This window comes from Microbacterium croceum, from assembly GCF_023091245.1.
Taxonomy (GTDB): domain Bacteria; phylum Actinomycetota; class Actinomycetes; order Actinomycetales; family Microbacteriaceae; genus Microbacterium; species Microbacterium croceum.
The window spans coordinates 676,925-899,503 of the sequence record NZ_JAHWXN010000001.1; the positions used below are offsets into that span (position 1 = coordinate 676,925).

Here is a 222,579-nt window from a genome sequence, read left to right on the forward strand (position 1 = left end):
CGTGGGAACCCCGCTCATGATCGTGCTGATCGTCGGTGGCATCGTGACCTCGCTGCTCACGCTGTACGCGCTGATGCGCGCCTGGAACCTCGCCTTCTGGCGCGAAGAGGAGGACTCCAGCGAGACCGAGGGGCGCATCTCCTACCTGGGCAACGCCCCGGCCGCCGACGAGCAGCAGGAGCGTCGCCGCATTCCGAAGATCATGACGTATGCCACGGCGGGCATGGTCGCTGTCACCGTCGCGCTGACGATTTTCGCCGGCCCGCTCTACGCCCTGTGCGACCGCATCGGAGCCACGCTGCTCGATCCGGTCAGCCTCGTGCAGATCCAGGATGAGGTGGGCGGATGATGGAACGCACCCGTCGCCACCTCTGGCGCGACATCGGCTCTCAGCTGCCTTTCCTCGCCTGGCTCGTCGTGCTCTGGATGCTGCTGTGGGCGCAGTTCACGGTGCTCTCGTTCCTCACCGGCCTCGTGGTGGCGATCTTCGTGACCCGCGTGTTCCGTCTGCCGACGGTCGCGCTGTCCGGGCGCATCAACGTCTGGTACGCGGCGCTCTTCGTCGTGCAGTTCCTGTTCGCGGTGCTGAAGGGCGCGCTGTACGTGACGGTGCAGGTGTTCGACTTCCGGCGGCAACCCGGAGCCGCGATCATCGCCGTGCCCCTGCGCTACGCGGATGACCTCGTGATGACGCACGTGGCCGTCACCTCGTCGCTGGTTCCCGGTTCGCTCGTCGTCGAGGCGGATCGCGACCGCCGCATCCTGTACCTGCACGTGATCGGCGTGCGCACTGCCGCCGACGTCGAGAAGCAGCGCGAGGGCGTGCTGGTCTGGGAGCGCCGTATCGTGCGTGCGCTCGGCAGCCCTGCGCAGTACCGTGCTCTCAGGGCCGACGAGCGTGCCGCGTCGAAGAAGGGCGGTATCCGATGAACGTGCTGCTGCTCCTGATCATGATCGTGTTCGGTGTCGCCGCGATCCTCACCCTCATCCGCATCGTGCGGGGTCCATCGATCCTGGACCGCGCCGTGGCCTCTGATGTGCTGCTGACCGAGGTCATGTGCGTGATCGGCGCGGAGATGGCCATCAACGGGCACACCCGGAGCATCCCGGTGCTGCTGATCATCGCCGCGGTCGGTGTGTTCGGGTCGATCGCCGTCGCGCGCTTCGTCGCGAGAAGGGACAACACGACGCCATGAACGTGTTCGGTCTGTTGATCCCCGACGCCGTGATCGACGTCGCGGTGCTCGTGCTCATCCTGCTCGGAGCGGTGCTGTGCCTGTCGGCAGCGGTCGGACTGCTCCACTTCCGCGATGTGCCCTCGCGACTGCACGCGGCCACCAAGCCCCAGGTGCTCGGCCTGGTGCTCATCTGCCTCGCGGTGGCGCTGTCGCAGCGCAGCGTCGGCGGTATCCTGCTCGGCGTCGTGCTGGTCGCGCCGATCGTGCTGATGCAGTTCGCGACCGCTCCGCTCTCGGCACACATGGTCGGACGTCAGGCCTACCGCAACGGCACCATGGAGCAGCGGACCCTCGTCGTGGACGAGCTCGCAGACTCGAAGCAGACTCCTCCCGGCGCCGGTTAGTCCGGTCGGTCTGGCGGGTGGGGCGGGCGCTCTTCGCGTTCGCAACTCCTCAAAACCTGGCGGGCGGACGCCGATCTGCCCCCGACGGACCTGCCCAGGGCAACATCTTGAGGAGTTGTGAACGGCAGTTCAGCCGCCACGGCCTCTCGCGCAGTGCTCCTGCACAGACGCCGCGCGGAGGTCTGTTCGTCCGGATCGGCGTCGATCGTCGTCGGGGGCACTGCATTGTGCTGAGACTGTTGGGATGCTTCCGCAGCACATCGTCGCCGCACGCGCCACAGACGTGGGTAGGCGCACGGTCTACACCAGGGCAGATCTGATCACGGCGGGGATGCGCGGGAGAGACATCACCACGAGCGTCCGCGCCGGGCATCTGCTGCGGGTGCGGCGGGATCGGTATGTCCTGGCCGACACGGATCGCGACATCATCGAAGCTGTTCGGATCGGGGGTCGTCTCTCGTGCCTCTCCCTCCTCAGGAGTCTGGGCGCCTTCGTGCATCGGTGCGAGAGGGTTCATGTGGCCGTCGAGCAGGGAACCTCCCGTCTTCGCCCCGTCGACCAGGAGCGTGCGATCGTGCACTGGGTCGCTCCTTCGGGACGGGGGTCTCCGCTTCACGCCGCTCCGCTGCTCGATGCCGTAGGCCAGTCCGTGCGGTGCCAGCGGCCGCGTGCCGCAGTCGCGACTCTGGACAGTCTGCTTCACCATGGCCTCGTCACGAGCGCGCAGCTCGAGGAGCTCTTCGCGGCAGGCGCGGAACTCTGCCGAGCGCGGAAGCGGAGCCTGGCGGAAATGAGGAGTTGTGAACGCCCATCGCGTCAGAGGGCGTCGGTGAAGCGCTGGATCAGGCGCGCGGCGGGCTCGGAATCGCTGATCAGCGTGCCGTGACCATGGTCGGGGATGACCTGGAGGTCGGCGCCCGGGATCTTGTCGATGATCTCCCGGCACCAGCTCATGGGAGCGAGCGGGTCGCTCTCGCCGCGCAGCACGAGTACCGGCACATCGATGCGCGCGAACGCCTTCTCCGGCTGGTGCACGATGGTCGCCTTCATCTTGCGGATCAGATGCGGACCGCCGCGCAGATACTCCCGCGCTCCCCGCCACAGCACCTCCGGTCTCTCGCCCACCAGGTCGCGCAGCAGGTAGGTCGCCTGCGCGCGGATGTTGCGGGCCGCCTTGTTCACGGTGGGGCCGGCGAGGATGACGCCTTCCACGAGCGAGGGATGACGCGCCGCCAGCTCCGCCGCGATCTGACTGCCCATGGAGTGACCGATCACCACGACCTTGCCCGCGTCGAACTCACGCAGGTAAGAGGCGACGAGGTCGGCGTGCCGCTCCATCGTGAACGTGCGGGAGGGCTCCGGGGCCTCGCCGAAACCGGGAAGGTCGAACGCGATCATACGACCCTTCAGCTTCTGCACGACGTCGAGGTAGACGCTGCGACCCATGCCGATGCCGTGCAGCAGGACGAACGTGTGCGCGCCATCGCCGAAGGTCTCGGCGATCAGACTCGCGCCGCTGCGCTCGAACTCGACGAGGGTCACGGGAACGCCCTTCGGGGCGAGCAGACTTTTCGGCACTCATCAACGGTAGTCGACGCGCCGGGATGACCTTCGACAGACTCGGGCTCCAGGCCTCGGGCTCAGCCCTTCGGCGTCAGCACCAGGGTGTCGACCGACGCCGCATCGACGGCCTTCGCCGAGAACGCCCACGGCTTCTGAACCCCGGCGGCCCAGTCGGCCGTCTGGTCGATGTAGTGCTCGTGGAACGCGTGGCCGGAGGCGCCGGTGAGGTGATTCCACGTCGAGGCGTCGAAGTCGGCGAGGTCGACGACCATGCGCATCGATGGCACGGTCGTGGTGGCGTAGCTCTCGCCGAGGTTCCACCCGGTCGCGTTGACCACCGAGGCGCCGCCGCTGACGGGGAAGGGGCCCCGGTTGAAGAGGGCCTCGACCGGCGCGATGCCGGACGAACCCAGAGTGTCGCTGGTGAGGGTGATCGCGTGCAACGATCCCCAGTTCCAGCGCGACACCACATCGCCCTGCAGCCCGGCGAGCTCGTCGTAGGCCTGTTCGGCCGAGAGCGCCAGCATCTCGTCCCTCCCGGCGACGTCGATCTTCTCGTTGGTCCACAGCGGATCGGAGGGGTCTTCGAGCATCTCCGAGACGACGGTGAACAGACGGCTCTGATGACTGATCGGCAACGGCTGGTCGCGCCTCGCGAAGATGTTCTGCACGAGATTCGACCACAGCACGTTCGCGTACGCAGCGCCGGCGGACGATGCCGTGTTCTGCGCATCCCAGCTGCGCAACAGCTCGACCGCCTCCTTCGGCCCCTTCCCCGAGACCTCCACGTCGCCGAGTGCGGATGCCAGCTGCTTGCCGATCCACATCTCGCTGTCCATCTGGATGTCACGCATGTCCTGGGCTGTCAGGGGCGCCACCGCGGCTCGCCGCTCGATCAGGTGGGCGATGCGCGCCGCGCGGTAGCCGTAGTCCCAATCCTTCGAGAGGAAGTAGTCGTAGTCGTCCGTCACGATCGCGTTGTTCGCCGTGACGATGTAGCCCGATGTCGGGTTGTACGACACCGGCAGGTCCTCGAACGGGATGAAACCGGTCCAGTCGTAGCTGCTGTCCCACCCGGGCTGGGGGAGCCAGCCATCGCCGGCGCCGCGGATCGGCAGGCGACCGGGTGTCTGGTAGCCGATGTTGCCCTCGGTGTCGGCGTAGATGAGGTTCTGCGCCGGCACATCGAAGAGCGACGCGGCGTAGCGGAAATCGTCGAAGTCCTGCGCGGTCGACAGCGCGAAGATGGCGGTCGCCGCGGTTCCGGGGTCGAGCGCGGTCCAGCGCAGGCTCACGGCGTATTCGGCGCCTGACGACTCCGCGCCCGGTGCCGGCTCCGATGCCCCACCGGCCGCGAGCCCGGCGGAGGGGTCCTCGGCGATCGCGGTGAAGTCGTCGGTCAGGCCCGAGATGATCGGTCCGTGCACGGTCGAGCGGATGGTCAGCTCGATGTCATCCCCTCCGGCCACCTTGATGGTCTCGGTGCTCTCGTCCAGTGGCACGAGCGCGCCGTCACGCCAGTACTGGTCGCCCTCGATGCGTTCGACGTAGAGGTCGGTGACGTCGGTCGTGAGGTTGGTGAAGCCCCAGGCGACACTCTGGTTGTGGCCGATCACGATGCCGGGGAGTCCCGAGAATGAGAAGCCGCCGACGTCGAACGGGCACGCCTCGTCCACCGTCGAGCACTTCAGCTGCACCTGGTACCAGACCGAGGGGAGCGAAGCGCCGAGGTGCGGGTCGTTGGCCAGCAACGGAAGCCCGGTCTCGGTGAGCGCCCCCGACACGACCCACGAGTTCGACCCGATGCCTTCGCCGACGTCGCCGACCAGGATGCTCGCGGCTTCGACCACACTCGACGTCTCTTCCCAGTCCAGCGTCGTCGTGGCCAGCTGGATGTCACCGTCCTGCTCCGGCACGGTCGTGAACGCGGCCTCGGCATCGGTGCCGAGGGCGGGCACGGTCGAGATCTTGGGGACGATGACCGGGTTCTCGTCGAACGGGTAGGCGGGGTACAGCTTCTCGAGCATCGCGGCGGTCTCGGCGGCGGCATCCGGATCGGCGGTCGCCCCACCGTCGAGCTCGGCGGCCAGGAGCGCGCGCTCCGACTCGTCCTCGACGTTGCCGCGGAGGTCCCAGGCCATCGCCTTCAGCCAGGCGACCGAGTCCGCCGGCTCCCAGGGCTCCGGGGTGTAGTCGGGATTCTGCATGCCGATCACGGCATACTCGAGCGAGAGCTCGGCGCCGGAGCGCGACGCGAGGTAGGCGTTGACGCCATCCGCGTAGGCCTCGTAGTAGCCGAGGGTCTTCTCGTCCATCGCGGCGACTTCCGCCTCGGCCACCTTTCGCCATCCGAGCGTGCGCAGGAATGCATCCGTCCCCACCTGTGACTCCCCGAACATCTCGGCGACGCGGCCGGAGGTGACATGGCGGCGGAAGTCCATCTCGAAGAAGCGGTCCTGTGCATGCACGAAGCCCTCGGCGAAGAACAGGTCGTCCGTGGAGTCGGCGGTGATGGTCGGGATGCCGCGATCGTCGCGCTGAACCGTGACCTCGGATGCGAGCCCGTCGAGCGTCACGGTGCCCGCGGTCTGGGGGAACGAGCGCTGGATGGTCCAGGTCACGAAGAACGCGGCAGCCACGGCGACCACGATGATCGCGGCCAGCACCAGGAAAGCGATCCGCCCGATGCGCGGGCCCCAGGGGCGGCGCGCGGGAACGTCGATGGGCTGCGAGTCTGTCGTCATCGTCGAGAGCTCTTTCGGGTAGCGCGGGGAACTCGGTTCCACCGAGTCCGGGTGCGCGTTTCGGGGACGCGCTCTCGCATCTTATACACACCCGGTCCGCGTGCGGGGGTCGCGCCCCCGCACGCGGGCACTCACCCGATCAGGCTCGGCTGCAGATCGCGCAGCGTGCGGCGGTGCGTCATACGGGTGACCCCGAGCATCGCGAACAGCAACGCGCCGACGAGCCACATGCCCAGCACGGCGAGGTCCCAGCCCGCGCGGCCGAGGTTGCCGCCGTACATCAGCTGGCGCATCGCGTCGACCACGTAGCCCAGCGGCAGCACGTGGTGCAGCGCCGCCAGGGGCGCAGGAAGGGTCTGCCAGGGGAACGTCCCCCCTGCCGTCACCAGCTGCAGCACCATCAGCACGAGACCGAGGAACTGCCCGACCGAGCCGAGCCAGACGTTCAAGGCGAGGATGATCGCCGCGAACGTCGCCGAGGCGAAGATCATCACCCCGAGGGTGCCCAGCGGATGGTTGAAGGTGAAACCGAGCGTGATCGCGAGGATGCCCATCAACCCGACCATCTGCACCGCTCCGAGCATGGCCGGCGTCAGCCATCCGGCCAGCGTGATCCGGATCGGCGAGTGCAGCGCCGTGACCGCACGGCGCGAGATCGGCTTGACGATCAGGAACAGCGCGTAGATGCCGATCCAGGCCGATAGCGCGGCGAAGAACGGAGCGAGCCCTGCGCCGTAATCCTCGGCGGAGGCGACCTTGTCGCTCGACACCGTGACCGGGTCGGCGATCGTGTCGGCCTGCAGGGTGCGCAGTTCGGGAGTGGAGGCCGGGATCGCGTCGACTCCGTTCGAGAGCCCGTCGCGCAGTTCGGCCGTGCCGGAGGCGAGTGTGCTCAGGCCGTCGCGCAGCCGTGCCGCGCCGTCGTTCGCCGCGGCCGCTCCGCTCGCGACGGTGCCGGCTCCGGTGGCGAGGTCGGAGGCGCCGGAGGCGACGGATGCCGCACCCGCGGCGAGCTGGTCGACCTTGCCCACAGCGGCCTGCACCTTGCTGTTGCCGTCCTGCAGACGCGCAGCCAGCGGGTCGAGCCGGGCGAGCACCTGGTCGATCTCGTCCTGGCTGAGCCCCTGATCAGCCAGGACGGTGGCGATGTCGGTGCGCACCTGGGGAAGCGCATCGGCGGCCTGCTGCACCGCCGATCCCGCACGATCGGCGACGTCGGCGAGCTGCCGGTTGCCCGCGCTCACCTGCTGCGCGCCGGAGGCGAGGGTCTGCGCCCCGGAGGCGAGCCGGGCGGTGCCCGAGGCGAGCTGCGCTGTGCCGTCCGCGAGCGTGGAGCTTCCGGAGGCGGCGCTGTTCGCGCCGTCCGTGAGCTTCGACGCACCGTCGGTCGCGGTGATGAGGCTGTCGCGCACGTCGCTCAGGCCGGTCAGCAGTCGCTCCGCCGCTTCGCTGCCGACCATCTCGGCGACCGAGCTGCGGATCTTCTCGACGGCCTGGGTGCCCATGGAGGAGGCCAGGTAGTTGTTCGCGTCGTTCGTCTCCAGGTCGATGCGGGCCTGGCGCGGATCATCACCCGCCGCCGAGGTGAGTGCGGTGGAGAAGTCCGCGGGGATCGTCACCGTGAAGTCGACCGTGCCATCGCGCAGGGCGGTCGCGGCCTCGTCGGCCGACACCCGCTGCCAATCGAAGGCGTTGCCCTCGATCAGGTTCTCGGCGACGTCCTCGCCGTAGTTCACGGTGTCGCCCGTCGGCGCGTCGTTGCCCGTGGTCGGTGCGGGGGCGCCCTCGTCGGCGACCACGAGCGCGACCGGCACATCGGGGAACTTCGCGTAGGGGTCCTGGTTCGCCCACAGGTAGAGGCCGCCGTAGAGGATCGGCACGCACACGAGCGCGATGAGCGCGATGATGCCCATCTTGCTCGCGGTGAGACGCCGCAGCTCGGCGGCGATCATGGAGGGAACCTTCATCGCGCGGCTCCGTTCTCGGTCGTGTCGGTGTCGGATGCCGCGGCAGGGTCGGGTGCAGCTGCGGAGTCCTCGTCGAAACCGGGACCATCGGGTGCCGTCTCGGCGAGTTCCGCTTCGACACGCCGAGTGTCGTCCGGGGCGTCTCCGTTTTCGGGTGCTTCGACAGGCTCAGCAACCCAGGGGTCTGGTTCCGCATCCGCCGGTGCCTCGAGCACCAAAGGCTGCACAGGGCCCGAGGCGTTGATGGCCTCGAACTCCTGCATCCGCTCGAGGGCGACGGCGGCCGAGCCTCCGATGATCACGAGCATGGCGTAGCCGCGGTCGGCGAACTCGCCGGCGATGCGCCACCAGCCGTCCGGGCTCCCGCCGTGGCGGTCGGGGGCAACCAGCACGACGCCGTCGACGCCGTCGCGCAGCACGGCCAGTTCGCACAGGATGCGCACGCGTGCGGCGGGGTCGATGTTGCCGATCGGGGTCGCGGCGAGCTCGTTGTAGCCGAGCTGCGTGAGCCACCGCCGGGCGTGCAGGGGCGTCGCGCCGACGCCGGCGAACATGAGCTCCTCGCCGACCACGCCGGCGAGGGTGATGTCGGGATGGGGATCGCTCACGTCAGGGGCGTCGACCAGCGCGATGCGGCGGCGGAGCTCCTTCGGGTTCGCGGTGTCATCGATGGTGACCCGGCCCGTGTCGGGCTTCATCCGTCCGCTCGCGATGAGACCGAGCACCGTGGGGCGCTGTTCGGTCTCGGCGAGGGCGAAGCGCACGGCGCCGCTGTGGAACTCCAGGCTCATCGAAGGGAGCGCCTGCCCTGCGCGCCCCTTGCTCACCTCCTGCAGTGTGATCCTCATGCGTCAGCCTCCGTGTTCGATGGTGCACCGATCTCGGGGTGCGCGGCGAGCAGTTCGTCTGCTTCGCGCCACGACAGTCCGGCGATGCTCAGGACCGTGCGCACGGCGATGTTCGCCGCTTCCGTGCGGGTGGCATCCGTGCGGGAGACGACGGTGCGGGCCATCTCCTCGATCAGGCGGGCCAGCGTGGGTGCGGTGAGGTCGGTGCGGAAGCTGCCGTCGTCCTGACCGCGTCGCACGAGCGCGGCGACTGTGCGGCGCAGCGGGGCGAGCGCGGCGCCGGTGTGCTCGACATGCGCCTCGTCGAGGGCGAGGGCGGCGGCGACCTGCACATGTGCGGCCTCGTGCCACAGCAGGGCGGCGAGCCGGGCGAGCGCGAGGCGGGCGTCGCTGTCGGTGACGGTCGCGGCGATCGCGTTGAAGCGCTGCGCGCCGTGCGCGATGAGCTCGCGGATCAGGGCGTCGCGGTCGTCGAAGTGGCCGTAGAGCGTGCGGCGCGAGAGGCCGGCGCTGCGGGCGATCACGTCGATCGAGGCGTGGGGGTCGACGGCGAGTGCGGCGCGGGCGGCGGAGAGGATGCCGGCGCGGTTCTCGACGGCGTCGCGGCGGGGTGCGCGGGTGGTCATGGGTCCATGATACTTATTGTGCACATCTGTGTGCAAGATAATTCGGAGGACTCACAGGATGCCGAGGGGCCGCGCTCCGCAACTCAGGAAGAACCGGTCGCGATAGCCACCACAGGCGCTCGCACGGCCCGAGGCGTGTCGATCATCCTGAGTTGTGGAGGACAGAACCCCGGGCGGGCACGACAGAGGGGGCGGATGCCGTAGCATCCGCCCCCTCTGAGCGGTGGTCCCTGGGCCTGGGCCTGGGTCAGTCGGTGCCGGAGTCGAAGGCTGCGCCCTCGGAGGCCGTGTCGACGGCATCCGCGAGGGTCTCGTCGATCTCCTCGACCGAGCCGGTGATCTCGCCGGACTCGCCAGCGGTCACGCGTCCGACGAGCTCGCCGGTCGCGCCGCCCACGAGGCCGAGGCCCGCGTACTGCTCGAGGCGGGCACGGGAGTCCGCGATGTCGAGGTTGCGCATGGTGAGCTGGCCGATGCGGTCGACCGGGCCGAAGGCGGCGTCGCCGACGCGCTCCATCGAGAGCTTGTCCGGGCCGTACGAGAGGTTCGGCGAGACGGTGTCGAGGATCGTCCAGTCGTCACCGCGGCGCAGGCGGATGGTGACCGAGCCCGAGATCGTGAGGCCGACCCAGCGCTGGATCGACTCGCGCAGCATGAGCGACTGCGGCTCCAGCCAGCGTCCCTCGTACATGAGGCGGCCGAGGCGGCGACCCTGCTCGTGGTAGGTCGCGAGGGTGTCCTCGTTCAGGATGCCGTTGACGAGGCGCTCGTAGGCGATGAACAGCAGCGCCATGGCCGGGGCCTCGTAGATGCCGCGCGACTTCGCCTCGATGATGCGGTTCTCGATCTGGTCGCTCATGCCGAGGCCGTGGCGTCCGCCGATCGTGTTGGCCTCCTGCACCAGTGCCACCGGGTCGCTGTACTCGACACCGTTGATCGCGACGGGGCGGCCGGCCTCGAAGGTGACCGTGACGTCTTCGGTCTCGATCGCGACGGACGGGTCCCAGAACTTCACGCCCATGATCGGGTCGACGGTCTCGAGCGAGACGTTCAGGTGCTCGAGGGTCTTGGCCTCGTGCGTCGCACCCCAGATGTTCGCATCGGTCGAGTACGCCTTCTCCGCCGAGTCGCGGTACGGGAAGCCGTGCTCGACGAGCCAGTCGCTCATCTCCTGGCGGCCGCCGAGCTCGGTGACGAAGTCGGCGTCGAGCCACGGCTTGTAGATGCGCAGGCGCGGGTTGGCGAGCAGACCGTAGCGGTAGAACCGCTCGATGTCGTTGCCCTTGTAGGTGGAGCCGTCGCCCCAGATGTCGACGCCGTCCTCTTTCATCGCGCGCACCAGCATCGTGCCGGTGACCGCGCGGCCGAGGGGCGTGGTGTTGAAGTAGGTCTTGCCGCCCGAGCGGATGTGGAACGCGCCGCAGGCGAGGGCGACGAAGCCCTCCTCGACCAGCGCGGTCTTGGCGTCGACGAGGCGGGCGACCTCGGCGCCGTACTCGAGCGCACGCCCGGGGATCGACTCGATGTCGTCTTCGTCGGGCTGTCCGAGATCTCCGGTGTAGGTGCACGGGACGGCTCCCTTGTCGCGCATCCATGCGACGGCGACGGAGGTGTCGAGTCCTCCGGAGAAGGCGATGCCGACGCGCTCGCCGACGGGAAGGGACTGGAGGACCTTGGACATGCTTCCCAGTCTATCCGCGGCGTGTCGGGTGTTTCGGACGCTCGGGCGCGGTCAGCGCGCGACCGCGGCGCTGAGGTGCTCGACCTCGGCAGTCGGTCGTGCCAGCTCGCGTCGCTGGTGCGCGGCGTATCGACCGCCCCAGCTGGTCAGCGCCTCGACCAGCGGAATGGATCCTCTGCCGAGGTCGCTCAGGCGGTACTCGACCTTGGGGGGAACCTGGCGGTAGACCATCCGGACGACGAGCCCGTCGTCTTCCAGCTCACGCAACTGCCGAGTGAGCACGCGGGCGGTCGGCTCGCCGAGCAGTCTGCCGAGCTCGCCGAATCGGAGCACCTCGTGCTCGTCGAGAAGGCTCAGGATGCTGGGCTTCCATGCCCCGCCGAGCACGGCGACCGAGATCTCCGCATCGCACGCGTCGCCCCAGCTCCGGACGATGCGCTCCGTCTTCTCCCTCATCGGCTCCACCTTCCGTCGCCCTCCATGGTATCCGAAGTGTAAGTATGTACCTCGAATGACCGTACTTGTCAGAAGCGTACCTTCACCCGAGACTGAGGTGGTGACCTTCTCGACCTCCCCGGCAACCGCTCGACCACGCACGACCCGCCACCCCTGGCTCGCGATGATTCCGCTACTCCTCGGCATCCTGATCGGCGCGCTCGCGATCAGCAGCGTGTCCACCGCGCTGCCGGCCATGCGCGGAGACCTCGTCCTTAGCGACAGCGGCGCCCTCTGGCTCGTCGACGTCTACGCGCTGTCGCTCGCTGCGACCCTCATCGTCGCCGCCCGGATCGGCGACGCGTTCGGTCGCAAGCGGATCGTGGTCCTCGGGCTGGCAGGCTTCGCCGTGCTCAACGTCGTGGGGGGATTCGCGCAGGACGGGATGGTGCTGATCGTCGTGCGCGCGCTCCTCGGTGTCGCCGAGGCCTTCGTCGTGGCGGGGGTGGTCGCCACGATCGGCGCCCATTATCAGGCCCGGCAGCGGGTTCTGGCCTATGGCCTGTGGACCGCGACATTCGGTGCGGGCAGCGCCCTGGGCCCCGTGCTGGGCGGGGTCGTCACGGAAGGCCCCGGATGGCGGTGGCTGCTCCTCGGGAGCGTGCCGCTCGCGGTGCTCGCCGGTGCGCTCGCGATCTGGCTCGTGCCCGACTCCCGCAGCTCTCGCCCGCCGTCGTGGGACGTGCTGAGCATCGGGGCGTCGATCGTGGCGCTCGGTGCCCTGGTCTTCGCGCTGCACGAGGTGCTCGCCGCTCCGCTCCCCGCCGCCGTCGCCGGAGCCGTCGCGGTCGCGACCCTCGTCTTCTTCATCCGCCGTCAGCGCATGCTGCGCGAGCCCCTCATCGACATGCGGCTCTTCCGGGTGTCGGGGTTCAGCCCCGCCATCGTGCGTATCGTCGCGAGCGGCGGCGTCTCGTCGGCGACCGTGCTCCTGGTGAGTCTGCACCTGCAGGACGCCAGGGGGCACAGCGCGGCGGAGGCGGGGCTCGCGATCCTCCCGCAGGCCGTCGCGATCGCGCTCGGCGGTGTGCTCGCTCCGCTGTTCCTGAGGTGGCTGAGCTCGCCCACGCTGACGGTGCTCGCCCTCATCGTGCAGGGCGCGGGACTCGTCTGGCTGTCGACCGGATTCGACCTCGTCGTGATGCCGTTGGTGCTCGTGGGCATCGGATTCGGCATCACGGCCACGCTCGCAGCGACGACACTCTTCGACGTCACGACCGAGGACGATGCCGGTCAGGTCGGGGCGATCCAGGAGGTCGGATTCGCGCTCGGCGGCGGCCTCGGCATCGCGGTTCTCGGGACGATCGCCTCGATCGTCGGGTCGGGAGGCTTCACCGTCGCTCTCCTCGTCGCGGCGGCGGCGGTCGTGGCCGCGGCCCTCCTGCCGTTGTGGAGACGCACATCGCCGGACGTCATCTCCGACCCACGCTGATGTGACCCAACCGACGCCCCCACGACGCCGCCCCCCACGACGCCGCCCTCACCGACGCCGCCACACCGATGAAAGGCCCACCCTTGTCGCACCCGCGCGCCACCGTCCACTGGATCTACGCCCACCCTCAGGAGAGCTCCTTCAACGCGCGGCTGTTCCGCGACGGTGTCGAGGCGCTGTCGCGCGACCACGACGTCGAGATCACCGATCTCTACCGACAGCGGTTCGACCCCGTGCTCGCCGCCCCTGATCTGGGCGATCCGCAGGGGCGGGACGGGAACGTGGTCGAGCTGATGGGGGAGGTCTACGCGGGCGGGCAGGTGCCGGCCGACGTGGGCGAGGAGCAGCGCAAGCTCCAGGCCGCCGACCTCGTCGTGATCCAGTTCCCGCTGTGGTGGTACGGACCTCCGGCGATCCTCAAGGGATGGTTCGATCGCGTGCTCACCAACGGGTTCGCCTACGGCCCTGTCGACCCGAGCACCGGTCTCCCCCTCCGCTACGGCGATGGTCCTCTGGCCGGCCGCCGCGCCCTCGTGATCGTGACGGCGGGTGAGGACGAGCGCTCCATCGGCAGCCGGGGGGTCAGCGGAGATCTCGACTCGCTGCTGTTCCCCCTCACCCATGGAACCCTCTGGTACACGGGGATCGAACCACTCGACCTGCACGTCATCCACGACGCGGACAGTCTGGGGCGCTCCGAGATCGATCACGAGAGCGCACGCCTGGTCGAACGCCTCTCGGGGATCGGCGACGAATCGCCGAGCAGCCCGTATCGCCGACTTCGAGACGGCGACTACCACGGCACCCGGGCACTCCGAACGGATCTGCTTCCCGGTCGCACCGACCTCGACATCCATCGAGTGCGGAGCGACTGAGCAGAGCACAGCCCGGCGGAGCGCGACGCGCAGGGGCGAGCCGGCCGCATCTGCAGTTTCCGCCGGAGCGGTGGCAGAGTGGCCGTGAAGGAGGCGGCACATGGGTGGAGCGATTCTCTGGGGTGTGGTCGCGGCGGCCCCGCTGTTCATCGGTGCCGTGCTCGCGCTGCTCCGGAAATGGCCTCCGCGGTGGCTCGGCATCGTGCTCGGCTTCGGTGCCGGTGCCCTGATGGCCTCCATCGCGTTCGAGCTGTGGGAGGAGGGACTCGCGCTCGCAGGTCCCATCCCCCTCGTGACCGGTGTCGCGGCCGGAGCGATCAGCTACTACATCGCCGATCGCATCCTCGATGCGCGGGCCGCGAAGGCCAAGGAGAAGGCGGGGGGCGGCCAGCTCGCGGTCGGCGCCCTGCTCGACGGCATCCCCGAGCAGCTCGTGCTGGGCATCGGTCTCGCCTCAGGAGAGCCGGTCAGCATCGCGCTCGTGGTCGCCATCCTGGTCTCGAACCTGCCCGAGTCGATCGGATCGGCGGCGGACCTGCTCGAAGGCGGGATGGCGAAGTCACGGGTGCTGCTGCTGTGGGCTGGCGTCGCCGTGCTCTGCGCCCTCGCGACCGTCGCCGGCTTCGGACTGGCGAGCGTCACCGGCGACGACTTCCGCGCGGCAGCGAGCGGCTTCGCGGCCGGCGCGTTGCTCGTGATGCTGGTCGACTCGATGGTCCCCGAGGCGCAGTCCAAGGCGAAGGAGTCGACGGGGCTGGCGACCGTGCTGGGCTTCGCGCTCGCCGCAGGACTCGCTCTCGCGTCCTGACAGCTGCGGCGGCGGCGCTGCGCTGGTCAGCGACCAGGCATCCCGCGGGGGAGGATCAGATCTTCCCGTGCGTCTGGTCGCGGCGCACGCTGCGACCGGTGATCTTCTCGACGCGGAAGGTCAGCGGAAGGTCGCGATCGCTGTCGGCCCACGGGTCCACGCGCGCCCTGGCGCCGGGGACCTTCTCTTCGGGCACCCTCGAGAGCGAGCCGTGCATCAGCACGCTCCAGGCGCTGCTGCCGAGCGGGTCGTGGTAATCCACCTCGAAGGACACATCCGCGGGCTCTCGCGTCAGCTCGCCCAGCAGGCCGTCGGGTGCGGTGCGAAGCAGGAGGTCGTGGCCGGACACGACGAAGTTCACGGGGAAGATCTGCACCCGCCCCTCATGGACGAAACCGACTCGGCCGATGGTGGTCGTGGTCAGCAGGTCATAGGACTGCTGCTCATCGAGTACTCGGATCATGGGCGTCCGCCTTCCCCTCGGCGCCAGTGTATCCAGCGCGGCGCGGGAGTTCGAGGGGTTCCCGCGACGTCATCACCCGTCTCACCCGCCACGTGTCGGTCCCCGGCGTGCGGAACGGCCTCGCCTGGCGGGTTACGCTCGGGGGCGACGTCGGGGATTCTGGCGGGACGCCGCCGCAGTGGCGACCGAGAACAAAGGAGTTCTGATGACTGAGACGACCCTCCGCCCTCCGTTCGACCCGGAGTTGGAAGCCGCGCTGGCCCTGGTCGGCGACCAGCTGCCCTCGACCCTGACGGCCGAGATGATCCCGCTGCTCCGGCAGAATCCGGTGAGCGGCGAGGACGAGGTCTTCACCGTGCTCGACGAGCGCGGCTTCACCCACCGCGACCTCACCATCGCCGGTCACGGGGGCGACGAGATCGTCGTGACGGTGATCGAGAAGGAGGGCCGCACCGGCACCGGACCCGGTTTCTTCCACACGCACGGTGGCGGCATGATCATCGGCAACCGCTGGCTCGGTGTCGTCGGATTCCTGGACTGGGCCGAGCGCTTCAACGGTGTCATCGTCACGGTGGAGTACCGGTTGGCGCCGGAGTTCCCCGACCCGTATCCGGTCGAGGACTGCTACGCGGGTCTGGTGTGGACCGCCGACAACGCCGCCGACCTCGGAATCGACCCGGACCGCATCCTGATCGGCGGTGGCAGCGCCGGAGGAGGCCTCGCGGCCGGCACCGCGCTGCTCGCCCGCGACCGGCGCGGACCGGCACTGATCGGCCAGCTGCTGATCTACCCCATGCTCGACGACCGCGACGAAAGCGTCTCGACGCAGCAGATCGACGGCATCGGCGTGTGGGACCGCGGCTCCAACATCACCGGATGGACCGCGCTCCTCGGCGACCGCAAGGGCACGGATGACGTGTCGATCTATGCGGCCCCTGCCCGGGCGACCGATCTCGCGGGTCTCCCGCCCGCGTTCATCGACTGCGGCAGCGCCGAGGTCTTCCGCGACGAGGATGTCGCCTACGCCACGAAGCTCTGGGAGGCCGGGGTCCAGGCAGAGCTGCACGTGTGGGCCGGCGGCTTCCACGGCTTCGACATGTTCGCCCCGCACGCCGCGGTCGCACAGGCCATGCTCGCCGCCCGCAACGACTGGGTGAACCGCCTGCTCGGCTGACTCCCGCACCCTACGGGGTCGCGCGTCGACCCCGTAGGGTGGAATCCCCGCGCGATGGAGCCCGACATGCAAGATCTGCTGGGGCGACTCACCGCCCTCGACCCGGATGCGAGCGAGACCCTCAAGGTCGTCTCCTACTTCGACACCCTCGTCGCGCGTGCGGTCGGCATCGAGAGCATGCTGCGGGGCGCGGCCGTGCTCAGCGGCGCGACCGTGGGGCAGCGCGATGCGCGTCAGATCATCCGGGTGCGAGCCGACGGCGTGCGCATCGAACCGGTCGATCCCGGCGACAGGTGGATGCAGCGCGACAGCGGCCCGGATGCCGTCGCCTGGATCGAACGCGAGGGCGCGCCTCACACCAACGACGCCATGATCCTGGAGCGGCTCACCCTCGCCCTCGGCATCCTCCGCGCCCGCCGCGCCGGAGACGCGGAGAGCGCCGTCGAGCTGGTGATCAGTGCTTACGCGGGCGAGGGCGAGCGGGCATCCGCGCTGTCGAGGCTGCGCCTCGTCGCCGAGCCCATGCGGGTGATCGCCTCGCCGCCCGACCCTGCACCGCTGCCCCGGCATCCGTCCGCGGTGGTGGCGACGCGTCATGGGCTGACCAGGGCCACGATCATCCCCGCGGGAATCGCCGTGGAGGACGTGTGGGATGCAGCGGGAGATCTCCGCGTCGGCATCGGTACCGAGCGTCTTGGGGAGCACCTGCCGAGCTCCTGGGAGGAGGCCCTGATCGCCGTGCGCCTGACGACCGCGAAGGAGCCGGTGGTGGCCGCCGACGACCTCGGTGCCTTCCTGCTCATCGCGGGCGCCGCGGAGTCCGGCGAGCTGCATCCGGATGCCGTCGCGCTCGCGCGGCTGGACGACCGCAGCAGGGAACTGCTCGACGCGGTGGTCGACGAGCAGAGCGTGCGGGCTGCGGCGGTGCGTCTGGGGCGGCACCACTCCAGCGTGCAGGAGCGCCTGGTCGCGCTGATCGCACAGCTCGGCTACGACCCGCGTACGCCGCGGGGGCAGATGCGCTTCGTCACCGCCCGCATGCTCCTGCAGCTCGCCGGCTGACACCGCCGGCATTCGGCATCCGGCATCCGTCGTCCGGCATCCGTCCTGGCACCCGCGACGTGCAGGAGGAATCGCGACGTGCAGGACCGATCTGCGGCGTTTCGTCCTGCAGGTCGCCGATGGTCCGACGGATGGCGCCTCCGTGCCACCGGGGCCGCGGCGGGCATCGGAACGACTGACCTGCTGTATGCCGATATTCAATACAAGAGACTGCGGTATCGCCTCATATGACTACTAATCTGAGGAAAGGCCTGCTTGAGACCCTGCTGTGTGCCGGTGTGAGACACGGGAGGATGCGAAAACGCCTGGGATGACAACTACCGTGGGTCGGTGCGGCGCACGGACCGGGTCGCCATCAGCGAAGGATGACGATGATCGATCTGACCGACGTGGCCAAGCTCTACCCCCGTGGTGAGGTCGCCTTGCGGCCGGTGTCCGTCGAGTTCCATCCCGGTGAGCTGGTGTGGTTGAGTGGGCGATCGGGCGTGGGGAAGAGCACGCTCCTCGGCATCGCCGCGTTGCTCGTCGTCGAGAGCAGCGGCACGGTACGGATCGACGGCGTGCCGGTGCTGCCGTCGGATGAGGGGACGCGGAGCCGCCTGCGGCGCGAGCTCTTCGGGGTCGTGCCGCAGAGTCCGCGCCTCTTCTCGGAGTTGTCCCCTGTGCGCAACGTCATGCTCGCCGCGGCGACGCTCACCGCAGACGATGCGGACGCCGCGCTGGCCGAGGTCGGACTGGACGGGCATGCCGCACGGCCGGTGAAGACGATGTCGGGTGGGGAACAGCAGCGCGTGTCGATCGCACGTGCGCTGGCCAAGCGGCCACGCGTGCTGTTCGCCGATGAGCCCACCTCGGCCCTGGACGACGCGAACGCCTCCGCTGTCCGACGGATCCTCCGGGCTGCCGTCGACCGAGGGTGCGCAGTCGTGGTCGCGTCGCACGATCCGCGGATCGGTGACCACGCCGACCGCCGTATCGACCTGGAGGTCGCGTGATGGGAAGGGCGACCACTCTGGCCGGATGGCTCATGCCCGGCATCCTCCGGCGGTATCGCGCACTGGTGATCCTGTCGATGATCGGGGTGGGGGTCTTCGGCGCGGTCGTGCCGTTGGCCTCCGAAACCGCCGACACCGCGGCGACGGCGAAGGAGGGTCTGGGATCGCCCGGGCTGCGCGCGATCATGCTCAGCGCGTCCGATCCGAACGAGGAGCAGCCACTCACGGGGGCGAGCCTCGACGAGGTGCGTGCGACCGACGGGGTCGAGGAGGCCGTCGGTTGGAACCAGGCGTTGCTGACCGTGCAGCACGGATCCGCGACGATCTCCCCCGATCTGACCCCGCGCTTTCTCCCGCTGCAGCCCGCGCTCCTCGAGGGTGAGGAACCCGTGGCGGCGAACGAGGTCCTGATCTCCTCCGCCATGATCGATGACCTGGGTGCGGAGGTGGGAGACACCCTCGACGCCTCCTACAACCGCTTCGTCTCGGCGGGACTGCAGGAGGGCGTGTCGACGGAGGTCACGATCGTCGGCGTCTACGACGCGACATCCGTCGGGCTCGACGGCGGGATCGCGGCCTACGGGTCACCGGCGTGGGTCGACGAGGTCCTGATGGCGCAGCAGGGCGCGTCCGAGACGGACAGCACCCGGCAGCTGGAGTACCAGTACATCTACGCGCTGGTCACGAGCCGCGACGGCGTTCCGGAGGTGGTCGGACAGCTCACCGACCGTGGCTTCACCGCAAGCAGCCTCGGTGCGCTCCTGTCCGGCGTGCAGCCGGTGCAGTCCGCTCTTGATCTGGCCAGGATCGTGCTCGCCTCCCTGCTGGTGGTCTTCCTGCTCGTCGTGGGCGGGACGGCGGCGACGGCGGTCATGTCCGCGAAGCGGGGAGAGATCGGGCTGCTGCGTGCCTTCGGCTGGCCGCGGGGGCGGGTGCTCTGGGCGTTCCTGGCGCAGTTCCTCCTGCTCGGCGGCGTGATCGCCGTGGGTGGGGCGTTGTCGAGTGCTGTTGCGCTCGCCGTTTTGTCGGTCGTCTTCCCGACCGGGCTGTTCGGGCTGCCCGTGGAGGTCGGACTGTCGCCCGGCGCCATCGGAACCATGGCAATGCTCCTCGTCGCACCGCCGATGGTGTTCGCCCTGGCGGCGTTGGTGCCGGTCCTCACCGCCGCGTCGACCCCTCCCGACGACGTGCTCCGCGACATCGACGGGTGATCACCGCCTCGCGGCCGCAGGTCGCTCCGACCTCACTCGAACCCGGGGTACTCCTGCAGCTTCCGCTCGAACTCCGCGCGATCGGCCTCGCTGAGCACGGCGCTCGCGATCACCATCAGCTGCAGTCCTTCGAGCGGCTCGCCCGTGCGCGCGTTCTGCGCCTCCCTGGCGATGCGGAAGTCCCCGGTGGGGTCGTTCGACAGGTCGTAGATGTTCGCGTAGAACCGCAGCGGGTCGGGATAGTTCTCGGTGTAGTACTCCCAGGTGTGCTGCGTGCGCGGGTCGTCGCTGCCGTAGAGCTTCGTGATCATGGTCGGGTCGATCCCCGAGTTCGTCGGGTCGTTGAAGCTGTACAGGTTCCACAGGCCGTGCTCGACCACGACCTGGTCGATGATCCGCATGACCTCGACCTTGCGGTCCGGATCCTGGATCGGCTCGTTGGTCGCCCATCCGACCGAGGTGTACTCGATCAGCATCGACTCCCCGCCGTACCCGTTGCGCTCAGGGCGCAGGTCCTCGTCCCCCACCTCGGTCCAGGTGTAGCCGAACCGCTCGCTCAGGCGGGTGCGGATGTCGGCGAACAGGCTGTCCGCGTCGGCGCGCACCTCTTCCAGCGACTGCTGGGCGAGCACGTTCTGCGAATCGGTGCCCTTGATCCCCGGGTACGCCTCCGCGTGCTTCTGCTCCTCGGACTTCACGCCTTCGTAGTTGCCGGACGCGGATGTCTGCAGAGCACTCATGCCGCCGACGGTCGCGACGTTGAAGATGATCGTGATGATCAGCGCGATGGCGCCCAGCATCCGTCCTCGACGTGAGACCAGCGCCGCCACGATCACCGCGACCACGACGAGCTGCAGCGTGAGCAGCGTGACGCCGTACAGGATGTCGGTCCCTCCGGCGAAGAGCGTGCCGAACAGGATCAGCGCGAACAGGATGGCGGACAGCAGGGCGATCCAGCCGATCGCGTTCGCGGGCTGCTTCGGCGCGACAGCGGCCGGGTCGACCACGGGAGCCGGCAGTACCCAGGATGCCGGCCCCTGCGGACGGCGGGCGTTCTTGTAGCCACCGGGCGGCGGCACGGGCGGGGCACCCTCCGTGCCCGCGACGTAGCGCGCCCGCTGCTTCTCGTGGTCCATCACCATGGCTTGTCCGTCCCAGAGCCGCCCTGGTCGTCACCGTTCTGCTGCTGGTCGCGCTCCTGCGTGCCCTGCTCGAGCTTGTCCTGCAGGTCCTGCAGCTTGTCGTCCGAGGGCTGCGGCTTCTCCTCCTGCGGCTTCTCCTCCGGCGGCGGCGGGGGCTGCTCCTGCTCCTGTTGCTTCTGCTTCAGGCGGTCCTTCGTGTCTTCGAGCGACTTCCCCATGTCGCGCTGCGGATCCGACGACTGCTGTTGCGCGGCGTCGCTGTTGCACGCCTCCGGCGTCTCCACCGTGATCGTCAGCGCCTCGCCGTAGAACTCGGCCGCGCCCGCGCCGTCACCGTCGGCGCGGGCGGCATCGCCCTGCCGCTCGATCACGAGGGCCAGGTTGATCCGCACGCCGCAGACCTCGAGGCCGTGCGCGAGGTCGAGGGCCTCTTCGAGCTTCGCGCGCGCCTCGGGGAGCTGCTCGGCCGCGCCGAGGGCGGTGCCGACGTTGAAGGGCGCCTTGTACGGCTCGAACCAGTTGAGGAACTCCTGGCCACGCGCGGACGCCTCGGCTCCGGCGTAGTCGTCGACCACGTACGCCGTGATCGCCTGATGTGCGAAGGCGTACATGCTCAGCAGCTTGCCCACGAAGAGCAGCGCGGCGAGCGTGAGCGGGAGCGTGCCGATCGCGATCCACCGGCGGATGCGGCGGCGTCGGCGGTTCGCCGCCAGCAGAGCGGCCGCGGGGCTCGGGGCGTCGACGGTCATCGGGCACCTCCCTCGGTGCGGGGCGCTGCAGGTCGCGGTGCCCGCAGCTGACGCAGTCGCGCGATCAGCATCGTGGCCCTGGTCAGCTCGAACCCGAGCAGCGCGAGCACCACGAGGGCGGCGATCCAGTACAGCTCGGTGACGTTCCCCGTCGAGCCGGACTCCGCATAGCTGGTCGTCGTGGACGGTGGTGCCGGCAGCGTCGGAGCGGCATCCGCCGTGCGGTGCTGGTACTCCACGCCGAGCTGGTCGGCGACCGCCGTCAGGTTGGCTTCGTCGATCGTCGACAGCGCGTCGGCTCCCTGGTACTCGATGTACCCGGAGTCCCCGCCGGAGAGCCCGCCGCTGGTGATGCGCATGGGCCCGCCCTCGGCGGTGCCGTAGCCGAGCACGGCACCGGCGTCGGTGTACTTCGCGCTCGCGCTGAACGACTCCGGTGGCGTGTCCACCGTCTGCTCCCCGTCGCCGAAATAGAACACCATGCGCGAGCGGTCGGGCGACGACTCGGCGGCGCTCTTCAGGGTCTCGGCGAGCAGCGGGGCGGCGATCCCGATCGAGCTGCCGCGCGACCGGCTCGTGACCTCGGGCCGCAGCACGTCGAGCGAGCCGACCAGCGCGGTGGTGTCGGTGGTCAGCGGCATCCGCAGCTGCGCCGCGGCGTCGAAGGTCAGCAGGGCGAAGCGCGCGCCGGGGTACTCCTGGATGATCGCTCTGACGTCTTCCCGCACACCGTCGAGGCGGGGCTGGTCGCCGTCCCAGTCCTCGGCGACGATGCTCGCGGTCGTGTCGACGACCAGCACGATGTCGGTGTCGGTCGCGAGGGTCTGCGTCGCGCCACCGGGGATGCCGGGGCGCAGCACCACGAAGAAGCACGCCAGCACCAGCACGAGGCGCAGTGCCCACAGGGTGCGGTGCGAGGCGACGGTGCCGGTGGTCTTCTCCTGGCTTCCTGAGCCGGCCTGCGGGCGGGGTGCACGGATCAGCACCCACACGACGAGCGCGGTGAGCGGAAGGAACAGCAGCACCAGCAGCAGCGGATGCAGAACCGGCTGAAAGATCACAGTCGCACCCTCCACACCACGATGATGAACGAGAGCACCGCGACCATCAGCACGGCGATCCAGAGGTTCGGGGTGTCCGTCCACACGATCTGCGCCTCGCCGCGCAGCGCGGTGGCCTCCTGTTCCTGCACCTGAGCGACGATGTCGGAGACGGTGGTCGTGTCGCGCAGGCCGAATGCGGCTCCGCCGGTCGCTTCGGCCGCAGCTGCCAACTCGGCGCTGACGTCGGCATCCTTGCCCTGCACCGGGTTGAGCGCGAACACCCGCACCTCCTTGGCCGCGGCATAGGCGGCGGCCTCCTCCAGGGTCACGATCGACGCGCCGTTCACCTCGTTGTCGGTGGCGAAGATCACCGAGCGGGAGCGCTCGTCATCCGGCCGGTCGAAGCCCATCGTGCACGCGGCGAGTCCGTCGCCGATGAGCGAGGCGCCGTTGCCGTTGAGGGTTCCGACCCAGTGCTCTGGAACGGCGTCGGTGTAGTCGAAGCTGCTCTTGATGCTCTCGAGGTGGCTGCGGATGAACTCGTAGTCGTCGGTCAACGGGAAGATCTGCACCGGCGAGCTGTTGAAGATCGTCAGCCCGATGCGCTCGCCCTCGAAGTCGTCGAGCAGTTCCTCGAACACGCTCAGCACTTCGACGTCGACCTCGGTCATCGACCCTGAGACGTCGAGGCACAGCATGATGTCGCGACTCGTGTTGACCGGCTGGATGGTCTGCGACGACATCGGGCGGGCGGCGACGACGCCGGCGGTGATCACCGCGACGGCTCCGAGCGCGAGGATGCCGGTGAGCGCGAGCACCCGGCGCCGCAGCGCCTCACGGAAGCTCGGCAGCTGGCGCAGGCGTTCGGCGCGCGCGACGCGTGCGGTCTCGGCGGCATGCGAGCGTCCGCGGCGTCGCAGCCCGAGGGCGAGACCGATCCCGAGGGCGACGAGCACCACGGCGACCGCGACGATGATCATCCAGAAGTTCGCTAGTGCCATGTGCGCACCACCGTCCTCGCCGCTTCGGCCCCGGCGACCGGATCGATCGACGGACCAGGACGGAAGATGCTCGGGTAGTAATGCCGACCCATGGCGTCGATCAGCGCCGGGTGCACGCCGCGGGCCTTCAGATCGTCGAGAGCGAGCACCGGGGCCTCGAGCCCGCTGTACTCATTGACGAACGTGCGCACGACACGGCTGAGCTCGAGGTTGGCATTGCGCGGAGTCAGTCGGCGCTCGCGGTAATCGGTCTCGATCTGCTGGATGCGGTCGAGATACTCGGTGCGCAGCTGCGAGAGCACGTCGGCAGTTGCCGGCAGCGCCCCCTGCGGCTCTGCGACGGCAGCAGCGCGGCGCGGACGGGTCAGCACGATCACGAGCCAGGCGGCGGCGATCAGCAGCAGCAGGATGCCGATGGCGAGCAGCATCCAGCCCCAGCCGTACTGGGCCGGGGGGTAGAGCTCATCAGAACCGGGCATTCGACCTCCGGTTCAGCAGCTGCAGCAGTTGCGAGACGGCGTCGTCCTGTCCGTCGAGCTCGGCGTGACTGATCTCCATGCGGGTGAGGGTCTCGGCGCGGCGGGCGGCGTCGGCCTGCGTCTGCGCCGTCAGCTCCTGCACGATGCCGAGGTCGCCCTGCACGAAGTCCGGCACCTCCCAGCGGCTGTCGACGTCGCTGCGGATGCGCCCGGTGGCGTGATCCAGCACGGGCTCCGCGTCGCGCACCGTGAGCCACAGCACGTCGTGCTGCACGCGCAGTCGGCGCAGCATCCGCTCTGTCTCGTCGGTGAGGGGCGCCTCGTCCGTGACGATCACGACGATCATGCGACGGGAGATCGTGCGGGTGACGTACGAGAGCAACCCGTCGCGGTCGCTGGGCGCCGTGCTCGTGCTGATCGCGCGGTCGATCGTGCGCAGGGTGTGCTCGAGCGCCCCCTCGCTGCGGCCGGGAGCGACGCGGCGCACCTTCGCGGCATCGCCATAGACGGCGGTGAAGTCGTCGCCGTGGCGGAGCGTGAGAACCCCGAGCATTCCGGTCGCGAGGACCGCCAGGTCGCGCTTGGGCTGCTCATCCGCGGCGAGGGCCGCCATCGAGCGGCCGGTGTCGACCACGAAGAGCACTGTATGCATGCGGGTGGCGCGCGAGCGCTTGACCAGCGGTGTGCCCAGACGCGCGGTCGCCCGCCAGTCGATGTCGCGCACCTGATCGCCGTACTCGTACTTGCGCAGGTCCTCGAAGTCCAGGCTGCGCCCGTGCAGCAGCGAGGCGTACGCGCCGTCGAGGGCGTGCATCGACTTGCGCGACGAGTGGATGAAGAGCTTGCTCTTCACCTGGGCGATCAGACTGGCCATGGGGAGATTCCTGGGTCCCCGAGCGGGGTCCCTGAGCGGGTCGAAGGGTCAGGGGGTGGGCACGGAGGCGAAGATCTGGTCGATGATCTCCTCGCTGCGGATGCCCTCGGCGTCGGCCTCGAACGTCAGCAGCACGCGGTGGCGGAGCACCAGGTGGCGCAGCGCGCGGATGTCCTCCGGCAGCACGTGCGAGCGGCCGCTCAGCAATGCGAGGGCGCGCGATGCCTGCAGGAACGCGATGCTCGCGCGCGGGCTCGCGCCGTACTTGATGAATCGCGCGCGGTCCTCGCCGATGTACGGCGCCGGGTTCCGGGTGACGTAGGCGATCGAGACGATGTAGTTGCGGATCGCGGGATCGACGTAGATGCGGCTCGCCACATCCTGCAGCAGGCGCACATCGTCGAGCGAGATGGAACTGCTCACGTGACGGTCGGGGTCGAGCACGCCCGAGTCGATGCGGCTGAGGATCTCGAACTCCTCGGCCGGGCTCGGGTACTCGACGATCTCCTTGAGCAGGAAGCGGTCCATCTGCGCCTCGGGCAGCTCGTAGGTGCCTTCCTGCTCGATCGGGTTTTGCGTCGCGATCACCAGGAACGGCTTGGGCAGGTGGTGCACCTCGCCGCCGATCGTGGTCTGATGCTCCTGCATCGCCTCGAGCATCGCGCTCTGGGTCTTGGCGCTCGAGCGGTTGATCTCGTCGAGCAGCACGAAGTTCGCGTGCACAGGGCCGAGCACGGTGCGGAAGGTTCCGGTGGCGGCGTCGTAGATCTGGTTGCCCGTGATGTCGCTGGGCAGCAGGTCGGGCGTGCACTGGATGCGCTTGAACTGCGCCTTCACGGTGTCGGCGAGCGTGCTCGCCGCGGTCGTCTTCGCGAGACCGGGAACGCTCTCGAGCAGGATGTGGCCGCCGGCGATCAGCGACACGAGCAGGCTCGTGCGCAGCCGCTCCTGGCCGACCATCTTCGCGGAGTACGACGCGGAGACGATCGACAGCACCTCGGCGGCACGCGCCATCTCGGCATCGGTCGGGGTGCCGGTGTTCGGAGTGGCCGCTGCCGGTGCGGTGACGGTCGGGCGCTGCGCTGCCGTCGGCGCGGGCGGAGGCGGCGGGGCCTGCGAGGACTGCGGGTCCGACGCGTAGGGCTCGGTCATCTGGTGGCTCCCTCGATCTTGCGGAGGTGCACGTCACGGCTGCCCCCGGAAACAGCGTAACCGCATCGTCCGGGCCGACGGTCTCCGGCATCCGCTTGCCTCTCGCCGGCATCCGTTCGCCGCTGTCGCGCGACGTGAAGGACCGATGGCCGGATGCAGGACGAATCGCCGGCATCCGATCCTGCAGGTGGCGGATGCTCCTGCGGATGGCGTCGCCGGTGCCCGAATCGGCGCCGAGGGCACCCCGGATCGACCCTGCTAACGTCGAAGTGCAGCCGCTTTCCGGGCAGGTCGAGCACGATCGCTCCCCCCGGGACAGAACTGTTCCTCGCTCGGATGCGGCCGCGCCCGATACATGACTGAAGAGTATGAGGACGATACGTGACTAAGCGAGAACGAGTAGCGATCATCGGCGCCGGCCCCTCCGGCATGGCGCAGCTGCGGGCCTTCGAATCCGCGGCCCGAGCGGGGGCGGAGATCCCCGACCTGGTCTGCTTCGAGAAGCAGGACGACTGGGGCGGGCAGTGGAACTTCACCTGGCGCACCGGGCTGGACGAGTTCGGCGAGCCGGTGCATTCCAGCATGTACCGCAACCTGTGGTCGAACGGACCGAAGGAGGCGCTGGAGTTCGCGGACTACAGCTTCGACGAGCACTTCGGCCGACCCATCTCCTCCTACCCGCCGCGCCCGGTGCTGTGGGACTACATCGCCGGACGCCTGGAGAAGAGCGACGTGCGCGGCCTGATCCGCTTCCAGACCGTGGTGAGGTGGATCGAGTTCGACAGCGAGCGCGAGGTCTTCACGCTCACGAGCGAGCACCTTCCCACCGGCCGTTCGACCGTGGAGGAGTTCGACCGCGTGATCATCGCCAGCGGACACTTCTCGTTCCCGAACGTGCCGGATTTCCCCGGCATCGAGACGTTCCCCGGCTACCTCAGCCACGCCCACGACTTCCGTGGCGCGGAGGCCTTCGCAGACAAGGACGTGCTCGTGATCGGTGCGAGCTACTCGGCGGAGGACATCGGCAGCCAGGCGTTCAAGATGGGCGCTCGTTCGGTGACGGCGAGCTTCCGCTCGGCCCCCATGGGCTACGACTGGCCCGATGGCATCGAGGAGCGCCCGGGCGTGGAACGCTTCGAAGGCAGCATCGCGCACTTCGCGGACGGTTCGTCGAAGAGGTTCGACGCGGTCATCCTGTGCACCGGATACCTGCACAAGTACCCGTTCCTCCCCGACGACCTCGCTCTCTCGTCGCCGAACAACGTCTACCCCGACGGGCTGTATCGCGGGGTCGTATGGCAGGGAAACCCGCGGCTCGCATACCTCGGCGCGCAGGACCAGTGGTTCACGTTCAACATGTTCGACGCACAGGCCTGGTACGTGCGCGACCTCATCCTGGGCCGCCTGGCCCTGCCGGACGAGCAGGAGCGCGCGACATCGATCGCCGACTGGCGCACGCGGTTCGGGCAGATCGATTCCGTCGAGGCGGAGATCCGCTTCCAGGCCGACTACATCCGTGATCTGCTCCAGCTCACCGACTACCCGGAGTTCGACATCGACCGGGTCGTCGAGATCTTCCTCGCGTGGAAGCGCGACAAGAAGCACGACATCATGGGCTACCGCGACCGCATCTATGAATCGGTCATGACCGGCACCCTCGCGATCGTGCACCACACGCCGTGGCTCGAGGAGCTCGACGACTCGCTCGAGCGCTACCTCGACCTGGACCCGGATGCCGTCGAGCCGGCTCGGAGCATCGGTGACGCGCCACGCGACGATGACCGTGAGGTGCTCGCCACCGCCTGACCGGCCGCTGCCGACTCCGCCCTTTCGCCCGCTCCGGTGTGGGGGCGGGGTCGGGGCGGATGGCGGGTCGCGTCAGACCGGGGGAGTCCCGCGGCGGCGCCCGACCCAGACCACGCCGGCGGCCACCCCGATCACCGCCACCGCGATACCGAGGATGTAGGCCGAGACGCCCAGGTACCCGCCCGGCACCAGGTGCGGATCGAGGAACGGATACGGGTACCACCAGGGCTTGCCGCTCGCCGGCGCGATGATGAGGTTCGCCCGGACCAGCGTGTAGACGGCCCACACGATCGGGAAGATCGCCGTGAGAAAGATCGCGTTCCACCCGAGTGCGCGGCGTCGGGGTGCGAACAGCACGTCGGCGAGCAGGAACACCGGGATGACGACGTGGAGCACTTCGTTCGACCACGGGACCGTAGCGCCCTGGGGCAGCTCCGCGCCGCGCAGCAGGATGTTGTAGACGATGCCGGTGACGATCATGTACGTGCTCACGCACACGAGCAGCACTGCGAGCCAGTGCGGTTCGGCATCCGTCGTCGAACGGTGACGCAGCGCCCAGACCGCGCCGATCAGCAGCACGATCGCGGCAAGGAAGTTCGCCTCGATCGTGAAGAAGCTGAGGAAATTGGCGGCGACGGTCGGCAGGTGCGCACCCCACTCCGTGGTCGCCTCGAGAGCGTTCTGCAGGGAGCGCGTCAGCTGGGCGATGATCGCCGCGAGAGCGAGCAGGGCTGCTGCAATGCGGGCGTAAGGCCACCAGGTTGTCATTTCGCCTCCGAGCGCCACTGTAGTGGCCGCGGTGCACGCACTCTCGCGGCTCACGATATCTCCGAATACCAGGGGGCGGGATCGGGCAGGAGACGCCTGTCAGGGTATGCATGCGGAAGGTCGATAGCATCGAACGCCGCGCGCTCTGGGGGCGCCGGGGAAAGTGGGGATCATGGTCGAATCGTCGTTGCAGGAGAGCCTCGGACCGTTGGCCGCAGGTGCCGTGCTCAGCGATCGCGTGTTCGAGACCGTCAGCGACGCGATCGTCACGGGCCGGATCGCGGGTGGACAGCAGGTCAGTGACAAGAGCATCGCTGAAGCGCTCGGCATCTCGCGCACGCCGGTGCGTGAGGCGCTGCAGCGGCTCACCTGGCTCGGGCTCGTCGAGGTCGCGCCGAACCGCTACACCCGCGTCACCGAGGTCACCGAGGAAATGATCGCCAGCACCATCGAGTACACCGGGATGCAGGCGGGCATGGCGCTGCAGTTGGCCATGCGGCGGATGGACGACGGCGCGCTGCAGGAGGCCGTCGCGATGCTGGATCGCATGATCGCGGCGTCGGATGCCGGTGACGCCGACGACCTGATGCTCGCCTCGCGGATGTTCGTCGGCTTCCTGACCCGCGAGTCCGGCAATCGGCTCTTCGCGACCGTCATGCACGAGGCGAGCCTGCTGGTGGCGCGCAACCTGCGACAGGCCGGCACGCTGATCGGCACGGCGGAGTTCCGGGGCGAGTGCTACCGGCACATGCGTGCCGCGATGCTGGCGGGAGATGCGGATGGCGCCGAGCTGTGGTTCCGCCGTCAGCACGGCGTCGGGGTGGACTCGCTCCCGGTGTGACGTCGCGGAGTGGCCGACGGATCACTGAGTGGATGACGGATCACGGACGAATTTCCATCGAACCTTCCGTGATCCGTCACAGAGTCCGGGATCCGTCGGGCGGACGCCGCGACCCCTCCCGTCCTTCCGGGATCCGTCACAGAGTCCGGGTCAGGCGCGGCGGCCCCACCGCAGTCGCGTGACGAGCACTCCGAGCAGGCACAGTGCGCCGCCGAGGAACATCAGCGGCGTCGGCACCTCACCGAGGATCGCCCACGACATCAGGATCGCGACCGCCGGGACCACATAGGTCGTGGCGGATGTCTGGCCCGCGGTACTGCGCTGCAGCACGTAGGCCCAGGTCGTGAAGGCGATGGCCGTCGGGAAGATGCCGAGGTAGACGACCCAGAGCGTCGCGTCCGGCGGAGCCGTCTGCAGCGCCCCGATGAGGCTCCCCGTCCACGGCAGCAGGGCGACGGTTCCGGCCAGTGCGCCGAACCAGGTGAGGGTCGTGGCGTCGGTTCCCGCGCTGAGCAGATACTTCTGCACGAGCGTGCATCCCGCGTACATGACCGCGGCGAGCAGGGCGAGCAGCAGGCCGGTGATGTCGGGGCCGGCGCTGGTGGACGAGTTCATGCCGATCAGCACCACGCCGAGGAAGGCGATCGGCGCCCCGATCACCAGGGGTTTCGGGAATCCCTCGCGCAGGAACAGTCCGCTGAAGATCACCACCATGAGTGGCGCGAGGTTCACGACCATCGCGGCGGTGCCCGCATCGAGCGTGCGCTCTGCCGCGTTGAGGGCCAGGTTGTAGACGCAGAACCAGCCGACGCCCCACGCGATGATGAGCCACCAGTGCCGCTTCGCCGGAAGCCGGATGCCGTGGCGCAGCGCGATGATCGCGAGAGCCACGCTGCCGACGGCCATCCGCAGCAGTGCCAGCGCGCCGGGGTCGTAGTGCGGGCCCGCGCCGCGGATGCCGATGAACGCCGAGGCCCACAGCACGACCGTCACCAGGGCGGCGACGAGCACGAGCGGTCCCTGCGTCTTGGTGACCGGGAGGCCGCCGGAGACGGGAGCGGTCTTCGACATGGTCCGATCGTCGCAGAGGCCACCGACATCGGCGATACGCGGACGGACAGCCGTCAACGGATTTCCGCCCCTCCTCCGGCGACTCGTCGAGCACGGAATGAAGGAGATCGCACGAGATGAAGGAGCGGATGCCGCATCCGCTCCTTCATACGAGATCCCCTTCGATCCGTGAGGTGGTTCCCCCGGGGCGTGAGGCTTTCCCCGGGACCACCACACCCGCACAAGCCTGCGCCGGAAGGGCCCGGAGCCCCCTTCGCTAGGATGGAGTAGCCCGAAGAGGGCCAGCTCATCGGCCGGTGCAAACCCGGCGAAAGCAGGGGGGACACCCATGCCAGGAATCGTAATCGTCGGCGTGCAATGGGGAGACGAAGGAAAAGGCAAGGCCACCGATCTGCTCGGTGAGCGCACCGACTGGGTGGTGAAGTTCAACGGCGGCAACAACGCCGGGCACACCGTGGTCGTCGGCGACGAGAAGTACGCGCTGCACCTGCTGCCCTCCGGCATCCTCTCTCCCGGTGTGACCCCGGTCATCGGCAACGGTGTGGTCGTCGACCTCGAGGTGCTGTTCTTCGAGCTCGAGGCGCTCGCCGCCCGCGGCATCGATGTCTCGCGGCTGAAGGTCAGTGCCAACGCGCACATCATCACGCAGTACCACCGCACGCTCGACAAGGTCACCGAGCGCTTCCTCGGCAAGCGCATGATCGGCACGACCGGTCGCGGCATCGGCCCGGCCTACGCCGACAAGATCAACCGCGTCGGCATCCGCGTGCAGGACATCTTCGACGAGAACATCCTGCGCCAGAAGGTCGAGGGCGCGCTCGACCAGAAGAACCACCTGCTGGTGAAGATCTTCAACCGTCGTGCCATCACCGCCGACGAGATCGTCGAGGACCTGCTGTCGTACGCCGATCGGCTGCGGCCGATGGTCGCCGACACCGGCTACCTGATCGCACAGGCCCTGGACCGCGGCGAGGTCGTCGTGTTCGAGGGCGGCCAGGCGACGATGCTCGACATCGACCACGGCACCTACCCGTTCGTGACCTCGTCATCGGCGACGGCCGGAGGTGCGGCGACCGGCGCCGGTGTCGGCCCCGGAGCGCTCGACCGCATCGTCGGCATCGTCAAGGCCTACACGACGCGCGTGGGGTCCGGCCCCTTCCCGACCGAGCTCTTCGACGAGCAGGGCGAATGGCTGCGCAAGCAGGGCTTCGAGTTCGGCACCACGACCGGCCGTCCGCGCCGCGTCGGCTGGTACGACGCGCCCATCACCCGTTACGCGACGCGTATCAACGGCATCACCGACCTGGTGCTGACCAAGCTCGACATCCTCACCGGTCTCGAGCAGATCCCGGTGTGCGTGGCGTACGACGTCGACGGCGAGCGCTTCGACGAGGTGCCGGTGAACCAGACCGACTTCCACCACGCGAAGCCCATCCTGGAGTACTTCCCCGGGTGGAACGAGGACATCTCGGTCGCGCGCACCTTCGAGGACCTGCCGCAGAACGCGCAGGACTACGTGCTGGCGCTCGAGAAGATGAGCAACACGCGCATCTCGGTGATCGGCGTCGGCCCCGAGCGCGACCAGGTGATCGTCCGTCACGACCTGCTCGACTGACACGTTCGAGGGGCGCATCGACCGAGCGGCGCTGCCGCCGGTGAGAGGGAGAGCATGACGCGGTTCTGGCTCGGCGGCTACGGCTCCGGCATGGATGGTTCGGCAGACGGCATCGGGCTGCTCGCCGGTGACGCGGGGCGGGAGGCCACGACCCTCGCGTACCGCGGGGCGGTGACCGACACGCCGTCGTCGCCGTCGTGGCTCGCGCGGCATCCCTCGCTCGACGTCGTCTACGCCGCTTTGGAGGGTGCCGCTGCCGTGCAGGCGTTCGTCCGCACGGGGGATGCGACGCTCGCACCTCTCGGCGACCCGGTCGAGGCCGGGGACTCGGTGTGCCACGTCGCGGTCGCGCCGAACGGCTCCGCTCTGATCGCCAGCTGCTACGGCGACGGTCGTGTCGTGCGCATCGGCCTCGACGCCACGGGCCGCCCTGTGGCCGACCGTGACAATGCCGCCGCCGCTCTCCGTGCCGCACTGCTCGGCGAGGAGCAGCCGGAGGCGGTGCCGGCCGGTGTCGGTGCCGCGGCATCCGACCCTCACGCTGCCGGCGGAGACCGCGCCTCGCATGCTCACGCGGCCGCGTTCCTGCCGGACGGCCGCATCGCGACCACCGACCTCGGCTTCGACCTGGTGCGCATCTGGCGTCTCACCGCGACCGGGCTCGCACTCGACCATGAGGTCACGCTGCCCCTGGGCACCGGCCCTCGTCACATGGTCATGCACCCGAGCGGACACCTGCACGTCGTGACCGAGTACTCGTGCGAGGTCTTCACCCTCGCCGCCGGCCCCGACGGCACCTGGAGCATCGCCTCATCGGTGCTGTCGAGCCCGATCGCCCAGATCGGCACCGACTTCCCCGCCGAGCTCGCCCGCACCCGCGACGGGGCGTTCCTGTACACGGCGCTGCGCGGCAGCAACACGATCGCGGCGCTCCGGGTGCGCGGCGGCGGAGAGTCGCTGGAGCCGATCGCGCTCGCCGACTCCGGGGTGGACTGGCCGCGTCATCACCTCGTGTACGAGGGCAAGCTCCTCGTCGCCGGGCAGCTGTCCGACACGATCACGCTGCTCGACCTCGACGAGCGCACGGGCGCACCCCTCGGCATCCGGCACGAGGCCGCAGCCCCCTCGCCGACCTGCTTCCTGCCGGTGGGCTGAGGCGCCCGGCCCGCCCGGCCCGCCCGGCCCGCCCGGCTCGCGTTCACAACTCCTCAAAGAACCGCGCCCGCGGTCGACCAGCTGGCCTGAATCGGCGAGGATGCGGGGCTGCCCCCGGGCTCCGGCGCAGTTCTTGAGGAGTTGTGAACGCCGCGGCTTGACCTCAACCTTTGTTGAGGTTCTACGGTCGAACCTATGACGACGGAAACGGGCGAGATGCGCGCCACGACGGTGACAGCACCGGGCATCCTGAGCGGCGCATACCTCTGGATCACGATCGGCGCGTGCGCCCTGGTCTTCCTCGGGGCCTTCGAGTCGCTGGCCGTGACCACGGTGATGCCGGCCGTGAGCGCCGACCTCGACGGGGAGCGGCTGTATGCCCTCGCGTTCGCCGGTCCGCTCGCCACCGGTGTGATCGGCATGGTCGCGGCGGGCAACTGGGCCGACCGTCGCGGACCCGTCGAGCCGCTGTACACCTCGGTCGGCATCTTCGTGATCGGCCTGCTCGTCGCCGGTTTCGCGCCCACCATGGAGGTGCTGGTCGCCGGCCGCTTCGCCCAGGGCCTCGGCAGCGGTGCGCTCACCGTCGCCCTCTACGTCGTGGTCGCCCGGGTGTACCCCCGCGACCTCCACCCCGCGATCTTCGCCGGGTTCGCGGCCGCCTGGGTGGTGCCTTCGCTGATCGGCCCCACCGTCGCCGGTGCCGTGACCGAGCTCTGGAGCTGGCATTGGGTGTTCCTCGGCGTCGTCGTGCTCGTGCTGGTGGCGCTGCTCATGGTCGTGCCCGCACTGCGCGGACTGGCTCAGGGAGACGGCGACGCGTCGACCCCGTGGGCGTTCGGCCGCCTCGGCTGGTCGGTGCTGGCGGCGGTCGCCGTGCTGGGGCTCAACCTGCTCGGCGATGTGCCGGGTGTCGGTCCGGTGCTGGCGGTCGTCGCGGTGATCGTGGCCCTGGTGGCGGTGCGTCCGCTGTTGCCGCGCGGCACCCTGCGTGCGCGTCGGGGTCTGCCCTCGGTCATCCTGGTGCGCGGTCTGGCTGCCGCGGCGTTCTTCGGTGCCCAGGTGTACATCCCTTACCTGCTCACCGAGCGCTATGAGGTCTCGCCGACTCTCGCCGGGCTCTCGCTCACGGGCGGGGCGCTGGCGTGGTCGGTCGCCGCGACGGTGCAGGGCCGCATGGGCGCGCGGTTGTCGAGTGTCTTCGCCGTGCGGATCGGCACGGTCCTGGTGCTCGTCGGCATCGGCATGGCCCTGGCGACGGCAGCCCTCCGCGCGGATGCCGCTCTGATCATCGCCGCCTGGATCGTCGCGGGAACGGGCATGGGCCTCATGAGCCCGCGCACCAGCGCGCTCACCCTCGCGCTGTCGACACCCGAGACGCAGGGCTTCAACAGCTCGGCCATGACGGTCGCGGACTCGTTCGGCAGCGCGCTGGCCCTCGCCATCACGGGCGTGCTGTTCGCGAGCCTGGCGTCGGTCGCCGATCCGTTCACGACCGTGTTCACGCTCGCCGCTGTCATCGGCATCGCCGCGGTGCTGCTCGCGCCCCGGCTCGCGACGCGGCAGCCTCGGCCCGTCGAGGTGTGAGCCCACGAGCCATGCGATCGGCGCGTCGGGGAACATCGGCCCCCTGATCCGACGTTGGTCTTGATCATGACGACCGGCGACGAGAGGCTTGGGTCATGAGCGCTGACAACACACGGACCGATGAATACGACCTGATCGTGCTGGGCGGGGGTCCGGTCGGCGAGAACGTCGCCGACCGCGCCGTGCAGGGAGGGCTCACCGCGATCATCGTAGAGAGCGAGCTCGTCGGAGGCGAGTGCTCGTACTGGGCGTGCATGCCGTCGAAGGCGCTGCTGCGCTCGGCGCAGGCGCTCAGGGCCGCGCAGCACGTGAAGGGCGCAGCTGAGGCCGTCACCGGAAAGCTCGACGTGCGCGCCGTGTTCGAGCGCCGCGACTCGTTCACCAGCAACTGGTCGGACGATGGACAGGTGAAGTGGCTCGACTCGGCCGGCATCGACCTGGCCCGCGGGCACGGACGCCTCACGGGCGAGCGCGAGGTGACCGTGACGGATGCCGACGGCGGCACCCGCGTGCTGCATGCCCGTCATGCGGTGGCGATCAGCACGGGATCGGATGCCGTCATCCCGCCGATCGACGGGCTGCGCGAGGCGTCGCCGTGGACCAGTCGCGAGGCGACCAGTGCCGAGGAGCTTCCGGATTCTCTCGCTGTGATCGGCGGCGGCGTGGTGGCGGTCGAGATGGCGACCGCCTACGCGGCGCTCGGGTCGACCGTGACGCTCATCGCGCGGGGCGAGCTGCTGGCCTCGATGGAGCCGTTCGCCGGAGAGCGGGTGGCCGCGGGGCTGCGCGAGCTCGGGGTCGATGTGCGCACCGGCACGGGCACCGGTTCGGTGCACCGTGGCGACGACGGCGTGACGGTGACCCTCGACGACGGCTCCACGGTCGTCGCGACCGAGGTGCTCGCGGCCACAGGACGCTCACCGCGCAGCGGCGACATCGGCCTCGAGGTCGCAGGTCTCGAGCCCGGGCGCTGGATCGAGACGGATGACACACTGCGGGTTCCCGGGTCGGACTGGCTCTACGCGGTCGGCGACGTCAACGGCCGCGTGCTGCTGACGCACCAGGGCAAGTACCAGGCGCGTGCGGCCGGCGATGTGATCGTCGCCAGGGCGAAGGACGACACCGTGGATGACGGAGCATGGGGGCGCCACGTCGCGACGGCCGACCACAGCGCCGTGCCGCAGGTGACCTTCTCGTTCCCGGAGGTGGCGTCGGTCGGGCTCACCGAGAAGGCGGCGCGTGACGCCGGACGCGCGGTGCAGGTCGTCGACTACGACCTGGGCGGGGTCGCCGGTGCGAGCCTCTACGAGGACGGGTTCGACGGGCAGGCGCGTCTGGTGATCGACACCGACCGTGACGTCGTGATCGGTGCCACGTTCGTCGGACCCGAGGTGGCCGAGCTCGTGCAGACCGCGACGGTCGCGATCGTGGGCGAGGTGCCGATCGCCCGCCTCTGGCACGCGGTGCCCTCGTACCCGACCGTGAGCGAGGTCTGGTTGCGGCTGCTCGAGGGCTACGGGCGGCAGTCGGCGTGATCCTCGCGGGCGCCGAGGGAGAACGGATGTCGCGCTGCGCCATCCGTTCCGACGTGCGCTCCGAACAATCCGCGAGTCGGCTCGATCCTCTTGCGCGCCCGCGTGCCGAAGCGGATTGTGTCTCACATTGACGGCTTCGCGCGCAACCCTGGCGCGGATGTCGCAGACCTCTTATACGCTCGAACCCGAATCCGAGGAGGCAGGACCATGAAGGCTGTACTCGCAGGAACCGTCATCGCCGAAGCAGATGAGGGAGACCTCGTCCGCATCGAAGGAAACTGGTACTTCCCGCCGGCTTCCGTCACGCCCGGAGTGCTCGTCGAGAGCCCCACGCCGTATACGTGTCCCTGGAAGGGCGTGTGCCAGTACTACTCGGTGCAGGCGGGGGGCAGCCTCCACACCGACCTCGCGTGGTCGTACCCCGACCCGTATCCGTCCGCCTTCGAGCGGGTCGGCACGGACTTCTCCGGCTACGTGGCCTTCGCCCCCGGCGTCGAGGTCGGACCGTAGTGACCTCCCTCTGGCGGCGCCGCGGCGCCGACGCACGCCTCGTCGATCGACCGACTGGAGACCAGCCATGATCGAGTTCCGAAACGTCACCAAGCAGTTCCCCGACGGCACGGTCGCCGTGAACGACTTCAGCCTGGTGCTCCCGTCGCGCAAGACCACGGTGTTCGTCGGCTCATCCGGCTGCGGCAAGACCACTCTGCTGCGCATGATCAACCGCATGGTCGAGCCGACCTCCGGCGACATCGAGATCGACGGCGAGAACGTGCTGGTGGGCGATCCGGTGCAGCTGCGACGGCGCATCGGCTACGTCATGCAGAACTCCGGCCTCATGCCGCACTTCACCGTGATCGACAACGTGGCGACCGTGCTGCGGCTCACCGGGGTGAAGAAGGCGGAGGCCCACAAGCGGGCCCGCACGCTGCTCGACACGGTGGGGCTCGACCAGGCCCTCGCCGACCGCTACCCCAGCCAGCTCTCGGGCGGCCAGCAGCAGCGTGTCGGTGTGGCGCGTGGTCTCGCCGCCGATCCCAACATCCTCCTCATGGACGAGCCTTTCGGTGCGGTCGACCCTATCGTGCGTGCCGACCTGCAGCAGGAGACGCTGCGTCTGCAGCGCGAGCTCGACAAGACGGTCGTCTTCGTCACGCATGACATCGACGAGGCGTTCCTGCTCGGCGACCAGGTGGTCATCCTCGACAAGGGCGCGCGCATCGTGCAGGTGGGCAGTCCGAGCGAGATCATCGAAAGCCCCGCAGACGACTTCGTCGCCGCGTTCATCGGCGCCGACCGAGGACGCCGGGCGCTGCACCTGAAGAAGACCCCGCACGGCACGGTCGTGGTCGACTCCGAGGGGCGTACGCAGGGCGCGATCGTCGCGGCACCGGAGACCTCGGACGGTCCTCTCGCCGGACCGGATGCGGTCGCCCTCGGCGTGACAGAGGGCGGACTCGCGTGAACTGGGTCACCGACAACCTCGGTCTGATCCTCGATCTGACTCTGGTGCATCTGCGTCAGAGCATCATCCCGATCGTGCTCGGATTCGTGCTCTCGCTCCCGCTGGGCTGGGTGGCCTGGCGGTACCGGCTCGTGCGCGGCCCGATCATCGTGCTCACCGGGCTGCTCTACACGATCCCCTCGCTCGCGCTGCTGATCCTGCTGCCCACCGTCGCCGGTTACTCGGCGCGCAGCGAGGCGAACCTGATGGTCGCGCTGACGATCTACGCGATCGCGATCCTCGTGCGAGCGGTGTCCGACGGCCTCGACTCGGTCGATGATGACGTGCGTCAGGCGGCCACCGCCACGGGCTTCGCCTCCTTCCGACGCTTCTGGACCGTGGAGTTCCCACTCGCTGGTCCGGTGATCCTCGCCGGACTCCGGGTCACGGCGGTGAGCACCATCTCGCTCGCGACCGTCGGCATCCTGATCGGGGTCTCGAACCTCGGCTACCTCTTCACGAACGGACTCGATCGCCGCATCATCGCCGAGGTGTTCGCCGGTGTCATCGCCGTCGTCGTGATCGCCCTGATCCTCGATCTGATCCTGCTGCTCATCGGGCGCGCGCTGATGCCGTGGACCACCGCAGCCAGTCGGGTCACCGCGAGCCGCGCCGTTCCCGTGAGGGCCGCCGCATGAACCTCTTCGCCGAGGCCTTCGCCTGGATGCTCGCTCCCGCGCAGTGGACCGGGAACTACGCGCTGCCCAAGCTCCTCGCCGAGCACCTCACTCTGACGGCCGTCTCCGTGCTGATCGCCATGGCGATCGCGGTGCCGATCGGCTGGCTCATCGGCCACACCGGCAAGGGGCGTGAGATCGCCGTCGCCGTGTCGGGAGCGGCACGCGCGATCCCCGCTTTCGGGCTCATGATCCTTCTCGTCCTGCTGCTCGGAGTGCTGCGGGTTCCGCAGGCCGCGATCACCACGTTCGTGCTCCTCGCGATCCCCTCGCTGCTGGCCGGCGCCTACACCGGACTCGAGGCCATCGACCGCCGCGTGATCGACGCCGCGAAGGCCATGGGCATGACCGGATGGCAGATCTTCTGGAAGGTCGAGGTGCGTCTCGGGCTGCCGCTTCTCGTCGGCGGCATCCGTTCGGCTCTGCTGCAGGTCATCGCGACCGTGACGATCGCGGCCTACATCGGTCTCGGCGGTCTCGGCTACCCGATCATCCAGGGCATTCCGCTGCAGAGGTTCGACCAGGTGCTCGCAGGGGCGCTCCTCGTCGCCATCCTCGCGCTGATCGTCGACCTGCTGCTCGCCGTGGCGCAGTACGCGGCCGTCCCCGCCGGGCTGCGCCAGAGCCGTGCGCCTCGCCGCCGTGCGGCAGCCCCGTCTCCGACCGCAGCGCCCGCCACCGCCTGATCATCCGCACCGGAACCGTTTCCCACCGTCGTCCCACAGCAGTCCCAGAAAAGAGGAAGTCCATGTTCACAGCACGAGGCACGCGTTCCGCGGCCGTCGTCGGCCTGATCGCCGCCGCGACCATCGCCCTGTCCGCCTGCGGTTCGAGCAACCCGCTCTCCGAGCCGTCCGACGCCGGAGAGAGCGCGGGCAGCGGCGACACGATCGTCATCGGCTCGCAGGCGTACTACTCCAACGAGATCATCGCGGAGATCTACGCACAGGCGCTCGAGGCCGACGGCCACACGGTCAAGCGCGAATTCAGCATCGGCCAGCGCGACGCGTACATGCCCGATGTCGAGTCCGGCGCGATCAACGTCTTCCCGGAGTACACGGGCAGCCTGCTCGAGTACATCTCGGACGACGATGTCACCGTCACCACCCCCGACGACGTCTACAAGGCGCTGCAGGATGCCCTGCCCGACAGCCTCACGGCTCTCGACTTCGCCGAGGCCTCCGACCAGGACTCCTACACGGTGCTCAAGAGCTTCGCCGAGGAGAACGACCTGAAGACGATCGGCGACCTCAAGAACGTGACGACGCCGCTCACGATCGGCGCGGCGCCCGAGTTCGAGGAGCGTCCGTACAGTCCGGCCAAGGCCAAGGAGGTCTACGGTGTCGACCTGGCATTCTCGGCCACCGGCCCGACCACGCTCGAGTCGCTGCTCGCCGGCCAGATCCAGGTGGCCGACATCTACACCGCCGACCCGGCGTTCGAGACGGAGGACATCGTCGCTCTGGAGGACCCGGAGAACCTGATCATCTCGTCGAACGTCGTGCCGATCGTCTCGAGCGACATCGCCGATGACGTGTCCGGCGTGCTCAACGCGATCAGCGCCAAGCTGACCGCCGAGGAGCTCGTGTCGCTCAACGTCTTGAGCACGGTCGACCAGAAGTCGCCGGAGGACATCGCGAAGAAGTGGCTGACCGACAACGGCCTGCTCTGACTCGTCCTCACACGAAGTGCCCGGGCCTATGGGTCCGGGCACTTCTGCGTGCGGGCGAGCCGACTAGACCCGGGCGTCCTGCCGTGGCACCCAGACCTGCTTGATGATGATGAGGATGGATGCCGCCACCGGCACCGCCACGAGAGCGCCGAGCAGACCGAGCAGCGTGCCGCCGGCGAGGGCGCCGATCACGACGAGCGAACCGGGGATCGCGATGGCCTTGTTCATGACGCGCGGCGTGATGACGTACGCCTCGATCTGCATGTAGACGAGGTACACGATCGCGAAGATCAGCGCTCCGAGCGGGTTCGTGAACAGGGCGAGCGTCGTACCGATGATCCAGAACATCACCGAACCGACGAGCGGGATCAGGGTGATGCAGAACGCGACGGTCGCCATCAGCGGGGGGAACGGCAGTCCGAGGAAGAAGTACAGCAGGAACGCGAGGATCGCGTTGAAGAACGCCAGCACCACCATGCCCATGACGTAGCCGCCCACCGAGTCGGTGATCTGGTCGGTGATGTCGCTGGTGCGAGCGCGGTCGCGGGCGGGCACCAGGCGCAGCAGGCTGTGCTTCATGCCGGGCAGTGACGCGACGAAGTAGAGCGTGAGCACCAGCACGACGATCACACCGGAGATGGCGGTCGCGATCGATGCGCCGACCTGCAGGGCGCCTCCGCCGATGGTGGCGATGTTGCCCGGGTCGGTGAGGAACTTCTGCACGTCGGCGACGAGGTCCTGGAACTGATCGCCGAACTGCTTCTCGAGGGTCGCGTAGATGTCGCTGCGCTGGAAGTCCGCGATCATGCCGGGGACCGACCGCACGAAGCTGGCGATCTGCTCGATCACGATCGGCAGGATCATCCAGAGGATGAGTGCGATCACGACGATCAGGCTCAGGATGACGATGAGCACCGAGATCGTGCGCGTGAGCCCCCGGCGTTCGAGGAAGCGCACGGCCGGGTCGAGTCCGAGAGCCGCGAACAGCGCGAGGGCGATGTAGATGAGGACGGTCGCCAGGTTGCTCAGCGCAAGGCCGAGCAGGATCGCGCCGAGTGCGCCGAGGGTCACCAGGAAGCCGAACACGAAGGGGCGGTCGATCCGGGTCCAGAAGGAGCGGCTCGGCGTCATCGGCTCGACCACCACGCGACGAGGCTCCGGCTCGCCCGATGACGCCGGCTCGGACGGAGCAGCGGGGGTCGGAGCGATCTGGTCGGAGGCGGTGTCCGCCGACTGCTCAGCGGGAACGGATGCTGGCGACTCGTCGTTGCTCATGTGCTCACGATAGCGGTGCGCACGGCCGGATCCCGGCTGCGCGCGGCCCTAGAGTAGGGGCATGACTGCTGCCCCGGACCCGAAGGCCGAACTGCTCCGACTTCGCGCCAGCATCGACAACATCGACGCCGCGCTCATCTTCATGCTCGCCGAGCGGTTCCGCGCCACGCAGCAGGTGGGTCATCTCAAGGCCGAGTACGAGATGCCGGCATCCGATCCCGGCCGCGAGGAGCAGCAGGTCGCACGGCTGCGTGCGCTTGCCGAGGAGGCGCACCTCGACCCTGAGTTCGCCGAGAAGTGGTTCAACTTCGTCGTCGCCGAGGTCATCCGCCACCACACCGAGGCCGCGGAAGGACGCTGAGTCCCGCGCTGTCGCGTCGGCCTGACGGATCCCGGAGCCTGTGACGGATCCCGGAGAGTTTCGCGGCGGTTCGTCCGTGATTCGTCATCCTTTCCGGGATCCGTCGGACGGGTGACCGGACGGCGACGGAACGGATGACGCGGAGGCAGTGGCCGTTCTGTTCACGACCCCGCCACCACGGCCGCCGTACGGTGAGAGCATGACACTGAGACTGGGCTTCATCGGCATCGTGACCGGCGACATGGCAGCATCGCTGGCGTTCTATCGTGCGCTGGGAGTGCCTATCGCTCCCGGGCAGGATGACGCGCCTCACGTCGATGCGACGCTCGACGACGGCGTGACGCTCGCGTGGGACACCATCGAGACGATCCGCGGATTCGACCCGAGCTTCGTCCCCGCCAGCGGTGGGCATCGCATCGCGCTGGCGTTCGACAAGGGCACCCCGGCCGAGGTGGACTCCGCCTTCGCCGCGCTGGTCGCGGCGGGGTATCCCGCGCATGTCGAGCCGTGGGATGCACATTGGGGGCAGCGCTACGCGACGCTGCTCGACCCCGACGGCAACTCCGTCGACCTCTATGCGGAGCTGGACGCGAACTGACCCGGGCTCGCGCCGACCAGCCGACGGAACTCTCTTGAGAGATGCGGTTGATCCGCGAAGCCTGCCTCAGCAGCGGCCGCGCTGAGGGGCACGCCGCGCCGCAGCAGCTTCTGCGCGCGGTGTGCGCGTTCGATCCGGACGAGCGTGGCGTAGCCGTAGCCGAAAGTCGTGAGCATCCTTCGACGGAACGTGCGCTCAGAGTCGCCGAGCTCCGACGCCACCTGCGTCGCCGGCACGGCAGCGATGGCCTGGGAGTGCACCGCGGGAGCCCAGTCGCTCGAGGCCGATGCCGGTTCCACGATCGACGAGATCTGGCCGATCCCCGTCGCTCCTTCCCGGTATCGCATCATCGCCTGGTGCAGATGTCTCCAGGGTTCGCCGTGCACGATCGCGTCGAGCGGAAGCAGCTGATCGGCGAGATCCGAGAGCTCAGTGCGCAGCATCCGTCCGGCCCGCCCCGGGGCGAACCGCAGCCCCACACTGCCGGTCTCGCCGTCGCTCTCGGTGGCGATCCATCGGGTCGACGGCCCTGCCACGAACACCCGGTCGTCACGGAGGATCAGGTCGACACACCCGTCGGCGGGGATCACCGCGCCGTCACTGCCCAGCGACCGCCACAGGGCGGCCCCGTCGGGAAGCGGTGTCTCGGAGTACATCTCCCCATCCTCTCGTGCGTCAGCGGCATCCGACAGGGTGCCTCGGCGTCGACGGATCCCGGAGGTCATGACGGATCCCGGAGGAGTGCGCGGAGCTTCGTCCGTGATTCGTCATCGCTTCCGTGATCCGTCGGCCCGGATGACCGGACGATGACGGATGACGGATGACGGACCGTCAGACGGCCAGGATGCGTCCGGTGATGACGCCCTCGACAGCCCGCACGTAGGCTGTGCCGACCTCGTCGTCCGTGACCGGACGGTGCCCCGGGAACGAGGCATGGTAGCCGGGGGAGTTCTCGAGCACGTCGGGAGAGACCGCATTGATGCGGATGCCGCGCGGCGCCTCGGCGGCCGCCGTGATCACGAACGACTCCAACGCCCCGTTCGCCATCGCGGCGGCTGCGCCGGTGGCGATCGGCTCGCGGGCCAGCACGCCGCTGGTCACCGTGATGGACCCGCCGTCCTTCACGTGCGCGAGGGCCTGGCGCACGACCTCGATCTGCGCGAGAGCCTTGCCGGTGAAGCCCGCGAGGTAGTCGTCGCGGGTGAGTTCGCCGAGCGGCTTGAACGGCGCGGAGCCCACGGCCACCACGACGGCATCGACATCCGTCACCCGGGCGAACAGCGCGGCGACCGACGCCGGGTCGGTCACGTCGACGGAGGTCTCTCCGCTGCGTGACGCCCGCACGACCTCGTGGCCGCGGGATTCGAGCGTGGTCGCCACGACGGTGCCGATGCTGCCGGTCGCTCCGATGACGAGTGCCTTCATGGGGGTGTCCTCTCCGTCTGCCGCGGCATCCGACCAGGACGCCTCTTCGAGTCTTCCACTCCTGTCGACAGCGAGGGCCGGAGCCCACCGGTCTCAGCGCGCGCCGAACTCCTGCGCCACGACGCGAGCCGCCGCGCCCCGCAGCACGGCGTCGTCCAAGGTGCTCCGGTGCACGGCCGGACCGAGCGAAGGGTGCGAAGCCGCCTGCACGGCTGCGGCGGTCGCGGAGATGAGCTCGTCCCCCAGGATCGACGTGGGCCCGCTCAACACGATGGTCGGCAGGTCGACAGCCGCGGCGATGACCGACAGTGAGGTACCCAGGTGGGAACCAGCCGCCGCGAGCACCGCGCCGCGATCGGCGGCCGTCGTCGCCGCGTCGAGCCGTCGCGACAGAGCAGGCACCGATGCCCAGGCGTGCACGCAGCCGATACGCCCGCAGGGGCAGGCGTCTCCGGGGTCACCGCCGGCGATCACGTGTGCGAGTTCCCTGGCGCCGGTCGACCGCTCGACGGGGGCTCCGTCGTCGTCGAAGGCGCGGATGGCCGTGTCGATGCGCGTGCCCATGCGCACCAGGAGGAAGTCGGAGTCGACCGCGCCGAACCGCAGCTCGGCATCGGCGGCGAGGTCGGCGTCGTCGAACAGGTGCACGGGGGCGTCGGCTGTCTGGGCGAGAAGCGGGCCGAGGCCGAGAAGTGCGGGTGAGCCGTTCGGCACGCCGATGCCGATTCCGAGCGGAGGGTGCGAGGCGAGGGATGCGAGATCGGCGACGAGTGACGATGCCGCCGCGACCGGGTCGCCGTCGGTCGAGCGCGCGAGCCGGTGCGCGAGGCCGCCGTCCGGGGTGGCGAGGGCGCCGACGACATGACCGGGCACGCTCAGGTCGAGGGCGATCACCTGCACGGCGCGCTGGTCGAACTCGAGCATCACCGCGGGCTTGCCCGGGCGGGCATCCTGGCTCTGACCGTTCTCGCGCAGCACGCCGTCGTCGAGCAGGTCCTTGACGAGTTCGGAGATCGTGGGCCGTGCGAGCCCTGTCAGTCGGGCGAGGTCGGCGCGGCTGACGAGCGCATGCTGCATGAGTGTGCGCAGCACGAGCCCGCGATTGCGATGGCGGATGCCCTGGGCGTGCGTGTTGACGATCGGAGTGCGCGGGGTCGAGCCCGGTGCGGGAGGGAGGAGCGTGCTCATGCGTCTGCGTTCGCACGGGTGTCGCGGCGCGACGAGCGGACCAGGACCGAGACGACGGGGCGTCCTAAGATCTGGGAGTAGTGCACGATGCTCCTTCGCAGGCGGCGTACGCGGTGACAGAGGCAGCCTCCGTCACTAAGTTTAGTGAATAAACTAACTGTGCCGAGCGTACGGAGCACGGCCTGATCTGTCAATCGCGCTCCCGGCGCGCGGACGAACGGAAACCCATGCTGAACAGCGGCGACGGCCTCGACACGCAGGCATCCGTGCGGCGTGCGAACCTCCGCCGCGCGCTGCAGCTGGTGTTCCGCAGCTCGGGCACGCAGACGCGCGCCGGCATCGCCCGGGCGACGGGCTTGACCGCGGCCACCGCATCCTCCCTGGTCGCCGAGCTCATCGAGAGCAGGCTCATCGTCGACGGCGAGCAGGCAGCGAGCACGGGCGGCAAACGCGCGACCACGCTCAGCATCGACGCCAGCCACCACCTGATCCTCGTGCTCGTCATCCAGCCCACGAGCGCCCGCATCGCTCTGGTCGCGCTCGACGGTGCCGAGATCGACACTCGCCGCCTCGCATACACCGCCGAGACGCGCGACGACGCGCTGGACGCCGCGATCGTCGACGTCGCTGCGGCGTACGGGTCGCGCGTGATCGCTGCCGGTGTGCAGCTGCCCGGCACGACCGACGGCCGCTCCGTGCTCGAGAGCGTGCAGCTCGGGTGGCAGGATGTTCCGCTCGCCGAACGCTTCGAGGCGCTGCTCGGGGCGCCCGTGCTGCTGGTGAACGACGTCGACGCCGAGGCGATCGCCGAGGCCGGGATGGAGGAGTCACCGTCCGGGTACCGTCTCTTCATCCACCTCGGCGGCGGCGTCGGTGCGGCGATCACTCTCGACGGAGACCTCGCTCCCGGCCCGCGCGACCGTGCCGGTGAGATCGGTCACGTGCAGGTCGAGTTCGGCGACGCGGCACGCGAGTGCCGGTGCGGTCGCCACGGCTGCCTCGAGTCGTCGGCATCCCTCTCCGCCCTGCTCGGTGCGGAGTTCGCGGATGCGATGGAGGCGGATGCCGTCTCCGCGCTCGCCGTCGCAGCCGACGATGCCGACCTCGGTGCCGGTGCGCGAGCGCTCGCGAGGGCGATCAAGCTCATCAGCGCACTGCTCGACCCGACCGAGGTTGTCATCGGCGGACCGGCGACCCTGCTCGGGGATCGGTTCCTCGCGCTGCTGCGGCAGGAGACCGACTATCACGCCAGCGGCACGGCCGCGGTGCCGGTGCGCTATGCCGACACCCGCGCGACGGAGTCGGCCGGAGCCGCGCAGGCCGCGCTGACCTCAGTGCTCGGCGTGCGCTGGAGTCCGGCGCAGCTGATCGCCGCCGCGCGCCCTTCACACTGACATCCAGCTCCCTCCGCGCTGACATCCGTCGCCGTATCGGGAGGTCGACCCGAACCCGGACTACTTGACGCTGCCTGCGGTCAGGCCGCCGACCAGACGCTTCTCGATGAGCATGAACAGGATGACGACGGGCAGGATCGCCACGATCGAGACGCCGAACACGTACTGCCAGCTGGTCTCGTACTGACCCACGAACTTGGTCAGCGCGACCGAGAGCGGCTGATTCTTGTCGGTGGAGAGGATGACGAGCGACGCCGCGAACTCGTTCCAGCACGCCACGAATGTGAAGACGATCGCGGTGACGATACCGGGCCACACGAGCGGCAGGTTGATCTTGAACAGCACGGTGAAGCGACCGGCGCCGTCGATCTGCGCGGCCTCGTCGACCTCCTTGGGGATGCCTGCGAAGAAGGAGTGCATGATCCACACCGCGAACGACAGGTTGAACGCGGCGTTGATGAAGATCATCGCGGCCCAGGTGTCGCCGAGCCCCAGGGCCGTGAACTGACGGAACAGGCCGGAGGTGAGCACCGCCGGCTGCAGCATCTGCGTCACGATCACCAGGAACAGGAACACCATGCGCCCGGGGAACCGGAACCGGGCCGTGTAGTACGCCGCGGGGAGGGAGACCGCGAGCACGAGCAGCGTCGCGAAGACCGCGATGATGATCGTCGAGATCAGGTTGTACGGCAGCGGCGTCTCGGGGGTCGACCACATCGTGATGTAGTTCTCCCAGTGCCACTCGGTCGGCAGGTAGGTCGGGTCTACCGAGCGGATCTGCGGCTTGGTCTTCACCGATCCGAAGAACATGATCAGGTACGGCAGCACGAAGATCGCGAGCACGAGGAATCCGGCGGCGGTGCGAAGGATGACCCGGGGCAGGCTGACCTGATCGGCGGTGTAGCGGCGCTTGCGGCCGGGCAGGGGCGGGATGCTGCGGCCGCCGCGGCCTGCGGTGGTGACGAGCTCGGTCTCGGTGACGGTCACGATCAGACCTCCTTCATGGGCTTGACGACCTTCACGTATGCCGCGACGATCAGGATCACGATCAGGAAGGCGACCACCGACAGGGCGCTCGCGACATCGACCTTCTTCTGCAGCTCGATGTACTTGAAGATCATCGTCATGATCGTGTCGGCGCCGTATCCGGGGATCGACCCTGTCATGACCTTCAGGATCGGCAGCGAGTTGAAGACGTTGATGATGTTGATGAGGATGGCGACGGCCAACGCGCTGCGCAGCTGGGGCAGCACGATCGACCAGTAGGTGCGGGTGGCTCCGGCGCCGTCCATCTTCGCGGCCTCCAGCGCATCGGCGGGCACCGCCTGGAGTCCGGCCAGGATCGTGTAGGTCGTGAACGGCAGCGACACGAAGATCGCGATGACGATCGACCAGAGGAAGGCGGTCGTCGGGTTCTTGGTCCAGCCGTATCCGACCGAGTCGGACGAGAGTCCGATGTCGTACAGGAACTTGTTGAAGACCCCGAAGTACGGTTCGAGGCTGTAGTAGAACACCATGGTCGTCATCACGACGGATGCTGCCCACGGCACGATCACGGCCATGCGCACGATCTGTCGGCCGGGGAAGGCCTTGTTCAGGATCTGTGCGAGTCCGAGGGAGATCACGACCGTGAACAGCACGACCGAGACGACCCACACGATCGTGCGGAAGAAGATCGGCCAGAACTCGGTGAACGTGAAGACCGTGATGAAGTTGTCGAAGCCCACCGAGCCCTTGTCGAGGCCCGAGAGCGAGATGTCGCGCGTGGAGTTGTAGAACATCACGCCTGCGGGGAACAGCACGACGCCGATGATCAGCACCAGCGCCGGCGCGATCCAGGGCAGCGCCTGGAGGATGTCCTTCCCCCGCGACCTTCCCCGCGGGGTGTCGGGGGTGCGGGGGCGACCGGTGGCCGCCCCCGCCAGGTTCGAGGACTGTGTCGTCTGGCTCATTCGTGTACCCGAACCTTCCCGATCGGCAGGCGTCAGCCTGCGTCGACCTGCGCCTGGATCTGCTTCAGCACGTCAGCGGCAGGCTGGTCCTGCAGCTGGCCGAACAGGGACTTGAACGCGCCGTCGGCGGCGGACCACTTCGGGTTCGTCGACGGGTAGAACTGCGCGTCGGGCAGCACGTCGAGGAACGGCTTCAGGGCCTCCTCGCCGGAGAGCTGCTCAGCTCCGGACTTGGTGACGGGAAGGAAGCCCTCGGCCTGCACCCACGGCACGTACACGTCGGCCGAGTAGTAGTAGTCGAAGAACTTGGTGATCGCGTCCTTCTTGTCGTCGTCGTTCTGGAACGCCATCAGCTGGTCCATGACGCCGAGCGTGAACGGCGAGCCGTCCTTGGTCGGGATCGGGACGATGGAGTAGTCCAGGTCGGGGTTGCCCTCGGCGATCTGTCCGACCGTCGGCGGCAGGCCGACCTGCATGCCGATCTTGCCCTGGATGAAGATATCCATCAGCGGCGACCGCTGCGTCGAGCCGGGGTCGGCCTGCGTCGCACCGGCGTCGATCATCTTCTTGATCTGCTCGGCGCCCACGAGGTTCTCGGGGGTGTCGATCGTGATCTCGGAGGCATCGCCGAACGAGCCGCCGCCACCCCACAGCCACACCGCAGCCTCGGCCTGCGCCTCTTCGGAGCCGAGCGGCATCCCGTAGCCGGCCACTCCGCCGCCGAGCGCGGAGACCTTGGTGGCGGCATCCAGCAGCTCATCCCAGTTGGTCGGAGCCTCGACGCCGGCCTGGTCGAGCAGCGCGTTGTTGACGAAGAGCGCACGAGCGGATGCGATCAGCGGCAGCGCGTAGGCCGTGCCGTCGACCTCGGCGTTCTTGAGGAACGACTCCTGGAAGTCGGAGTAGACGTCATCCGAGACGACGTCCTTGACGGGGTAGAGCAGCTCGTCGCCCACGAATCCGGCGAACGGACCGCCGTTGTAGATGTCGGGCGCCTCGCCGGCCTGGATCTTGGTGGAGACGACCTTCTCGAGGTTGTCCCACGACTGCACCTCGAGCTTGACCTTGATGTCGGGGTTGGCCTTCTCGAACCCCTCGATGACGGTCTCCCAGTTCGCCTTGGTGCCGTCGGAGTAGCTGGGGACGAGCAGGTCGAGGGTGGTCGACCCTCCGGCGTCGCCGCCGCTGTCGCCGGTGGATCCGCCGAAGCCGCACGAAGCGAGCGTGAGTGTGGCGGTTGCCGCAAGAGCGACAGCGCCGAATCGCAGTGACTTCTTCATGTGTGTTGCATTCCTCACTGTGTGTGGGTTGCCGCTCCGTCGGACGGGCGTCACTCGGATGAGGAGTGACTCCGCCGTCCGGTGGAGGAGGCGTGGGGCACAGTCGCACAGCACTTCACGCGACGGTGCGTGGTGATCGGTCCCACCGGATGGCGGTCGTGATCGTTCGAGTCGGATCGACTCGAGTCCTCGAGGTCGATGGGGCGTGGCATCGAGGCGGTGAAACTTGTTCGATTATTTGTCAGGCGAATAAACAAATCAAGAAGATCCTCTAGGGGATATCCGTGAGCGCCATACTATGATCGACTTACGGCTTAAACAATCACAATCACGCAAAGATTCTTGAGAAAGGCACTCCGATGACGGAATCGTCGCCCGGCGCACACATGCGCGAAGAGCTCACCTCGCAGCCCGAGACGTGGGCGGCAGCCGCTGAGTCTCGCGACGCGCAGGCCCTCCTTCCGGCTGCCGGAGCCCGCATCGCGGTCGTCGGATGCGGCACCTCCTGGTTCATGGCGCAGTCCTACGCGGTGTTGCGGGAGACGGCCGGTCTGGGTGAGACCGACGCCTTCACGGCTTCCGAGGCCTTCGTCGACCGGGGCTACGACGCCGTCGTCGCGCTCACGCGCTCGGGCACCACCACCGAGGTGCTCGAACTGGTCGAGCGCATCAAGGGGCGCATCCCCACCATCGGCGTGATCGGCGACCCGGACTCACCCCTCGTCTCGCTCGTGGACGAGGCGGTGCTGCTGCCGTTCGCCGACGAGAGGTCGGTCGTGCAGACGCGCTTCGCCACCACCGCGCTGGCGCTGTTCCGCGCCTCGCTCGGGGAGGACCTCACCGCGGCGATCGCCGATGCCGCCGCCGTGCTGGCCGCTCCGGCAGATGACGAGCTTCGCGACGCCGACCAGTACACGTTCCTGGGGCGCGGGTGGACGATCGGCCTCGCCCACGAGGCGGCGCTGAAGATGCGCGAGTCCTCGCAGTCGTGGACCGAGTCCTACTCGTCGATGGAGTACCGTCACGGTCCCATCGCGATCGCGGCTCCAGGTCGTGTCACGTGGCAGTTCGGCGCGGCTCCTGAAGGGCTCGAGGCCCAGGTCGAGGCGACGGGCGCGCGCTTCGTGCAGCATCCGATCGATCCTCTCGCCGAGCTCGTCCGCGTGCACCGGGTCGCGCTCGACCGCGCGCTGGCGCGGGGCCTCGATCCGGATCAGCCCCGCAACCTCACGCGATCCGTCGTCCTGGACGCATGACGCAGGCGCGCGACCGGAGCCGATGATGACCAGGTCTGACCCCACCGCCGAGGATCCCGACGTCCTGCGCGACGCATCGGGAGAGGCGCTCGCCGCCGTTCGCGGGTTGGGCGCCGGCGCGCCGGTGCTGGCCTTCGACGTGGGCGGCACCGACATCAAGTCGGCGCTGTTCGACGCGGACGGCACTGCGCACGGCCTGCGCCGCACTCCGACGCCGGTCGTCGAGGGTGATCGCACCGAGGCGCTCATCGCACGTCTCGGCGTGCTGGCGGAGGAGCTGCGTGCGGCTCATCCCGACATCGAGCCGCGGGCCGTCGGTCTCGTGGTGCCGGGAATCGTGGACGCGGATGCCGGGCTCGGGGTGTTCGCCAGCAACCTCGGCTGGCACGACTCCCCGCTGCGCGATCTCGCCAGCGCCCGTCTCGGTCTGCCGGTCGCGTTCGACCACGACGTCCGCGCGGCCAGCTGGGCCGAGCGGATACTCGGAGGCGCGCGCGACTACGAGAACGCTGTGGTGCTCGTGATCGGCACCGGGATCGCCGGAGCGCTACTCGTGGGCGGGGTGCCGTACACCGCCGGCGGGTATGCCGGGGAGATCGGGCACGCGCCCGTCGCCGAAGGGCCGATCTGCGCGTGCGGCGCGCGGGGATGCCTGGAGGCCGTCGCCTCGGCCGGAGCCATCGCGCGCCGCTATCACGAGGCCACCGGGGTCGCTCCGGACGGGGCGAAGGACGTGATCGCCCGTGCAGCAGCCGGAGACCCCGCGGCGAGGGACATCTGGAACTCCGCACTCGATGCGCTGACCTTCTCGCTCGCACAGCTGACCGCCGTGATCGCCCCCGAAGCCGTGGTGATCGGGGGCGGACTGTCGCGCGCCGGTGGCGCCTTGTTCGACGAACTCCGCGTACGCCTGGCCGCCCGCTTGAGCTTCCACCGCCTGCCCGTGCTCGTTCCGGCTGAGCTCTCCGGCAACGCCGGACTGCTCGGGGCGGCGCTGCGGGCGCGGGAGGTCGCATGATCCTCACGGTCACCCCGAACCCCGCTCTCGACGTCACCTGGCACGTCGACCGGCTCCGCGTCGGCGACACCCATCGCGCCGACGCCGGTGCCGTGCGGGCCGGTGGCAAGGGTCTCAACGTGGCCAGGGTCGCCCACGCCGAGGGGGCAGCGGTGCGGGCGATCACGACCGCGGGCGGGCGCACCGGCGAGGAGTTCGCGGAGGAACTCGGGCGCAGCGGGGTGCCGCACGCGCTGGTGCGGGTCGGCCAGGACACCCGGCGCAGCATCGCGATCGTCGATGAAGCTCTCGGCGACACCACGGTCATCAACGAGCGCGGCCTCACTCCGAGCGACCAGGAGTGGGCCGACCTGCTTGCCGCCGTGGTCGACGCCCTGCCGAGCGCGCGTGTGCTCGTGATCTCGGGCAGCCTGCCGCCCGGCGCCCCCGACGGCTTCGTCCCGCTGCTGATCGCGGTGGCGAAGGATGCCGGACTGCCGGTGATCGTCGACACCTCCGGTCCTGCCCTGCTGCGGGCGGCCGACGCCGGCGCCTCGGTGTTGAAGCCGAACCGCGCCGAGCTCGCCGAGGCCACCGGCATCCTCGACCCTCTCGACGGTGCCCGTGCGCTGATCGAGCGGGGCGCCGAGCTCGTGCTGCTCTCGCTCGGTGCGGTCGGGATGCTGGCGGTCACGGCATCCGGCCTCGTGCACGCCCGCCTCGATCAACCCCTCTCCGGCAACCCGACCGGCGCCGGCGATGCGGCGGTGGCCGCGTGCGCCGTGCTGTACGCGGAGGGCGAGCGCGATCCCGAGGTGATCCTGCGCCGCGCGACCGCATGGTCGGCGGCAGCCGTGCTGATGCCCCTCGCCGGCGACATCTCCCCGCAGTGGCCGGCGATCGCCGCACGGTTGCGCGTCTCGCATCCCGACTCCGACTCCGTCCGGAAGGACCTCTCGTGACCCTCGTCTCCGCCCGTGAACTCGTCGCCGCGGCATCCGCTGCCAGTCGGGGGATCGGGGCCTTCAACGTGATCCACCTCGAGACCGCGGAGGGGCTGGTGCGCGCGGCAGAGCTCGCGCAGCTCCCGGTGATCCTGCAGATCTCCCAGAACTGCGCCGACTACCACGGAGGGCTGGAGCCGATCGCGCTCGCCACCCTCGCCGTGGCCCGCCGTGCGCAGATGCCGGTCGCGGTGCACCTCGACCACGCCGAGCGGCCGGAGCTGGTCGATGAGGCGATCGCCCTCGGATTCGGCTCTGTGATGTTCGACGGTGGGGCGCTGCCCTACGACGACAACGTCGCACTGACCGCCGCGGTCGCGGCCCGTGCCCACGCGGCCGGGGTCTCCATCGAGGGCGAGCTGGGCGAGGTGGGCGGCAAGGACGGTGCGCACGCGCCGGGGGTGCGCACCGATCCGGACGAGGCGCGGGCCTTCGTCGCGGCGACCGGTGTCGATGCGCTCGCCGTGGCCGTCGGGTCGTCGCACGCCATGATCGACCGCACTGCCACACTCGACCTCGACCTGATCGCCCGGCTCCATGCCGCACTGCCGGTGCCGCTGGTGCTGCACGGATCCTCCGGTGTGGCCGACGACGTGATCGTTCGGGCCGTGCGCGCCGGGATGGCGAAGATCAATGTGTCGACGCATCTGAACGGGCACTTCACCCGTGCTGTGCGTGCGGTGCTCGCCGACGACGAGCGTCTGGTCGACTCCCGCAAGTACCTTGCTCCGGCGCGCGAGGCGCTGGCCGAGGAAGCCGCGCGGCTGCTGCGTCTGTTCGCCGGTGCCGGGGACGATACGGTGGCGGGATGACACCCTTCGCGCACACGGCATCCGTCCGGGGGCGGCGTTGAAGCGCGCCGCCCGGCTGAACGCGATCCTCGACCTGCTGGCCGAAGCCGGAGAGGTGACGGTCGATGATCTGGTCGAGCAGTTCGGCGCCTCCGCCGCGACGACGCGTCGTGATCTCGACTCGCTCGCGGAGCAGCGGCTGCTCACCCGCACGCACGGCGGCGCGGTCGCACAGGCCGTCGCCTACGAGCTGCCTATCCGGTACAAGAGCCACCTGCGCACGCGCGAGAAGGCGGGCATCGCCCAGGCCGCGGCCGGCCTCGTCGCACCCGGCATGGTCGTCGGACTCTCCGGCGGCACCACCACCACCGCGATCGCCGCGGCGCTCGCCGCGCGCGACGACCTCGCCTCCGGCGCCGGCATCACGGTGGTCACGAACGCCGTGAACATCGCCGCCCAGCTGGCGACGCGCCCCGACATCAAGGTCGTCGTCACCGGCGGCGTCATCCACTCCCGCAGTTACGAGCTCGTCGGTCCTTTCGTCGAACAGCTGCTGCGCGGGGTGCGCCTCGACATCGCCTTCATCGGCGTGAACGGCATGGATGCCGAGTCCGGCGCGACCACGCATGACGAGCGCGAGGCGGCCGTGAACCGCATGATGGCCGAGCGCGCCCGCCGCGCGGTGGTGGTCACCGACAGCAGCAAGCTCGGCGTCGTGGCCTTCGCCGCAGTCGGCGGCGTGGACCTGTTCCCGACCGTGCTCACGGATGCCGGAGCGGATGCCGATGCGGTCGCCGCGCTGCGGGACGCCGGGCACGAGGTGCTGCTCGCGGGGTGAGGGTGGGTCTGCGCCTAGCGAAGAGGTGACGCCTAGCGAAGAGGTGACGCCTAGCGAAGAGGTGACGCCTAGCGAAGAGGTGACATTGCTTGCCAGATGTGGAGAGTCGCCCGACCGCACATCCAACAGCGGCGGCATGTTCCACTGTGTCACGGCGGGCGATTCATCGATTCAAGCAGATCGTTGCTCGTCACTCCTAGTGCCCGCATGAGCCGAAGCATCGTGAGGAGCCGTGGGTTGGCCCACTGATCGCCGCAGACTGCCCGTTCTATGCGTCCGTATGTTGTTACGTCGATCTCCGCCGCGAAGGCAACTTCTTCCTGGGACATCCCGCGTTGAGCTCGAAGCGACCTCAGCCATCCTCCAAGGGTCATTACTATCTCGGCCTCGTCGGTTGTGGGCTGTGGCACGAAAGTTGATACTGCACCGTTTCTCTATTTGAAGCAATAAACAATCTCCGCCGGCTTCGGGCGCACATTTTGCTCCGCCGAACAAGGGCGTGCGCGCCCTGGGGCATGAGTGGGGATGATGTTTGGATCCAGCTGCGACGACATCCCGTGTCGACGCGGAAGGAGTACGACATGACAAGAGATGGGCGTCCTACGGGGCGGAGGGTGCCGAGGGTCCTCTGGCACCGCGTGGCCTCAATGATCGTTGCTGTGACCATGTCCGTCGGGGTGACAGTAAGCGCGGCAGGGCCAGCCGCAGCCTCGAACGCAAGCAGCCCCTGCAACTTCGCGGTTCTCATCGCGGTGCGCGGAAGCGGCGAGCCTGCGGGGAGCGGTCTGGCCCATAGCGGTCGCGTCTGGACGAGCGGAGGAATGGGAGGTCAGATCTCGGTCTTAGCCAACAAGATGAAGGCGGAGGCCTTTCCGACCTACTTTGAATCACTCAACTATCCAGCAACCGTCGCCAACTATCAGGGAAGCGTTTCTGCAGGGGCGGCAACACTCATCAATGAGTTGAACTGGCTCGCGACTGCGTGTGGAAACTACCTGCCAGCAGTCGTGATCGCCGGGCACTCACAGGGCGCGCATGTGATCTCTGATGCACTCGGCGGTGGGCTCTGGCCTAATGGCCCGAGCTTGAGCACGAAGGCGAAGCAGATGGTGCGTGCAGTCACGTTCTTTGGTGATCCTCAGTATTGGCCGACTGAAGCATGGAACGCCCCGTACTCACCGTCCGGGTATGGGGTTTTCACCAGGAATGTGCTGGTGCGGAATGACCTTTCCACCTATCGATACTGGGGATGGACGCAAGGTAGTACCAGCCCCAGCCCCAGTTGGAACTCAAAGATCCGTTCCTACTGCGCTACCGGTGACTACTTCTGTCAGAAGAATCCTGCAGACAAGAACTTCACCATCCACAACTCCTACAGAACCACAACAATGACGATCGCCAATAACTGGATCCGTTACGTGCTCACCTCGGCGGGGTAGGGTGACCGTCATGACGTCGCCGGTGCATAAGAGTCCCACTACTCGCGCTCTGGCCTTCGGCCTGCTGATCGTGCAGGTGCTCCTCGCGGCTGCGGCAGGGTACTGGGTATTCATGCAGACGTTCCTCGTCGCGGGGTGTGTGGACGCCTGCCGATTTGAGGTCGTGTCGATAGCCTGGCAAACCCAGCTGTTGGTGAGCCTGGGAAGCGTCGTGCTGTCAACCCTGCTCATACTGATCTTATACGCGCGCGGCAAGGAGACCTGGTGGGTACCCGCTGTGGGGATCGCAGTGGTGCTGGTCACGACCATCGCCACAACGGTTGCTATCAATGTCGCCACGCGCGTCTGAGACATCGACACAGAGTGCGCGGCTTCGAGGAGTGCGAATCTCTCCTCCGCGCGCTATTCTCGAGCGGCGAACGGCGGCTGTTCGCCGCTCGAGTCCCCCTTGCCGAGACAGTCGGCGGTCTCGGCAAGGTGGTGCCGAACGTCGTGCCGCCCGCACTCGTGCGGCCGATTACGCGTCGACCTGTTCCCGACCGTGCTCACTGATGCCGATGCGGTCGCCGCGCTGCGGGATGCCGGGCACGAGGTACTGCTCGCGGGGTGAGGTGCGGTACGCCTACAGATCGAAGCGATGAGGGACGACGCCGTCACCCTCTCGGTAGGGGACGAACCCCATGGCCGAGTAGTACGCCAGAGCGGGCGCGCTGTCCGCACCGATCGTCGCGTCGATGTGCCGCAACCCGGCCGCTTTCGCCGCTGACAGCGAGAGGGTGAAGAGGCGGCGCCCGATGCCGCTGCGTCCGGCGTCGGGGTGGATATGGGTGCCGATGATTCCCCACCCCTCGGTCACGTCGTAGGGGTTGTCGGGCCACGCGCGCTTGAGCGACTGGAATCCGACGACACGGCCATCCTGCACGGCGACAGTGCAGGCGACCGTGTGCTCGACACCAAGGTAGCGCTCTGTGATCAGTGCGACGTCGACCGGGCTGGCGCGCAGCCCCGCGCGGTGGATGGCGTTCTGCACCTCGGTCATGCCTTCGGCGTCGGTCGGTTCGGCAGGCCGGAATTCGATCACGGTCGAGTCTCTCATCGTTTCTTCCCACGACCGGCGGAGCCCAGGGGTGAATCATCTGGCATTCACAGGTGGCGTGGCCGAGCGAGTGGACGCGATCATGGATGCCGCCCCGGCGCAGGGGTGGCATCCGCTCTATCCGCATCGCTACCCCCACGCGGGTGTGCCCGATCACTACGCCGGATGGCTGGAGAACTCCGACGGATTCAAGGCGGAGATCGTCGCGCAGCTCGGGTGAGCACGGTCGACGCGGACTTGCCCTGGAGTGCGCACCAGGGCTCAGAATCGGAAAGGGAACCGATGTGCACGAGAAGGGGCTCCTCATGTCAGACACACTCACTCCGCAGGCGACCGCCGAACGGGCAGGCGTCTCGCTCGACACGCTCCGCTACTACGAGAGAGAGGGACTGATCGGGCCGATCGCCCGCACGGTCGGCGGGCATCGGGCGTATGACGACGACGATCTGTTCTGGATCGGACTCGTGACGTGCCTGCGGGATGCCGGACTGGGGATCTCCGAGTTGCGGGAGTTCACCGCTCTCCTCCGCAGCGAGGGCAGGGCCTCGGACCGCGTCGCCTTCCTCCAGGGGCATCGGCGGGAGCTGGAGGAGCGGAAGGCGCGCATCGATCTCGCGCTCGGCGTGCTGGACGACAAGATCGCCCACTACAGCGAGCAGTCGACCGGCGCGAACCCCGGTTGAGCTCCGCTTGACCTGGAGCGCGCTCCAGCATCCAGCATCGAAGCATGACCGCACAGCTGCACACTCCTCAGATCATTCTCGGAACCATGGACCACGGCACCCGTGTCGACGAATCCACCGCGTTCCGACTTCTCGACCGCTTCATCGAAGCCGGCGGCCACTGGCTCGACACCGCCAACTGCTACTCGTTCTGGAGCGACCCGACCGGTCTGGGCGGTGCCAGTGAACGCACGCTCGGTGCCTGGATGCGGGCGAACCCCGGCGTGCGTTCTGCCATCGGCCTCGCCACCAAGGTCCGGCAGGACCCGCTGGTCGCCCACTCGTGGCCGGAGAGCGCGGAGGGCCTCTCGTCCGACGCCATCAGGGCAGGACTCGACGGCAGCCTCGAACGTCTCGGCGTCGATCACGTGGATCTGTTGTGGGCCCACGCGGAAGACCGGTCGGTCGATCTCGCCGAGACTGTCGCCGGCTTCGGAGAGGCGGTCGCCGAGGGGCGTGCCACCCGCATCGGCGCGGCCAACCACGCGTCGTGGCGGGTGCAGCAGGCGCGCGAGCTCGCTCGCCGGCAGGGGGTGGCCGAGTGGTCGGCGCTGCAGCTGCGACACTCCCTCGTGCAGCCCCGGCCGGGTACCACGGTCCCCGAAGCAGGCCACAAGCTCCTCGAGCCGGACGACCTCGACTTCGCCCACACAGAGGGCCTCGCGCTCTGGTGCTACACGCCCCTGCTGATGGGCGGATACACCCGCGCGGATCGCCCGTTCTCCGACGGCTATGCACACCCGGGAACGGATCGGGTGCTGCGTGTGCTCGACGAGGTCGCGCGCGAGGTCGGCGCGACGCCGAACCAGGTCGTGCTCGCCTGGCTGATGAGTCAGGGGATCTCGCCCCTGGTCGGGGCGAGCAGGGTGGAGCAGATCGACGAGGCCATGGGAGCGCGGGAGGTCACGCTGTCCGCGCACCAGCTCCGCCGATTCGGGGATGCCCGCTGAACACGCACCTCGTCAGCGCGGCGGGGGATGCCAGCGCCATCGCCACACACGACGAAGGCCTCGGCGTCCCCACAACGCCGAGGCCTCGCGAGCGCATCACGGCTGCATACCGCTGCACACTCTGAGCAGTTGGTGTCCGTGTCGTCTCGCACTCCCCAGTGCGCGAGACTCCGCGTTGACTGCGCCTCCCTCGTGCCTCGACCCTCCGAGGCCCTCCGCATGACACCTTCCGAAGAACAGGAGCGCCGACCCCCCGCGGTGATACACCGAATGGAGAAAAAGTTCAGAATCCGCTGCCGTGGCACTGGAACGGTGCGCGATGGCCGGTCGAGACGGATGCCGCGGCCAGAGCAGCAGCGGGGGTCACGCCGCGCGCGAGCTCGCCATGCACCGCGCTGAGCAGCTCGCACGCCACGTCATCCGGCACCACCACCGGTGCCGCGATCACGCAGCGCGTTCCTGCGTGCAGCCAGACCCGTGTCATGCCGAGCGCCTCCTCGCCCCAGCGCACCGACGAGCGGCCGAGCTCGCATGCCGAGAGGATCACGGTGTCCGGCACGGTCGGGATCAGGTCGACGTCGTAGCCGAACAGGGTGCCGTCGGTGAGCTCGAAACCCGAGAACAGCGGGTTGTCGACGGCGTGGCGGCCGTGGGCGGCGATGTGCAGCAGGTCGCTCGTGCCGGCGAGGGTCGTGACGGCCGAGACGGTCGCCTCCGGTCCATGCAGCAGCACCGGGGATGTGCCCCACGCGGCGGCGGCGAGCCCGATCTCCTCGCCGGCCCGCGGCACGCGAGGGCCGGCGGCGAACCCGATGCGGGCGCCGTTCTCTCCGGGGCGACGACGATCCGCGCTCCACCGCGAGACCGAGGTCGCGAGCGTGAACGGGGTGCCGTGCATGCCGGGGAGCATCGCCCAGGGCACTCCGGCGAGGATGCCGGGCGAGGTCACCACCAGCTGTCGCGCCGACCCGCGCACCGGTGCGAGGAGTTCGGCATCGAGCACGGCCAGGCGCGCGTCGAGCGAGCGGGCGATCACCTCGGCCATCGGCCCGCCGCGCGTGAGGGCGGCCACGTCGAGGTCGGCGCGCAGTCCGTCCAGCGCCGACTGCACACGCGACAGCGACAGGTCGACGATGCGCGCAGCGGATGGCGTCACCACGACGCAGTGCAGCGCCGCGCCCGTGAACACGTAGGCGAGCACGGCGGTGTCCGCATCGAGCAGGGCCGTGGTCTGGGCGAGGTCGACGCGTTCGTTCGTGCCCCCGGAGCCGGTCGAGGACCACTGCCGCTCCCGCACCCGATCGCGCAGTACCCGCACGCGGGCGTCGGTCGTCCAGTCCTGACCGGCGAGGTCGGCGCGCAGCATCCGCAGTTCGGCGAGATCCGTCGCGAGGGCGTCGTCGTGCGGAGGACGCAGTGGCGCGACCTGTTGACTCAGATGCCGGGCGCGCTCGGACCAGGCGAACAGCGTCTCCGGATCGCGGGTGCGTGCCGCGGCGGTCAGCCCGGCGAAGACGAGCTCGCTCCCCTGCATCGCCACCGAGGCCTGCAGGTCGAGTGCGCCGAACGACTGCTGCCATCCCGTGAGCAGATCGAGTCCTGCGGCCGCGGCGCGCAGTGCATCGCGGGGACGCCCGGTCGCGGCGGCCCGCGCCGCCCGCACCTCGTGCACGCGCAGACGCAGCGGCGCGGGGGCGTCGTCGGCGACACTCGGCAGTCGTCCCCCGCCGTCTCGTCGTGCGCTGAGGCGCAGGGCCGTCGCCTCGGTGCGCAGCCCGGCGCGATCGAGGGCCGACGCCGTGCGCCTCACCTCGTCCTCGCTCGGGCGCCGTCGCGAGGCGCTGCTGAGCTGGGCCTCCAGCCGCACGGCGTCGGCCCGCGCCTCCCACCCGGCACTGCCCAGTGCCGCGAACCGGCGCGCCGCGGTGCGTGCTGCGCGCTCGGCGGCGGTGACGTCGTGGCGCAGCAGCGAACGGGCGAGATGCAGCTCGGCCTCTCCCCGGGCCTGCCGCATCCGCTGCGCGCCGAACCGCACCGCCACCTGGCCGAGCAGGGCTTCGGCCTCGGTGGTGAGACCCGCATCGCGCAGTACTTCGGCACGGTCGAGGTCGCTGATCGCCGCCGACAGGTCGCTCATCGCCGCGAGGGTCGGACGGGAGCGGGTCATGAGAGCCAGCGCCGTGACCAGGTCGCCGCCGAGCAACGCCGCGTAGCCGAGGTTGTGACGTGCCTCCGCGAGGGGCTCCGCGTCGCCGTTCGCCTCGTACACGGCGACTGCGCGCTGCAGATCGGCGACGCACGCCTCGAGGCGATGCTGCTGCATCCGCAGCATCGAGCGGTTCATGAGGCAGTTCGCGAGCTCGGTCGTCTCGGTGCTCATCGCCTCGATGGAACGCGTGAGCATCGTCTCGGCCTCTTCCAGCCGTCCGGAGTGCATCAGCAGCGTGCCGAGCTGTCCGCTGAGCACTGCGACCGTCTCGTCACCGAGCCCATCGCGGTCGAGGGCCTCGCGGCAGAGGCGCTCGGCCTCCGCAGGCTCTCCGGTCTGTGCGAGCACGTACGCCCGGGTGCCATCGATGCGTGCGCGCAGGTCGGGGTCGTCGGTCCGAGCGGATGCCGTCGCCAGCGCACGCCGGGCCGCCGCGAACCGTCGGGAGTTGGCCGCTTCGACCCCGCGCCGGTGCAGCTCTTGTGCGGACAGGGGCATCGTCCCAGAATGCCGTGCCCCGCGCCCGGGCGGAAGGGCCGCGGACGTGTCCGGGCGGCGGCATCCGGGTTTCGTCGGCCCGCTCCCGCGTCCTGTCTCGGCATCCCGTCGTGCGTCCCGTCTTCTGCCCACCTGCAGGAGGAATGACGGGATGCAGGAGGAATCGCCGTGGATTCCTCCTGCAGTCCGCGGCATCTCCTGCAGGTCGCGCGGGTGCGCGGGCCGTGCGGCGGCGTGCGGGCTCAGTCCACAGGCGAAGGGAGAGCCGCCATGACGGCCTTGACGGCGGATGCCGCTTCGACCCGCCCGGCGCCGACGATGCCGAGGTGCGCGGCGATGAGGCCGGCGACGTACGGCGCCGCGAACGAGGTGCCGCTCCACACGGCGAAGCCGCCCCGGTAGTCGTCGGGATCGATCGTCTCGCGGTGCAGCCCGTCGACATCGGCCCTGGTCGTCGCCTGGGCTCCACCGACGAACGCCGGTGAGGTGCTGACCACGGCAGCGCCCGGTGCGTACACCCGCACCCAGGGGCCGACGTTCGAGAACAGGGCGACCGAGCGGCCCGACGGGTTCAGCGCGCCGACCGACACGTGCGGGGCGCCGCGATCGGGTCCGATGCCGTTGTCGGCGCCGGGCCATGGCCACAGCGACGCCGGGAACGACGGGCGGTCGATCGCGTCGTTGCCCGCCGAGCACACGACCACGCACCCCAGTTCGCGCGCCTTGGCGAGCAGGGCGTACAGGGTGCGGCTGAACTGACCGTCGACGGGGGTCTCGTGGTAGTACCCGAGCGACAGGTTGAGCACGTCGATCGGATGCCCGGTCTTCGGGTTCTCCCGGTAGCGGCGCAGCAGCTCGATGACCTGAGCCAGGCTCTCGAGCAGGGAGCTCTCGTCCACGACCCCGAGCGCCCCGGCCACGCGGACCGAGACGATGTCGGCATCCGGTGCAGCCTGTCGGATGATGCCGGCGATGAAGGTGCCGTGACCGGCGACGGCGTCGATCTCTCCGTCGAGCTGCCCGTACAGGTCGGGGTAGCGCTCGGGGTCGGCGTCATCCGTGAGGCCGATGGGCACGCCATCGAGCTCCAGGTGCCGGGTCACGATGTCGTCCGGCAGCCAGTCGTGCACCCCGCAGCCGGTGTCGAGCACCGCCACGACCGGCCGGCGGCCACGCTTCGGCGCAGGCCCGCGCCGCGGTGCGGGTCCGAGCCAGGTCACCGGCTGGCGTGCGCCCCTGCCCGGTTCGAGGTAGTCGTCGCTGCCGGCGCCTCGTCCTTCCACCGGGTTGGTGCGGCTGAACGGGTTCGTGCGGCTGAACGGGTTGGTGCGGCTGAACGGATTGAGTCCGACCGGGTCGATCGACAGCACATGCTCCAGACCGGTGCGCGGCATCACCGACCGCGACATCCGGCGCGCGCGCTGCAGCACGCGCCAGGCGTCCGGTGCGACCGGGGACTCCCCGCGTCCCGGCTCGTCGGGCGTGGTCAGGCGCGCGCGCAGGAACCCCGGCACTCCCGGCACGAGCTCGCGCGCGCCGCCCTCTGGCTGCTCGATCTCGAGCAGCCATCCGAAGCTGTCCGCGGCATCGCGCAGTGTGCGGATCTCGCGGTCATACGCTTCGTTGTCCTGCAGATCCTGCGTGATCAGCAGCCGTTCGGGGAGATAGGCGGTGGGGAAGGCACGGATGCCGTCCACGGGTTCCAGGCTCGGGTCGAGCGCGGTGCCCCGCCGGATCGATCCTTCCGCGCGGTCCTGCCAGGTCCACCCTCTGGGCTGCTCCATCGGTCATCCTCTCCGTGCGGGTGGCCCCGCCCCTGCGCCCGAAGGCGTCTACAACTCGAACTGCGGCGTCGACAGCGTGCGGGGTTCCCCGTTCGCGCCGGTCGTCGTCAGATGCACCCGTGTGAGTCCGGGCGGTACCTCGTCGAAAGAGAAGCGTCCGGTCTCGGCGGGCTCCGTCGCGCGCGACCTCTCGCCCTGTACGAGCGTGATCTCGGCGGCGGCGGTGTCGACCCACCCGTCGACGCGTCGGCGCCCGGACGCCGTTGTCGTCACATGCAGCAGGATGCTGGTGACTCCGTCGCTGAACTGCAGGGTCAGCGCATCGGCGTCTCCCCGCACCGAACCCAGCTCGCTCTCGACGAGGGTCAGCAGGGCGTACTCCTGGCTCAGCCCGTCGGAGGCGACCGCGGCGATCATGCGATCGATCAGCGTCGCAGGCACGGGGTCGACCTCGCGCCAGAGCGCACGCAGCTGGGCGAAGACCTCGGCGTCGTCGTGGTCGCTCATGCGAGACCTCCTGCACTCGGCGCGTCCAACAGGGCGCGGAGCTTGGCGAGGCAGCGCTGGCGGGTCGGACCGATGCTCCCGATCGGCATCACGAGGTCGGCGGCGAGGCGGGTGTAGTCGGGACGGTCGTCGAAGGCGATGACGCGCAGCAGTCGCTGGCAGCGCTCGGCCAGGCGTGTCACGGCCGCCCAGAGCCGCCGCTTCTCGTCGCTGAGCGTCGCGTGCTCCTCGGCCGATTGCTGCTCGGGGAGCAGGATGTCGAGGTCGTCCGTGTCGGTGGTCTCCACGCGGCCCTGCGCCTTGCCCACACGCCAGGCCTCCCGGCGGGCCGTGGTCGTCAGCCACGCGGAGACCGCCCGGGCGTCGGCGATGGAGGCATGCCCGCGCACCAACTGCAACCAGGTGGTCTGCACGACGTCTTCCGCGAGGGTGCGTTCGAGCCCGTAGGCGCGCACGACGTGCCAGAGCACAGGCGTCATCAGACGCACGAGCTCGTCCATCGCGCGGCCATCGCCCTCTCGCCATGCGTCGAAGAGCTCGGCTGCCCGCTGCCAGCGCGCCGGCCCGTTCTCCGATGCAGGATCGAGTGCGGCGCCGGGTGCACCGTCGATCATGAAGCCCATTGTGATCACATCTACCAGGAGCACGGCAAGGGCTTCCTGATACATCGGGTGTCACCGGGCGCTTCGGTATCCTTCCGCGGGGCGTGCCGTGCCGCTTGCAGGAGAAAGCGCGGAATGCAGGACCGTTTCGCGGCGAGTCATCCTGCAGGTCGAACATCCTCCTGCAGACCGCGCGGATGACGGGGCACGCGGATGCGGATGCCCGAGCCGATAGCGTGGAGTGGTGATCCCGCTCGCCATCGTGCTCTTCCTCAACGCCGCCTTCAACGCCGTCGTCTGGCCGCAGTTCTACAAGCGGGTCGCGAAGGATCCGCGGGCCCGTGACGCGAACGGCAAGGCGACACCGTTCCTCACCGTGCACGTGGTACTGATCTCGATCGCCCTGGTGCTCGCGCTGGTCTCGGTGCTCGTCGGCATCGCCGCGCTCACAGGCGCACTGTAGGCGGGCCAGCCCTGGCGCTCAGTCCTGAGCGACCGTAGCCCGGTCAGAGCTTCGGAGTTCACGGGTGACGCGCCGACATCCGGTGTCGATCCCCGGCGTGTCGCTGACGATCTCCGAAGTTGTGTCCGGGGCGGCGGATGCTCGGAGCTCTCCCCCACGAGGGCGGGGCCGGTCAGTGCTCGCGCTCTGCCAGCGTGCGGCGCAGGGCGGGCCCGAACAGCTGGATGAGTGCAGCCACGACGGCCCAGAGTACGAGCGCCGTCAGCGCGACATCGCCGACGAGAGCGAGCCAGTCCACGGTCGTCGCCACCGGATCGACCCGGTCGCCCACGATCTCGACCGTAGTGGGATAGTCGGCGGGCTGGTACCGGCTGAGATCCTGGTGATACCAGGGGATCGGCCATCCGAAGGCCACGTCGCGCAGCTGCGAGGGCGAGTGCACCGTCACGGGGATCAGTTGCGCGATCGTCCAGGTGATGGCGAGGGCGGCGGCGAGGAGTCCGGATGCCTGCACGGCGATCGCCGGCCATCGTCGTCCCTGCATCGCTCCTCCTCAGGCCGCTGCCGCCCACACGCCACCCTAGAGGAGCCCGGTGCGATGCCTCACCGCACCTCGAACTGCTTCGCGTGCTCGGCCCACTTCGACTCGATCGGCAGCGCGCGCAGCGCCCGGTTGCCGATGGCCAGCGCGACCGCGATCAGGCACAGGGCCGCGCAGGCGAGGATGGTCCACTGCCGACCGAGCAGCGTCAGACCGAAGCCGGCGATCAGCGGCGCGAGCGGCATCGCCCCCATGCCCAGCACGCCGGCCGCACTGTTGGCGCGTCCGAGCAGCTGCGTCGGGGTCGCGACCATGAAGTAGCCCATCATGCTGGCGTTGAGCGACGGCAGCAGCAGCACCGCGGTGCCGAGCACCGCGATGATCGCCCACGGGGTGGTCACCGTCGAGAGCGCGATCACGGCGGCGGCAGCGACCGCGAGCCCGACGATCGTCAGCATGCCGGCACCGATGCGCGGCACGAGCAGCGGTGCCACGATCGCCCCGGCGAGCATCGCGATCCCGATCCCCGCCGAGAGCGTGCCGATCAGGAGCTCCGGATACCCGTCCTGCTGCAGTGCGTAGATCACGGTCGTGATCGCGGCGTTGAAGCCCAGGTTGATGATCGTGGTGATCAGCAGCACGCCGCCGAGATCGGGCCGGGAGAACAGCCAGGTGAAGCCCTCGCGCATCTCCCGCCAGGCGTTCGGTTTCGCGGTGGCGGTGCTGTCGAAACCGGGATCATCCGTCGCGGCGCCGGCGAGTCGTGGCCCGGCGCGCCGCGGCTCGCCGGCATCGTCTCCGTTTTCGCCCCAGCGGCCGCGCCCCAGCATCCACGCCGTCAGCGCGGCGATCAGGTGGCAGACGGTCATCGCGACGCCGACGAGCCATCCGCCCACGCCGAGCAGCAGGCCGCCGAGCGGTCCGCCGGCGAGCTGCAGCGCCGCATCCCGTCCTTGGTTCGCGGCCTGCGCGCGCCCCATGCCGTCATCGGGGACGATCTCCTTGATCGCGCTCTCGCCCGCGACGTCGAACAGCCCGCTGCGGGCGGCGAGCAGCACGTCGATCACGAGCAGCGTGGTGAAGGTCAGTGAGCCCGACAGGGCGAGGGCCGTGAACGCCCCCGCCAGCACGATGCCGATCAGCGATCCCCACAGCATCAGCCCGATGCGCGGATGACGATCGGCGAGGATGCCGCCGGCGAGCGTCGTGAGCAGGCGGGCGATCATCGCCGCGGCGCCGATGATGCCGGCCTGGGCGGGGTCGTCGGTGATGATCAGGGCGAGCAGGGGGATCGCGAAGGCGAACAGTGCGGCCGCGAGACCCTTGCTGGTGTCGCTCACGAGCCAGGTGAGGTAACGGGTGTTGCGCCACAGGCGGTGCGGAGCGGTCACAGTGGTCATGCGTCGAGAGTAGATGCGCAAGAAGAATTGCGCAAGTTCTATTGCGCAATTTTGAGTGCGGATAGACTCGCGACATGAGCGAGGAGCAGAAGCGGCCCGATCCGGTGTGGATGACATCGGCCATGCTCAAGGCCTATACGCATCCGCTCCGCCGGCAGATGCTGCAGCTGTTCCGACAGCGCGGGCACCTGCGGGCGGCGGACATCGCCGAGGCGCTGGGGGTTGCGGCCAACAGTGCGAGCTTCCATCTGCGCGTCCTCGCCGACGCCCAGTTGATCGAGGAGGCACCGGAGCATGCTCGTGACCGCCGCGATCGTGTGTGGGTGGCGCGCAGGCAGGCGCTGAGCGTCGGTGGTCCCGAGAGCCCGGTCCCCGACGAGGTGCTCGGCGGGGTGATGATCAACGCGCTCGCCGAGGAGCACAACGAGATGCTGCGCCGCGTGCTCGCCTGGACGCCCGAGTACATCAGCGGCCGTACGACGGAGACCCACGCGGCCTTCTCGCAGCGCTCGGTGCGGCTCACCGGCGCCGAGTTCGATGCGCTGATTGAGCGCATCGACGACGTGGTGTCGGCGGCCGTCGAGGCGCATGACCCCGCCGATCCGGACAGTCGTCCGTGGCAGATCGATCTGCTCGCGGCCGACGATCGGATCTGACCTCAGCGCACCTGGAACGACGGATGCCGCGCCGCACGAGCGAGTGCGGGCGCGGCATCCGATATCCGATGCGGGGGCTGATCTCAGGGGATGGCCCTCCGGAAGGCGAGGAACGAGACTCCGCTGAGCACGGCGACCACGACCAGTCCCCACAGAGCGAGCCCGAATGCGCCGAGGGTGCCGACCGTGCGCCACACGTCGAGCCACAGTTCGAGCCGCGTCGCGAGGAACAGGAGCCCGACCAGCACCAGTGCGAGCCCGATGCCCGTGATCGTGAGCACCGTCGGGCCCCAGCTCTTGTAGATCGTGGCCCCGGTGAAACCGAGCACGAACAGGAGCAGGGCGAGCGTGAAGTAGGCGAGGAAGGCGCCGAAGGGGCCGGTCTCCCACAGCCACGGCAGGTAGAACATGTAGCCGTTCAGGCCGAACCCGTTCGTGGCCATCTCGATGCCGGCACCGATCAGGAAGATCGCGCCGAGGAAGGCGCTGCCCATGATCGCGGTGAGCAGCGTGCCGGTGAAGAACTCCCGCCGGGTGATGCTCATGGCCTGCGAGAACGGGAAGGTGAGGGTCATCGCAGAGATGCCGATCGCGAAGAAGTACCAGAGCGGTGCCTGGCCTGCCCCGATGTACTTCGGCCCATCGCCCGGGATCATCGCGTAGATCAGCACCCCGAGGACGGTGACGCTGCCGAGGATGATCAGCGGCACCCAGATGAAGGTCTGGCGGTTGATCAACTGCAGGCGGATGACGTTGAGTGTGCGTCGCATCAGCGGACCTCCTCTTTCGCGGCGGACTGTGCTTCCGCCTTCTGGGTGAGACGGACGACGAGCTGCTGCAGCGAGACCGGAGCCAGGTCGAGGCCCCGTGCGCTGACCTCTGCGCGTTCGGTGGCTGACAGCGCGCCCAGCACGGTCACCGAGGCGACGCGTCCGAGCGACTCGCGGTGGAGCACCTCGCGAGAGCCGACCCATCCGTCGACCGTCGCGGCATCGCCGACGACCGTGACGGCGCGATCGCGCACGGCATCCGTGTCCTCGTTGAGGAGGATCGTGCCGTTGTCGATCACGATGACCTTCTCGATGAGGTTGGAGACCTCGTCGATCAGGTGCGACGAGAGGATGACGGTGCGCGGATGCTCGGCGTAGTCCTCGAGCAGCCGGTCATAGAAGATCTGCCGTGCGACGGCGTCGAGACCGAGGTAGGGCTCGTCGAAGAAGGTGAGATCGGCGCGGGAGGCGAGTCCGATGATCACGCCGACCGCCGAGAGCTGACCGCGCGACAGCTTCTTGATCGTCTGCTTCATCGGCAGCTGGAACTGGGTGATGAGCTCGTCGGCGAAGCCCTGATCCCAGTTCGGGAAGAACAGGCTCGCGGCCTTGAACGCGTGCTTCGGGTAGGCGTCGTCGGGGTACTTCTGGCTCTCGCGGACGAAACAGATGCGGCCGAGGACGCGGGTGTTCTCGTAGGGGTGCTCGCCGAAGACCCGGACCGTGCCGGAGGTCTCGAAGTTCTGGGCCGTGAGGATCGACATCAGCGTCGTCTTGCCGGCGCCGTTGCGACCGAGCAGGCCGTAGATCGCACCCCCGTCGAGCGCGAGTGAGACGTTGTCGAGCGCGCGGGTGTCCTTGTACGTCTTGGTGAGGTTCTGCACCTCGATGACGGCGGTCATGCGGGGTTCTTCCCTTCTGTGGTGGTGTGCGCGGCGCGCTGCCGGAGCAGCTCCGCGAGGTCGTCGGCGCCGAGTCCGAGCGTGCGGGCCTCGGCGAGGAGCGGGTCGATGAAACGGTCGGCGAAGGCTGCACGCCGTTCGCCCAGAAGCAGCTCCTTGGCGCCGTCGGCGACGAACATGCCGATGCCGCGGCGCTTGTACAGCACTCCCTTGTCGGTGAGCATGGCGACTCCCTTCGCTGCGGTGGCCGGGTTGATGCGATAGAACGCGGCGAGCTCGTTCGTGGAAGGAGCCTGTGCTTCCTCGGCGAGAGAGCCGTCGAGGATCGAGTCCTCGATCTGCTCGGCGATCTGGAGGAAGAGCGGCTTGCCTTCTTCGATCACGAGTCCTCCGGTCGGTTAGTGGGTTAGTTACTCGACTAAGTAACCACGTAACCGGGGTCGTGTCAAGCGCCGAGTGCACCGCCGGTCGCGCGGATGCGGCGGCGTGGGGTCAGGCGCGGGGGAGGCCGACGTACATCGAGGCGTGCAGCTCGGCGACGTGGTCGAATGCGAGGCGGCTCGCGGATTCCGCATCTCCGGCTCTGAGCGCGGCGACGAGTCGGGCGTGCTCCTCGTTGGAGGCGCGCAGATAGTCGATCCGGTACGGGATGAAGTACGCGTAGAGCTCGTGGGACACGCGGTGATGCAGCTCCACGGCGCCGCTGACGCCGGATGCCTCGGCGAGAGCGGCGTGGAAGGCGCTGTCCGCCGTGCGGAAGCCCGTCCAGTCCGGTGCGGCGCGCATGTCGTCGACGAGCGCGTCCAACCGGGCGAGCGATCGTTCATCCGGGCGCGTGCTCACGAGCGCCGCGAGCCCCGCCTCGAGCGTGGCGCGCTGGTCGATCAGTGCGTGCACGTGGGCGGCATCCGCACGGTAGGCGTCGGTCTCGATCACCGTGCCGACCGTCGGGGCATCCGCGATGAAGGTGCCGCCGGCATGGCCGGGGCGGCGCACCACGACGCCTTCGTCGCTGAGCTGCCGATAGGCCCGCCGCACGGTCATCTCGCTGACCTCGAAGGCGCGGGCGGTGTCGTCCGGGCCCGGCAGGCGCTGCCCCGGAGCCAGCATGCCCAACTCGACGGCGAGCGAGATGCGCGCCCGCACGGTGTCGACCGCGGTGGTGCGGCGGATCGCGCCGAGGGCGGGGGAGGTGAGGTCCATGACCCTCCCCCGTCTCGTGTCGGCCGGCGCGCGTCAGTCCGTCGTGGTGGCCTCGACCGGATCGGCGTCGAGGCGGAAGCGCCTGCCCAACACGATACCGATGACCATGGCGGCGACGGGAATGAGCGCGAGCACCGCGCTCACGGCGACGCTGCCGCCGGTGACCAGCGTGAAGTTCGACAGCACCAGCCAGAGCGCGAACGCGAGTCCGATGACGGCGAGGATCGGGAACACTCGCGCGCCGGCGGTGCGCCCTGTGGCGAGTTCGGGGCGCCGCACGAAGAACACCAGCACCGCGATCGACGTCGTCAGCATGAGCAGCACCATGCCGACCGTGGCGACGCCGGCCATCGATCCGAAGACGCCGACGAGCGGGTCCAGGCCGAGGAGCGCGAGCACGGCGAGCAGGATGGCTGCGGTGATCGTCTGCACGACCGAGGAGAACGCCGGCGAGTGGTGCGAGGCGTGACGACGACCGAGCCGGGCGGGCAGCACGGACTTCTGCGCGAGGGTGAACTGGTAGCGGGCGATCACGTTGTGGAAGGACAGGACGCAGGCGAACAGGCTCGTGATCAGCAGCACCTGCACGACGTCGCGGAGGATCGGGCCGAGGTACGTCGTCGTGGTGTCGAGCAGCAGGTTGCCCTCGCCGGCGAGCGTCTGCTGCGCGATGGCGACCGCATTGCTCGCGCCCACGCCGGTCACGAGTGCCCAGCACGAGATGGCGTAGAACACGCCGATGATGATGACGGCGAGGTAGGTCGCGCGCGGAATGGTCTTCTCCGGATCGCGGGCCTCATCGCGGAAGACGGCCGTCGCCTCGAAGCCGATGAACCCGGTGAGCGCGAACAGCACGGCCACCCCGATGCCGCCCGAGAAGACGTAGGCGGGGTCGAAGGTCTCCAGCGCGATGCCCTCGGCGCCACCGGTCGAGAAGATGACCACGTCGAGGATCACCACCACCAGGATCTCCAGCGCCAGCGCCACACCGAGCACCTTGGCGCTCAGGTCGATGTGCCGGTACCCGAGCACCGCGACGATCGCCATCGTGGCGAAGGAGTAGAGCCACCACGGCAGGCTCGGGCCGCCGAAGAACGTGACGAGGTCGTCGACCGCCCACCCCATGTATCCGTAGATGCCGACCTGGATCGCGGTGTAGGCGATCAGGGCCGTGAAGGCCGAGCCGAGTCCGAGTCGCGCCCCGAGTCCGGCGGTGACGTACGAGAAGAACGCGCCTGCCTCCTTCACGAACGGGGTCATCGTGACGAAGCCCACCGAGAAGATCAGCAGGATGACGGCGGCGAGGGCGAACCCGATCGGCGCTCCGGGGCCGTTGCCCGCGCCGATGGCGATGGGGACGTTGCCGCCGATGACGGTGAGCGGGGCGGCCGCGGCGATGACCATGAAGACGATGGCGCCGGTGCCGAGCTGGCCGTCGAGGCGCTGGCGCGGCTCGACAAGGGGGGAGACGGTCATGGTGTGGCTTTCGCAGAGGGTCCGTGGTGGACGCGGGAGGGGAGGTCGTTCAGTACAGTTCTGGCCGACGGTCGGCGAGGTAGGGGTTCTCCTGCCGCGCGCGACGCGTCGCATCGGGGTCGATCGTGGCGACCAGCAGGCCGACGTCCGTCGCGCCGAGCGAGGCGAGCACCTCGCCGTCGGGGGCGACGATGCTGCTGCGCCCGACATACGTGAGGTCGCCCTCGCTGCCGACGCGGTTGACGTAGACCACGTGGATCTGGTTCTCCCAGGCGCGGACCGGGATGAGCCGCTCGGCGATGTGCGCGTACGGCTCCATCTGCGCGGTCGGCACGATGACGGCATCCGCGCCGTCGAGCGCCGCGCGGCGCACCGTCTCGGGGAACTCGACGTCGTAGCAGATGAGCACGGATACACGCACGCCGTCGATCTCGACGATGCCGGGGAGGGCATCACCCTCCGCGAAGAGGCTGCGGTCGAGGGCGCCGAACAGATGCGTCTTGCGGTAGCGGAGCAGCTCGGTGCCATCGCGGTCGATCAGGACCAGGGAGTTCGTGATGCGGCCGTCAGGGAGCGTCTCGGGCAGACCGGCGACGATGGCGATACCGGTGTCGAGCGCGATGCGGGCGATCCGGTCGCTGAGATCCGGCGTCGCCAGGGGTGCCAGGCGGGATCCGATGTTGTACCCGGTGACGAACATCTCGGGGGTGACGAGGATGCGCGCTCCGCGCGTGGCCGCTTCCTGGGCGGCCGCGGTGATGACGGCGAGGTTGGCGTCGACATCACCGGGAGTCCCCTGATGCTGAAGTCCGGCGATGGTCAGGGTCATGCGGATGCTCCTCGTGCGTCGATGCACCTATCAAACAGATCAAAGTGATCTATTTGATGTCCATTGTGTTTCGCGCGCGTTTCCTCCGCAAGCCCCTGTCTGCGTGATGGGGGCCGTCAGCCCGTGATGTCGCGACGCTGCGCGCGCCAGTCCTCCACGATCTGCAGCATCCGCGTCGAGAGGAAGCGGAAGAACTCGGCGAGCTCCCGGGCGCGGTCGTGCGCGCCCTGATCGTCGGCGTGCTCGGCGGCGATGTCGTCGATGTACTCCGAGAGGCGGGAGTAGACCGGCAGGTTCCCGACGATCGAGCTGACGAACGGATCGTGCACGAACTCGTAGCGGTCGCGGCGATCGCCCGGCCGCGACCGGCGCTGGATGAAGTGCAGCTGCTGCAGGTAGCGCACCGCGCCCGACACCGCGGCGGCGGAGACGCCGAGGCGCTCCGACAGCTCGGCCGCCGTGTATCCGCCCTCGGGGGCGGCGACCAGAGCCATCATCACCCGCGCCGGCATACGGGCCATCCCGGCGGCGGTCATCATCGCCGCCGCCTGCTCCGCGGGTTCGACGGCGCGGTGTGCCGAGGCAGGGTCGAGGTCGTCGGTGCTGTCGTCGGGCATCGGTCCTCCTAGGTGCCGGGCGCGAGCTCGCGGCGCCGCATCAGCGTCAGGGCGGCGGCGCCACCGGCAGCAAGGGCGAGCACCAGCCACCACAGCCCGCGCACATCCACCCCGCTCCCGTCGACCACGGGGGTCACGGCGAACGGCGAGAGGTTCGCTGTCCACTCGGGCAGACCGAACAGCGGCCCGAACATCCCGAGCAGGGCGGCGAACAGCACCAGGCTCCACGCCACCGCCGCCGTCGCCCGGGGGAGCATCACGAATACCACGGCCGGGAGCACGGCGAAGATCGCCGCGGCGACCGCTTGCCCGAGCCCGGCCACCGCGACGACCCGGTAGAGCGCGTCGTCGCCGCCGTTCGACCAGACTCCGATCCATCCGGCGACCACAGCGGCGGCGATCACGATCAGCGCCGCGACCACGCCGACGATCATGAAGTCCGCGAGCCAGCGCACGCGGCCGACCGGCGTCGCCAGCACCGCCTCCGCCGTGCCCCTGGTCTCCTCCTGCCTGGCCCTCACCACGGTCTGCACGGCGCAGCAGGCCGCGAGGATGCCGAGCAGCGTGAAGAACACCGTCACCACGACCTCGTCGAGACCGCCGGTGGCCCCGCCGATCTTCTTCAGGATGTCGGCGACCGCAGGGTTCTCGCCCGAGATCTGGTCGACCAGACCGCTCAGCGTCGTCGCGAGGATGCCGGTGAGGGCGCCGCCGACCGCCCAGCCGACGATCGACCCTGCGGTCAACCGCCACACCAGCGCCTGCGGAGAGGAGAGAGCGGCGGGCGCCGACATCCGCCCCCGCCGCTCCGCCACGAAGCCGGCATCGATGTCGCGCACCGACTGCAGGCCCACGGCCGCCGCGGAGAGCGCGAGTCCGAAGGCCAGCGCGAGGAACACGGGTGCGACCTGGTCCGTGTCGTACGGGCGGGTCTGCTCCGCCCATCCGAACGGAGAGAGCCAGACCGGCCAGGCGCTCGTCATGCGCGACAGGTCATCGCTCGGCGTGCCGGCCGCGTTGCCGATGCCGCGGATCAGGAAGGTCGCCACCAGCACCCAGATCGTGAGGGAGTTCGCCCCCCGCGAGGTGCGCATGAGCTGCGCGGCGATCAGCGCGATGCCGAGGAACGCGATGCCGCAGGCGCCGGCCGCCGCTGCAGTCAGCAGCGAGCCTGCCGTCGGCAACCCGGTGGCGATCAGGGCCAGCGCGGTCAGCGCGGCGAGGACGAGATTCGCGAGGATGCCGTGCACGGCGGTCGCGATCGTCGGCAGTCGGCGCCCGGCCGGTGTCGCCCAGACGAGCTCGGATCGTCCGGCCTCTTCATCGCCGCGGGTGTGCCGCACGGCGAGGAAGCTGCTCATGAGAGCCGCGAGCAGGGCGAGCCAGGGCAGGACCGCGAAGGCCAGGAAGGCGCCCTCGGAGGTGCCGGACGGCAGTCCACGGAACATCAGGATCACCGGGTTCGCGAGCGCGGCAACCAGGATGTTCTGCCGGTCGGCGAGGGTCGCGTACGACTGGGTCACGCCCGCATACCCGGCGAACGCCATCAGCGCGGTGCCGACGATCCACAGGGTCAGCTGCAGCCAGTCCCTCCGCAACCGCTGTTGCAGCAGCATGCCGAAGCGGGACATCACGCACGACCGCTCTGCGCGCGCCGGGCTCGACGGGTGCGGGGTGCGGAGTCATCCGCTCCGCTCGGCGCTCCGCCGTCCTCCGCGGTCTCGAGGGTCGCGAGGTCGTCGCCGTAGTGGCGCAGGAACAGCTCCTCGAGTGACGGGGGAGCGACCCGCAGATCGGTGATGCCGAGCGCCGCGAGGGCGGGCAGCACCGTGGCGGTGCGGTCGCTGTCGACGGCGAGACGGATGCGGTCGCCCTGCAGCGACGGATCGTGCACGTCGGGGATGCGGGCGACCTGGGCGAGTGTCGCTCCCGAGGGGGTGAACGACACGTCGCTGCGGGTGAGGTGCCGCAGCTCGCCGAGGGTGCCCGTCTCGACGATGCGGCCGGCGCGGATGATCGACACCCGGTCGCACAGCTGCTCCACCTCGCTCATGATGTGGCTCGACAGCAGCACGGTCGCGCCGTTCGCCCTGGCGCGCGCGACCTCATGCTGGAAGATGACCGCCATCAGCGGATCCAACCCGCTGGTGGGCTCGTCGAGGATGTACAGGTCGGCGGGTACGGCGAAAGCGGCGATCAGCGCGACCTTCTGCCGGTTGCCCTTGGAGTACGCGCGGCCTTTCTTGCGCGGGTCGAACTGGAAGGCCTCGGAGAGGCGTTTCTTCTCGTGCTGATAGGCGTCGTCCTTCGTGCGGGCGCCGCGGAGGCGGGCCAGGAGGTCGACGGCCTCGCCACCCGACAGGTTCGGCCACACGCTGACGTCGCCGGGGACGTACGCGATGCGCCGGTGCAGGTCGACGGCGCGCTGCCACGGGTCGTCGCCGAACACGGTCGCTGTGCCGCCGGTGCGGCGGGCGAGGCCGAGGAGGATGCGGATCGTGGTGGACTTGCCCGCGCCGTTCGGGCCGAGGAACCCGTGCACCTGTCCCTGCTCGACAGTCAGGTCGAGCCCGTCGAGAGCGTGCACGTGTCCGTAGTGCTTGGTGAGGTTCTGGGTGGCGATGACGGTGGTCATGCGCGGGAGCGTACGCCGTATTCACAATGTTGTGAATACGGTGAAACAACGCATGCGAAATCCTTACGGACGCCGCGTACAGTGGGCTGGTGCCGGAGTTCCCCTACAGTCGCCTGCGCCGGTGGCCCGACGTCGAGGCGGACAACCTCCAGGCGCACGATGCCACCGATCTGCTGCTCGTCGAGAGGGCGCTCGAGACCATCGCCGCGCGCGACCTCGGCGGCTCGGACGTGACCGTGATCGGCGACGAGTACGGCGCCATCACGCTCGCCCTGACCGATGCCGGAGTGCGCGGCATCCGCGTGCACCAGGACCTCGCGACCGGCCGCCGCGCTCTCGCCCGCAATGCGCAGGAGCTCGGACTCGACGACTTCGATGCGCACGAGCTCGACGCGGACCTGCTCGACGGTGCGCGGCTCGTGCTGCTGCAGCTGCCGAAGGCATTGGCCGAGCTCGAGCAGATCGCCGACGCCGTCGCCCGATGGGCCGCGCCCGACGTGGCGCTGATCGCGGGAGGCCGCGTCAAGCACATGACCCTCACCCAGAACGAGGTGCTGGGGCGGAGCTTCGTCCGGGTGCAGGCCGAGCGGGCAGCGCGCAAGTCGCGGCTGCTGGTCGCGGAGGAGCCGCGCGAGGTGCCGGCGACCCCGCCGTTCCCCGTCACCGCGGCGCACGACGGGTTCCGCCTCGTGGCCTTCGGGGGCGCGTTCGCGGGGGCCCGGATCGACATCGGCACGCGGGTGCTGCTCGATGTGCTCGGGTGTGGCCGTTCACAACTCCTCAAAACCGGGGCCGACTACGCCGATTCGGGGTCGATTCGACCCGAAACCGCCCGTTCTTCCGGAGTTGTGAACGACACGGGCGCCGTGCCGACCGTGGTCGACCTCGGCTGCGGCACCGGTGCGCTCGCGATCGCCTACGCCCTCGCCCACCCCGACGTGCGCGTCATCGCCACCGATCGCTCGGCCGCGGCCGTCGCCTCGGCCCGTGCGAGCGTCGCGGCGAACGGCCTCGCCGACCGCATCACCGTCACGCACGACGATGCCGCGTCCGACCTCCCCGACGGCGGGGCCGATGTCGTGCTGCTGAACCCGCCGTTCCACCTCGGCACCAGCATCCATGTCGGCGCGGCCACCCGTCTGTTCGAGGCTGCGGCGCGTCTGTTGAGGCCGGGTGGAGAGCTGCTCACGGTGTACAACTCCTCGCTCTCGTATCGGCCCGAGTTGACCCGTCTGATCGGTCCGACCGAGCAGCTGCAGCGCACGGCGAAGTTCACGGTCACGCGCAGCATCCGACGCGGCTGATCGACGCCGCGAGGGGTCAAGACGCGCCGCGTCCGGACCCCGGGTCGCGGCGTGTTCTGACCCCTCGCCGGGTGCGCGAAATCGCTGCACGGGAGACTGAAAGAACCCTATGCAATCCCCGGTCAGACGGTGAAAGCGGCGCATCCCACCGCGGCGGGATTTGCCTCTGACCGGCCATTTCGTTACGTTGGAATGCGGGCCTGACGGTCCGAAGACCAGTCCGCGGCCACGTCCTTCTTTCGATGAGCTGTGCTGCGAAGAGGCGTGGGCGTACGGTCGATGCTCTATCGCGGTGGATCCGAAATCCGCCGTCCGCGCCGCCACAGCACCTTTCTCGAAACGGCCGGGAGCGTCACCCGGGCGTAACCGAAGCAGGCTCAGCCACCCGAAGGCGAGCCGCAGGGGAAACGTGTCCGAAATCGCTCTTGAAGCGCGCAATCTGTACAAGGTGTTCGGGAAGAATCCGAGCGCCGCCGTCCGTCGACTGAAGGCCGGTGAGAGCAGGGCAGACGTCACCGATTCCGGAACCGCCGCCGTCATCGACGCCAGCTTCACCGTGAACCGGGGCGAGATCTTCGTGATCATGGGGCTCTCCGGCTCCGGCAAGTCGACCATCATCCGCATGCTCAACGGCCTGCATGAGACCACCGACGGCTCGGTCATCGTGAACGGCGACGCCATCACCGGCATCCCGGCGTCGCGACTGCGCGAGATCCGCCGCGACCGCATCTCGATGGTGTTCCAGCACTTCGCGCTGCTGCCGCACCGCACCGTGGCCGCGAACGTCGCCTACCCGCTCGAGCTCAAGGGCGTCGGCAAGGCCGAGCGCCTCGCGAAGGCCGAGGAGATCCTGGGGCTCGTCGGGCTCGAGGGCCAGGCCGAGAAGCTCCCGTCCGAGTTGTCCGGCGGTATGCAGCAGCGCGTCGGCATCGCCCGCGCGCTCGCGGCCGACAGCGACATCCTGCTCATGGATGAGGCGTTCAGCGCCCTCGACCCGCTCATCCGCCGCGAGATGCAGGAGCAGCTGCTCGATCTGCAGGAGAAGCTGCAGAAGACCATCGTCTTCATCACGCACGACCTCAACGAGGCGATGTTCCTCGGCGACCGGATCGCCGTGATGCGCGACGGTCGCATCGTGCAGATCGGCACCCCGGAGGACATCCTCACCGACCCCGCGAACGACTACGTCGAGCAGTTCGTGCAGGACGTCGACCGTGCCCGCGTGCTCACCGCGGCGAACGTCATGGAACGGGCGCGCCCCGTCGTCCCCGACACCGCCGGTCCGCGCACGGCCCTGCGCCAGATGCGCGACGCCTACATGTCGGCCACCTATGTCACCGGGCGTGACCGCAAGCTGCTCGGCATCGTGACCGACCGCGACGCCGTGAAGCTCGTGCGCAACGGCACATCGACCCTGCGCGACGTCATCAAGCCCGTGCCGCAGAGCGTGAGCGAGGACGAGGTGCTGATGAACCTGTTCGTGCCCTCGGTCGAGTCTCCGCTGCCGCTCGCGGTCGTGGATGCCGAAGGCCGGCTGGTCGGTGTCATTCCGCGCGTCACGCTTCTCGCCGCCCTGGGCCCCGGGCCCGGTGCGACCGGCGAGCTGACCCTCCCGCTGCTGCCGATGCCCCAGGCCGAGATCGATGCCGTGCTGGATGACGGCTGGACGGCGGATCCGCCCCCTTCGACAAGCTCAGGGGCCCAGGGCAGTGACGACATGATCGGGGAGGTGCGCTGATGGACGGTTTCCGCATTCCCATCGGAACCTGGGTCGCGACCGGCGTCGACTGGATCAAGGCCAACCTCGACGGACTGCTCGATGTGGTCTCGTTCGTCGTGAGCTTCCTCGTCGACTCGCTCACCCGCGCGCTGCTGAGCCCGCACTTCGCGGTCATCATCGTGATCGCCGCCCTCATCGCCTGGGTCGTGCGCTCCTGGCAGCTCGCGATCGGCACGGTCGTGTCGTTCGGGCTGATCGTCGCCATGAACCTCTGGGTGCCGGCGATGCAGACCCTCGCCCTGGTGCTCGTCGCCGCGATCGTCGCCGTGCTGATCGCCGTGCCCCTGGGCATCTGGTCGGCGCGCAACTCCTCGGTGCGCGCGGTGCTCAAGCCCGTGCTCGACTTCATGCAGACCATGCCGGCCTTCGTGTACCTGATCCCGGCGATCGTGTTCTTCGGCATCGGCGTGGTCCCCGGACTCGTCGCGACGGTCATCTTCGCGCTCCCCCCTGGCGTGCGACTGACCGAGCTCGGCATCCGCGGTGTCGACTCCGAGACCGTCGAGGCCGGACAGGCCTTCGGCGCGAAGCCGGGGCAGATCCTGCGCGGCATCCAGCTTCCGCTCGCGATGCCGACCATCATGGCCGGCGTCAACCAGGTCATCATGCTCGCCCTGTCGATGGCGGTCATCGCTGGAATGGCGGGTGCCGACGGTCTGGGGAAGATGGTCGTCGAGGCGATCTCGACCATCAACATCCCCAAGGGTGTCGAAGCAGGTCTCGGTGTCGTGCTGATCGCGGTCTTCCTCGACCGTGTCACCGCGGCCCTGGGATCCGCCGGGCAGAACCCCTCGTCGCTTCTCGGCACGATCACACGCCGCAGGACGAAGCAGCGCGCGGATGCGGCATCCGCCGTGTCCCCCGCGTCCGATGCGCCAGAGCGCACCCCCGCTCTCACGCACTGATCCCCCGCGTGGTCGATTCCGCATCTCCGGCGAGCCCCGGCGGATGCGGGATCGACCCCGCAGAGCACGACCGCAACACACCACACACAGACGTACGAATATCCATACGGAACCAGGAGACAGATCACTATGAAGAAGAAGATCCTCAGCATCGCGGCCATCGGCGTCGCAGCATCGCTCACTCTCGCCGGCTGCAGCGGCGATGGAGCGGGCGGAACCGGCGGCGCCCCCGGAGACGACACCGCCTCCGGCGACAAGGGCACGATCACACTGGGCTTCCTGCCCTCGTGGACCGATGGGCTCAGCACGGCCTACCTGCTGCAGAACCAGCTCGAGAAGATCGGCTACACGGTCGAGATGAAGACGCTCACCGAGGCAGGACCGCTCTACACCGGCCTCGCGCAGGGTGATGTCGACATGTACCCCTCGGCGTGGCCCGAGCTGACGCATGCGGCCTACATGGACAAGTACGGCGATGACATCGAGGACCTCGGTACCTACTACGACAACGCCAAGCTCACGATCGCGGTGCCGGAGTACTCCGAGCTCACCTCGATCGAAGACCTCGCGGGCAAGGGGGCGGACTACGACGGCAAGATCATCGGCATCGAGCCGGGGGCTGGCCTGACCGCTCAGACCGAGAAGATGATCCCGGCGTACGGCCTCGAGGGCGAGTACCAGCTGGTCACTTCGTCGACCGCCGCGATGCTCACCGAGCTCAAGGCCGCGACCGACAAGCAGGAAGACCTCGTCGTGACGCTGTGGCGTCCGTTCTGGGCCAACGACGCCTTCGCCATGAAGGACCTCGAAGACCCGAAGGGTGCGATGGGCGAGGCCGAGGGCCTGCACTTCCTCGGAACGAAGGGCTTCGCGGAAGAGTTCCCCGAGGCGGCCGACCTGATCGCGCAGATCACGCTCGACGACGAGCAGTACGGTGCGCTGGAGGACCTGGTCGTCAACGAGTACGGCGAGGGCAAGGAAGCGGAGGCCGTCGACGAGTGGCTGACGCAGTACGGCGACCAGTTCGACTGGGTCGTCACCAGCTGATCTGATCCCTCCCGCACAGGCGTAGGAGAAAACCCCGAGGCAGGACGGATGCTGTCATCCGCTCCTACCTCGGGGTTTTCTCCTACGCTGCGCTTCAGGCAGCGGCGTCATCTGACCTTCTTCCGGTAGGCGACGATCGCGAGCACGGAGACGACCACGAGGATGCCGACGCACCAGGCCAGGGCGACCCAGATCTCGGTGCCGACCGGCCTCTCGGCGAAGAGCGCCTGGATCGTGTCGACGATCGACGTCACCGGCTGGTTCTCCGCGAACCAGCGCACCGGACCCGGCATCGTGTCGGTGGGCACGAACGCCGAGCTGATGAACGGCAGGAAGATCAATGGGTACGAGAACGCGGTCGCGCCGTCGATCGTCTTCGCGCTGAGCCCGGCGATGATCGCCAGCCACGTGAGGGCGAGGGTGAAGAGCAGCAGGATGCCGATGACGCCGAGCCAGGCGAGTGGGCTGGCGCCGGTGCGGAACCCCATCAGGAACCCGACGCCGAAGATGATCGCGAGAGTGATCCCGTTCGCCGTCAGCGACGTGAGCACGTGCGCCCACAGCACGCTCGACCGGGCGATCGGCATGGAGTGGAAGCGCTCGAACAAGCCGCTCTGCAGATCGTTGAACAGGCGGAACGCCGTGTAGGCGATGCCGGATGCCACGGCGATGAGCAGGATGCCGGGGAGCAGGTAGTCCACGTAGTTCTCGGTGCCGGCGCTCTGCTGGAGGGCGCCACCGAAGACGTACACGAACAGCAGCATCAGTGCGATCGGGGTGACCGCGGTGGTGATGATGGTGTCGGGGCTGCGGAAGATGTGCCGCAGCGAGCGGCCGGTGAGCGTCGCGGTATCGGCGACGACGTGCGTGCTCATGCGGATGCCTCCTTCGTGGACGGGGTGCCGACGAGGGCGAGGAAGATCTCCTCGAGCGTCGGCTGCTTCTCGACGTACTCGACCTTCGCGGCCGGCAGCAGCTTCTTGAGCTCGGCGAGTGTGCCGTCGGCGATGATGCGTCCCTCGTGCAGGATCGCGATGCGGTCGGCCAGATGCTCGGCCTCGTCGAGGTACTGGGTGGTGAGGAGAACCGTGGTGCCGGTGTTCGCGAGTTCCTTCACGACCTGCCACACCTCGAGGCGCGCCTCGGGGTCGAGGCCGGTGGTCGGCTCGTCGAGGTAGATGACCTCGGGGTGTCCGACCAGGCTCATCGCGATGTCGAGTCGGCGTCGCATGCCGCCGGAGTAGGTGCCGACCTTGCGCGATCCTGCATCCGTGAGTCGGAACGTCGCCAGCAGGTCGTCGGCGATCGCGCCGGGGTCGGCCAGATGGCGGAGCTGCGCGACCAGCACCAGGTTCTCACGCCCGGTGAGGATCTCGTCGACCGCGGCGAACTGCCCGGTGAGGCTGATCCGCTCCCGCACTCCGAGGGGGTCGGCGGCAACGTCGACGCCCTGCACGGTCGCCGTGCCGGCATCCGCTTTCAGGAGCGTCGACAGGATGCGCACCACGGTGGTCTTTCCGGCGCCGTTCGAGCCGAGCAGGGCGAAGATGCTGCCCCGCGCCACCTCGAAGTCGACGCCGCGGAGCACGTGCAGGTCCTTGTAGGACTTCTCGATGCCCCGCACGCTGATCGCTGCGGTCATGATTCCTTCTCCGCCTGCATGGCCTCGTCGACGGCCTTGATGAGGCGCGCACGCTCCTTGTCGATCCACTGCTTGCCGCTGTAGGCCCGCGCGAAGTTCTCGGCGAACTCGACCGGGTCGTCGCCGACGATCGCGCTGATCGGGGTGCCGTCGATCGCGGCGCGCTCCCACAGGTCGGCGTAGTCGACGATCATCTGCACGAGGGTGTCTCCCTCGGTGATGCCGCCGTAGTACATGAAGTACCGGTGGAAGGCGTCCGCCGTCGCGCGGTAGGGCTCGGGCAGGGCGTCGAGGCGCGCCTTCGCCTGCCGGTACTGCTTCTTCTGCTCGAGTGAACCGGTGAGGGCTTCGATCCATTTCGCGGCCATGATCAGTTCTCCTTCTGGGAGGTGTCGGTGTGTGTCGTGTTCAGTTCTTCGATGCGCTGCGCGAGCACGTTCCAGGTCTTCCAGAACTCCGCCAGCTCGTGGGTGCCCTGCGCGTTGAGGGTGTACACCTTGCGGGGCGGGCCCTTCTCGCTCGGCACCTTCTCGACGTCGACGAGACCGCGCTGCTCGATCCGCACCAGGAGGGCGTAGACCGTGCCCTCGGCGGTGTCGGTGAAGCCGTGGTCGCGCAGGCGTGCGGTGATGTCGTAGCCGTAGGCCGGCTGCTCGGCGAGGAGAGCGAGAACGATGCCCTCCAGAGTGCCTTTGAGCATCTCGGTCATCTGCTTGCCCATGGATGCTCCTCTCGTTCGATGTTCAGTACTCAGTGATGCTGGGTACCGGTACAAAGTAACACTAGGTACCGATACTTAGCAAGACTGAATACTGAAGTCTCTCGAGGTGCACGCGGGAGGATGCCGCGATGGCGCCGCGGGCTGTCAGGAAGCGGGTGTCAGATGCAGCAGCAGTGCGTTGCCGGGGTTCAGCACCGGCAACGGGAGTCCCTGCGCGAGCACCGCGCCCGTGACGGTGAGGTCGCCCGACATCCAGATCGGATCCGCCACCTGATGACGGCCGGCGGCGCCGACTTCGTCGCGCACCCGCACGCGGTAGCCCGCCGTGGGGTCGAGTCCGGGGATCGGGACGCGGGGGGTGTTCGCGGTGCCGCTGGTCTCGGTGCGCACCCACGCGAACACGGCTTCGCGGCGGTCCGCGCTCACGACGCCGTGCAGCAGAGCGCCGTGGTCGACGTCGTCGCCGCGCACCGTGACACCCGAGTGCAGCAGGCCTCGCAGCTCGCGGTACAGCGCGGTCCAGGCGGCGATGGCCGTGCGCTCGTCGGGGGTCGCCGCGGTCAGGTCCCACTCCAGGCCGGCGTGCCCGAACAGGGCGGTCGCGGCACGGAACGAGAAGGAGGCGTGCCGACCGGTGGTGTGCGACACGGTCGGACCCACGTGCGCGCCGAGGAGTTCGGGGGGCAGGAGCGTCTGCGTCCAACGCTGGATCTGCTGGCGCTCGACCGGGTCGTTGCAGTCCGAGGTCCAGACGCGGTCGGTGCGGGCGAGCATCCCGAGATCCGCGCGACCGCCGCCGCTCGCGCACGACTCGATCTCGAGGAGCGGATGCCGTCGCCGCAGCTCGTCCAGCACCCGATACACGCCGAGCGTGTGCGCCCGCACGTGACGGTCGCGGTGCGCACCGAGCGACGCATGCAGATCGCGGTTGTGGTCCCACTTCACGAAGTCGACGCCGGCAGCGGTGACCACGTCATCGAGGCGCTCGAGGATGTACGCCTCGACCTCGGGGAGCGAGAAGTTCAGCACGAACTGGTGGCGCGAGGCGAGGAGGGGATTCTCGCCCAGCATCCACTCCGGATGCTGTCGGGCGAGGTCGGAGTCGGGGTTCACCATCTCGGGCTCGAACCAGAGGCCGAACTGCATCCCGAGCCCGTGCACGCGCTCGGACAGGGGCACGAGGCCGTCGGGCCAGACCGCTGCGTCGACGAACCAGTCGCCGAGACCGGCGCTGTCGTCGCGGCGCCCGCGGAACCACCCGTCGTCGAGCACGAACCGCTCGACGCCCAGCTCCGCCGCCGTCGTGGCGAGTGTCGTGAGGGTCTCGAGGTCGTGGTCGAAGTACACGGCCTCCCAGGTGTTCAGCAGCAGCGGTCGAGGGGTGCGCGGGTGATCCGGGCGGGAGCGGATCGAGGCATGCAGCCGCGCCGTGACGCCGTCGATGCCCTGGTCGCTCCAGGCGAAGAGCGACTCCGGCGAGACATGCACTTCGCCGGGCTGCAGCCGCAGCTCGCCCGCATCCACGATCTCGCCGCCGCCCAGCACCGCGCTGTGCACACCGGCGCCCTCGGGGAGCCGCTCGACCCGCATCTCCTGGTTGCCGCTCCAGGCGAGGTGAGCAGCCCAGACCTCACCCGTGCGGAATCGGAAGTCGCGGGTGCCGGCGAGCGTGAGGAAGGAGGCGTCGTGCCCGGGCCGGCCGCGTCGTGAGGAGCGCAGCCACGTGCCGTCGTGGAGCTGGGCTCGCTGCGGCTGGCGCTCGTGCGTCCAGCGCCCGGTGAAGTCGACGATCTCGGCCGCGCGTGCGGGCAGGGGGAGCAGCGAGCGTGCCGCCGTGATGTCGACGCGACGGTCGGTGGTGATGTTCGCGAGGGCGATCGTCGCGTGCAGCAGGCCGGCGGCGTCCAGCGCGTACTGGAACGTGGCCTCGACCGTTGCGGCGGCATCCCTCAGCGCGAATCGCACCTCGGCGCCGTCGTGGGTGGTCTCGACCAGGGAGAAGCCGTCGATCACGGCATCCGCCGCGTGCGCCTCGATCGCCGGGGTGCCCGACCATCCGTGCGCGCGTCCGGCGGCGATCGAGAACGACCGGGGGATGTCGAGGGAGCTGTTCATCACGGCGGGCGCGGCGGTCGCCAGCAGTCCGGGGATGTCGGCGTCATCCAGCGCGGCACCCCAGTGCACGACCGCGGGGACGCCGAAGACGTCGGGGGTGAAGACCACGCTGACCCCGCCGTTGCGGAGGTGCGTCGGCTCGGCCTGCCGCTGCCCGTCTGAATTACTTGACGTCATGAATTAATCATGCGTACTGTCGGGGATGACTGCAACCCGAGCGCGTCCGGCGCGTCAGGTGTGCGGTCGGAAGGACTCGCCTGTGAATCGGATACCGGTCACCTCGCCCGCCGCGGTCGCCGTGTTCCGTCGCATCCTGACGCACGGCCCCGTCGCCAGGGTCGACATCGCGCGCGACACCGGGCTCTCCGCTGCCGCCGTGACGAAGGCGGTGACCCCGTTGATCGCCGCCGGGTTCGTGAGCGAATCTTCGGATCCGCGCGCGACCGCGACCGTGGGCAGGCCGACCAGTCCCCTCGCCGTCGTTCCCGATCGCGCGCATGTCATCGGGATCAAGGTCACCGCGGATCGGACCTACGGCGTGCGGACGGACCTCGGCGCGACGGTGCGCGCACGGGCCGACGAGGAGAACGCCGGGTCCTCGGTGGAAGCCGTGCGCGACGCCGTCGTGCGGGTCGTCGACCGCCTCACCGCAGGGGCGGAGGGCCCGATCGGCGGCATCGGGATCGCGCTGTCCGGAGACGTCGATCGCGCGGGCGGCCGGGTGCGGGACTCCGCGCTGCTCGGCTGGCAGGGCGTGCCCTTCGCGCGGATGGTGCAGGAGGCGACCGGCATCCCGACGCTGCTCGACAACGACGTGCGCGCGCTCACCACCACCGAGCTGCTGTTCGGGGCCGGTCGGGATGCGGAGTCGTTCGCGGTCGTGACCATCGGGGCGGGCACCGGATGCGGGCTCTATCTGAACGGCCGGGTCGTGCAGGGGGCGTTCGGCGTGGCGGGCGAGATCGGGCACCTGCCCTTCGCTCCGGCACACCTGGACTGTCGATGCGGGCGGCGAGGGTGCGTCGAAGCGGCGGCCTCGAGCGCCGCGATCCTGTCCCTGGTGCGCGAGGGGCGCGGTCAGCCCGACCTGGCGATCGGCGACGTCTTCGCGCTCGCGCATGCCGGAGATCCGGTCGCGCGGGCGGTGTTCGCGCAGGCCGGCAGGGCGATCGGCACGGCGCTCGCCGCGGTGGTGAACCTCACAGGGCCCGAGCTCGTGGTGTTCGCGGGCGAGAACGTCACCGAGTACGGGCTGTACGAGGAGCAGGTGCGCGCGGCCTTCGCCGAGTACGCGTTCGGCGCTGCGGGGGACTGCGCGATCGTGCTGCGCCCGCACGCCTTCGAGGATTGGGCGCGGGGCGCCGCCGCGTGCGTGATCGAGGACATCGCGAGCGGGGTCGCTGTGCCCGCGCCTCGGGAGGAGAGCTCGGTCTCGGAAGGAGCCTGAGCCACGAATCCGCCTCGGGGCGTGTGCGCCGGGCGGAACGCCGCGTCAGACTCGCGCGGCCTCGACCTGCGCCGCGAGCGCCCCGAGGGTGCGTGAGCGCGTCGGATCGGGGCGGATGCCGAGGGCCTTCGCGAGCTCGACGGCGAGGGCGGCGTGGCCGGTGGCGTTGGGGTGGAAAGGGTCGTTCATCAGACCCCAGGGCACTCCGCCGCCGCCGAGCTCGGTGAAGCGGGCGAGCTGGTCGACCAGGATCACGTCGTCGTTCGCGGCCACTGCGCGCACCGCAGCGGCGAACTCCGCGAGACGGGCGCGCTCCGGAGCGTTCGCGGCGTCGATCGACGGCGGGGTCTGCAGCACGGGGATGGCGCCGAGCGCCCGCACCCGGGAGACGAACTCGTGCAGCGACGCCGCGTAGTCGTCGGCGGAGATGACCGGCCACACCCCACCGGTCGACATGTCGTTGGTGCCGATCATGAGAGTCACCACGTCGGGCTGCCACGACGAGACCCGGCGCTCCCAGTCGCCGAGGATGTCGACGATGCGGTGGCCGCTGATGGCCGAGTTGATGACGATGTCGCGCACGCGCTCGAGCTCCCCGCGGATCAGCTCGTGCAGGTGCTCCGGGTAGCTGCGTCCGCCCTGCGTGTGCACGAGGCCGTGCGTGATCGAGTCGCCGGTGATGACCCAGTTCAGCGGCTCTGTGCCGGCGAGGGCGTCGGCGAGACGGCGGAGATCGGATGCGGCGGAGGCGGGGGAATCGGCGTTCGGCACGGTGTCGAGCCTATCGGCCGCCCCACTCCGGGCTCGGATGCGAAAGACTGGTGTCATGACCTCGCCTGTGCTCGACGCCCTTCTCGCCCGCATCGTCGAGAGCGGCCTGCTCGACGAACCCGTGGCCGAGAACGATCTGGTCTACGGCAGGGCGAGCATCGATGCCGCGGGAACCGTGGTGACGGTGAACGTCGACCCGGAGCTGGAGGACCACGGCGATGACGTCGACATCGATGCACTGCTCGAGGCGATGTCGCGCATCCTCTCGGTGAACGAGACCACCTGGCGCGCCGTGATCGACGAGGTCGTCGCCGACATCGAGGACGCGGTCGACGACGAGCCGGTCATCGAGCAGGTCGAGCTGCGCGACGATCTGGAGGCGACCTCCGTCGTCGTCTTCGCGGATGCCGTGCTGCTGGCGTTCGACGCCCCGCGTCAGTTCCCCGAGTCGCGCATCCTGGTGCAGCTCGATGAGGACCTCGAGGTCTCCGGCATCGAGGTCAGGGACCGTGACGGCGTGGAGACCGTCGAGTTCGATTCACTCGACGATCTCCTCGACCACATCAGCGGCCCCGACGAGGACTGACCCGTCACAACCACTTCTTGTACTTGAAGACCCCGTAGAGCGCGACCGCGAAGGCCGCCATGGCTCCGAGCGCGAGCGGGTAGCCGGCCGCCCAGTGCAGCTCCGGCATGACGTCGAAGTTCATGCCGTAGACCGTGCCGACCAGCGTCGGGGCGAAGATGATCGCCGCCCAGGAGGAGATCTTCTTGATCTCGTCGTTCTGGGCGAGGCTCACTTCGGACTGGCGTCGCGCGACCAGCGCGGACTGCACGGTGAGGGCGTTGTCGAGGATCGCGCGGAACGAGTCCACGCGCTCGTTCACCCGGATGGTGTGGTCGAGCACGTCGCGCAGCGAGCGCTGCAGCTCCTCGTCGATGCGGTACTTGTCGGAGCCCCGACGCAGCCACTCCAGCATCCCGGTGAGCGGATGCACCGCCCGCTGGAAGTTGATCACCTCGCGCGACAGCTCGTAGATGCGGCGCGAGAGCGCGTCGTCATCGCTGTCGCCGAAGAGCTCGTCCTCGATCTCGTCGATGTCGTTGAGGAGCCCGGCCACGATCGGCTCGTAGCCGTCGACGACCTCGTCGAGGATCGCGTAGAGCACCGCCTCCGGCCCCATCGCGAGCAGCTCGGGGTTGGCTTCCATGCGCTGCCGCACCGCCACCAGGTTCGGAGACTCCGCGTGGCGGATCGTCACCACGAAGTCGGGGCCGATGAACAGGTGCAGCTCGCCGAACTCCACCGACTCCTGCTCGTCGCGGTAGCGGGCGGGCCGCAGCACCGCGAACAGAGTGTCGCCGTAGCGCTCCACCTTCGAGCGCTGGTGGCCCGAGAGCGCATCCTCCACGGCGAGCGGATGCAGATCGAACTCGCGCGCGACCGATTCGACCTCCTGCGGGCTGGGTCGGTAGAGGCCGATCCACGCGGTGCCGCCGACCGAATCCATGATGCGGTAGGTGTCGTCGAGGTTCTTCGGGGTCTCCACGCGACGTCCGTGGACGTACACGCCGTTGTCGATGAGGGCCATGATCAGGCTCCGTTCTCGCGCGCGCACACCCGATGAGGGTCGTGCGCAGAATTCGTCAGGGGGCGGATGACGCCGCCGACGGCTGCGGAGAAGGACGTGCGATCGCGGAGCGGAAGCTCAACGGGCGATCACAGGGAGTCGCGACGCAGCGGTGGCGGCGTCGTAACTATCATCGGACATCGCCATCACCGCCTTTCGGACTCTCCTCGGGGTCACGTGACCCAACGCTTCAGCATACGCCTGGTTCCTGAGCATCCGCACCCCGGGGCCAAGGCGCCGAGGCAGTTCTGCGGTCAATTCGCACTTCTGCGGCCTCAGGCGCAGAAAGTGGCCGCAGAAGTTGCGTGGGGCCGCAGAACTCGAGCGCGCGCGGGCGGGGGTCAGAGCCGGACGACCTCGCCGCGGGCGGCGGAGGCCTGCGCAGCCTTCACGATCTCGACAGTGCGGATGCCGACGCCGGCGTCGGGCTGGGGCTGGCGGCCTTCGCGCACCGCGGCGACGAACTCCTCGAGCAGCAGCGCGTCGAGGTCGGCGCCGACCGGATCCCAGGTCTCGCCATGGGCATCGTGGCCGGCGACGCCCTTGGCGAAGGGGCTGACGGTGACCGTGCCGCGCTCGGCGACGATCTGCAGCGTGAGCCCACCCCAGGTCGGCGAGCTGAGCGGCCAGCTCCACGAGCAGTCGATCGTCGCGATCACGCCGCTCGGGTACTGGATCGTGACGAGCCCTCCGGTCTCGACGGCGAGCTCGCTCTGCGCGTGCAGGATGCCGTTCGACACGGCGCGCACGGACTGCGCGCGCTCGCCCAGCAGCTCATCGAGCAGGTCGGCGCAGTGCACCACGTGATCGACGAGCGCTCCGCCGCCGGACAGTTCCGGATCGGTGAACCAGGCGCGGTCCTGGGGGAGCGTGCCGTTGTTGATGCCGGTGACACCCAGGATGCGGCCGAGGCGTCCACTGCGCAGCTCGCCGATGGCGTCGCGCACGGCCGGGGCGAAGCGCACCGGATACGCGACCATGAGGATCACACCCGCCCGCTCGCACGCGGCGCGCATGGCCTCGGCGTCTTCGACGGTGGTGGCCAGCGGCTTCTCGCACAGCACGTGCACGCCGCCGGCGGCGGCACGCTCGACCAGAGCGCGGTGGCGCGAGTTCTCGGCGGCGATCACGACCGCGTCGGGCCTCCAGGCGAAGGCGTCGTCGTAGGTGTCGACGTAGTCGACGCCGAGCTGGGCCGCGAGTTCGGCCCCGCGGGGCGCGTCGTCCGGCGCGCTCGCACCGTCGGGGTCGGCGGCGATGAGCTCCACGCCCGGCATGGTCTTCAGTGCGTGCACATAGCTGAGCGCATGCGTGTGCGCGAACGACAGGACGGCGATGCGCAGCGGTGCGGTGGTGGTCATCGGGTGGCCTCCTCGACCTCGGAGACGGGCAGGGAGATCGCGGCGCCTGCGGCGATCGACGCGTAGGCGGCCTCGGCCACCGCGACGGCCTCGATCCCGTCGGCCGGGGCGACCAGGGCGTCGCGGCCATCGCGGATCGCCGCCACGAAGTCAGCGATCTCGGCGTAGTACGGGCTCTCCTGCGGCGACATCGGCGGCAGGTAGTCGGAGGCGGCGTCGTCGAGCACGGCATCCGTGCGTAGCGTGTGGTCCTCGGCGCTGTCGTAGCGCAGACGGCCCTCGGTGCCGGCGACCTCGACGCTGGTGCGGAACGGCATGCCGGGCGCGACCCAGCTGCCGTGGATGTGGCTGATCACGCCGTTGCGGTGCGTGAGCACGACGTGCGAGGTCACGGGAGCGGGTACCCGGTCGTCGACGGTCGGCGGGTTCTGCACGGCGTAGACCGCGGAGACGGGCCCGGCGAACCAGAGCGCCTGGTCGATGTCGTGGATCATCAGGTCGCGGATCAGTCCGCCGCCGGCGCTCTCGGAGAAGAACCAGGGAGTCTGCGGCGCGGCGCCTGAGCGGCTGAAGCGCTGCACCGCGACCGTGCCGATCCGCCCGGCATCGATGGCCTGCTTGATGCGCCGGTACTCGCCCATGTAGCGCACCACGTGGGCGGGGAAGAGGCGCACACCGGCGTCGGCGGCGGCCTGCGCGACGGTCGCCGCGATCTCGGCGGTGGCCGCGAGCGGCTTCTCGCAGATCACGTCGCGTCCTCGAGCGATCGCGCGCAGGGCGAAGTCGGCGTGGGTGCTGCTGGGGGTCACGATGTCGACGATGTCGACCAGCTCGATCAGTGCGTCGACGTCGTCGATGACTGTGAAGCCGTACTCCTCACCGATCTCTTCGGCGCCGACCAGGGAGGTCACGTAACCGGCGGCGCCGAGCGCGCGCCAGGCGTCGGCATGAACGCGGGAGATCCCGCCGGCGCCGATGAGTCCGACCGTCAGGATGCTCACTTGTTCTCCTCGGGGGAATCGGGGGATGCCGCGGAGGCGGCGTCGTCAGGGGACGCTTCTTCGTGGGCGAGAGGGGTGATCGGTGGCACAGGCATGTCGTCGATCCGGTAGATCTGGCCGGAGTGCCGCTGGAACGCGTGCACGAGAGCGCCATGCGCTGCCGCCTCGGCGCCCAGTCGGGCTTCGGCGAGCGGCACATGGAAGGGGAGGCCGAGGTGCTGCGGCAGCGCCTGGCGCAGCGGGTCGAGCAGTTGCGCGTGCGCGGCCGAGAGCCCCCCGCCGATCACGACCATCGCCGGGTCGACCGTCATGATCAGGGTCGCGATGCCGTGCGCGAGCTCGTCGATGAACGCGTCGAGCTCGCGCTGCGCCTCCGGATCGCCCGTCCGCGCCGCCCCGAACACCTCAGCGGCGGTCGGGGCGCTGCGCCAGGTGATCTGACCGGTTCCGGTGTCGAGTCCGCGGAAGGCGAGGCGACCGATGTCTCCTGCGGCGTTGTGGATGCCGCGGCGGGGGCGGCCGCCGAGGATCAGGCCCATCGCGATGCGGTTGCCGACCGAGAGGTAGATCACGTCATCCACGAGTTGGGCGACGCCGAGATGATGCTCGGCGACGGCGGCCAGACGCACGCCGTTGTCGACCGCCACGGGGCATCCGAACGCCTGTCGCAGCTGTGCGCCGATGTCGATGCCCGACCATTCGGGGATCACGACCGAGGTGGTCACGCGTCCGGAGTCGTCGACGATGCCGGGCAGCGAGACGCCGATGGCCCGCACATGCGAGGCCGGGATCGACGAGGAGGAGAGCGAGTGGCGCACGTCGTCGATCACGGCGGCCAGCTTCGCGGCGCCGTCGTCGTGGGCGGCGACGCCGGGGTAGCGGTGCTGGGCGACCACGAGACCGGCGAGATCGGCGAGCACGACCCGCACACTGGCGACGCCGATGTCGAGGCCGACGACCGTGCCGGCGGCGGAGTGGAAGGAGTAGCGACGGGCGGGGCGACCGGCGCCGGCGCCCGCGCGCACGGGGGTGTCGATGATCGTGCCGGCGTCGCTCAGAGCGGTGACGGCGGTCTCGACCGAGGTGCGGGAGACCTCGAGGGAGTGGGACAGCTCGTTCACGGTGGCAGGTCCGATGTCGCGGAGGTGCAGCGCCGATCGGGTCACGATCGACAGCGGGTTCAGCACGACCATGTGCGGTCCTTCCTTCTTCGCCGTCTGCGGTGCGATCAAAATAGCACACCGGGTTTTTTAATCAACACGAGGTGGTTTCTACCCGGAAACACAAACGTAACAACGGCGTGCAAATCTGCACTTGACCAATTATCCCACGCTGGTGTCATAATAAGACGACCCAGCACGGCATTAGCAAAGGAGCACCATGCGCGTCAGCAAGTTCACCGGCGTCGCCGCAGGCATCGCGGCCGCCACGTTGTTGGCCGGATGTTCGGCCGGCGGCGGCAGCGCCCCGTCGGGGGAGCAGGACATCACCGTCTGGCTGTACCCCGTGATCGCCGATGAGGCGGTGCATAAGGACTTCTGGGACACGACGATCGCCGCGTTCGAGAAGGACAACAAGGACGTCAACGTGAAGTACGAGATCTTCCCGTGGGCGAACCGCGACGAGTCCCTGCAGACGGCGATCGCCGCCGGCAAGGGCCCCGACCTCGTCTACCTCGTGCCCGATCAGCTCGCGGCCTACCAGAAGTCGATCCTCCCGCTCAATGATCTGCTGAGCGAGGAGCGGCAGAACGATCTGCTGCCGAACGTCAAGACCTCGGTCACGATCGACGGCGACATCCTCGGCGCCCCCGTGCTCACCAGCGCTCAGCCCCTCATCTGCAACGCCGCGGCGTTCGAGGCGGCCGGCGTCACCGAGTACCCGGAGACCTGGGATGACATCATCGAGATGGCCCCGAAGTTCACCGAGAAGGGGATGTACGCCCTGAACTACCCCGCCTCGGCCGAGAACACCCTCAACCTCACCTACTACCCGCTGCTGTGGCAGGCGGGTGGCGAGGTCTTCACGAAGGACGGCGACGTCGGCTTCGACAGCAAGGCCGGCGAGCAGGCGCTCACCTTCCTCACCGACCTGGCGGAGTCGGGTGCGCTCGACCCCGAGGCGCTGACCACGAACGTCCCGCTCGAGCAGACCGCGATCGCCCAGGGCAAGGTCGCCTGCACCTGGAACAACGGCGTCACCGAAGTCGCGCCGTTCTGGGGCGAGGAGAACGTCAAGGTGCTCGCGCCGTTGACCGACAAGAAGTCGGTGGCATACGGCACGGTCGGCACGCTCTCGGTGCTCAAGGGCTCGAAGGCCCCCGAGGCTGCTGCGGCCTTCGCCGAGTACGCGACCAGCGCCGACGTGATCGAGCCCTACCTCACGGCGGCCGGCTACTTCTCGGCACTCAGCACCACCGAGCCGCTGTACGCGGATGACCCGCTGCTGGGCGAGGTCGAGAAGTACGTACCCGACACGACGGTCGGCGAGCTCAACGCCAGCTCGCGTGCTCTCATGGGTGTGCTCGCCCCGGAGATCCAGGCGGCGCTGCTCGGCCAGAAGTCGCCGGCGGATGCCCTGGGGGATGCGGCGGCCGCCGCGGCACCGCTGCTGAAGAAGTAAGCAGGACCGGGGGCGTGCGGGAACCCGCCGCACGCCCCCCTCTCCTTCTCTCCTGAGAGGTATCGACTGATGACGACCGCAACCACGGCGAAGAGGCCCGCAGGCCGCGTGACCAGGGTGCTCGCCCGGCGAGAGGCCCGCGTGGCGTTCCTGTTCGTGCTCCCCGCCTTCCTCCTGTTCATCGCCTTCCGCTTCGGACCGAGCATCGTCGGCGTCGCGCTGAGCCTGTTCGACTACGACATCACCGGTGAGATCTCCTGGCGCGGACTGGAGAACTTCCAGCGCCTGGTCGCCGATCCGCTGTTCTGGCGGGCGATGGGCACCACGGTGATCTACACGCTCTTCGCCGTGCCGATCTCGCTCGTGCTCTCCACCGTGATGGCCTTGGGCGTGCGCCGGGCGTTCCGCGGAGCCCGGTTCTTCCGCTCGATCTTCTTCCTGCCCGTCATCACCTCGCTGGTGCTCGCCGGCTCGATCTTCGTGTGGATCTTCTCGGCGAACGGACCCTGGTCGGCACTGATGACCCCGCTCGGACTGGGCGGGTCGTGGCTGGGCAGCACGGTGCTCGTCATCCCGGCCATCATCGTCGTGGGCGTCTGGTCGCGATTCGGCTACGGCATGATGATCATGATCGCGGCCCTGCAGGACGTGCCGCGCGAGCTCGAGGAGGCCGCGCTGGTCGACGGCGCGAACGCCTGGCAGCGCTTCCGTTGGATCGTGCTCCCCTACCTGCGTCCGACCATCTTCTTCCTCGCGGTCATCGAGACCACCGCCGCGTTCCAGGTCTTCGACGTGATCTATGTGATGACCCAGGGTGGACCTGCGAACGCCAGCTACTCGCTCGTGTACCTGCTGTACGACCAGGGCTTCCGCTACTTCGACTACGGCTACGCCGCCGCCGTCGGTGTCGCGCTGTTCATCATGACCCTGGTCGTCGCCCTCATCCAGCGCCTCGTGATCGGAAAGCAGAAATGACCGCTCTCCTGCAGCCGCCGTCCGCGGCGAAGACCCCGCCGGTCCCCTCGCCGTCGTCGAGGAAGCGCCGCTCGTTCCGCGCCCTCGAACCCACCGGCTGGGGCGTCGCGGTGCGCTGGATCTGGCTGAGCCTGGCCGGCATCCTCAGCTTCTTCCCGTTCTACGCCATGGTCGTGCTGAGCCTGAAGCCCGGCAAGGTCGTCGAGCTCCCCGGATCGCTCCTGCCCTGGACCGACATCTCGTTCGATGCCTACGAGCAGGTGCTGGCGGGTCAGAACATCCTCGGCTGGCTCGGCAACACCCTCATCTACTCGCTCGTCTCGGTCGTCGCCGTCCTCTTCCTCTCGGCGCTCGCCGGTTACGCCTTCGCCAAGAAGCGCTTCCGCGGCAAGGAGGTGATGTTCTGGTCGTTCCTGGCCATGGTCATGGTGCCGTTCCACGTCACGCTCATCCCGACGTTCATCCTGATGGCGAACCTCGGCGGCGTCGACACCTACTGGGGACTGATCCTGCCCTCGCTCGCGAACGCGCAGGCCGTGTTCCTGATGCGGCAGTTCATCCAGGGGCTCCCCGACGAGCTGTTCGAGGCGGCGCGCATCGACGGCGCCGGGGAGTTCCGCATCTTCCTGCGGATCGTGCTGCCGCTGTGCAAGCCGATCCTCGCGACTCTCGGGATCTTCGTGTTCCTGTGGCACTGGAACGACTTCCTGTGGCCGCTCATCATCGCGAAGTCCAACTCGATGTTCACACTCACCGTCGGCATCTCGTCGCTGCAGCAGCAGAACGTCCCGCTGAGCACCATGCTCGCCGGATCCGTGGTCGCGCTGCTGCCGATCTTCCTCGCGTACCTCATCGCTCAGCGGTACGTGCAGGAAGGCGTCGCCGGTACCGGGATCAAGGGCTGAGAAGAAGGGAAAGCACGACATGACTCAGCACGAATTCGCCTCCGAGGCGGAGCTCGAAGAAGCTCTCGCCACCCCGAGCCCCGGGCTCGTGGCCGACCTCGCGCGCGGAGCGGGTGACCTTGTGATCCTCGGCGCCGGCGGCAAGATGGGCCCGACGCTGGCGATGCTCGCCCGCCGCGGAATGGATGCCGCAGGCCGTCAGCACGACACGGTCTACGCGGTCTCCCGCTTCGGGGATGCCGCGATCCGCGCGCGCCTCGAGGCCGCGCGGGTCGAGGTCGTCTCGTTCGACCTGATCGAGAACGACGACTTCTCGTCGCTGCCGGATGCCCCGAACGTGGTGTTCATGGTCGGTGCGAAGTTCGGGGCCGCCACCAATGCCTCGTGGGCCTGGGAGGTCAACGCCGCGCTGCCCGACCGTGTGGCCCGACGCTACCGCGACAGTGCGATCTCGGTGCTGTCCACCGGCAACATCTACCCCTTCGTGCCCGCCTCCTCCGGCGGAGCATCCGAAGAGGTCGCCCCCGCCCCCATCGGTGAGTACGCGCAGTCCTGCCTCGGACGCGAGCGTGTCTTCGAGTTCGGTGCCCAGGAGCGTGGCACGAAGGTCGCGATCATCCGCCTGAACTACGCGGTCGACCTGCGCTACGGGGTGCTCGCCGACATCGGCAGCGCCGTGTACGCGGGAGAGCCCGTGTCGGTCGCGACCGCCAACGTCAACGTGATCTGGCAGGGCTATGCGAACGAGGTCGTGCTGCGCAGCCTGGTGCATGCGTCGACCGAGCCGTTCACGATCAACCTCACCGGACCCGAGCTGCTGAGCGTCGAGTCGATCGCACGCCGCTTCGGCACGCTGTTCGACCGAGAGATCACGCTGGTCGATGAGCCGCTGCCGACGGCGCTGCTCAGTGACGCGCGCCGGTGCATGGCGCTGTTCGGCTACCCGTCCGTGCCCGCAGAGTCGCTCATCCGCATGCAGGCCGATTGGATCGCGGGCGGTCTGCCGATGACGGCCAAGCCCACCAAGTGGGCCGTGCGGGATGGGAAGTTCTGATGCCCGTGCCGACCCTGCGCTCTGAAGCTGCGGCCACCCTCGCCCGCGGCACCGTCGTCCCCGCGCATCCGCTCGCGCTCACCCCCGACCGTCGCCTCGACGAGCGTCGGCAGCGCGCGCTCACACGCTACTACCTCGACGCGGGTGCCGGCGGCATCGCGGTCGGGGTGCACACCACGCAGTTCGAGATCCGCGACCCGGAGCATGCGCTGTTCGAACCGGTCCTCGCGCTCGCCGCGGAGGAGATGGATGCCCGCGCCGACGCCGATGTCGTGCGCATCGCCGGGGTCACGGGAGACACGGCACAGGCGGTGGCCGAGGCCGAGCTCGCTCGCGACCTCGGTTACGACGCCGTGCTGCTGAGCCCGCGTGTCGACGGAGCCGATGACGCGGCGCTCCTCGATCGGGCTCGCGCGGTCGGCGAGGTCAGCCCGCTGATCGGCTTCTACCTGCAGACCGCGATCGGCGGCCCCGTGCTCGATCGCGAGTTCTGGCGCGAGTTCGCCTCGATCCCCGCCGTCGTCGCCGTGAAGGCCGCTCCGTTCGACCGGTACCGCACACTCGAGCTGGTGCGCGGCGTCGCCGCCTCCGGCCGTGCCGACGAGATCGCCCTCTACACGGGCAACGACGACGCGATCGTCGCCGACCTGCTCTCGGAGTTCCACGTCGACTCGCCCTCGGGTCCGCGCACGCTGCGCTTCGTCGGCGGACTCCTCGGGCAGTGGGCGGTCGGCACGCGCGCCGCCGTCGCACTGCTGGAACGCGCACGTCGGTCGATGGAGGGCGACGCCGACGCCTACCGCGAACTCGGACTCCTCGCCTCCGACATGGTCGACGTGAACCAGGCGGTGTTCGATCCCGGTCATGACTTCCACGGCGTGATCGCGGGAGTGCACGAGATGCTCCGGCAGCAGGGGCTGCTCGACGGCGTCTGGTGCCTCGACCCGGACGAGGGGCTGTCGCCGGGGCAGGCTGAGGAGATCGCGCGCGTGCGTGAGGCCTACCCGGCGTTGAACGACGACGCCTTCATCGCCGAGAACCTCGACGCCTGGCTGCGCTGAGATGAGCGCGTGCGTCGAGATGAGCCGAGAGGGATGACATGAGTGCACCGAGCATCGTCGCCGTGGTCTCCGCCGAGCTGTTCGCGGAGTTCTTCTCGGATGCCGACACCGCGCGGCTCCACGCCCTCGCCGCGCAGGCGGGCGGATCGTTCGTGCGCGTCGACCGCCTGGCCGACGCCGTGCTCGACGAGGTCCGCATCGTCATCACCAGCTGGGGCGTCGGACCGTTCGATGCGGCCAGGCTGTCGGCCCTGCCGCGACTGGAGCTCGTGGCCCACACCGGTGCATCGCTCAAGGCCTTCGTGACCGAGGAGCTGTTCGACCGGGGCATCGCCGTGACCCAGGCGGGTGCGGGGATGGCGCGCCCGGTGGCCGAGGTGTCGCTCACGTTCACGCTCGCACTGCTGCACCGGGTGCCCGAGATGCACAACGCTCTGCGCGAGGGCGGAGGCTGGTACGACGCCGAGGCCGCCGGCGTGCAGCACGAGATCCTGGGCGCGCCGATCGCCGTGATCGGAGCTTCCCGCACCGGGCGTTCCTACCTCGCGCTGATCCGTGCGCTCGGCGCCGAACCGCTGCTGGTCGACCCCACCCTCGACCCGGCCGCCGCCGCCGAGCTCGGGGCGGAACCCGTCTCGCTCGATGAGGCGCTGCGCCGCGCCCAGATCGTCGCGGTGCATGCGCCGACGCTGCCCGAGACGCACCACCTGATCGGTCGCCGCGAGCTGGCGCTGATGCGCGACGGCGCGGGCCTGGTCAACACGGCCCGGTCGTGGCTGGTCGACGAACAGGCGCTGATCGCGGAACTGGGCGCGGGCCGGCTGAGCGCCGCGATCGATGTGTTCGACGAGGAGCCGTTCGCCGCCGACCACCCCTTCCGTTCGCTTCCCGGTGTGCTGCTCACCCCGCATCGCGCGGCGGGCACGGCGGAAGGCCGCCGGCGACAGGGGCACATCGTGGCCGACGAGGTCGCCGCCTTCCTCGAGGGCCGTCCGCTCGTGCACGCGATCGATCGCGACCAGCTGTCGTCCATGGCATGACCGGGCCAAGGCTGCGCGTCGAAGGGCGGGCGGACGAGGTGCCGGTGGAGGTGCTGGTGAGCGGGGTGCCCGGGCCTGATGCGTACGCGGTCGTGCTCCTCACGGCATCCGGCATCCGCTCGGTCGTGCTCCCGATGGAGGATCCGAACGAGTCGCTCGGATTCCACGGCCCCGTCGGGGCGGAGGCGGCACGGGAGCAGACGAACATCCGGGCATCCGCTCGGACACGGGACTGGGGATCTGGGGACTGACCGGAGAACGCGCCCTGGCCGGAGACGGCGGGCGCACGACCGCGGCGACGACGCCGCAAGGAGGATCACCATGACGTATCAGGAGAACACCGAGACCGCGGCTCTTCGCAGCCGGAGGATGCTGCTCGCCGGATTCGGCGCCGCGGCGCTGGGCGGCGTCGCCGCCGTCGCCACGACCGGGCCCGCCCAAGCGGCCGGACCCCTCGTGCCGCAGAGCTCTGCGGGCTCGACGTCGGTCGCGGGCGTCGGCACCGCATCCGATCTCGCGAAGCGCAAGGGCAAGGCCGGAGAGCTCGTGCGTACCGCGGGCTACGCGACCCCGGGAGACGGCGGCGACGGGCTGTACCGCTTCGTGAAGAAGGATGCGCCGGCCGTCAACGGCGGCACCGTGCTCGCCGCCCGCAAGGAGGGGGTGTGGGTACTGGTGCACGCGGGAGTCGTGGACTTCCGCCAGTTCGGCATCGCCGACGCCTCGACACCCGCCGACGACGCCCTCGACGCCATGGTGGCCGACCCCGCCATCCACCGGATCGAGGCGCACACCGACCTGAACTTCGTGCGGCGCCACCGTTTCACGCGCTCGAACCTCGCCCTCGATTTCGGCAACCACCTCATGACGACCGCGGGGATCGAGAACGCGCCGAAGGATGATCCCTTCGCCGCGGTCATGTTCTTCCGCGGCGAGGTGACCGATGACGTGCAGGAGGCCCGCCTCGGGGAGACCGTGCCCGACCTGGCCGACATCTTTCCGGTCGCGGACTCCTCGTTCTTCTCGGTGGGTACGTGGTATGCCGCCGAGGTCAACGGGCTGTCCGGTCGGTGGGAGCGCGAGCTTCAGCGCCTGGTGCAGGTGACGCAGATCGTCGACGGCACGCACATCCGCATCAACTACAAGAACGGCTGGCCGCTCGGCAAGGACCGCACCATCACGTGGCGACGGGTGGTGCCCGTGCACGACGTCACGGTGTCGAACCTGAAGTTCCTCGGCACCGGGACCGACGAGTACACCGGCTCGCATCCGCTGGCCTTCGAGTACGCGGTGCGCTGCGACGTCGACCACATCGACGGCACCGGCACCTTCTGGCCGCTCATCCAGCGCCGGTGGAACACCTACTTCTCGACCGAGAGCTGCACCCTCACGAACCCGACCTCGGTCACGTGGGGCGGCGCCGGCTACCTGACGCAGCAGATCTACTGCCTCTACGGCTACGTCGCGAACTGCCACACGTCGAACGCGCGTCACCTGAACGACTTCACCGCGAGCGCGTACTGCCTGGTCGAGAACTGCCACGGCGACGGTGACGACCAGGGGCCGTTCGTCACGCACGGACAGTACGAGCACGACCTCACCTACACCGGCAACTCGGGGCTCATGACGTTCGCGAACTCCGGCGCGGCCTGGGGCTCGGCGGCCAAGCGCATCACGGTGCGCAAGCACGTGTGCTCGTGGTTCGTGGCCCGCGTGCGCATCACCGACCTCACGCTCGAGGACGTGCAGGTGATCGGCAAGCCCTCACTGGCGGGGTCGGGGATGCTGTGGATCAACGCCGACGGCGCCCAGCTGCGCGGATGCACGGCGTCTGACACGCTCATCATCACGCAGGCATCCGACAACTCCGCGCGGCCGACCGTGATCGCCGACTCGCACTTCACCTTCGTCGCGCCGGGGGAGCTCACGAACGCCACCGTGAAGACGCCGGTCACCTTCGTCGACACGGTGCTCAGCGGTGTCGGCGGCATGAAGATCGCGGGGGCGGGCGCGGTGACCTTCCGCGGCTCGACCTTGACCGCGGCGGAGGATGCCGGACCGGTCGTCTCGTCGTCGGAGCGGCTGCGGTTCGAGGGCTCCACGCTGCGCAACACCCGGATCGCGGCGGCGCGCGGCGAGGTGCAGACGGTCGAGATCGCGGGTTCGGATGTCGCGATCAAGGGCGGCACCGGGATCTCGCGCACCGGGAGCGGAGCCCTGCACCTGGCCCTGTCCGACAGCACGTTCCGCGCGGAGGGCTCGGCCACCCACGTCGCGGTCAAGACCGGGGTCACGCACTACCGCGCCGTGGGCAACCGCTTCGAGGGCGGGGCGGTCGAGCTCGCCGACGGTGCATTCGGTACGGAGTCCACGCTGCTGCACACCGGCAACGTCGAGTCCGGCGTCGCCCGCACCGCGTTCCCCGTCGAGGGCGACCGCGTGGTCGACACCGCGAACCTCGTGGTCTGAGCCGCGCGCGGTCGAAGGGCCCCGTGCCCCGGCATCCGCCTCGCACGTTCTGAAGGAGAACTCTCGTTCTGAAGGATCACATGCCGATTCGGCTCCTTCAGAACGGGAGTTCTCCTTCGATTCGCGTGCGGGATTCGGCGCGGCTACAGCCCCACGAGCTCCGCGCTGCGCTGCCAGAGGGCTTCGGCGAGGGCGGCGTCATCGGTCTGCGGATTCACACGGTTGCTGAGCACGCGCTCGTCGTAATAGGCGCCCGAGAACCAGGTCTCGTCGGGGATGCCGTCGATGAACCAGCGCAGGTTGCCGCCGCCCTTCTCCGCGCTGATGAGCAGGAGGCGCTTGAGCGGAGTGCGGTACACGAGCCGCATGATGCTGGATGACTCGGAGGCGAAGTTCGTGCTCACCGTGCCGGGGTGGAAGGCGACCGACCGCAGCCCTTCGGCGTGGAACTTCGTGTGCAGGCTCTTCGTGAAGAGCACGTTCGCGAGCTTCGCGTCGCCGTAGGCCTTGTTGGCACTGTATCTGCGGCGGTTGTCGAGGTCGTCGACGTCGAGGTGCCCGAACAGCCGGTGGGCGACGCTCGAGGTGTTGACAACCGCCGCATCCGACCGCAGCAGCACGGGGAGCAGCAGGTTCGTGAGCAGGAAGGGCGCCAGGTGGTTGACCTGCAGCGTCTTCTCGAAGCCGTCGACCGTGGGCGTCTGATCGCCGAAGATGCCGCCGGCGTTGTTCGCCAGCACGTCGATGCCCTCTTCGCCCACCTCGGCCGCGACCTGCGCCGCGAGCTCACGCACCTCGTCGAGCCGCGCGAAGTCGGCGACGAAATGCGTGGCCCCGGTCTCGGCGGCCACGGCCCTGGTCTTCTCGGGGGAGCGGCCCACGAGGATCAGCCGGTGGTCCGCATCGGCCAGCTGTCGGGCGGCCGCGGCGCCGATGCCGTCGGAGGCTCCCGTGATGACGATCGTCCTCGGGCGCACGGCGGCGCTCACTCGGCAGACGGGGTGATGCGCTCGACGGCCCTGGTCACGTGCTCGGCGATCACGTCGCGAGCGCGGTCGGGATCGCCGCTCGCGATGGCATCCACGATCTGCTGATGGCTGCGCACGTGCTCCTCCTGTTCGGCGGGGTCGAGCGCCGCGTTCGCGGCATGGAGGAACCCGGCGATGCGCCCGCGGAGCTGGGTGCTCAGCTCGTCGAGGAACCGGTGTTCCGCGAGGTCGGCGAGCGTCTCGTGGAACAGGCGGTCCTGCCGCAGCACCTCGGCGATGTCGCCGGGGGCGGCCGCCGACATGTCCTGGATGATCGCGCCGAGGCGAGCGGCCGACTCCGCGTTCCATCGCTCCTGGACGCGGATCGCCATGAACTGCTCCAGCACGATCCGCAGGCTGGAGATCTCCTCGAGATCCTGCGCGCTGAGCTGGGCGACGCGGGCGCCGCGGCGCGGCTCGCGCGTGATCAGGCGCTCCTCGGCGAGGCGGGTCAGGGCTTCGCGCACCGGGATGTGGCTGACGCCGAGCCGGTCGGCGAGCTTGCGCTCCACCAGGCGCTCTCCGGGGGCGAGTTCGCCGGAGTGGATGGCCGAGCGCAGCTCGTCAGCGACCTGTTCGGCGATGTTCTGGTCCGAAACGCTGCGCACGGTGGCTCTCCTGTCTGTGCCGCGAACCGAGGGGCTCCCGGACAAGTTCCTGCATCGACCGATGCTATGGCAGATTTGGGGCGGTGGCGGGATGACCCGTCCGGCGAGCGTAACGAGAACGTAACCGCATCCGCCCGATTCGCACTAGACGAAGATCTTGTTTTGCTACATGCTATAGCGAAACCCTTCACTACCCGAAGCACCATCTACCCCTTGGAGGCACCATGTCTCGTCGCCGTGTATGGCTGGGCGGAGCAGCGCTGCTCACCGTCGCCCTCATGACTGTCGGCTGCAGCAGCACGCCCTCGACCCCCGACGGCCAGGCGCAGGAGGGCGGGACCCTGACCGTCGCCGCCGCGCAGGGCATCCCGCAGCTCAATCCCGCGATCCGCACGTTCGCCTGGGAGGAGGTGCTGTTCCCGCTGCTGTGGAACGGCCTGACCAAGACCGACGAGTCCGGTGAGATCGTCGGCGACCTCGCTGAGAAGTGGGAGGTGTCGGACGACCAGATGACCTGGACCTTCACCCTGCGCGACGGCGTCACGTTCTCGAACGGCGACCCGTTCACGGCGGAAGACGCGGTGGCGTCCTTCGAGTACTACCTCGACCCCGAGACCGCGACCCAGGAGAAGAACAAGATCTCGATGGTCACGGATGTCGCGGCATCCGACGACAAGACCGTCGTGATCACCCTCTCCGAGCCGATCGCGACCTTCGCCGCCGGCATCGTCTGGGTCAAGATGCTCGACGTCGACGCGCTCGACACGATCGACAAGGAGCCGATCGGCACCGGTCCGTACATCGTCGACGCCTTCACACCGGATGACAGCCTGACGCTCGTCCCGAACCCCGAGTACTTCGGTGAGGCGCCGGCCCTCGACGAGATCACTCTGGTGAAGGCCGCCGAATCCACGGCAGCGGTCACCGGACTGCGCTCCGGCGACATCGACGTGCTGTGGTCGGTGCCGCAGGGCGACGTCGCCGGGCTGGAAGGCGGCGGCGACATCGCGCTCGTCACCCCCGACAACCCCAGCCAGTGGCCCTCGTGGGAGGTCGACACGCAGTCGGCGCCGTTCGACGACGTCCGTGCGCGCCAGGCTCTCGCCTACGCGACCGACCGCGAGGCCATCCTCGAGGCCGCGTACTACGGACAGGGCACCGTCTCGCCCACCAACAACGCGCTCGGCGAGGTCAACCCCTGGTTCGGCGGCGACCTGACCGACTACTCCTACGACCTCGACAAGGCCAAGCAGTTGTTCGCCGAGGCGGGCGTCACCGAGGGCAGCACCCTCACCTGGTGGGGCATCGCGGGCCAGTATCCGGAGTGGAACACGAGCGGTGAGATCCTGCAGGCGAGCCTGAAGGAGATCGGCATCACGCTCAAGATCGACAACAACGACATCGGCACGTGGGTCGACTCGTTCTACCCCGCAGGCAAGAGCTTCCCCGGCTACATCGTGCCGAACTTCCAGTCCACTCCGCCGGAGCCCGCGTACTCGCTGAACTTCTACCTCGAGGGTCGCTGCGAGTGCAACTGGGTCGATCCGGACTTCCAGCAGGCGTTCGCGGATGCCGTCGCCGAGCCCGACGAGACCGCCCGCGCCGAGAAGTGGGGCACCGTGCAGACGATCATCAACCAGCAGGTCCCGCTGATCGTGCCGCTGCAGTCCACGGTGGTCACGGCGACCAGCACCAAGGTCGACGGCGTGTGGGTCGAGGGCGGCGGACAGCTGCACCTCGAGAACGCGCAGCTGAAGGGCTGACGTGGCTCTGTCCATCCTTCGGCGGGTGGCGATCAGCATCGCGATGCTGATCGCCACCTCGCTCCTCGTCTTCGTGGTGCTCCGGCTGCTGCCGGGCGACCCCGTCATCACCCGGCTCGGCTCGACCCCCGGCGTCGACGCCGAGATGCTGCAGCGCCTCCGGGAGGAGGCCGGTCTCGACGCACCGATCATCGAGCAGTACCTGCGCTGGATCGGCGGGGTCTTCACGGGTGACTTCGGCCAGTCGTACTTCAATCAGTACTCGGTCTCCGAGCTCATCGCGCAGCGCTTCCCCGCCACGATCGAGCTCACCGTCATCGGCATCCTGTTGGCGGTGCTGATCGCGACACCGGCCGCCGTGATCGCGTCGCTGCGTCCGCTCGGCGTCGTCGACCGCATCCTCACCGCGATCTCGACCGCGGGCATGGCGCTGCCGCAGTTCCTGATCGGCATCGTGCTGATCGTGGTGTTCGCGGTGCAGCTCAAGGTGCTGCCCGCGCGCGGGTACACGCCATTCAGCGATGACCCGGGCGACAACCTGGTGCGCATGATCCTGCCCGCTCTCACCCTCGCCTTCGCCGCGGCGCCGCTCCTCATGCGCTTCCTGCGGGCATCCATGGTCGAGGTGCTCGATGCGCCCTACATCCGCACCGCGAAGGGCAAGGGCCAGTCCGCGAGCGGTGTCGTGCTCGGTCACGCACTGCGCAACGCGCTGATCCCCGGACTCACGATGCTCGGACTGATCGTCGGCTACACGCTCGGCGGTGTCGTGATCGTCGAGTACGTGTTCGGGGTGCCGGGACTGGGCTCGCTCGCGATCGACGCCGTGTTCAAGCGCGACTACGCGGTGCTGCAATCCGTGGTGCTGCTGATCTCGGCGATGTTCATCCTCACCACGCTCATCGTCGACCTCCTCTACGGAGTGCTCGACCCGCGTCTTCGTGCAAGGAGCAGCCGTGGCTGACACCCTCACTCTCGCGCTGCGGTCGACCCGACCCCGTCGCCGGCTCGCGCTCGCCTCCTGGATCCCGCTGGCTCTGCTGGCACTCATCGTGCTGGCCTGCGTGCTGGCTCCTCTCATCGCGCCGTTCGATCCGTCCGCCCAGTCATCCGACCGGTTCGCCGGCCCCTCGGCCGTGCATCTGTTCGGCACGGATGAGCTCGGGCGCGACCTGTTCAGCCGCGTGCTCTACGGCGGGCAGCTGACGATCTTCATCGCCGGCGGTGCGACACTGGTCGCGATGGTGCTCGGCATCGCCTGGGGAATGGCGGCCGCGTTCGCTCGCGGGCTCTGGGACGAGATCCTGATGCGGCTCGCCGACACCGTGATGGCGATCCCGCAGATCCTGTTCGCGCTCGTCTTCATCTCGGCGTTCGGCGCCGATCCGGTCAAGCTGGCCGTGATCATCGGCATCCTGCTCACCCCGACGACCGCCCGGCTCGTGCGCTCCTCGGTGCTCAGCGAACTGCAGGAGGACTACTTCACGGCGGCGATCGCCTTCGGCTCCAAGCGCAGTCGGCTGCTGTTCGCCGAGGTGCTCCCGAACGCACGGGGGCCGATCGTGGTGCAGGCCGCCATCAATGCGGCCAACGCCATCCTGCTGGAGGCCTCGATGAGCTTCGTCGGTCTGGGCATCGCGCCCCCCGAGGCGACCTGGGGCACTCTCGTGCAGCAGGGCTACCAGAAGATGTACCAGTCGATCGGGTATGTGCTCTTCCCCGCGCTGTTCATCTTCGTCACCATCTGGCTGCTCAACGTGCTCGCCGACCAGTTCGGCGGCGATCGGAAGGGGAAGGGACGATGACGGATGTCACGCCCGTCCTGCAGGTGCAGGACCTCACCGTCTCCTACGGCGATGCGATGCCGGTCAAGGGCATCAGCTTCTCGGTGCGCCCCGGCGAGCGGATCGGCCTGGTCGGCGAGTCCGGCTCGGGCAAGTCGCTCACGGCGCTGTCGATCATGCGGCTCAACGACGGCGCGACGCTCGGCGGCAGCATCCGTCTGCGCGATCGGGAGCTGCTCACGCTCAGCAAGCGGGAGATGACCCGCGTGCGCGGCGGCGAGATCGCGATGGTCTACCAGGACCCGATGTCGTCGCTCAATCCGGTGCGCACGATCGGCCACCAGCTGGTCGAGGCGATCCGGCTGCACGACCGCGTCTCCAAGGAGGCGGCGCGTGCCAGGGCGGTCGAGCTGCTGACGGAGGTGGGGGTGCCGCTGCCCGAGGAACGCCTCGCGCAGTACCCCCACGAGTTCTCCGGCGGGATGCGCCAGCGCGTGATGATCGCGATGGCCATGTCGTCGCGACCTGCCGTGCTGATCGCGGATGAACCGACGACGGCGCTGGATGTCACGACCCAGTCGCGCATCATCGACCTGCTCGACAAGCTGGCGGATGAGCACGGCACCGCCGTGATCCTGATCACGCACGACCTGGGCGTGGCGGCGGGCTTCTGCGAGCGCATCCACGTGATGCGCCATGGACGCGTGATCGAGGAGGCGCCGGTCGACACGCTCTACGCCGAGCCGGAGCATCCCTACACGAAGGCGTTGCTGGGGGCGGTCGTCGATCTCACGATCGACGTGCACCAGCCGATCCGCACCGCGGCCGAGGTGCTCGAACGCGGTACGGAGGCCGTGACGGAAGCAGGCTCGATCAGCGCGATCGACCGGGCCCGCGAGAGCGGAGACGTGCTCGTCGATGTGCAGGGGCTCTCGAAGGTGTTCACGCTCGGCTCCGGGCGACGCGTCACAGCGGTCGACGACGTGTCGTTCCAGATCCGCCGCGGTGAGACCGTCGGCCTGGTGGGCGAGTCGGGGTCGGGCAAGTCGACCGTCTCGAAGGCGGTGCTCGCGCTCGGCCGGATCGACGCGGGTGCCGTGGTCTTCGACGGCCACCGCCCGCACGAGCTGCGCGGCGAGGACCTGCGGCAGCTGCGGCGGCGGATGCAGATGGTGTTCCAGGACCCGTTCTCGGCGCTGAACCGTCGGCAGACGGTGGCTCAGATCATCGAGGCTCCGCTGCTCGCGCACGGCATCGGCACCCGCGCCACGCGCGCCGAGAAGGTGCGTGAGGCGATGCACCGCGTGCGGCTGGACGAGGAGTTCACGCACCGGCTGCCCCGCTCGATGTCGGGTGGGCAGTGTCAGCGCGTGTCGATCGCGCGCTCGCTCGTGCTCGAGCCGGAGTTCCTGGTGCTCGACGAGTCCGTCTCGGCTCTCGACGTGTCGATCCAGGCGCAGGTGCTCAATCTGCTGCGCGAGCTGCAGGCGGAGCTGGGGCTGACCTACCTGTTCATCAGCCACGATCTCGCGGTCATCCGGTACATGTCGTCGACGGTCGCGGTCATGCAGCAGGGGCGCATCGTCGAGATCGGCGCCCGCGATGCCCTGTTCGCGAACCCGCAGCACGAGTACACGCGCGGGCTCATGGCGGCGATCCCGGTCGCCGATCCGGTGCGGGAGCGCCGTCGGCGTGCCGAGGCTGCGGCGCTGTGGCACGCTCAGGGAGTGGGCACGGGCGTGATCCCGGCCGCATCCGTGGCGGGAAGGGGCGTCAGATGACATCGACAGCGATCGGCGACCGCATCCGCATCCCGCGCACCGCGGCGCGCATCGGCATCGCCCGACGTGACATCACCCCGCCCCTCGGCATCCGCGCCAAGAACTGGGGTCCGGCGGACTGGGAGCGCTCAGAGGGCGCGCATCGCCCGTTCGAGCTGACCGCGCTCGCGCTGATCTCGTCGGATGAGCGTCCTCGGGTGCTGCTCGCGGTCGACGGCACCTGGTGGCGTCGGGTCGCCGACGAGCAGGCGGTGCGCGGGGCGATCCTCGCCGGTCTCGGGCTGGAGCCCGACCAGCTCATGCTCTCGCTCTCGCACACCCACGCCGGGGCCGTGCTGTGCGCGGCTGACGCGCATCTGCCCGGGGGCGAACTCATCCCGGGCTACCTCGACGCGCTCGCCTCCGCCGGCATCGCCGCAGGGCGGGAAGCGCTCGAAGGTGCCGTTCCCGGACTCATCGAGTGGGCGACCGGCACCTGCACGCTGGCGGCCGACCGCGAGCTCGACGTCGACGGTCGCGCACTCGTCGGCTACAACCCTGCGGGCACGGCGGATGACACTGTGACGATCGGTCGTATCAGCGTCGACGGCGTCGTGCGCGCCACGCTCGTGAACTATGCCTGCCACCCCACGACCCTCGCCTGGCAGAGCCGCGAGGTCTCGCCGGACTATGTCGGCGCGATGCGCGAGATCGTCGAGTCGGCGACCGGGGCGCCGTGCCTGTTCGTGCAGGGAGCCTCGGGCGAGCTCGCGCCGCGCGAGCAGTACACCGGGGACGTCGGGGTCGTGGATCGCCACGGACGCTCGCTCGGGCATGCGGTGCTTGCGGCTCTCGATGCGCTGCCGACGCCCGGCGAGGAGCTGACGCTCGAGGGCGTCGTCGAGTCGGGTGCGCCGTTGGCGATCTGGGCTGGGCGTGCGGTCGACGGCGGCACGGATGCCGCGGCGTCGCTGACGAACGTCGAGCTGCCGCTGCGCGACCTGCCCACGATCGACGAGCTCGCCGAGGAGTGGAAGCACATCGACCCGCGCTCGCGCGAGGAGCGACTGGGGCGAGCGCGCAACCTGCGCGACGGGTACATCGACGGGCCGACGGTGCAGCATCCGGTCTGGGCCTGGCGACTCGGCGACGCGATCATCGTCGGGCATCCGGGCGAGGCGTACTCGCTGTTGCAGACGACGTTGCGCGCACGCTTCCCCGAGACGCCGATCGTCGTGATGAACCTCACGAACGGGCCGGGCTTCGTGTACCTGCCGACGCGCGACGCCTACGACCGCGGGGCGTATCAGGCCTGGCAGACGCCCCTCGCCCCCGGGGCGCTGGAGCTGCTGGTGGAGCACGCCGCCGAGGCGATCGCGGAGCTGCTCGCCTGAGAGTCGCCCCGACCGCTAGACTTGCTATAGCAAATCTCGACCATCCTGAGGAGAGCCATGACCGCCCCCGTCGCCATCATCACCGGAGGCTCCGCCGGCATCGGCTGGGAGATCGGGCAGCGCCTCGCCGCTGACGGCTACCTCGTGGTCGCCGCCGACCGTGTGCCCGGGCTCACGGCGGGCGACAACCCGGCCGGGATCCTGTGGCGAGAGCTCGACGTGACCGACCACGCCGGCGTCGACCGGGTCTTCGGCGAGATCGAGGCGGAACTCGGACCGATCGAGGTGCTCGTCAACAACGCCGGCATCCAACGGCACCGCGGCATCGAGGACCTGACCTGGGACGAATGGTCGGCCGTGGTCGACGTGAACCTGCACGGCGTGTTCTCGGCTCTTCAGGCCGCGGGCAAGCGGATGCTGGAGCGCGGCGAAGGCCGCATCGTGAACATCTCGTCGATCTCGGCGCGAGGTTCCGCCGGGCGGGCCCCGTACTCCACGACCAAGGCCGCCGTGATCGGGCTGACCGCGACCGCCGGTGCCGAGTGGGCGTCACGCGGCGTCAGGGTCAACGCGGTCGCCCCCGGCTACATCGACACCGGCGTCTTCCGCCAGGGCGTCGAGCAGGGCACGCTGAGCCTCGACACGATCCTGTCGCGCATCCCGGCGAAACGTCTGGGCGACGCGAGTGAGATCGCCGCGGCCGTCAGCTTCCTCGTGTCCGACCAGTCCCGTTACATGAACGGCCAGACCCTCACCGTCGACGGCGGCTTCCTGGTCGACTACGGTGTGCCGCTGGCGAAGAAGCCCGAATGACCGAGATCGCGCGTATCCGCACGGCCACCGCCGTGCTGGCGCTGCCCGCACCCCTGCAGCTGGGGGCCATGACGGTCACCCGCCGCGAGTACAGCGCCGTGCAGGCATCCGACGCCGACGGCACGACCGGCGTCGCGTACTGCCTCTCGCGCGAGGCGCCGATGGCCGAGATCGTCGAGCGGCTCGTCGCGACGCATGCGCTCGGGGCGGATGCCGACGACCCGGCCGCGACCTGGGAGCGGATGCTGCGCGGCAGCGCGATCGTCGGACGGGTCGGCCTGGTGCGTCGTGCGATCGGCCTGGTCGACATCGCCCTGTGGGACATCGCGGCCCGGCGTGCGGGGGTGCCGCTGTGGCAGCTGCTCGGCACGGGCGATGCGCCGCGGGACGCGATGCTCGTCGCCGCGTATCCGTCGCCGAGCCGAGCCCCGCGCGAGGTCGCGGACGAGGTCCTCGCCCAGGCGGCCGGGTGGTCGCAGGTGAAGATCTCCCGTGCGGCCGACCCGACGTACATGCGCGAGCTGATCGGCCTGCTGAACGCCGAGCTCCCGGCGAGCACGGGGCTCGTGGTCGACGTCGGTTTCGGATGGCCGGATGCCGACGCCGCCCTCGCCGAGATCGCGCAGTGGGGCGACCCCCGGCTCGCCTGGCTCGAAGACCCGCTGCTCCCCGAAGACGCGGCCGGTTGCGCGCGCATCCGTCGCGAGTCCGGGCTCGCCGTCTCGGTGGGCGACGAGGTCACCGACCCCGCCGTGCTGCGCGCCCTCGTCGAGCACGAGGCCGTCGATGTGCTGCGCCTCGACGTCGTGGCGATCGGAGGGGTCACGCCGGCGCGTGAGCTGATCGCCTGGGCGGGCGAGCGCGGCGTGCCGGTGTCGGGCCACGTCTATCCTGAGGTCACCGCGCACCTGGGCATCGGTGTCGAGACCTTCGCGCGGGGTGTGAACCCCTACGATCCGGCCCCCTCGTTCATCGTCGGCGGTCCGTCATTCGACGGCCGCGTGCGCCCGACGGATGCCGTGGGCCTGGGCTTCACGCTCGACCCCGCCGTCTTCCACTTCGAGAGGGACTGAGATGACAGACTCCGCACGCAGCGTCGTGGTGACCGGCAGCGGCAAGGGCATCGGCCGCGCCGTCGCCGAGCGCCTGACGGCCGACGGGTGGATCGTCGTCGGGCTCGAGCGTTCGCCCGGATCCGGGACGGTCGAGGACGGCATCGTGGCCGAGGTCGTGCTCGGGGACTCGGCGGATCGGACCGCCCATGAGCGGGCGGCTGCGGCGGCGCAGGGTCATGCCCCGCTCGCCGGCTGGGTCAACAACGCCGGCATCACGAAGCGCACACCGTTGCACGAGCTCGACGAGACCGTGGTGCGCGAGATCATCGACATCAACGGCTTCGGTTACCTCTGGGGATGCTCGGCCGCCGTGACCGCGTTCATCGACCAGGGCATCACCGGGGCGATCGTGAACATCGGCTCGATCCACGGCCGCTCCAGCTCGATCGACCACGCCGCCTACGAGTTCACCAAAGGCGGCATCGACGCGCTCACCCGCAGCCTCGCCGTGACCTACGGCGGGCTCGGCATCCGCGCCAACACGGTCGCACCGGGCGGGGTGCGCACGCCGCACCTGGAGGCGCAGATCGCCGCCTCCGCCGACCCGGTGGCCGCGGAGCGCGCGCTCGCCGAAGGCCCGCCGATGGGACGCATCGCCCGCGCCGAAGAGGTCGCCGCGGTCACCGCATTCCTGCTCTCCGACCAGGCGCCGTATCTGACCGGCCAGTCGATCGCGGTCGACGGCGCGTGGACGGCATCCTTCGGCGACGTCTCGGTCGACCCGGCCCTGCGGGCGCGGTTCGAGCGGGGTTGAGCGGGGACGCGCGTTCTGGGGTGATCGGGCTCGCGCGTGCTGGGGTTGAGCGGGGACGCGCGTTCTGGGGTGATCGGGCTCGCGCGTTCTGAAGGAGAAGACTCCGAATGAAGGTGGTTTTGCCCTGCGGGCTCCTTCATTCCGTGCGATCTCCTTCATTCCGTGCGGGCTCCTTCAGGCCAGGAGGTCTCCTTCAGGCGGTGAGGCGGCGCACGACTCACCGCAGGTACGCGTCGACGAGCAGCGCACCACGGATGACCCGCAGCTCGTCGATGATGCGGGCGATGCCCTTCGTGCCTACCGACGTCAGCGCCAGGTCGTGCGGACCCAGCGGTTCGAGCTTCCCGGTGCGGATCCGGATGACCTCCCACCCCGCGGCGCGCAGGGCGCGGTCCTTGCGCAGATCCGTGTCCTGCCGCTTGCCGACGTGCTCCAGGCCGTGCCGGCCGACCGTGTCGTACTCGAGTGCGACACGCAGCTCCGGGAACACGATGTCGGGCCAGACCTCGGTGTGCCGGAAGAACGGTCTCGACACCTTCACGGCGTTCACGGCCGCGTCGAACTCGATCGCCGCCCCGAGCCCCGCGCGCAGGCGACCCTCTGCCGCCGAGGCGGGGCGCGGGGCGCATTCGCTCACGAACGCGGTGCCGGTCGGCAGGTCGGGCGTCTTCGTGCACAGTGCCGGCCCGGGGCGACGGGGCGCGCGGGGAAGGGGCCGCGCTTCGCCGAGCACGACCGGCTGCGGGCGGGCGAGCGCGGAGCATTCGGGGCACCACGCGGAGCGGCGCCGCACCTGTCCTGGACGCTCGCGCTGCTCGGTCGGGGTCGCGGCGAACCGATGACCGACCGTGCACTCCCAGCAGAGCAGCACATCGGCGGCGAGAGGGATCTGTGACAGCGCGATGCCGTGGTTCAGCTCCGGGTGGTACTGCCGAATCAACTCCGGATACGCCGCCCACCCGGCGCGGTAGGTGCCCACGTCATACGGAACCGCGCGACCGCGGGAGAACTGCCGTCGCGCCCACCATTGCTCCACCGGTTCCGGCACGCGCCGACCATACCCGCCGTCACGGACACCGACTCCCGACCGCCGACGACGGGCCTGGTGTCCCCGGTCCGTGCAACGATCCGCGTGTCGACGGGAGAACGGGATGCGCGGGGAAGCGACGGTGCTGCACGCCGACCTCGATGCGTTCTACGCCTCGGTCGAGCAGCGCGATGCGCCGGAGCTGCGCGGTCGCCCCGTGATCGTGGGTGGTGGGGTCGTGCTGGCGGCGAGCTACGAGGCGAAGGCGCGCGGGGTGCGCACCGCCATGGGGGGACGGCAGGCGCGCGAGCTCTGCCCCGATGTCGTGGTCGTGCCGCCGCGCATGGACGCGTACTCCGCCGCCAGCAAAGACGTGTTCGCGATCTTCCGCGACACCACGCCACTCGTCGAGGGGCTGTCGATCGACGAGGCGTTCCTCGAGGTCGGGGGTCTCCGCCGGATCGCCGGGTCGCCGGAGCAGATCGCGGCGCGGTTGCGCGAGCGCGTGCGGACGGAGGTGGGGCTCGCGATCTCGGTCGGGGTCGCGCGCACCAAGTTCCTCGCCAAGGTCGCCAGCGCCGTGAGCAAACCCGACGGCCTGCTGGTCGTGGATCCGGCGCGCGAAGAGGAGTTCCTGCTCCCGCTTCCGGTGGAACGGCTGTGGGGTGTGGGGGCGGTGACGGCCGAGAAGCTGCACCGCTACGGCATCCACACGGTCGGCGAGCTGTCCGAGCTGGAGGCTGCGACCGCCGAGCGGATGCTGGGCAAGGCGACGGGGGCCCACGTGCACGCGCTCGCGCGACTGCGGGATCCGCGGCCGGTCGACGCCACCCGGCGCCGCGGATCGATCGGGTCGCAGCGCGCCCTCGGCATCCGTCCCCGCTCCGCCGAGGAGCTCGAACTCATCCTCACGCAGATCGTCGACCGGCTCGCTCGACGTCTCCGCGACGGCGACCGGGTCTGCCGCACCGTCGTGTTGCGGCTGCGCTTCGGCGACTATGCGAAGGCCACCCGCTCCCGCTCGCTCCGTGCGCCGACCGACCGCACCGCCGTGCTGCTCACCGTGGCGCGCGCCCTGCTCGCTGCCGCACAGCCCGAGATCACGGCACGCGGCATCACCCTGGTCGGCCTCTCTCTGTCGCACCTCGACCGCGTCGAGAGCGTGCAGCCCGAGCTGCCGATCGACTGGGGCGACGAGGCGCGCCTCGACACCGTGCTCGATACCCTCCGCGACCGCTACGGCGCGGCATCCGTCTCACGGGCGGCTCAGCTGGGTCGCGACGAGGGGTGGTCGTCACCGCTCCTGCCCGAGCACGAGTGACGCGCCTCGGTGCCGACCCGGCCTCAGCGTCGCCGCGGAGCCGTCGGCGGCGACGCTCGTGCGCCCGCTGAGCCGTCGTGCCCGCTGAGCCGTCGCGCCCGCTGAGCCGTCGCGCCCGCTGAGGGGTCAAGACACGCCGTGGGACGGGCCGGCGGGGCGGCGTGTCTTGACCCCTCGCGTGAGGGAGCGGGCACGCACGGCAAGGCGCGCAGCCCCCGCGGCTCAGGCCTTGAGCATCGAGGCGCGCGCGATGAGGCCGTCGACCACGTCGAAGGTCGCGATGGTCTCGGTCGCGACGCCCGCGTTGATGACCTGCTCCTGCGCGACGACCCAGCGGCTGCCGAACAGCACGCTCGTCTCGATCACGCACGAGAGTTGCGGGTTCTGCAGCCGCGGCTCGTAGAACTCCCGGATCGCCGCAGCCCCGACCACGGGCTCGGGGGCGACCCCGGTGATCACGGCATCCGCCGCGTAGGTCGCGACGAAGGCCTCGAGGTCGTGCGCGTTGAACGCGTCGAGCTGAGCCTGCACGGTATCCAGGGCGGAGCGGTCCACAGCAGAGCGGGCGCTGTGCTCAGTCAATGCGCACACCTCCGTTGACGTCGTAGGTCGCGCCGGTGATGAAGCTCGCGCGCGGCGAGGCGAGCGAGGCGATGATCCAGGCGACGTCCTCGGGCTGCCCGAATGCGCCGAGCGGGATCGACGCGCTGAGCTTCTCGCGCCGCTCGCCCTGCAGCTGGTCGGTGATCGCGCTCGCGACCGGGCCGGGGGTCACGGCGTTGACGCGGATGCCCTCACCCGCGAGGTGCCGGGCGAAGCTGCGTGTGATCGCGAGCAGCGCGCCCTTGCTCGCCGCGTAGTGGATGCCGGTCTGCAGCGCTCCGACCTGGCCGGCGATGGAGGCGATGTTCACCACGGACCGATCGCCCTCCGCCGCGCGCAGCAGGGGGAGCGTCGCGCGGGTGAGGAAGAACGTGCCGCGGGCGTTCGTCTCGAGCACGAAGTCCCATTCCTCGAGGTCGATGTCCTCGTAGGGGGTGTACGGGCAGACGCCGCCGTTGTTGACGAGCACGTGCAGCGAGCCCCAGGTCGCGGTGATCTCGTCGACCAGGGCGGCGGTGGACTCCGGGTCGCGCAGGTCGAGGCGCGAGACGTGCACCTCGGCGGCCCCGGCCGCCCGGCATTCCTCGGCGACGCGGGCGGCTTCGGCCTCGCGGCCGGCGTAGGTGATCCAGAGGGCGGCGCCCTCGCGGGCGAGTTCGAGGGCGGCGGCCGTTCCGATACCGGAGCTGGCTCCCGTGAGCAGTACGCGACGAGCAGTCATGCATAGATGCTATAGCAGATTCCCCGCGAGAGGAGCGCGCGCCGGTTAGGGTGGATGACGTGAGTCCTGAGTCAGACAGACGCTAGATCGCGGGTTCGAGCCGCACGCCGTGCGCTCCCCGCATCTCGCCGACCCTTCTCGCTCGTCGCGCATCCGTTCGGGTGCGTCGATGTCGTCTGTCTGGATGCCTTCATGCCTGTCCTCATCTCTGTCCTCGCCCTGGCGATCTTCGCTCAGGGCACCAGCGAGTTCATGCTCGCCGGCCTGCTCCTTCCGATCTCCGAGGAGTTCGGAGTCCCGCCGGGGAGCGCGGCCGCCGTGACCAGCGCCTTCGCCATCGGGATGGTGATCGGCGCCCCGGCGATGGCGCTGCTCGGTTCCCGCTGGCATCCGCGGCGCACGCTCATCGCCTTCCTGCTGGTGTTCGTGCTCGCGCACATCGCCGGAGCGCTCGCCCCGTCGTTCGCGGTGCTTCTCGTCACCCGCGTCGTCGCGGCCATCGCCAATGCCGGGTTCCTCGCCGTGTCGCTCTCGACGGTGCGCACGCTCGTACCACCGCAGGCGACGACTCGTGCCGTCGCCACCCTGCTCGCCGGCACCACCCTCGCCACGATCGTGGGAGTGCCGGCGGGGGCCGCTCTCGCCGATGCGCTGGGGTGGCGCGCGACGTTCTGGGGTGTCGTGCTGCTCTGCGGCCCCGCTCTCGGCGCGCTGTTGCTCGACCGGTCGCCTCTGCGTGCCGGAGGTGCCGTGCGCATCGCGCTGCGCACCGAGCTCGGAGCGCTCGCCCGCAGACGGGTGCTCGGCGCGATCGCGGTTGCGGTGGTGATCAATGCCGGCACGTTCGGGGTCTTCACGTTCCTCGGGGTGATCGGGGAATCCGCGGGCGTCGCGACGGCGTTCGTGCCGCTGCTCCTGGCCGCGTTCGGCATCGGCGCTTTCCTCGGTGTCGCGGCGACGGGCCGCTGGGCCGCTGGGCGGGAGGGCGTGTGGGTCGCGAGCGGAATGGTCGCGCTGCTCCTCGCCTGGGCTGCGCTGTGGATGCTGATCGAGTCCGCGGCGGCCGTGTTCGCCCTCTCTGCGGCGTGCGGGGCGCTCTCGTTCGCTGTCGGTTCGGCGGTGATCGGCCGCATCGTGCGCGAGGCGGCAGGTGCGCCGGTGCTGGGTGGAGCTTCTGCGACAGTCGCGCTCAACCTCGGTGCCTTCATCGGTCCCTTGCTCGCAGGCGCCGCGTACGGGGCGGTCGGGGCGCCGGGTGTGCTCGCTGTCGCTGTGGCGCTCACGGTCGTCGGCGTGGGCGCGAGCGTGTGGGCGTCGTCGTCCACACGAGACGGCGACGGGCGCATCCACAGCTGAAAGTCGGGGTGGCCCTGAAGTGCTAGATGCTATAGCATTTTGCCTCATGACCACCCCTCTCATCCTCATCACGGACTGCGACCTCCCCGGTGACGCGGCAGAGCAGACGCTTCGCGCGGCGGGATTCCGCGCCGAACGCGCACCGGACACCTCGTTCGAGACCCTCGCGACGCTCGGCGCCGAGGCTGAGGGACTGATCGTGCAGTGGCACCGGATCGACGGCGAGCTGATGGATCGGATGCCGAAGCTGAAGATGATCAGCCGTCTCGGCATCGGCTACGACATGGTCGACGTCGCGGCGGCGAGCGAACGCGGCATCCCCGTCGCGAACACGCCCAGCTACTGCACCGAAGAGGTCGCCGCCCACACGATCGCGATGATCATGGCGCAGGCGCGGGGGCTTCCCGCCTACGACGGGGCGGTGCGCGCGGGGGAATGGAAGCCGGTCGCGGCGCGCCCGCTGGCCGCGCGCCCGTCGCGCACCACGGTGTCGGTGCTCGGATTCGGGCGTATCGGCTCCCTGGTCGCCCGCGGATGCCGCGCGCTCGGGTTCCGCGTGCTCGTCGCCGATCCTTATGCCTCGGTTGACGCCGTGCGCGCGGCGGACTGCGAGTCCGTCACGATCGAGCACGCCATCGCGACCGCCGACCTGCTGACGCTGCACGTTCCTCTCACCGACGCGACTCGGCACCTGATCGACGAGGCTGCCATCGCGACGATGAAGCCAGGAGCCGTGATCGTGAACACCTGCCGAGGGCCGCTGGTCGATGAGGACGCTCTGGTCGCCGGGCTGCGCAGCGGACAGATCGGCGCGGCCGCCCTCGACGTGTACGAGGCGGAACCCCTCGCAGCGAGCGCGGCGCTGCGTGCTGCGCCGAACGTGCTGCTCTCGCCTCACGCGGCCTGGTACTCGCCGGAAGCACTGGAGGATCTTCCGGTGCACGCCGCCGAGAACCTCATCCGCTTCCGCGACGGCGAATCCGTACCGATCGTCAACCCGACCTACGCCGCCGCGCGCTGACCGAAGGACTCCTCATGCAACTCCTGCGACTCGGCGCTGCCGGCGACGAGCATCCGTTCGTGCGCGATGAGGCGGGCGTCGTCTACGACCTGGCGCCACTGACCCGCGACATCGATGGAGCATTCCTGTCGACCGACGGCATCGCCCGGGTGCGCGACGCGCTGTCGCGCGGGGTGCTGCCGCGCGCCACGGTCGACGGCCTGCGCGTCGGGCCTCCGGTCGCACGCCCGACCGCCGTGATCTGCATCGGACAGAACTACGCCGCGCACGCCGCCGAGTCGGGGTCTGCGCCGCCGGAGCATCCCGTGATCTTCTTCAAGCACCCCAACACGGTCGTCGGGCCGGATGACGTGGTGCTGCTGCCGCCCGGCGCCGAGAAGGTGGACTGGGAGGTCGAGCTGGCCATCGTGATCGGGAAGACCGCCCGGTATCTGTCGTCGCCGGATGCCGCCGACGAGGTGATCGCCGGGTACACGATCTCGAACGACGTGTCGGAGCGCGCGTATCAGCTCGATGTGTCGGGCGGACAGTGGTCGAAGGGCAAATGCTCCGAGACGTTCAACCCGCTCGGGCCTGTGCTGGTGCCGGCGGACGAGGTCGACCCGCAGGCGCTCCGGTTGCGCTCGTTCGTGAACGGCGAGCCGCGGCAGGACTCCTCGACCGCCGACATGATCTTCCCGGTGCGGCAGATCGTCTACGAGCTCAGCCAGTACCTGGTGCTGGAGCCGGGTGACGTGATCAACACCGGAACGCCGCAGGGCGTCGCGCTGTCCGGGCGCTTCCCGTATCTGCAGGACGGAGACGAGATGACGATCGAGATCGAGGGTCTCGGGCGTCAGCATCAGCGCACCGCGCGGGTGCGCCTGGGCTGAGCAGGACCGGGACGGGCGACGGCCTGTGCCCGGGGCACGGGGTCCTTGCTGGGTGTACCGTGCCTCGGGCAGAGGCCGTCGTCGTGTCTCCGCGATCGCGGCGGCTCAGCCGGCGAACGGCAGGACCGGGATGCCGCGCACACCCGGCCGCACGGAGAACAGTGACCCGGCGACGCTGCCGTGGTCGTCGGGCATCCCCTGGGCGGAGGTCGTGATGTAGAGCGTGCCCAGATCGTCGTCGCCGAACGTGCACGCGGTCACCTGCGGCACGGGTAGCTCGACGGTCGCGATCCGCACCCCGGCGGAGTCGTAGCCGCGCACGGCGCTCCCGCCCCACAGGGCCACCCACACGCTCCCGTCGGCGGCGACGGTGAGGCCATCCGGCAGGCCCTGCTCCTCGGGGATCCGCGCGAACACTCGTCGGCCCCGCAGCTCACCCTCGACCACGTCGAAGACGTCGATGCGGTGGGCGAGGGTGTCGACGTAGTACGCGCGTCGCCCGTCGGGTGCGAAGCCGATGCCGTTCGAGATGGTGGTGCGCGGCAGCACGGTCGTCACCGCGAGGTCGGCGTCGAGACGCAGCACGATCCCGGCATCCGGGGCCGCGTCGTAGGCCATCGACCCGGTGAGGAGTCGGCCACGGGGGTCGCAGCATCCGTCGTTCATGCGCACGCGCGGGTCGTCGAGCAGCGACGCGACAGCGCGGAACTCGCCATCGGCCGCATCCGCGAGGTACAGGGTCCGGGCGCCGACGGCCACCACGCCGCCGTTCGCGCGGGGGCGGGCGAACGCCAGGTACTCGTCGTCGATGTGCTGGCGGGTCACGCCGTCGGCACGGAGGGCGAGCAGGTCGCCGGCGTCTCCGTCGACCCAGCGCAGGCCGCCCCAGCCTGGCCACCACACCGGGCCTTCGGCGTGGTGCGCGACCGGGCCGGTGACGTTCTCGGGGATCATGCGCCCTCGCGCCGGTGCGGCAGCGGGTCGGCGACCGGCTCGGGCGCGGGCTCCGGCTCGGGCGCGGCGGTATCGGCCGGCTCGGGCGTGCGGGCCCGCGCTGTGATCTCGCGCGCGACCTGCTTCTCGAGCACCGTGACCGCGTCGTCGCTCAGCAGGATCAGGCCGTCGAGCTCTTCGCGCACGCGCTTGTAGGCGACGTTGCGCTCGGCCTGGGTCGCGGACTCGTCGATCGCGACCTTCAGCAGCTGCTGGGCGCGTTCGAGGCGCTTGCGCTCCGGCTCGGTGAAGGTCGAGTCGCGCAGGCGCCTGGCGTCTTTCTCTGCGATCTCGAAGGCGACGGCGTAGTCGCCGACGGCCTGCAGGTATTCGGTGATCTGCTGCTCGCTGACCTTCGCCTCGGCGGACGCGGGGCGCAGGGCATCCGCGGTCTTCTTGGCGCGCAGGAACGCGGCCGTCAGAGGCTGGCGCCCATCGCTCATGGCGGGGAAGGCGATCAGCTTGGCGACATCCAGCTCGTAGTCGAGCCAGCGCGCGGTGATCTCGTCGTGCTCGGCCAGCAGTCGCGCGACCAGATCGTTCGGGGCGACGGATGCCGTGGTGTCGACGACCGTCGGCCCGCGGCGCCTGCCCTGCCGGGTCAGCGCCCGCGCTTCGATCTCGGCCGCCTTGAGCTGCGCCTTCATGCGCAGGGCTTCGAGGCGGCGCTCATGGCGGCGCTTCGCGTTGCGCTCCCACGCTTTCGCCGCACCGCCGGCCATTCCCATGATCGGGAAGATGAGCCACCAGTAGTTCTCCGCGAATTTCCAGAAGCCCTGGATGAACTCTTCCATGATGTGCTCAGCCTACTGCGCGGGGCGGTCGCGACCGAGGGCTGTCGTGGGCGCGACGGCCCGCACGGTCACCAGTCGTGCACTGTTCCGTCGAGCAGGCGGTTGTAGGGAAGATAGGCCTGCTCGTACGGGTACTTCCCGGCCTCGTCGACGTCGAGTTCGACACCGAGCCCGGGTGCGTCCCCGGGGTGTAGGAAGCCGTCGGCCCAGGTGAAGGACTGACGGAACACCTGGTCGGTGCGGGATCCGTGCGGCATGTACTCCTGGATGCCGAAGTTGTGGATCGACAGCCCCAGGTGCATCGCCGCGGCCATACCGACCGGGGAGATGTCGGTCGGTCCGTGCATGCCCGACTTGATCTGGTACAGGGCGGCGTAGTCGAGGGTCTTCTTCAGCGCCGTGATGCCGCCCATATGCGTGACGGCACCACGGACGTAGTCGATGAGCTGGTCGCGGATGATGTCCTTGAAGTCCCACACCGTGTTGAAGATCTCGCCGATCGCGAGCGGCGTCGTGGTGTGCTGACGAACCAGGCGCAGTGCCTCCTGGTTCTCGGCCGGGGTGCAGTCCTCCAACCAGAACAGGTCGTAGGGCTCGAGGTCCTTGCCCAGCCGCGCGGCCTGGATCGGCGTCATCCGGTGGTGACCGTCGTGCAGCAGCGGGATGTCGGGGCCGAACTCATGTCGCACAGCCTCGAACACGCCGGGGAGGTGGTTCAGGTAGGCGCGGGTGTCCCAGTCCTCCTCGACCGGCTTCGCGCCGCGGCGCGCGGGTTCGTGGTCGTAGCGGGCCTCGCCGCCCCCGGTATCGGCGGACTGCGAGGCGATGCCGTAGATGGCCTTCAGCGTGGGCACTCCGGTCTGCACGCGGATCGCCCGGTACCCCTGCTCCTGGTGAGCGCGGATCGAGTCGAACAGCTCGGGCAGCTCCTTGCCGGAGGCATGGCCGTATGCCAGCAGCCCGTTTCGGCTCGCCCCGCCGAGCAGCTGGTAGACGGGGAGCCCGGCGACCTTTCCCTTGATGTCCCACAGCGCCATGTCGACCGCCGCGATCGCCGCCATGGTCACGGGGCCCCGCCGCCAGTACGCGCTGCGGTACAGGAACTGCCAGGTGTCCTCGATGCGCGACTCGTCGGCCCCGATGAGCAACGGCACGACGTGCTCGCTCAGATACGCGACGACGGCGAGCTCGCGGCCGTTCAGGGTGGCGTCGCCCAGACCGGTCACGCCGTCGGCGGTCGTGATCTTGAGGGTGACGAAGTTGCGGTCGGGGCTGGTGACGATCACCTCTGCCCTGTCGATGGTCATCGGGGGCCTCCTGCGGCGGTGCGGGCGTCGGTGGTCTCGTGCGCGGTCTCGCCGGCGACGAGCACCTCTCGGGGGATGATCGCGCGGTCGCCGGGGGCCCAGTCGAAGAGCAGCACGTCGGCCCGTGCTCCGGTGGTCCAGTGGGGCGCGTCGTCGAGGACGGATGCGGGGGCGGAGGTCGCGAGCCGCAGGGCTCCTGCGAGGGAGCCGGTGAGTCGCGCCACGGTGGCGACGCCGACGTCGAGGGTCTGCACCGACCCGGCGAGGAACCCGGAGGACACGTGTCGAAGCGCGCCGTCATCGGCGAGATGCACACCGCCGCCGACGGTCGACTCCCCGCCGTCCCGCAGCGCAGCGGGGGTGGCGACGGCATCGCTCACCAGGAAGATGCCGTGGTCGCGCTTCGCGGCGAGCATGGTCGCGAGCGTGGCATCGGGGAGATGGTGTCCGTCGGCGATGACGCCAGCGGCGAGTCGGCGTTCCGCCAGCTGGGTCCACAGGTAGTTCGGATGCCGGGGAAGCAGGGCGTGGGCGCCGTTGCCGAGGTGCGTGGACAGCGTGGCGCCGGCGTCGACGACCGCGGCGATCTCGGCATCCGATGCGTGGGTGTGTCCGATGGAGACCCGCACGCCGTGGGCGACGAGGAAGCGCGTCGCGTCGACCGCGCCGGGGTGGTGCGGCGAGAGGGTCACGATGCGCACAAGGCCTGGCGCCGCGTCGAGCCAGGTCTGCAGTTCCGCGATGGCCGGGGGGCGGATGTGAGCGAGCGGATGCACGCCGCGCGGACCGTCCTGCTCCGACAGGGCGGGTCCCTCGACATGGATGCCGGCGACCGCACGCGAGGTCTCCGGCGAGGAGCGGACCGCGTCGTGGATCGCCCGGATCCGCGCGAGCATCTCATCGGGAGCCGCGGTGATCACGGTCGGGAGGAATCGGGTGACGCCGTGGGCGGCGAGTGAGCCGGCCATCGCGGTGATGTGCGCGGGGTCCGGCGCCGCCGCGTTCGCGTCGCCGTCGAGGTGGCCGTTGACCTGCAGGTCGATCAGGCCGGGGCCGATCCACGGGGCGCCGTCGCCGGCATCGGCGGTGGGGGAGAGCGCGCTGATCCGACCGTGTTCGATGACGACGACGAGCCCTCCGGGGCCGAGAGCGTTGCGTCCGTGCACTGTCCGCGCGGTCATCGCGTCGCCTGCGCGGCCTCGGCGGGGGCGGGATGCAGCAGCGAGGCGGCGTCGCGATCGACATGCACCTCGCAGCGCGAGTGCCGCCGCAGCACGGTGCACGGCCAGTGCGCGCTGATCGGCTCCTCGACCAGGGCACGCACGGCCTCGGCCTTGCGCGCGTCCGGGACCGCGCACACCAGATGGGCGCCGCTCATCAGTGCCGGGATCGTGAGCGTCAGTGCGTGGGTGGGCACGGCATCGAGGGTATCGAAGCACTCGTCATCGACCTGCTGCACCCGGCTGGCCAGGTCGAGCTGCACCACGCGCACCGGGCACGGGTCGCCGAGGTCGGCGTCGGGCGGATCGTTGAAGGCGATGTGTCCGTTCACGCCGATGCCGAGGCACACCAGGTCGATCGGGCTCTCGGCGAGCAGCGCCCCGTAGTCCGCGGTGGCAGCCTCCGTTCCGAGCTCGGTGCGCATCGGGTGGAACGCGGCGGGCCGCACGGCGTCGACCAGGTGCGCGCGGAGCCAGTTGGCGAAGCGCTGCGGGGCGGCCGCATCGAGCGCGAGGTACTCGTCCATGTGCAGGATCGTGATGCGGTCCCAGGGGACATCGGGTTCCGCGGCGAGGGCGCGGTACACGTCGAGCTGGCTGGGGGCGGCGGCGGCGATCATCCGCGCGGCCCCTCGGGCGGCCACGGCTTCGCGCAGCGTGCGTGCCGCCGATCGGGCGGCGGCAGCGCCCATGGCGGCGCGGTCGGGGTGGGCGTGCAGGGCGAACGTCGTCGTGCTCATGATTCGACAGAGTAATGCAACCGCTTGCAAAGTCAAGCCCTCGCAACGGATCCATCGCCGGTCGCCGTCGCGGCCGCGCGACGATCCGCCGGGAATCCGGCGCGCGCCGCGGCCGTGCACGGGCTTAGTGTGTGTGACGTGACAGGCAACAGGAAGACGGCATCGACGTCGGTGACGATCGGAGACATCGCGCGGGTGGCCGGCGTCTCCCGGTCCACGGTGTCGCGCGCGTTCAGCCGCCCCGAGCTGCTGAACCCCGAGACGGTGCGGCGCGTCAAGGCCGCAGCCGAAGAGCTGGGCTACGTGGTCAACCATGCGGCCAGGGCCCTGTCGACCGGCCGTTTCGGCAACGTCGCCGTCGTCGTCCCCGACATCGCCAACCCGTTCTTCCCGCCACTCGTGCGGCGGGTGCAGACCCTCGCCGACGCTGCCGGATTCGCGGTGTTCCTCGGCGACTCCGACGAGATCGCCGACCGCGAGGCGAATCTCACTTCGCGCCTGAGCGCCCAGGTCGAGGGCTTCGTCCTGGCCTCCCCGCGCCTCGACGAGGAGCGTATCCGCGAGCTCGATGCCGCACGACCCGTGGTGCTGGTCAATCGCGACATCGACGGCCTGGCGCGGGTGCTGATCGACCCGAGCGGCGGGCTCGATGAGGCCGTGGCGCATCTGCACCGGCTGGGACACACCCGCGTGGTGTACCTCTCGGGGCCGCGCGAGTCGTGGTCGGATCAGCAGCGGCGGGCCGCACTCGCCCGCGCCGCGGAGCGCGCCGGACTCGAGGTCATCGTGCAGGAGCTCGGGCGTCCGAGCTCGGCCGCGGGGCGCGACGCGGTCGGCGGCATCCTCGCGTCGGAGGCGACCGCGGTGATCGCCTTCGATGATGTCGTCGCTCAGGGTGTGATGGCAGGACTCGCCCTCCGCGGGATCGGCGTGCCCCACGACATCAGCGTGATCGGATGCGACGACACTCTGGCCTCCGGTACACAGCCGGCGCTCACGACGATCTCCGCGGCGTCGGCCGCCGCGGGGGATGCCGCAGCGGAGCTGCTGCTCGGGGTCCTCGCCAGCGGGGAGCGGTCGGACGCCCGCGTGACGATCGCCACGCACCTGGTCGTCCGGGCCACGACGGAGGTTGCACGCACGATCGGCGGTTGACCATGCAACCGGTCGCATGATTTACTGTCGCCCATGCCTCGGATCGCGATCATCGGTGCCGCCCATCCGCACGTGGACTATGTGCTCGACGAGCTGGCGCGCGCCGACCGTGGCGGGTTCGAGCTCGTCGGCGTGCAGGACTCCGACCGCGCCGTCGCCGAGAAGCACGCCGGTCGCTTCGGCGTCCCGGCGTACGACCGTGCCGAGGACCTGCTGGCCGAGGGCATCGACATCGCGGTGATCGCGGGGGTGTATGGAACGCGGGGAGCGGACGTGATCGCGGCCCTCCGCGCCGGAGCCCACGTGCTCGCCGACAAACCCCTGTGTACCTCGCTGGTCGAACTCGCGCAGATCGAGGCAGAGGCCGCCTCCTCGGGGCGCACCGTGAACCTGCTGCTCGAGAAACGCGGCTACCCCGAGACGCTCGCCGCGCTCGCGGTGGTCGAGGCGGGCGAGCTCGGCGACATCGTCGGCATCACCACGTCCGGACCGCACAAGCTCAACCGCGCGCAGCGCCCCGACTGGTTCTTCGACCGTGCGCAGTATGGTGGCATCCTGTCCGATCTCGCGGTGCACGACCTCGACGCGGCGCTCCTGTTCGCGCCCGCCGACGAGGGGGTGATCCGCGGCGCCGTCTCGGCACCGCTCGACGGTGCGGCGGGATTCGCCTGCTATGGGGCCGCCACGCTCACGACGCCGACCACGGTGATCTCCGCCGAGGTGAGCTGGCTCACACCGCAGGCCTCCGACGTGCACGGCGACTATCGCCTGCGGCTGGTCGGCACCCGCGGCACCGCGGAGGTCTTCTGGGCGCGCGGTCGCGTGGAGGTGACGACGCAGGACCGACCCGTGCGCCTGCTCGACCTGCCGGCGGGGCAGCGTCCCGCCGAGGAAGCGCTCGACGCCTTCGCCGCTGGACGCGCACCCGCCGTCAGCACCGCGGTCTCGCTCGCGGCGACCCGCCTCGCTCTTCTCGCCCAGGAATCGGCCGACCAGGGCGGCGCGGTGCTCACCTGGACCCGCTCCGCCGACGACGTCGTCCCGACGGTCCCCACCCCATGACAGGAGACATCATGACCGAACCGCTGCGCATCGCGATCGTCGGTGCGGGGGTGATCGGCGCCGTGCACGCGCGGCTGGTCGCCGCTCTCGGCGACGCGGGCACGCTGGCTGCGATCGTCGACGTCGACGAGGCGCGAGGGCGGGCGCTCGCCGACGAGCACGGCGTTAACTTCCATGCCTCCGCCGTCGAGGCATACCGCGCCGAGAGCATCGACCTCGCCGCGGTGTGCCTGCCCAGCGCCTTCCACGCCGACGCGGTGATCGACGCCCTCGATGCCGGGGTGGACGTGATCGTCGAGAAGCCGATCGACGTCACCCTGGAGTCCGCCGACCGCGTGCGCGCCGCCGAGCGCTCCTCGGGCCGCACGGTCTCCGTGATCAGCCAGCGTCGGTTCCAGCCCGTGGCCTCGTTCCTGCACCGCTCGATCGAGGAGGGAGCGCTCGGACGGGTCACGTCCGGTGTCGTCGAGTCGGCCTTCTTCCGGCCGCAGGAGTACTACGACTCCGGCGATTGGCGCGGCACCGCGGCCATCGACGGCGGCGGCGCGCTCATGAACCAGGGCATCCATGCGCTGGATCTGCTGCTGTGGATGCTCGGCACCCCCGTGTCGGTGACCGCGAAGACCGGTCGCCTCGCTCACGAGGGCATCGAGGTGGAGGATGTCGCCGGGGCCACGATCGAGTTCGAGAGTGGGGCCATCGGGCTGCTGCTCGCCAGCACTGCCGCCTATCCGGGGCTCCCGGTGCGACTCGCGGTGCATGGCTCCGAGGGGACCGCCGTGATGGAGAACGACGGGCTCGCCTTCTTCGCCTCGGCGACGGCTCCGCAGCCCGACGCCGACGCTCTCGTCGAGCACGACGTGCCCGAGGGGTGGAGCGATGTCGACATGGCGCATCGCCGGCAGTACCTCGATGTGATCCAGGCGATCCGCGCGGGACGACGCCCCGCGATCACCACGGATGACGGACGCCGCGCGCTGCAGGTCGTCCTCGCCGTGTACGAGTCCGCGCGCACGGGTCGCCCCGTCGACCTCCACGAGTGAAAGAGGATGAAAGACATGCAAGCGAAGAACGTCGCGATCGTCGGCATCGAGAACAGTCACGCCGAGGAGATCATCCGGTACCTCAACGTGGAGCGGCCGGCCGACGTCCCGGTCCGCGTGGTGGCGCTCGTGGCCGGCGACGACGCCCGCACGCGCGAGCTGGCCGAGCTCGGCGGCATCGAGCGGATCGTCGATGAGTCGGCCGACCTGCTCGGCAGCATCGACGCGCTCATCGTGACCTCGCGCGACGGTGCGCTTCACCGCGCCCACGCCGTGCCGTTCCTGGAGGCGGGCACGCCGGTGTGGGTCGACAAGCCGCTCGCGGCGAGCGTCGCCGATGCGGAGGAGATCGTCGCGGCGGCCGAACGCGGCGGCACGGTGCTCACCTCCTCCTCGGCGCTGCGCTGGGTGGACGACACCGATGCGATCGCTGCGGGCCTGGCCTCGATCGGCGACCTGCAGGCGGTCACCGTGACCGGGCCGGCGGATGCCGACAGTGCATACAGCGGCATCTTCTTCTACGGCATCCACATCGCCGACGTGGCGCAGCGCCTCGTGCCCGGTGCTCCCGAAGACATCGACGTGCAGCGTCTGCCGGGAGGAGTCGTCGCACGCTACCGGGCAGGCGGCGTGCTCGTGACGCTCGAGTTCATCCGCCCCGACGGCGACGGCCAGGTGCCGTTCCGTGCGACAGCGGTCGGCGGCCACGGCGTGATCAGCCGCGACATCGTCCTCGGTGCCGACTACGTGCAGCCGGGGGTGGACGCCTTCGCCCGCATGCTCGCCACCGGTGCGGCCCCGATCCCCGCCTCGCAGCTGCTCGCTCCGATCGCAGTGCTGGAGCGCGTGTCGCTGGCGGGTGCTGCCCTCACTGCCTGACGCGCTGCAACGCAGTGCAGAAGATCCGCTCTCGCGTGACGGAGTCGCCGCATCGCGCCCCCGAGCAAGTGTCGATTAATCCCCGGTAATCAAAGAGAAACACAACCGTTACACCCTCTTCAACGAAGAAGCTATTGTAATGCAACCGTTTGCACGTTACCGTGTGAATCGGTGAAACACCCGTTCATCGGGCGCCTCTCGAGGCCCCGTCGAGGAAGACCATGGAGGAACGAGAATGGCAAGACGCACCTTGATCGCGGCGGCCGCTTCACTGGCCGCTGTGCTGGCCGTCACCGGATGCAGCTCAGGTACCGGCAACGGCGGAGGAGGCGACGCCGAGAGCGGAGACCTCCGCGTGTGGCTCATGCAGGACTCCGTCTCCGAAGATGCGGTCGCGTGGCTCGAAGAGGAGTTCGCCGCTCAGAACCCCGGCTCCACGCTGACAGTGGAGATGCAGCCCTGGGACGACATCGTCTCCCGGCTCCAGACCTCGCTGGCGAGCAAGTCCGAGACGCCCGACATCGTCGAGATCGGCAACACCAAGACCGCGACCTTCGCCAACGTGGGCGCGCTCGCCGACATCTCCGACCTCTACGACGAGGTCGACGGAGACGACCTGATCCCGAGCTTCGTCGAGCAGGCGACGCTCGACGGCAAGACCTACGCGTATCCGCTCTACGCCGGCACCAGCGTCGTCTTCTACCGCACCGACCTCCTCGAGAAGGCCGGCATCCCCGCGCCGGAGACGCTCGATGACCTCGTCGCCGCCGCCGCCACGGTGCAGAAGGCGAACCCCGACGGCGTCGACGGCTTCAAGGGCATCTACTTCCCGGTCGTCGACGTGCACGGGCTCGAGGGCTGGCTGTTCTCGCACGGCGCGAACTACGCCCACGAGAAGGACGGCGCCTGGGTCAGCGGGCTCGACACCCCCGAGGCCAAGGCCGCGCTCGAGCAGATGCAGACCATCTGGCAGAACTCCGCCCTCGGGGCCCTCGACGCCAAGGAGACCGCCGGCAACCCCTGGGTGCCGTACAACAACGGCGAGGTCGCGATGTTCTCCTACCGCGTGTTCGCGCAGGACAGCATCTCCCCCGAGCTCGCGGACGTCACCGGAGTGATGGCGCTTCCGCCGGTCGAGGCCGGAGGCGAGAGCCACCAATTCCTCGGCGGGTCCAACGTCGGCATCGCGGCGAACTCGTCGCAGCAGGCGCTGGCCAAGAAGGCCATGAAGCTGATCCTCAGCGAGGAGTTCATGACCCAGCTCGCCGAGGACTCCGGATGGGTGCCGGGGAACACCACCTTCGCCTCCGCGATCCCCGACGGCATCGTCGCCCCGGAGCTCCAGCAGCAGATCGCCCAGACGAGCGAGCTGACCCCGGCGGCCCCGAACTGGGCGATCGTGGAGGGCAACAACATCCCGGTCGACCTCTACTCGGCGGTCGCGAAGGGTGAGGACATCGACGACGTGGTCACGCGCATCGGCGCGAAGATCGAAGAGACCCTCAACGCCGACTGATGATGACCACTCCCGTGCTCGATGTCGAGGTCGCCCCCGAGGCAGCCCCGCAGCAGAACGCTCCCCGCACGCGCTCGCGTCGCGTGCGGGGAGCGCTGCTCCCGTACCTGCTGATCGCGCCGCTGCTGGCGGCGGTGCTGATCGCGCTGGGCTGGCCCCTGCTGCAGCAGTTCCTCATGTCGCTGCAGAAGTTCGGACTCGCGCAGCAGTTCGGCGCCGAACCCGAATGGGTCGGACTCGCCAACTACGGCAAGATCCTCACCGACCCGAACATGTGGGTGGTGTTCTTCCGTTCCGTGCTCTTCTGCGCCGTGTGCGCATCGCTGTCGATGGTCATCGGGATGCTGATCGCGCTGCTGCTGACCAAGGTGAGCAGCTGGGCGCGCATCGCGCTGCAGGTGACGCTGCTGCTCGTGTGGGCGACTCCCGCCCTGGTGACCATGGTCATCTGGCAGTGGCTCTTCGACGCCCGCTACGGACTGGTGAACTGGATCCTCGCGCGGATCGGCTTTCCGGACATGGCGGGATTCCCGTGGACCTCCACCCCGATGGGCGTCTTCACGATCGCCGCGATCACCGTGATCTGGGGCAGTCTGCCGCTGATCGTCTTCATGATCTACTCCGCGCTGACGCAGGTCCCCGCCGAGGTTCTCGAGGCGGCGGAACTCGACGGGGCGGGACCGTTGACGCGTTTCCGCCACGTCACGATGCCCCTCATCACCCCCGCGGTCATGATCGTCGGCCTCCTGCAGATCGTGTGGGATCTGCGCGTGTTCACGCAGATCTACGTGCTCCAGCAGGCCGGTGTCTCGATCGAGGAGACCAACCTCCTCGGCACCTACATCTATCGGATCGGCATCGGGCAGGGCGAGTACGGCGACGCGTCGGCACTCGCGACGATCGTGCTGATCCTCACCCTGCTGCTCACCTGGAAGTACATCGCGAAGATGTTCGCCCAGCAGAAGGAGGTCTCGGAATGAGCGCCCCGACCATGACCAGGACCACCGACCTCCCGGCCGTCGTGCCCCCGCGCTCGCGGCGGACGATCGGCAGTCGCAACGACACCCGACGGCGCGCCTGGAACGGTGTCGCAGTGGCTGCGGCCTTCCTCCTGGTGTTCCCCATCTACTGGATGGTCAACACGGCGCTGTCGGAGAACGAGGACCTGTTCTCACGCACGCCGCGATTCTTCCCGTTCCCGCTCAGCTTCGACAGCTTCGCCGGGATCCTCGCCGACGGCGGCTTCTGGTCGGCGCTCGGCATGAGCGCGGGGGTGACGGTGATCGTGGTCGTCGTCGCGGTGCTGTTCGGGTTCTTCGCGGCCATCGCCGTGAGCCGCTTCCGGTTCAGAGGCGGCGGGCTCATCATCCTGCTCGTGCTGGTCGTGCAGATGATCCCCACCGAGGCGCTGTTCATCTCGCAGTTCCGGATGCTCGACGGCTGGCACCTGCTGAACACGGTCGGCGGTCTGTCGCTGCTCTACATCGGCACGGTCGTCCCATTCACCGTCTGGCTGCTGCGCGGGTTCATCCACGGCATCCCTGCCGAACTCGAAGAAGCGGCCATGGTCGACGGATGCAGCCGGTTCGGTGCGTTCCTGCGCGTCACGCTGCCGCTGCTCGGGCCGGGCATCGTGACGGCATCGGTCTTCGCGTTCCTGCAGGCGTGGAACGAGTACACCCTGGCGCTCGTGGTGATGACGAAGCCGGGCAACGCCACACTGCCGCTCTGGTTGCAGACGTTCAGCAGTGAGCTGTCGGCCACCGACTGGGCGGGGATCATGGCGGGCGCCACGTTGATCTCGGTGCCCGTCGTCATCCTGTTCCTGATCGTGCAGGGCCGCCTGGGCGCCGGAATGATGGCGGGTGCGGTGAAGGGCTGAGCCGCGCCGAGGCAGGGAGAGCGCCGGCCCCTCGGGGCGGCGCTCTCCCTCCGTCTCCCGGTGCCAGGCCTCAGCCGGCGTGACGGGCGAGCATCCTGCGGACGGAGGGATCCGCGGCGAGATCGGGGGCGAGCAGCTCGAGCAGGGCTCGGTGCGGATCCGGTTGCACGGCCCGCGCATCGAGCTCGGGCGCGGCGGCGTCGTCGAGCGGATGCCCCGCCTGCACTTCGGAGATCACGAACCGCGTCCAGGCGGCGACGGCCGCGATGCCCGCCTCCCCGGTCTCGCCGTCGGACCGCGCTCGACGGACCGGATCGATGATGCGGGCGCGCAGCTTGAGGCTGCTGTCCGCGGCGATCTGGCTCAGCCGGTGGACGATCGCCGGGTTCGCGAATCGGTCGAGAAGGGCCGCGCGGTAGCCGGGGAGGTCGAGGTCGATTCCGGCCTGGCGGGCAGCGGGTTCGAGGCGACCCTCGGCGAGGTCCCAGAGATCGTGCGTGAGTGCGGCGCAGGTCGGATCGGCGATGGCCTCCGCGACCGTCGCGTGTCCGCGCGCGATGCCCGCACAGGCGAGGAGGGAGTGGGCGCCGTTGAGCATCCAGAGCTTGCGCTGTTCGAAAGGGGCGATGTCGGAGACGAAGACGGCCCCGGCATCCTCCCACCGCGGACGGTCGGCACGGCTGCGTCCGCTGAGGATCCAGCTGTGGAACGGCTCGGTCACCACGAGAGTCTCGTCGCGCACGCCCTCGTGCGCGGCGACCATATCGACATCGGCCGCGGTGGTGCGTGGCGTGATGCGATCAACCGAGGTGCTGAGGATGTCGACGTGGGCAGCGATCCACGCCCCGAGCGCGGGAGAGGTCAGCGAGGCGAGATCGCCGAGTACGGCGCGGAGTGCGCCGCCGTTGTCATCGAGGTTGTCGCAGGGGATCAGCGTGATGGTGCTGTCGGGCCGTGCGCGCCGACGGGCGTCGAGCGCCCAGAGCACGCGGCCGGGCATGGTGCGCAGGGCGCCGGGGGTGATGGTGTGCGGCGTCTCTGGGTGGCCGGCGACCGCATCGACCAGCACACGGATGTCGGCGGCAATGTCGGGGTCGGCCGTGTCGAGGCGCCCGTCTCTGCCGCGTCGATAGCCCTTCTCGGTGACCGTCAGTGTCACCACGGTCACCTCGGGGCGGATGGCGTAGTCGCACAGGGCGTCGGTGTCGTCGCCGTCGTGGGCGGCCACGATGCTCTCGACGGTGTCGAGGCGATCGCCGTCCGGTCCGCGCGTGAGCAGCGTGTAGACGGCGTCCTGGCGTTCGAGGATCGTGGCGGCAGTGGGCGAGCGGCCCGTGAACGCCGCGATGCCCCATTCCCGGTGTGCGTCGACCCGCGACGTATACCAGGCCTGGTGCGCGCGATGGAAGGCGCCGAGGCCGAGATGGATGATGCGCACGGGCGCTCGAGCGGCGCGGCGGCGCGGGCTGTGGGCCACGGAACTCCTCGGTAGGCCGGATGAGCCCGGAACCGGGCACGCTCTCAACCTATGATGCGGGGAGTCGTGATGCAAGCGATTGCATCACGAGGTCGGTGCCGGCGCGGAGGATGCTCGTGCGCGTACGGAGGGTTGCAGCAGCATCCGCACCGGAGCCCGGTCGCCGGTCCGCCCCAGCTGTCGCAGCAGGGTGGCCGCGGCAAGGCGGCCGACCTCGCGCTTCGGAGGCGAGACGGCCGTGAGCGGGAGCGGGGCATCCGCGGCCTCCTCGTCGTCGAACGCGACGAGCGCGAGGTCGCTGGGCAGGGAGAACCCGACTCCTCTCAGATGGGGGAGCAGCGCCGTCGCCTCGCGGTCGCCGAGGCAGACGATGCCGTCGAGCCCGGCCGCGTGCGCTCGGCGCGCGTAGTCCGCGAGGGCCGCATCGTCCCATGCGTCGCGGCGCGCCACTGCGTGCGGGAGATCGGCGAGGGCGAGGTCGTCGATCGCGCGACGATAGCCGCGCAGTGCGGCGTCGGCCGTTGCGGTGTCACGGCGGCCGAGGAATCCGATGCGCCGTCGTCCCCGTCTGGCGAGATGCCGTACCGCCGCGTACCCGCCGGCGACGACATCGGTGCAGACCGCCGAGAGCCCGTCGTCCGGAGGGGAATCCTGCGGCATCCGCTCCACGAGCACTGCCGGGATCGGCAGGGATCGGAGCAGGTCGAGCCGCGCGGAAGGGTCGGTCAGGTGCAGGGTGGGGGTGATGAGCAGGCCATCGCATCCGGCGGCCAGGTGCTCGCGGATGCCGCGGATCTCGAGGGCGTCGTCGTAGTCGCTCGATGTGATCCGCAGGATCGCGCCCGAGGTCTGGGCCACCTCCTCGATCCCCTTCAGGACGGTCGGGAAGTAGTAGCTGAGCGAAGGGACGATCACACCGATGAGCGGCGTTCTTGCTGCCGGAGGCGTCGAGACGTAGGTGCCGGATCCCTGCCGACGGACCACGACTCCGTCGGCGACGAGCAGACTCATGGCCCGCCGGACGGTGTTGACCCCGACCGCGTGCGTCGCCGCCAGAGCGGCCTCCGGGGGCAGGCGCTCGCCGCGTGACCACTCGCCGACGGCGATGCGGTCGCGGAGGTGCTGCGCAAGACTCACGAACAGTGGCTGGCTGTTCGGAAACGCTCCCATGTCGCCCCCTGTCCGCGTGCTCTGCTGTGTGCAACCGTATTCATTCTCGGCGGCTCGGGCAAGGGTCGGGGTCGGCGAGACAAGGGATCCGGAGGCCGGGACCGCCCCGATTCCTTCCTCGATTCCTTCCCCTGTGCCGTGACGTCGTTGACCGGCGGATGCCCGCGCGCCACGGTGGCAGACACGACGACTCCGCGCCCGGCGGAGCGGAAGGAGACACCGATGAGACGCACACGCTGGCTGTCGGCGCTGGTCGCCGCGAGCCTTCTCGCCGGAGGGGTGGTCGCCGCGGGCGGCGCATCCTCGGCGCAGGCCGTCACGACCGAGCTCGCGATCACCACTCCCACCGACGGCAGCACCGTCAGCGGCTCCACACTCACGGTCGAGGGGACGTTCGCGAACGCCTCCGAGCTCGTGCTCGTCGTGGGTGCCCAAGAGGTGATCCCGATCCCGGTGACCGGCACGGCCGGCACCTGGAGCATCGATCTCGACATCGCCGACCGTGACGGTCGGCTCGACCTCGCGGTGCGTGCCCGCGACCTCACCACGCTCTACACGACCTGGTCGGAGTTCCTCGCCGTCGAGGTCGACAACCCCGCGGCATCGCGCCCGGTCGTCACGGTCGTCTCGCCGACTGAGGGGGCGTATGCCGGGTCGTCCCTCGACGTCGTCGTCGATGTGGCATCCGACCGCGCGCTCTCGGCCGTCCAGGTGCGGGTGAACGGCGGTGCCTGGCAGGCGGCGACCGCGCAGGGGAGCGCGTACGCGGCATCCTTCCCGGTCACCGGCGCGCGGTTCGCGAGCATCGAGGCTCGCGCGACCGACGTGTCGGGACACACTTCGGACTCGTCGACGACGTACGTCGCTCTCGGTGGCGCCACGGCCGCGACTCCCGTGGTCTACGACCAGGACCGGGCGATGTGGATCTGGGAGCGCGCGTCCTACGAGGCCGTGTTCGACGAAGACGCCCGCGACCGGCTCGGCGCGGTGATGGATGACACCACGACCTTCGGATCCGACCCCGTCCGCACGATCTATCTCGGCGTCGACAAGTACGGCACCACCGACATGCTGCGCGATTCGCGGGCCGAGGTCGCGGCCTTCGTCGAGTGGGCCCGGGCCCGCGGCTACCACGTGCAGGCCACGGTCGCCGGGGGGACGCGACCGCCGTACCTCGGGGCGCTGGAGCAGTTCGAGCATTTCGCGGTCGACGAGTTCGAGAAGGTCCTCGACTACAACCTCGCCGTCCCGGAGGGCGCGCGGTTCGACGGCATCAACGTCGATATCGAGCCGTACATCCTCAGCGACTGGAAGCTGCCCGACAACGGTGGGCTCCCGAACCGGTGGCTGGAGATCCTCGACACCCTCATCGAGCGCCGCGACGCCTCCGGGCTCCCCGTGCTGGTCGGGCCTGCGATCCCGCGCTGGCTGGACTCATCGGCGTGCTGCACCTCGATTACCTGGAACGGCCAGACCAAGGCGCTCAGCGACCACATCCAGGACATGACCGACTACATCGCGATCATGGACTACCGCGATACGGCCGACGGCAGTGCCGGCATTATCGCCCAGGCGCAGCACGAGATCGACTACGCGAACCAGATCGGCAAGCCGAACTCGGTGGTGGTCGGCATCGAGACCAAGGACCTCTCCGGAACGGGTGACCCCGAGACGGTGACGTTCTGGGAGGAGGGGCGCACGTACCTCGAGGGTGAGCTCGACAAGACGTATGCCGCGTTCCAGGATGACGCCTCGTTCGGCGGCATCGCCATGCACCACTACGACGACCTGCTCATGCTGCCGTCGGCGTGGGACGACGCGCCGCCGGTGTACTACCCGGTGCCGGGATCAGGGCCGGGAGGTCCGGCGATGCCGTGAGCCCCGAACGGCGGGCGGCCTCTCGGGGCCGCCCGCCTGCGTCTGCGGCAGGGTTCCCCGCGCTCGCCTCCCGGACGCCAGAGGCGCGCACGCCCCCAGGCTCAGCGCCCGAGCTTCTCCGCGCACGCGACGCAGTACTCGGCGAACGGCCGCACCGCCAGGCGTGCCGCCGGGATCGGCCGCCCGCAGTTCGCGCAGATGCCGTAGGTACCGGCATCCATCCGGGCGAGCGCGTCGTCGACCTGGTGGAGTTCGGAGGCTGCGGCCTCTGCGAGCCCGGTCAGGCGCGACCACTCCGACGAGAGGGTGACGCCTTCGGGGTCGTGCTCGTCGTCGTCGTTCGAGCCTGCGCGGTCATGCGTCAGCTCGGCCAGCATCGCGGAGGTGGAGGCCACACGTGCCTCGGCCTGCGCGCGGAGGTCCGTGAGGAGGGCGCGAAGGTCGGTGGTCATCCGCCCACTCTAGGCACACGCACCGCTTCGGGAGGAGTTCTCGGACTCGGGCGGAGCATCCGCGCGAAGCCGTCCGCCGGGACCGCGCGTCTCAGCCGAGCAGCAGCGTGAGCACGGTCGCGCCTCCGCCGCCGAGGATCAGCGCGACGATGACGGTCCAGGCCACGATGCGGATGCGACGGTTGCGGCGCTCGCCGAGGCTGCCGTAATCCTCTTCGTTCGGGTTCTGGCGGCTGACGTCGCTCATGCGGTCACCGGCTCCGTGACGGTCGGACCGAAGTACGACGGAAGCGTGGCGGCCGAGCGCTCGCGCAGCTCCGCGGCCGAGACCGTGAAGACGCCCTGCACCTCGAGCTGCGGTTCGCTGTCGGTCACGCCGATGCGTGCTACCGGGTAGCCGCGTCCCTCGCAGAGTCCGCGGAACTTCACGTCGTCCTCACGGGGAACCGTCACGATGACGCGACCGGTCGACTCGGAGAACAGAGCGGATGCCACATCGACCCCGTCGCGCTCGATGATCTCGTTCAGCCACACACGGGCGCCGACGCCGAAGCGCATGACGCCCTCGGCGAGGGCCTGGCCGAGGCCGCCCTCCGACACATCGTGCGCCGAGGAGATGAGCCACTCGTCACGCGCTGCCGCGAGCAGGCCGGCGAGGCGTTTCTCTCCGGCGAGGTCGACCTTCGGGGGCAGTCCGCCGAGGTGGTCGTGCACGACGTCTGCCCAGGCCGAACCCGACAGCTCGGTCGAGGTGGTGCCGAGCAGGTAGATGTTCTGGCCGATGTCCTGCCATCCGGAGGGGATGCGGCGCGAGACGTCGTCGATGATGCCGAGCACGCCCACCAGCGGGGTCGGGTGGATCGGTACATCGCCGGTCTGGTTGTAGAACGAGACGTTGCCGCCGGTGACCGGGGTGCCGAGTTCGTAGCATCCGTCGGCGAGGCCGTCGACCGTCTGCCCGAACTGCCACATGACCTCGGGGTTCTCGGGGGAGCCGAAGTTCAGGCAGTCGGTGATAGCGGTCGGGGTCGCTCCGGTGACGGCGACGTTGCGGTACGCCTCGGCCAGCGCGAGCTGCGCACCCGCGTAGGGGTCGAGCTGGCAGTAGCGGCCGTTCGCGTCGGTCGAGATCGCGAAGCCCAGGCCCGACTCCTCGTCGACGCGGATCATGCCGGCGTCGTCGGGGAAGCTCAGTGCCGTGTTGCCGAGCACGAAGTAGTCGTACTGGTTCGTGATCCAGCGGGTGTCGGCCAGGTTCGGCGAGCCGACCAGGTTCAGGAACTGCTCGCGCAGCGTCTCGGGGTCGTCGGAGCGCGCGAGGTTCTCGGCAGCATCCGCCTGCAGCGCGTCGATCCACGTCGGGTACGCGACCGGACGGTCGTAGACCGGGCCGTCGACCGCGACGGTCGAGGGGTCGACGTCGACGATGCGCTCGCCCTGCCAGTCGATCACGAGGCGTCCGTCTCCGGTGACCTCACCGAGCACCGAGGTCTCCACGTCCCACTTCTTCACGACCGCGAGGAACGCGTCGAGCTTCTCGGGGGCGACGATCGCCATCATGCGCTCCTGCGACTCCGACATGAGGATCTCCTCGGCCGTGAGCGTGGGGTCGCGCAGCAGCACGTTGTCGAGCGAGACCTTCATGCCGCTGTTGCCGTTGGCGGCGAGCTCGCTCGTGGCGCAGGAGATGCCGGCGGCACCGAGGTCCTGGATCGCCTCGACCAGCTCGTCGCGGTAGAGCTCGAGGCAGCACTCGATGAGCACCTTCTCGGCGAACGGGTCGCCGACCTGCACCGCGGGGCGCTTGGTCGGGCCGCCGTCGGCGAACGTGTCGGAGGCCAGGATGCTGGCGCCGCCGATGCCGTCACCACCCGTGCGAGCGCCGAAGAGCACGACCTTGTTGCCGACGCCGGTCGCGTTGGCCAGCTTGAGGTCCTCATGGCGGAGCACGCCGACCGCCAGCGCGTTCACGAGCGGGTTCGCCTGGTAGACCGCGTCGAACACGGTCTCGCCGCCGATGTTCGGCAGGCCGAGGCAGTTGCCGTAGAAGCTGATGCCGCTGGTCACGCCGTGCACGACGCGGGCGGTGTCGGGGTGGTCGATCGCGCCGAAGCGCAGGGCGTCCATGACCGCGACCGGGCGGGCGCCCATCGAGATGATGTCGCGCACGATGCCGCCGACGCCGGTCGCCGCACCCTGGAAGGGCTCGATGAACGAGGGGTGGTTGTGCGACTCGGCCTTGAAGGTGACGGCCCAGCCCTCGCCGACGTCGATGACGCCCGCGTTCTGGCCCATGCCCACCATGAGGCGTTCCTTCATCTCGTCGCTGACCTTCTGACCGAAGCGACGCAGGTAGTTCTTGCTGCTCTTGTACGAGCAGTGCTCGCTCCACATGACGGAGTACATCGCCAGCTCGCCCGAGGTGGGGCGGCGGCCGAGGATCTCCTTGATGCGCTCGTACTCGTCGGGCTTGAGTCCGAGGGCCGCGTACGGCTGCTCCTTCTCGGGCGTCGCGATCGCGTTCTCGACAGAGTCGGGGACGTGCTTGTGGGAAGGTGCAGGGGCGGTGGTCACGCGCACTCCAAAGGAAGGGGCCGGCGGGGCAGCTCCATTCTACCGGCGTGTGTCCACCCGGATTTCCGCATCGCGTGCGGCCTCGAACCGTTCCGCCAGCACCCCGGCCGCATCGCGCAGCGCGGCAGGTCCCACGATCGTGAACGGGGCGTCGAACCGGGCGACCGCGGCGAGCACGCCGGTCCACGACCACGAGCCCACCGTGATCCGGCAGGACCTGTCGTCGATCTCCTCGAGCGTGCCGTCGCCGATCCACGGGGCGACCTCGCGAGCGGTCAGCGCGATCTCGACCACGCCGGTGCACGGCCAACGGTCCTCGGTCGTCGATCCCTTCGCCCGCGCCGCCAGGTAGGTCTGTGCATCCGCCGCCGGCAGCGGTCGGGGCGTGAAAGAGGGGCCGGTCGGGATGCGGGGATGCACGCGGTCGAGCCGGAAGATGCGCCAGTCGCCGGCATCCAGATCCCAGGCGAGCAGGTACCAGCGTCCCTCGCGCGCCACGACGGCATGCGGCTCAGTGCGCCGGACGGGCCGATCGCCCGACGCCGGGCCCGACGCCGGGTCATAGTCGAACCGCAGCACGAGCCGGTCGCGCACGGCCGCGCTCGCCGCCTCCAGCACGGCCGGATCGACCCTGGTCGTGTTCTCGACGTCGGTGAAGCGGATGCCGTCGACGCGGTGCCGCAGCCGCGAGGGCATCACCTGCCGCACGGTCGCGAGCGCGCGCGACGCGGCCTCGTCGATGTCGATGCCGCTCGAGGGCACGCTCTGCAGGGCGACCGCGATCGCCACGGCCTGATCGTCGTCGAACAGCAGCGGTGGCAGCTCCGACCCCGCCGCGAGACGGTACCCGCCGTCCGGTCCCTTGACCGCGCCGATCCGGTATCCCAGTTCACGCAGTCGATCCACATCGCGGCGCACGGTACGCGGGCTCACCGCCAGTCGCTCGGCCAGCACGTGGCCCGGCCAGTCCCGCGGCGTCTGCAGCAGCGAGAGCAGCGCGAGCATGCGCGAGGAGCTTCCGGTCATGTCGTCCATTGTGCGCCGAGAAGAGGACCGAAGCTGACCGCTTCTGTTGCGATCGTTGATCCGATGGCGGTTCCGACCGACGGAACGCCTGAAGAAAGGGACATCCCATGACTCTCACGACCACCACGCACCTGAACTTCCGCGGCGTCGCCCGGCAGGCGCTCGACTTCTACCAGTCCGTGTTCGGCGGCGAGATCACGGCCGCGACCTATGGCGACGTCGGCATGCCCGCGGGGGTGCCCGGCGCCGACAAGATCGTGTTCGGACAGCTGCAGACCGCCGACGGCATCCGCCTGATGGCCTACGACGTCCCGGGTCAGGACGATCCGGATGCCTCGGCCACCGCCGGTTCGACGCACCGCGAGAACGGCGCCACGATCACGGATCGCACGTTCTTCCAGTCCCTGCGCGGCGACTCGCTCGACCAGATCACAAGTTACTGGGACGCGCTGGCCGACGGCGCCGTGATCGTCGAGCCGCTCGCGGCCTCGGCCTGGTCGGCGGGCTTCGGCATGCTCACCGACCGCTTCGGGGTGACCTGGGTGCTCGACGTGCAGGCCGGCTGAGGCCGCGGCGGCGCTTCGCGCGACCGTCGGGGCATGCGCGCCCGGCGCTTCCGTCGGCCGATGTTCCCGGCGGCCAGATGCACGTTCTTCGGCCAATTCCGCTCAGTATGGCCGAGAATCGTGCGTCTGGCCGCGCAAAGCGCGCGCAGAATCCGCACCGCGCACCCCGGCGCCACGGCTTACGCGGTCTCGGGGGCCACGACGGTGGTCGCGCCGCGCCTCACGCGCATGAGCGACTCTGCCGAGAGGGCGGCCTCCGCGGCCGTGGGGCGCTCGGCCGGGTCCAGGCGCGTCATCCGCTCGAGCAGGTGGCGCCAGTCGTCGCGGATGCGATCCGGGATCGCGGGCGGATTCATGACGCGGGCGGTCGCGGCGCCGCGGCCGGATCCGTTCGCGGGGTACGCCAGGGACCCGGTCAGCGCCTCGAGCGCGACCAGGCCGAGGCTGAACACGTCACCGGCAGTGCCGGGCTCGGCGTCACGCAGCAGCTCTGGCGCCATGTACGCGAAGGTGCCGAGCACGACGCCGGGTGCCGTCATGCGGGGGCTGCCGACTTCGCAGGCGATGCCGAAGTCCGCGAGCTTCGCCGTCCACGGACCCCCGAGCGCGTCGCGGGCGAGCATGATGTTGGACGGCTTCACGTCTCGGTGGATGATCCCCGCCGCATGCACGACGGCCAGCCCCTCGGCGAGGTCCCTGGTGAAACGGGCGACCTGGCGAGGGCGCATCGGACCGCTGGTGAGCCGTCGGGCGAGCGTGGGGCCGTCGACGAACTCCATCACCAGGTAGCGAGGGCGTCCGGGGATCAGCTGCGCGTCGTACAGCGTCACCAGCGAGCGGTGGTCGACGGCGGCCAGCAGCGCCTTCTCGGTGTGGGCGCGGTCGGCGGATGCGGCGGCGCGGTCATCCTCGTGGATCATCTTGATCGCGACCGGGCGCTCCATGCGGGTGTCCATCGCGTGATAGACGGTCGACATCCCGCCGCGTCCGACGCGCTCCTGGAGCAGGTAGCGGTCGTCGAGCAGAGCGGTCGCCGGTGAGACGACGTCGAGCGTCATCGCGGCACCCTCGCGGCGGCATTCTCGTGAAGCATGCTCCGAAACTATGTCGCCCGCACGAACGCGTCTGCTCCCTTGACTCCGATGCGCAGTCGTGAGAGGCGCGGCGTCTCGGGGCGCGCCACGATCACCTCACACGTGCGCTGACCCCTCTCGCGTTATCCGCCGACATGTGAAGTGCGGGGTGCGAGTCGCATCCGTAGATTGGTCGAGTCCCGCTGTGAAGGAGCTGTCCCATGACCGAGATCCAGACCACGACTTGTCGGTCCTGTCCGGGCGCTGCCTGAGTCCTGCCATGGCCGAGTCCCTCCCGTCCCATCCGTTCGACGCCCGTTCGCGGGTGCAGCTCGATCGACCGCACAGCCGCAAGTGGAGCCTGCATCCGGGCACGATCGGTGCCTGGGTCGCGGAGATGGACTTCGGGGTCGCGCCCCCGATCGCCGAGGCTCTGGGCCGCGCGGTGGCCGACGAGAACCTCGGCTACCTGTCGCCTCCGGTGGCGGCGGACCTCAGCGAGGCCACGTCCGACTGGATGCGGAACGAGTACGGATGGGCGGTCGACCCCGAGCGTGTGCATCATGTGGCGGATGTGATGGCCGCACTGGGCGTGGCCGTGAGGGAGTACTCGCCGGCCGGCTCGGCCGTGATCGTACCCACCCCGGCATACATGCCGTTTCTGACATATCTACCCTCGATCGGCCATCCCGTGATCGAGGTGCCGGGCGTCGAGGTCGATGGCCGCTGGCAGCACGACCTGGAACGCATCGATGAGGCCTTCGCCGCCGGGGCGCGGACGCTGGTGCTCTGCAATCCGCACAACCCCACCGGCACCATCGCCGGGCGCGAAGAGCTCGAGGCGATCGCGGAGATCGTCGAGCGGCACGGCGGACGCGTGTTCGCCGATGAGATCCACGCGCCGCTGCGTTTCGACCAGGCGCCGTTCATCCCCTACGCGTCGATCTCGGGTGCCGCGGCCGGCCACACCGTCACCGGGACCAGCGCCTCGAAGGCGTGGAACATCGCGGGACTCAAGACCGCGCAGCTGATCACCTCGAACGACGCCGACCAGGAGCTGTACCGAAAGTTCGGCTTCGCGGTGCACCACGGTGCGTCGACGCTCGGAGTCGTGGCCTCGACCGCCGCGTACCGGCACGGCAGGCCCTGGCTCGACGAGGTGATCGAGTACCTCGACGGTTCGCGAAGGCAGCTCGCGTCGCTCGTGGAACAGCACCTTCCCGGCGCCGTGTACCGCATGCCCGAAGCGACATACATCGGCTGGATCGACGTCGGAGCGCTCGGTATCGACAGCCCTCCCGCGGAGTTCTTCCGTGAGCAGGCCGACGTGGTGCTCACCGAGGGGCGCCTGCTCGGACGCGGATACGAGGACTACGTGCGTATCGTCTTCGCGACCCCGCGACCGATCCTGGAAGAGGCCTTCGTCGCCATGGGTGATGCCGTGCGGGGGCGGGCGTAGGAGGCATCCGAGCATCTACCTCGGGCGCGGCATCCACCTGAGGTCTTGCATCCGCCTGCATCCGCCTGCAGCCCCTGCAGCCCCTGCAGCCATCCCTAACGGCATGCATGGACTGGGCGCATCGATTCGATGAACCGTCTCCCCGGCGCCTCAACGCTCTCACTGAGATCGGTGTGGAATATATCGGGGCGTCCTCGTATGTGTGCTTTCATTTCTCATGCAAGGTACTCGACTGTCCTGAGGAGACAAGTTCGTGAACTCACAGATCGATATCGCCGGCGGGCAACATTACCCGTCAAGCGGAGTAAGAAAGCGGGCCGCGCTGATCGCCACCGCGACCGTGTTCGCGATGGTCTTCGCAGGGACGGTGCCTGCCAATGCGGCTTCGGATTCCGACCCGGATGCTGTCGCTGAGGCTGTCGCGGAAGCAGCTCCCACCGATCTCGAAGCGTTGCCCGTCGAGCAGTTTGGCGACCTTTTGACGGCCTCTCTCGATGACGGCGGAACGGTTGCCACCGGGGTGGACGCCGCAGACGGCCTGACATTCTCATCGGCCGACGGTTCGCAGGTCGCGAATGTTGCGCTACCGGGAGGGACCGAGCTGAGCCAGGCGTCCGTCAGTGAAGACGGGTCGATCACTTTCGCGGGAGACAGAAGCGTCCCGTCCGTGAACGTCCTTGCTTCCGCGAATGCGGTGCGCGTCGCTACGGTGATCGCCTCGGCGGAGCAAACCGAGGAGTTCGCATACGATTTCGGGCATGAGGCGACTGTGGAGATCCGTGAGGACGGCGGCGCCCTCGTGGTGATTCCGGGTGCGGACGGAACCGAGGTGATCATCGCTGACATCGACACACCCTGGGCGACGGATGCCAGCGGTGCTCCCGTGTCGACCCACTACGTTGCTGAAAGTGGTGTTCTGACGCAGGTCGTTAGTCACCGTGCCGAGGGCGTCACCTATCCGGTGGTCGCCGATCCGAAGTTCGACAGCCCGAATGCCCTCCAGGTGCGGGTGCGGTTCACACGCGCCGAGACCGGCACCATCGCTGCGGGAGGGTGGGGCGGCGCGATCGGCTCATTCTCCTGTGGTGCGATGATGGCGGTCTGTGCGTTGGCGAGCGGCGTGCTGGTCTATCAGGCCGGTGTCGCCCAGCGGTCAAAGCCGAAGCGTTGCGTGCAGGTCACCGCCACGTCGCCCATCGTCATCCCGGGCCTTGTATGGTGGGTCGACACATACTCAGGCGGGGCGTGTAGATGATGAGTAACGCTTCGCCTTTCCGACCGACCCACAGGCCCGTCTGGCGACTGGTTTTCACGATCGTGGCCTTCGTCCTCTACGTCGCGGGGATCGCGCTCAGCGTGCGCGTTCCGGAGTATCGGCTCTGGTTGCAGCTTCCGGCGAACCTCATCCTGATGGTCTGGTTCTTCGTCATGCTCTGGCACCAGCGGCGTACCGACGCAGAGGGGGAAGGCCGAGCGACATGGTGGGGATTCCTCACTCGATCGTCGCGGCACTTCGCGCTGACGGTCGCCGTCTTCGCCACCTATGCGGCCTGCGTGCTCATCGCCGCGGTGCAGCCGTCGTGGCAGCCGACGCTGATCCTGCTCGGCGCGGTCCCCGCGGCCGTCTGGTTCCTGGTCGCGGCGGTGATCCACTTCCGCACGAGCGCCGCGACGACCGATCGCGCCGACTGACCCTGCACCCCCACGCATGAGAGAAGCGCACGCCCGGGGGGAGGGCGTGCGCTTCCCATCCCCAGGGGGATGGCGACGGATGCCGTGTTCGGGTCACGGCATCCGTCGGGCCTCAGGAGGCGTCGATGCCGCGACGCCGCCGCATCGCGACGATCGCCCCGCCGAGCGACAACAGCACCAGGCCGATGAGGATGCCGCCGATCGGCAGATCACCACCCGTGGAGCTGAGCTCATCGTCGCCCGGAGCGCTCACGCCGCCGGTGTCGGGGTCGCCGCCGTTGCCCGGCACGGCCGCCGCGGTGACCACGGCTGTGGCCGCACTCGTGGCCGAGCCCGTGCGGAACCCTTCCAGAGACCCGGTCACCGTGACCGAGATGCGCGCGCCGAGCGCGCTCGCGGGGATCGTGAACGTCGTGGCGGGATCCGCCGCCCGAGCCGCGCGCGCCGTGTTCACGACGGGTTCGCCGTCGATCGCCCACTCGTAGCTGAGCTGGGTGCCCTCGGGCCAGCCGTCGGAGCTCGCGGTCAGCGTCTGTCCGACGACGGCCTTGCCCGCGATGGTCGGTGCCGTGGTGGGTGCGAGCACCTGCATGACGTCGGCTTCGGCGACGCAGCCGTCGCACGTGCCGCCGAGCGTGGCGACGCGGCCGGTGACCGAGAAGGTGCCGCCGGGGGCGGTATCGATCACGGTCGCGCTGAAGGTGAGCTCGGCCGTCGTCGCCGGAGCCGTGCCGACCGGGACGTTCCAGGTCAGCGTCGTGCCGTCGAGCGTTGCTCCGGCCGGGATGGCGTCGAGCGTTGCGCGGGTCAGCAGCTCGCTCAGGTCGACCGTGATGACCGAAGACGCCAGGGGCACGAGGCCGGTGTTGGCGGCTGCGACCGTGTAGGTCACGGTGTCACCGACCGCGAGCGGGTCGGCCCCGGCATCCGTCACCGAGAGCGAGAGCTTGTCGGGCCAGGCGGGCTTGCCGGGCTCGAGGATCCAGTCGTTCCACAGAGTGGTGATGTCGCGGCCGGAGATCTCTTCGGCGAGGGCCTTGAGGTCGGCGGCGGTGCGGCTCTGGCCGGCGAAGCGCGTCTGCCACTCCTTGATCAGCGAGAAGAAGGCGTCGTCGCCGATGGAGATCTTCAGCGCCTCCCAGAACTGCGCGCTGCGCGTGTAGGTCTGGTAGCCGTAGAGGTCTTCCGAGGCCGTCTGTGCGCCGGGAGGGGTGTTCCAGTTCGCGCTGCTCGAGGCCGTGCGGTTCCACGACGAGTAGTAGCTCTGCTCGGTGCTCGTTCCGCTGCCGAAGCCGGCCGTGCTGTTGTAGTGCGTCGGGCCCCAGGTGGCCATGCCCTCGCCGATCCAGATGTCGGTCCACGTGGTCGGAGCGACGTTGTCGCCGTACCACTGGTGCACGAGCTCGTGGATGAGCGTGTTGCCGTTGACCGAACTGGTGCTCGGGAAGAACGACCGGTCCTGCGTCTCGAGCGCGTAGTTCACGCCGCTCGGCACGGTGTCGACGATCACGCCGGTGCTGTTGCCCGGGTAGGGGCCGTACATCGACTCGAGGTTGCGCGTGATGGTCTCGAGTTGAGCGACGCGGTTGCGGATCGTGGTCTTGTTGCCGTCGCTGAGGCCCGAGTCCATGAACGACCACGAGGGGATGTTGCGACCATCCGTCAGCGTGATCGAACCCTCGATCACGTCGAAGCGGCCGATCGCGATGACCGCGAGCTCGGAGGCCATCTGCTTGTCCTGACGCCACACCCAGGTCGTGCGGTCGCCGGAGACGGTCTTGGACTTCAGCTCGCCGTTGCTGGCGACGGCCGCATCACCCGTGACGCCCGAGGCGTTCGCGAGCACCGAGGGCGCATCGACCGAGATCGTGTAGGTCGCCTTGTCGCCCGGGGTGTTGTTGTGCGGGAACCCGGCCATCATGCCGATCGGCTGTCCGAGCAGGATCGCTCCGTCGTTCGTGCCGTTCCATCCCTCGTAGCTGCCGTCGGTGTCGACGTGGCGCTCGGGGGTGCCGCTGTAGGTGACCGCGACCGTGAACTCGCCGTCGACCGGCGTGGCCGGGGTGACGATGAGCTTGTACTTCACGGCATCCGCGTCGATGTCGCGCTCCCACGTCGCGGGGGCGCCGTTGACGGTGACAGCCGAGATGGTCATGCCTTCGAAGTCGAGCGAGAAGCTGCGCAGCGGCGAGAGCGCCTTGGCGGTCATGGTGGTCGTAGCCGTCGTGATGTCGCCGGTGATGAGGCCGCCGGCGACGCCGGTCGGGCTCCAGGCGAGGGACACGTCGTAGTTCAGGGCGTCGTAGCCGCCGTTGCCGACGTTCGGGAACATCGCGTCGCCGGAGGTGCGGGGGCCGTCGATCGGGCCGTCGGCCGCGGTGGCGGGAACGGAGGTGACGAGGAGGGATCCGGCGAGCAGCGCGGTGACCGGGAGGGTCGCGAGCATTCGCCGACGGGCAGGGGAGGTCAGTCGGAGCATGGGTGCTTTCGGGTTGGCATGGCGAGGGCGACCGATCACGTCGTCGTGGTGCGGGGTGGGCTTGTGGCCCGGAGGGATACGTATGAAACGTATGGAACGTATGTTTCGGCAATATATCGTGTTCCTCACGGTTCGGTTGCGGCGAGATTTTCTGCGCGCGGACCGGGAGAATTGTTCGACGCTGTCCAGCTAAGGTCGCGCAGCACCATGGTTCGAGTCCCCGAGACGGACTCGGCCGCGAGGGGTCAAGACGCGCCGCGCTGAGGCGTGTGGGGTCGGCGCGTCTTGACCCCTCACGCGCAGGCCGGGTATGCGCAGGGGCGTGCGACGGCCGAGGGGTGGGGGAGTTGTGGGGGTGAGGCTATCGCCCGGTGGTGCCGGTCTCGTTCTGTTGGGTGCCGCCGGCCGGATAGCGCCCTGAGGGATCCATGAGGACTTGCCGCCAGTAAGGTTCGCCGCGGAATGCAGGTTCGTCACGGCGGACAGCGGCAGATGCGAGCACGCTCGTGGTGGCGCAGACGATTCCGAAGATGGGTCCCGCCCAGTCCGCGGTCGGGCCCAGCGCGATGGCTCCGATGAAGGCTGCCGCGACGACGAGAAGAGGGGCGAGGGTCAGCATCCAGCGATGCGGCCCCGTGGTTCGCGCTCCGAACATCAGACCCGCGCTCACAGCGAGGAGTACTGCGACGGTGTTGATCAGCATGCATCCTCTTCTCGTTGACGTAGAAAGGAAACGATCGACGTCTTCCGAGCAACTAAAGCACGCATACGAGGGCGCAGTCCTGGGGGGTCTGCGCGGATCCTGACGTGCGCGTTCGTAGGCGCCGCCGTCCGGATCATGCGGCCTCGCATCTATCCCGCCCCGCGCCCGAGCGCTACTGTGCAGGAATGGATGCGACTCAGGATGCTGCGCAGGAGCGCGCTGCGGATGCTCGATTCGACGACGTCATGGTCGAGGAGGCCGAGCTGCGGGAGAAGCAACGGATGCTGGCGCGGAGGTTCTCGTGGAGCGTCGCCTGGATCGTGCCGCTGGTCACACTGATCGTCGGCATCTGGCTCACGAGCGCTGGGACGATCGAGGGGCTCAACGACCTGGGCGATGGCACATTCGAGGCCACGTATCGCGTGGTCTGGCCGGCCGGGCTCGTGCTTCTCGGAGTCGGAGCTCTCGGTGTGGTCGCGGCGGCCATCACCACCGCAGTGGTCACGACCGACCGCTGAGCATCTGCCCGTAGACGCGACAGCGCCCCCGCCGACCGGCAGGGGCGTTGTCTTCGCGGATGCGACTTACTGCACCGACCATCCGCCGTCGGAGGCGAGGATGGCGCCGTTGATGTTCACGGCGTCGTCCGACAGCAGGAACGTGATCGACGCGGCCAGGTGCTCGGCGGTCGCGATGGTCGGGATCGCCTGCTGGAATGGAGCCAGTCGACCCGAGCCGTACTCCGACATGTGCGGGGGCATCGGGATGCCCGTGGCCACGCCGCCGGGGGCGACGGAGTTCACGCGGATGCCCTTCGGCCCGTACATGAACGCCGCGGACTTCGTGACGCCGATGATGCCGTGCTTGCTGGCGGTGTAGGCGTTACCCGAGGCGTTGCCGCGCAGGCCCGCTTCGCTCGAGACGTTGAGGATCGAGCCGCGGCCCGCTGCCTCCATGATCGGGAGCACGGCGCGCATGAGCTTGAACGGTGCGGTGAGGTTGATCGCGATGACGCGGTCCCACACGGCATCCGTCGTCTCGCCTGCGGGGGAGAAGTCGTCGTTGATGCCGGCGACGTTCGCGAGGGCGTCGATGTGGTCGCCTGCGGCGGCGAGCACGGCATCGATCGCGTCCTGCTTCGTGAGGTCGCCGGGGACCGTGACGATGTCGGCATCCGGCAGCTCCGTCTTGAGGGCCTCGAGCTTCTCGGCGGCGATGTCGCTGGCGATCACGCGTCCGCCTTCGCGGGCGATGCGGGATGCCGTGGCCTTGCCGATGCCGGACGCCGCTCCGGTGACGATGACGGTCTTGCTGGCGAAACGTCCGGTCGTGGGCTTCTCGGTCCAGCCCTCGTCGCCGGTGTCTTCGGGGATCTCGCCGCCGTTGGCCGCGCGCACGAGGTCGTCGACGACAGACTGCGGGAGGGCGCCCTGGCTCATCGCGACCAGTTGCTGCAGCGGGAGGCCCAGCACCGGGGTGAGCAGTTCGGGATCGGCGCCCGTCTTCTCGAACAGGCCGCGGATGAGCGGACCGCCGGTGGGGTCGTTCAGCCAGTCGCCGATGGTGGAGTGAGCGGTGAGGGCCATTTGTTCTCCTTGTTCGAGTTTCGCAACGGTGCGTCTACTTATGTTCGAGTCTACGCCTGAGTACGCTCGAATGGTGCCCCGTCCTCGCAGTGAAAAAGCGCGCCAGTCCGTTCTGGAGGCGATGCGCGTTGCCCTGTCGGCCGGTGGCTACGAGGCCGTGACGATCGAGGGGCTCGCGGAGTCTGCCGGGGTGTCGAAGCAGACGATCTACCGCTGGTGGGGGTCGAAGGCGGCGATCCTCGGGGAGGCACTGCGCGAGGGGTCGGTGCCCGGAGCGGATGCCGCCGTGCCCTTCTCGGATGATCTGGGTGCCGACCTGCGGGCGTGGTTCTCGGCGGTGTCGGCCGGGCTGGCGGATGCGGATGGCGTCGCCGTCGCGCGAGCGCTGATCGTGGTGACCGCGTCGGACCCGGCGCTGGGGCTGGAGCTGAACGAGAAGCTGGCTGCACCGATCCGGGAGTGGGTGACGTCGCGCCTGTCGCTCGCGGTTGCCGCGGGTGATGTGCGGGCGGACGTGGATGCTGCCGCGGTTGCGGATCAGTTCATCGCGATGGCGAGTTATGCAGCGCTGTTGGGGCGGCCGTTGGGAGATGCACGGGTGGACGCGACGGTGGGAGTGCTGCTGCGGGGGATTGTGGCGTAGGCGCCGGAGGCTCAGCGCTCCCGGATCTTGCGCAGGTCAGCCGCGTCGATGTCCTGGAATCCGATCGTGACCGGAGCGAGCCGGGTGCTGCGGGCGGCCCCTTCGCGATCTGTGTACTCGAGCGTGGGGCTGAAGATGTGGAAGTCCACATCGTCGCTGCATGACAGTGCGACGGTGACGGATGCGGACTCCGGATGCAGCTGGACCTCGTCGGCCTGGACGTCGCTCGAGCCGGTGCTGAATGACTCCAGCGATGCGGTCGATGCGGGAACGGGGAAGTCGGCGCTCGTGCATCCCGACATGGCGACGACCTCGGCGCCGGCATCCCGGGTCGCGAACTGGTCGGCGGCGACCGCCATGAAGGCCCATGATCCGACGTCGACTCGGATGGGATCTTTCGTATCGGCGTAGATCAGCCCGACGGTCTCGAAAGCGATGCCGTCAGCTGTCGGGATGATGTTGAAGGCCACGTTCCCCAGGTCGAAGCCGTCGGAACCCTCGCCGCGGATGACCTCGAAGTCGCCGGGTCCGACTGCGGCGCCGCCCGGCAGATCGATGCCGGTGAGATCGGTCCAGATCGGGTCATCCTTCGCTGCGGCGAAGATCAGGTTGACCGGGTAGGCCTGTCCTGTCGGGTAGACGACTTCCGCCGACGTGAGCGCGAAGGATGGCGCGACGGGCTCGCCCTGCGCAGGAGCGCAAGAGGTGGCCGCGGTGATGGTGAGAAGGAGGAGCGTTGCTGCCGCCGCCCGAGTGCGTGCCGTCATGTCACTGGTAGTAGACGACGAGGTATTGGTCCTTCGTTGGTGTGTACAGGTCTCCGTAGGTCCACGTCGCACCGGAGACGGGCTTCCCGCTCTGGAAGTAGGCCGTCTTCACCCGATACTTGTTGTAGTTCGACGCCAGGCCGAGCTTGGAGTATTTGCTGCTGCTCGCGGCGATGTTGATGGTGATCGAGTAGTCCTTGGTCACGCTCGCCGTGGCGCCGATGTTGCCCGCCGCGACGGGCCCGGTGATTCCCAGGCCTGCGGAGATGGTGGAGCTCACAGTGGTGGATGCGCTCCAGGAGTAGCCGGTTGACTTCGCCCATGCGTCGGTGAGATGTTTCACGAACTGGCGAGCGCGGCCGCCAGGCTGGTGATGCGAGATCGTGCCTTCATGTGTTTCCCCCCAGAAATGTTCGTGCGCTGTGTCTGAGTGACATACAAGTCCACATATGAGGACGATTGCAATATATAGGGAGACGATATGGGTTGCTTGATCGAGTCAGAGCTCGGTGGAACTGGTGCGCGAACCCAGCCCTAGCCTGGCGCGATGGCATCGGTTGAAACGTTCTGCGCCCCGGAGTGGGTCACGTTCCGCTCGGGGTTCGATTGACCGATCGATCGTCGACGATCTTCGAACGGGCAGCTTTGGTTCGCCCATCCGCAAACCGCGCCTGCGCTCGGTCGTGACGGCGGGGAACCTCGACGAGCTCCGTGGCCTTCGGCAACCCCATCGGCTTCGTCGATGCGTACACGCTCTCGGCGGTGTCGATGAGGAAGGTCTCGTGCCAGATGCCGACTGCTCCCGGAGCCTTTCGGGCCATCTTGTTGAAGCGGGTCCAGGCCGGACGATGCTCCTGCGAAGGACTGGATGCATAGGCGTAGAGCTTGTCGACGGATGACCAGTACTGCACGACGTAGGGTCCGCCGGCGCCGAGGAGCAGGTGGAAGCCGAGCAGGCCCGAGTCGGTGTCGATGGAGAGTTCTCGCAGCATCCGCGGCATGGCGAGGAAGGGCGGCAACCACAGGTCGGGGCGCCACCAGCGGTTGATCTGCATCCCGATGTGGAACACGACGAGCTCCCCGTCGTGGCGGTGGGTCATGCGGCCCGGGATGATCTTCGACATGATGACTCCTCTTAGTTGGATAGTTTCACTATCCATAATGGATAGCGCTACTATCGAAGTCAAGAGGTGGCGATGAGAATTTCCGAACTGTCAGCCCAGACCGGCGTGACCGTGCCGACGATCAAGTACTACCTGCGCGAGGGTCTGCTGCCCGAGGGGGAGCGGTCATCTGCGACTCAGGCTGCATACTGCGAGAAGCACGTGGAGCGGCTGCGGGTGATCCGGGCGCTGCTCGATGCCGGCGTGAGCATCGCCGAGACGCGACGGGTGCTGGCGGCGCTGGATGATCCGCCGGCGAACCCGCACGAGCTGCTCGGGACCGCGCATGCGGCGATCACTCCCCCGGTGGATGAAGCCCTGGATCTGACCGAGGCCGAGCGGCTGGTCGAGGGACTCGGGTGGAAGCCCGGGATGTGCGACGAAGCTGTGCTGCACGCGGTTGCTCGGGCGCTGCAGGGGTTGGAGCGAGCCGGATTCACCGTGCCGGATGCAGTGATGGCGGAGTACCTCGCGAGCGCACGGCGGATCGCGGATGCCGAGCTCGCGGGCGTGCCGGAGGAGTCTGCGGAAGCCGCGGTGCGCTACGTGGTGCTGGGGTCGGTGCTGGTGGAGCCGTTGTTGTTGGCGTTGCGGCGGGTGGCGCAGCAGGTGAGTTCGGGGGAGCGGTTTGGTGGGAGCGTCGGCTAGCGCGCGAGGAGCGCGGAGAGCCGTTCCCGAAGCGTCGGATCGCACACATACACATACGTTCCACGCATTCCGCGAGTCAGCAGCACCCCATAGATGTTCCTGATGAAAGTCAGCAAGTCATCGTCCCCAAAGGCATCCTTGAGGTGCCCCGTGTTCTCCTTGCCCTTCTTGTCACGGTAGTTGTCGCGGTCGGCGACGATGAGCCCGGTCTCGGGATCGAGGCGGAGATCCGGTCCGATGATGACGCCGGCGTAGTTGAGGTCGTACCCCTGAACGGTATGGATAGAGCCGACCTCTTCGAGGGAACCTGACGAGTTGATCCAGTCCTTATCTGTGCCGTTCCACCTCATGCGCTCGCCGTCGAGCTCGATGTCGAAGGCACTGGGGTTCTTCTTCGAAACCCAGTCCCATGCGTAGCCGGCGACAAACCGTGAGAGGCCGACCTCAGCATCCCTCTGACGGATAGCGGCACGCATCTCACCGAGATCGTCGAAGAGTCGGAGGTCATACTCGCCTAGGTCGGGGAGTGAGGGCGATTCGTCTCTCAGCAGAGCCCGGACAAACTCGACGTAGTCGGCACCGGCTTGAACGCGCATCTGAGTAGTCAGGCGGAAGAACCGGTGCGCATCGTTGGCCGCCCGCAATTCAGCCGCCAGGATCGTCGGTGAAAGGTCGTGCGGTCGCACGCTCTGTTCGCCATCGACGAGCAGGAGCTGATGACGGCTCCGAGCCTTGATCCAGTCGAGCTGCGTGTAGCGCGGGTCATCTTCGCCGAACAGAGCCGCATTGATGTCACGGAACTTCTTGTTCTGGACACCGGATGCTTGATTCGCTCGCTGTCCGAGACGATGGGTCTCATCGACCAGCACGAGGTCGAACTCAGCATCAGACTCTCCGAGCTGGAAGGGTGACATCACCATGCTTGCGTCGAGTTTCGGGGTCTTCTTGAAGACCTTCTTGACCGACTCGCGCAGCGACTGCTGCGGGATGACGAGCGCCATCCGAAGAGTCTTGAGAAGTTCGCGATTCTCAGGGACGAAGAACTCCGAGAACATCGAGTCGGGTTCGACACCGTCGTGGTCTTGGTAGTCGCGAATGTCAGCGAGCAGCTTCATGAGGAAGATCGCGATGATCGTCTTCCCTGTCCCGGGGTTTCCCTGCACGACGAGCGTCGATCGAACGCCTGGATGCTGGAGGTCCTCGAGCAGGCCTTCGACGATGTCCATGATTGCGATCGCTTGATCATCGGTCAGCGCTTTGAACGGTGACAACTTGAAGAGGTCGGAGTTCTCGATCTGCGGGATGCTGCGTGAGAAGAGCCCTTCCGCTCGCAAGGCTTCGAAAACATCGCGGAAGGACTCCCGGTAGAGATCGCGATCGTAGTACTGCGAATCGGTCAGGCCATCGTTGCCGTTGAGGATGCGATATTGACCATCGCCCGAGAACCAGCGGATGAGGTGCGACTCGAGGTCGAGGCAGACCGACTTGTTGAAAGTGTGATCAATGACGACCCGGATCGATTCAAGGTCTTCGTTCTTCTTGGCCCCTGCGAGGTGCTGGCGCATCCGAGTTGCGGCGCTTACCGTCTCGCCGACGTAGAGACCGGGAGAACTGCGCCGGTTATCGCCTTCGATCACGTAGACGACGGGCCAGTTGGTGTGCCTGGCATCGTCCCGAGCCCAGGCGTCCACTGACTCGCGGCGAAAGGGAAGCCGCTGGATGTTGAATTCGGTCACTCTGGGGACTCGCCGAGCTCGGTGTACTTCGTCATCCGGCCCCTGGCCAGGTCGACGGGGTACTTTATCCTCGTCGACTCCAGCTTCTTCAAGACGATCTCGTCGAGGTCGACGCCGATCTTGTTGGCGAGGTGGATGCAGTAGGTGACGACATCAGCGAGCTCCGCCTCGACCTTTTCCTGTTCGAAGTCAGGAGACCACTGGAAGCACTCGAGGAGCTCGCCAGCCTCGATCGAGATGCTCTTCGCGAGGTTCTCTGGAGAGTGGAACTGATCCCAATCGCGCTCTGCGACAAAGGTGCGGAGGGCGGCCAGAGTCTCGGATGAAGGCATGATGTGACGCTAGCAGGACCTGTATACGGTCACCGGCGAAGTTGCGTGTGCGCGCCGTCAGCGCCGCTACTGTATGACCATGCCTATCGACCCGTTTCGCTTGCGTGTGGGAGATGTCGTCACACGAAGTGAGCTCGCCGTCGAGTACGGAGGGGCGACTCAGGGTGGAATTATCGCCAGCAGGCGCACGAACCGAGTTTTCATCTTCACTGATCACAGCGAGGGGAACCAGTTCGGATACGTGTACGACGGTTTCTCGAGCGACGGCAGCGTGTTGTTCTACACCGGGGCAGGGCAGAGCGGAGACCAGCTTGAGTCGGGGTCGAACTCACCGATCCTCACGCACGCGGAAAAGGGTCGATCACTTCACGCGTTCGTTGCTGACGGTTTTGTGGCTGGCACTCAAACGAAGCGCCAACGGTATCTCGGAGAGTTCATCCTCGACCCAAGCCGAGGGTTCGAACGGATGGCAGCCCCTGACCGGTGGGGCGCTTCGCGAACCGTAATAGTGTTTCGCCTGCTTGCCGTGACGGAGGTGCCTAGCTCTCTTGTAGAGAGAGTGGGTTTCAGCGGCATCACCGATCGACCCGGAGCGTTGGAAGTGCCGCTTGAGATCAACTCCAGGTTCTTCTTCGAAACCGCCCCTCGCGCTGCAAGCTCCGCGGTCCGCAAGGAGTCTCAGCTCGTAGACGAGTTTGTTGCGAATCAGGCTGGACACGAGTTCAAGCGATGGGCGATCAAGCTGCCAGAAGAGCGCTCACCTCTTCTGACTGACGTCTACGACCGGACTGATCGGGTTCTGTATGAGGCGAAGGCGATCGCGGGCAGGGCGGATCTTCGTATGGCTGTCGGGCAACTCTTTGACTATCGCCGACATGTCAACGTCGACAACCTTCGTTGCAGCGTGCTGCTGCCATCGCGTCCAAGCGCAGACCTTCGGGACTACCTTCAAGCCGCTGGCCTGGGGCTCGCGTATAAGGACGGAGATCGCTTCTCGTTCGAAGGGACAGCTACTGCTGCATAGCCTCAAGTTGTGAAGCAACAGCAGCGACTGCCGGTAGGTCAGCGGCGGCCCAGTCCAAGGACCTAAGTTCGGGGGCAGTGCACCAGCGCACCTCTGCATGCTCGACAGGGGCTGGCTCTCCAGCCTCAATCGAGGCGAAGTAGGTCGCCAGAACGATGGTCGCGAAGTCATACTCATGCCGCGTCTCGACGATCGGCGCCCCCACCCTGACCGTGCAGCCGAGCTCCTCGTATAGCTCGCGGACAAGCGCAGCTCGAGGGGACTCGCCTGGCTCGATTTTTCCGCCGGGGAACTCCCACAGGTTCGGCAGCGACATGGCCGTGCTTCGCTTTGCCGCAAGCACTCGACCATCACGCACGATCACCGCAGCTACGACATGAACTTGCTTGGGCATTCGAGTCCGATCCTTATGGGCAGCCTAGCGACTTGTGAACCGAACGCTGGTCGACCGCCGCGCGAAAGCCACGCCGACGCGGCTTTCGACCATGGTGTGGCCCATACGATGTTCCGGTTCCGCTATCGTCTGGATGAATGCGTGTTCAACGATGAACGGAGTGACGATGGAGTTTGCAGAGCGCCTCGATTCCCTGGCGACGAAAGTGAAGAACCAGGCAACCGCGATCGGGACCGAAGAAGCGACGAAGAACGCATTCGTGATGCCGTTCATCTCGACGATTCTCGGGTATGACGTCTTCGACCCCCTAGAGGTCGTGCCGGAGTTCACCGCAGACGTCGGTACCAAGAAGGGGGAGAAGATTGACTACGCGATCATGCGTGAGAGCGAAGTCCAGATTCTCATCGAGTGCAAGCCCTCTATGGGGCCGCTCAAGATCGAGCACGCCTCGCAGCTTTTCCGCTACTTCTCCGTCACCAACGCGCGCATCGCTGTCCTGACAAACGGTGTCCTCTGGCACTTCTACACAGACCTTGATGCACCGAACCGGATGGACGCGAAGCCGTTCCTCGTCCTCGACTTGCTTGACATTGACGAGACGTTGATCCCTGAGATTCAGAAGCTGAGCAAGGAGAGCTTCGATCTCGACTCGATCATTAGTGCGGCCGAGGAGCTCAAGTACATCGGTGCGCTCAAGCGCGAGATCGCAAGTCAGTTCCGCGAGCCGACCGACGAGTGGATCAAGTTCTTCGCCACACGCGTTTACGAAGGTTCGTACACGCAGAAGGTTCGTCAGCAGTTCACGAGCCTCGTAAGCAAGGCTGCGCAGCAGTTCCTCACCGAGCGAGTCAACGACCGGCTGAAGACCGCACTAGGAGTCAGCGGGATCACTCGCACCGCGGAAGCGCCGCCGGCGACCAGCGCCGAGGTCGTCGAGGCCGACCTTGACCGCGACACCGAGATCGAGACAACCCTGGAAGAGCTCGAGGGGTACCAGATCGTCAAGGCCATCGCCTGCGGTGATGTGAAGCCGCAGCGGGTGACACACAGAGATGCGAAGAGCTACTTCGCTGTGTTGTTGGACGACAACAACCGGAAGCCGATCGCCAGACTGCATTTCAACGGCAAGCAGAAGTACCTCGGCCTGCTGGACGAAGAGAAAGTCGAGACGCGGCATCCGATCGAGGAACTCGACGAGATATACGCCCATGCGGATGGCATCCGCGAGGCGGTGCGGCGCTACGCCTAGGTGGAGTGTCCGATCGAACCGGACGAAGCATGGTGGTGTATTGCGTTCGATCCGCAGCGTGGGCGCCGGAAGCTTGCCCCTCGCCGTACATAGCCTCAGCGCATGTCACTTGGATCGGTCGCCGATATCGTCACTGCGCTCACCGCCGTCTTTGCCCTGCTCGCTGCAATCGCCGCGACGCGTCACGCCCGTCAGCTGTTCGATGTGGAATCACGGCGGGACGAAGCCGCGGCCGCTCGCGAACGGCAGTCTCAGGCGAGCAAGGTCTTCGCGTGGGTCGCGTCCCGTATCGGGGACGAGACAACCTACGGAGTGGTCGTCGTGAACTCTTCCGAGCAGGCGATCTACGACGTCGAAGTGCGGGTGACCGACTCGCAATCCCATGAGCGCCGACCTGTCACGCTTACTATCCTCCCGCCCGGCGCCTATTACTTAGGAGAGAGCATGGAAGCGTATGGGTGGGAGTTTGCGTCACGCCTTCGGTCTTTCGATGACGAGATCCGTCCAGTTACGAAGTCAAAGAAGCGCCGAATACTAGGAATGTCGTTTCGCGACAGCTCAAATCTCGAGTGGACTCGCGATGGTGCAGGAACGCTCGCAACTGCCTAGGGCGAAGAAGAGCCCTACTCGAACCCACCCGTCAACCGCCCCCGCATCCGCTCACTCGCGTCATTCATCCCGACGATCTCCACCGTCTTCCCCAGCGCGGCATACTTCGTCTCGATCGCATCCAACGCGGCAACCGTCGACGCATCCCACACATGCGACCCCGACAGATCGATCACCACGCGAGACGGATCGTCCGAGTACGAGAACAACGTCGTCAGATCATTGCTCGACGCGAAGAACAGCTCGCCGTCGACCACATAGCGGGCAACAGAACCGGACACAGTCCGCGACACCGTCACGAAGTGCGCCACCCGCCGCACGAACAGCACCGACGCGACCAGCACCCCACCGACGACTCCGACCGCCAGGTTGTGCGTGATCAGCACCAGCACGACGGTGGCGACCATCACGAAGGTCTCGCTCTTCGGCATCCGCTTCAACGTCGACGGACGGATGCTGTGCCAGTCGAACGCCCCGATCGCGACCATGATCATCACGGCGACGAGTGCCGCCATGGGGATCGTCCCGACGAAGTCGCCGAACACGACCACCAGCAGGAAAAGGAAGATCCCAGCGCAGAACGTCGAGATGCGGGTCCGCGCGCCCGAGGCCTTCACGTTGATCATGGTCTGACCGATCACGGCGCAACCGCCCATGCCGCCGAAGATGCCCGACAGCACGTTCGCGACTCCCTGCGCCCACGCCTCACGGCTCTTGCGTGAGTGGGTGTCGGTGATCTCGTCGACGAGCTTCGCAGTGAGCAGCGACTCCAGCAGCCCCACCACCGCGACTCCGAGCGCGAACGGAGCGATGATCGTGAACGTCTCCCACGTCAACGGCACATCCGGCAAGAAGAGAGAGGGAAGGCTCCGCGGCAGCTCGCCCTGATCGCCGACGGTCGGCACGGTGATCGCGAACGTCAGCACGACGCCCGTCACGATCACGACCGACACCAGCGGCGCCGGCACGATCTTCGTGATCTTCGGCATCACGATCATCACGAGAATCCCGAGCGCCACCAGCGGATACACCAGCCACGGCACATCGATCAGCTGCGGGAACTGCGAGCTGAACACGAAGATCGCCAGCGCGTTCACGAACCCGACCATGACGCTGCGGGGGATGAACCGCATCAGCTTCGCGACGCCGACGACACCGAGGATCACCTGGAAGATGCCGGCGAGGATGACGGTCGCGATGAAGTAGTCGAGCCCGTACATCGGCGCGACCGGGGCGATCACGAGCGCGACGGCTCCGGTCGCCGCGGTCACCATCGCCGGACGTCCGCCGAGGAACGCGATCGACACCGCCATGATGAACGACGAGAACAGCCCCACCTTCGGGTCGACGCCCGCGATCACCGAGAACGCGATGGCCTCGGGGATGAGGGCGAGCCCGACGACGAGTCCGGCCAGCACCTCGCGCGTCAGCATCCGCGGGTTCTTCAGCGCGGTCAGCACAGAGGGATTCGCCCGATAGCGGGCACGATCATCGACCGTCGTCACAGACATGGATGCTCCAGGGGAAGGCGCCTCGAGAATGAGGCAGACGTTCCAGCGTAGAGCGGATGCCGGGCGGCTTTCGCCGGTGCCTGTCTCGTGCGGGTACCGGAGTCGTATGTGCGAAGGGGCAGCGCGACCTGATCCGCGCGAAGCGCCAGCCCCGAGACCGGATGGCCGTAGATCTCCTGCGATCACCCTCTGGTCTACCGAGTTCTACTCGTGTAGCGTTCGAGCAACCGCACCGGCGGATGACGCGTTCGAGGAGGAACGGTGATGCTGAAGAAGTCCCTGAAGACAACTGTGCTGAGGCTCATACCGGCGGCGTTGCTCGCCGTCGCGCTGGTGGCCTCCGCGGCTCCAGCTGCTGTCGCGGCGGGGCCCTGGTCGACTCCGACGCCCGTGTATGCGGCATCCTCGATCCAGACTCCCGGGTACGCCTACGCGCCCTCCGCCATCGCCGGCACGACGGAGCGATCGTTCGTCTGCCACAGTCGCGCCGCCGGCGATGTGCGCGACGACATCTTCCTCGTGAAGCGCACCGGCTCGACGGTGACCTCGAGCGCGTCGGTGCTGACGGCATCCGCCTCGGGCTGGGACTCGTTCCATATCTGCGACCCGAGCGTGGTGAGAGTCGACGCGACGCTCGGCGGGCAGAGCTACGACTACGCGATGTTCTACCTCGGCAACGATCAGAACTGCTCCTGCCACAACCAGATCGGCGTCGCGTACGCCGACAGCCTCGATGGCCCGTGGGTCAAGGCTCCGAACCCGGTCGTCGGTTTCAAGGCCGGCGCGAGCTCCTCCGAGTGGGGAGTGGGCCAGCCGAGCGCCACGACCATCGATGCCGCGGCGGGAACGGTGCTGCTCACCTGGACCGAGGGGTACTCGACGGGAACGGTCGCGAAGCTCGGGCAGGTGAGTCTGCTGTCGGGCACGCCGACGCTCTCGGGTGTCGGCGCCGTGCCCACGGCCGGCCTGCTCGACAGCTCGGGTGCTGCGGACTTCCTCAACAACTTCGACATCGCCTACTCGCCGCAGCGCGACCGCTTCTACCTGGTGCGCGAGATGCATCCGTATCCGTCGACGAGCCCCAACTACATCTCCACCGCGGTGCAGGTGCTGAGTATCTCCGGCGCGGGCATGTGGTCCGGCACCGGAACCTGGTCCGCTGAGGGCGTGATCGACAGCTCGGTCACCGGGGCGTCGCGCAGCCACAACCCGGGCTTCCTGCGCACGCAGTTCGGCACCCTGCCCGACGAATCGCAACTGACCGTGTTCGTCACGACCGCTTCTCTCGACCCGAACTCGCTCTGGTCGTACGCCATTGTGCGCACGACGGCGAGCCTCTGACAGCGTCGCGAGTGCATTTCCGCCACGCACTCGTGCACACATCGTCTACTCGAGTAAACTCGCTCGAGTGGCGCGACAGAAAGGAATGCGATGACGCATGACCACCTGGCACCGCGCAGGCGCCTGACCCGACGGCTGCTCGCGGCCGCGACCACCGCAGCTCTCGGAGCAGCTCTCCTCATCGGAGTCGCCCCCGCCACCGCCGACACCTCGCCGACCGGCGACGAGGCGTCCCGCACGCAGGCCCCGGTGACATGGGACCCGGCCTCGCAGCGGGAGGTCTACGCACCGGCCGACGGCTTCTACTCCTATGCCCCATCGGTCGTGCGCGACGGCGACACCGAATGGATCTGGACCTGTCACAACGACGAGTTCCGCGTGATCAAGGACCACATCTACCTGACGAAGATCGTCGACGGCGTCGTGGTCGACTCCCGGTCGGTGCTGGAGGCATCGCCCGCCCCGGCGTGGGACAGCTTTCACGTGTGCGACCCGAGCGTCGTCGCCGGGAAGTTCCGCTACCTGGGTGTGAAGTACTCGCTCGCGATGTTCTATCTGGGCAACGACCTCGATGCGAGCGCGCACAATCAGATCGGCGTCGCGTTCGCGAACAGTCCGGAGGGGCCGTGGGTCAAGCTTCCCGAGCCGATCGTGACGTTCGACCGCACCGACCAGTGGGGTGCCGGTCAGCCCACGGCGGTGATGATGCCCGGCAAGCCCGGCACGATTCTGCTCGGGTACACCCAGGGAGACACCTCGACACGCGCCTACGTGACCGAGGTGAATCTGAAGAAGGCCGAGGCCTTCACCACGACTGCTCCTGTGCAGTTGCCGACCTCGGGCCTGACCGGTACCGACGGTGCTCCGGACTATCTCAACGGCTTCGACCTGGTCTTCGACAAGAAGGGCGGTCAGTTCCTCACCGTGCGGGAACAGCATCCGTACGCCTTCGACAACCCCTGGTGGATCGGTCCCGCCGTGCAGGTGGCGACCATCCCACAGCGCGATCTGCTGCGCGGGCGAGGAACGTGGAAGCCCGTCGGTGACGTGAACGAGGCCCTGACCGGTTTCGACCGCAACCACAACGCCGGTTTCGCGCGGGACTGGCAAGGACATCTCGCGGAGAAGAACGCGGTGTCCGTCGTCTTCACGACGAGCTGTTCCAGCCTGCCGACGATCGACGACCAGGACTGGAGTCTCGCCACCTGTGACTCGCTCTACTCCTACGACCTGTGGTCGATCGACGGTGCCCTGAACAGACGACGATGAGCGTGGCGGGGTCGGCTCATCCCAGAGTCGGCCCCGCCTCCGCTCGTGCCCGGCCCAACGGTTATCCTTTTCCCCAGCAGAAAGCACCCCATGACACTCCCTCACGAAAACGCGGCCCCCCGCGCCGCCACCCGCACCGATGTGGCCAAGCTGGCCGGTGTGAGCGCTGCCGTCGTGAGCTATGTCGTGAACAACGGCCCTCGGCCGGTCGCGACCGCCACCCGCAAACGGGTGGAGGCGGCCATGGAGCAGCTCGACTACCGGCCGAACGCTCTTGCGCGGGCGCTCAAGCTCCGCCGCGCGCAGGCGGTGGGAGTGGTCGTGCCAGACGTGAGCAACACGTTCTTCGGAGCTCTGGCGCGCGAGCTATCGAACCAGGCTTTCGAGACCGGCTACGCACTGCTGCTCGGCGACGCCGACAACGACATCGAGCGGGAGCGCGCGCAGATCGAGTCGCTCGTCAGTCATCAGATCGACGGGCTCATCATCACGAGCCTCGAGCCCGGCTCCGTGGTCGATGCCCGCGGCACGCGCACCGTGTTCCTGGGCCAGCGCACGCTCTCGGGTCAGACGTCGATCGTCGTCGACAACGAGGGAGGGGCGCGCATGGCGGTGGAGCACCTCGCGAAGCACGGGCGTCGCCGCATCGCGCATCTGGGCGGTCTCGAAGGGCTGCCGGGCGCCGAGGAGCGTGTGCGGGGGTGGAGCGCCCAGTGCGAGGAGCTCGGCCTCGACATCGACGACGAGCTCCTCGTCCGCTCGGAGTTCAGCCGCGCCGGAGGTCTCGACGCAGGAAGGACGCTCCTGGCGGGTGCCCTGCACCCGGATGCCGTGTTCGTCGCCTCCGATGTTCAGGCCCTCGGGCTGTTGGCCGCTGCACGCGAGCGCGGCATCCGCGTGCCAGAGGACCTGGCTGTGATCTCGTTCGACGGCACGGACGACGCCGTGTTCAGCGATCCGCCCCTCACCGCGGTGGAGCAGCCGATCGCCGCGCTCGCTGCGGCCGCGCTCGAAGCGGTGGTCGGTACGCAGCCGGTCGAGTCATCGATCGTGCCGGTGTCGCTCGTCATCCGCTCATCGTGCGGATGCGATCAGGATCAGCAGGAGGGCGCCGCCCGGCGCTAGCCCTGCAGCCAGCGATCGAGCTCGGCGGAGGTCGGATACGACGACTGCGTTCCCGGCCGCGTGGCGGCATGGGCGCCCACCTGCGTGGCGAAGACGGTTGCCGCCTCCAGTGCGTCTCCTGCGGCGAGTCGGGCGACCAGGGCACCGGTGAACGCGTCGCCAGCGCCGCTCGTGTCGACCGCGGTCACGGCGCGGCCGGGTGCGCGGAAGACGCCGGATCCGGAGACGGCAGCGGCACCCGCGGCTCCGAGCGTCACCACGAGCTGCGGCACGGAGAGGCTCGCGCGCGCCTGCTGCAGCTCCGCGTCAGAGGAACTGTCGACGGCCGCCCCCAGCGCCTCGACGAGCTCGTGCTCGTTGACCACCATCACATCGACCGCGTGCCTCAGCGCGTCGGGGATCAGGCGGAAAGGCGACGGGTTGAGCACGAAACGGGCATCCGCTGCATGCGCGTGATGCGCGGCGGCGATCACGGCCTCGTCGGGGATCTCGAAGCCGCTGAGCACCCAGTCCGCGTCCACGGTCGCCACATCGTCGGCGGCGACCGTGGCGTTCGCCCCGGGAGAGATGACGATGAGGTTCTGACCGTCGTCATCGACGAAGATCACCGCCTCGCCGGTCGAACCGTCGGGTCGACGACGCACGCCGGTCACGTCGACGCCGGACGCGGCGACCGCGTCGAGCAGCAGCGTGCCCGCGGCATCCGCTCCGACCGCTCCGACCAGACGCACGTCTGCCCCGAGCAGGGACGCCGCGACCGCCTGGTTGGCGCCCTTGCCGCCCGATGCCACCTCGTGGCCGGTGGCGTGCAGCGATTCCCCTTCGCGTGGGAGGCGACCCAGGGAGTAGGTGCGGTCGAGGTTGAGAGATCCGACGACGACGATCCGTGCATTCATCCCTTGAGTCCTGTCGTGGAGAGCGATTCGGTGTACTGCTTCTGGAAGAAGAGCAGCAGGATCATGGGGATGATGCTGAGCACGAAGGATCCGGCCATGATCTGCCCCAGGTCGACCGTGAACATCGTGCTCAGGTTGGCGAGCGCGATCGGAGCGAGCTGGCGCTCCGGCGAGGTGCCGATCAGCAGCGGCCACAGGTACGCCTGCCATTGCGATAGGAACAGCATCATGCCGGCGCCGATCAATGCCGGCTTCGACAGGGGCAGCACGATGCGCCACAGCGTGCCGAAGGTGCCGAGGCCGTCGATCTCCGCGGCTTCCATGAGCTCCGACGGGATGCCGAGGAAGAACTGCCGCAGGACGAAGATCGCGAAGCCGTTGGCGAGCGCGGGAAGGATGAGGCCGGCATAGGAATCCGACAGATTCCAGCCTTGGAACAGTGAGGAGAGGGGGATGGCGATCGCGTCGAACGGGATCATCGCGACGATCACGATGAAACTGAACACGATGCCTCTGCCTCGGAATCGCATGGTGGCGAGGGCGTACGCGGCGGGGATCGCGATGAGCAGCCCGAACAGGATCGTGGCCCCGGCGACGAAGAAGCTGTTGAAGAGCCCGAGCACGAACGGACCGCTCAGCAGTCCGGTGTAGTTGGTGAGCTCGCCACCCCAGGGGATGAAAGCCAGCCACGACAGCGGCGTCATGTTGTCGACGTAGGTGTTGCCCGGTCGGGTCGACGAGACGAACACCCACCAGAGCGGCAGGAAGATCGCGACGGCGATCAGGCCGCCGGCGATGGACAGCGTGATCGTGGCGCCCCGAGATCGCCTCATGACTTCTCCTCGCGAAGCAGACGGAACTGGATGGCGACGATGATCGACAGCAGGAGCATGAGGACGACGACCTCGGCCTGTCCCACGCCCAGGTCGTTCAGCAGATATGCGCGGTTGTAGATGTCGTACATGATGAAGTTGGTGGCGCCGTTCGGACCGCCCTTGGTCAGCACCTGGACCGGGGCGAACACGAGGAACGAACCGACCGTGCAGGCGATGAGCACGAACGACATCGGCCGCTTGAGCAGCGGCAGCGTGATGGCGAACAGTCGGCGCCACCACCCGGCACCGTCGAGTGCGGCGGCCTCGTACAGGCTCTCCGGGATGTCCTTGAGTCCGGCGATGATGAAGATCATCCAGTAGCCGATCGCACCCCAGGTGACCATGATGCCGATGGAGAACGCGGCCTGGTTCGCCGACGTGAGGAACGGCTGCGGGGGGAGGCCGATCGTCTCGAGGATGCTGTTGACGAGTCCGTCCGGCTGGAGCGCGGTCGACCAGATGAGGGCGACGACAGCGCCGGGCACGGCGGCGGGCACGAAGATGAGCGAGCGCCACAGCCCCACGAAGGGGACGTTCTGCACGGTCAGCAGCGCGAGCGCGGCCGACAGGATCACGATCGCGGGGTTCAGCACGAGGTTGAACAACAGGGTCACAGCCAACACGGCGTGGAAACCGGGGTCCGTGAACAGGTACGCGTAGTTCTCGATGCCCGCGAACGACGTGGTGCCGGTGGCGAGAGACGTGCTCTGGAAGCTCTGGCCGACGGCCGTGATCATCGGCAGGACGCGCAGGAAGAACAGTGCGAGGAGGGCGGGGGCGAGCATGAGCAGCGCCATGGCCGTGGTGCGAGCGGCGCGGCTGCGTCGGGTGGGTGTGCGGCGGTCGGGGGCTCGGAGAGCGGCGGAACCCGTGGGTGCCGCCGCTCCCGCCCGACGCTCTCGCGTCGTGGTGCTCATCTGTCCTACTTCAGTCGGTCGATCTGCTCGGTGATCTCCTTGTCGGCCTGCGCCGCGCGTTCCGCCGGGTCGGACCCGTTGCGGATGTCGGAGAACATCTGGTTGGCGCCGGGCTCGAACACGCTGTATCCGACGACGACCGGTCGGTGCACCGCGTTGTCCTGCAACTGGTACTCCATGATGTCGCCGAAGGGCGCGGACGATTCGCCCGCGGTGCCGCTGACCCGCTCGGCGTACTGGGCGTAGGCCTCCTTCGTCGTCGGCGCGATTCCTGCCACCTCCGCGGACTGGGCGTTGCCGGTCGCGTCGATCGTGATGTAGCGGAGGAAGGCTTCGGCGGCCTCCTGGTTCTCGGACTTCTCGGCGATCGCGACGCCCCAGGAATCGGTCGACGTCGCGCGCTCACCGCCCTCGAAGTAGGGAGCGGGGGCCATGCCCCAGGCGATGTCTCCGTCTTCGTTCACGGCCACGCCCCAGGGGCCTGAGATCATGAACGCCGCCTTGCCGGTCTGGAAGAGCGCGCCGTTCTTGTCGTTCGTGATTCCCCGAGGAGAGAGACCCTCTTCGAAGAGGTCGTGGTACCACGACAGCGCCCGCTGCCATCCGTCGTTCGAGAAGTCGACGACACCCTCGTCATCGATCCCGTCGCCGCCGCCCGCAGATCGGCCCAGCATCTGCAGCTGGTAGTACGAGTCCCACTGGTCGAACAGGAACGGATACTCGGCGACGCCGGCTTCCTGCACCTTTCGGGCCGCTTCGGTGAGCTGCTCATACGTCCATGGATCGGTCGGATCGGTCGACGGCGGCTCGACGCCGGCCGCGGCGAGCAGATCGGCGTTGTAGTAGAGGAACTGCGACGTCGTCCACGGCTCGATCGCGCGCAACGTGCCGTCGACCTCCCGCGCCGTGACCATGCTCTCCGAGACGGATGCCTCGACGGCGTCCTCCTTGAGGGCGCTGAGGTCGGCGAGGAAGCCGCGGTTGGTCCAGTCGAGCAGGCCGCCGCCGGCATCCACGACCATGACGTCGATACCGCCGCCTCCGCCGCCGAGGCGCTGGTTGATCGTGCTCGTGTACTGCGCGTACGGGATGTTGAGCTGCTTGATGGTGATGCCCGGGTGCTCCTTCTGGAACGCCTCGATCACCGGTGCCCAGGTCTCTGCGGGGTCGGCGTTCGCGAAGGTGAGCGTGACCGCCCCGCCTTCGTCTCCGGCCTGGCTCTGGCCGCCGGCGCAGCCGGCCAGGACCAGGCCGGCGATGGTCAGCCCGGCGACGGCGGTCGCACGCATCGGGTTCGTGTGCATGTGCTGGTCTCCTCGTTGAGTGTGATGCAGGGTGTCAGATGGGGGTGGAAGCGGACGTGGAGGTATCCGCGGCGGTGAGGATGCGATCGGTGATCTCGGCAGCGACGGCATCGACATCCATGTCCGTCACGATCGAATGGATGCCGTCGGAGTCGTGCTGGAAGAGGGTCCGGCCCTCCGGTGTCACCGTCACGGTCCCGGCCGAGATCTCGAAGAGGTCGGGACGGGCGAGCGTGAGCACGGCGATCGGGTCGTGGGGCACGTTGTAGTCCTGCTCGGCGAAGGCCCAGAATCGGGTCATCTCGGCGGCGACCATGGCGCCCAGCGGGCCCGCCGCGCCGATGCGTGCGAGCTCGTCGCTGCCGAGGCGTACACGCTCGGTCTGCTCGAGTCCGACGGCGAGCACAGGGACGCCTGACGCGAAGAGCGAGCGGGCGGCATCGATGTCGCACTTGATGTTGTGCTCGACGATGTCGCGGCGGAAGTCGCCGCCCATGATGACGACCTGGTTCACGCGGTGCCCTGCCTGCATGGTGGCGGCGGCCGCGTCGGTGAGGGGGCCGATCGCGACGAGGGTGGCGCTCGCGGCGAGCAGGTCGATGGCAGAGACCGCGGACTCGAACTCATGGTCGTCGAGGTCGGCGATGGTCGATCCTTCGTGCCCTGGCCACCAGACGGGCCGTCCCGACTGCGTCTCCGCGTGGCCGGCGGCGATCGGGGGAGGAGTCAGGCCGGCGGCGCGGTAGGTTGCCGCGACGATCCGTGCGCGAAGCTCGACATCACCGTAGACAGTAGTGACTCCTGTGACGTGGAGCTCGGGGGAGCCGAAGATCATCGACAAGGCGAGAAGGTCATCGACATCCGTGCCGATGTCGGTGTCGAGGACGAACTCTCTCGACGGACGACCGGAGCTTCGGTCTGCCGTCAGCAGTGACTGGCTCATGTGTTCCTTACGCGACGGGTCCCGAGGCTTCGCCTGGGAAGTGGTGCTGATATGGCGATGCTACTCGAGTAGATTCACGCCTGCAAGAGAGAATCTACTCGAGTTGAACGCTGGTTTCGCATCGCAGGCGAGATGGCTGTACCGGTCGATAAGTCAGGGTCGGTCCGGGCGGGTCCCCTCCACTATCCTCAGAAGCGATCGGACGAGGGGCTCGGCAACGCGATAAGGGGAGAACCATGGAAGAGCCGAACGCACCGGATCGACGCACCGTGTTGCGAGCGGCCGTCTGGTCCGCGCCCGTCATCGCCGTCACCGCCGCGACCCCGCTGGCCGCAGCGAGCGCGCAGGCCCTGACGTGGACATGGACGGCCCAGATGATCACGTCCCGACAGGCGCAGACCAATTTCACCGCGACGAACTCCACTGACGATCCCATCGACGTCGTCTTCGTCGCTCCCCGGTTGCAGGGCGCGGTCGAACTCTACGGCTACGGGTTCGGCTCATGGGTGATCACCCTCACGTCGACCACCGTCGTGTGCACGGCTACCGTTCCCGCGCAGGGGTCCTTGACCACCCCGTTCCTCGGCTACTTCACCCGCACGCCGCCCACGACCGAGGTGCTCGTCGGTTCACTGACGCCGAGCGGGTCCTCCGTGCCGACCCTCACTCTCACCTTCACCTGAGGACCGCTCGGCCACCGGCCTGCATCTGCCGCTCCTGCGTCCGTGCCCGACTGAGGCGACGCGGGTGTCGCGCACTCCACGCCCCTTCCGCCCCGCCATCACGTGCGCCATGATGAGACGACCGACCTCCCAGGAGACCGCCTTGTCACTCGCTCAGAATCCTCTACCGCCCACGGCCGTCGCCGGGCTCGCCGGCGTCGCAGTGATCGGGAGGATCCGTCGGGTGCTGATCCTCGCGGTGATCGCCGCCATGATCTACCCGACGTTGATGGTCGCCAGCTCCGGGTTCTGCCCGGGCGGGGTGGACGGAAACGGCGGCTTCATCGACGCATCCGGCCGACCGGTGGACGAGCCGCTGCCCTGCATCCAGATGACGCTCGGCCCGAGCCCGCTGGTCTACGTGGGTATCGCGCTGATCGTGCTGCTCGCTCTCGGCCGTGTGATGAGGGCATCCGACGAAGCCACCGCCCTGCGCACCCTGGACCGCGAGGCCATCGGCGTCGCCGCGCTCGTGTCCGTCGCGGTCGTCGTCTCGGTGGTGTGGTTCCGGATGATCCCGCTCGACCAGTTCTCTTCGGGTTCCTGGTCGGTGTTCAGTCCGTTCCCGTTCGGCGTCATCAGCGTCGACGTGACGCCCATGACCGAGTCCTGAGCCGGTTCCGGCCATAGTGAGAGCGCGCGCACCACTTGCAAGCGCAGCCCTTGTTGCCCTCGTGCTCGGCGGCGCCGGATGCTCGGCGATTCGGTCAGAGGGTCCCCTGGAGATCGGCGCGGACTCAGGGGCCTACTGCGCCCCTGGTGATGTCGGCCGCGAGGTCGGATTCGGCGACGCCGGTGTCCTCACGGGTGACGCTCCGGCAACGATCGCCTCTGTCGACCTCGTCGATGCGGACGGTCTCCGTCTGACAGAGGCGTACGTCGCGCCGCTGCGTCAGGGTCAGGTGGGTTTCGGCACGTTCTTCCCGGAGGATGAGGATTCCGAAGGCTGGTCGAATCGGGAGGACCCTGCCGGGTACGAGGTCGAACCGGGGGAAATGGTCAGTGTGATCGTGATCGCGGCTCGTACCGGCGCTGAGGGCGGAACGGCGTCGATGATACGCGTCATCTACGAAGTCCAGGGCGTGCGCTACGAGGCCTTCACTTCCACGGAGCTCACCATCACGGACAGCTGTCTCTGACGAGAGACGGTCCCGATCAACCCGGGTTGATCGCCATCTGCTCTACCGCCCGGCCCGCGCCCGCAGTCCGAACGCGACCCCCGCCAGCGCGATCACCACGACGCCGTACCCGATGCACACGGCCTCCAGCCCGACGACCCCCACGAGCGCTCCGGCGATCACGGCCGGCACCCCGAAAGCCAGGTACGCGAGCAGGTAGATGACGGCGAAGGTGTCGGCACGCTGGGTCGCCGGGATGCGCGGGGCGAGCGAGCCGACCACTCCCGAGAACGCGGTGCCGAAGCCCATGCCGGTGACGGCGGCGGCGACGAGGTAGAACGGCAACGAGCCGACGCCCAGTGCGATGAGCGACAGCAGCGTGCCGACCGCCAGGGCCGAGGTGCCGAACAGCACCATCGAGCGCGCTGCGATCTTCCTCAGCACGAACGCGGTGATGGCGCCGACTCCGGCGAGCAGTACGACGCCGAGCCCCTGCCAGATGTGGTCTGTGCCGCCGAGCTCGCCGCGCACGATGTTGGCCCCGAGCGACAGGAACAGTCCGCCGGTCGCCCAGCCGGCGATCACGGCGGGGGCTCCGCGCCAGAAGTCCGCGCGGATCTCCTGCGGGATCGACAGGCGGAAGCTCAGTGACGCCCACACTCCCGGCTTCCGTGGTGCGGTCTCGGGGATGAGGAAGAAGAGTGCCGCGAGCACGATGTACGCGGAAGTCAGCGGCGCGAACACGTCGAGCAGCGCCTCGCCGCTGACGTCGAGCACCACGGCCGAGGTGAGCGCCCCGAGGGCGAGTCCGATGCCGGGGCTCAGCGCGTTCCACAGGGCCGCGACGCCGGGGCGACCGCCGGGCGCGAAGTCGAGCACGGTCGCCGACAGTGCCGAGATCAGCAGACCGCTCGCGATGCCCTGCAGGATGCGGGCGAGGAACAGCACGGCGACGGCATCCGCGTGCCAGAACAGGAACATGCTCCCCGCCAGCAGCAGGAACCCGGCGATCGCGACCGGACGGCGGCCGATGTGGTCCGAGAGCGACCCGGCGGTGAGGAGGGTGAGCAGCAGCGCCACGGCGTAGACCGCGAAGACGGCGCTGATGACGATCGCGTCGAAACCGATGTCCTGCGCGAGCACCGGATAGAACGGCGACGGCGCACTCGCCCCGACCATCATCAGGATCTGCGCCACGATCGCCAGCACGAACCCGAATCGCGCACGCGGGTGGGGCCCTGAGCCTGTCGAAGGGCCCTGATCCGTGGTGGGTCCCTGCGCCTGTCGATGGGCAGCGGATGCCGTCGGCACGACGATCGGCGCGGTACTGGTCATGGCGACTCCTCATAAGGTTCGAGAATCATCGAACTATCGGAGCGTACTCGCCATCCGTCAATTGTTCAACTATTATCGAACCATGCCTGGCGATCTTCCGCACCCGGAGCGCTCCGAGATCCAGCTGACCGACGTGCTCTTCGCGCTCAGCGACCCCGAGCGCCTCGCCATCACGCGCCAGCTCGCCGATGGCCCGCTCGACATGGCCGCCTGCCACGCCACCGACCCGAACCTCCCCAAGTCGACCAAGTCGCACTTCATGAAGGTGCTGCGCGAGGCGGGTGTCATCCGCAATGAGCCCAACGGCCGCCGACGGATGCTGACGCTCCGTCGTGACGACCTCGACGCGCTGTTCCCCGGCCTGCTGGAATCGGTGCTCCGGAGCTAGCCGCCGGGTCGGGGTGGCTGAACCCGGCGGCCGAACCCGGTGCCCCAGCCAGGCTCCAACCAGACGTGACGTCACCGCGCCGGCCTCCCCGGACTCCCACTGCAGCATGCTGAAGTATCGGAATACATTCGAACAAAACTACGAAGAGGGTCTTTCTCCGCAGTAAAATCGAGTATGTCCAAACTCCTCGCTCTGCACGACGCGGTCCTCCGCCTCGATGCCGCGTGGGCAGATGCGGATGACGCGCTCGAGCTGACGCGGAAACAGCTCATCGGGGTCCACGAGGCGATCGGAGCGCTGCAGCGTCAGCTCGATGCGGTGCATGCGGACGTGGCTGCGGGTATCGCGCGGGAGTCTCGTCCTGAACTCGGCGCCGATGGCCTGGCCAAGCAACAGGGATACCGTTCTCCCGCCAAGCTCATCGCCGCGACCACGGGTATCTCGACCGGAGACGCCGCGCGACTGGTCGCGGTGGGCGAGGCGACGGCTCCGCGCAGCGACCTTCTGGGAGCTCGCCTGCCGGCGAAGTATCCCGCTGTGCGTGCCGCACTCGATTCCGGGGCGATCGGCGCCCAGGCTGCCGCGTTGATCGTCGCTCTTCTCGACCGATGCCGCGTCGCGGCCGGTGTCGAGCGCATCGCGGAGGGAGAGCGGATGCTGGCAGAAGCCGCCCCCGGTCTCGCGCTCGACGACCTGCGCAAGCTCATCGTGCGGGCGGAGGCGTGGTTGGATCCGGATGGGGTCGAACCGCGCGCCGACGAGCAGCGTGGTGCACGGTCGCTCACGATGTTCGAGCGGAACGGGATGCTGCACCTCGACGCGAAGCTCGATGTCGAGACGGCGGCTCCGATCGTCGCTGCCATCCGCGGATATGTCACCGCGGCATTCGCGGCGCGCGCAGAAGCTCCCGATCCCGAATCGCCGGATGCTGATCGTCGCACGGTCGCGATGATCCAGGCCGATGGCCTCGCCGTCTTCTGCGCCCACGCGCTCGGTTGCACGGCGGAGCGGCTCCCGTTGGCCGGAGCGACGGTCATCGTCCGCATCGGCCTCGATGCACTGGAGTCCGGAACGGGTTCCGCGGCGATCGACGGCATCGACCAGCCCATCAGCGTTGCGGCGGCCCGCCGGATGGCGGCCGGAGGTGGCGTGATCCCCTGTGTGCTCGGCGGTGAGAGCGAGATCCTCGACTGGGGTCGGGAGAAGCGCCTCTTCACCCGCGCGCAACGACGGGCGCTGGTGGAACGTGACGGAGGATGTGCGATGTGCGGGCTGCCGCCCGAGATGACCAAAGCGCATCACATCCGATGGTGGAGGCGAGATCACGGGCCGACCGATCTTGCCAACGGCGTTCTGCTCTGCGAGACATGTCACCACCGCATCCATGACAACGACTGGGAGATCCGTATCGACGGCGCAGGTGTCACCGCGCGGGTCTGGTTCGTGCCACCTCGGTATGTCGATCCCGCGCGAACGCCACGGCTGGGCGGTCGCGCCCGCTTCGACATCGCCGCCTGACGAGCGGGCGTGCGGTTGCGCGGATGGGCGGCCTCGCAGCGGCGACGCAACCCCCTTGTTCCCTCGCTGCTCACGCGGCACCATCGACGCATGACAAAGTTCCTCATCTCATTCCCGAGTGCAGCCATGCAGGTCGCCGAGGAGGACTTCCCGACCGTCGTGGCCGAGTCCCATGCGGTGATCGCCGAGGCCAAAGCGGCCGGCGTCTACGTCTTCGGCGGGGGCATCGCCGAGGAGATCGACCCCGTGCTGGTCGCGGTCGACGGCACCGTCCAGAAGACCACGTATCCGGGCAGCGAGCTCACCGGCGGCTTCACCGTGCTCGAGCTGCCGACCCGTGAGGACGCCGTCGAGTGGGCGCACAAGATCGCCGCGGCGTGCCGGTGCGCGCAGGAACTCCGCGAGTTCGGCTTCGACCCGGATAGCTGAGCCCTCGACTACGAGGCGATCCGCTCCCGACCGGTCGTGAGGCCGACGGCATCCGTTCCGATCTCGGCCCACAGGGCATCCAGCGAGATCTCGAGCACTCCGGCGATCGCGGCGATCGTCGAGAACGCCGGAGTCGCGACCCGCCCTGACTCGATCTTGCGCAGCGTCTCGGGTGAGACCCCGGCGTCGAGCGCGACGCTCAGCATCGACCGCTCCCCGCGCGCGCGGCGCAGCAGGGCGCCCAGGCGCTCGCCGCGTTCGAGCTCGGCGGGGGTGAGCGGCATCCGAACCATCATGATGCCCATACTAATACCGGGATAGTATTACCGGGATAGTTTTCGGCTCCCACGGAGAGACCCCCATGATCGAGATCCTGACCCCTGCTGAGTTGGACCGCGCCCGCGAGACGGGGGCGCTCGTCGGCACCATCCTGCAGACGATGAAGGAGCGCGCCACGGTCGGAGTGAACCTGCTCGACATCGACAGGTGGACGAAGCAGATGATCGAGGATGCCGGCGCCGTCTCCTGCTACGTCGACTACGCGCCCTCGTTCGGCCGCGGGCCCTTCGGCCACTACATCTGCACGGCCGTGAACGACGCCGTGCTGCACGGGCTCCCTCACGACTATGTGCTCCGCGACGGCGACCTGCTCACGCTCGACCTGGCCGTCACGCTCCGCGGTATCTCGGCCGATGCCGCGATCAGCTTCGTGGTCGGCGAGACCCGCGCACCCGAAGACCTCGCCATGATCGACGCGACCGAGCGCGCGCTCGCCGCAGGTATCGCCGCGGCCCGTCCGAAGGCGCGCATCGGCGACATCTCCCGCGCGATCGGCACCGTGCTGCGCGGTGCCGGCTACCCGATCAACCTCGAGTTCGGCGGGCACGGCATCGGCTCGACCATGCACCAGGACCCGCACATCGCGAACGACGGACGCCCCGGGCGCGGCTACATCCTGCGCCCCGGTCTGCTGCTCGCGATCGAGCCGTGGGTCATGGCCGACACCGACGAGCTCGTGACGGATGACGACGGCTGGACCCTCCGCAGCGCGACCGGCGCCCGCACCGCGCACACCGAGCACACGATCGCGATCACCGAGAAGGGCGCGGAGATCCTGACCCTGCCGCGGGGCTGACGGCCGCTACTTCCGTCGCGCGCGCCAGCGCCGCATCGTGCGACCGGCAGAATCCCTCAGGCGTCCGCCCGGCCACTCGCGCCGCAGCTCGACGCCCCCGTCATCCGTGGCGACGAGTTCGCACGGGCGGCCGGCGAGGAACGGCGAACGGCCGGCGCGGGCGAGCGTCTCGGGGTCGGCGTGCACCGGCACGTCGAAGGTCCATCCTGCGCGCCGCACCTTCGCGGTCAGGCGCGCGCTGCGCAGAGCATCCGTCGGCCCGAACGTCTTCAGCGGGTCGATCGCCACGGCGACGGCGCCCAGATCGGGCTGCCGCTGACGCGCCAGTGACCGCTCGCCCCCTTCGGAGTCCCCCGACACGATGTCGGACAGCACGAGCTCGACACGATCGTTGTCGAACTCGTGGCCGGCGACGAGCGCATCCGACGGCAGATCTGCGAGCCAGGGCACCGACACGAGTCGCTCCGCGCCGGCGCTGGTCGTCTCGAAGACCAGCGCATCGTGACCGTCGTGCGTGATCGTCACCCGGAGCGTGAGATGCAGTCCTCCGCCGCGCGACCAGGCGGCCGAGGTCACCGTCGCCCGGCACTCCATGTCGGTCTCGAACCGCGCGAAGCGCACGAGGTCCTCCCACCGGCCTGCGCGGAGCAGCCCAGAGCGGATGCGGTGCGGGAATGCCAGACCGCCGTCGACACCGGGCCCGAACCTCCTCTGCACCAGCGGGGCGACCACGCGGAGCAGGCGCTCGCGGTAGGCGTCGGGATACTTCACCATGCGGCGCCCCGCGAGCCGGTTCAGGATCTTCCCCCGATACCAGTGCCGCAGCAGTCGGTCGCGCAGTCGGCCGGGTTCGGTGTGCGCCTCGACCAGGTCGAGCACGGCCTCCAGGTGCGGGAAGTACGACTCCGGATCGATGCGCGACGAACTGGCGCTTCCCGGTTGCTTGACCCAGGCGTAGCAGGGCTCGCTCGCCAGGATCGAGATCGTCGTGGCCGCGAAGTACGCCTGCATCACGAAGAGGTGGTCTTCCAGCCGCACCTTCCCGTCGGGGAAGCGGATGCCGTTCTCACGCAGGAACGCCGTGCGGAACAGCTTGTGCGGCGTGAGCATCTCCAGCAGCGGGTCGCTGCCCAGCTTCGCGCGGGGGATGTCGCGGCGGAAGATCCGCGAGGGCAGGTCGCGTCCGATCCCGACCTCGCGTCCGACGACCACATCCGACCCGTGCAGGTCGGCGTAGTCGCACAGCTTCTCGAGCGCGCCGTCGAAGAGCCAGTCATCCTGATCGACGAACTGCACGTAGGTGCCGCGGGCGGCCTCGACTCCGCGGTTGCGCGGTGTTCCCGGCCAACCGGAGTGCGGCAGATCCAGCACGCGGACGTTCGGCCGGGTGCGCGCGACCTCGGTCAGCCGCGCGTGCGTCTCCTGGCCGGAACCGTCATCGCACAGCAGCACTTCGAACGCGGTGGCCGGGAGCGTCTGCCGGTCGAATGAGGCGATCAGATCGTCGAAGGTGGGGCCGGGGCGGAACACCGGGACCACCACACTCACTCGGACGGACGCGGACGGCTCGTGAAGCTCAGACTCTGGGGACACCATAGGGAGTAAAACATGACTTCCTGTGCATGGCACGGGGGTTGCCTTTTCGGCGCGCCCCGTGCATGGTGTCGTGCGATCGGTGCAGAGAGACTCCTATGCCAGCACGAGACCGATCTCGAACGAACGTCGCCACGGCAGCGTCAGCTCCGCGATCTGCACGCCGTCGGCAGGCAGCATCGCGTGCAGGAGTGAGGAGAGTTCGTCGCGGATCGCCGCCTCGAGAGAAGACGGGCGCCGCGGGGTCGGTCGGGCACATCGAGCTCGCCCTTCCCGCGCGGCTGGCGATCGGTGCCGGCCTCACGGGTGCGGCCCTCCTCGCTGCCGGCTAGGCGCTCTGCACCCAGATCGCCTTCTCGCGGCTCCACTGCGCGAACGCCTGCAGCGACTTCTCGGCGCCGCCGAATCCCGACTGACGCCATCCTCCGAACGGCACGGTCATGTCGCCCTCGCTGTAGGTGCCGACCGAGACGAGCCCGGCGCGGATGCCGCGGGCCACGGCAAGCGCATCATCGATGTCCTTGGTCCAGACGGATGCCGCGAGTCCGTAGTCGACGGCGTTCGCGAGGGCGATCGCCTCGTCGCGTGTACCGAACCGCTGCACCGTGACCACCGGGCCGAAGATCTCGGTGCGCAGGACCTCCGCATTCGCGGGCAGCTCCGTCAGCACGGTCGGCGCGATGTAACGACCGCCCTGGACGACCGGCACCTCGACGCCGCCGGTGGCGATGCGGGCGCCGTCGGCGACGGCGGTGTCGATCGCCCCCAGGATGCGGTCGGCGGCCACCGCATCGATCACCGGTCCGATCTGGGTGGCCGCGTCGGACGGGTCCCCCACGGTCAGTTCCGCGGCGGCCCGGCTGAGCCGGTCGACGATCTCGTCGTGGATCGACTCGTGCACGAGGATGCGCGAACCGGCGGTGCAGTTCTGCCCCGCAGTGAGGAACGCGGCCTCGATGAGGCCGTCGATGAGGTGGTCTCCGAAAGCGAGCGCATCGGCCATCAGCACCTGCGGGCTCTTGCCGCCGAGCTCGAGGCTGACGCGCTTGAGGTTGGTGGCAGCAGCTGCCGTGAGGATCTTGCGGCCTGTCGTCGTGGAGCCGGTGAACGAGATCGCCTCGACGATCGGATCCGCCGCCAGGGCGGCCCCGGTCTCTGCCCCGGTGCCGGGGAGCACCCGCAGCACACCGGGCGGGATGCCCGCCTCCTCGGCGAGGGCCGCGAGGTGCAGTGTCGAGCGCGGCGTCGCATCCGCGGGTTTGAGGATGAGCGCGTTGCCGACCGCCAGGGCCGGGCCGAGCTTCCAGCAGGCCATCGCCAGCGGGTAGTTCCACGGCAGGATGGCCGCGACGACACCGAACGGCTCGCGTTCGGTGAAGGCCAGCACGTCGGACGACGTGGTCGATACGCGTCCATACTGCTTGTCGAGCGCCTCGGCGAACCAGCGGATCGACTCGATCGCCCCGGGTACGTCGTTCTCCCGGCACTCGGTGATCGGCTTGCCGGCGTCCTCGCTGTCGAGGCGGGCCAGCGTCTCGGCATCGCGCTGCATCAGATCGGCCAGGCGCAGCAGTGCAGCCGCGCGCGCCCGCGGCGGTGCGCTCGACCAGACGCCCGAACGGTGCACTTCGAGGGCGTCAGCGGTGTGCCATGCGACCTCGCTCGCGGCGGTGACCGGAATCCGGGCGAGCTCAGCACCATCCGCGGGGTTGCGTATGACCAGGGTGTCCGTCGTCGGCATCATCGGGGCTCCACCAGTTCGGGTGCACCATCACGGCGCACGATGTGTCCTGCGTTCTCGAGGTGCCGCAGATAGGTCGCCATGCCGCGCTCGCCGCGTCGTCGGAACAGCGTCATCAGGCGCGGCAGCGCGTTGGGGAACAGCATCGCGACGCGTACCAGCACCGACTCGCTGCGCCGGGGGTAGACCTCCAGCCGCGGGCGGTCCAGCAGTGACACCAGCGCCTTCGCCACCGCGTCCGGCGGTTGAGGTTTGTCCTGGAACTGCAGGGAGTTGCCGCCGTCGATGGCTTCCTGGCGCAGCATCCGGGTATCGGTCGCGGAGGGGAGGACCGACCCGGCCGTGATCCCCCGCGCGCGCAGATCGAGGCTGATCGAGAGCATCGCCCCGCGCAGCCCGAACTTGCTCGCGGTGTAGATCGGTGTCTCCCCGAGTGGGAAGATGCCGCCCAGAGACACCGTGGTCGCCACGCGCGCATCGACGGAGCGATGCAGCAACGGCACCGCGAGCCTGGTCAGCACCAGCGGTGAGAGCAGGTTGACCTCGATCTCCTGACGGATGCTGTCGACGCTGCGCTGGTCGAAGCGCTCGGAGCTGGTCATGCCGACGTTGTTGACCAGCACGTCGATGCGGTCGTGCAGTTGGGCGATCTCGTCGACCAGGGATCGCACGGCGGCCTCGTCGGTCAGATCGCAGAGGTGGGCGGTGTGGCCGACGCCCGGCAGCGCGTCGACCGCCGCCTGCAGGGGATCGGCGCGCCGGTCGACCAGGGCGAGGATGGCGCCGGCGGCGGCCGCCCGTGCGCTGAAGGCGCGGGCGATGTCACCCGCCCCGCCGGTGACGACGACGACCGTGCCGCGGAAGTCGAAGCTCATGCCGGCACCGCCGCCTGGGTGCCGGATCGTGCCGCCGAGAACGGTGGTGACTGCAGCGGCCATCCGAGCTCGCGGGAGAGCGAGCGCAGGTACTTGGCGTAGGCATCGGCGTCGACGTAGCCGCGATGGCGCGGCGAGGAGTCGAACCGCAGCCCGTTCGACATGTCGGGGTCGTCGGTGCGGATCCGCTGCCGGAAGCGGCTCGCGGCCGCGCCTCCGCGTGCACCGTCTGCCAGGAAGGCGGCGATCAGGTGCGCCTGCTGGTCGAACAGCTGGTATGCGCCGCTGTTCGTCTCGATGAAGCCCACCCCGAACAGTCCGCTGTGCTCCCGCGACGCGAAGTTCAGGTACAGGTCGGGGTGCTGCTCGTCGCCGAAGAACTCCTGCGCGACCGGCACGCGATGCCGATAGCCCGTCGCCATCAGGATCAGGTCGAACTGGTCCGAGGTGCCGTCCGTGAAGTACACGGTGCGGCCGGCGGCGTGCCGGATGCCGGGGCGGGCGGTGATGTCGCCGTGCTGCAGATAGTGCAGGAGCTGCGAGTTGAGCACGGGATGCGTCTCGAACAGCTTGTGGTCGGGCTTCTGCAGTCCCAGGCGGGTGGGGTCGCCGACGAGCAGCCGCAGCATGGGCTGCAGCAGCGCGCGTTCGAGCCGCTTCGGAAGGAACGACCCCTTCCCGCCCACGATGTCGCTGGGCACCCCGAACACGTGCTTCGGGATGAACCAGTACCCGCGGCGCATGCTGATGCTCGCGGCATCCGCCGTGCGCGCGGCGTCGCACGCGATGTCGCAGGCGGAGTTGCCGCCCCCGACGATGAGCACGCGTCTGCCCGCGAACTCCGACGCCGAGCGGAAGCTCTGACTGTGGCGGATCTCTCCGTCGAAGGTGCCAGGCACCTCGGGGATGCTCGGGTGCCACTGCGATCCGGTGCAGACGATCACGCTCTGATGCAGCGACTCCTCGCCGGCGGCGGTCGTGACGCGCCACTCCGCGCCGTCGCGAGCGATGCCGGCGACCTCGGTGCCGAAGCGGATGCGCGGTGTGAGCCCGTAGGCGTCGGCGAAGGCGCGCAGGTAGCGCAGGATCTGCGCATGACCGGGGTAGTCGGGGTAGTCGTCGGGCATGGGGTAGCCGCTGAACCCGGAGACGGTCCGGCTGGAGATGAAGTGCGCCGACTCGTACATGGGGCCGCCGGGGTTGTCGATGTCCCAAGCTCCTCCGGCGGAGGTGTGTCGTTCGAGGTGCACGTAGTCGATGCCGCGCTCGGTGAGTGCGCGGGCGACGGCGAGGCCGGCGGGGCCGGCGCCGATGATGCAGACAGGGGAGGGCATCGCAGACTCCTTCGTACGCGGATGATGCGTGGATGTCGCGAGCCTACGAAGGGGGCGCACGGGTGCACGGGCCCGGTGAGACAGTCCACCGGGCTTGATCGGCCAGAATCAGTGGCCGGATTGCAATCTTTCGCGCATGGTCGCCGGCGAGCATCCGAACCATCGGCGGGTGGCGCGGCGCAAGGAGCGATCGTCCCCGTACCCCGCGGCCGCGGCGACATCGTTCACCGAGAGCGCGCCCTGCGTGAGCATCCGCGTCACCGCGCGCCGCCGCACGTCGTCGACCAGCGCGGAGTACGTCGCCTGCACGTCGGTGAGACGGCGGCGCAGCGTCCGCTCGCTCAGCGCCAACGCGCGCGCATGCGCGCCCAAGGGCGCTATCTCCGGCAGGTCCGCGTCGATGCGTGCCGCCAGCACGGCGACGAGCTCCTGGCGATCGACGACTCCGGCCGATTCCTCCTCCAGCAGGGCGAGGGCGCCGCGCAATGTCCAGGCGTCGGCGAACGGGCTCGGCAGTCGCCACTGCTCCTCCGAGAGCGTCCAGGCGTTGCGGGCAGCGCCGAACTCGACCGGCGCGCCGAACCAGCGGCCGTATCTGGCGGCATCCGTCGGGGCCGGCCGGGCGAGCTCGACGCGCACCGGATGGAAGCCCGACCCGGTGACATCGCGGGCCATGCGGGTGATGTTCGCGAATCCCTCGTCGATCAGGAATGCGCTCACGCGTTCCTCGCCGCCGGTGACCTCCGCAGTCACCGACAGCAGGTCGCCGCGTGTGCTCGTCGACCAGCGCACCATCGACCCGGCCAGGTTCTGGAAGCGGAGTCCGAGATGGATCGCGTCGACGATGCGCGGGCTGCTCATCATCCCCAGACCCAGCACGCCGGATGCCGTGATCGGCTGCGACCCACCGACCACCAGTCCGGCGGCGGGGTCGTCGAAGAGACGCAGCGCGGCGTCGATCACGGCACTGCCCTGACGGAACGAGACCCGCAGCGACGGAGCATCGAGCACGTCGGGCGTCAGTCCGGCCTCGCGCAGCGGGCGCTCGAGCGAGATCCCGCGGCGCTCGGCATCCTTCACGAGATAGCGGATGACGTGGGGGTTGATCGTGGCCGACGGTGTCGGAGGGATCACGAGGGGGGACACCTGGACATTCTGTCTGGCCGATGATGTCCGGTCAACGGACACCGTGCACCCGGGGGAGAGCGATCGCGCGCTCTATCCTGGCGTTCCCTCCTCGACGACGAAAGGGCGGCCATGGCGGCGACGCTCACGGCGCAACAGCGCATCATCCGATCCGTGATCAAGACCCTCGGGGCGCTCCCCGAACCGGCCCAGCGACTGATCGCGGGGAGGCCGGTGCAGATCGACGGGCAGGCATTGCTCACCGAGGTGCAGATGGCGTTGCGCCTGCTCAACGCGCTTCCCGGTTCGAGCTTCGAAGAGCTGCCGCTGGCGGATGCCCGGGCTCAGGTCGATGCGGAGGCACTGATCTTCGGGGATCGCGAGCACGTCGACATCGCCGAGGACCTGCGCTTCCCGACACGCGGAGGGACCATCGGCGCCCGCCGCTATCAGCGTTCGGCGACCGAGCGGCCGTGGGGCGCGGTGACCTACTTCCACGGCGGCGGATGGGTGGTCGGCGGTCTGACCTCGACCGATGCGGTGTGTCGTTTCCTCGCAGCCCGCACGGGCCTGGAGGTGTACTCGATCGACTATCGCCTCGCGCCCGAGCATCCTTTCCCCGCCGCCGTCCACGATGCGGTCGACGCCTATCGCTGGGTGCGCGCACGGACCGCGCCCGAGTTGCCGGTGGCCGTCGCCGGCGACAGTGCGGGGGGAAACCTCAGCGCCGTCGTGTGCGCCGAGACCCGGGAGGATGCGGCGGCGCCCCCCGACTTCCAGCTGCTCTTCTTCCCGGTCGCCGATGCCTCGCGCCGCACCCGCTCCTACGAGCTGTTCGCCGACGGCTACTTCCTCACCGCGGCGCAGATGGAGTGGTACATCGACCACTACCTTCCCGACCCTGCGGACCGCACCGACCCGCGGGCCTCGCCGCTGTTCGCGGACCTGACCGGACAGCCGCCCGCGCATGTGGCGATCTCGGGCTTCGACGTGCTCCGCGATGAGGGGCTGGCCTATGCCGAAGCGCTGCGTGCCGCGGGGGTGCCCACCACGACGCAACTGGTCGAGGGCCACATCCATGCCTTCGTCAACGCGACGGGAGTCGGCCGTCACAGCTCCCGCGCGCTGGCGGAGGCGGCCGCGGCGCTGGTCCGCGGCATGCAGCGCGCGCCGCGGAGACTCCCACCCCACGCACAGGGTTAACGATATATCGTTGACTATCGCTACCCAGCTACGGGAGGTCACCATGAACAACGCATTCCCCTCGAACCCGTTCGGCGGATCCGGCTTCGGAGCCGGCGCCGGCGGCCCGGCATCCGCTCTGTTCGAAGCCATGGATCAGCTCCGCAAGTCGTTCGATCCGCGTCCGGGCGGCGGCTCGCGCATGGCGCGCGGCGACGTGCGCTCCGCCGTGCTCTCGCTGCTCGCCGAGAAGCCCATGCACGGCTATCAGATCATCAACGAGATCTCCGAACGCAGCGGCGGATCGTGGAAGCCCAGCGCGGGCTCCGTGTATCCCACCCTGCAGCTGCTCGCCGACGAAGGCCTGATCGAGGCCGAGGAGCAGAACGGTCGCAAGACCTACTCGCTCACCGAGGCGGGTCGTGATGTCGCGGCCGAGTCCGCCGACACCCCGGCCCCCTGGGAGTCGTCCGGTCACCGCGCCGGCGAGTCCCGCGACAGCGCTCGGTTCAACGCGCTGCCCAAGGCCGGCGTCGACCTCGCCGCCGCTGCCGCGCAGGTCGGTCGCAGCGGGAGCCCGGAGCAGGTGCAGGCCACGATCGAGGTGCTCGACGAGGCTCGCCGTAGGCTGTACTCGATCCTCGCCCAGGACTGATCGGATGAGGAACGCGCTGGGCCGCTCCGACCGGCTCAGCGATCCGGCGCGTACGAGCGCAGTCGAAGGGAACCACCGATGACGGATGCCGCGGCGCAGGGCGCCCATCGTGCCCGCTACCGCCGCATCCTGTCGTTCGCCGCGCGCGAATTCGTCAAGATCTGGTGGTACGAGCTCGTCCTCCCGCGGTTCGGGATGAGCTCGGTCGCTGAGCGCACGCGCGGTCCGCGCATGCAGAAGTTCGCGCGGCGTTTCCATGCGCTCGCGATCGAGCTCGGCGGGCTCATGATCAAGGTCGGACAGTTCATGTCGTCGCGCCTCGACGTGCTGCCGCCCGAGATCACGGCCGAGCTCGAAGGGCTGCAGGACGAGGTGCCGGCGGTGCCGTTCGCCGACATCCGCGCGGCTGCTGAAGCCGAGCTGGGGATCCCGCTCGACCGCGCCTACTCCTGGTTCGACGAGACGCCGGTGGCCGCGGCATCGCTCGGCCAGGTGCACCGCGCTCGGCTCTCGGAGCTCGACGCCGCCGACACCGGTCTCGAGAACGTCGTGGTCAAGGTGCAGCGTCCCGGCATCGACGGGATCGTGGCGGTCGACCTGGCCGCGCTCCGCCGCGTCGCCCGCTGGTTGACCCGTGTGCGTCTGGTCGCCGACCGCGTCGACGCCCCCGCGCTCGTCGAGGAGTTCGCCGAGACCAGTCTCGAAGAGATCGACTACCTGCACGAGGCGGCGAGTGCCGAGCGGTTCCGCGAGAACTTCGCCGACGACCCGCGCGTCGACACCCCCGAGATCGTGTGGGAGCGTTCGACCCGTCGGGTGCTCACCCTGTCGGATGTCACGGCGATCAAGATCAACGACACCGAGGCGCTCCGTGCCGCAGGCATCGACCCTGCGAAGGTCGCCGAGGTGTTCGCCGAGGTCATGTTCGACCAGGTCTTCACGCACAGCTTCGTGCACGCCGATCCGCATCCCGGCAACATCTTCGTGACACCCGGCCCTTCGACAGGCTCAGGGGCCGAGGAACAGAACTGGCGGCTCACTTTCATCGACTTCGGCATGATGGCCGAGGTGCCGGACAACCTGCGCGCCGGTCTGCGCACGCTGCTGATCGCCGTGACGGGGCGCGACAGCCGCGGACTCGTCGCCGCCGCGCAGGAGATCGGCGTGCTGCTGCCTTCCGCCGACACCGCCGAGCTCGAACGCGCCCTGAAGGAGCTGTTCGCCCGCTTCGGCGGCATGGGCTTCGCCGAGCTGGCCACGGTCGACCCGCGCGAGTTCAAGGACTTCGCCGACGAGTTCGGCGACATGGTGCGCTCGCTCCCGTTGCAGCTGCCCGAGAACATGCTGCTTCTCATCCGCGCGGTCTCGCTCACCTCCGGCATGTGCAGCGGACTCGACCCCTCTTTCAACGTGTGGGATGCCGCCGAGCCCTACGCCGGGCGCCTGCTGCGTGACGAGACCGGCAACGTGGTGCAGGCCTTCGCGTCGAGCGCGATGGAGACCGCCGGTATCACCATGCGGCTCCCGAAGCGGATCGACGACATCATCGGCCGTGTCGACGACGGCACGGTGACGTTCGACACCTCGCGACTGGAGCGCCGGCTCGACCGCCTCGAAGGCATCGCCCGCCGGATCGCCTCGGGGGTGCTGTTCGCCGCGATGCTGGTGGGCGGCGCGCTGCTGGTCACGCCGTTGCCCCCGCTCGGCATCACGCTGATCTGCGTCTCGGCGCTCCCGCTGCTGCACTCCGTGTTCGCCGGGGTCGGTCGGCGCGGGCGCTGACCCGGCCGCCGCGAAAACCCAGACCATTCGGCATCCGGGCGGCGCGCCACATGGCGCCACGCCGCCCGCAGGCCGAAGCCTCTGGGTTTTCGACCCTGCAGCGCGGCTAGTCCCGCGTCCGGTCCACCCGGTCGGTGCCCTCGGCGGCGGCCGTGATCCGCGCCGCCATCCCGGCGAAGATGAACCCGTGGAACGGCAGCACGGCGAGCCAGTACAGGCGTCCACTCAGCCCCCTCGGGAAGAACACCGCGCGCTGCTCGTAGCGTGCCCCCTCGCCGTCCGCGATCGCGCGCAGTTCGAGCCACGCCGAGCCCGGCACCTTCATCTCGGCGCGCAGTCGCAGCAGGCCGGCCTGCTCGTCGCCCGAGCCCGGGGCCGACGCGGCCTCCACGCGCCAGAAGTCGATCGCATCGCCCACGCGTGCAGCGGTGCGGCTGCGGCGCCCGCGGCGCAGTCCGACGCCGCCGACCAGCCGGTCCATCCAGCCGCGGACGGCCCACAGGAACGGCGAGGAGTACCAGCCGTTCTCGCCGCCGATGCCGACGATCACGCCCCACAGGGCGTCGACGGATGCAGAGGTCTGCAGCGACCGTGCGTCGGTGAACGCCGTGCGGCCTGCCCAGTCGGGGTCGCTCGGCAGCGGGTCGCTCGGGGCGCCGGAGACCTCGGAGTCCTGCCAGCTGGTCTCGATCGTGTCGGCATCCACACGTCCGAGTGCCAGGGCGACGGCCGTGCGATAGGGGGTCAGCCCGCCGGACGGCTGTGGAATCAGGTCGTCGACCGCATGGTCCTTCACGACGCACTCGTTCTGCAGCGAGGCGACGAGCGGGCGGGCGATCGATCGTGGCACCGGCGTCACGAGATTCACCCAGTGCGAGGCGAGGCCGGGAGTGAGCACCGGTAGTGCGGCGATGGCACGCTGCGGGAGCCCCGCCTCGACCGCGTAACCGTTCATCATCTGCCCGTAGCGCAGCACGTCGGGGCCGCCGATGTCGACGGCGCGGTTCACGTCCGGCTCCACCCGGGCCGCGCCCAGCAGATAGTGCAGCACGTCGCGCACCGCGATCGGCTGGATGCGGTTGCGCACCCACTTGGGCGCCGGCATGTACGGCAGCACGTCGGTGAGGTGCCGGATCATCTCGAACGACGCCGAACCCGAGCCGATCACGACGCCCGCCTGCAGCACGAGTGTCGGCACCCCCGAGTGCAGGAACGTCTCGCCGACCTGCACGCGGGAGCGCAGATGCGGCGAGAGCTTCGCGTCTTCCGGATGCAGTCCGCCGAGGTAGACGATCCGGCGCACCCCCGCGCGCTTCGCCGCCTCGGCGACCGTGCTGGCCGCACGGTCATCGCTCTCCTCGAACCCCTTGCCCGCGGTCATGGAGTGGATCAGGTAGTACACGACGTCGACGTCGTCCATAGCCTTCGCGACGGCATCCGCGTCGTCTGCCGACCCCTCGACGATCTCGCAGTCCGCGCCCCACGGGAAGGATGCGGCGCGGGCGGCGTCTCGGGCGAGCACGCGCACGCGGTATCCGGCGTTGAGCAGGCGCGGTGTGAGTCGCCCGCCGATGTAGCCGGTGGCCCCGAGGACGAGGGCGCGCGGGGCGCTGCCGTCGTCACGCGGGACGGCGCGCAGCTCTTCTTCGCGGCCGGTGGGCTGAGTGAGCTCGGTCATGTCTCGAGAGTAGGCGCGGAGGAGGGCGGGCGATACGGGGTTGCGCAGGTCTTCGCGGCTCAGTAGGCATGCTCGCGAGGTGCCATCGCGGCGGGGCCGGCGAGGAGTTTGGCTAGGTTGTCAGATGACTAGCTAAACTAGTAACCTTTCCTTCGAGGACGAGATCGTCGTCCTGCGAGGGAGGCGCACGTGACGTTGCAGACCGCGGAACCCCGCACGCCGCGAACCCGCCGAGAACGTCGTCTCACGCACACCTCGGCCGGTCGTGGATCGGCGGAACCGTCGCCGTTCGCGCCGTTGCCCGCACGCGCGGCCGTCGGACGAGACTCGGGAATCCGCCGCGTCGCTCCGCACCGCGGATGGCTCCACGCGGGCGCGCTCGCAGTGGCGGTCGGGGCTCTCGTGGCCGCCGCTGCGTCGATCACGGATACCCTCATCGCCGGCTGAACGCTGCCCCGGACCGCCAACAAGGGGAGGCGGTGACACACCGCCTCCCCGCCTGCATGCTCGCGTGCCCACCAAGGAGAACCCCATGTCCGCATCCATGACTCGGCCCCCGCTCTGGCGTCGCCTCCTTGCGGGCATCGTCCCGTCGATGCGAGAGCCTCGTCGGTTGACCGTCGACGACATCACGATCGTCGATCGCCCGATGCTGCGCCGCGCGGTCGCCGGCACCGTGGTCGGCAACCTCATGGAGTGGTACGACATCGGCATCTACGGCTACCTCGCCGTGATCATCGGGCGCGTCTTCCTCCCGGATGCATCCGGCGCTGCGCAGTCGCTGTTCTCGCTCGGCGTCTTCGCCGTCACGTTCATCGCGCGTCCGGTCGGCGGGATCGTGCTCGGTCAGCTCGGCGACAGGCTCGGCCGTCAGCGCGTGCTCGCGTTCACCCTGATCATGATGGCGGCAGCCACCTTCCTGATCGGAGTCCTCCCCGACTTCTCGGTCATCGGCATCTGGGCGCCGATCCTGCTGATCGTGCTCAAGCTCGCTCAGGGCTTCTCCACCGGCGGCGAGTACGCGGGCGCGACCACCTTCATCACCGAGTACGCCCCCGATCGCCGTCGCGGGTTCTACGCCTCGCTCCTCGATCTCGGCTCCTACATGGGCTTCGCCGTCGGCGCCGCCTTCGTCTCGATCCTCCAGCTCACCGTGTCAGCGGAAGCCATGGAGGGCTTCGCCTGGCGGATCCCGTTCCTCGTCGCTCTGCCGCTGGGCCTCATCGCGATCTACTTCCGGCTGAAGATCGAAGACACTCCGGCGTTCCAGGACGCGCAGGCGTCTGCCCAGGCCGCCGCGGATGACGCGCACGCCGCCGCCGATGCCCCCAAGGGTGTGGTCGCACTGGTGCGCGCCTACTGGCGCGAACTGCTGACCGCGTTCGTGCTCGTCGCCGCGGCCAACACCGTGGGCTACGCGCTCACCTCGTACATGCCGACGTATCTGACCGGGACGCTCGGCTACGACGAGGTCCACGGCACGCTCCTCACCCTGCCGGTGCTCGTCGCGATGGCGTTGTGCATCCCGCTGACGGGCGCGCTCTCCGACCGCATCGGCCGCCGCCGCGTCCTGTTCATCGGGTCGATCTCGGCGATCGTGCTCGCCGTCCCCGCCTTCCTCTTCATGATGCACGGAGAGATCTGGTCCACGCTGCTGGGGCTGGTGCTGCTCGCGTTCCCCGTCACGTTCTACGTGGCGAATCTCGCGTCGTCGTTGCCGGCGCTGTTCCCCACGTCGTCCCGGTACGGCGGCATGGGGATCTCGTACAACCTCGCCGTCGCGCTGTTCGCCGGTACCGCGCCCTTCGTCATGGAAGCCCTCGTGCAGCTCACCGGATCGCCGTTGGCGCCCGCCTTCTACGTGATCGCGACCTCGATCGCGGGTGTCATCGCCGTCGCGGTGCTGAAGGAATCGGCACGCCGCCCGTTGCCCGGCGCGATGCCGAGCGTGCAGACGGAGGAAGAAGCCGTCGCGCTCGTCGAGACCCAGGAGGAGAACCCCGACCTCGACCTCGACGAGCTGTTCCCGGAGCGCACCGAGACCCCCTGAGGGCTCCGTGCGTCGAGGTCAGTCGCCGGAGGACTCCGATTCCTCGTGGCTGCGGATGACATCGCGCAGCTCCTGATCGAGGTCCGATGCCTCCTCGATGGCCGAGGTCATGCCGGCGAGGAAGCGTGTCACGACAGCGCGCTCCTCCGCCGACAGCTCGTCGACGAGCGAGAGCATCCGTCGGTGCATTGCGCCCAGGGTCGCCCGTACCTCGTCGTCACTGCTCACCGTCGGCACGACGACGCCTGCGCGGCGGTCGGTGGGGTGCGGCTCGCGGCGTGCGTGACCGCCCTTCTCGAGGCGATCGATGAGGGTCGTGGTGGATGCCGTCGAGATGTCGAGCGCACGGGCGATGTCGACGGGACGCACGATCCGTCCGGCCCCCTTCTCGCGCAGCAGGAAACGCAGCGCGATGAGGTCGGTCTCGTTCATGCCCATGGTGACGCGGGTGCGGGCGCGCATGGCGGTCTCGGCGCCGCGGTAGCGCCGAAGCATGTTGAGCACGTCGACCGTGCTGGCTGTCGCGCTCTCGGGATACCAGTAGCCCGACCGGGTGAATTCCTCGGAGCTGTCCATCAGGCGACCTCGCCATCCTTCTGTGCTGGGGCGGAGTCGCGCGCCAGCATCTCTTCGGCGCCGGCCTCCACCTCTGCCGGCACGATCGTGAGCATTCCGCCCGTGATCGCCTCGTTCTCCGCGAAGATGATCTGCTCCACCCGCCAGCGCGGCACTGCGGGGTAGCGCTGCTGCAAGCGGTCGAGCACGTCGTCGTACTTCAGGTACCCCGCGTTCTCGGGGGTGAGTCGATCAGCCATGGCATCCTTTCCCAACGGCATACTCCATCTTCGCATCCGCGCGTGCGTGCTCCGGTGCGTGATTTTGCTAGACAGTCATGTTGCCTGAGCGTCGAGTAACATGGATCGACCCATCGGATGCGCGGGCCGTGAGGTGTCGCGCAGGAGGCGTGATCCTGCGATGTGCGTGGGAGTGAGGAGCGAGATGTCCACCAGCGTGCACGTATCGACCTCCGAACTGGTGCGCCGCGTCGAGGAGCTTCGCCGCGCAGAAGCGCAGCTCACGCGTCGCTTGGCGGCCATGCGGGCCCCGAACGACACCGATCGTGAGGCGATGCGGTTCATCTCCGACGCGCCGATCGACGCTCCGGCCACGCCGGGTGAGCTCGCCGCGCATCTCGGCGTCAGCACGGCCGCGGTCACGAGCGTGATCCGACGGCTACGCGCTCGTGGGCAGGTGGTGGTCGCCCGGCATCCTGATGACGCCCGTTCCAAGGTGCTGCGGCCGTCGCTGCGAGATCTGCACAGCCCCGTCGATGAGCTCTCTCGACGCGTGGAGGCGCTGGCCGGCGAGTTCACTCCCGACCAGGTCGACACGGTCTCGCGGTTCCTCCGCCGCCTCGGCGAGGAGATCGCCGAGATCCCGGAGTGACGCCGAGCGTCCCCTGAGGCGAACATCTCATGGCTGCCTCGGAGCGCGATTTCTCTTGTTGTCTATTTAGCTAGTTAAACTAGTAATATAAATTCCCTGATACACGACGACGAGGGAGATCTCATGGGGTACCTGAACTATGCCGGCGCGCCGACGTCGTTCACCATCGACGACGAGATGCTCGCGCACGTCCGCGCCGTCGTGGTGACCAAGCTTCGTCGCAGCGAGTCCTTCGCGCTCACCATCCCCACGATCGGCGCCGCGTCGGAGACGCTGTGGATCCACGCCTCGATTCCCCTGCGGTTCTCCCTTGTCGACGATGTGCCTCTCGGGCGTCCTCTCCTGGTCGCGATGATGGAGGCGGCGAGCTCGTCCGGTGGACTCGACCTGACGGACGAGAGGTTGGCGCGCTCGCTCGGGGAACGCTCCTTCACCCACGCCATGAGCGCCTGATCGAAGTCGCGGCTGACTCGGCTCTCGCGGTCAGGGGGCCGGCGCGGTCGAAGCGTCCGATTCGACGGCGGCGCTCATCCCGCCGAGAAACCGCACGATGATCGCGCGGTCGTGATCGGAGAGAGCGTCGACGTAGGCCAGCATCCTCTGATGCATGGCCCCCAGCGTCGCCCGCACCTCGTCGTCGCCGTGCGTCGTCGGAACGACGATGCCCGCCCTCCGGTCGCTGGGGTGCGGTGCGCGGTGCGCATGCCCGCCCCTCTCGAGACGGTCGATCAGCATGGTCGTCGAGGCCGTGGAGATGTCGAGGACCCGTGACAGATCGATCGGTCGCACGGACCTTCCTGCTCGCTGCTCATGCAACAGGAAACGCAATGCCCGCAGGTCGTTCTCGTTCATGAGCATGGTCGCGCGTGTCCGTGCCCGCATGGCGGTCTCGGCCGCGCGATATCGGCGCAGCTGATCCAGCAGGGAGATCGTCTGGTCGGAGCCGCCGTCCGGATACCAGTATCCGGACGGCGAGAACTCGTCCGGATCCCGCATCGTCACAGCTCATCTCGATTGCGCATGCCGCTGGCCCCGATTCGGTCTGTGCTCTCATGCCCCCCGGCGAGCCCCCATTGTCGCACTCGGCGGCGCGTGCGACAGCCCTATTTCCGGGGGGGGGGGGGGGGGGGCAAGAGCTCCCGGCGTCACTGGGCGGTGTAACCGCCGTCGACCAGGTGGTAGCTGCCGGTGATGAAGCTCGCGGCATCGCTGGCGAGGAACGCGATCAGGTGTGCGACCTCATCGGCCTGTCCCAGGCGCCCGATCGGGTGCTTGCTCACGAGGAAGTCCTTCACCTCGGCGTCCATGTGCGCCAGCAGCGGGGTGTCGATGAAGCCGGGGCCCACCGAGTTCACGCGCACGCCCTGGCCGGAGTACTCCAGCGCCGCGGACTTGGTCATGCCGACCACGCCGTGTTTCGCCGTGACGTAGGCCGGGGCGTTCGCGAAACCGACGCTGCCGAGGATCGACGCGATGTTCACGACCGATCCGCCGCCGTTCGCGAGGATCGACGGGATCTGCGCCTTCATGTTGCGGAACACCGCGTTGAGGTTGATCGCGATGACCTTGTCCCAGGCGTCGTCCGTGTAGTCCGCGGTCGGGGCGGATGCTCCGCCGATGCCGGCGTTGTTGACGCCGATGCGCAGCGGGGCGAGAGTGTTCGCGAGTTCGATGGAAGAGGTGATCCAGGCGGCGTCGGTCGCGTCGCCGACGGATGCCTCGGCGGTGCCGCCGGCGGCGCGGATCTCCTCGACGACCGCGTTCGCGTGGTCTGCATCGAGGTCGTTCACGACCACGGCGGCGCCGTTCGCGGCGAGCAGGAGGGCGGTCGAGCGTCCGATTCCGCTGCCGGCTCCCGTCACGATTGCGGAGCGGCCTGAGACATCGTACTGAGCCATGTGTGAACCCGTTTCCGGGCGGTCACGGTGCCGGGAGACCTTCTCGGACGAGCCGCCCTTCCTTCCACCCTATCCCCGGAGAAGGGCGATGGATGCGCGTGAATGAAACTCCTGACGCCCTCGGATGCGGTCAGAGGATGAAAGCAGCGGCAATGGCCACGTACATGAACATGGAGCGCCGCGGGCCCAGCGAGTAGATGCAACCGTAGAGCACGGCCGCCGACATCGACAGGCTTCCACTCCGACGAATCTCCTCTTGACACCGCGCCCACCGAGGCATAACGTACAACCAAATGGTTGCACAAAGAGAACTCAGCGAAGCGGAGGTCGATCGTGTGTTCCACGCACTGGCCACGTCGACCCGGCGCGACATCCTGCGCCGGACGATCGAGCGGGAGCAGTCCGTCTCGACCCTCGCCGCCGAATACGAGATGTCGTTCGCCGCGGTGCAGAAGCACGTCGCCGTGCTCGAGGCCGCGAACCTCATCGTCAAGCGCGCCGAGGGACGCGAGCGCCTGGTCCGCGCGAACCCCGAGATGATCGCCCGCGCCAGGGCGCTCCTCGCCCGTTACGAAGAGCTGTGGCGGTCGCGCATCGCCCGACTCGACGACCTGCTGGCCGAGCCGGCCCCTTCGACAGGCTCAGGGGCCCACCCTGCAGCCACCGACAACACCGACAACGCACGAACCGAAGAAGGAGACTGACATGCCTGTCACCGACGTCACGACCGATGCCGAGAACCTGACCATGACGGTCGTCGCCGACCTGGCGGCCCCCGTCGAACGTGTCTGGGCCGTCTACAGCGATCCGCGCCAGCTCGAGCGCTTCTGGGGTCCTCCCGGATGGCCGGCGACATTCACCGCTTGGGACCACACGGTCGGAGGCAAGGGCAACTACACGATGAACGGTCCCCGCGGAGAGAAGGCCTCGGGCACGTGGGAGTTCCTGCGCATCGATGCCCCACACAGCTTCGAGGTGCTCGATGCGTTCGCCGACGACCAGGGCACGCCCGATCCCGACCTGCCCTCGATGCGGATGGTCTTCACGTTCGAGCCGTCGTCCGCGGGCACCCGCATGGTCACCACCAGCTACTTCGAATCGGTCGAGGCGCTGGAGCAGGTCGTGCAGATGGGCGCGATCGAGGGCACGAAGCTCGCGATGGGGCAGCTCGATGCCGTGCTGCAGGACCTCCGCGACTACGCGCAGGGCAAGGGCACCACGGTGGAGCTGCTCGACGACACCCACGTGCGCATCACCCGACTCGTCGACGGCCCGCGCGACCTGGTGTGGCGTGCGTTCAACGAACCCGACCTGGTCAAGAAGTGGATGCTCGGACCCGACGGGTGGGAGATGACGGAGTGCATCGTCGCCACGGTGCCGGGTGAGACGTATCGCAACTCCTGGGCGCCGGTCGGCGACACCGAGGGCGAGCCGTTCGGGTTCGAGGGCGAGGTGCTGATCTTCGAAGAGCCCCGCCGTGCGGTCACGACCGAGCGGATGCAGGGCCAGCCGACCGAGACCCTCAATGACATGAGCCTCTATGAGGAGGACGGTGCGACCCTCATCACGGTGCTCATCGAATACCCCGACAAGGAGACGCGCGACATGATCCTCGCCACCGGCATGGCCGACGGCATGGAAGCCTCGTACGCGCGGCTCGAATCCACGGTGCTGGCGGTCTGACCCGTTCACGACTCCTCAGAGACCGGCCGATCCTGCGGTGGATCGGCCGGTTTCTGTGGTGCGCGGCTGGTGCGGCGTCGGTTCTTGAGGAGTTGTGAACGGCCCCGGCGGGATAAGGTGGCGGGACGATGAGGATCACGCGCCGCACTCTGCTTCTGGGAGCCGGCGCCGGCGCGATGTCGGTGCTGCTCGCCTCGTGCACCCCGGAGCCGAACCCCGCACCGAGCCCGACGCCCACCCGCACGCGGGAGCCGCAGCCGAACGGCGATGTGCCGGTTCCGGCCGGCAGCGTGCGCAGCTCCTGGACCACCGATCCCTTCGCGCGCGGTGCTGTGAGCTTCACCCCGGTCGGCGCGCTCGCCGGAGCCCGCGCGGCACTGGCGGCATCGGTCGACGACCGCCTCTTCTTCGCCGGCGAGGCCACCGACGACGACGCCCCCGGCACCATGCGCGGCGCGATCAACTCCGGTGAGCGCGTGGTCGACGAGATCCGCGCGCAGGCGCAGCGCGGAGAGCGGATCGCCGTGATCGGCGCCGGTCTCGCCGGTGCCACCGCTGCTGCGGGCCTGGTGGACGCGGGTATGGAGGTAACGGTCTTCGAGGCACGCGACCGCGTCGGCGGGCGGGTGTACTCCCGCTCCGACGACTCCTGGCCGATGCCGGTGCAGCTCGGCGCCTGGCTGTTCGCGGCGGATGACGCCGACCTGATCGACCGGTTGCGCGAACGCGACATCGGCGTCGTCGACCTCGCCGGTGCGCAGTGGGTGTCGCCCGAGGGAGACGTCGACCCGGTCAGCACCGAACCGCTGCAGGCCGCGATCGATGCCGCACAGGCCGCGCCCGAGGACTCCACCGTCGCGGATGCGCTGACCGAGGCGGGCGGCGATCCCGCCGATCCTGCGACCGCGGCACTGCTCGCCTTCCTCGCCACGCATGCCGGTGCGGATGCGGATCAGCTGTCGAGCTGGTTCCCGCCCATGCTCGTCGAGGGTGATCAGATGGCGGCGCGCGACACCCTCGCCCCGTTCATCGAGCAGGCTCTCGACGGTCTGCGCGTGGGGCTCTCCTCGCCGGTCGCCGGCCTCGCCTATGACGACAGCGGCGTGAGCGTGCGCCTCGGCACGGGGGAGGCGTCGTCGTTCGACCGGGTGGTCGTGACGGTGCCGTTGGGCGTGCTGCAGCAGCAGGGCATCGAGTTCGAGCCTCCGCTCCCCTTCGCCAACCGCGGGGCGATCACGGCGCTCGGGATGGGCGCGATCGAGACGATCTGGCTGCGCTTCGATGAGCCGTTCGGAGAGTCGGATGCCGCGCTCTGGCACACGGTCGGCGGTGACGCGCTGATCCGCACCTGGGTGAATCTGCGTCCGGCGACGGGGGAGAACGTGCTTGTCGGGATCGTCGGAGGGCAGGCGGCCGAAGACTTCGCCGCCCTCGACGACGATGCCGCGCTCGAGGCCGCGCTGGCCTCGCTCACGGTCTACGCCTAGCGTCGCGCGGTCGCGTCGGCCAGGACTCGCTCCTGTTCAGTGGGGAGATCTCCATCCGGCATCGACGCGGGCTCGTCGCGCCGCAGCAGTTTCAGCACCGGCATCCGGCTGATGAGCACGAGCACCGTCGCGACCACGGCGAAGGTCGCGAGCGCGATGCCGGATGAGGCGAGGAACTCGGCTGGTCCACTCACCTGTCGCGGATCGAGGAAGTAGTACGGATACCAGCCGATCAGCGGCCCCCGGATCATCGTGAACAAGCCCCATACCAGGGGATACACGAGAGTCGCCGGGATCACGCGCCACGGCACGGAGCGGTGCCCCGGCGCGAGCACCCAGGCGATCGCGGTGCACGCCGGCAGCCAGAAGTGGAGCACCTGGTCGGACCACGGCACGTCGATGCGGATGCCGCGGACGTCCGCTTGCCACACCAGCAGCGCGAACACGAGTCCGGCGGTGATGGTCCAGGTCAGCACCAGCGCGAGTGCGACCGTGAGCCAGCGCGGATCGCGGTCGCGCTGCAGGGCGATGACCCCGGCGATGGCCAGCAGCACCATGAACGCGATGTTCGACTGGTTGGTGAGGTACGCGAAGAAGTTCTGGCTGGCGATCGTGTACGAGGCCAGACCCCAGGCGAGTCGATGGATCAGAGCGATGAGACACAGGGCGGCCGCACTCAGCCGCAGCAAGCCGAAGACGGTGCGCGCCGTCACCGCTGCGTCGCCTCCGCCCATTCCATCAATCGAGTCTACGGATGCGGGAGGGGTGGCTCTGTCATGCTCCGGGCGTCACCGGCGGGAGCTGCGCGTCGACCAGAGTGCGAGGCCGATCAGCACGGGCTGGAAGAACAGCCGTACGAAGCGCTTCATGTCGGTGTCGAGTCCGAAACCGTCGCGGTGGTGCATCCACTGGGCGATGTTGCCGGGGAACACCGCCAGGAAGAACAGCGCCGCGACGACGCCCGCGCCCCGTCGGCGACGGCGGGCGAGCAGCAACGCCGAGCCCAGGGCGATCTCGACGGCTCCGGATGCCACGACCGTGACATCCGGATCGAGCGGCAGCGATTCCGGCACCTGAGCCTGGAACTCGTCTCTGGCGAAGGTGAGGTGCGAGACGCCGGCGAAGACGAGGGAGGACCCCAGGAAGACGCGGCCGATCGTGCGAGCGACGGAAGACATGGTGCGAGTGTACGCGCGGGTCAGATCAGGCGGCGCAGGGCTTGCTCGAGGGACACGCCCTGCGCCTCGGCACGGTCGCGCAGACGCGCATGCTCCTCGCCCGTGAGCGAGAGCTGCAGCGTGATCGGATCGGCGGTGGGGGCGTCGAGCCCGTCGAGCAGATCGGACGCCTCGGCCCACAACGGAGCGGCGGATGCCGGAGGGGCGGACGCGGCCGGCGCGGGGGGCTCCGGCGCCTTCGCGCTCTCCCGTGCCGGGGCGGACGTGGTCGCGCCAGCGCCCCGGGTGAATCCGGGTCCGCGCTGTGGCTCCTGCTTCTGCTGGTAGGCCTTGGCTGCGGCGTTGGCGCGCTCGTCGGCTGCCTCGTTCAGATCGTCGCCCGCGTGGCCCTTGACCCACGAGAACTCGACGTTCCGTCCGCGCATCGCTTCGTCGATGCCCTCGAGCAGGTCGCGGTTGAGTACGGGGCCGCCGTCGGATTTGCGCCAACCGCGACGCTTCCACCCCGGCATCCACTTGGTCACGGAGTCGATCACGTAGCGGCTGTCGCACCAGATGTGCAGCTTCTCATCGGACCCGGCCGTCGCCTTCAGCAGCTCGAGCACCGCCTGGAGCTCGCCCTGGTTGTTGGTGCCGTGCGGCGATCCGCCCGCGCCCCAGTTGTCGTCGTCGATGTACCAGGCCCAGCCGTTGGGGCCGGGGTTGCCCAGTGCGGAGCCGTCTGCGGCGGCGGTGATCGTCATCCCTCCACCGTAGCCGCGGGCGACGACATGACCCGACGGCGGAGGTGGGGGAGGAAGGGGTCAGGACTCGGGGTCATCCTCCGGCTCGCGGCTCTCGATCGAGACGGCCGCGGGTGCGGGCGGGGTGACCGGGAACACGATGGAGCTCACCGAGGCACCCAGTCCGAGCGCCATCGGATCGACGGACGGGGCCGCGTCGAGCACGTCGGCGCCTTCGCGTTCGAGGGGCTCGGACGGAAGCCCGGCCCACTGGTTCTCTTCTTCCTCGGGGCGCTGCTGGAACAATCCCATGTCTCCCATTGTGACCCCGGTCGTGGCGCGTGCGAGCGGATTCACACCGGATTGACCGGACGCGGCTTCCGCCCACCCGCCGGAAGGTGAAGTAGCCCACCACCTGGCCGCGTTCCCGCCCGGGCTTCAATCGGTGTTGCGGGACGCGTCTCGCACGGCCTTCACCAGATCCAACCAGGGCCCGGCGAGCTCCGAGTCGGGGAGTTCGCGCTCGTGGTGCTCGGCGGGTGTGCGCGCGCGAATGCTCCAGACGAAGCGGTCGGCGCCGGTGGCGGCATCCGTATGCGCATCCCACGGACAGCTGTCGATCAGGGCGATCCACTCAGGCGCATCGGCGGGTGCCGCTTCGATCCGCCAGCGACGGCTGATCCCGGCGATGCCGCCGGAGCGCACCACCGCGATGACGACGTCGGAGTCAGTCGACTCGTCGATCGGAACCGGGGACTCGCTCATGTTCATAGACTCCCACGGTGGTCCACGCGCGTCGAGCCGCGGCTTCCGTGGCTTCGTCGACCGCGCCGGCTGCGGCGACGGTGGCATCCGCGAACTCCACGAACGTCGCCGTGCTCGACAGGCCCCCGGTCAGTGCCCGATACCAGGTGGTGCCCGCGCGCTCCCACGCGTTGCCGCCGAGGTCGGTCGCGAACAGGGCGAACGCGCGATTCGGGATGCCGGAGTTGATGTGCACTCCGCCGTTGTCTTCCGTCGTGCGTACGAATCCGCTCATGTGATCGGGTTGCGGATCCTTGCCGAGCTCGTCGTCGTCGTAGGCGGTGCCGGGCGCGATCATGGAGCGCAGCGCTGCACCTTCGACGGCATCCGTGAAGATCTCGGCCCCGATGAGCCAGGTCGCCTGGGCTGCCGTCTGCCCGAGGAGGTACTGCTCGGTGAGGGCGCCGAACACATCGGCGATCGACTCGTTCAGCGCGCCGGGCTGCCCCTGGTACTCGAGGTTCGCGGTGTGCTGCACGACGCCGTGGGCGAGCTCGTGGCCGATGACCGTGGTCGAGGCGGTGAAGTGCTGGAACACCTCGCCGTCTCCGTCACCGAAGACCATGCGCTCGCCATCCCAGAACGCGTTGTCGTAGTCGACGCCGTAGTGCACGGTCGCATCCAGCGGGGCACCCGCGTCGTCGAGCGAGTTGCGGCCGAATGCCGAGAGCAGCAGTTCGAAGGTGGCGCCGAGGCCGTCGAACGCCTGGTTCGCCGCGGTGTCTGACACGGGGGCGTCGTCTTCCGTGCGCACCACGATTCCCGGCAGGGTCTGCGTGTTTCCCGCGTCGCTGATCGTGCGGTTCGGTGCGTCCGACAGCTGCGCGACGAGGTCGCCGTTCTCGTCGATCGACAGGTCGATGCGCGCCCGGAACGGCGGACGCCCCGCGGTCAGCGTCTGCCGTGCGGCGGCCGCGGCCTTGGGGAAGCGGCCCGACTCGGCCAGGCGCGCGAGCAGATAGGAGGGGACGACGCCGTGACGTGCGAAGGATGTGCTGCTCATGAACCGACCCTACGCCGGGGTGCCGACGTTGGGGAGTGTCCGCAGTCAGCGCCGGGCGCGCGGAGAAGATCTGCCGCTCGGGCGGAGGTTCGGCCCGTGTTCGTCCTCCCGAGGCGGAGAACTCCTCCCGAAAGGTCCCGCTCTTAACTTGAGATTGAGAATCGTTATCAATAAGGTGAGAGTCCTATGGACGCCCACCGCCCCCGCCGCGCCCCCGCCCGATCCGCCGCACTTCTCGTCGTGCTGCTCACCCTCACCGCCTGCGGCACTTCCCGCCCGGCCGCCGAGACCCCGGACGCCCCGACCGCAGATGCCCATAGGATCGACGGCGCAGGCGCGGCCGAAGTCGCCGCCCCCGCTCGCGCCCTGGTCATCTCCGGCGACGACGGCGCGGCCATCCTGCTCGATCTCGAGACCGAGGAGCGCGCGACTCTCGCCGACGCCCGCGGGGACCTCGTGAGCATCCAGAGCGACGGACGCCTGCTGTACCTCGCCCACGGCGCCGGCGACCGCACCTCCGTCGACGTCATCGACACCGCGCGCTGGACCGTGCCCCACGGCGACCACTCGCACTCCTTCCGCGGCGAACCGCGCCTGCTCGGCACGCTCGACGGCGGCGGCATCCCCCGCGTCGCGGCGGGAGCACAACGCGCCGCGCTCCACTTCGACGACGAGGTCGTCACCCTCGCCCACGACGACCTCGTCGACGGCCTCGACGCCGCGCCCCGAATCGGTGCCGCGGCGACCGGTCCTGTCGTCCCCTTCGCGGGGCGCCTGCTCGTACCGACCGGTGGCGGGATCCAGGTCGCCGATGACGACGGCACCGCTGTGCCAGGTGACGCCATCCCGTGCACCGCCCCCACGGATGTCGACATCACCCGCGTCGGGGCCGTGTTCTCGTGCGCCGAGGGGGCCGTGCTGTTCACCCGCGCGGTCGGCGGGGTGGTCGTCGGTGAGAGCATCCCGTACCCGGCAGGAGCCGCACCCGCCACGCAGCTGTCCGGACGCACCGATCGTCCGGACCTCGCCGGAGTCGCCGCGGACGGCGCGTGGCTGCTCGACGTGCGGCAGCGCACCTGGACGCCGCTCGTCTCCGAGGTTCCGCTCGTGCGCGCCGCCGCGGTCGGTGACGACGACGGTCGCACGGTCGCGATCGACGCCGAGGGCCGCATCCGCGTGCTCGCCTCCGACGGTGCCGTCCTCGCCCGTACCGAGCCCCTGGTCGCGGCATCCCTCGGCGATGCGGCATCCCGCGACCGTGTGCAGCTGATCATCGACGGGCAGTACGCCTACGTCTCCGATCCGGTCGCCGGAGTCGTGCACGAACTCGACCACCGCGACGACCTCCGCGTGGCCAGGACCTTCACCGACCTCGACCCCTGGTTCGTCGAGCTCGTCGGCTGATCCGACCTTCGACGGCGTCGTCCGTCGCGCGCACCCGCGCACCCCTGAGAAAGAGAGAGAAACCCATGTCCCGACCTGCCCGCAGCCGCCTCGCGATCGGTGCGCTCGGCGCGCTCGCCGCCGTGACGCTCGCCGGATGCGCGACGTCCGCGCCCGCCGCCGACAGCACCGAGCCCGCCACCTCCGACCACGCCCACGAGGGCGACACCCGCATCGCCGTGACCTATGACGGCGGCATCCTGGTGCTCGACGGCGAGACCCTCGACACGGTCGACCAGGTCGAGCTCGACGGCTTCCTGCGCGTCAACAGCGCCGGTGACCACGACGGCCACGTCTTCGTCACCGCGGATGACGGCTTCCACCTGCTCGACACCGGCCTCGCCTCCGGCGCCGTGGGGTTCACCGGAGAGGTGTTCGACGCCGTCGCCCCCGGTCACGTGACCCCGCACGCCGGCCGCACGGCCCTGTTCGACGATGGCACCGGAGACGTGCGGGTGTTCGACACCGACGCGATCGGCACCGGCACGGTGCCCGAGTTCGACACGATCACTTCGGAGGCGGCGCACCATGGCGTCGCGATCGAGCTGTCGGACGGCACCACCCTCTCGACGATCGGCACGGAGGAGTCGCGCAGCGGTGTGCGTCTGCTCGCGGCGGACGGCACCGAGGTTACCCGCAATGAACAGTGCCCCAGCGTGCATGGAGAGGGCGTGGTCAAGGGCGAGGTCGTGATGTTCGGCTGCCAGGACGGCGTGCTGCTCTTCGACGACGGCGCCTTCACCAAGCTCCAGGCGCCGGATGAGTACGGCCGCACGGGCAATGCCTACGTCACCGACACCAGCGCGATCGCAGCGGCCGACTACAACGCCGACCCTGATGCCGAGGGCTACCTGCTCTCGCAGCTCGCGCTGGTCGACACCGACGCGCAGACGCTCTCGGTCGTCGACCTGCCCGAGGGTGTCGAGTACACCTGGCGCGGCGTCGGCCGCAGCGGCCACGACGACATCATCGTGCTCGGTGCGGACGGCAGCCTGAACGTGCTCGACGAGACCGGTGCCGTGCAGGAGTCCTGGACCGTGATCGACCCGTGGCAGAGCCCCACTCAGTGGCAGCAGCCGCACCCCGGCCTGCGCGTGGTCGGCGACATCGCCTACGTCACGGAGCCTGCGGCGAACCGCATCCTGGCGATCGATCTGCACAGCGGCGAGGTGTCTGCCGAGGCGACGCTGGACGTGGTGCCGAACGAGTTCGTGGTGGTGGGCGCCGCCGGCCACTGACCCCGCGTCCCGTCGCTGGTGCCGAGTGCACCGGATGCTGCCGAGTGCACGGCTTCTTCTCGCGAGGAAGCCGTGCACTCGGCCGTTTGTCGTTCACTCGGCAGCCCTGGCCGCTGACGTCACGGAATGGTGTCGGTGCAGGGACCGTAGCGGGCGGATCTTGACACTTCTGCGTTCTGTATACAGAATACGAAGTAGCCCTGAGGGGCATTCCCGACGATCTTCCAATGATGAAAGAGGTAGCGAGATGGCACGTGCGAACGTGACGCGGTATCTGGCACTGGGTGCCGCCGGCGCTCTGACACTGGGGCTCGCCGCATGCAGCGGCGGTGGCGGCGGAGGCGGCGTCGACGCCGACGGCAACGCGACGGTCATCTGGTCCACGTGGGGCACGGCCGACGAGCTGACCCGCTACGAGGAGTTCAACAAGGACTTCATGAAGCGGCATCCCGACATCAAGGTCAAGCTGCAGCCCGTCGCCAGCTACGGCGACTACCACTCCAAGCTGCTGGCCCAGCTCACCAGCAACACCGCCCCCGACGTGTTCTACGTCGGCGACGACATGATCGGCCAGTTCGTCGACTCGAACCGCTTGATGCCGCTCAGCGACCTGATGGAGTCCGACGCGAGCCAGACGAAGAAGGATGACTTCTTCCCCGGCCTGTTCGGAGCCGCGGAGGAGGACGGCGAGGTCTACGCTGCCCCCAACGACTCCAACCCCGACGTGTTCTGGTACGACAAGCAGGCGCTCGCCGCGGCCGGCATCACCGAGGACCCCGCCACTCTCGCCGAGAACGGGGAGTGGACCACCGACAAGTTCCTCGAGATGAACGCGCAGCTGCACGATGCCGGGCTCACCGGCACGATGTACTGGAACTACTGGGCCACGCACTGGAGCTGGCTCTCCTCTCAGGGCCTGCCCGCGCCGTACGACGAGTCCGATGCCTTCACCGCGAACGCGGATGCCGACACCGTCGCGTCGGTGCAGGAGCTCGGCGACCTGTTCCAGGACGGCACCTTCGTGGTCGCCGACACGCTGCCGGACGGCGCGGGTGCGGACAGCATCTTCGTCACCCACAAGGCGGGCTTCTTCGTGCAGGGCCGCTACACGATCGGCACGGTCAAGGCCACAGGCGAGGAGGACAGCTACGACATCGTGCGCTGGCCGACGCCCGACGGCGAGCCCGCACCGACCGGTGTCGCCACTTCCTTCCTCGCCATCAACGGCAAGACCAAGGTCGAGGACGCGGCGTTCACCTTCTGGACCGAGTTCCTCTCGGCCGAGGGGCAGACGTTCCGCCTCGAAGGCGGCGGCAACGCGGTCCCCTCGATCAAGGGCGCGGATGACGTCGTGCTCGAGGGCGGCTACCCGGCGCATGCGCAGACCTTCCTCGACATGCGCGACATCGGCTTCACCAACTACCCCGCCGAGGCGCGGGTGCCGGGCCTCCCTGTCGCCATCTCGGAGGAATTCCAGAAGCTCTACGAGGGCAAGACCGACGCGCAGGCGACGCTCGACACGATCGCCGACGTGATCAAGGAACGGTCGGAGAAGTAGGCGTGACCACGCTCACCGAGAACGGACGGATGCCGCAGGCGACCCCTGCGGCATCCGCCCCGCCCCTGCGCAAGGAGGCCGCATGGCGCCGCAGGGACCGGGCCTGGGGCTACGTCTTCGTCGCCCCGCAGCTGCTGGGTATGGCGCTGTTCGTCGTGCTGCCGTTCGCCGCCAGCCTGGTGCTGGCCTTCGCGGAGTGGGACGGCCTGGGGGAGCTCACCTGGGTGGGCCTGGCGAACTTCGCCGACCAGCTGCAGGATCCGCTGCTCGGCCGCTCGATCATCAACACCCTGCTGATCGCCGTCATCACCGTGCCGATCGGCCTCACGCTCTCGGTCATCGTCGCCGTCGCGCTCGAGAAGCTGAAGACCCGCACGCTCTACCTGATCCTGTTCTTCGCCCCGGTGGTCACCTCGACCGTCGCGGTGGCGATGATCTGGCAGCAGATGTTCCGCGCCGACGGTCTGCTCTCCACCACGATCTCGACAGTGTTCGGCATCACTCCGCCGGACTGGCTGCAGGACCCCAAGCTCGCGCTCCTGGCGGTCTGCATCGTGACGATCTGGTCGTCCATGGGCTTGAACGTCGTGATCTTCCTCGCGGGTCTGCAGAACATCTCGCCCTCGGTGATCGAGGCCGCACGCATCGACGGCGCGGGAGCGGTGCGGCTGTTCACCAGCATCCGCCTGCCACTGCTGTCGCCGATCGTGTTCTTCTCCTCGGTGATCGCCTTCATCTCGTCGCTGCAGACCTTCGACACGGTCTACGTGCTCGTCTCCGGCGGTGGACCCGACAATGCGACGCGCACGATCGTCTATCACATCTTCGATCTGGGCTTCGGGCGCTTCGAGTTCGGGCTCTCGAGTGCGGCCAGCATCATCCTGCTCGCGCTCACCCTCGTCATCACGGCGATCCAGTTCGGCGCTCAGAAGAAGTTCGTCCACTACGAGGATGACCCGGCATGACTCTCCGGACCACTCCGCTCGGGGGCCCCACCGCCCCCGCGACCGACTCGACCGCGGCCCTCACCGCCCCCGGCTATCGCCAGCGCGGCAGGGGAGGTCCCGGTGCCGGACGCGCGCGCCGCCGACTCGGCTCCACCGTCCTGCACGTGCTGCTCATCGTCGGCGGCATCTCGATGGTGTTCCCCTTCATCTGGATGCTGCTGACCTCGTTCAAGACGCTCCCGCAGCTGCTCAAGAACCCGCTGGAGTTCCTGCCGAACCCGTGGACGATCGACAACTACGTCGACGCATGGAACGCGGTGCCGTTCGCCCAGGCGTATCTGAACAGTGCGTACATCGCCGTGCTGGTCGTGGTCGGCACGCTCATCACCGCGTCGATGGCGGGTTACGCGTTCGCGCGCATCCGGTTCCGGGGTAGCAAGGTGCTGTTCATCGTGTTCCTCGCGACCCAGATGATCCCTGCGCAGGTCACGCTCATCCCCTTCTATCTGCTCATGTCGCAGCTGGGCTGGGTCGACTCGCACCTCGCGCTGATCGTGCCCGGCATGATCGCGAACCCGTTCGCGGTGTTCCTGATGCGTCAGTTCGTGCTGGCGCTGCCGCGCGAGCTGGAGGAGGCCGCGCTGGTCGACGGCGCCGGACGCTGGCGCATCTTCTGGAGCATCGTGCTGCCCAACCTCAAACCGGGACTCGCGGCGCTCAGCATCATCACGGCGCTCGGCGTCTGGAACGCCTTCCTGTTCCCGCTGGTGCTGCTGAACACCCCCGACCTGTTCACGGTGCCGCTGCTGCTGACCTCGTTCCAGGGGCAGTTCGGATCCATCAACTACGGGCTCGTGATGGCGGCCTCCGCGATCGCGACCGTGCCGATGCTGATCGTGTTCGTGATCGGTCAGCGCAAGATCCTGAACAGCATGGCCGCATCTGGCCTGGGAGGACGTTGACATGACGGATGCCGCCGGGCTGGCCGCCCTCGCCGGACGACACCTCGACCTGGTCACCGCCCCGTTCACGCTGCCGCGGTCGCGCGTGCTCGTGTTCCGCGCTGACGACGGTGACGGCGTGCGCGTGCACACCTCGGAGTATGAGCGCCGGCTCTCGGACTGCCGCGTGCTCGACGAACTGACGGTGGTGGATGCCGCCGGCGTCGTGCTTCCGGTCTCTGCGGTGCTGCCGGGGCGGGTGACGTTCGGCGATCGCGCGACGCTCACGTTCGCGGACCCCTCGACGCTGAGCATCGGCCCTTCGACAAGGTCAGGGACCCAGGGGGCGTTGCACCTGCGGCTTCGGCATCCGGACGGGCGGAGCGAGGAGCATGCGCTGGGCGACGGCATCCGGCTGCGTGTGGCCGGTGATCGCACCGTGACCGTCGAGCAGGGCGACCACGAAGCAGACCTATCGGCGACCGCGCGCATCTGGACGGACTGGTTCGCGAAGTGCCCGATCGTGCGCGACGACCTGCAGGAGATGGCCGCGTTCTGCTGGTGGGTGCTCGGCGCGAACATCGTCGAGCTGCCGTCGCTGGGCGATGCCAGAGCGATCGTGCCGTCGAAGATCGGCTACGTGGGGCTGTGGCAATGGGATGCGTACTTCATCGCGGTCGGCCTGCGCCACGGTGACCCGGAGCTGGCACGCGAGCAGCTCGACATCGCGTTCCGGTTCCCTCAGCCCGACGGGCAACTGCCCGATGTCGTGCACGAGCTCGGGGTGCTGGCGACGAGCGACGACCTGCCCGAGGGTGACCGTGCGAACTTGCGCAGGGCCGGGTCGCAGATCGCCGATCCGAGCGCGCCGGTGCCGCTGACCAAACCCCCGCTCGCGGCCTGGGCGCTGCGCAAGGTGCTCGCGGTGCAGGACGACCCCGACTACGCGCGCACCCAGCTCGCCCGCGTCATCCGTTCGCAGGACTGGTGGTTCGCGGGCAGCGACCTCGATCACGACGGGATGCCGGAGTACGGGCATCCGTACTCCTCCGGCCTGGACGATAGCCCGATCTTCGACGGTCCGCTGCCGACCTCGGCACCGGATCTGGGTGCGTACCTGGTGCGACAGGACCGTGAGATCGCCGACCTCCTGCGTCGCTACGAGCCCGCGGTCGACGTCTCGCGTTTCGAGGAGCGTGCGGCGGCGACGCAGGAGCTGCTGCTCGGGATGTGGGATGCCGATCGCGGCCGCTTCCTCGCGCACGGCGGCGGCGAGCCGCAGCGGAGCGACACCGTCGTGGGGCTCATGCCGCTGCTCACCGGCGCTCTGCCCGAGGCGATCGCGGACGCCCTGTGCGCGGCCGTCGATGACCCGCAGCGATACGCGCTGCCATGGGGGCTGCCGACCGTCGCGGCGTCCGACCCCGACTTCTCTGACGAGCGGATGTGGCGGGGACCGATCTGGGTCAACACGAGCATGCTCGTCGCCGAAGGGCTCGAGGCCTCGGGGTACCCCGAGCGCGCCCGCGCGCTGCGCGAGCAGACCGTGGCGCTCGTGATCCACGCCGGCGGCCCGCACGAGTACTACAACCCGCACACCGGCCGGAAGGCCCGCACCGCGACGACCGCCTTCGGCTGGTCGGCCGCGCTGTTCATCGACCTGGCCGTCACACTGAGCGCCTGACGGGGTTCCGGTCGCGCCGTCGTGATCGCCCGTCTGTGCGTTGGTAGGACGCGTCGACGAGAATGTGGCGATGGAGGAAGAATGAAAGACGCCACCCTCGCCCAACACCCCGACTTCACGCTTCGGCGCTCGACCGCACTCACCGGGGTCTTCGTCGCGCTGGCGTTGCTCGCGCTCCTGGGGTTTGTTCTGGCGATCACCCACTACGGCGAGTTGGCTCAGACCGAAAGCGTCTCGTGGCGCGGACGATCGACGACGGCATTGGCTGGCATCGTCGCTCCCGCCTCCGTGGGCTTGAGCGCGTTCGCGGCGTTCCTGTTCGCGTGGCTCGCACTGTCCAACTCGACGCGGTGGGTGCGAACCTCCACCGGTACGAAGCTCCGCGGCATCGAGTTGGTCGTTGCAGGCGACGGGGCTATCGGTGATGAGCTGTACCGCCGCCTGTCCACGGGCGATCCCGCCCAGTACCTTCCGATTCCCGTCGCCAAGAAGGGCGAACTGCGCGTGCACATCTATCGCGCCGACGCCGACCGGCGCGCCTTCATCACGATCGAGCAGCGCTCGGGAGCCGAGCCGCGCACGTGGCCGTTGATCGAACTCGCCGACCGAGGTTACGTGCAGATCAAACGGCGCAATGCCGAGGACTTCGCCAAGCCCTACGTTGCCGCCTGACTTCGAAAGTCACGTCGACGTCGTGTGCGACGGTGGCGCACCACCTTCTGCGCGGCAGTGCCCTCACAGAGCGCCACCGCGGCTCAAGGTCTCATCAATCACGAGGTCACCTGCGCATCCGATGCAACGTCGCCACCGCCCACCGGACGCCAGCTCAGATACGACTCCTCCTCGATGCCGGCGGCGGTCTGCACCACGGCGATCCAGACTGCCGGTCTCAACCAGAACTGCTTCAGGCTGCCGCAATGCCGCGCACCGCGACTCGAGTGCAGCGCTGGTCACGACGGGTCTGCCTGTGGCATCGGGTGGATGACGCTGCGGCGTCCATTTCGGAACTCAGCGATCGCGTCATCGACCTGAATCGACGACGCCGCGAACAGCGCTGTCTTGTCACGCGCGACGATCAGGATGCCACCTCCGCGCACGTCCGGATACACGTACACAGCGTCATCCTCTGGCAGGGGCACGACCTTCAGCTCAGCTCCCGGGAACCTTGGAGCCAGCACCGACCTGCCGTAGTCAGCGAGGTCCGCCACGGCGGCCTCGCGGCTCTCGTCGTTCATGTCGCTCAGCGCAGACACCCCCTCGACCTCCTGCAAGGGCGACAGCAGTCGTGTGACAAAGGCACGGAGCCCCTCGGCCGGCACCTCGAGACCGATCGGGCTGCCGGGGTTGACGACCAATCCCGCGAATTCGGGAACGCGACGCAGCAGTTCGAACGCCGGAACGAGCACGGGCACACGTTCCGGCGCGAATCTGCCGAACTGGTCCGGGTGTGTGAACACCGCGAGCAACCGGCCACGCGGCCCGTCGACGATCAGTGGCGCATCCGGGAAATCCGACTCCGGCGGTTCCCCTTCGTTCAACAGAAGAACCTGCCCAGCCGCGATCACCCACAACACCGTTTCGGGGTCGAGTCTTCCCTCTCGGCCCTGTGCAATCGCACGCTCAAGAACGCTTGCAGGTCGGGACTCAGCCACGGGGGTCTCCTGAGGGGTTTCCGTCACGGTGCATCACCACGGACATGATCTCAGCAATGCCCGACACCGCCTCTGCGCCGAGAGCCGACTCGAGGAGCCAGCGCTCGGCCGTGTCGATCCGGTCGGTCTCACGCGCGGCCGCTCCGTCATCGAGGCGAAGGAGTCCAGGGCGCGTGCCGTCGACCGCGAGCACGCAACCGCCGCGCTCGACACAGAACTCCGCCCGCGTGTCGACACGTACCATCCAGCCCGCCTCGGCGATCTGCTCGCTGATCCGGCGGCCGATCAGCGGCGCCGAGAGAGGCTCATAACGCCACTGCCCGGAGGCCTGAAGTGCGTCTCGACGGCGAAACCCTTCGTCGCCGAACCAGGCCAACACGCCGTCGTCCCTGATCTCATGCGGCCGGTCGTCCTCCAGGATCCAGCCGCGATCCGGGTACCAATGAAGGGTGCTCCTCGCCCAGTAGCTGGCCATGATGAGCACCACGGATTCGGCCATCAGAGCGCATGCCCCGCGAACTCACAACCCGCCTGGCCCTGGCGCGACTGACTCCGCGGGAAGAAGCCCGTTGTCGGTTCCTTGAACAGGCGCCAGGCCTCCGCCGCGTCGCCCGCGCGGGCTGCCTGCTTCATCCGATGCAACGTCGCCACCGCCACCGAATGCCAGCTCAGATACGACTCCTCCTCGATGCCGTCAGCGCCCTGCACTTGCCCCGCCGGAACATCTCGAGCACCTCTTCCGGTTCCGGGGACGACGCGGCGAACATCACCGACTCGTCTGCGTCGACGTACACGGTCACTCCACCGCGCGCCGGCTGCACCAACACGACCGCCCCGTTCGACGGCACGGCAAACGCAGGTCGGCTTCATGAACTGACTCATCGATCTCCCCCTCGCGTGCGCTTCGCATCCAACCACGGGGCGGAGACCTTCGTACGTCGCGGGGTGACAACGAGGCCACGCTCATCCGGCTCGACGACGAGCACCCAATCGCTGCGTTCGATCGGCTCGAACCCCAATTCCTTCGCCCGCCGATCCCCTGTCGTCAGCACAAGGGAGCCTTTCAGATTCGGAGCGACCTGGACCGGGATGCCCTGATAGTTCCCCTCATAGCGGAGCAAGACCACCTCCAGCCTTTCCTCGGGGCCAATGGGGCGCTCGTAGAGCCCTCGCCCTGCGGGGTGGAATCCGTCCTTTCTGCTCGCGGCATCCCGGGAGGTGAGCTTCCACCCACCGCCGAGGACGACCCGATACTCCGTCCCGTTGAGCAGGGCATATGTTCCCGCAGGTCGAAGGGTGTTCACTGTGCTACTCCGCTCGAACGAAGCCGGGATCCGGCGAGAAGATGTCCAGCAGACGCGGCATCTTGTCGATCTTCTCGAAACTCGCATTGAAACGGCCCCAGCCGGTGTCGACGGCTCCGTGGCCTGTACGCGCACGAAATCAGTGCTTCAGCGCTCCGAGCCGCCCTCATCCAGCCAAGGCGCGGCAATGCTCTCTTGGCATGGAAAGATCCGAGGAGGACGTACAACCCGGGAGGATTCAGTGGTGCAGTCGTCATCGAGCGCTCCTGCCGGGAGCATGCGGCACGAACTCGACAGGGTCGGTGCGCCTACCTGAGCGAAAGAGCTCGAGCGCCGCGCCTGGTTCCAGCGACGAGGCAGCGAACATCACGGACTCGTCGGCGGCGATGTACAGAGAGGCGCCGCCACGCTCCGGCTGCACGAGCAGCACGGCGTCATCGTCCGGCAGCGCGAACGCGTTCACGGTGATGTCGGGCCACATCTGTCGCACGAGATGCTCTCCACGCTCGATCAGACGTCGCTGCTGGGAGCTCGCTTCCTCAGGCTCAAGCGGACTCAGCATCATGCGGTGTTCTCCTTCTTGGCCAGCAGCAGCAACACAACTCCGACGACTGTCAACGCGATGTTCACGGTCAGATAGACGGCTCCGTCTGTACCGCCCGCCCGTACGACGGAGAGCGACGTCAATGAACCCGCGACCGCGAGCGCGATCGCGGTCAAGCCGATGATCCTCAGTGCCGATGGTTTCGTCATGTCGCTCTCCTCCTTGGGTGCCAAGGATATCTGCGTGTGATCCGCCGTGTGGAGGGCAGCGGTCGATCGTGCAGCGGCGATCGGAGTGAAGGCCCGGTGTCCGGCGAGTGCTTGGTGGTGAAACGGCGGGATGCGGTTGGTAGAACGGCGCGACCAGGGCGGTGAAACGCGTTGCGGACCGGACCGCGGCGGCGGAGGTGCTGGGGGCCGGACCACTCGCGCACGCCTGGATCGCTGATCTCGAAGAACGCGCCGAATCCCGTCAGGCCGTGAAGTACGAGCTGGTGGCGTTGTCGAGGATGCGCTGCATGCCGTGCATCCAGTTCAGCTTGAGCGCCGCGACCGCCGCGGGGATGTCGCCGGCGGCGAGCTGTTTCGCGATCTCAGCGTGCTCTGCGGCGACGCGCTCGACCTTCACGTCTTCCGGCACCAGCAGCGACTCGTACCGGTGGAACGAGCTGCGCACGCTCTCGATCACCGCGAGCAGCCGGGTGTTCGGGCAGGCGGAGAGCATGAGGGCGTGCCACTCGTCGTCCTTGGTGATGACCAGCTGATGCTCCACGAGCTCGTCGGCGAAGGCCTCGGCCATCTCGTGCAGCTGTGCGCCGATCCGCTGCAGCTCCGCTGGCGGGCTGAGCTCGAGCGCGAGGCTCTCGAGTGCGGCCATCACCGGCGCGAGGTCGCGGAACTCGGAGGCGCTGAGCGGCACGAACCGGAAGCCCTTTCCATTCTCGCTCTCGATCTGCCCCTCGGATTCCAGAGCGATGAGCGCTTCGCGCAGCGGGGTGCGGCTGACGCCGAGCTCGGTCGCGAGCTGCACTTCGTTGATGCCTTCGCCGGGCTCGACGAGACCTGACCTCATGCGGGCCAGCAGCTCCTCGCGAACCTGCGAGCGCAGGTTCTTGCGTTCGATCGCCATGGCGTCCCTTCTGCGTCGCGCCTGCCCGTCAGCCTATGGGTTGACGGCCTCGGAGCGACGACCTAGTGTGGTGTATACAGAATACAGCGGCTTCCGAGAATGCGCCAGCAGGTGCGGGAACCGATGTGGATGACTCAGAGAGGAGCCCTCGTGCCCGTACCCGGTGGTGACCTGCCCCTCCGTCGTGTCCGCCTTGATGCCCTCGCCTACGGTGGCGACTACAACCCCGACCAGTGGTCGGAGGAGACCTGGCACGAAGACATCCGTCTGATGCGCGAGGCCGGCGTGAACATGGTCAGCCTGCCGATCTTCAGCTGGCCGCAGCTGGAGCCGGAGCCCGGCGTCTTCGACTGGGGCTGGCTCGACCGCATCCTGGAGCTGCTCTGGGATGCCGGTATCGCGATCGACCTCGCCACCGCCACCGCGACCCCGCCGTCATGGCTGCTGCGCGCGCACCCCGAGATGGCGCCGTGGGATGCCGACGGCCACCGCCTGGAGTTCGGATCCCGGCAGACCTACTGCCCCTCGTCACCGGTCTGGCGCGAGAACGTCGCGCGCATGACCCGCGCCATGGCTGAGCGCTACGGCGCGCACCCGGGACTTGCGATGTGGCACATCTCGAACGAGTACGGCGACCACACCTCGCGCTGCTGGTGCCCGGAATCGGCGAAGCACTTCCGCCGCTGGCTGCAGGACCGCTACGGCGACCTCGACGGTCTCAACGAGGCCTGGGGCGTGAACGTGTGGGGTCAGCGCTACACCTCGTGGGACCACATCGAGACGCCCAAGAAGGCGCCGGGCCCGGTGAACCCCACGAAGCTGCTCGACTTCGAACGGTTCTCGTCGGATGCGCTGCTCGAGCTGTTCCAGATCGAGATCGATGTGCTGCGCGAGGTCACCCCCGACATCGCCGTCACCACGAACTTCATGAGCATGTTCCGAGACCTCGACTACTGGGACTTCGCGGCGGTGGAGGATGTCGTCACCGACGACGCCTACCCTGAACCGGCCGACCCGACCTCGCACGTCGGTGCCGCCCTCAACTACGGGCTCATGCGTTCGCTCAAGGGCGGGCAACCGTGGCTGCTGCTGGAGTCATCGGCGAGCGCGACCAGCTGGCGCGACATCAACGTGCCGAAGCCCCCGGGCAAGATCCGCGTCGAGAGTCTGCAGGCCGTCGCCCACGGCTCGGACGCCGTGATGTTCTTCCAGTGGCGCCAGGCCAAGTACGGCCAGGAGAAGTTCCACTCCTCGATGCTCGGCCACCGCGGCGAGCGCTCGCGGAGCTTCCAGGAGACCAAGGCGCTGGGGCTCGAGCTCAAGAAGCTGGAGCCCGTGCGCGGCACCCGAGTGCGATCGCGTGTCGCCCTCGTCGTGGACTGGGACTCATGGTGGGGGACCAGTGCGGTCGAGTCGCTGCCCTCGCAGCGGCTGCAGTGGGCGGGGCAGGCGCGGGCCTGGCACCGCGCGCTGTACACGCTCGGCCAGCCGGTCGACGCGGTGCGCGCGACCGGACCGTTCGACGGCTACGACGTGATCGTCGTGCCGAACCTGTACATCGTCGAGCAGCCGCAGGCCGATGCGCTCGCCGCCTTCGTGGAGCGCGGCGGGCACCTGGTGGTCGGTCCCTTCTCGGGCGTCGTGGATGTCACCGAGAAGGTGCATGAGGGTGGGGCTCCCGGCCTGCTGCGCGACCTGCTCGGCGTCGAGGTCGATGAGCAGTGGCCGATCGCCGACGGGCTCACCGAGCAGATCGACTATGCGGGTGAGAGTCTGACGGTGCCGAACTGGAGCGAGTGGCTCGATGTGGATGCCGACGTCGAGATCCGCGCGCGCTATGCCAGCGGCGAGCTCGACGGTCGTGCTGCCGTGACCCGCCGCGCAGTCGGCGCGGGATCGGCGTGGTACCTCAGCGCGATGGTCGAGCCCGAAGGCATGCTGCCGATCTTCCGTGACGTGCTGCGCACCGCGGGTGTGGTCGCCCGTGACGACACGAACGTGGAGGCCGAGGTCGTGACCCGCTCGGATGAGAGCACGGACTACACGTTCTATCTGAACCACGGGCGCAGCCCCGTCACGTTCGACGTGGCCGTTCCCGGCACCGATCTGCTCACCGGCATCCGTCGCGCGGGGTCTCTGACCCTCGAGCGCTACGGGGCCGCCGTGCTGGCGGCGCCGCGCTCCGAGACCATTCCCTTCTCCGCACTCCTCCCGAGTGACCCCACCCCCGACGTGAAGGAGGACGCATGACGAGCGACAGCTTCGTGCATCCCTATATCCCCAACACGGCACCCGAGTCGCGCGCAGCGATGCTCTCGGCTGTCGGTGCCGTCTCCACCGATGAGTTCTATGCCGACGTGCCGGCAGCGCTCCGCCTCGATCGCCCGCTCGATCTGCCTGCGCCGTTCGTCGCGGAGCAGGACCTCGCACGCCACGTGCGCGGCCTGCTGGCGAAGAACCGCTCGACACAGGAGCGGCTGAGCTTCCTCGGCGCCGGTGTCTACAACCACTACGTGCCTGCGGTCGTCGACGAGGTCATCGGGCGCAGCGAGTTCCTCACCGCCTATGCGGGCGAGCCGTACGAGGACCACGGCCGCTTCCAGGCGCTGTTCCAGTACCAGTCGCTGATGGCCGAGCTGCTCGCGATGGACGTGGTGAACGTGCCGACCTACGACGGCTACCAGGCGACCGCGACCGGACTCACGATGTCAGGCCGCATGACCGGCCGCTCCCGCGCGCTGGTCGTCAGCGACGTGCTGCCCGCAAAGCTGTCGAAGGTGCACGACTACATCCGTGCGCACCTGACGCTCGAGCATGTTCCGACGGCCGGCGGCACCACAGATGTCGCTGCGGTCGTCGCCGCGTTGTCGGATGACGTGGCCGCAGTGTGGGTCGAGACCCCCAGTGCGACCGGTGCCGTCGAGGCCACTCTGCAGCAGATCGCGGATGCCGCGCATGCGGTCGGCGCCGTCGTCGTCGTCGGCACGGATCCGATCGGCTACGGCATCCTGACACCCCCCGCACTCTCCGGAGCCGACATCGTCACGGGCGACATCCAGTCCCTCGGACTGCACCAGTGGTTCGGAGGCGCGCACGGCGGCTTCATCGCAGTGCACGACGATCCGCGCGTCGTGATGGAGATGCCCTCACGCTTGTTCGGCCTCGCGGCCACCGACGTGCCCGGCGAGTACGGCTTCGGCGACGTGGCCTACGATCGCACCTCGTTCGCACATCGGGAGGAGGGCAAGGAGTGGGTCGGCACGGCCGCAGCCCTCTGGGGCATCGCCGCCGGCGTGTATCTGTCGCTGATGGGGCCGGCCGGGATGGCGGAGCTGGGCGAAGTGCTCCTGGCCCGCACCCGTTATGCGCAGCAGGCGCTCGCCGCGATCGACGGCGTCACGCTCGACGACGACGCCGTGCACCTGCGCGAGTTCACGGTGACCCTGCCGATCGCGGCATCCGTCGTGGTCGACGCGCTCCGCGCCCAGGGCATCGAACCCGGTGTGGTCGTCGGCGAGCACCGACTGCTGGTGTGCGTCACCGAGCTCACCTCTCAGGCCGACATCGACCGGCTCGCGGGCGCGCTCGCCGCGGTCACGGCATCCGATCTCGCTGCAGAGGAGCAGAACCGATGAGTCTTCCCGTCGCCCCGAAGCCGGCGTTGCGCCGGTTCCAGCAGGCTCGCTGGGATGAGCCGATCATCTTCGAGCTGACCACGCCCGGTGAGCGCGGCGTGCTGGTCTCGCAGGTCGAGCCCGGCGTGCGGGAGGCGGTGGGCGATGTGGTCGCCGCTCTTCCCGCCGCGCTGCGCCGCCCCACCGCACCCGCGCTGCCCGAGATGGGGCAGATGCGCGTGCTCAAGCACTACCTGCGTCTGTCGCAGGAGAACCTCGGCGCCGACTTCAACGTCGACATCGGCCAGGGCACCTGCACCATGAAGTACGCGCCCAAGATCAACGACCAGCTCGCCGGCACCCCGCAGCTCACCGCCATGCATCCGCACCAGGACCCGGCGGATGCGCAGGGGGTGCTCGAGATCCTCTGGCAGCTGGAGCGGATGCTCGCCGAGATCTCCGGCATGGACGAGGTCTCGCTGCACACGCAAGGCGGATCCGCGGCGATCTGGTCGAACATCGCGATGATCCGCGCGTTCCACGAGGCGAACGGGGAGGGGGACCAACGCCGCGAGGTCATCACCACGATCTTCAGCCACCCGTCGAACGCGGCGGCGGCGAAGGCCGCGGGCTACGAGGTCATCACCGTGTTCCCCGATGCCGACGGATACCCCTCGCTCGACGCGCTGAAGGCGGCGCTCTCGCCTCGGACTGCCGCGATCATGGTCACGAACCCCGAGGACACCGGCATCTACAACCCGGCGATCCGCGAGTGGGTCGACGCCGCCCACGCGGTCGGGGCGCTGGCCTCGTACGATCAGGCGAACGCGAACGGCATCCTCGGCATCACCCGGGCCCGTGACGCCGGCTTCGACGTGTGCCACTTCAACCTGCACAAGACCTTCGGCACCCCGCACGGCTGCGGCGGACCCGGCTCCGGAGCGAACGCGGTGAGCGCGGCGCTCGCGCCCTTCCTGCCCGGTCCGCGCGTGGTGCGCGCGGATGACGGGACCTTCGCGGTCGCCGCGCAGGGAGAGCAGTCGATCGGCACCGTGGCCCCGTTCTTCGGAGTCATCCCCGCACTCGTGAAGGCGTACTCGTGGATCATGGCGCTCGGCGCCGACGGGCTGCTCGCCGCCGCCGAGACCGCGGTGCTGAACAACAACTACCTGATGGCGCGGGTGCTGGCGATCCCCGGGGCGTCGGCGCCGTATGCCGCCGGCCGTCGCCGGATCGAGCAGGTGCGCTACTCGTGGGAGGAGCTGTTCCAGGAGACCGGTATCTCGTCGGAGGAGATCGGCATCCGCATGACCGACTTCGGCATGCACTACTGGACCAGCCACCACCCCTACGTGGTGCCGCAGCCGTTCACGCTCGAACCCACCGAGTCGTACTCGATGGCGGAGCTCGACGAGTACGCGGCGACCCTCGCCGAGGTGGCCCGTGAGGCGCGCGAGAGCCCGGAGGTCGTGCGCACCGCCCCGCACAACCAGACCGTGCACCACACGCACCACGATGACCTCGACGACCCGGAGCGCTGGGCCATCACGTGGCGCGCGTACGTGCGGAAGTACCCCGCGGCGGTGTCCGGTCAGCGCTTCCCGGGGGAGCCCGACGCGTCGTGATCGGACTGATCGTCAACCCTGTCGCCGGAGTCGGCGGGCCCGCGGGCCTCGCCGGCTCCGATGGCGCGGACGTGCAGCGTCTCGCCGTCTCGCGCGGCGCCCGTTCGCGCGTGCAGGAGCGGGCGGCCGCAGCGCTCTCGGTGCTCGCGGCGCAGCATCCGGGACTGGTGATCGCGACCGCCGCTGGCGCGATGGGCGCCGATGCCGTGCGCGCCGCCGGCCTGCTCCCCCACGTGGTGGACGGAGTTTCGGGGGCGCCGGGTGCACGGGTTCGTGCCGAGCGCACGGCTACTTCACGCGCGGATGCCGTGCACTCGGCAGCAAGTGGTGCGCTCGCCGAAGGCGCGGCAGGAACCGCGGGCGCAGACACCTCACGCGCCGTGACTGCGGTGGTCGCGGCGGGTGCGGATCTCGTGCTCGTGGTGGGTGGGGACGGGACGCTGCGGGACGCCGCGGCCGGGCTCGGTGTGGGCGCCTCGGCGTTCACAACTCCTCCAGAATCGGTGCCGTCGGCGACGGCAGGGGCCGCAGGCGGAGCTTCCGCGCAGTTCTTGAGGAGCTGTGAACAGCAGCCGGCCGTGCTCGGCGTTCCGGCGGGCGTGAAGATGTACTCGCCGGTGTTCGCGGTCAGCCCGGCGGCGGCCGGGGCGATCGCGGCCGACTGGGTGTCGCGTGGCCCCCTGCCGACCGAGGACCGCGAAGTGCTCGACATCGACGAGGCCGCGCTGCGGCACGCCCGCGTCGAGCCGACGCTGTACGCGCTGCTGCGAGTGCCCGTCCGCACCGGCCGCACCCAGGCGCGCAAGGCCCCGACCCCCGCCAGCGAGGCCGCTGCGGTCGAGGCGGCCGCCCGCGGCGCCATCGCCCTGATGCGACCAGGCGTCCGCTATCTGCTCGGCCCCGGCGGCACGGCGGCCGCGATCGCCAGGCAACTGGGCGTCGAGGGCACTCCGCTCGGCGTGGATGTCGTGCTCGACGGTGCCGTCGTCTCCCGAGGAGCGAGCGAACAGCAGCTCCTCGCCGAGATCTCACGGGGCCGGGCGCAGGCCGTCGTCACCGTGATCGGCGGGCAGGGCTTCCTGCTCGGACGCGGCAACCAGCAGCTCTCGGCATCGGTCCTGCGCGCGATCGGTGATGACCCCCTGCTTGTGGTCGCCCCCGAACAGAAGCTCATCGACCTGCGCGGCCGTCCTCTCCTCGTCGACACCGGCGACCTCGACCTCGACGCCCGACTGGCCGGACACGTGCGTGTCATCACCGGCGTCGGCACCCGCAGTCTCTACCCCGTGACCGCACCAGAACTCACCCCCACACAGTAAGGAATACCCATGCGACTCGAGAACAAGAAGGCCATCGTCACCGGCGGTGCGGGCGGCATCGGCCGTGCCACATCGATCGCGCTCGCCGCAGAGGGCGCCGCCGTTGCTGTCGTCGATCTGAACGCCCAGGCGGCTGAGGGCGTCGCCGCCGAGATCCGCGCGGCAGGAGGCACCGCTGTCGCGATCGCCGCCGATGTCGCCAGCGAGGCAGACATCGAACGCGTCGTCGCCACGACCCTCGCGGAACTCGGCGGAGTGAACGTCGTGTTCAACAATGCGGGCATCATCCGCCGCACCACCGCCGTCGAGACGACCGTCGAGGAATGGGACCGCGTGTTCGGCGTGAACGTGCGCTCGATCTTCCTGATGTGCAAGCACATCGTGCCGATCATGGAGGCCGCGGGCGGCGGCTCGATCATCAACACCGGCTCGGGTTGGGGCCTCAAGGGGGGAGGTCAGGCGATTTCGTACTGCGCGTCGAAGGGAGCCGTGGTCAACATGACCCGCGCGCTCGCGATCGACCACGGGCCCGCCGGCATCCGCGTCAACTCGGTCAACCCGGGCGACGTGAACACCGGGATGCTGCGCGACGAGGCCCGTCAGCTGGCGCAGGACACGAACGCGTTCCTGGCCGAGGCCGCCGACCGTCCGCTGCGCCGCATGGGCGAGCCGAGCGAGGTCGCGCAGGCTGTGGTGTGGCTCGCGAGCGACGACTCGTCCTACGTCACCGGCTCCGCGCTGGTGGTCGACGGCGGTGGCATCGCGTAGCGTCGAGCCCGGGCTTGCGTTGTGGACCCCCAGACCGCGGGATGGCTCGGTGTGGAGACGCACCGCTAAGGTGGACTTCGATAATCGACGTCTTTGGGGGCAAAGTGGAACGTGAGAGCGAATCAGTCGAGCGCACAGGGATCGATCGGCGCAGCGTCCTGACCGCGGCGGCATGGAGTGTTCCGGTCGTGGCGGCCGTCGTATCGACACCGCTGGCAGCGGCGAGCGTGGCCGGCTTCGACCTCTTCACCCAAGGCCTGCAGCGCGGCGACGGCACGGACTTCTTCAACGGCGATGCCACGCTCAAGTACGTCGACGGGTTCACCGACGGCTTCACTCTTCTCAACCATGGTCCGCAGGAGGCTCCCGCCGGCACTATCGTGACGATGCGCTACGACAATCGCATCATCACGCCCGGCGACTTCACCTTCAGTCAGGGCGGGCCGTCCAACCCGCGGACGCCGCTGTCGTACTCGGCACCCGTGGTCAACGGCAACGAGTCGACGGTCACCTTCGTGATCCCGGTTCCCGTGCCGGTCGAGGAAGACGTGTTCGGGCCCGGCACGATCTGGATCTTCACCGAATACGATCTCGACATCCTGTACCCGAACGACGTCCTGGATGACTATCGGCCGCTGTACTGGCAGATCGTGACGTCTGACGACGACGGCTCGAACAACTCCTTCGGCAGCGCCACTCCGACGACCGAGCCGGCGAACGACCCGTGGGGTCTGCAGGCGTCGGCGACCTTCACCCGCTATACCACCAGTGCCTGCGAGATGGAGTTGCCGACCGCTGTCACCGTCACCAGCGTCGGCCCCGGCAGCACCCCGGGCGACGTCACGCTGAATCTGAGCCTGGAAGCCTTCGCCGTCACGGGCGTGACGCTCGGCGGACTGACCGTCAACGGGGTTCCCACCGCGGCGACCGTCGACAGCACGGGGTCCGGCACCTACGCGATCGCGCTCGGGCGCCCCCTCGGCGCGGGAGACATCGTGGAGGCGAGTTTCTCGTACACGATCGACGCGACGGCCGCGCTCGTGAACAACGGCCGCGCGCAGTTCAGCGCCAACTCCGCCGGTCTGGGTGGCGGGCAGGATCAGCGTCTGACGACGAACTTCGTCAACGGCGACAACTCCGCCTGCGCACTCTGAGCGCGCGTCGGTCATCGTCTCGGTGAGTGCGGTGCGGTCAGCCGACCGTTCCGCGGCTCTCTGAGTCGAACGCCCAGGACACTCGCGTAAAATCGGGACAATGACCGACGCACCTCTGCCCTCCGACGAGCCCGTGGGCGCCGGCATCGACCCCGACGATCTGGCCACCACGCTCCGCGTGCTCTCCGAGCTGCACCAGATCGACAACGAGCATCCGGACTTCGTGGCTGTTCGCCACGCGACCGCCGCGATGTTCAAGGCCGTCAAGCGCGTGCGCCGCAAGGAGATCCGCGATGCGATCGCCGAGGCGGACAAGGCCGTGGTCGCCCGCACCGCGACGGGCGCCCCCGACCGCATCGATGACGAGACCCGCGGCAACGACCTCACGACGAGCGTGGTCGACGCCCCGATCGCGGGCGAGCTGATCAAGCCGCGGAACTGCTACATCTGCAAGCAGCCGTACACGCAGGTCGACGCTTTCTACCACCAGCTCTGCCCGGACTGCGCCCGCTTCAGCCACGGCAAGCGCAACGCCCGCACCGACCTCACCGGCAAGCGCGCGCTGCTCACGGGCGGCCGCGCCAAGATCGGTATGCACATCGCGTTGCGGCTGCTGCGCGACGGCGCGCACACCACCATCACGACGCGGTTCCCGCGTGACGCCGTGCGGCGGTTCTCGGCTCTGCCCGACGCGGCGGACTGGCTGCACCGGCTGCGCGTGGTCGGCATCGACCTGCGCGACCCCGCCCAGGTGATCGGCCTCGCCGACTCGGTGGCAGCGCAGGGCCCTCTCGACATCCTGATCAACAACGCGGCCCAGACGGTGCGCCGCTCGCCCGGTGCCTACTCGCTGCTGGCGGATGCCGAGCTGCAGCCGCTGCCCGACGGACCTCTGCCCGAGATGGAGACCTTCGGTCACACGGCCGATCCGCACCCGCAGGCGCTGCAGGCGTCGGTCGACGCGCATCCGCTTCTGTCGGTCGCGGCCCTCGGTGGCACGGTCGCCGAGCAGGGCGGCCAGGCGCTCACGGCCGAGGATCTCGCGCGGCTCGCCATGGCCCCCGGTTCCTCGTCGCTCGAGAAGCACGCAGACGGCACCGCGATCGACGCCGGTGGACTCGTGCCCGACGTCAACCGCGTCAACAGCTGGGTGCAGTCGATCGATCAGGTCGACCCGCTCGAGATGCTCGAGGTGCAGCTCGCGAACACCACGGCGCCGTTCCTGCTGATCAGCCGCCTGCGCGCGTCGATGGCGGCATCCTCGGCGCACCGCAAGTACGTGGTGAACGTGTCGGCGATGGAGGGGCAGTTCTCACGCCGCTACAAGGGTCCTGGTCACCCGCACACCAACATGGCGAAGGCTGCGCTCAACATGCTCACGCGCACCAGCGCCGGCGAGATGCTCGAGAAGGACGGCATCCTGATGACCGCCGTCGACACCGGCTGGATCACCGACGAGCGCCCGCATTACACCAAGGTGCGTCTGGCCGAGGAGGGCTTCCACGCCCCGCTCGACCTGGTCGACGGCGCTGCCCGCGTGTACGACCCGATCGTGCGCGGCGAGGCCGGCGACGACATCCACGGCGTCTTCCTGAAGGACTACGAGCCCAGCCCCTGGTGACATCCGTCAGGCGAGCGGGCCGTGCCGGACGATGCCGCTC

At 69.0% G+C, this 222,579-nt stretch carries 224 protein-coding genes and 1 pseudogene (2 of these 225 only partly in view); 115 read left to right on the plus strand and 110 right to left on the minus strand.

The window, feature by feature from the left end; translation table 11 throughout:
* The 4 genes in view from KZC51_RS03160 to mnhG are tightly spaced (each overlapping or abutting the next) and all read left to right on the plus strand, a layout consistent with a single transcriptional unit that may run on beyond the window.
* On the plus strand, positions 1–349 hold the final stretch of the coding sequence (locus KZC51_RS03160) for a Na+/H+ antiporter subunit D (RefSeq protein WP_247628563.1). The gene continues 1,205 nt to the left of window position 1, outside the view; 349 of the gene's 1,554 nt are visible here — the last part of the coding sequence; its start codon lies off the left edge, out of view; its stop codon occupies positions 347–349.
* On the plus strand, positions 346–930 hold the full coding sequence (locus KZC51_RS03165) for a Na+/H+ antiporter subunit E (protein ID WP_247628564.1): 585 nt from the start codon (positions 346–348) through the stop codon (positions 928–930). Before KZC51_RS03160 ends, KZC51_RS03165 begins: the two co-directional genes overlap by 4 nt.
* Positions 927–1,196, plus strand: coding sequence for an MrpF/PhaF family protein (locus KZC51_RS03170; RefSeq protein ID WP_247628565.1), 270 nt, complete (start codon positions 927–929; stop codon positions 1,194–1,196). Before KZC51_RS03165 ends, KZC51_RS03170 begins: the two co-directional genes overlap by 4 nt.
* The gene (gene mnhG / locus KZC51_RS03175; protein WP_247628566.1) at positions 1,193–1,582 is read left to right on the plus strand and encodes a monovalent cation/H(+) antiporter subunit G; all 390 of its coding nucleotides are present in this window, start codon (positions 1,193–1,195) and stop codon (positions 1,580–1,582) included. The genes KZC51_RS03170 and mnhG overlap by 4 nt, the downstream gene beginning before the upstream one ends.
* A gap of 816 nt (positions 1,583–2,398) precedes the next feature.
* On the opposite strand, the gene KZC51_RS03180 is transcribed toward mnhG, so the two are convergent.
* From KZC51_RS03180 to KZC51_RS03210, 7 genes are all read right to left on the minus strand, one after another.
* On the minus strand, positions 2,399–3,160 hold the full coding sequence (locus tag KZC51_RS03180) for an alpha/beta fold hydrolase (RefSeq protein WP_247628567.1): 762 nt from the start codon (positions 3,158–3,160) through the stop codon (positions 2,399–2,401).
* A 62-nt stretch (positions 3,161–3,222) separates the two neighbouring features.
* Positions 3,223–5,889, minus strand: coding sequence for a penicillin acylase family protein (locus tag KZC51_RS03185; RefSeq protein WP_247628568.1), 2,667 nt, complete (start codon positions 5,887–5,889; stop codon positions 3,223–3,225).
* A 131-nt stretch (positions 5,890–6,020) separates the two neighbouring features.
* Positions 6,021–7,856, minus strand: a complete 1,836-nt coding sequence (locus tag KZC51_RS03190) for a YhgE/Pip family protein (RefSeq protein WP_247628569.1) — start codon at positions 7,854–7,856, stop codon at positions 6,021–6,023.
* Positions 7,853–8,704, minus strand: coding sequence for a hypothetical protein (locus tag KZC51_RS03195; RefSeq protein WP_247628570.1), 852 nt, complete (start codon positions 8,702–8,704; stop codon positions 7,853–7,855). The genes KZC51_RS03190 and KZC51_RS03195 overlap by 4 nt, the downstream gene beginning before the upstream one ends.
* Complete coding sequence (locus KZC51_RS03200) at positions 8,701–9,330, minus strand: TetR/AcrR family transcriptional regulator (RefSeq protein WP_247628571.1); 630 nt, start codon at positions 9,328–9,330, stop codon at positions 8,701–8,703. Before KZC51_RS03200 ends, KZC51_RS03195 begins: the two co-directional genes overlap by 4 nt.
* A 247-nt stretch (positions 9,331–9,577) precedes the next feature.
* Positions 9,578–11,011 carry an argininosuccinate synthase gene (argG, locus tag KZC51_RS03205; protein ID WP_247628572.1) on the minus strand — a complete coding sequence of 478 codons (1,434 nt, stop codon included), beginning with the start codon at positions 11,009–11,011 and terminating at the stop codon, positions 9,578–9,580.
* A gap of 51 nt (positions 11,012–11,062) precedes the next feature.
* Positions 11,063–11,467, minus strand: a complete 405-nt coding sequence (locus tag KZC51_RS03210) for a winged helix-turn-helix transcriptional regulator (RefSeq protein WP_247628573.1) — start codon at positions 11,465–11,467, stop codon at positions 11,063–11,065.
* 100 nt (positions 11,468–11,567) lie between these two features.
* Here KZC51_RS03210 and KZC51_RS03215 point away from each other — a divergent pair, with 100 nt between their 5' ends.
* The 3 genes from KZC51_RS03215 (at position 11,568) to KZC51_RS03225 (ending at position 14,621) form a co-directional block, all read left to right on the plus strand.
* A complete protein-coding gene (locus KZC51_RS03215) occupies positions 11,568–12,938 on the plus strand; it encodes an MFS transporter (protein ID WP_247628574.1) in 1,371 nt (456 codons plus the stop codon).
* 83 nt (positions 12,939–13,021) lie between these two features.
* Positions 13,022–13,813, plus strand: coding sequence for an NAD(P)H-dependent oxidoreductase (locus tag KZC51_RS03220; protein WP_247628575.1), 792 nt, complete (start codon positions 13,022–13,024; stop codon positions 13,811–13,813).
* 100 nt (positions 13,814–13,913) lie between these two features.
* Entirely contained in the window at positions 13,914–14,621 is a 708-nt protein-coding gene (locus tag KZC51_RS03225; protein ID WP_247628576.1) for a ZIP family metal transporter, read from the plus strand.
* A 55-nt stretch (positions 14,622–14,676) separates the two neighbouring features.
* Here the strand turns inward: KZC51_RS03225 and KZC51_RS03230 are convergent, their stop codons facing one another.
* On the minus strand, positions 14,677–15,084 hold the full coding sequence (locus tag KZC51_RS03230) for a pyridoxamine 5'-phosphate oxidase family protein (RefSeq protein ID WP_247628577.1): 408 nt from the start codon (positions 15,082–15,084) through the stop codon (positions 14,677–14,679).
* A gap of 205 nt (positions 15,085–15,289) precedes the next feature.
* Between KZC51_RS03230 and KZC51_RS03235 the strand changes: the two genes are divergently transcribed.
* The 4 genes from KZC51_RS03235 to KZC51_RS03250 all read left to right on the plus strand — a co-directional run bounded on the left by KZC51_RS03235 (position 15,290) and on the right by KZC51_RS03250 (position 19,526).
* Positions 15,290–16,258, plus strand: coding sequence for an alpha/beta hydrolase (locus tag KZC51_RS03235; RefSeq protein WP_247628578.1), 969 nt, complete (start codon positions 15,290–15,292; stop codon positions 16,256–16,258).
* Positions 16,259–16,324: 66 nt separating this feature from the next.
* The gene (locus tag KZC51_RS03240; RefSeq protein ID WP_247628579.1) at positions 16,325–17,320 is read left to right on the plus strand and encodes a hypothetical protein; all 996 of its coding nucleotides are present in this window, start codon (positions 16,325–16,327) and stop codon (positions 17,318–17,320) included.
* 371 nt (positions 17,321–17,691) lie between these two features.
* Positions 17,692–18,315, plus strand: coding sequence for an ABC transporter ATP-binding protein (locus tag KZC51_RS03245; protein WP_247628580.1), 624 nt, complete (start codon positions 17,692–17,694; stop codon positions 18,313–18,315).
* A complete protein-coding gene (locus tag KZC51_RS03250; RefSeq protein WP_247628581.1) occupies positions 18,315–19,526 on the plus strand; it encodes an ABC transporter permease in 1,212 nt (403 codons plus the stop codon). The genes KZC51_RS03245 and KZC51_RS03250 overlap by 1 nt, the downstream gene beginning before the upstream one ends.
* 32 nt (positions 19,527–19,558) lie before the next feature.
* Here KZC51_RS03250 and KZC51_RS03255 read toward each other — a convergent pair whose 3' ends face one another.
* The 7 genes from KZC51_RS03255 to KZC51_RS03285 are packed head-to-tail and all read right to left on the minus strand — an operon-like array spanning position 19,559 to position 25,966.
* Complete coding sequence (locus KZC51_RS03255) at positions 19,559–20,668, minus strand: hypothetical protein (protein WP_247628582.1); 1,110 nt, start codon at positions 20,666–20,668, stop codon at positions 19,559–19,561.
* On the minus strand, positions 20,662–21,417 hold the full coding sequence (locus tag KZC51_RS03260; RefSeq protein ID WP_247628583.1) for a hypothetical protein: 756 nt from the start codon (positions 21,415–21,417) through the stop codon (positions 20,662–20,664). The genes KZC51_RS03255 and KZC51_RS03260 overlap by 7 nt, the downstream gene beginning before the upstream one ends.
* Complete coding sequence (locus KZC51_RS03265) at positions 21,414–22,478, minus strand: vWA domain-containing protein (protein ID WP_247628584.1); 1,065 nt, start codon at positions 22,476–22,478, stop codon at positions 21,414–21,416. The genes KZC51_RS03260 and KZC51_RS03265 overlap by 4 nt, the downstream gene beginning before the upstream one ends.
* On the minus strand, positions 22,475–23,461 hold the full coding sequence (locus KZC51_RS03270) for a VWA domain-containing protein (RefSeq protein ID WP_247628585.1): 987 nt from the start codon (positions 23,459–23,461) through the stop codon (positions 22,475–22,477). Before KZC51_RS03270 ends, KZC51_RS03265 begins: the two co-directional genes overlap by 4 nt.
* Positions 23,452–23,940 carry a hypothetical protein gene (locus KZC51_RS03275; RefSeq protein WP_247628586.1) on the minus strand — a complete coding sequence of 163 codons (489 nt, stop codon included), beginning with the start codon at positions 23,938–23,940 and terminating at the stop codon, positions 23,452–23,454. The genes KZC51_RS03270 and KZC51_RS03275 overlap by 10 nt, the downstream gene beginning before the upstream one ends.
* A complete protein-coding gene (locus KZC51_RS03280) occupies positions 23,927–24,814 on the minus strand; it encodes a DUF58 domain-containing protein (protein WP_247628587.1) in 888 nt (295 codons plus the stop codon). The genes KZC51_RS03275 and KZC51_RS03280 overlap by 14 nt, the downstream gene beginning before the upstream one ends.
* A 48-nt stretch (positions 24,815–24,862) precedes the next feature.
* Positions 24,863–25,966: an AAA family ATPase gene (locus KZC51_RS03285; RefSeq protein ID WP_372491747.1), complete on the minus strand. Its 1,104-nt coding sequence runs from the start codon at positions 25,964–25,966 to the stop codon at positions 24,863–24,865.
* A gap of 381 nt (positions 25,967–26,347) precedes the next feature.
* On the opposite strand from KZC51_RS03285, the gene KZC51_RS03290 reads away from it, so the two are divergent.
* Complete coding sequence (locus KZC51_RS03290) at positions 26,348–27,772, plus strand: trimethylamine monooxygenase (protein WP_308194285.1); 1,425 nt, start codon at positions 26,348–26,350, stop codon at positions 27,770–27,772.
* Positions 27,773–27,844: 72 nt separating this feature from the next.
* Here KZC51_RS03290 and KZC51_RS03295 read toward each other — a convergent pair whose 3' ends face one another.
* The gene (locus KZC51_RS03295) at positions 27,845–28,540 is read right to left on the minus strand and encodes a Pr6Pr family membrane protein (RefSeq protein ID WP_247628588.1); all 696 of its coding nucleotides are present in this window, start codon (positions 28,538–28,540) and stop codon (positions 27,845–27,847) included.
* Between the two features lie 172 nt (positions 28,541–28,712).
* On the opposite strand from KZC51_RS03295, the gene KZC51_RS03300 reads away from it, so the two are divergent.
* Entirely contained in the window at positions 28,713–29,381 is a 669-nt protein-coding gene (locus KZC51_RS03300) for a GntR family transcriptional regulator (RefSeq protein ID WP_247628589.1), read from the plus strand.
* 150 nt (positions 29,382–29,531) lie between these two features.
* Here KZC51_RS03300 and KZC51_RS03305 read toward each other — a convergent pair whose 3' ends face one another.
* Positions 29,532–30,452, minus strand: a complete 921-nt coding sequence (locus tag KZC51_RS03305; RefSeq protein ID WP_247628590.1) for a DMT family transporter — start codon at positions 30,450–30,452, stop codon at positions 29,532–29,534.
* A gap of 328 nt (positions 30,453–30,780) precedes the next feature.
* Between KZC51_RS03305 and KZC51_RS03310 the strand changes: the two genes are divergently transcribed.
* The 9 genes from KZC51_RS03310 (at position 30,781) to KZC51_RS03350 (ending at position 40,197) form a co-directional block, all read left to right on the plus strand.
* A complete protein-coding gene (locus KZC51_RS03310) occupies positions 30,781–32,067 on the plus strand; it encodes an adenylosuccinate synthase (protein WP_247628591.1) in 1,287 nt (428 codons plus the stop codon).
* A gap of 54 nt (positions 32,068–32,121) precedes the next feature.
* The gene (locus tag KZC51_RS03315; RefSeq protein ID WP_247628592.1) at positions 32,122–33,222 is read left to right on the plus strand and encodes a lactonase family protein; all 1,101 of its coding nucleotides are present in this window, start codon (positions 32,122–32,124) and stop codon (positions 33,220–33,222) included.
* 216 nt (positions 33,223–33,438) lie between these two features.
* Positions 33,439–34,809 carry an MFS transporter gene (locus KZC51_RS03320; protein ID WP_247630579.1) on the plus strand — a complete coding sequence of 457 codons (1,371 nt, stop codon included), beginning with the start codon at positions 33,439–33,441 and terminating at the stop codon, positions 34,807–34,809.
* A gap of 95 nt (positions 34,810–34,904) precedes the next feature.
* Positions 34,905–36,344 carry a dihydrolipoyl dehydrogenase family protein gene (locus tag KZC51_RS03325; protein WP_247628593.1) on the plus strand — a complete coding sequence of 480 codons (1,440 nt, stop codon included), beginning with the start codon at positions 34,905–34,907 and terminating at the stop codon, positions 36,342–36,344.
* A gap of 207 nt (positions 36,345–36,551) precedes the next feature.
* On the plus strand, positions 36,552–36,854 hold the full coding sequence (locus KZC51_RS03330) for a DUF427 domain-containing protein (protein ID WP_141873806.1): 303 nt from the start codon (positions 36,552–36,554) through the stop codon (positions 36,852–36,854).
* Positions 36,855–36,921: 67 nt separating this feature from the next.
* Positions 36,922–37,809: an ABC transporter ATP-binding protein gene (locus KZC51_RS03335; RefSeq protein WP_247628594.1), complete on the plus strand. Its 888-nt coding sequence runs from the start codon at positions 36,922–36,924 to the stop codon at positions 37,807–37,809.
* Entirely contained in the window at positions 37,806–38,486 is a 681-nt protein-coding gene (locus KZC51_RS03340) for an ABC transporter permease (protein WP_247628595.1), read from the plus strand. Before KZC51_RS03335 ends, KZC51_RS03340 begins: the two co-directional genes overlap by 4 nt.
* Positions 38,483–39,211 (plus strand): ABC transporter permease, encoded by a 729-nt coding sequence (locus KZC51_RS03345; RefSeq protein ID WP_247628596.1) that lies wholly within the window; start codon positions 38,483–38,485, stop codon positions 39,209–39,211. Before KZC51_RS03340 ends, KZC51_RS03345 begins: the two co-directional genes overlap by 4 nt.
* A 62-nt stretch (positions 39,212–39,273) precedes the next feature.
* Positions 39,274–40,197 (plus strand): ABC transporter substrate-binding protein, encoded by a 924-nt coding sequence (locus KZC51_RS03350; protein WP_247628597.1) that lies wholly within the window; start codon positions 39,274–39,276, stop codon positions 40,195–40,197.
* Between the two features lie 63 nt (positions 40,198–40,260).
* Here KZC51_RS03350 and KZC51_RS03355 read toward each other — a convergent pair whose 3' ends face one another.
* Positions 40,261–41,472 (minus strand): AI-2E family transporter, encoded by a 1,212-nt coding sequence (locus KZC51_RS03355; protein WP_247628598.1) that lies wholly within the window; start codon positions 41,470–41,472, stop codon positions 40,261–40,263.
* Between the two features lie 61 nt (positions 41,473–41,533).
* Between KZC51_RS03355 and KZC51_RS03360 the strand changes: the two genes are divergently transcribed.
* Positions 41,534–41,833 (plus strand): chorismate mutase, encoded by a 300-nt coding sequence (locus KZC51_RS03360; RefSeq protein WP_141873818.1) that lies wholly within the window; start codon positions 41,534–41,536, stop codon positions 41,831–41,833.
* A 199-nt stretch (positions 41,834–42,032) separates the two neighbouring features.
* Positions 42,033–42,431 carry a VOC family protein gene (locus tag KZC51_RS03365; protein ID WP_247628599.1) on the plus strand — a complete coding sequence of 133 codons (399 nt, stop codon included), beginning with the start codon at positions 42,033–42,035 and terminating at the stop codon, positions 42,429–42,431.
* Here KZC51_RS03365 and KZC51_RS03370 read toward each other — a convergent pair.
* The 3 genes from KZC51_RS03370 to KZC51_RS03380 form a co-directional block, all read right to left on the minus strand.
* Positions 42,407–43,156 (minus strand): helix-turn-helix domain-containing protein, encoded by a 750-nt coding sequence (locus KZC51_RS03370; RefSeq protein ID WP_247628600.1) that lies wholly within the window; start codon positions 43,154–43,156, stop codon positions 42,407–42,409. The genes KZC51_RS03365 and KZC51_RS03370 overlap by 25 nt on opposite strands.
* 106 nt (positions 43,157–43,262) lie before the next feature.
* Positions 43,263–43,856, minus strand: coding sequence for a short chain dehydrogenase (locus KZC51_RS03375; RefSeq protein WP_247628601.1), 594 nt, complete (start codon positions 43,854–43,856; stop codon positions 43,263–43,265).
* A gap of 93 nt (positions 43,857–43,949) precedes the next feature.
* Positions 43,950–45,044 carry an ROK family transcriptional regulator gene (locus tag KZC51_RS03380; protein WP_247628602.1) on the minus strand — a complete coding sequence of 365 codons (1,095 nt, stop codon included), beginning with the start codon at positions 45,042–45,044 and terminating at the stop codon, positions 43,950–43,952.
* Positions 45,045–45,271: 227 nt separating this feature from the next.
* On the opposite strand from KZC51_RS03380, the gene KZC51_RS03385 reads away from it, so the two are divergent.
* Positions 45,272–46,438 carry an ROK family protein gene (locus tag KZC51_RS03385; RefSeq protein ID WP_247628603.1) on the plus strand — a complete coding sequence of 389 codons (1,167 nt, stop codon included), beginning with the start codon at positions 45,272–45,274 and terminating at the stop codon, positions 46,436–46,438.
* Positions 46,439–46,498: 60 nt separating this feature from the next.
* On the opposite strand, the gene KZC51_RS03390 is transcribed toward KZC51_RS03385, so the two are convergent.
* Genes KZC51_RS03390 through KZC51_RS03400 form a run of 3 tightly spaced genes read right to left on the minus strand, consistent with a single transcriptional unit; the run spans position 46,499 to position 49,670 of the window.
* On the minus strand, positions 46,499–47,425 hold the full coding sequence (locus KZC51_RS03390) for a carbohydrate ABC transporter permease (RefSeq protein ID WP_247628604.1): 927 nt from the start codon (positions 47,423–47,425) through the stop codon (positions 46,499–46,501).
* A gap of 2 nt (positions 47,426–47,427) precedes the next feature.
* Positions 47,428–48,390 (minus strand): carbohydrate ABC transporter permease, encoded by a 963-nt coding sequence (locus KZC51_RS03395; protein WP_247628605.1) that lies wholly within the window; start codon positions 48,388–48,390, stop codon positions 47,428–47,430.
* Positions 48,391–48,422: 32 nt separating this feature from the next.
* A complete protein-coding gene (locus KZC51_RS03400) occupies positions 48,423–49,670 on the minus strand; it encodes an extracellular solute-binding protein (protein WP_247628606.1) in 1,248 nt (415 codons plus the stop codon).
* 359 nt (positions 49,671–50,029) lie between these two features.
* Here KZC51_RS03400 and KZC51_RS03405 point away from each other — a divergent pair, with 359 nt between their 5' ends.
* The 5 genes from KZC51_RS03405 to KZC51_RS03425 are packed head-to-tail and all read left to right on the plus strand — an operon-like array spanning position 50,030 to position 54,556.
* Complete coding sequence (locus KZC51_RS03405) at positions 50,030–50,926, plus strand: SIS domain-containing protein (RefSeq protein ID WP_247628607.1); 897 nt, start codon at positions 50,030–50,032, stop codon at positions 50,924–50,926.
* Positions 50,927–50,951: 25 nt separating this feature from the next.
* Positions 50,952–51,944: an ROK family protein gene (locus tag KZC51_RS03410; RefSeq protein ID WP_247628608.1), complete on the plus strand. Its 993-nt coding sequence runs from the start codon at positions 50,952–50,954 to the stop codon at positions 51,942–51,944.
* Positions 51,941–52,885, plus strand: a complete 945-nt coding sequence (locus tag KZC51_RS03415) for a 1-phosphofructokinase family hexose kinase (protein WP_247628609.1) — start codon at positions 51,941–51,943, stop codon at positions 52,883–52,885. The genes KZC51_RS03410 and KZC51_RS03415 overlap by 4 nt, the downstream gene beginning before the upstream one ends.
* Positions 52,882–53,739, plus strand: coding sequence for a class II fructose-bisphosphate aldolase (locus tag KZC51_RS03420; RefSeq protein ID WP_247628610.1), 858 nt, complete (start codon positions 52,882–52,884; stop codon positions 53,737–53,739). Before KZC51_RS03415 ends, KZC51_RS03420 begins: the two co-directional genes overlap by 4 nt.
* 37 nt (positions 53,740–53,776) lie before the next feature.
* The gene (locus tag KZC51_RS03425) at positions 53,777–54,556 is read left to right on the plus strand and encodes a DeoR/GlpR family DNA-binding transcription regulator (RefSeq protein ID WP_247628611.1); all 780 of its coding nucleotides are present in this window, start codon (positions 53,777–53,779) and stop codon (positions 54,554–54,556) included.
* A gap of 149 nt (positions 54,557–54,705) precedes the next feature.
* Here KZC51_RS03425 and KZC51_RS17920 read toward each other — a convergent pair whose 3' ends face one another.
* A complete protein-coding gene (locus KZC51_RS17920; protein ID WP_372491792.1) occupies positions 54,706–54,930 on the minus strand; it encodes a helix-turn-helix transcriptional regulator in 225 nt (74 codons plus the stop codon).
* A gap of 291 nt (positions 54,931–55,221) precedes the next feature.
* Between KZC51_RS17920 and KZC51_RS03430 the strand changes: the two genes are divergently transcribed.
* Entirely contained in the window at positions 55,222–55,995 is a 774-nt protein-coding gene (locus tag KZC51_RS03430) for a cutinase family protein (protein WP_247630580.1), read from the plus strand.
* 10 nt (positions 55,996–56,005) lie between these two features.
* Positions 56,006–56,344 carry a hypothetical protein gene (locus KZC51_RS03435; protein ID WP_247628612.1) on the plus strand — a complete coding sequence of 113 codons (339 nt, stop codon included), beginning with the start codon at positions 56,006–56,008 and terminating at the stop codon, positions 56,342–56,344.
* 273 nt (positions 56,345–56,617) lie between these two features.
* Here the strand turns inward: KZC51_RS03435 and KZC51_RS03440 are convergent, their stop codons facing one another.
* Entirely contained in the window at positions 56,618–57,091 is a 474-nt protein-coding gene (locus KZC51_RS03440) for a GNAT family N-acetyltransferase (protein ID WP_247628613.1), read from the minus strand.
* A 4-nt stretch (positions 57,092–57,095) separates the two neighbouring features.
* Between KZC51_RS03440 and KZC51_RS03445 the strand changes: the two are divergent.
* The 3 genes and pseudogenes from KZC51_RS03445 to KZC51_RS03455 form a co-directional block, all read left to right on the plus strand.
* Positions 57,096–57,311, plus strand: a pseudogene (locus tag KZC51_RS03445) (VOC family protein); the annotation flags it as partial.
* A gap of 85 nt (positions 57,312–57,396) precedes the next feature.
* Positions 57,397–57,774: a MerR family transcriptional regulator gene (locus KZC51_RS03450; protein ID WP_247628614.1), complete on the plus strand. Its 378-nt coding sequence runs from the start codon at positions 57,397–57,399 to the stop codon at positions 57,772–57,774.
* Between the two features lie 44 nt (positions 57,775–57,818).
* Complete coding sequence (locus tag KZC51_RS03455; protein ID WP_247628615.1) at positions 57,819–58,763, plus strand: aldo/keto reductase; 945 nt, start codon at positions 57,819–57,821, stop codon at positions 58,761–58,763.
* A 283-nt stretch (positions 58,764–59,046) separates the two neighbouring features.
* On the opposite strand, the gene KZC51_RS03460 is transcribed toward KZC51_RS03455, so the two are convergent.
* The 4 genes from KZC51_RS03460 to KZC51_RS03475 form a co-directional block, all read right to left on the minus strand.
* Positions 59,047–61,470: a CHAT domain-containing protein gene (locus KZC51_RS03460; protein WP_247628616.1), complete on the minus strand. Its 2,424-nt coding sequence runs from the start codon at positions 61,468–61,470 to the stop codon at positions 59,047–59,049.
* Between the two features lie 242 nt (positions 61,471–61,712).
* Positions 61,713–63,254, minus strand: coding sequence for a S8 family peptidase (locus tag KZC51_RS03465; protein WP_247628617.1), 1,542 nt, complete (start codon positions 63,252–63,254; stop codon positions 61,713–61,715).
* 48 nt (positions 63,255–63,302) lie between these two features.
* The gene (locus tag KZC51_RS03470; protein WP_247628618.1) at positions 63,303–63,761 is read right to left on the minus strand and encodes a hypothetical protein; all 459 of its coding nucleotides are present in this window, start codon (positions 63,759–63,761) and stop codon (positions 63,303–63,305) included.
* Positions 63,758–64,375: an RNA polymerase sigma factor gene (locus KZC51_RS03475; protein WP_247628619.1), complete on the minus strand. Its 618-nt coding sequence runs from the start codon at positions 64,373–64,375 to the stop codon at positions 63,758–63,760. The genes KZC51_RS03470 and KZC51_RS03475 overlap by 4 nt, the downstream gene beginning before the upstream one ends.
* A gap of 229 nt (positions 64,376–64,604) precedes the next feature.
* On the opposite strand from KZC51_RS03475, the gene KZC51_RS03480 reads away from it, so the two are divergent.
* On the plus strand, positions 64,605–64,826 hold the full coding sequence (locus KZC51_RS03480; protein ID WP_247628620.1) for an SCO4848 family membrane protein: 222 nt from the start codon (positions 64,605–64,607) through the stop codon (positions 64,824–64,826).
* Positions 64,827–64,998: 172 nt separating this feature from the next.
* Here KZC51_RS03480 and KZC51_RS03485 read toward each other — a convergent pair whose 3' ends face one another.
* Positions 64,999–65,370, minus strand: a complete 372-nt coding sequence (locus KZC51_RS03485) for a hypothetical protein (RefSeq protein WP_247628621.1) — start codon at positions 65,368–65,370, stop codon at positions 64,999–65,001.
* Positions 65,371–65,429: 59 nt separating this feature from the next.
* Positions 65,430–66,767 carry an MFS transporter gene (locus KZC51_RS03490; protein WP_247628622.1) on the minus strand — a complete coding sequence of 446 codons (1,338 nt, stop codon included), beginning with the start codon at positions 66,765–66,767 and terminating at the stop codon, positions 65,430–65,432.
* A 74-nt stretch (positions 66,768–66,841) separates the two neighbouring features.
* Between KZC51_RS03490 and KZC51_RS03495 the strand changes: the two genes are divergently transcribed.
* Entirely contained in the window at positions 66,842–67,423 is a 582-nt protein-coding gene (locus KZC51_RS03495) for a winged helix-turn-helix domain-containing protein (protein WP_247628623.1), read from the plus strand.
* Between the two features lie 83 nt (positions 67,424–67,506).
* On the opposite strand, the gene KZC51_RS03500 is transcribed toward KZC51_RS03495, so the two are convergent.
* The 9 genes from KZC51_RS03500 to KZC51_RS03540 form a co-directional block, all read right to left on the minus strand.
* Positions 67,507–68,193 carry a hypothetical protein gene (locus tag KZC51_RS03500; RefSeq protein ID WP_247628624.1) on the minus strand — a complete coding sequence of 229 codons (687 nt, stop codon included), beginning with the start codon at positions 68,191–68,193 and terminating at the stop codon, positions 67,507–67,509.
* Positions 68,193–69,095, minus strand: coding sequence for an ABC transporter ATP-binding protein (locus KZC51_RS03505; RefSeq protein ID WP_247628625.1), 903 nt, complete (start codon positions 69,093–69,095; stop codon positions 68,193–68,195). Before KZC51_RS03505 ends, KZC51_RS03500 begins: the two co-directional genes overlap by 1 nt.
* Positions 69,092–69,478 carry a GntR family transcriptional regulator gene (locus tag KZC51_RS03510; protein WP_247628626.1) on the minus strand — a complete coding sequence of 129 codons (387 nt, stop codon included), beginning with the start codon at positions 69,476–69,478 and terminating at the stop codon, positions 69,092–69,094. The genes KZC51_RS03505 and KZC51_RS03510 overlap by 4 nt, the downstream gene beginning before the upstream one ends.
* Before the next feature lie 109 nt (positions 69,479–69,587).
* Positions 69,588–70,298, minus strand: a complete 711-nt coding sequence (locus tag KZC51_RS03515) for a FadR/GntR family transcriptional regulator (RefSeq protein WP_247628627.1) — start codon at positions 70,296–70,298, stop codon at positions 69,588–69,590.
* A gap of 33 nt (positions 70,299–70,331) precedes the next feature.
* Positions 70,332–71,774, minus strand: a complete 1,443-nt coding sequence (locus tag KZC51_RS03520; protein WP_247628628.1) for an APC family permease — start codon at positions 71,772–71,774, stop codon at positions 70,332–70,334.
* Positions 71,775–71,823: 49 nt separating this feature from the next.
* On the minus strand, positions 71,824–72,603 hold the full coding sequence (locus tag KZC51_RS03525) for a carbon-nitrogen hydrolase family protein (protein WP_247628629.1): 780 nt from the start codon (positions 72,601–72,603) through the stop codon (positions 71,824–71,826).
* Between the two features lie 116 nt (positions 72,604–72,719).
* Positions 72,720–73,220, minus strand: a complete 501-nt coding sequence (locus KZC51_RS03530) for a GbsR/MarR family transcriptional regulator (protein WP_247628630.1) — start codon at positions 73,218–73,220, stop codon at positions 72,720–72,722.
* 8 nt (positions 73,221–73,228) lie between these two features.
* Entirely contained in the window at positions 73,229–74,851 is a 1,623-nt protein-coding gene (locus tag KZC51_RS03535; RefSeq protein WP_247630581.1) for an ABC transporter permease, read from the minus strand.
* Positions 74,851–75,855, minus strand: coding sequence for an ABC transporter ATP-binding protein (locus KZC51_RS03540; RefSeq protein ID WP_247628631.1), 1,005 nt, complete (start codon positions 75,853–75,855; stop codon positions 74,851–74,853). Before KZC51_RS03540 ends, KZC51_RS03535 begins: the two co-directional genes overlap by 1 nt.
* 89 nt (positions 75,856–75,944) lie before the next feature.
* Between KZC51_RS03540 and KZC51_RS03545 the strand changes: the two genes are divergently transcribed.
* The 4 genes from KZC51_RS03545 to KZC51_RS03560 all read left to right on the plus strand — a co-directional run bounded on the left by KZC51_RS03545 (position 75,945) and on the right by KZC51_RS03560 (position 80,891).
* Positions 75,945–77,159: a class I SAM-dependent methyltransferase gene (locus KZC51_RS03545; RefSeq protein ID WP_247628632.1), complete on the plus strand. Its 1,215-nt coding sequence runs from the start codon at positions 75,945–75,947 to the stop codon at positions 77,157–77,159.
* Positions 77,160–77,568: 409 nt separating this feature from the next.
* Complete coding sequence (locus KZC51_RS03550) at positions 77,569–78,897, plus strand: quaternary amine ABC transporter ATP-binding protein (protein WP_247628633.1); 1,329 nt, start codon at positions 77,569–77,571, stop codon at positions 78,895–78,897.
* On the plus strand, positions 78,897–79,844 hold the full coding sequence (locus KZC51_RS03555) for an ABC transporter permease (protein ID WP_247628634.1): 948 nt from the start codon (positions 78,897–78,899) through the stop codon (positions 79,842–79,844). The genes KZC51_RS03550 and KZC51_RS03555 overlap by 1 nt, the downstream gene beginning before the upstream one ends.
* 129 nt (positions 79,845–79,973) lie before the next feature.
* The gene (locus KZC51_RS03560; RefSeq protein ID WP_247628635.1) at positions 79,974–80,891 is read left to right on the plus strand and encodes a glycine betaine ABC transporter substrate-binding protein; all 918 of its coding nucleotides are present in this window, start codon (positions 79,974–79,976) and stop codon (positions 80,889–80,891) included.
* A gap of 107 nt (positions 80,892–80,998) precedes the next feature.
* On the opposite strand, the gene KZC51_RS03565 is transcribed toward KZC51_RS03560, so the two are convergent.
* The 5 genes from KZC51_RS03565 to KZC51_RS03585 all read right to left on the minus strand — a co-directional run bounded on the left by KZC51_RS03565 (position 80,999) and on the right by KZC51_RS03585 (position 85,546).
* Positions 80,999–81,766, minus strand: a complete 768-nt coding sequence (locus KZC51_RS03565; RefSeq protein ID WP_247628636.1) for an ABC transporter permease — start codon at positions 81,764–81,766, stop codon at positions 80,999–81,001.
* Positions 81,763–82,536 (minus strand): ABC transporter ATP-binding protein, encoded by a 774-nt coding sequence (locus KZC51_RS03570; RefSeq protein ID WP_308194303.1) that lies wholly within the window; start codon positions 82,534–82,536, stop codon positions 81,763–81,765. The genes KZC51_RS03565 and KZC51_RS03570 overlap by 4 nt, the downstream gene beginning before the upstream one ends.
* Positions 82,530–82,901, minus strand: coding sequence for a DUF1048 domain-containing protein (locus tag KZC51_RS03575; protein WP_247628638.1), 372 nt, complete (start codon positions 82,899–82,901; stop codon positions 82,530–82,532). The genes KZC51_RS03570 and KZC51_RS03575 overlap by 7 nt, the downstream gene beginning before the upstream one ends.
* Before the next feature lie 2 nt (positions 82,902–82,903).
* Entirely contained in the window at positions 82,904–83,254 is a 351-nt protein-coding gene (locus KZC51_RS03580; protein ID WP_247628639.1) for a PadR family transcriptional regulator, read from the minus strand.
* 144 nt (positions 83,255–83,398) lie between these two features.
* Positions 83,399–85,546, minus strand: a complete 2,148-nt coding sequence (locus KZC51_RS03585) for an alpha-galactosidase (RefSeq protein ID WP_247628640.1) — start codon at positions 85,544–85,546, stop codon at positions 83,399–83,401.
* Positions 85,547–85,628: 82 nt separating this feature from the next.
* Between KZC51_RS03585 and KZC51_RS03590 the strand changes: the two genes are divergently transcribed.
* Positions 85,629–86,816, plus strand: a complete 1,188-nt coding sequence (locus tag KZC51_RS03590; RefSeq protein WP_247628641.1) for an ROK family transcriptional regulator — start codon at positions 85,629–85,631, stop codon at positions 86,814–86,816.
* Between the two features lie 45 nt (positions 86,817–86,861).
* Here the strand turns inward: KZC51_RS03590 and KZC51_RS03595 are convergent, their stop codons facing one another.
* Positions 86,862–87,587 carry an SGNH/GDSL hydrolase family protein gene (locus KZC51_RS03595; protein WP_247628642.1) on the minus strand — a complete coding sequence of 242 codons (726 nt, stop codon included), beginning with the start codon at positions 87,585–87,587 and terminating at the stop codon, positions 86,862–86,864.
* 55 nt (positions 87,588–87,642) lie between these two features.
* On the opposite strand from KZC51_RS03595, the gene KZC51_RS03600 reads away from it, so the two are divergent.
* Positions 87,643–88,173, plus strand: coding sequence for a cytochrome C5 (locus tag KZC51_RS03600; RefSeq protein WP_247628643.1), 531 nt, complete (start codon positions 87,643–87,645; stop codon positions 88,171–88,173).
* A gap of 4 nt (positions 88,174–88,177) precedes the next feature.
* Here KZC51_RS03600 and KZC51_RS03605 read toward each other — a convergent pair whose 3' ends face one another.
* The 4 genes from KZC51_RS03605 to KZC51_RS03620 all read right to left on the minus strand — a co-directional run bounded on the left by KZC51_RS03605 (position 88,178) and on the right by KZC51_RS03620 (position 92,773).
* Complete coding sequence (locus KZC51_RS03605; protein WP_247628644.1) at positions 88,178–89,179, minus strand: magnesium and cobalt transport protein CorA; 1,002 nt, start codon at positions 89,177–89,179, stop codon at positions 88,178–88,180.
* Positions 89,180–89,559: 380 nt separating this feature from the next.
* A complete protein-coding gene (locus KZC51_RS03610) occupies positions 89,560–90,579 on the minus strand; it encodes a Gfo/Idh/MocA family protein (RefSeq protein ID WP_247628645.1) in 1,020 nt (339 codons plus the stop codon).
* Positions 90,576–91,580: a Gfo/Idh/MocA family protein gene (locus KZC51_RS03615; protein WP_247628646.1), complete on the minus strand. Its 1,005-nt coding sequence runs from the start codon at positions 91,578–91,580 to the stop codon at positions 90,576–90,578. Before KZC51_RS03615 ends, KZC51_RS03610 begins: the two co-directional genes overlap by 4 nt.
* The gene (locus KZC51_RS03620) at positions 91,577–92,773 is read right to left on the minus strand and encodes an ROK family transcriptional regulator (protein WP_247628647.1); all 1,197 of its coding nucleotides are present in this window, start codon (positions 92,771–92,773) and stop codon (positions 91,577–91,579) included. The genes KZC51_RS03615 and KZC51_RS03620 overlap by 4 nt, the downstream gene beginning before the upstream one ends.
* Positions 92,774–92,960: 187 nt before the next feature.
* Between KZC51_RS03620 and KZC51_RS03625 the strand changes: the two genes are divergently transcribed.
* From KZC51_RS03625 to KZC51_RS03660, 8 genes are all read left to right on the plus strand, one after another.
* Positions 92,961–94,202 carry an ABC transporter substrate-binding protein gene (locus tag KZC51_RS03625; RefSeq protein ID WP_247628648.1) on the plus strand — a complete coding sequence of 414 codons (1,242 nt, stop codon included), beginning with the start codon at positions 92,961–92,963 and terminating at the stop codon, positions 94,200–94,202.
* A 69-nt stretch (positions 94,203–94,271) separates the two neighbouring features.
* On the plus strand, positions 94,272–95,177 hold the full coding sequence (locus KZC51_RS03630; RefSeq protein ID WP_247628649.1) for a carbohydrate ABC transporter permease: 906 nt from the start codon (positions 94,272–94,274) through the stop codon (positions 95,175–95,177).
* On the plus strand, positions 95,174–96,082 hold the full coding sequence (locus KZC51_RS03635) for a carbohydrate ABC transporter permease (RefSeq protein WP_247628650.1): 909 nt from the start codon (positions 95,174–95,176) through the stop codon (positions 96,080–96,082). Before KZC51_RS03630 ends, KZC51_RS03635 begins: the two co-directional genes overlap by 4 nt.
* 19 nt (positions 96,083–96,101) lie before the next feature.
* Positions 96,102–97,136, plus strand: coding sequence for an NAD-dependent epimerase/dehydratase family protein (locus tag KZC51_RS03640; protein WP_247628651.1), 1,035 nt, complete (start codon positions 96,102–96,104; stop codon positions 97,134–97,136).
* Positions 97,136–98,197 (plus strand): dihydrodipicolinate synthase family protein, encoded by a 1,062-nt coding sequence (locus KZC51_RS03645; RefSeq protein WP_247628652.1) that lies wholly within the window; start codon positions 97,136–97,138, stop codon positions 98,195–98,197. Before KZC51_RS03640 ends, KZC51_RS03645 begins: the two co-directional genes overlap by 1 nt.
* A 38-nt stretch (positions 98,198–98,235) precedes the next feature.
* Positions 98,236–99,237: a hydroxyacid dehydrogenase gene (locus KZC51_RS03650; protein ID WP_247628653.1), complete on the plus strand. Its 1,002-nt coding sequence runs from the start codon at positions 98,236–98,238 to the stop codon at positions 99,235–99,237.
* The gene (locus tag KZC51_RS03655; protein WP_247628654.1) at positions 99,234–99,488 is read left to right on the plus strand and encodes a hypothetical protein; all 255 of its coding nucleotides are present in this window, start codon (positions 99,234–99,236) and stop codon (positions 99,486–99,488) included. Before KZC51_RS03650 ends, KZC51_RS03655 begins: the two co-directional genes overlap by 4 nt.
* Before the next feature lie 70 nt (positions 99,489–99,558).
* Positions 99,559–101,706: a peptidase C14 gene (locus KZC51_RS03660; RefSeq protein WP_247628655.1), complete on the plus strand. Its 2,148-nt coding sequence runs from the start codon at positions 99,559–99,561 to the stop codon at positions 101,704–101,706.
* A gap of 143 nt (positions 101,707–101,849) precedes the next feature.
* Here KZC51_RS03660 and KZC51_RS03665 read toward each other — a convergent pair whose 3' ends face one another.
* Together KZC51_RS03665 and KZC51_RS03670 are read right to left on the minus strand one after the other, a co-directional pair.
* Positions 101,850–102,683, minus strand: a complete 834-nt coding sequence (locus tag KZC51_RS03665) for an SDR family NAD(P)-dependent oxidoreductase (protein ID WP_247628656.1) — start codon at positions 102,681–102,683, stop codon at positions 101,850–101,852.
* An 8-nt stretch (positions 102,684–102,691) separates the two neighbouring features.
* On the minus strand, positions 102,692–103,342 hold the full coding sequence (locus tag KZC51_RS03670; RefSeq protein WP_247628657.1) for a GntR family transcriptional regulator: 651 nt from the start codon (positions 103,340–103,342) through the stop codon (positions 102,692–102,694).
* Between the two features lie 224 nt (positions 103,343–103,566).
* Here KZC51_RS03670 and KZC51_RS03675 point away from each other — a divergent pair, with 224 nt between their 5' ends.
* Genes KZC51_RS03675 through KZC51_RS03710 form a run of 8 tightly spaced genes read left to right on the plus strand, consistent with a single transcriptional unit; the run spans position 103,567 to position 112,725 of the window.
* Positions 103,567–105,105: an ABC transporter substrate-binding protein gene (locus KZC51_RS03675; RefSeq protein WP_247628658.1), complete on the plus strand. Its 1,539-nt coding sequence runs from the start codon at positions 103,567–103,569 to the stop codon at positions 105,103–105,105.
* Between the two features lies 1 nt (position 105,106).
* Positions 105,107–106,069, plus strand: coding sequence for an ABC transporter permease (locus KZC51_RS03680; RefSeq protein WP_247628659.1), 963 nt, complete (start codon positions 105,107–105,109; stop codon positions 106,067–106,069).
* Positions 106,062–106,910: an ABC transporter permease gene (locus KZC51_RS03685; protein ID WP_247628660.1), complete on the plus strand. Its 849-nt coding sequence runs from the start codon at positions 106,062–106,064 to the stop codon at positions 106,908–106,910. Before KZC51_RS03680 ends, KZC51_RS03685 begins: the two co-directional genes overlap by 8 nt.
* Positions 106,907–108,670 carry an ABC transporter ATP-binding protein gene (locus KZC51_RS03690; RefSeq protein WP_247628661.1) on the plus strand — a complete coding sequence of 588 codons (1,764 nt, stop codon included), beginning with the start codon at positions 106,907–106,909 and terminating at the stop codon, positions 108,668–108,670. Before KZC51_RS03685 ends, KZC51_RS03690 begins: the two co-directional genes overlap by 4 nt.
* The gene (locus tag KZC51_RS03695; RefSeq protein WP_247628662.1) at positions 108,667–110,043 is read left to right on the plus strand and encodes a hypothetical protein; all 1,377 of its coding nucleotides are present in this window, start codon (positions 108,667–108,669) and stop codon (positions 110,041–110,043) included. Before KZC51_RS03690 ends, KZC51_RS03695 begins: the two co-directional genes overlap by 4 nt.
* A 57-nt stretch (positions 110,044–110,100) precedes the next feature.
* Positions 110,101–110,856, plus strand: a complete 756-nt coding sequence (locus tag KZC51_RS03700) for an SDR family NAD(P)-dependent oxidoreductase (RefSeq protein ID WP_247628663.1) — start codon at positions 110,101–110,103, stop codon at positions 110,854–110,856.
* Positions 110,853–111,929 (plus strand): mandelate racemase/muconate lactonizing enzyme family protein, encoded by a 1,077-nt coding sequence (locus KZC51_RS03705; RefSeq protein ID WP_247628664.1) that lies wholly within the window; start codon positions 110,853–110,855, stop codon positions 111,927–111,929. The genes KZC51_RS03700 and KZC51_RS03705 overlap by 4 nt, the downstream gene beginning before the upstream one ends.
* Position 111,930: 1 nt before the next feature.
* Entirely contained in the window at positions 111,931–112,725 is a 795-nt protein-coding gene (locus KZC51_RS03710; RefSeq protein ID WP_247628665.1) for an SDR family NAD(P)-dependent oxidoreductase, read from the plus strand.
* A 217-nt stretch (positions 112,726–112,942) separates the two neighbouring features.
* On the opposite strand, the gene KZC51_RS03715 is transcribed toward KZC51_RS03710, so the two are convergent.
* Positions 112,943–113,773, minus strand: a complete 831-nt coding sequence (locus KZC51_RS03715) for a putative endonuclease domain-containing protein (RefSeq protein ID WP_247628666.1) — start codon at positions 113,771–113,773, stop codon at positions 112,943–112,945.
* Between the two features lie 103 nt (positions 113,774–113,876).
* On the opposite strand from KZC51_RS03715, the gene dinB reads away from it, so the two are divergent.
* Positions 113,877–115,073 carry a DNA polymerase IV gene (dinB, locus tag KZC51_RS03720; RefSeq protein ID WP_247628667.1) on the plus strand — a complete coding sequence of 399 codons (1,197 nt, stop codon included), beginning with the start codon at positions 113,877–113,879 and terminating at the stop codon, positions 115,071–115,073.
* Between the two features lie 222 nt (positions 115,074–115,295).
* Here dinB and KZC51_RS03725 read toward each other — a convergent pair whose 3' ends face one another.
* Together KZC51_RS03725 and KZC51_RS03730 are read right to left on the minus strand one after the other, a co-directional pair.
* Complete coding sequence (locus tag KZC51_RS03725) at positions 115,296–115,655, minus strand: nuclear transport factor 2 family protein (protein WP_247628668.1); 360 nt, start codon at positions 115,653–115,655, stop codon at positions 115,296–115,298.
* Positions 115,648–116,397: an SDR family NAD(P)-dependent oxidoreductase gene (locus tag KZC51_RS03730; RefSeq protein WP_247628669.1), complete on the minus strand. Its 750-nt coding sequence runs from the start codon at positions 116,395–116,397 to the stop codon at positions 115,648–115,650. Before KZC51_RS03730 ends, KZC51_RS03725 begins: the two co-directional genes overlap by 8 nt.
* Positions 116,398–116,589: 192 nt before the next feature.
* Here KZC51_RS03730 and KZC51_RS03735 point away from each other — a divergent pair, with 192 nt between their 5' ends.
* The 3 genes from KZC51_RS03735 to KZC51_RS03745 are packed head-to-tail and all read left to right on the plus strand — an operon-like array spanning position 116,590 to position 119,646.
* Positions 116,590–117,753, plus strand: a complete 1,164-nt coding sequence (locus KZC51_RS03735) for an MFS transporter (protein WP_247628670.1) — start codon at positions 116,590–116,592, stop codon at positions 117,751–117,753.
* A 46-nt stretch (positions 117,754–117,799) separates the two neighbouring features.
* On the plus strand, positions 117,800–118,774 hold the full coding sequence (locus KZC51_RS03740; protein WP_247628671.1) for a C-terminal binding protein: 975 nt from the start codon (positions 117,800–117,802) through the stop codon (positions 118,772–118,774).
* A gap of 14 nt (positions 118,775–118,788) precedes the next feature.
* On the plus strand, positions 118,789–119,646 hold the full coding sequence (locus KZC51_RS03745) for a fumarylacetoacetate hydrolase family protein (RefSeq protein WP_247628672.1): 858 nt from the start codon (positions 118,789–118,791) through the stop codon (positions 119,644–119,646).
* 105 nt (positions 119,647–119,751) lie between these two features.
* Here the strand turns inward: KZC51_RS03745 and KZC51_RS03750 are convergent, their stop codons facing one another.
* From KZC51_RS03750 to KZC51_RS03770, 5 genes are all read right to left on the minus strand, one after another.
* On the minus strand, positions 119,752–120,600 hold the full coding sequence (locus KZC51_RS03750) for an SMP-30/gluconolactonase/LRE family protein (protein WP_247628673.1): 849 nt from the start codon (positions 120,598–120,600) through the stop codon (positions 119,752–119,754).
* Positions 120,597–121,433, minus strand: a complete 837-nt coding sequence (locus tag KZC51_RS03755) for a hypothetical protein (RefSeq protein ID WP_247628674.1) — start codon at positions 121,431–121,433, stop codon at positions 120,597–120,599. The genes KZC51_RS03750 and KZC51_RS03755 overlap by 4 nt, the downstream gene beginning before the upstream one ends.
* Before the next feature lie 68 nt (positions 121,434–121,501).
* Positions 121,502–122,740 carry a D-mannonate dehydratase ManD gene (gene manD / locus KZC51_RS03760; RefSeq protein WP_247628675.1) on the minus strand — a complete coding sequence of 413 codons (1,239 nt, stop codon included), beginning with the start codon at positions 122,738–122,740 and terminating at the stop codon, positions 121,502–121,504.
* Positions 122,737–123,921 carry an N-acetylglucosamine-6-phosphate deacetylase gene (locus KZC51_RS03765; protein WP_247628676.1) on the minus strand — a complete coding sequence of 395 codons (1,185 nt, stop codon included), beginning with the start codon at positions 123,919–123,921 and terminating at the stop codon, positions 122,737–122,739. The genes manD and KZC51_RS03765 overlap by 4 nt, the downstream gene beginning before the upstream one ends.
* Positions 123,918–124,700 carry a 6-phosphogluconolactonase gene (locus KZC51_RS03770; RefSeq protein ID WP_247628677.1) on the minus strand — a complete coding sequence of 261 codons (783 nt, stop codon included), beginning with the start codon at positions 124,698–124,700 and terminating at the stop codon, positions 123,918–123,920. The genes KZC51_RS03765 and KZC51_RS03770 overlap by 4 nt, the downstream gene beginning before the upstream one ends.
* A gap of 138 nt (positions 124,701–124,838) precedes the next feature.
* Here KZC51_RS03770 and KZC51_RS03775 point away from each other — a divergent pair, with 138 nt between their 5' ends.
* The 7 genes from KZC51_RS03775 to KZC51_RS03805 all read left to right on the plus strand — a co-directional run bounded on the left by KZC51_RS03775 (position 124,839) and on the right by KZC51_RS03805 (position 132,237).
* Positions 124,839–125,855, plus strand: coding sequence for a LacI family DNA-binding transcriptional regulator (locus KZC51_RS03775; protein ID WP_247628678.1), 1,017 nt, complete (start codon positions 124,839–124,841; stop codon positions 125,853–125,855).
* Between the two features lie 33 nt (positions 125,856–125,888).
* Positions 125,889–126,917: a Gfo/Idh/MocA family protein gene (locus KZC51_RS03780; RefSeq protein ID WP_247628679.1), complete on the plus strand. Its 1,029-nt coding sequence runs from the start codon at positions 125,889–125,891 to the stop codon at positions 126,915–126,917.
* Between the two features lie 11 nt (positions 126,918–126,928).
* Entirely contained in the window at positions 126,929–127,960 is a 1,032-nt protein-coding gene (locus KZC51_RS03785; protein ID WP_247628680.1) for a Gfo/Idh/MocA family protein, read from the plus strand.
* Positions 127,961–127,975: 15 nt separating this feature from the next.
* Positions 127,976–128,839: a Gfo/Idh/MocA family protein gene (locus KZC51_RS03790; RefSeq protein WP_247628681.1), complete on the plus strand. Its 864-nt coding sequence runs from the start codon at positions 127,976–127,978 to the stop codon at positions 128,837–128,839.
* A gap of 235 nt (positions 128,840–129,074) precedes the next feature.
* Positions 129,075–130,355, plus strand: coding sequence for an extracellular solute-binding protein (locus KZC51_RS03795; RefSeq protein WP_247628682.1), 1,281 nt, complete (start codon positions 129,075–129,077; stop codon positions 130,353–130,355).
* Positions 130,355–131,335: a carbohydrate ABC transporter permease gene (locus KZC51_RS03800; protein ID WP_247628683.1), complete on the plus strand. Its 981-nt coding sequence runs from the start codon at positions 130,355–130,357 to the stop codon at positions 131,333–131,335. The genes KZC51_RS03795 and KZC51_RS03800 overlap by 1 nt, the downstream gene beginning before the upstream one ends.
* On the plus strand, positions 131,332–132,237 hold the full coding sequence (locus KZC51_RS03805) for a carbohydrate ABC transporter permease (protein WP_247628684.1): 906 nt from the start codon (positions 131,332–131,334) through the stop codon (positions 132,235–132,237). Before KZC51_RS03800 ends, KZC51_RS03805 begins: the two co-directional genes overlap by 4 nt.
* 70 nt (positions 132,238–132,307) lie before the next feature.
* On the opposite strand, the gene KZC51_RS03810 is transcribed toward KZC51_RS03805, so the two are convergent.
* Both KZC51_RS03810 and KZC51_RS03815 read right to left on the minus strand, forming a co-directional pair.
* Positions 132,308–133,714 carry a mannitol dehydrogenase family protein gene (locus tag KZC51_RS03810; protein WP_247628685.1) on the minus strand — a complete coding sequence of 469 codons (1,407 nt, stop codon included), beginning with the start codon at positions 133,712–133,714 and terminating at the stop codon, positions 132,308–132,310.
* Between the two features lie 84 nt (positions 133,715–133,798).
* Complete coding sequence (locus KZC51_RS03815; protein ID WP_247628686.1) at positions 133,799–134,851, minus strand: substrate-binding domain-containing protein; 1,053 nt, start codon at positions 134,849–134,851, stop codon at positions 133,799–133,801.
* A gap of 255 nt (positions 134,852–135,106) precedes the next feature.
* On the opposite strand from KZC51_RS03815, the gene KZC51_RS03820 reads away from it, so the two are divergent.
* Positions 135,107–136,762, plus strand: a complete 1,656-nt coding sequence (locus KZC51_RS03820; RefSeq protein ID WP_247628687.1) for a hypothetical protein — start codon at positions 135,107–135,109, stop codon at positions 136,760–136,762.
* Positions 136,763–136,863: 101 nt separating this feature from the next.
* Here KZC51_RS03820 and KZC51_RS03825 read toward each other — a convergent pair whose 3' ends face one another.
* From KZC51_RS03825 to KZC51_RS03840, 4 genes are all read right to left on the minus strand, one after another.
* Positions 136,864–137,214 (minus strand): TraR/DksA family transcriptional regulator, encoded by a 351-nt coding sequence (locus KZC51_RS03825; protein WP_247628688.1) that lies wholly within the window; start codon positions 137,212–137,214, stop codon positions 136,864–136,866.
* Between the two features lie 91 nt (positions 137,215–137,305).
* The gene (locus KZC51_RS03830; RefSeq protein WP_247628689.1) at positions 137,306–137,461 is read right to left on the minus strand and encodes a hypothetical protein; all 156 of its coding nucleotides are present in this window, start codon (positions 137,459–137,461) and stop codon (positions 137,306–137,308) included.
* A complete protein-coding gene (gene purL / locus KZC51_RS03835) occupies positions 137,458–139,788 on the minus strand; it encodes a phosphoribosylformylglycinamidine synthase subunit PurL (protein ID WP_247628690.1) in 2,331 nt (776 codons plus the stop codon). The genes KZC51_RS03830 and purL overlap by 4 nt, the downstream gene beginning before the upstream one ends.
* 39 nt (positions 139,789–139,827) lie before the next feature.
* Entirely contained in the window at positions 139,828–140,814 is a 987-nt protein-coding gene (locus KZC51_RS03840) for a helix-turn-helix transcriptional regulator (RefSeq protein ID WP_247628691.1), read from the minus strand.
* Positions 140,815–140,921: 107 nt separating this feature from the next.
* On the opposite strand from KZC51_RS03840, the gene KZC51_RS03845 reads away from it, so the two are divergent.
* Entirely contained in the window at positions 140,922–141,380 is a 459-nt protein-coding gene (locus tag KZC51_RS03845; protein ID WP_247628692.1) for a VOC family protein, read from the plus strand.
* Positions 141,381–141,559: 179 nt separating this feature from the next.
* Here the strand turns inward: KZC51_RS03845 and KZC51_RS03850 are convergent, their stop codons facing one another.
* Positions 141,560–142,438, minus strand: a complete 879-nt coding sequence (locus tag KZC51_RS03850) for a serine/threonine-protein kinase (RefSeq protein WP_247628693.1) — start codon at positions 142,436–142,438, stop codon at positions 141,560–141,562.
* A gap of 295 nt (positions 142,439–142,733) precedes the next feature.
* Between KZC51_RS03850 and KZC51_RS03855 the strand changes: the two genes are divergently transcribed.
* The 3 genes from KZC51_RS03855 (at position 142,734) to KZC51_RS03865 (ending at position 145,604) form a co-directional block, all read left to right on the plus strand.
* Entirely contained in the window at positions 142,734–143,912 is a 1,179-nt protein-coding gene (locus tag KZC51_RS03855; RefSeq protein ID WP_247628694.1) for a MalY/PatB family protein, read from the plus strand.
* A gap of 253 nt (positions 143,913–144,165) precedes the next feature.
* Positions 144,166–145,167, plus strand: a complete 1,002-nt coding sequence (locus KZC51_RS03860) for a hypothetical protein (protein ID WP_247628695.1) — start codon at positions 144,166–144,168, stop codon at positions 145,165–145,167.
* A 62-nt stretch (positions 145,168–145,229) separates the two neighbouring features.
* Positions 145,230–145,604 (plus strand): hypothetical protein, encoded by a 375-nt coding sequence (locus tag KZC51_RS03865; RefSeq protein WP_247628696.1) that lies wholly within the window; start codon positions 145,230–145,232, stop codon positions 145,602–145,604.
* Between the two features lie 112 nt (positions 145,605–145,716).
* Here the strand turns inward: KZC51_RS03865 and KZC51_RS03870 are convergent, their stop codons facing one another.
* On the minus strand, positions 145,717–148,083 hold the full coding sequence (locus KZC51_RS03870) for a M1 family metallopeptidase (protein ID WP_247628697.1): 2,367 nt from the start codon (positions 148,081–148,083) through the stop codon (positions 145,717–145,719).
* 361 nt (positions 148,084–148,444) lie between these two features.
* Entirely contained in the window at positions 148,445–148,786 is a 342-nt protein-coding gene (locus tag KZC51_RS03875) for a hypothetical protein (RefSeq protein WP_247628698.1), read from the minus strand.
* A gap of 185 nt (positions 148,787–148,971) precedes the next feature.
* Here KZC51_RS03875 and KZC51_RS03880 point away from each other — a divergent pair, with 185 nt between their 5' ends.
* A complete protein-coding gene (locus KZC51_RS03880) occupies positions 148,972–149,304 on the plus strand; it encodes a hypothetical protein (RefSeq protein WP_247628699.1) in 333 nt (110 codons plus the stop codon).
* Between the two features lie 66 nt (positions 149,305–149,370).
* Here the strand turns inward: KZC51_RS03880 and KZC51_RS03885 are convergent, their stop codons facing one another.
* Positions 149,371–150,372 (minus strand): SDR family NAD(P)-dependent oxidoreductase, encoded by a 1,002-nt coding sequence (locus KZC51_RS03885; RefSeq protein WP_247628700.1) that lies wholly within the window; start codon positions 150,370–150,372, stop codon positions 149,371–149,373.
* Between the two features lie 121 nt (positions 150,373–150,493).
* Between KZC51_RS03885 and KZC51_RS03890 the strand changes: the two genes are divergently transcribed.
* Complete coding sequence (locus KZC51_RS03890) at positions 150,494–151,015, plus strand: TetR/AcrR family transcriptional regulator (protein WP_247628701.1); 522 nt, start codon at positions 150,494–150,496, stop codon at positions 151,013–151,015.
* 11 nt (positions 151,016–151,026) lie between these two features.
* Here KZC51_RS03890 and KZC51_RS03895 read toward each other — a convergent pair whose 3' ends face one another.
* The 3 genes from KZC51_RS03895 to KZC51_RS03905 all read right to left on the minus strand — a co-directional run bounded on the left by KZC51_RS03895 (position 151,027) and on the right by KZC51_RS03905 (position 152,906).
* Positions 151,027–151,782 (minus strand): hypothetical protein, encoded by a 756-nt coding sequence (locus tag KZC51_RS03895; protein ID WP_247628702.1) that lies wholly within the window; start codon positions 151,780–151,782, stop codon positions 151,027–151,029.
* A gap of 1 nt (position 151,783) precedes the next feature.
* Positions 151,784–152,062, minus strand: coding sequence for a hypothetical protein (locus KZC51_RS03900; protein ID WP_247628703.1), 279 nt, complete (start codon positions 152,060–152,062; stop codon positions 151,784–151,786).
* Positions 152,063–152,366: 304 nt separating this feature from the next.
* Entirely contained in the window at positions 152,367–152,906 is a 540-nt protein-coding gene (locus KZC51_RS03905) for a DUF4188 domain-containing protein (RefSeq protein ID WP_247628704.1), read from the minus strand.
* 72 nt (positions 152,907–152,978) lie between these two features.
* Here KZC51_RS03905 and KZC51_RS03910 point away from each other — a divergent pair, with 72 nt between their 5' ends.
* Positions 152,979–153,593, plus strand: coding sequence for a MerR family transcriptional regulator (locus tag KZC51_RS03910; protein ID WP_247628705.1), 615 nt, complete (start codon positions 152,979–152,981; stop codon positions 153,591–153,593).
* Here KZC51_RS03910 and KZC51_RS03915 read toward each other — a convergent pair.
* Positions 153,590–155,329, minus strand: a complete 1,740-nt coding sequence (locus KZC51_RS03915; protein ID WP_247628706.1) for a DNA/RNA helicase domain-containing protein — start codon at positions 155,327–155,329, stop codon at positions 153,590–153,592. The two genes, KZC51_RS03910 and KZC51_RS03915, sit on opposite strands and share 4 nt — an antisense overlap.
* Positions 155,326–155,661, minus strand: a complete 336-nt coding sequence (locus KZC51_RS03920) for a nucleotide pyrophosphohydrolase (RefSeq protein WP_247628707.1) — start codon at positions 155,659–155,661, stop codon at positions 155,326–155,328. Before KZC51_RS03920 ends, KZC51_RS03915 begins: the two co-directional genes overlap by 4 nt.
* 79 nt (positions 155,662–155,740) lie before the next feature.
* On the opposite strand from KZC51_RS03920, the gene KZC51_RS03925 reads away from it, so the two are divergent.
* On the plus strand, positions 155,741–156,685 hold the full coding sequence (locus KZC51_RS03925; RefSeq protein ID WP_247628708.1) for an SRA domain-containing endonuclease: 945 nt from the start codon (positions 155,741–155,743) through the stop codon (positions 156,683–156,685).
* Here KZC51_RS03925 and KZC51_RS03930 read toward each other — a convergent pair.
* Positions 156,672–157,079, minus strand: a complete 408-nt coding sequence (locus KZC51_RS03930; RefSeq protein WP_247628709.1) for a (deoxy)nucleoside triphosphate pyrophosphohydrolase — start codon at positions 157,077–157,079, stop codon at positions 156,672–156,674. The two genes, KZC51_RS03925 and KZC51_RS03930, sit on opposite strands and share 14 nt — an antisense overlap.
* Positions 157,080–157,245: 166 nt before the next feature.
* Here KZC51_RS03930 and KZC51_RS03935 point away from each other — a divergent pair, with 166 nt between their 5' ends.
* The gene (locus KZC51_RS03935) at positions 157,246–158,328 is read left to right on the plus strand and encodes a type I restriction endonuclease (RefSeq protein WP_247628710.1); all 1,083 of its coding nucleotides are present in this window, start codon (positions 157,246–157,248) and stop codon (positions 158,326–158,328) included.
* Positions 158,329–158,430: 102 nt separating this feature from the next.
* Positions 158,431–158,937, plus strand: coding sequence for a hypothetical protein (locus tag KZC51_RS03940; protein ID WP_247628711.1), 507 nt, complete (start codon positions 158,431–158,433; stop codon positions 158,935–158,937).
* Positions 158,938–158,951: 14 nt separating this feature from the next.
* Here KZC51_RS03940 and KZC51_RS03945 read toward each other — a convergent pair whose 3' ends face one another.
* A complete protein-coding gene (locus KZC51_RS03945; RefSeq protein WP_247628712.1) occupies positions 158,952–160,448 on the minus strand; it encodes a SulP family inorganic anion transporter in 1,497 nt (498 codons plus the stop codon).
* 264 nt (positions 160,449–160,712) lie between these two features.
* Here KZC51_RS03945 and KZC51_RS03950 point away from each other — a divergent pair, with 264 nt between their 5' ends.
* The 3 genes from KZC51_RS03950 to KZC51_RS03960 all read left to right on the plus strand — a co-directional run bounded on the left by KZC51_RS03950 (position 160,713) and on the right by KZC51_RS03960 (position 164,183).
* Positions 160,713–161,789, plus strand: coding sequence for a glycoside hydrolase family protein (locus tag KZC51_RS03950; protein ID WP_247628713.1), 1,077 nt, complete (start codon positions 160,713–160,715; stop codon positions 161,787–161,789).
* Positions 161,790–161,879: 90 nt separating this feature from the next.
* On the plus strand, positions 161,880–163,058 hold the full coding sequence (locus tag KZC51_RS03955) for a glycoside hydrolase family protein (RefSeq protein WP_247628714.1): 1,179 nt from the start codon (positions 161,880–161,882) through the stop codon (positions 163,056–163,058).
* Positions 163,059–163,148: 90 nt separating this feature from the next.
* A complete protein-coding gene (locus KZC51_RS03960) occupies positions 163,149–164,183 on the plus strand; it encodes a LacI family DNA-binding transcriptional regulator (protein WP_247628715.1) in 1,035 nt (344 codons plus the stop codon).
* On the opposite strand, the gene KZC51_RS03965 is transcribed toward KZC51_RS03960, so the two are convergent.
* The 5 genes from KZC51_RS03965 to KZC51_RS03985 are packed head-to-tail and all read right to left on the minus strand — an operon-like array spanning position 164,180 to position 169,118.
* Positions 164,180–165,079, minus strand: a complete 900-nt coding sequence (locus KZC51_RS03965) for a ribokinase (protein WP_247628716.1) — start codon at positions 165,077–165,079, stop codon at positions 164,180–164,182. The genes KZC51_RS03960 and KZC51_RS03965 overlap by 4 nt on opposite strands.
* Positions 165,076–165,912: a carbohydrate ABC transporter permease gene (locus KZC51_RS03970; RefSeq protein WP_247628717.1), complete on the minus strand. Its 837-nt coding sequence runs from the start codon at positions 165,910–165,912 to the stop codon at positions 165,076–165,078. Before KZC51_RS03970 ends, KZC51_RS03965 begins: the two co-directional genes overlap by 4 nt.
* A complete protein-coding gene (locus KZC51_RS03975) occupies positions 165,909–166,871 on the minus strand; it encodes a carbohydrate ABC transporter permease (RefSeq protein WP_247628718.1) in 963 nt (320 codons plus the stop codon). Before KZC51_RS03975 ends, KZC51_RS03970 begins: the two co-directional genes overlap by 4 nt.
* Before the next feature lie 5 nt (positions 166,872–166,876).
* Positions 166,877–168,175: an ABC transporter substrate-binding protein gene (locus KZC51_RS03980; protein ID WP_247628719.1), complete on the minus strand. Its 1,299-nt coding sequence runs from the start codon at positions 168,173–168,175 to the stop codon at positions 166,877–166,879.
* A gap of 34 nt (positions 168,176–168,209) precedes the next feature.
* Entirely contained in the window at positions 168,210–169,118 is a 909-nt protein-coding gene (locus tag KZC51_RS03985; RefSeq protein WP_247628720.1) for a nucleoside hydrolase, read from the minus strand.
* 236 nt (positions 169,119–169,354) lie between these two features.
* Between KZC51_RS03985 and KZC51_RS03990 the strand changes: the two genes are divergently transcribed.
* From KZC51_RS03990 to KZC51_RS04000, 3 genes are all read left to right on the plus strand, one after another.
* Entirely contained in the window at positions 169,355–169,801 is a 447-nt protein-coding gene (locus KZC51_RS03990; protein ID WP_247628721.1) for a hypothetical protein, read from the plus strand.
* A 142-nt stretch (positions 169,802–169,943) separates the two neighbouring features.
* The gene (locus KZC51_RS03995; protein ID WP_247628722.1) at positions 169,944–170,453 is read left to right on the plus strand and encodes a hypothetical protein; all 510 of its coding nucleotides are present in this window, start codon (positions 169,944–169,946) and stop codon (positions 170,451–170,453) included.
* 61 nt (positions 170,454–170,514) lie between these two features.
* On the plus strand, positions 170,515–170,979 hold the full coding sequence (locus KZC51_RS04000) for a hypothetical protein (protein WP_247628723.1): 465 nt from the start codon (positions 170,515–170,517) through the stop codon (positions 170,977–170,979).
* 42 nt (positions 170,980–171,021) lie between these two features.
* Here KZC51_RS04000 and KZC51_RS04005 read toward each other — a convergent pair whose 3' ends face one another.
* Positions 171,022–172,293: an MFS transporter gene (locus KZC51_RS04005; protein ID WP_247628724.1), complete on the minus strand. Its 1,272-nt coding sequence runs from the start codon at positions 172,291–172,293 to the stop codon at positions 171,022–171,024.
* Positions 172,294–172,375: 82 nt separating this feature from the next.
* Between KZC51_RS04005 and KZC51_RS04010 the strand changes: the two genes are divergently transcribed.
* From KZC51_RS04010 to KZC51_RS04020, 3 genes are all read left to right on the plus strand, one after another.
* On the plus strand, positions 172,376–172,681 hold the full coding sequence (locus KZC51_RS04010; protein WP_247628725.1) for an ArsR/SmtB family transcription factor: 306 nt from the start codon (positions 172,376–172,378) through the stop codon (positions 172,679–172,681).
* 174 nt (positions 172,682–172,855) lie between these two features.
* Positions 172,856–174,199 carry an HNH endonuclease gene (locus tag KZC51_RS04015; protein WP_247628726.1) on the plus strand — a complete coding sequence of 448 codons (1,344 nt, stop codon included), beginning with the start codon at positions 172,856–172,858 and terminating at the stop codon, positions 174,197–174,199.
* A 90-nt stretch (positions 174,200–174,289) separates the two neighbouring features.
* Positions 174,290–174,628 carry a YciI family protein gene (locus KZC51_RS04020; RefSeq protein WP_247628727.1) on the plus strand — a complete coding sequence of 113 codons (339 nt, stop codon included), beginning with the start codon at positions 174,290–174,292 and terminating at the stop codon, positions 174,626–174,628.
* A gap of 8 nt (positions 174,629–174,636) precedes the next feature.
* On the opposite strand, the gene KZC51_RS04025 is transcribed toward KZC51_RS04020, so the two are convergent.
* Positions 174,637–174,921 (minus strand): helix-turn-helix domain-containing protein, encoded by a 285-nt coding sequence (locus tag KZC51_RS04025; protein WP_247630582.1) that lies wholly within the window; start codon positions 174,919–174,921, stop codon positions 174,637–174,639.
* Positions 174,922–174,989: 68 nt separating this feature from the next.
* On the opposite strand from KZC51_RS04025, the gene map reads away from it, so the two are divergent.
* A complete protein-coding gene (gene map / locus KZC51_RS04030; RefSeq protein WP_247628728.1) occupies positions 174,990–175,763 on the plus strand; it encodes a type I methionyl aminopeptidase in 774 nt (257 codons plus the stop codon).
* A gap of 6 nt (positions 175,764–175,769) precedes the next feature.
* Here the strand turns inward: map and KZC51_RS04035 are convergent, their stop codons facing one another.
* The 5 genes from KZC51_RS04035 to KZC51_RS04055 form a co-directional block, all read right to left on the minus strand.
* Positions 175,770–177,359, minus strand: coding sequence for a glycosyltransferase family A protein (locus KZC51_RS04035; RefSeq protein WP_281731709.1), 1,590 nt, complete (start codon positions 177,357–177,359; stop codon positions 175,770–175,772).
* Between the two features lie 325 nt (positions 177,360–177,684).
* On the minus strand, positions 177,685–179,100 hold the full coding sequence (locus tag KZC51_RS04040) for an aldehyde dehydrogenase family protein (protein WP_247628730.1): 1,416 nt from the start codon (positions 179,098–179,100) through the stop codon (positions 177,685–177,687).
* A complete protein-coding gene (locus KZC51_RS04045; protein ID WP_247628731.1) occupies positions 179,097–179,972 on the minus strand; it encodes an SDR family NAD(P)-dependent oxidoreductase in 876 nt (291 codons plus the stop codon). The genes KZC51_RS04040 and KZC51_RS04045 overlap by 4 nt, the downstream gene beginning before the upstream one ends.
* Positions 179,969–181,306, minus strand: coding sequence for a flavin-containing monooxygenase (locus tag KZC51_RS04050; protein ID WP_247628732.1), 1,338 nt, complete (start codon positions 181,304–181,306; stop codon positions 179,969–179,971). The genes KZC51_RS04045 and KZC51_RS04050 overlap by 4 nt, the downstream gene beginning before the upstream one ends.
* 108 nt (positions 181,307–181,414) lie before the next feature.
* Complete coding sequence (locus KZC51_RS04055; RefSeq protein WP_247628733.1) at positions 181,415–182,452, minus strand: AraC family transcriptional regulator; 1,038 nt, start codon at positions 182,450–182,452, stop codon at positions 181,415–181,417.
* 111 nt (positions 182,453–182,563) lie between these two features.
* Between KZC51_RS04055 and KZC51_RS04060 the strand changes: the two genes are divergently transcribed.
* From KZC51_RS04060 to KZC51_RS04070, 3 genes are all read left to right on the plus strand, one after another.
* Entirely contained in the window at positions 182,564–183,634 is a 1,071-nt protein-coding gene (locus KZC51_RS04060; RefSeq protein WP_247628734.1) for an alpha/beta hydrolase, read from the plus strand.
* 43 nt (positions 183,635–183,677) lie between these two features.
* The gene (locus KZC51_RS04065; protein WP_247628735.1) at positions 183,678–184,268 is read left to right on the plus strand and encodes a PadR family transcriptional regulator; all 591 of its coding nucleotides are present in this window, start codon (positions 183,678–183,680) and stop codon (positions 184,266–184,268) included.
* Positions 184,269–184,346: 78 nt separating this feature from the next.
* The gene (locus KZC51_RS04070) at positions 184,347–186,050 is read left to right on the plus strand and encodes an ABC1 kinase family protein (RefSeq protein WP_247628736.1); all 1,704 of its coding nucleotides are present in this window, start codon (positions 184,347–184,349) and stop codon (positions 186,048–186,050) included.
* A gap of 106 nt (positions 186,051–186,156) precedes the next feature.
* Here KZC51_RS04070 and KZC51_RS04075 read toward each other — a convergent pair whose 3' ends face one another.
* On the minus strand, positions 186,157–187,728 hold the full coding sequence (locus KZC51_RS04075; protein WP_247628737.1) for an SDR family oxidoreductase: 1,572 nt from the start codon (positions 187,726–187,728) through the stop codon (positions 186,157–186,159).
* A 189-nt stretch (positions 187,729–187,917) separates the two neighbouring features.
* Here KZC51_RS04075 and KZC51_RS04080 point away from each other — a divergent pair, with 189 nt between their 5' ends.
* Positions 187,918–188,175, plus strand: coding sequence for a hypothetical protein (locus tag KZC51_RS04080; protein WP_247628738.1), 258 nt, complete (start codon positions 187,918–187,920; stop codon positions 188,173–188,175).
* Between the two features lie 85 nt (positions 188,176–188,260).
* A complete protein-coding gene (locus KZC51_RS04085; RefSeq protein WP_372491749.1) occupies positions 188,261–189,778 on the plus strand; it encodes an MFS transporter in 1,518 nt (505 codons plus the stop codon).
* 18 nt (positions 189,779–189,796) lie between these two features.
* Here the strand turns inward: KZC51_RS04085 and KZC51_RS04090 are convergent, their stop codons facing one another.
* Positions 189,797–190,354 (minus strand): MarR family winged helix-turn-helix transcriptional regulator, encoded by a 558-nt coding sequence (locus KZC51_RS04090; RefSeq protein WP_247628739.1) that lies wholly within the window; start codon positions 190,352–190,354, stop codon positions 189,797–189,799.
* Entirely contained in the window at positions 190,354–190,593 is a 240-nt protein-coding gene (locus KZC51_RS04095) for a hypothetical protein (protein ID WP_247628740.1), read from the minus strand. Before KZC51_RS04095 ends, KZC51_RS04090 begins: the two co-directional genes overlap by 1 nt.
* Before the next feature lie 184 nt (positions 190,594–190,777).
* On the opposite strand from KZC51_RS04095, the gene KZC51_RS04100 reads away from it, so the two are divergent.
* Both KZC51_RS04100 and KZC51_RS04105 read left to right on the plus strand, forming a co-directional pair.
* A complete protein-coding gene (locus KZC51_RS04100) occupies positions 190,778–191,224 on the plus strand; it encodes a MarR family winged helix-turn-helix transcriptional regulator (protein WP_247628741.1) in 447 nt (148 codons plus the stop codon).
* Between the two features lie 123 nt (positions 191,225–191,347).
* Positions 191,348–191,677 carry a DUF7882 family protein gene (locus KZC51_RS04105; protein WP_247628742.1) on the plus strand — a complete coding sequence of 110 codons (330 nt, stop codon included), beginning with the start codon at positions 191,348–191,350 and terminating at the stop codon, positions 191,675–191,677.
* A 30-nt stretch (positions 191,678–191,707) separates the two neighbouring features.
* Here KZC51_RS04105 and KZC51_RS04110 read toward each other — a convergent pair whose 3' ends face one another.
* A complete protein-coding gene (locus tag KZC51_RS04110; protein ID WP_247630584.1) occupies positions 191,708–192,220 on the minus strand; it encodes a MarR family winged helix-turn-helix transcriptional regulator in 513 nt (170 codons plus the stop codon).
* Positions 192,221–192,369: 149 nt separating this feature from the next.
* Entirely contained in the window at positions 192,370–193,122 is a 753-nt protein-coding gene (locus KZC51_RS04115; protein WP_247628743.1) for an SDR family NAD(P)-dependent oxidoreductase, read from the minus strand.
* A gap of 293 nt (positions 193,123–193,415) precedes the next feature.
* Between KZC51_RS04115 and KZC51_RS04120 the strand changes: the two genes are divergently transcribed.
* The 3 genes from KZC51_RS04120 (at position 193,416) to KZC51_RS04130 (ending at position 196,292) form a co-directional block, all read left to right on the plus strand.
* Positions 193,416–193,826: an ArsR/SmtB family transcription factor gene (locus tag KZC51_RS04120; RefSeq protein ID WP_247628744.1), complete on the plus strand. Its 411-nt coding sequence runs from the start codon at positions 193,416–193,418 to the stop codon at positions 193,824–193,826.
* Between the two features lies 1 nt (position 193,827).
* Positions 193,828–194,805, plus strand: a complete 978-nt coding sequence (locus KZC51_RS04125; RefSeq protein ID WP_247628745.1) for an SRPBCC family protein — start codon at positions 193,828–193,830, stop codon at positions 194,803–194,805.
* Positions 194,806–194,933: 128 nt separating this feature from the next.
* A complete protein-coding gene (locus KZC51_RS04130) occupies positions 194,934–196,292 on the plus strand; it encodes a flavin monoamine oxidase family protein (RefSeq protein WP_247628746.1) in 1,359 nt (452 codons plus the stop codon).
* On the opposite strand, the gene KZC51_RS04135 is transcribed toward KZC51_RS04130, so the two are convergent.
* From KZC51_RS04135 to KZC51_RS04160, 6 genes are all read right to left on the minus strand, one after another.
* Positions 196,289–197,005 carry a Pr6Pr family membrane protein gene (locus KZC51_RS04135; protein ID WP_247628747.1) on the minus strand — a complete coding sequence of 239 codons (717 nt, stop codon included), beginning with the start codon at positions 197,003–197,005 and terminating at the stop codon, positions 196,289–196,291. The two genes, KZC51_RS04130 and KZC51_RS04135, sit on opposite strands and share 4 nt — an antisense overlap.
* Before the next feature lie 75 nt (positions 197,006–197,080).
* Complete coding sequence (locus tag KZC51_RS04140; protein WP_247628748.1) at positions 197,081–197,470, minus strand: DoxX family protein; 390 nt, start codon at positions 197,468–197,470, stop codon at positions 197,081–197,083.
* Between the two features lie 20 nt (positions 197,471–197,490).
* Positions 197,491–198,213: a ribonuclease H family protein gene (locus KZC51_RS04145; RefSeq protein WP_247628749.1), complete on the minus strand. Its 723-nt coding sequence runs from the start codon at positions 198,211–198,213 to the stop codon at positions 197,491–197,493.
* Positions 198,214–198,273: 60 nt separating this feature from the next.
* Complete coding sequence (locus tag KZC51_RS04150; RefSeq protein WP_247628750.1) at positions 198,274–198,504, minus strand: hypothetical protein; 231 nt, start codon at positions 198,502–198,504, stop codon at positions 198,274–198,276.
* Between the two features lie 126 nt (positions 198,505–198,630).
* Positions 198,631–198,957, minus strand: a complete 327-nt coding sequence (locus KZC51_RS04155) for a protealysin inhibitor emfourin (RefSeq protein ID WP_247628751.1) — start codon at positions 198,955–198,957, stop codon at positions 198,631–198,633.
* Positions 198,920–199,999, minus strand: coding sequence for a M4 family metallopeptidase (locus KZC51_RS04160; protein ID WP_247628752.1), 1,080 nt, complete (start codon positions 199,997–199,999; stop codon positions 198,920–198,922). Before KZC51_RS04160 ends, KZC51_RS04155 begins: the two co-directional genes overlap by 38 nt.
* 186 nt (positions 200,000–200,185) lie before the next feature.
* On the opposite strand from KZC51_RS04160, the gene KZC51_RS04165 reads away from it, so the two are divergent.
* The 7 genes from KZC51_RS04165 (at position 200,186) to KZC51_RS04195 (ending at position 208,482) form a co-directional block, all read left to right on the plus strand.
* Positions 200,186–201,403, plus strand: coding sequence for an ABC transporter (locus KZC51_RS04165; protein ID WP_247628753.1), 1,218 nt, complete (start codon positions 200,186–200,188; stop codon positions 201,401–201,403).
* A 65-nt stretch (positions 201,404–201,468) separates the two neighbouring features.
* A complete protein-coding gene (locus KZC51_RS04170; protein ID WP_247628754.1) occupies positions 201,469–202,680 on the plus strand; it encodes a hypothetical protein in 1,212 nt (403 codons plus the stop codon).
* 247 nt (positions 202,681–202,927) lie between these two features.
* Positions 202,928–204,238, plus strand: a complete 1,311-nt coding sequence (locus tag KZC51_RS04175) for an ABC transporter substrate-binding protein (RefSeq protein WP_247628755.1) — start codon at positions 202,928–202,930, stop codon at positions 204,236–204,238.
* Positions 204,239–204,240: 2 nt separating this feature from the next.
* Positions 204,241–205,203: a carbohydrate ABC transporter permease gene (locus KZC51_RS04180; protein WP_247628756.1), complete on the plus strand. Its 963-nt coding sequence runs from the start codon at positions 204,241–204,243 to the stop codon at positions 205,201–205,203.
* On the plus strand, positions 205,200–206,147 hold the full coding sequence (locus KZC51_RS04185) for a carbohydrate ABC transporter permease (RefSeq protein WP_247628757.1): 948 nt from the start codon (positions 205,200–205,202) through the stop codon (positions 206,145–206,147). Before KZC51_RS04180 ends, KZC51_RS04185 begins: the two co-directional genes overlap by 4 nt.
* Before the next feature lies 1 nt (position 206,148).
* Positions 206,149–207,810 (plus strand): amylo-alpha-1,6-glucosidase, encoded by a 1,662-nt coding sequence (locus KZC51_RS04190; protein WP_247628758.1) that lies wholly within the window; start codon positions 206,149–206,151, stop codon positions 207,808–207,810.
* Positions 207,811–207,891: 81 nt separating this feature from the next.
* A complete protein-coding gene (locus tag KZC51_RS04195) occupies positions 207,892–208,482 on the plus strand; it encodes a hypothetical protein (protein WP_247628759.1) in 591 nt (196 codons plus the stop codon).
* Between the two features lie 98 nt (positions 208,483–208,580).
* Here the strand turns inward: KZC51_RS04195 and KZC51_RS17610 are convergent, their stop codons facing one another.
* From KZC51_RS17610 to KZC51_RS04230, 8 genes are all read right to left on the minus strand, one after another.
* The gene (locus KZC51_RS17610; protein WP_281731711.1) at positions 208,581–208,703 is read right to left on the minus strand and encodes a hypothetical protein; all 123 of its coding nucleotides are present in this window, start codon (positions 208,701–208,703) and stop codon (positions 208,581–208,583) included.
* Positions 208,704–208,760: 57 nt separating this feature from the next.
* Complete coding sequence (locus KZC51_RS04200; protein ID WP_308194286.1) at positions 208,761–209,489, minus strand: SseB family protein; 729 nt, start codon at positions 209,487–209,489, stop codon at positions 208,761–208,763.
* A complete protein-coding gene (locus KZC51_RS04205; RefSeq protein WP_247628761.1) occupies positions 209,455–209,961 on the minus strand; it encodes a hypothetical protein in 507 nt (168 codons plus the stop codon). Before KZC51_RS04205 ends, KZC51_RS04200 begins: the two co-directional genes overlap by 35 nt.
* Positions 209,961–210,170, minus strand: coding sequence for a hypothetical protein (locus KZC51_RS04210; RefSeq protein ID WP_247628762.1), 210 nt, complete (start codon positions 210,168–210,170; stop codon positions 209,961–209,963). The genes KZC51_RS04205 and KZC51_RS04210 overlap by 1 nt, the downstream gene beginning before the upstream one ends.
* Positions 210,171–210,340: 170 nt before the next feature.
* Positions 210,341–210,766, minus strand: coding sequence for a UCP033725 family protein (locus KZC51_RS04215; RefSeq protein ID WP_247628763.1), 426 nt, complete (start codon positions 210,764–210,766; stop codon positions 210,341–210,343).
* 253 nt (positions 210,767–211,019) lie between these two features.
* Complete coding sequence (locus KZC51_RS04220; protein WP_247628764.1) at positions 211,020–211,331, minus strand: hypothetical protein; 312 nt, start codon at positions 211,329–211,331, stop codon at positions 211,020–211,022.
* Positions 211,328–211,519, minus strand: coding sequence for a hypothetical protein (locus tag KZC51_RS04225; protein ID WP_247628765.1), 192 nt, complete (start codon positions 211,517–211,519; stop codon positions 211,328–211,330). Before KZC51_RS04225 ends, KZC51_RS04220 begins: the two co-directional genes overlap by 4 nt.
* Before the next feature lie 262 nt (positions 211,520–211,781).
* A complete protein-coding gene (locus KZC51_RS04230) occupies positions 211,782–212,438 on the minus strand; it encodes a GntR family transcriptional regulator (protein WP_247628766.1) in 657 nt (218 codons plus the stop codon).
* A 150-nt stretch (positions 212,439–212,588) separates the two neighbouring features.
* Between KZC51_RS04230 and KZC51_RS04235 the strand changes: the two genes are divergently transcribed.
* The 7 genes from KZC51_RS04235 (at position 212,589) to KZC51_RS04265 (ending at position 222,539) form a co-directional block, all read left to right on the plus strand.
* Positions 212,589–214,688: a beta-galactosidase gene (locus KZC51_RS04235; RefSeq protein ID WP_247628767.1), complete on the plus strand. Its 2,100-nt coding sequence runs from the start codon at positions 212,589–212,591 to the stop codon at positions 214,686–214,688.
* Positions 214,685–216,073, plus strand: coding sequence for an aminomethyl-transferring glycine dehydrogenase subunit GcvPA (gene gcvPA, locus KZC51_RS04240; RefSeq protein ID WP_247628768.1), 1,389 nt, complete (start codon positions 214,685–214,687; stop codon positions 216,071–216,073). Before KZC51_RS04235 ends, gcvPA begins: the two co-directional genes overlap by 4 nt.
* Positions 216,070–217,677: an aminomethyl-transferring glycine dehydrogenase subunit GcvPB gene (gcvPB, locus tag KZC51_RS04245; protein WP_247628769.1), complete on the plus strand. Its 1,608-nt coding sequence runs from the start codon at positions 216,070–216,072 to the stop codon at positions 217,675–217,677. Before gcvPA ends, gcvPB begins: the two co-directional genes overlap by 4 nt.
* Entirely contained in the window at positions 217,674–218,996 is a 1,323-nt protein-coding gene (locus KZC51_RS04250; protein WP_247628770.1) for an ATP-NAD kinase family protein, read from the plus strand. The genes gcvPB and KZC51_RS04250 overlap by 4 nt, the downstream gene beginning before the upstream one ends.
* A 9-nt stretch (positions 218,997–219,005) precedes the next feature.
* Positions 219,006–219,764, plus strand: a complete 759-nt coding sequence (locus KZC51_RS04255) for an SDR family NAD(P)-dependent oxidoreductase (RefSeq protein ID WP_247628771.1) — start codon at positions 219,006–219,008, stop codon at positions 219,762–219,764.
* Between the two features lie 104 nt (positions 219,765–219,868).
* Positions 219,869–220,918 carry a hypothetical protein gene (locus KZC51_RS04260; protein ID WP_247628772.1) on the plus strand — a complete coding sequence of 350 codons (1,050 nt, stop codon included), beginning with the start codon at positions 219,869–219,871 and terminating at the stop codon, positions 220,916–220,918.
* A gap of 100 nt (positions 220,919–221,018) precedes the next feature.
* Positions 221,019–222,539 (plus strand): SDR family NAD(P)-dependent oxidoreductase, encoded by a 1,521-nt coding sequence (locus KZC51_RS04265; protein WP_247628773.1) that lies wholly within the window; start codon positions 221,019–221,021, stop codon positions 222,537–222,539.
* A gap of 6 nt (positions 222,540–222,545) precedes the next feature.
* On the opposite strand, the gene KZC51_RS04270 is transcribed toward KZC51_RS04265, so the two are convergent.
* A protein-coding gene (locus KZC51_RS04270) for a polysaccharide deacetylase family protein (RefSeq protein WP_247628774.1) crosses the window boundary here: on the minus strand, positions 222,546–222,579 show its 3' portion. Its footprint extends 1,505 nt past the window's final position; 34 of the gene's 1,539 nt are visible here — the last part of the coding sequence; its start codon lies off the right edge, out of view; the stop codon is at positions 222,546–222,548.

Excerpts from the sequence above, each read along its gene's own strand:
- KZC51_RS03285 (WP_372491747.1), bottom strand. The coding sequence starts at position 25,966 with ATGACCGAGCCCTACGCGTCGGACCCGCAGTCCTCGCAGGCCCCGCCG.
- KZC51_RS03690 (WP_247628661.1), top strand. The coding sequence starts at position 106,907 with ATGACGGATGTCACGCCCGTCCTGCAGGTGCAGGACCTCACCGTCTCC.
- KZC51_RS04150 (WP_247628750.1), bottom strand. The coding sequence starts at position 198,504 with ATGGGATTGTTCCAGCAGCGCCCCGAGGAAGAAGAGAACCAGTGGGCC.
- KZC51_RS04040 (WP_247628730.1), bottom strand. The coding sequence starts at position 179,100 with ATGATGCCGACGACGGACACCCTGGTCATACGCAACCCCGCGGATGGT.
- KZC51_RS03185 (WP_247628568.1), bottom strand. The coding sequence starts at position 5,889 with ATGACGACAGACTCGCAGCCCATCGACGTTCCCGCGCGCCGCCCCTGG.
- KZC51_RS03795 (WP_247628682.1), top strand. The coding sequence starts at position 129,075 with ATGGCAAGACGCACCTTGATCGCGGCGGCCGCTTCACTGGCCGCTGTG.
- KZC51_RS03325 (WP_247628593.1), top strand. The coding sequence starts at position 34,905 with ATGAGCGCTGACAACACACGGACCGATGAATACGACCTGATCGTGCTG.
- KZC51_RS03905 (WP_247628704.1), bottom strand. The coding sequence starts at position 152,906 with ATGTCGAAGATCATCCCGGGCCGCATGACCCACCGCCACGACGGGGAG.
- KZC51_RS04125 (WP_247628745.1), top strand. The coding sequence starts at position 193,828 with ATGCCTGTCACCGACGTCACGACCGATGCCGAGAACCTGACCATGACG.
- KZC51_RS04255 (WP_247628771.1), top strand. The coding sequence starts at position 219,006 with ATGCGACTCGAGAACAAGAAGGCCATCGTCACCGGCGGTGCGGGCGGC.
- KZC51_RS03575 (WP_247628638.1), bottom strand. The coding sequence starts at position 82,901 with ATGGCCGCGAAATGGATCGAAGCCCTCACCGGTTCACTCGAGCAGAAG.
- KZC51_RS03925 (WP_247628708.1), top strand. The coding sequence starts at position 155,741 with ATGCCTATCGACCCGTTTCGCTTGCGTGTGGGAGATGTCGTCACACGA.
- KZC51_RS03375 (WP_247628601.1), bottom strand. The coding sequence starts at position 43,856 with ATGAAGGCACTCGTCATCGGAGCGACCGGCAGCATCGGCACCGTCGTG.
- KZC51_RS03360 (WP_141873818.1), top strand. The coding sequence starts at position 41,534 with ATGACTGCTGCCCCGGACCCGAAGGCCGAACTGCTCCGACTTCGCGCC.
- KZC51_RS03555 (WP_247628634.1), top strand. The coding sequence starts at position 78,897 with ATGGACGGTTTCCGCATTCCCATCGGAACCTGGGTCGCGACCGGCGTC.
- KZC51_RS03985 (WP_247628720.1), bottom strand. The coding sequence starts at position 169,118 with ATGAGCCAGTCACTGCTGACGGCAGACCGAAGCTCCGGTCGTCCGTCG.
- KZC51_RS03455 (WP_247628615.1), top strand. The coding sequence starts at position 57,819 with ATGACCGCACAGCTGCACACTCCTCAGATCATTCTCGGAACCATGGAC.
- KZC51_RS03585 (WP_247628640.1), bottom strand. The coding sequence starts at position 85,546 with ATGACGTCAAGTAATTCAGACGGGCAGCGGCAGGCCGAGCCGACGCAC.
- KZC51_RS03405 (WP_247628607.1), top strand. The coding sequence starts at position 50,030 with ATGACGGAATCGTCGCCCGGCGCACACATGCGCGAAGAGCTCACCTCG.
- KZC51_RS04190 (WP_247628758.1), top strand. The coding sequence starts at position 206,149 with ATGACGGATGCCGCCGGGCTGGCCGCCCTCGCCGGACGACACCTCGAC.
- KZC51_RS03820 (WP_247628687.1), top strand. The coding sequence starts at position 135,107 with ATGAGACGCACACGCTGGCTGTCGGCGCTGGTCGCCGCGAGCCTTCTC.
- KZC51_RS03730 (WP_247628669.1), bottom strand. The coding sequence starts at position 116,397 with ATGACTGCTCGTCGCGTACTGCTCACGGGAGCCAGCTCCGGTATCGGA.
- KZC51_RS03620 (WP_247628647.1), bottom strand. The coding sequence starts at position 92,773 with ATGGTCGTGCTGAACCCGCTGTCGATCGTGACCCGATCGGCGCTGCAC.
- KZC51_RS04230 (WP_247628766.1), bottom strand. The coding sequence starts at position 212,438 with ATGGCGATCGAACGCAAGAACCTGCGCTCGCAGGTTCGCGAGGAGCTG.
- KZC51_RS03490 (WP_247628622.1), bottom strand. The coding sequence starts at position 66,767 with ATGACCACTGTGACCGCTCCGCACCGCCTGTGGCGCAACACCCGTTAC.
- KZC51_RS03565 (WP_247628636.1), bottom strand. The coding sequence starts at position 81,766 with ATGAGCACGCACGTCGTCGCCGATACCGCGACGCTCACCGGCCGCTCG.
- KZC51_RS03225 (WP_247628576.1), top strand. The coding sequence starts at position 13,914 with ATGGGTGGAGCGATTCTCTGGGGTGTGGTCGCGGCGGCCCCGCTGTTC.
- KZC51_RS03895 (WP_247628702.1), bottom strand. The coding sequence starts at position 151,782 with ATGACGGCACGCACTCGGGCGGCGGCAGCAACGCTCCTCCTTCTCACC.
- KZC51_RS03930 (WP_247628709.1), bottom strand. The coding sequence starts at position 157,079 with ATGCCCAAGCAAGTTCATGTCGTAGCTGCGGTGATCGTGCGTGATGGT.
- KZC51_RS03750 (WP_247628673.1), bottom strand. The coding sequence starts at position 120,600 with ATGATCCCCGAGAACGTCACCGGCCCGGTCGCGCACCACGCCGAAGGC.
- KZC51_RS03950 (WP_247628713.1), top strand. The coding sequence starts at position 160,713 with ATGCTGAAGAAGTCCCTGAAGACAACTGTGCTGAGGCTCATACCGGCG.
- KZC51_RS03655 (WP_247628654.1), top strand. The coding sequence starts at position 99,234 with ATGACCGGGCCAAGGCTGCGCGTCGAAGGGCGGGCGGACGAGGTGCCG.
- KZC51_RS03515 (WP_247628627.1), bottom strand. The coding sequence starts at position 70,298 with ATGGACCTCACCTCCCCCGCCCTCGGCGCGATCCGCCGCACCACCGCG.
- KZC51_RS04165 (WP_247628753.1), top strand. The coding sequence starts at position 200,186 with ATGGACGCCCACCGCCCCCGCCGCGCCCCCGCCCGATCCGCCGCACTT.
- KZC51_RS03890 (WP_247628701.1), top strand. The coding sequence starts at position 150,494 with ATGCGCGTTGCCCTGTCGGCCGGTGGCTACGAGGCCGTGACGATCGAG.
- KZC51_RS03785 (WP_247628680.1), top strand. The coding sequence starts at position 126,929 with ATGACCGAACCGCTGCGCATCGCGATCGTCGGTGCGGGGGTGATCGGC.
- KZC51_RS03320 (WP_247630579.1), top strand. The coding sequence starts at position 33,439 with ATGCGCGCCACGACGGTGACAGCACCGGGCATCCTGAGCGGCGCATAC.
- KZC51_RS03650 (WP_247628653.1), top strand. The coding sequence starts at position 98,236 with ATGAGTGCACCGAGCATCGTCGCCGTGGTCTCCGCCGAGCTGTTCGCG.
- KZC51_RS03855 (WP_247628694.1), top strand. The coding sequence starts at position 142,734 with ATGGCCGAGTCCCTCCCGTCCCATCCGTTCGACGCCCGTTCGCGGGTG.
- KZC51_RS03790 (WP_247628681.1), top strand. The coding sequence starts at position 127,976 with ATGCAAGCGAAGAACGTCGCGATCGTCGGCATCGAGAACAGTCACGCC.
- KZC51_RS04225 (WP_247628765.1), bottom strand. The coding sequence starts at position 211,519 with ATGACGAAACCATCGGCACTGAGGATCATCGGCTTGACCGCGATCGCG.
- KZC51_RS04205 (WP_247628761.1), bottom strand. The coding sequence starts at position 209,961 with ATGGCCGAATCCGTGGTGCTCATCATGGCCAGCTACTGGGCGAGGAGC.
- KZC51_RS03475 (WP_247628619.1), bottom strand. The coding sequence starts at position 64,375 with ATGATCGACGGTGCACCCGGCGCCGCACTCGATCCTGCATCGGAGAAC.
- KZC51_RS03275 (WP_247628586.1), bottom strand. The coding sequence starts at position 23,940 with ATGCCCGGTTCTGATGAGCTCTACCCCCCGGCCCAGTACGGCTGGGGC.
- KZC51_RS03240 (WP_247628579.1), top strand. The coding sequence starts at position 16,325 with ATGCAAGATCTGCTGGGGCGACTCACCGCCCTCGACCCGGATGCGAGC.
- KZC51_RS03780 (WP_247628679.1), top strand. The coding sequence starts at position 125,889 with ATGCCTCGGATCGCGATCATCGGTGCCGCCCATCCGCACGTGGACTAT.
- KZC51_RS03540 (WP_247628631.1), bottom strand. The coding sequence starts at position 75,855 with ATGACCACCGTCATCGCCACCCAGAACCTCACCAAGCACTACGGACAC.
- KZC51_RS04110 (WP_247630584.1), bottom strand. The coding sequence starts at position 192,220 with ATGCGGGATCCGGACGAGTTCTCGCCGTCCGGATACTGGTATCCGGAC.
- KZC51_RS03365 (WP_247628599.1), top strand. The coding sequence starts at position 42,033 with ATGACACTGAGACTGGGCTTCATCGGCATCGTGACCGGCGACATGGCA.
- KZC51_RS03300 (WP_247628589.1), top strand. The coding sequence starts at position 28,713 with ATGGTCGAATCGTCGTTGCAGGAGAGCCTCGGACCGTTGGCCGCAGGT.
- KZC51_RS03700 (WP_247628663.1), top strand. The coding sequence starts at position 110,101 with ATGACCGCCCCCGTCGCCATCATCACCGGAGGCTCCGCCGGCATCGGC.
- KZC51_RS03975 (WP_247628718.1), bottom strand. The coding sequence starts at position 166,871 with ATGAGCACCACGACGCGAGAGCGTCGGGCGGGAGCGGCGGCACCCACG.
- KZC51_RS03910 (WP_247628705.1), top strand. The coding sequence starts at position 152,979 with ATGAGAATTTCCGAACTGTCAGCCCAGACCGGCGTGACCGTGCCGACG.
- KZC51_RS03945 (WP_247628712.1), bottom strand. The coding sequence starts at position 160,448 with ATGTCTGTGACGACGGTCGATGATCGTGCCCGCTATCGGGCGAATCCC.
- KZC51_RS04155 (WP_247628751.1), bottom strand. The coding sequence starts at position 198,957 with ATGAGCGAGTCCCCGGTTCCGATCGACGAGTCGACTGACTCCGACGTC.
- KZC51_RS03495 (WP_247628623.1), top strand. The coding sequence starts at position 66,842 with ATGAGCGAGGAGCAGAAGCGGCCCGATCCGGTGTGGATGACATCGGCC.
- KZC51_RS03955 (WP_247628714.1), top strand. The coding sequence starts at position 161,880 with ATGACGCATGACCACCTGGCACCGCGCAGGCGCCTGACCCGACGGCTG.
- KZC51_RS04145 (WP_247628749.1), bottom strand. The coding sequence starts at position 198,213 with ATGACGATCACCGCCGCCGCAGACGGCTCCGCACTGGGCAACCCCGGC.
- KZC51_RS03580 (WP_247628639.1), bottom strand. The coding sequence starts at position 83,254 with ATGGGCAAGCAGATGACCGAGATGCTCAAAGGCACTCTGGAGGGCATC.
- KZC51_RS03400 (WP_247628606.1), bottom strand. The coding sequence starts at position 49,670 with ATGAAGAAGTCACTGCGATTCGGCGCTGTCGCTCTTGCGGCAACCGCC.
- KZC51_RS03500 (WP_247628624.1), bottom strand. The coding sequence starts at position 68,193 with ATGCGACGCACACTCAACGTCATCCGCCTGCAGTTGATCAACCGCCAG.
- KZC51_RS03350 (WP_247628597.1), top strand. The coding sequence starts at position 39,274 with ATGTTCACAGCACGAGGCACGCGTTCCGCGGCCGTCGTCGGCCTGATC.
- KZC51_RS03255 (WP_247628582.1), bottom strand. The coding sequence starts at position 20,668 with ATGGTGATGGACCACGAGAAGCAGCGGGCGCGCTACGTCGCGGGCACG.
- KZC51_RS03935 (WP_247628710.1), top strand. The coding sequence starts at position 157,246 with ATGGAGTTTGCAGAGCGCCTCGATTCCCTGGCGACGAAAGTGAAGAAC.
- KZC51_RS03800 (WP_247628683.1), top strand. The coding sequence starts at position 130,355 with ATGATGACCACTCCCGTGCTCGATGTCGAGGTCGCCCCCGAGGCAGCC.
- KZC51_RS03805 (WP_247628684.1), top strand. The coding sequence starts at position 131,332 with ATGAGCGCCCCGACCATGACCAGGACCACCGACCTCCCGGCCGTCGTG.
- KZC51_RS03395 (WP_247628605.1), bottom strand. The coding sequence starts at position 48,390 with ATGAGCCAGACGACACAGTCCTCGAACCTGGCGGGGGCGGCCACCGGT.
- KZC51_RS03840 (WP_247628691.1), bottom strand. The coding sequence starts at position 140,814 with ATGACCGGAAGCTCCTCGCGCATGCTCGCGCTGCTCTCGCTGCTGCAG.
- KZC51_RS03435 (WP_247628612.1), top strand. The coding sequence starts at position 56,006 with ATGACGTCGCCGGTGCATAAGAGTCCCACTACTCGCGCTCTGGCCTTC.
- KZC51_RS03470 (WP_247628618.1), bottom strand. The coding sequence starts at position 63,761 with ATGAGCGACCACGACGACGCCGAGGTCTTCGCCCAGCTGCGTGCGCTC.
- KZC51_RS03230 (WP_247628577.1), bottom strand. The coding sequence starts at position 15,084 with ATGATCCGAGTACTCGATGAGCAGCAGTCCTATGACCTGCTGACCACG.
- KZC51_RS03310 (WP_247628591.1), top strand. The coding sequence starts at position 30,781 with ATGCCAGGAATCGTAATCGTCGGCGTGCAATGGGGAGACGAAGGAAAA.
- KZC51_RS03845 (WP_247628692.1), top strand. The coding sequence starts at position 140,922 with ATGACTCTCACGACCACCACGCACCTGAACTTCCGCGGCGTCGCCCGG.
- KZC51_RS03250 (WP_247628581.1), top strand. The coding sequence starts at position 18,315 with ATGGGAAGGGCGACCACTCTGGCCGGATGGCTCATGCCCGGCATCCTC.
- KZC51_RS03410 (WP_247628608.1), top strand. The coding sequence starts at position 50,952 with ATGACCAGGTCTGACCCCACCGCCGAGGATCCCGACGTCCTGCGCGAC.
- KZC51_RS03280 (WP_247628587.1), bottom strand. The coding sequence starts at position 24,814 with ATGGCCAGTCTGATCGCCCAGGTGAAGAGCAAGCTCTTCATCCACTCG.
- KZC51_RS04090 (WP_247628739.1), bottom strand. The coding sequence starts at position 190,354 with ATGGACAGCTCCGAGGAATTCACCCGGTCGGGCTACTGGTATCCCGAG.
- KZC51_RS03330 (WP_141873806.1), top strand. The coding sequence starts at position 36,552 with ATGAAGGCTGTACTCGCAGGAACCGTCATCGCCGAAGCAGATGAGGGA.
- KZC51_RS03830 (WP_247628689.1), bottom strand. The coding sequence starts at position 137,461 with ATGAGCGACGTCAGCCGCCAGAACCCGAACGAAGAGGATTACGGCAGC.
- KZC51_RS03605 (WP_247628644.1), bottom strand. The coding sequence starts at position 89,179 with ATGGCCCTCATCGACAACGGCGTGTACGTCCACGGACGTCGCGTGGAG.
- KZC51_RS04020 (WP_247628727.1), top strand. The coding sequence starts at position 174,290 with ATGACAAAGTTCCTCATCTCATTCCCGAGTGCAGCCATGCAGGTCGCC.
- KZC51_RS03165 (WP_247628564.1), top strand. The coding sequence starts at position 346 with ATGATGGAACGCACCCGTCGCCACCTCTGGCGCGACATCGGCTCTCAG.
- KZC51_RS03190 (WP_247628569.1), bottom strand. The coding sequence starts at position 7,856 with ATGAAGGTTCCCTCCATGATCGCCGCCGAGCTGCGGCGTCTCACCGCG.
- KZC51_RS03530 (WP_247628630.1), bottom strand. The coding sequence starts at position 73,220 with ATGCCCGACGACAGCACCGACGACCTCGACCCTGCCTCGGCACACCGC.
- KZC51_RS03770 (WP_247628677.1), bottom strand. The coding sequence starts at position 124,700 with ATGAGCACGACGACGTTCGCCCTGCACGCCCACCCCGACCGCGCCGCC.
- KZC51_RS03695 (WP_247628662.1), top strand. The coding sequence starts at position 108,667 with ATGACATCGACAGCGATCGGCGACCGCATCCGCATCCCGCGCACCGCG.
- KZC51_RS03920 (WP_247628707.1), bottom strand. The coding sequence starts at position 155,661 with ATGCCTTCATCCGAGACTCTGGCCGCCCTCCGCACCTTTGTCGCAGAG.
- KZC51_RS03870 (WP_247628697.1), bottom strand. The coding sequence starts at position 148,083 with ATGCTCCGACTGACCTCCCCTGCCCGTCGGCGAATGCTCGCGACCCTC.
- KZC51_RS03450 (WP_247628614.1), top strand. The coding sequence starts at position 57,397 with ATGTCAGACACACTCACTCCGCAGGCGACCGCCGAACGGGCAGGCGTC.
- KZC51_RS03440 (WP_247628613.1), bottom strand. The coding sequence starts at position 57,091 with ATGAGAGACTCGACCGTGATCGAATTCCGGCCTGCCGAACCGACCGAC.
- KZC51_RS03710 (WP_247628665.1), top strand. The coding sequence starts at position 111,931 with ATGACAGACTCCGCACGCAGCGTCGTGGTGACCGGCAGCGGCAAGGGC.
- KZC51_RS04195 (WP_247628759.1), top strand. The coding sequence starts at position 207,892 with ATGAAAGACGCCACCCTCGCCCAACACCCCGACTTCACGCTTCGGCGC.
- KZC51_RS03675 (WP_247628658.1), top strand. The coding sequence starts at position 103,567 with ATGTCTCGTCGCCGTGTATGGCTGGGCGGAGCAGCGCTGCTCACCGTC.
- KZC51_RS04095 (WP_247628740.1), bottom strand. The coding sequence starts at position 190,593 with ATGGCTGATCGACTCACCCCCGAGAACGCGGGGTACCTGAAGTACGAC.
- KZC51_RS03960 (WP_247628715.1), top strand. The coding sequence starts at position 163,149 with ATGACACTCCCTCACGAAAACGCGGCCCCCCGCGCCGCCACCCGCACC.
- KZC51_RS03370 (WP_247628600.1), bottom strand. The coding sequence starts at position 43,156 with ATGACCTCCGGGATCCGTCGACGCCGAGGCACCCTGTCGGATGCCGCT.
- KZC51_RS04100 (WP_247628741.1), top strand. The coding sequence starts at position 190,778 with ATGTCCACCAGCGTGCACGTATCGACCTCCGAACTGGTGCGCCGCGTC.
- KZC51_RS03965 (WP_247628716.1), bottom strand. The coding sequence starts at position 165,079 with ATGAATGCACGGATCGTCGTCGTCGGATCTCTCAACCTCGACCGCACC.
- KZC51_RS03660 (WP_247628655.1), top strand. The coding sequence starts at position 99,559 with ATGACGTATCAGGAGAACACCGAGACCGCGGCTCTTCGCAGCCGGAGG.
- KZC51_RS03270 (WP_247628585.1), bottom strand. The coding sequence starts at position 23,461 with ATGGCACTAGCGAACTTCTGGATGATCATCGTCGCGGTCGCCGTGGTG.
- KZC51_RS04050 (WP_247628732.1), bottom strand. The coding sequence starts at position 181,306 with ATGCCCTCCCCTGTCTGCATCATCGGCGCCGGCCCCGCCGGCCTCGCC.
- KZC51_RS03635 (WP_247628650.1), top strand. The coding sequence starts at position 95,174 with ATGACCGCTCTCCTGCAGCCGCCGTCCGCGGCGAAGACCCCGCCGGTC.
- KZC51_RS03765 (WP_247628676.1), bottom strand. The coding sequence starts at position 123,921 with ATGACCGCGCGGACAGTGCACGGACGCAACGCTCTCGGCCCCGGAGGG.
- KZC51_RS03195 (WP_247628570.1), bottom strand. The coding sequence starts at position 8,704 with ATGAGGATCACACTGCAGGAGGTGAGCAAGGGGCGCGCAGGGCAGGCG.
- KZC51_RS04075 (WP_247628737.1), bottom strand. The coding sequence starts at position 187,728 with ATGACCGAGCTCACTCAGCCCACCGGCCGCGAAGAAGAGCTGCGCGCC.
- KZC51_RS04170 (WP_247628754.1), top strand. The coding sequence starts at position 201,469 with ATGTCCCGACCTGCCCGCAGCCGCCTCGCGATCGGTGCGCTCGGCGCG.
- KZC51_RS03315 (WP_247628592.1), top strand. The coding sequence starts at position 32,122 with ATGACGCGGTTCTGGCTCGGCGGCTACGGCTCCGGCATGGATGGTTCG.
- KZC51_RS03740 (WP_247628671.1), top strand. The coding sequence starts at position 117,800 with ATGACCACCCCTCTCATCCTCATCACGGACTGCGACCTCCCCGGTGAC.
- KZC51_RS03345 (WP_247628596.1), top strand. The coding sequence starts at position 38,483 with ATGAACCTCTTCGCCGAGGCCTTCGCCTGGATGCTCGCTCCCGCGCAG.
- KZC51_RS04065 (WP_247628735.1), top strand. The coding sequence starts at position 183,678 with ATGAACAACGCATTCCCCTCGAACCCGTTCGGCGGATCCGGCTTCGGA.
- KZC51_RS04185 (WP_247628757.1), top strand. The coding sequence starts at position 205,200 with ATGACTCTCCGGACCACTCCGCTCGGGGGCCCCACCGCCCCCGCGACC.
- dinB (WP_247628667.1), top strand. The coding sequence starts at position 113,877 with ATGCGCGGGGAAGCGACGGTGCTGCACGCCGACCTCGATGCGTTCTAC.
- KZC51_RS03980 (WP_247628719.1), bottom strand. The coding sequence starts at position 168,175 with ATGCACACGAACCCGATGCGTGCGACCGCCGTCGCCGGGCTGACCATC.
- KZC51_RS04025 (WP_247630582.1), bottom strand. The coding sequence starts at position 174,921 with ATGGTTCGGATGCCGCTCACCCCCGCCGAGCTCGAACGCGGCGAGCGC.
- KZC51_RS03460 (WP_247628616.1), bottom strand. The coding sequence starts at position 61,470 with ATGCCCCTGTCCGCACAAGAGCTGCACCGGCGCGGGGTCGAAGCGGCC.
- KZC51_RS03610 (WP_247628645.1), bottom strand. The coding sequence starts at position 90,579 with ATGACCACCACCGCACCGCTGCGCATCGCCGTCCTGTCGTTCGCGCAC.
- KZC51_RS04010 (WP_247628725.1), top strand. The coding sequence starts at position 172,376 with ATGCCTGGCGATCTTCCGCACCCGGAGCGCTCCGAGATCCAGCTGACC.
- KZC51_RS04140 (WP_247628748.1), bottom strand. The coding sequence starts at position 197,470 with ATGTCTTCCGTCGCTCGCACGATCGGCCGCGTCTTCCTGGGGTCCTCC.
- KZC51_RS03875 (WP_247628698.1), bottom strand. The coding sequence starts at position 148,786 with ATGCTGATCAACACCGTCGCAGTACTCCTCGCTGTGAGCGCGGGTCTG.
- KZC51_RS04265 (WP_247628773.1), top strand. The coding sequence starts at position 221,019 with ATGACCGACGCACCTCTGCCCTCCGACGAGCCCGTGGGCGCCGGCATC.
- KZC51_RS04220 (WP_247628764.1), bottom strand. The coding sequence starts at position 211,331 with ATGATGCTGAGTCCGCTTGAGCCTGAGGAAGCGAGCTCCCAGCAGCGA.
- KZC51_RS03245 (WP_247628580.1), top strand. The coding sequence starts at position 17,692 with ATGATCGATCTGACCGACGTGGCCAAGCTCTACCCCCGTGGTGAGGTC.
- KZC51_RS03600 (WP_247628643.1), top strand. The coding sequence starts at position 87,643 with ATGACCTCGCCTGTGCTCGACGCCCTTCTCGCCCGCATCGTCGAGAGC.
- KZC51_RS03705 (WP_247628664.1), top strand. The coding sequence starts at position 110,853 with ATGACCGAGATCGCGCGTATCCGCACGGCCACCGCCGTGCTGGCGCTG.
- KZC51_RS04035 (WP_281731709.1), bottom strand. The coding sequence starts at position 177,359 with ATGGTGTCCCCAGAGTCTGAGCTTCACGAGCCGTCCGCGTCCGTCCGA.
- KZC51_RS03640 (WP_247628651.1), top strand. The coding sequence starts at position 96,102 with ATGACTCAGCACGAATTCGCCTCCGAGGCGGAGCTCGAAGAAGCTCTC.
- KZC51_RS17920 (WP_372491792.1), bottom strand. The coding sequence starts at position 54,930 with ATGACCCTTGGAGGATGGCTGAGGTCGCTTCGAGCTCAACGCGGGATG.
- KZC51_RS03355 (WP_247628598.1), bottom strand. The coding sequence starts at position 41,472 with ATGAGCAACGACGAGTCGCCAGCATCCGTTCCCGCTGAGCAGTCGGCG.
- KZC51_RS03645 (WP_247628652.1), top strand. The coding sequence starts at position 97,136 with ATGCCCGTGCCGACCCTGCGCTCTGAAGCTGCGGCCACCCTCGCCCGC.
- mnhG (WP_247628566.1), top strand. The coding sequence starts at position 1,193 with ATGAACGTGTTCGGTCTGTTGATCCCCGACGCCGTGATCGACGTCGCG.
- KZC51_RS03335 (WP_247628594.1), top strand. The coding sequence starts at position 36,922 with ATGATCGAGTTCCGAAACGTCACCAAGCAGTTCCCCGACGGCACGGTC.
- KZC51_RS03385 (WP_247628603.1), top strand. The coding sequence starts at position 45,272 with ATGCTGAACAGCGGCGACGGCCTCGACACGCAGGCATCCGTGCGGCGT.
- KZC51_RS04130 (WP_247628746.1), top strand. The coding sequence starts at position 194,934 with ATGAGGATCACGCGCCGCACTCTGCTTCTGGGAGCCGGCGCCGGCGCG.
- KZC51_RS03990 (WP_247628721.1), top strand. The coding sequence starts at position 169,355 with ATGGAAGAGCCGAACGCACCGGATCGACGCACCGTGTTGCGAGCGGCC.
- KZC51_RS03200 (WP_247628571.1), bottom strand. The coding sequence starts at position 9,330 with ATGACCACCCGCGCACCCCGCCGCGACGCCGTCGAGAACCGCGCCGGC.
- KZC51_RS03850 (WP_247628693.1), bottom strand. The coding sequence starts at position 142,438 with ATGACGCTCGACGTCGTCTCACCGGCGACCGCTCTGCTCGACGACCGC.
- KZC51_RS04105 (WP_247628742.1), top strand. The coding sequence starts at position 191,348 with ATGGGGTACCTGAACTATGCCGGCGCGCCGACGTCGTTCACCATCGAC.
- KZC51_RS03630 (WP_247628649.1), top strand. The coding sequence starts at position 94,272 with ATGACGACCGCAACCACGGCGAAGAGGCCCGCAGGCCGCGTGACCAGG.
- KZC51_RS04160 (WP_247628752.1), bottom strand. The coding sequence starts at position 199,999 with ATGAGCAGCACATCCTTCGCACGTCACGGCGTCGTCCCCTCCTATCTG.
- argG (WP_247628572.1), bottom strand. The coding sequence starts at position 11,011 with ATGTCCAAGGTCCTCCAGTCCCTTCCCGTCGGCGAGCGCGTCGGCATC.
- KZC51_RS03415 (WP_247628609.1), top strand. The coding sequence starts at position 51,941 with ATGATCCTCACGGTCACCCCGAACCCCGCTCTCGACGTCACCTGGCAC.
- KZC51_RS03170 (WP_247628565.1), top strand. The coding sequence starts at position 927 with ATGAACGTGCTGCTGCTCCTGATCATGATCGTGTTCGGTGTCGCCGCG.
- KZC51_RS03625 (WP_247628648.1), top strand. The coding sequence starts at position 92,961 with ATGCGCGTCAGCAAGTTCACCGGCGTCGCCGCAGGCATCGCGGCCGCC.
- KZC51_RS03520 (WP_247628628.1), bottom strand. The coding sequence starts at position 71,774 with ATGACCGTCTCCCCCCTTGTCGAGCCGCGCCAGCGCCTCGACGGCCAG.
- KZC51_RS03970 (WP_247628717.1), bottom strand. The coding sequence starts at position 165,912 with ATGAGGCGATCTCGGGGCGCCACGATCACGCTGTCCATCGCCGGCGGC.
- KZC51_RS03940 (WP_247628711.1), top strand. The coding sequence starts at position 158,431 with ATGTCACTTGGATCGGTCGCCGATATCGTCACTGCGCTCACCGCCGTC.
- KZC51_RS04085 (WP_372491749.1), top strand. The coding sequence starts at position 188,261 with ATGTCCGCATCCATGACTCGGCCCCCGCTCTGGCGTCGCCTCCTTGCG.
- KZC51_RS03295 (WP_247628588.1), bottom strand. The coding sequence starts at position 28,540 with ATGACAACCTGGTGGCCTTACGCCCGCATTGCAGCAGCCCTGCTCGCT.
- KZC51_RS04015 (WP_247628726.1), top strand. The coding sequence starts at position 172,856 with ATGTCCAAACTCCTCGCTCTGCACGACGCGGTCCTCCGCCTCGATGCC.
- gcvPB (WP_247628769.1), top strand. The coding sequence starts at position 216,070 with ATGAGTCTTCCCGTCGCCCCGAAGCCGGCGTTGCGCCGGTTCCAGCAG.
- KZC51_RS04175 (WP_247628755.1), top strand. The coding sequence starts at position 202,928 with ATGGCACGTGCGAACGTGACGCGGTATCTGGCACTGGGTGCCGCCGGC.
- KZC51_RS03755 (WP_247628674.1), bottom strand. The coding sequence starts at position 121,433 with ATGGAAGAGTTCATCCAGGGCTTCTGGAAATTCGCGGAGAACTACTGG.
- manD (WP_247628675.1), bottom strand. The coding sequence starts at position 122,740 with ATGACCATCGACAGGGCAGAGGTGATCGTCACCAGCCCCGACCGCAAC.
- KZC51_RS03825 (WP_247628688.1), bottom strand. The coding sequence starts at position 137,214 with ATGACCACCGACCTTCGCGCCCTCCTCACGGACCTCCGCGCGCAGGCC.
- KZC51_RS03260 (WP_247628583.1), bottom strand. The coding sequence starts at position 21,417 with ATGACCGTCGACGCCCCGAGCCCCGCGGCCGCTCTGCTGGCGGCGAAC.
- KZC51_RS04120 (WP_247628744.1), top strand. The coding sequence starts at position 193,416 with ATGGTTGCACAAAGAGAACTCAGCGAAGCGGAGGTCGATCGTGTGTTC.
- KZC51_RS03505 (WP_247628625.1), bottom strand. The coding sequence starts at position 69,095 with ATGACCGCCGTCATCGAGGTGCAGAACCTCACCAAGACGTACAAGGAC.
- gcvPA (WP_247628768.1), top strand. The coding sequence starts at position 214,685 with ATGACGAGCGACAGCTTCGTGCATCCCTATATCCCCAACACGGCACCC.
- KZC51_RS04115 (WP_247628743.1), bottom strand. The coding sequence starts at position 193,122 with ATGGCTCAGTACGATGTCTCAGGCCGCTCCGCAATCGTGACGGGAGCC.
- KZC51_RS03235 (WP_247628578.1), top strand. The coding sequence starts at position 15,290 with ATGACTGAGACGACCCTCCGCCCTCCGTTCGACCCGGAGTTGGAAGCC.
- KZC51_RS03485 (WP_247628621.1), bottom strand. The coding sequence starts at position 65,370 with ATGCAGGGACGACGATGGCCGGCGATCGCCGTGCAGGCATCCGGACTC.
- KZC51_RS04005 (WP_247628724.1), bottom strand. The coding sequence starts at position 172,293 with ATGACCAGTACCGCGCCGATCGTCGTGCCGACGGCATCCGCTGCCCAT.
- KZC51_RS03430 (WP_247630580.1), top strand. The coding sequence starts at position 55,222 with ATGTCCGTCGGGGTGACAGTAAGCGCGGCAGGGCCAGCCGCAGCCTCG.
- KZC51_RS03380 (WP_247628602.1), bottom strand. The coding sequence starts at position 45,044 with ATGAGCACGCTCCTCCCTCCCGCACCGGGCTCGACCCCGCGCACTCCG.
- KZC51_RS04060 (WP_247628734.1), top strand. The coding sequence starts at position 182,564 with ATGGCGGCGACGCTCACGGCGCAACAGCGCATCATCCGATCCGTGATC.
- KZC51_RS03745 (WP_247628672.1), top strand. The coding sequence starts at position 118,789 with ATGCAACTCCTGCGACTCGGCGCTGCCGGCGACGAGCATCCGTTCGTG.
- KZC51_RS04070 (WP_247628736.1), top strand. The coding sequence starts at position 184,347 with ATGACGGATGCCGCGGCGCAGGGCGCCCATCGTGCCCGCTACCGCCGC.
- KZC51_RS03210 (WP_247628573.1), bottom strand. The coding sequence starts at position 11,467 with ATGAGGGAGAAGACGGAGCGCATCGTCCGGAGCTGGGGCGACGCGTGC.
- map (WP_247628728.1), top strand. The coding sequence starts at position 174,990 with ATGATCGAGATCCTGACCCCTGCTGAGTTGGACCGCGCCCGCGAGACG.
- KZC51_RS03880 (WP_247628699.1), top strand. The coding sequence starts at position 148,972 with ATGGATGCGACTCAGGATGCTGCGCAGGAGCGCGCTGCGGATGCTCGA.
- KZC51_RS04045 (WP_247628731.1), bottom strand. The coding sequence starts at position 179,972 with ATGAGCTTCGACTTCCGCGGCACGGTCGTCGTCGTCACCGGCGGGGCG.
- KZC51_RS03560 (WP_247628635.1), top strand. The coding sequence starts at position 79,974 with ATGAAGAAGAAGATCCTCAGCATCGCGGCCATCGGCGTCGCAGCATCG.
- KZC51_RS03535 (WP_247630581.1), bottom strand. The coding sequence starts at position 74,851 with ATGTCCCGCTTCGGCATGCTGCTGCAACAGCGGTTGCGGAGGGACTGG.
- KZC51_RS03305 (WP_247628590.1), bottom strand. The coding sequence starts at position 30,452 with ATGTCGAAGACCGCTCCCGTCTCCGGCGGCCTCCCGGTCACCAAGACG.
- KZC51_RS03525 (WP_247628629.1), bottom strand. The coding sequence starts at position 72,603 with ATGACCCTGACCATCGCCGGACTTCAGCATCAGGGGACTCCCGGTGAT.
- KZC51_RS03735 (WP_247628670.1), top strand. The coding sequence starts at position 116,590 with ATGCCTGTCCTCATCTCTGTCCTCGCCCTGGCGATCTTCGCTCAGGGC.
- KZC51_RS03465 (WP_247628617.1), bottom strand. The coding sequence starts at position 63,254 with ATGGAGCAGCCCAGAGGGTGGACCTGGCAGGACCGCGCGGAAGGATCG.
- KZC51_RS03885 (WP_247628700.1), bottom strand. The coding sequence starts at position 150,372 with ATGGCCCTCACCGCTCACTCCACCATCGGCGACTGGCTGAACGACCCC.